Here is a 230,686-nt window from a genome sequence, read left to right on the forward strand (position 1 = left end):
CATCCCAGTCACGCCCCATCTTCTCTTCAACCGTTTCACGACGGACGGTCAGACGACCTTCATTCTCAATACGGATCATTGCTGGCATGTGCATCACGGTCACATCCGGATTGTCTTCTTCTATCGCTTCAACGATATAGCGAGATTCATCGTTATCCTGCAGTGCAATGTAAACCTTCGACATTCCCTATCTCCTTACTTAAACAGACCCGCTTTGGTCAGGCGTTTATCAAGTACAGCGACAGCCTTATCCAAGGCTTCTGCATCATCGAGCATCTCTGTTGCCAGAGGCTTGAGTGCTGCAACCGCTTTTTCCTTCCACTGGGTTACCCAGCCTTCCAGCAGCGCTTTGTTATCAGCAGATTCTGCTGCTGCAGCCTTTAGCACGGCATCGGCCCAGCGAGAACTATCTTTGTTCCAGATCCGCATAAACTCAGTCAACATGCCCACGTCCTGTGCGCCGTTATCAACTAACCATTGATCGAACTGGTTAAATACCAGGTCATATACCAGCGCATCGATAATGACGTCTTGCGCCACAAACACTTCAAACCAATCTTTGGTTACTGTGGTTTCTTCACATAGCGACCGCATCCCTTGCCATGCTGCATCATCCATCCAGTAGGATTTCGCTTGGCCAAGCGCATCACCGCTATTGCCATCAAGCAACAAGCCAATACGAGAGAGATACTGAGCGATACCAAGGCGGTCCATTCCATTGAACAGCAGTGCCTGAGTGATCGCCGTCCCATACCCCTGAGAGGTCCCGTACAGGTTGTTCAGATTGGCGGTGTGCTCAACGTGACGGAGCGGCACCAGGTAGCGAATAACTTTAGTTTTAAGCTCTTCACTTAACATGTTCGATAGGTTGCGCTTATCGAAGAAGCTATAGTTGCTCTCAGCCGCTTCCTGCATCTTGGTGCGTTGCTGCACATAAGTGCCGTAATAAAATTGGCGAGGATCTTTAAACTCGTACCAATCTTCCATGACAATGGCAGTACGGCGCGGATCATTCAGCTCCATCTCCGGCTGCCACATCGGCCGATAGTGAAAGTAGTGCTCAGATTGCATATCGTACGTTGCTTCCTGATAACGCGTTGCTGGCTTGTCGCCAAAACGACGTGCAATGTGCGCATAGGTATTACGTACCGGCTCAAGCGTTGCGGTTTTAATTTCAATACTCATCGGACAGTTCCCAACTAAGTCAGATTGTTGTTATTCAGACGTATGACCATGGTTGTGCGACATCAAGGTATCTTCGCCGTAGCGCCATTTTTCCATTTCAGCGTCTACAGCGACCATCTGATCCTCGGTCATATACGTCACGTTATTCACCTGACAAAAGTGCTCAAAGGCACCTTTTGGCATGATCAGCTCAACGAACAGGCTTGGCTCACCAATAGCGAAGTCAAATTCAACAAATCGAGCACTTTCAGAACTCCGGACCCGTACATACTTCGTCAACTGTTCGAATGCCGGCCTATCCTGATCACTCAACCTGGTATCCGAATAAATCACCTTCGTCATCTCACCTCCCTGTTTGTTTCTGATTCAGGTCAGCCTGACTAGTGCAACGGCTATGCCATGAGACACAGCATCTAACAAAAACCCACTCCAGATAAAGTTAAGCCATTGTTTTTAATTGAAATTAAAATCAAAAGAAAAGTAATATCGGAGAGCCAACCCTGTTCTGACGATGGAATAGAGACGAGAAGAAATGTGAATAAAAATAACCAAATGATAAATGTAAATGACAAAGGTTAATCATTTGATTAATGTGTCACTATGAACTTAAATAGAGCATCAAGTCACATATACCCCACGGCTTGGCTTTATAGGAATGGCGTTGTTAGGTACAAAAACACGCCGACAGGGAATAGAAAATAATCAACACTCACTCAAGATGGGTGGTGAATAACAATAAGGGCGACAGCATTATGGATATTGGCGCTTCTCCAACACTTCCGGAATCTACAGACCTCATTTCACAGTTCCAATTTTCAAGCGACGACGGCAAAGTCTGGTTTAACGAACAACGCATGCTATTGGTTCATGCAACTGCAATGGGTGCTCTGCGGAAAGAGCTCATCGAGACATTGGGCATTGAGCGGGCGCGAGGGTTTCTGATGCGCTTTGGCTACCACTCAGGTTTCAGGGATGCAGAGATGCTCCAAAAGATCCGTCCCGATTTCACCAAAGAAGAGGCCTTCCTTGCCGGGCCTCAGTTACATAGCATTAAGGGAATGGTAAGAGTTGTTCCCAAAGAGCTTAAGTTTGATGTGGGATCGGGGAGTTTTTACGGTGAATTCGACTGGTATGATTCTTATGAGTCCGAAGCCCACATCAACGAATATGGCTCAGCGAATATACCCGTCTGCTGGACTTTGCTCGGCTATGCCAGCGGCTTTTCGAGCTTTTATATGGGGCAAAAAATTATCTATAAGGAAACACAGTGCTCCGGCTGTGGTTCCGATCATTGCAGTATCATAGGTAAACCCGCCGAGGAGTGGCCGGATAAGGAAGAGCTGGAACGTGCCCTGTTGCCAGATCCAATTATCGAAGAGCTGTTTGCCTTGCAACAGCAAGTATCCTGCCTTAAAGCGAGTTTCCGCAACGCCGACAACGAGCAGGAGCTGCTTTTCAATTCTGTCGGTCGCTCTAGTGCCTTTAAAAACGTCTGCCAGCTGATCGCCAAAGCGTCAAAAACCAAAGTTTCTGTCCTTCTTCAGGGAGAAACCGGTGTAGGCAAGGAAATTGTTGCCAAGGGCCTGCACGCAAACAGCGATCGTGCTGATGGTCCTTTTATCGCGGTAAACTGTGCCTGTATTCCATCCGATCTGATTGAAGCGGAGCTTTTTGGTGTTGAAAAAGGCGCATACACCGGCGCAACGCACTCGCGGGAAGGTAAATTTGAACGCGCCAACCAAGGCACTATCTTTCTGGATGAAGTGATCGAACTTTCACCCCATGCCCAGGCAAGCTTATTACGTGTATTACAGGAAGGTGAACTTGAACGCGTCGGTGGCAGCCAGCTTCGGCACATTGATGTTCGCGTGGTTGCTGCCACCAATGAAGACTTGCAAACCGCAGTTAATGAAGGCCGCTTTCGTGCCGATCTCTACTATCGCCTGAATGTCTTCCCTGTTCACATTCCTCCCTTGCGCGAGCGTAGCGAAGATATTCCGCTGTTGATTGAACACTTTTTAGAGAAATACCACACCCTCTACAATAAACGTACTTTGGGTGTGACTGACAAAGCCCTGCAAGCTCTGATGATCTACAAGTGGCCAGGCAACATTCGAGAGCTGGAAAATATGATCGAGCGAGGCATAATCCTTACCGACAATAACCGCAGTATCGATTTGGAGAGCTTTTTCCCGTCTCTGGCTGAACCGACCCACCCGTTGAATGTGATTAATAATCAAGGCTTGCTCGCTCAGCAGAAGCCATGCTTCAGTACCGCCAATGAGAGCTGGATGGACAAACAATTGGAGAATAATTTCAGCATTGAAGAATTGGAGCTGAATCTGATCAGACGCGCAATGGACAAAGCTGATGGGAACGTATCAAAAGCTGCTCGGATGCTAGGCTTAACCCGCCCAGCCTTAGCTTATCGCCTTAAAAAGATTGAATCTGATAATTAATGTGCAAGTAGTACATATATTATTGCGTTATTAATACGTAGCAGCAGAGGTTGGTAATACCAACCTTTACTGTTATTGAGGCTAAATAACATGATCATCATATAGAGTGTATTGATGTGATTACCAAGGGAAATTGACAAATCTTTTCTTGTTTTATTCCTATACCAAGGGTAGTAGTTAGTTGGTATTTCTCTGAATAAGGGACATAACCTAGTTAGAGTTAATAACCTAATGACGTCCTTTGTCATAATCAAACACTTGGTTTATCTGAAACCAAACAGATTGACTAAGCAGTCTATAGCTTGCTTTCGGGACTAAATGAGATAGAACTTTTAATCTGATTTGGCTTGAGAGGCATTAGTATTTCTATACCCATTATCTGCGGTAAATTCAGCTCAATTTGTTTTTTCTATATTACACTTTGCTGGCAGTGTTTTTGTCATGAACACCTTGTTGTTGTCACGTCCGTACTCTTTCCAACCTAGATAAGAATATAGGGTGATGTTTTCGGTGATTTTGGCGTGTGTGACCAGCCGTATTTCTTGGTGACCATGTTGTTCTGCCTGTTTTTGTGCAAACTCAATCAAGCCTCGGCCGAGACCATGCCCTTGAAAGTCTGGATGTACGGCAACATTTGCTATCGTTGTGTAATCCGCGTCGTGAATCAGAATAAGTCCGCCCACCAATGTATCGCCAGAGTAAGCTACCCAAACCGGGTATGAACGGATCTCTTCTCCATAGTCAACCTGCATGGGAGGTAGATCTTGTCCACCGAATTTCTCTTTATATTGACTGTAAGCATCGTACATACACTTAGCTAAGCCATCCGCATCTGATAGATTGGCTTGGCGAATTTTCCATGGTTTTTTAGTCATAGTCATTTTTCCTTATATAAATACGCTCTGTAATGGAAATAGGGTTTCAATAGCCTTATCGACATACATTGATTTTGAGGCCACTTAACAACATGTAAATCCTAGTTCATTGATGCTCAGTGTAATAGGGCTAAATTTGAGATAAAATCGGCAAATATTCCGATCCTTGTTCGAGAGAACTGTTGATGAAACAAGCCCACAATGTAAAAGTCGATTACTTTGTTGACTTGTCATTTGAAGAGCATAACCACACCGCCCATCACCCAGAACATCGGTTGGCCTTGCTTACCAAAGGTGTTATTGAGATGGTTTATGGTTCAAATATAAAGATTGTTGCCCCTGCGATCGTCATTATTCCTCCCGGAGTGCCGCATAAGACCTTAAGAGCCGAAGGTGCTGATATGTATTTGGTTTCTTTTTGTATTGGTTGCTTGGGAATTGATGAAGACAGCCTATTAATGCAACCTTTTCAGCAAGTGATAGATGGTTCTCTTCCTACTGTATCCGTGGACACGGATCGGCTTCCCCTTTTGATTCAAATTTTAGAGGCCTTAAGTAACGAGAGTCAGCAATCAGGCGTTGAATCAACGCCTTTGTTGCGATCCTATCTTTCAATAATCTTCGGTGACATTTACCGAAGCATGCACTTGAATAACGACCAAAACCCAATCAGTAAGTTAGCGTCAGAAGCATTGAGGTTCATTCATCAAAATTGCCATAGTGCCATTTCTCTTAAAGAAGTGGCCTCTGCAGTTCACCGCGTCCCCTCTCATGTGGCGACCATAGTGAAAAAAGAAACTGGTTTTACGGTTGGAGAATGGATCTGTCAGGCAAGAATAAAGAAAGCCTCATACCGACTATCCCACAGTACTCTATCGGTTCAAGACGTCGCCACTGAGTTAGATTGGAAAGATATCACCCATTTTATCCGACAATTCAAAAAGGTGACGGGACAGACCCCTGCTCAATGGCGAAAAAAGCAGGCAGTGAATACCAGCGACTAAACGAACGAGCCGCTGGCTCATTGACCAAAGCTACACGTACTGTTCTTTCTTCTTAAAAAAGATGAAAGGAAGCGTGACTAAAAAAGCCACTAACTCAGCCAACGGTATCGCCAGCCACACTCCCATTAAGCCAAAGACTTTTGGTAACACCACTAAAAATATCGTCACTAAAACAATGCCTCGAATAAGTGATAAGTTAGTTGCTATTCTCACTTTTTCTACCGATTGAAAGTAGGCTCCGAGCACCAAGTTTGCGCCCATAAAGGCTGTGGCAGGATAGAACAGTAGCAACGCTTGAGTCGCTAATTCGACCTCTTGAGGGTTCACTACATTGAACAGAGCAACAATTTGTCCCGCGAACAAGTAGATGAGAGCGTAAGCCAACCCGCCTATCGCAAAGACGAATTTCAATGAAAAATTAAGTAGTTCTTCGATTCGCTGATGATTTTTGGCTCCGTGATTAAAACCAAATACGGGTTGTACCGAGAAAGCAACGCCAACAAGGAATTTCATCACAAAAAATAGCGTGAAGTTAATGGTCGCCAAAGCCGCTCCTGCTTCACTTCCTCCTTGAGAAATCACGGCTTTGTTAAGCAATGCAAACGCCAAGGCTCCTGAGATTTCCGAGATAAAAATAGGAAGGCCTAGTCCTACAATTCGTCTTTGTTCACAGTCGAATACTCTAAATCCATAATTTTTTAGTGAAAGATGGTTTTTACCAAGGTAGAAATGGTAACCCATGTAAATGACAGCAACAGTCTGAGATATGCCCGTTGCGATAGCAGCACCTTTTAGTCCCCACTCAAAAACCAGGACGAATAGGAGATCGAGCAGGACATTCAAAATGCTGGATAAGATATTAGCATTACGTGAAATATGGGGTGATTGGTCGTTATTAATAAAAAAGCTGAAACTAAATCGTAGAAAGAGCGTAGGCAAGAATATCGCAAAATATATAAGGTATTCTTTTAAGTAAGGTTGGATGTCGGTATTGGCTCCAAGTAGGCTAACCCATGTATCTATGAATACCAGCAATACACAAGCTAATACGACGGATATTAATACAGAAATGCTGCAACTATAGTGGAAAACACGATTGGCTCCAGCAGATTGGTTTTCTCCTAGTTTTATCGCGACAACCATACTGCTTCCAATGCCGATCAACATGGCCAGTGAAATGGCTACCATCAAAACTGGAAAGCTCATGCTAATGCCAGCTAACGCCATGGTACCAACGCCGTAACCCACAATGATGCCATCAGCCACTTGGTATGCCGCCATGGTGAGCATCCCGGTTAATGTCGGCCAATATAAATTGAAAAATAAGCGTTTTATTGGATCATGCCCAAAGTCCATGTTGTTCTCTCTCTTATCGGTAATAACTTAGACAGGCACTTTAACTTTCAATAGGCAGAATTAGCAGAGCGAGGATTTAGTAAAAATCAGCGTATCTTCAGTTTTCGTAACAACGAATTGAAGTGAAAGTGAGCAAGTTACAGACAACTTTCAATCTGAGCTTATGGGCAAAGCCTCACATTCGAAAATAGAGTTCAAGTGTAAAAGGAGTTTTAGAATGATAGATGGTGCTCCAGTTGGCAATGGAGCCAAAACGAGCCAAGACTTAGCGCCCGCTTTTCGTCACTGTCAGAATATGTAAACATTTGACCAGCAAATAAAAGTTGCACCTATTATGATATTTATATATAAACTGGATGCACAATTAAAACATATATAACACTACCAACTATCGTGGAACCTAACGTCAGTTCAACTCAAGTTTTCTACCACTTATTGGATCTTGATGAAGCAGAACAGCTGGATTATATTGCCGAGCTCAGACTGCACCAGCCTGAGCTGTACCAGCAAATTCAGCCCCTACTCTCAGCCAACAATACTACCGACGGGCAGCTTACCGAGCTGTTTGGCTTTCATGCCCAGCAAGCCGTCGAAAAAGACATCAGTTTCTCTCGCCTTCTCATTGATAAATATAAAACCCTGGATGAAATTGGTCGTGGTGGAATGGGCGTAGTTTATGCTGCCGAGCGTTGCGATAAGACCTTTGAGCAGAAACTGGCAATCAAGTTTATCCAACCGTCTTTAACCCAGGTTCTTGGTAAAGCCTTCCTATTTCAAGAAGCACAACTACTTGCCAGGCTAAACCACCCCTATATCGCTAAAGTGTTTGATGGCGGAGAACACCAAGGCTACGTATATATCGTGATGGAAAAAGTCGAGGGGCAGACACTACGTAAAGTTATCGAATCAGAGTCATTGACTTTGCGCCGTAGGTTACAGCTGTTCACCCAAATCTGTCAGGCCATTGGGCATGCCCATCAGAACCAAATTCTTCATGCCGACATCAAGCCGGAAAATGTGCTAATAGATAATGACTTTGCTCCAAAAGTACTCGATTTCAACATTACCCAAAAGCAGAACATTCCATCACCTAACACCACACCCATTCTTGCATTCAGCGAAGCCTTTGCCAGCCCAGAGCAAAAAAAGGGGACCTATTTGACCAACCAGAGCGATGTCTTCTCTCTCGGTAAGTTGCTTGCATATATGGTTGGAGAACAACCTGCTCGCTCTGACTTGAATAGTGTGATCCAAAAGGCAACTCAATATCATGCAAAAGAGCGTTACGCCTCTGTCATTGAGCTCATGACAGATATCGAGAATATTCTGAACCAACGGCCAATTAGCTTAAAATCACACATCCCGCTCTATGTGGCCAAGAAGCTGATACAGCGGCGGCCAGTATCATCAGGGCTCAGTGTCTGTCTGCTGCTCTGCGCCATTGCTTTTTCCGCGGCTTTAGTTCAGAAAAACCACCAGCTCAAACAAGAGAAGGCCATTGCAGAAAACATGATGTTTGAAGTCACTAGTTTGCTTTTTCACAGCAAAGGAGATGTTAACAAACTCATGTCAGTACAGACCATGCTTGAGCTGACTCGCCGACGAATTCTATCCAACCCCGATTTGCCACAACATATAAAACAGAAAATGCTATTGGCAATGATGACACCCGTACCTGATAAACGCTTGGTCAAACAAGATTGTCAGTCCGACTGCACAGAACAATTTTAGAAAAGGCTATACACAGTGATTAAACGGACTTTTTCTGCCGCGACTTTAGCGCTTGCTGGCAGTTGCGCTTTCGCAAATTCAGACGCTCAGACGGGCTACTTTATCGATGCGCCGGTTACCGGGCTCTATTATAAGACAAGCTCCAGTCTGGAAGGCTTCACGGAGAAAGGGGCATTTAAGTACAACCCTGGCGATGTGATCACTTTCTTCTTAGGCTATGACGATTCTGCCTTTCCTCTCGCGACACTGTCGGGTCAGGAGGTCATCACACCTACCCTTGCTTCGACAACACCCAGCCGAAGTGTGAATATGACGCGATTATTACTCTCGTTAGACAGTACACCTGACAACCGTGAAGAAATACTTCTGGTTAGCAAAGCGCTATCGGATCCTGAATTTCAGAAAAAACTCAAGCAAGTCAACTTACAAGCTCTAGATACCTCACAGCAGGTTCTGGGTTTAGAACTGGTCTCTGTTCAAGACGCCGCGCACCACCTGGATGAAAGCCAATCGTATATTGAAAAGAACTTCACATCGGACGAAGTGATCCTGCGCCCTTTGAACGTGAAATACAAAAATATCATCGTAAAGAGACGCGACTGGCAGGGAAACTTATGCTTCTATGATGTCGACAGAAAAGCCACCCCTAACTATTTTGGCCCCATTGGTAGCCTGACTTACAAGATCACGCCAAAAGGAATTTACGAATACCCGGACGTTGGAGATTACTTTGGTAGTAACGATAACTCAGTGCCAAGTTGTGAGGTTAACTACAGCCGCCGCTACAAGGAAGTGATGTTTGAGCCTATTGAAGTGTTTGAAGGCTGGGATGGACTCGTAGGATGTGCCACCAGTGGCTGTACCCGTGGTGATCTCAATGGCTTTTCAATCGATGATTTCGATGACGAAGGTGACTGGAAGTATCGTACCGTTGCAATCAACTACGATCCCAATACCAGGTTATTAATGCAAAAAACACAAGGACTGGGTCCGAAAGAGACTGTTTCTCATAGTAACCGTGCGGAATATATTTGGTTCACTATTAATGATAAGCACACACAAAACATCGACTTTGAAGGGATCTGGCTAGAGACACATTATGCCAATAATAGTGATATTTCTAATGAGTGCTTATGGATAAAAAATGGCAAAGTGCTTTCTACTAAAGCAGATAATACCAAGTGTCCAACCGCACAGGAGGCCTATCGCAACGATGTAACGCTGCTACATGGAGACATGTGGTGGTTAGAACCAAGCAACGCTCAGGCAAGCCTTGCCCAACTCAATGCACCAGTCAAATGGTATGACACTACCTCTAATGTCCTATACACCAGCTGGGAATATTTACCGACTGGGGAAGATTGGGATCAGGGCGTATTGTACCGACTACAGCAAAAAATCGTTATCGACAAAGACGGCAACCAACAAGCCCAGACCCATAAAATCTCTGAGCTAAAAAAATATCAAAGCTGGGAGTCTTAACCCATGAGCCAAGATATCACCCAAATCATCCAACAATGGCACAGTGGCAACAAACAAGCAGAGGCCAATCTTTATCAGTTTGCCTACTTGCAACTTCGCTCCATTGCTCAACAAGAGCGGGCACGCAGCGCGAGAAAACATGGTAACAGCAATCAGGTACTCAGTGACTGCATCAACAATACCACCGCATTGATCCATGACGCTTATCTCAAGCTGGCTGGCTCAGATATGTCACATATTGAGAACCGCCGTCAGTTTTACCTGATGGCAACCAAAGTCATGCGCCAGATCCTCATCGATCATGCCCGCACCCTAAACGCCAAAAAAAGACAGCAAGTCACCGTCGTTCAATGCGCTGACGATGATCGGTTCGAACAACTTCTGAGCATGGATAAAATGCTGGATCACTTTAGTCTTCACTATCCAAGGCAATCGGATGCCCTGAAATTAAAATATTTACTGGGCATGAGAAACCAAGAGATCAGCCAGCTCCTCCAATGCAGTAACAGCTTGATTGAAAAAGATCTTAAGTTTTCTCGCAGTTGGCTACAGGCCAAAATGGTTTAACCCCATTGCCGCAACTCACTTCAAAATTTATGGCAAAAAATTACGGCTTTTTGCCACTTTCCCGTCCCTTGATAGCACCCCAGAACCACAGTAACTTTCCTGTTATGCAATGCATCAATACATATCTGGTGCACCTATAAGGAAAAAATATAATGAAAAAAATCAGTTTACTTGCAGCGTCAATGGCTTTGGCACTCTCAGGTTGTGGTGGTAGCGACAGTAACACCACTACTAGTGGCACAACACTCCCAACTGACAGCAGCAAGGCTGTGATCAAAGCTATTGATGGTTACCTCGTTGATGCCGAAGTCTATATTGACCGCAACAGTAATGGGATTGCCGATAGTGGAGAGTTACTGCCTAGCTTAACGGGTGCTAACGGCGAGATCACAATCACCGGTGACGATACGAAATACCCAGTGATAGTAAGGGCTGTTGCTGGCAAGACATACGATACCGACAAAGGCGGACGGGTTACCCAGACCGTTGAAATGACGGCACCAGCCGGTTCAAGTGTTGTCACGCCGTTTACGACTCTTGCAGCTATCGAGAACCTATCTCTTACTGAGCTGGCCACTAAGCTGAACCTACCTGAAGCGATCATTGCGGGCGACTATGTTGCAAGCAAAGCAAACTCAGAGAGCACGCAAGAAGCTAAAAAAGCCCATCTCCTTGCACGTTCCCTTACTTTAGAGCTAGGAAATACCATTTCAGAATCACAAAATGATTCTGGAAAGCTACTCACAAAATCCAGCGAAATAATTACTGTGGTTGACACCGCAGTCAATAATGGGGATGAGCTAGACGACGTTCTTGTTACCTTTGACGGAAGTGGTACAGCAGGCAAAACCCAAATGCCGCCAACTGTAAAAGAGCACTTTTCCGGTAACACTTTTTACTCTGTGAGTACCAACGACGCATATTTTGTCGACGAAGGGTTAATGACCTCAACCTTTACCGACACCGAAGTTCACGATTTAGATGACAATGGCCAAGTTGCCGGTACCTGGCCAATTACCTACACCAGCAATGGCTTCAAGGGCGACGGCCTTGACGAAGTTATTTATATGAGTGATGCCTTTACGTTGGTAGTGACATCCAGCAATGACATGTACTTCCATACTCAAACCAATATTGATGACGGCTTTGCAGCGTTAACAGCTGACGAGGCCACGTTCAAGGGCAAAACGTATTATCACTTGTGGGATGATGCTACAACGAAAAAAGCTAGACCTTCTTTCGTCACGCTAACATTTGATCCAAACGATAACCTCGTTACCGTCGAAGAAAAGGGGCAATCGGAGACAGTTTCATGGTCTATTACCAATGGTCAGTTAGTTATCAAAGGCACAATGGATGGTGATGACTGGGTTATTCAACCAACAACGCTCAGCAACGACGACTTCATTGTGTTCTATGAAGGAGAATCGAATGAGAGCATCCCATATTTCTTTACTGAGAACAAAGACCTGGCAGTTAGCCTTTTCGATGAGTGGTATTCGCTGGCTTATTAAAAATCGTAGGCAATAATCAAACCCTGCCATTTTTGGCAGGGTTTCTTAAATTGGCAGCATATATACCAAAGCACACTTTTTTGTATTTGAGCATTCGTGTTGGTTAACACCACCTATTACTACGTTGGAACTTTTATAATTAGATCGACTAGTTACCATAAATTATTCCTTATCCTTTGTGATTTTTCCTTCGTATTATCTGAACACTTACTTATCCCGTTTGGTATTAGAAATAATTATCATGTGAATTTTTATGCAATCACCATAGAAAAGCCTAAAATTAGAGTTGAATACAATGGTAAACATACTAAAAGGTGTTCATATGAAGTGGTTAATTTCAACATCTGTTTCTCTATTCTTATTTTTGCCTCCAGCAATGGCAGCTCAGAGCAATACACCAAGCCTTAAAGATGTACAGCAAGCGTGCAATCTGAAACAAGTCACTCATCGCTGTGAAGTCGTAAGCAATGAAAAAACCATTAAAGGTATTTGTATCGATGCACAATGGTACGGCTTGATCTGCTCTGAACGTAAGAACTTAAGTAAGTAGAAGTATAAGTTAAGGCTATATTGTAGCCTTAACTTTTACTTTTAGGTGAAAGCGCTTACCCGAAACCAGCTCTGCTGTAACAGAAATTTACTGCAATAAATTCCAATAACAGTCTAATTTTAAACGCTTTTGTTTTAATCCTTTTGTTATTAGCGGGTAAAATCTAGCGCAAGGCCGTGAAATAATCAGTCTTGCGCTTATAACCCAGCAATATTAATCAATGATCAGGGTCTGAATGGAGCGCGCTGGCATTTTTATATAGCCTCCCCGCTCGAGGTTATTCAGTGCATAGACCACTTCTCGGTCCAAACGATTCATAATCACCATCACCTTTTCTCCATTGGGGTTTACAAAAGCAGTCGCTTCAAGATCATCACTGGAAGTCGCAACGGCAACCCGGAACGCACCGCGCTTTATAAACTTAGAGAAATGACCAAAATAATAGTACGAAGGGTTAATAATCACTTCATCATTGAGGGTGTCTCCGATGATAGGGGCACTGCAAAGGTTCTGCACATGGTTTGGGCCGCCAGTCTCATCGAGGAATAGATTCCAGTCACACCAAGCACTGGTATTATGGTTAAGATCGTTGATCATCGAGTGGGCATAACGCTCTCCCACCCTCCACTCACCAATGTGCGGGCCGAACTCTTGGCAACCTTCGGTAAACCATATCTTCTTCTCAGGATAAATATCGTTGACCAACTTTAGGTTGTCGTAGTTATCGCCCATATACCAGTGAATACCGATACCATAGACGTACTGGGCGGCATCAAGATCATCAAACATCTTCTGTGCTCGGTCAAAAGCTTCAGCACGATTGTGATCCCAACAGACTATCTTGATATGCCTTAAACCTTCTTTTTCCAGTGTTGGACCAAGATAGTCACGAACAAAATCACGTTCTTCTTCTGCAGTGTAAATACACGAATCCCAGACCTGAGTGGCTGCCGGTTCATTCTGAATAGTTATTGCACTGACCGTTACGCCTTCCTCTTGCATGGCATTAATGTATTTGCAGTAATATAAAGCCCAGGCCTGACGATACTCCTGTTTTAATTTCCCGCCGTTGTTCATCTCACCATTGGTTTTCATCCAGGCTGGCGGACTCCATGGGGAAGAAAAGATGGTAATATCATCACTTGCTAATTCTTTAGCCCAGTGAATCATCGGGATGATTTGTTGCTTATCGCGTTCAAGATTAAAGTCTTTTAATTCTGGATCTTCCGTCTCGCAACACGCCCAATTGCCAAGTGAAAAATCACAACTATTAATATGTGTACGGCAAAAATTGTACCCAATACCTTTTTCCGGATGGAAATATGCTTCCATCATTTTCTTCTGGCTCTCAGCACTCATTCTGCTAAGAACATTCGCAGCCGATTCGGTAAAGGCACCACCAAACCCTTCCCACTCTTGAAATGTCTTCCTATCATCCAAATAAACGATAAACAATTCGCCAGCATCCGTATAAGTTGTATTTACGTCATGCTGGTATCCTTCACGTAAATTATCTACTGGCACTTCCGATAATTTAAAATCAGTGCCTTTCGCTGTTTGATATAATTTCATCAACACTCCAAGGTAACAATTGGTATAACCTAAACATCATTTTTATGTGGGATCACCACATTCACTACAGTTTGAATCTATGCACTAAGTCATTTTGTTGGTTAGCAAGTTCATCTAGCTTGCCACTCACCTCTGCAACCTGCTCTATCGACAGATAATTGGCATCAGCGATATGACTAATATCTTCAAGGTTCCGTGCAATCGAATTTGATGTTGTACTTTGCTCTTCAGCTGCTTGAGTAATATGACTACTCATCTGGCTGATCTCTAAAATAATTGCTTGGATTTCCTCCATCGCGCTGTTCGCTTCAGAGGAATGATTAATACTCTTGTGCATTTCACTCACGCAACCTTGCATCACCAATGAAGCCTGACCAGAACTGGCCTGCAAGTTTTGAATCATGCTTTCAATTTCTTCGGTAGAGTCTGTGGTACGCTTTGCCAGCACCCTTACTTCATCGGCGACAACGGCAAATCCCCTACCCTGCTCACCTGCCCGTGCCGCCTCTATCGCCGCATTCAATGCCAGCAAATTGGTTTGATCGGCAATATGACGAATGACATCCAGAATTGAACCAATTTCGCTACTCATCTCCTGAACGGTTGAAACCACTTTGACAGATTCATCAAGGCGCTCGGACAGCTGGTGAATCGTTGAGATATTACTACTCATCACATCTCGGCCCGTTTGGGCTGCAACTTCAACATCATGTACTTTATCCATTGAGCACTGGGCACTATTGGCCACATCTTTAACTGATTGCTCCATTTCTGTCATTGCCGTAGCAACTGATGCCGTTTGCTGGCGCTGGTCATTCAAGCGTGTTTTGGATTCCGTTGTTACTGCCTGGTTTTGTGCCGCAACCTGCGCCAAGTTACCCGAGGCAAGACTCAGTTTTCGCAAGATATCTTGTAGGTTAGATGCCAAGGTATTGATATGAGTACTAAGCTGATTGAACTCGGTAAAGGTATTGTCATCAACGCGCTGGGTCATATCACCATTTGTTAACGCTTCAAGGGCTGTGAGCATTGAAACTAACGGCTTACGAACGTTTTGAGCCAACAGCCAACCAAGAAGGATCGCAAAAATAGTTACAGATACACCCATTACGGTAGCTTGTGTATACCCATCAGTGTAACTTGCGTTAGCACTTTCAATCGCATCATCCATCAACTGTTCGGCTTCGGCATGAAAAGTCTCAAGAATAGACATAGCTTGGTCGACTTCACCGGCAAGCACAGAGATATTGCTATAGAGACGCTGACCGGCCTCGATATACTGGAAGTGCTGATCCAGTACACCACCTTTTTTGCCAATATCCTGGGTGAACTGTTCGACCGATTTATCAAACGTCTCCTTTAATGACGGTAATTGGGCAATAAGGCCCCTATAGGCGTAGTTAAGCCGAGTGACGCTCCGCTTATTGTCTTTAAGCGCTTTGGTGATTATTTCGATATCATCGCTGGCCAATGCATCTGAAGTGATCGTTTCTGTTTGTTTAAGTTTGATAAAATAGCTTTTTGCCATCAACTTAACTGCAAGGTTATCCTGATTGCTAATGTACTCTTTCATGCCTACCCTAAGTTCAGTCTGTAGCTGTTGGAAACGGCGGACTGCTTTCTGCCTTTCCAGCTGAGCGCTTAACTGGGTACGATAATTTCCCATCGCTTTGTGAGATTCTGAAAAATAACGCGCCTCCAGCGCAAGCAATGCAGTTAGCTGATTACTTAAAACAGAATTGTCTTTAGAAATTGATGCTAGCTGCTTAAGCACAAAGTTAAATTCTTGTTGTGCCAAGCTAAATTTCTCTTCGTAACCTTGCATTCGTTCAACATTATTGCTGGTAAGAAAATCTTTGAATGTTTTATCAGCGGCTAATAATTTGACACTGGTTTGGTTAGCTAACGATACAAGCGGAAAAGCATCCGTCGTTACAGACTCTAATTGATTATGGATGCGGTTTGTTCCATCTAACATCAATACTACTGTTGCGACAAGTAGTACTACCATTAACGCAAATCCGGCATACATGCGTTTAATGACTGACGTTTGTCGATTTTTTTTCATATTATTTTTGCTTTCCATCTAGGGTAGATCCACTTATACCCAAGCCACCTAAGAAGTACTCAATGAGTCATCTCAAGAGGTTTGGGTATATTAATCAAAACTGTTCAACGTAAAGAAGTGGAAGGAAGCTAACTTCCTCCCACCAACCTTTTACTTAACTAAGCGAACATTCTTAAAGCTAAACTCAACACCCGCTTGCGAATTGCCCCAAGCTGGTAAAATCGCGAATGGCTTATCAACAGTTTCTACGATGTCATCAATGCCTAAATCGCTAACTGTGACAGAGATTGCCGTCCATGTACCTGTCGCAATTTTCTCTAGGGAATAGTCCGGACTTCCTACATTTTCCTCTGAAGATTCCATCTTAATCACTAAGCCATCAACGTTATCACCGTAGGAGGTAACCAGCAGATCAAACTCCAGCGTACCCGCCTCGACATAGTTCGTTAGGTTCTGCGTTTCACCCATTAGGAAAATAACCGCTTTGTCATCTTCAGGACTTGCCGCATTGTAAGTGACGTTCACAACTGTTGCGCCCTCACCATCAACTTCCGTCGCGGTTGAAGCATGCTCAGGAGCAGGGCTCCAATCACTGCCAGTATGTGCACTCCACACACCAACACTCGGGCTCCAGGTGTCACTCCAGATGTAAGAAGTGTCCTCATCTAAAGCAGGTAGAGCAGGAACAGCCAATGCAGCACAATCAACTTCATCAGTGGCTTCATCCAGACTACGCGGAACAAAGCGGATTTCACCCAGGTCAAATTCCATTTCACCATCTGTTGTCAGCAGGAATGCAGTATTCAACATTGAGTATTCCATACCTTCATCGGCAAAGCAGCTGAGTGCAAACTTCATTGTTGTCCATTCATCTGACACTTCAGGCAACGCGTCATTGACCTTAATATCGCCGAGGCATGGCCACTCACAATGCATTGCTAGCGTTACATCCGCCGTCGGCGCCTCGATCATTTTAATATCAAACTGCAATGTGGAATCGGCGTTGGCATAGGAGTTTTTATCAACGGCCTTTTCATCCTCGGTCTGGAGGTAGACCTGGGCAACTTCCGTTCCATCGAAGGATACATTGATTGCATCCTGCTGATGTTGATAGTTGATTGGCTTTGTGGTTAGTGAGCCAGTGGTTGTTTCAGAACCATTTGAGACCTCAATACCTGCCCAGCCACTTGACGGACCACCAATTTTAGCAACGAACTCATCGGCAGACTTAGCACCATAAATTTCCAGATTAGACGTAGCGACACCATTGTCTGGCTCGTCTTGACCACACCCAAAATCGCGAGAATCAAGGTCAAGGTTGTTCAGATCATTATCCGATGCATCCGTCGAGCTGTAAGACAGGCCATAACCATAAGGGAACAGTGGTTTATGTTCACCGGTAATATCCTGCTCCGTTGCCGGAGTCACGTAATCCTCAATATTTGGCGCAACACGGTTGATGGTGGTCGAACATTTCTTCATCGGCCATGAGTAAGACAAGCGACCAGTAAAGTCTTTGCCATCTGTGCTAAACAAAACATCCGTAATACCACCAGCTTCAGTACCTGGCAGCCATGCCGCAACAAAGGCATCCGAATTATTAATTTCTTCATTCACATAAAGCGGACGACCAGAGTAGAACACTGTCACCACTTTCAGGCCAGCGTCTTTAAGCTCTTTGACTTTATCTAAGTCAGCTTGGTATGACGTTTTAATAGAAGAGAACTCAAGAGTCTTAGTGGATTTGATATCACCAAACATTTCTGCATAAGGATCTTCACCGATAACAACAACGGCTACTGTATTTTCAGTGGCATCACTGAGATCCGTGATGATGTTTTCAGCACCGACAACATTCTCCAGAGCCATTTGCATGGTTGTTGCGCCCGGGAAATCATCTTCAATGGTGTTTTCATTACCCTGCCAAGTGAGTGACCAACCACCGGTTTGTTTCTGAATATCATTAACAGCACTACCAGCAATCAGGATCTTCTGATCACCGGATAATGGTAAGATGCTGCTTTCGTTCTTCAATAGTACCAATGACTGGCTAACTGCTTCACGCGCTAGTGCACGATGCTCATCCGACCCCAGAATCTCTTGCTGACCCGCCAATGCACGCTCAGACGGCATTGGTTTTTCCCACAAGTTGGCGCGAAGTTTAACCCGCAAGATACGGCTTACCGCATCATCAATACGCGCCTGTGGAATAGTGCCATCGTTAACCTGGTCAATGACATTGTTGTAGAATGCCTTCCAGTCACTATTTGCAGTAACCATAAACACATCGTTACCTGCATTGACTGCAGCAGGGCAGTTTGAGGCAGTACAATCATTTAGCTCGCCCTGGCCGTTCCAGTCGGTAACAACAATACCGTCAAAGCCCATTTTATTTTTAAGCACATCGTTGATCAGGTACTTACTTCCATGCAGCTTCTTGTTGTAGTCGCCACCTTCCACCTGGTCATAGTTAGCATCGTTATGCCAGGAGTTAAACGAAGACATCACCACCTGTGCACCAGCATCCAGTCCGGCAAAATAACCAGTGGCATGGATATTTCTCAAGTACTCTTCTGTATAATGGTTTTCACCACGGTCAACACCGTCTAACGTACCGCCATCACCTACCCAGTGTTTCACATTTGAAATCACATTTCGCTCGCCAGCAAGGCCTTCAGCCCCACCTTGGATACCTTCGACCATCTTACTTGCGTATTGATAAATGATTTCAGGATCTTCGGAATAACCTTCGTAAACCCGACCCCAGCGGTAATCACGTGGCGAAGCCACCGTTGGTGCAAATGTCCAGTCTAGGCCTGTTGCTGCAATTTCCTCAGCTGTCGCCTTACCAATTTCATAAATCAAATCAGGGTTATTGGCTGCACCAAGGCCAATATTATGAGGAAACACCGTTGCTTGGAAAACATTGTTATGGCCATGAACTGCATCGGTTGCCCACATAAATGGAATTTTAAATCCGCGGTCGGCATAGGCATCTTCTAACGCAAGCCAATATTTGTCTGACTCTTTTGCCCAGTCTTCTGCTGTTGAGTATTTATCTTCGCCAGGCCAGGCACCACCACCATTTAATAATGAACCTAATTTATACTGTTTTGCTTCTTCCGGCGTCACCTCTAGCAGGTTAGGCTGGATCATCTGGCCAACTTTTTCCTCGAGGGTCATCTGAGCCAATATTTCAACGATTTTGCTTTCAATCGCTTCGCTTTTCTCAACGGCACTTTTAATGGCTGGCCATTCAGCAAAGTACGGCACTTTGGAATTAATTAATTCACTTCCTGTATTGCCAGAGCCACTATTAATTAATTCATTTGAAGTTTTATTATCAGAATCATTACATCCAGATATTAACGCCAGTGCAATTAAGCATGGCAATATTTTTTTGTTATAGCGCATAAATATAGCCTTTAGTTTTATTGTTTTGCAAAAAAAAAGGAGAGCACCACCAAACCGATGCTACTCTCCAAAAGCACATGATGCTTACTAGTTAACTACCGCCATAGTATTGGCCGTAAAATGGATATCACGAGAAATCTCACTTAAGAAGTGTTTACTTACCACCAAGCTTCCCACATTGCGCCAACTGCAAATGTGTCGCGGGTAGTATCGCCAGTGTTCGCGGAACCATCACCTGCAACTTTGTTGTCTGCATCACCTACTGTCGCGTAGAAGCGCAGCATTGGGCGATCCCAAGAATTTTTACCAATAGCAACATTCTGTGACAGGGTAACCTTCCATGCTGCATTTTCATCAGCATTGTCATAATCAACCAGTGAGTAACCCGCTTCTAGCCATGTCGAATGGATATCGTCCCAAGAATGCATTGGGCGAACAATTGCACTGTAGTTAGTACGATCATCAGCGGCATCATCAGCACCGTCATTATTGTGGTAAGCAAGCTGGTAATCTAGCGTAGTGCTATCACCCAAAGACATACCGCCCTGGAAACTAGCATATATCGTATTTAAATCTTCAGTCTTGTTGAATGCCGAATTATCTGTGTTATCCGTGTAACGAAGGCTCAGCTTATTACCATTAAAGTTGAAGATTGTACCGACCTGATACGCCTTGATGTCGGCCTCAGCTGAATCATCAGAAGACATGCCATAGTTGGCAAAGATGCTCAGATCAACGTTATCAGCTAGCTTGATATCATGCAGTTTTGTGGTAAGCGCATAATCGCCGTTATCACCGGTACCGCTCCAACTACTACCATCAGTTTGTGCCACAAAGGCAACGTTTAGTTTTACGTTGCCCAGTTCAAGGTTTTTAATACCAGCACCCTGACCATCATGAGTCATGAAGAAATAGTCATTCAAGCCTTCCTGCGGACGCTGGTGGAAATCACGGCCCGCCCAAACATAGGCATTTGGCTGTGAAGCAAATACGTTAGATGCGCCTGCATAGAATTTTTTCAGGAATACGTCACCATTACCTACATCATCAGTGAACGTATCACCATTAGAGTCTTCTTTTTCTAGTGAACCAGGCATTTTCCACCAGTTCTCAAGCATCAGTACAACATCCCATTGTGTACCATTAGCGCCTTCAAAACCTTTAGAAAATTGGAATTCACCACCATTGGTTTCATTACCTAAACGACCTGCTGCGTTGCCAGCAAGTTGACCATCAGCCGTCACATAATCGTTTCCATTATCTGCGTAATGCATACCATAACGAGCGTAACCAGTGAATGCAAAGTCATCTGTTTCAGCATTAGCAAAATGGGATACAGACAAACTCGTGGTTGCTAACAGGCACGCAAGTGTAAGGTTTGATAATTTCATTCTAACTCCAAGAATTGTTATTAATATTTCCGTAAATACAACCAAGAAAGAAAGCGCTTTCTTGAAAAGGTAAAAAATAGTTATCTCAATATATAAGAAGATTATTTCTGATTGCCTTTGATAGCTAAGCCCCCCCCTAACTTATCAAGTAATCCGCTAATCACCTTTGAAATCGATTATAAGAGCAAAAATATACAGATAAAGTGATCACAATCACCAAAGGAAGCGCTTTCACAAGATCAAGCTCACACTACGAAAAAGAATATTAACTGTTCAATTAATAATGCATAGCTCAAACAAAAAATGAAAACTCATGTAACCGGCTGTTTTAAAAGACATTTACACCATGAGGCATATCAATCATTACGTTTAATATACAAAATGTTGAGTAATAAAACTCACAGATCACAGCTACAAAGCAAGCCAAGCTGAACTCTTCCTGTATAAAATGATAAGAAAGCGCTTTCTATGATTTGGTATTTAAGGAGATATGGCTATAGGAAACGGACACTTTTAGAATGAAGTGACATCGAAGTAAGTGGGAAAAATAGTAACGCCCTTCTGTTAGGAAAGCCGTTACTACTTCTGGGTAGGTAATGGGATAATAGCCAACTTAGCCCCTCAACCAAATTACTGAGCTTCGAAACGAATATTACGTACCTGGATATGCAGATCAGCATTATTGACAGGCTCGAAAACAATCGGGTTTGACACTGAATTTATCGTAAATCCATTCGTTCCTGCAGCAACAAAATCAGCGACCTGAAAGTGAAATGTTGTCCAGCTATCCCCTGAAGGCAAATCGGCACTATTTATATCAATAACAGCCAAAGCCGGATAACCACTATCAAGCTTCACCGATAAGGCACTGGCTCCACCGCTAACCACTTTGAGTTCAAAAGCGAGCTCTCCACCAACAAAGTTACTCATATCCAACGGATCGCCAGCCGCTTCTATATAGACATTACCATTGCCGGAAATTGAAATATCAATCGCCTCACCATCAATTTGAAGAGTATCGTTATCGCCATCATCCCAACCATTCAATATAAAACCTTCAAGAAGCCCGCTATCATCAAAAAGTGTCAAGATATCTTCGGTAAGTTCGAGGGACTCAGGAAATTTTGGTTCATCATTTCCGAGATCCTGTTCGGCAGCACCACTCACATGGCTATCACAGCCATCACCGGTATCAGGATCTACTGAGCACTGATAAACTCGAACATAGTCAACCAGCATTTCTGCCTGCTCAATGCTCTCGTCGATCCCGGTATCATTCACAACCGTCGGCCAGCTTCCTCCCATAGCCACATTAAGTATCAAATGGAAATCCTGGTTAAACGGCGCAGCACCCGGACCGCTAACCCAGTGTCCTTCTTCATCCTGGTAGTGGCTCCACCAGCCGTCCATTGTCTGAGTCGCATAGTGAGCATCATCGACGTACCAACGTATCTCGCCTTCTTCCCATTCAATAGCGTACTCATGAAAGCTGTCAGCCGGATTGATGGATTCATCGCCAAAATCATACTCTACGCCTGAGTAAACATTGTTTGGCCATGCTTTGCCGTAATGCAAGGTACCATGGATACGGTTTTCCACCTTCTCTACCGCTTCATCGTCATAGGTAGTATGTAAATTAACCGCTTCCATGATATCTATTTCACCAGATGCCGCCCAGCTACCGTAGACCCAATCCGTCGGTAGCATCCAGATAGCAGGCCAGGTACCCTGCCCTTGTGGTAACTTAGCGCGGATCTCAAACCGACCATATTTCCAGTCGCCTTTATTAAGGGTGCGCATACGTGCTGAAGAGTATGGTAAGGTGACATCGCTCTCACCGTAACCATCCATGTCCTGAGTCACATCCGGACCTGTCATGTCTCCTTTTATGACCCGAATAGTCAGTAGGCCATCGGCCACAAAAGAGTTTGCCTCATCGTCAACATAACACTGCTGCTCAGCATTGCCACCTCCCCAACAGTTAACTTCGTGCTCCCATTTATCAGAGTCTATCTGATCACCCTCGAACTCATCGCTCCAAACCAGCTCCCATCCTGAGTCACCTTCACCACTCAGGTTGCTGATTGTATTAGCAGTTGCACTCTCATCCGAGCCTGCCTGATTACACCCTGTCAAAGCCATCGATAATGTTCCCACAACAGAGGCAAGTATTGATAATTTCATTGTTACTCCATCTTGTCATTATACGCCCACAAAGAAAGCACTCCCTTTCAAATCCAAAAAAACTCAATACATATTTGATTAACTTTCAAATAGATAGTCACTGAAACACATATCAAACTCTCTTATATCGACCTTTCAACAGATTATAGAAACGAGTATTAGAATAAAATGTGAGCTGGAGCATTAAAGCAAGCGCTTTCATATGCATGGGTCACATTGAAGGAAATATCGGGTAAAGTTTAGTCACAAACGCATCTAATCCCTTGATTAAAAATCTTCAGATGACTTTGTTACTATCAAACTGTAAATACAGAAAATAATTACTGACTAATGATAAAGTCGAATCATTCATCAGACATTATTTTTTGATGTAAAATCTTGATTTAAAGTCACTTTGCAGCACTATCCAAAGCCCCAACCCAGAGAAAGCGCTTGCCTAAAAGTGTTATATAGTTCAAAATTACTAAGTAAAAACCTATGCTCTCTATTCAGCCAGAGGTAAAATACCGAGTCAAAGTATGATCGTTCAGTATTACTTATTTCAAAAGTAGCAATCCGAATAGCATTCATCCATTCATTGTAAGGAAGTCCCGTTGATCACCATTAAAGAAGTATCTGAACTTGCTCAAGTTTCTCAGTCAACAGTTTCCAGAGCCTTAAATGGACACCCAACAGTAAAAGAAGCCAACAGAGCTAAGGTTTTTGCTGCGATTGAAGAGCTTGGCTATAAGCCCAATGCTTTTGCACAAGCCTTGGCATCCAGCCGTTCAAATAGTATAGGCATGCTTGTTGGCTCTCTTGAAGGCCCTTTCTATGGCCCATTGATGCACACGGCTGAAGATACTGTCCGCCAGAAAAACCTACATTTAATTGTCACTAGCGGCCAGGAGTCAAAAACCAAAGAAGTGGATTCCATTCGATTCCTTCAGTCCAAGCAAGTTGACGGTCTTATTATCCATTCAGATAAACTAACTGATGATGAACTGATCAACGTTGCCAAAGATACGACTTCAACCATTATTCTGAACCGCTATATCCCTGAGCTGTCTGACAAATGCATCTGCATAGATAATGAGCTGGGCGGCTACCTCGCGACTAAGTATCTTATCGAATGCGGGCATACTAAAATTGCTTGTATTACCGGGCAGCTAAGCAAAATTGACAGCCGTGATCGCTTACAAGGGTATAGAAATGCTCTCACAGAGTTTGGCATAAGTTATGATGCCAACTTAATTGTCGAAGGTCGTTTTGATCATGAGGGTAACCACGAAGCAGTTAGGCGGCTACTTGATCGTGACAGTGACATTACTGCGATCTTCTGTCAGAACGATAATATTGCCTTAGCGACCTATGACGTTTGTAGTGAAAGGAATATCTCAGTCGGTAATGATATTTCAATTGTTGGTTTCGATAATGATACCTACAGCCAACACATCCGCCCGAGACTTACCACCATTAACTTCCCAGTAAGAGAAATGGGGATAGAAGCAGCAAAAGGCGTATTGGCTCTGCTTAATAATAGTGAATATCAATTAAAGAACAAACTGACACCAGAACTGGTTATTCGAGACTCTGTAAAAAAGATAAATTGAGTTACTGATACAATGATGGGGAGTTACCTCCCCATCAACTTAACTTATCATTTACAACGCCCAACTCATCGCTTCAACAGCTACTTCTGAAACGTCAAAAGAACCGTATCCTTTTCTGATCTAATAACCTCATCTTGAAAAATTAAGCCCATCACTTTTCCAAGATTCAGATCATATGTGAGTGAATCAGATTTAAACTGACAATAAATATAATATTCTTGCTCAAGTTTATTATCCAAAAAAGCTTTTAGAGCTTCTGGAGTTGAAGCTGTTAATGTTTTAATGTCACTCACGATTACACTTCCACAAGTAAAAATACCAGACACTTTCTCTACGATGCCACCAAGGCAATACGGCCGATATCAAGCTCACATTCCCCTTCGCAATAAAGAACAAACGGACGGCGGATATTGGCTCCATCGCTACAGCTTTTCAGTACATCTTTACCGTATAGTTTTACCGTTTTCCATTGCCCTAATGGAGAAAATAGCCAGTCATCGATACCACATTGATTCGAGCCCTCAACAGCAAAGGATAATGATGCCTGAGAATGATAGTGCCGGACACACACATCAAGCTCTAAATAGTCATTCTCAGACATGCAAAGCACCTCATCCTCATCGACTTCAATCGCAATAGTCAATGAGCTCCCCTGCTCTACCATCACGCGCCGTGCATCTTGCTGATGCTTATAGTTGACCGGTGTTACTGTCGCACCATCAAGCGTCATTCTGGAATTCGATGATATTTCTTCCTCTTCGCCCTTTGCCGGACTATATGCCAACAAACGGCATTGTGTATCAGCATCGACACCAAACAAAGAAGTCACCGAGTTGTCTTTCTTAAATAATGACTCTGATGAATCTAATGGCAGACTGTTGTTGGTCAAATTAGAATCTACACCATCTGACTGGTCGCAATAAGACAAGCCATAGCCATACTCAAATAGAGGTTTATGTTCTCCAGTAATTGCCTGCTCACAAGAAGGGTGGAGCAAACCAGGCCTACTGAGATTGATGGCTTTAGAGTATTTCTTGTTTGGCCAGCTAAAGGTTAACTTGCCAGTAAAATCAAAATTCAACTCTCCCGACTCATCGGTCAAAAGCACATCAGTGATACCGACCGCTTCAGATCCAGGCAGCCATGCTGCAACAAATGCATCAGAATGGTTCATTTCGTTATTGATATAGAGCGGACGACCTGAATAAAAAACAGTGACTACTTTATAGCCAAGCTGCTTTAAATGAACGACCGTATCATGATCTTTCTTGTAAGAGCGATTCAGTGATGAAAATTCCAGTGACTCCCAATATTTTAAATCACCACACATCTCAGCATAAGGCGACTCACCGATCACGACTATCGCAACATCGATATCTGGCTCTTTTTCTGATGACTCTTCATCGTAAAGACAAACGTTATCACCACCCACGGTGACCTCTAGTGCATCCTTAAACGTTGTTGCACCCGGAAAATCGGCTTTGGTGGTTTCGCTACCTTGCCAAGTCAGGCTCCATCCGCCTACTTGTTTCTGAATATCATCAGCGGCACTGCCTGCCAGCAAGACTTTCTGCTGTCGTGATATCGGGAGCAGCTCATCATTGTTTTTCAGCAATACCATCGACTTTCTTACGGCTTCGCGCGCGACCTCCCGATGGGTTGGCGAGCCGAGAACACTTTGGTTGCCAGCCAGAGAGCGAGCCGATGGACTTGGTTTTTTCCATAACCCTGCACGCTTTTTCACCCGCAAAATTCTACTAACCGCATCATCAATACGTACCTGAGAAACCTCTCCCAACCGCGCACCTTCAACCAGGTTATGATATACCGCTAACCAGTCATCTCTTTCCGGTACCATTACGATATCAATGCCAGCATTAACGGCATAATTGGCATTATTATTGGTGCAACCTGAAACTTCAGCGTGTCCGCTCCAGTCAGAGACAACCAGCCCATCAAAGCCCATTTTATCTTTAAGCACATCAGTCAATAGATACCGGCTGCCATGAATTTTATAATTATATTCACCGCTATCGGCACATTTCCCTTGGCCATGATCATAATTGGCGCTGTTTTCCCAACTATTGAATGAAGCCATCACAGTTTGGGCTCCCGCCTCAAGCGCACTGAAATAACCCGGCCCATGGATATTTATCAAATCAATTTCAGAGTAATGGTTTACTCCACGATCAACGCCTTCCTCTGTACCACCATCTCCGATCCAGTGCTTAACTGTTGCCAGAACCTTATGATCCCCTTTTAACTCACTGGCTGTACCCTGCAAGCCTTCGACCATTTTCCCGGCATATTGCCACACCACCTCAGGATCTTCAGAGTACCCTTCATAAACACGCCCCCAATTATAATGACGCGGCGTTGTAACAGTGGGGGCAAATGTCCAGTCCAACCCTGTAGCAGCAATTTCTGTGGCAGTGATATGGCCAATTTTTCTGATAAGCTCTGGATCATGTGCTGCACCCAAACCAATATTGTGAGGGAACACCGTTGCCATAAACACATTATTATGGCCGTGTACGGCATCTGTGGCCCACATAAAAGGAATTCTGAACGGACGATCACTGAAGGTATCTTCACAAGCTAGCCAGAAACTGTCGGCTAAAGCAGACCAATTTGCGCTACTCGCATATCGGTTTTCCTTGGGCCATGCTCCACCACCATTTAGAATTGAACCCAGTTTATATTGCTTAATGTCATCGGTCGTAACGGCCCTAAGATCTGGTTGAATCATTTGGCCGACTTTTTCTTCAAGAGTCATTTGCTGCAAAATTTCATCAATTTCACGTTCTTGTTGTGACTCGAGAGGAATCATCGAAGACACCAAAGGCCAATCTTCATAGAATGGTAATTTGCTACGCATATAAAGCTCCTAAAAAAAGGCAGTTAAACTGCCTTTATTTAACCCTGAAGATAATTACGTCCATAAGCCTGACGTTAGTTGCGCCAGCCTGTCACGAATCGTGTCATCAATGATGATCTTGGGTGAGTTGCAATCACTTGTATCGCTATTTTCAACGATAAGAACCTTGCCATCTTCACTGAGCGTATGGGTATGATATACCCCGCGCTTAATGTTGTAGGCTTTGTTCGGTTCCATATCCCAAGTAGCAATATGAGTAATATTATTATCGTCATCTAGCTCAGCACAGAACAAAATGCACTTTCCTGACAATAAGACGAAGACCTCATCAGTTTCGTTATGACACTGAAAATTATTAATTTTATCAGTATCTAACTCATCAATATAATTCAGTATCGCCACCCGCCATGATTGAAAATCAATCAATGGCGAGTAACCCACCTCATCATATTCAGACATCTCTAAAAGATGACTATTCATGTTCACTCCTGCAGCGGTTAAGCCATTAGCATTGTTGATGGAATAGAAACGCTAATTTCTTTTACTTCACCGCTACGAGCAAACAGATGACGACTAAGCTCAGAATCAAGCGCCATCGTTGGTAATTGAATAGTTTCATTGCTGCGGAGTGTTACTACAAGCTGTCCTTCACCTTCCTGTACAGCTCGATAAACAACGGGTACCTGGCAATAAGTAAACGCCAGCGCGTTTTTAGGCAGAACAATTGTCTGGTTCTCACTATCAATATTAATGAAGTCAAAACGATCACTAACAGACAAAAACTCTGTTTTCCTCAATAATGAAGGTTTGAAGTGAATGATACCGTTTTCAATACATACCCCTAATTCACCGAAGCGAGTCAGGATCTCTTCCTTCACCTGCCCCGTCATACCCGGCTGCTGTGCTCCAGCATGTTTAGGTGTATGCGAGTATGGGTCGGTTGGGAAAGCTCCATAATTTTCCGGTGTTTTATTAAACCCAATACCTGAACGTACTTTATAATAGTATTCAGCAAGCTTTTGAGTTGTTGTTGAATTTGGCGATGCTTCCCAGGCCGCAAAGTAGTTTTCCTGAACAGCAAGTAACAGCTTAGATACCATATGCCAATAAATGCAACCAAGTCCTTCATAGCCAAACATGGTACCCGAACGTCCAGTGAATGCCTGATGATTGAACACCTCTTCATAGCAATCCACTACATCCGAAATCGCGTCTTGCTCAATGCCCTTGTAATCCCGCTCAACCTCACTCAGTACTGTCAATAAGAAGCCTACATTTTCAAAGCTTGCATTGAAGTGATAGGAACCATCAGCATCAGGTTCAACCAATCGATGATCGCCATTGTGGACCATTTTACGGAGCAAGGCATTACCGAATACGCGTGTTTCATTAATGGTATTTTTGTCAATGAAGCAGGTTAAATCACGGTCAGGATAGAGCATGAAACTTTGCTGATCTTCACGGAACATCTCACTGGAATACAGGTTATCCAGCAAATCTACCGCCTGCTCTGACGACAGCACTCCCGAACTCAATACCGCAACCTGTCCTTCAAGCATCGGATATAACTCATCAACACTAGCATTCTCAGCGGAGTAGCTGATGATGTTATACGCATTATACAAACCGTCCTGTCGTCGGTTGGCATCGATACCCTCATCAATAACGGCCAAGCTGACATCCAGCAGCTGATTGATAAACTGGCAGTCAATTTTTGTTTTCCCAGAAAAACCGTCATTCTCATAGACAGTAGTCCGATAGTCACTCGCAGCACTGGCAAGCCTGCTCAACAAGGCTTTTCGGGTCTGTCGGGTAATACTTTTCTGTCTCAGTTCGGTTTTCGCATCATTTAAGATTCGTGTTGTGGCAAGAATCCAGTCAACTAGCTCCGATGAAATATCGATACCCATGGTATTGTCTTTCAGCAACTCTTGCATGAAGGCAACATAGCGGCGCATATAATATAGCGTCACCATTGACAGACCATTCCCGACGATGGCATTGTTGGCGTCGTTCCATTCAGGGCGTTGTGTATTCAGCCAAATACCGCCATCAACAACGAGATTACCCAGCTTGGCCAATAAAGGCACCATAAGCTTTTCTGTCAAGTTAACCAGGTAAACATCGTTGTTTTTGTTCAGCAGCAATCGACCATCACTACCTAACTCAACAACCATATCACCAATAAAGTCTTGCTTATTCTGGTTGAATTCAACGGTATTCTTAGGATCATCAAACAGTTCATCAACAGCCTTAATCTCATAAGGCACATTCGAATAACTGAAAATATCACTGTTCAATAGTGTATTTAGTTCCTGTGGCTGGTACTTCTTTGACAGTTCTAAAAACTTCAGCAAATAAATAATCTGATGGTCACCCCAGTAACCAATATTACTCCATGCGTCTTCCGGATCTAGAATTTCCCAGTCAACACCTTCTTTGGTAATTCGGTATGGGTTATAACCATCAATGGTTGATGCATTAACAAACTTGGCGATAAACGACTTGATAAAATTAGGATAACTAACAGCAAGCGCTTCCCAATTCTGGAAAATATCTCGCCAGTTCCCTTGGTATGAAAGTAAACGATCACCATTGATATCCTTCACTTTGATTTCGAAATGATTCCAAGGGCGACTCGGATCACCATGACGACGACCAAACGTTAAAGGCAGATACTCATAGCAAAGGCGTAAAAGCTGGTTGTTATTTTGTTCTGTTGCTAAAGCAATCAGCTCTTCGTAACCGATACGCTCGGGTAAGTTTGCCAAGAATACGGCATGACCAGACGCAACAGCCTTGTTTGAATTATTCAGCGTTTGAACGAAGTCTTTCTTGTCGACCCAATATTGATCAACCACCACACCGCCGCGCATGTTATTAAACAATACATTGGCATAGTGATGAACCGTTGTCTCTTCTTCAGCGGTTTTCTGCCAAGCATCGCTGCCTGCCATCAACATCAAGAGTTCCTTGTGGTTTTCTTTAATTGAGCGGCTAATATCTGTCTCAACTGCTTTAATCGATAACAAAGTCTGTTTTAAAGCCACAATATCGGCATGGGTCTGATTGATATCAGCAACGATCTGCCAGGTATTTTCTTCTTTAGGACCAAGTTCGCACTGCTTGTAAATAAAATACGCACCGCGCAGGCCGCGTCTTAACTTCTCGGTCTCAACTTCTCCACCAAGACGGAAAGTACCAAGTTGCTCGCTAGAGAGTAATATCGCCTCATAGTCATCAGAAATACTGAATACTGTCGTTGCCCGTAGAGATTCAGCTGGCTCAGCACGATCACTTAACTTGGCATACATGCTGTATGTGGCCAGAGCCGACACAGGTAGCAACTCATTCCATTTGTAGGCGTCGACTAACGCACTGCGATCCTGCATAGCCGATAATGGAGCACCTGGAGGTAGAATATTTTGAATGCCGTCGATTAGCTCTAGCTTAACAGGCTGCGATGAGTGATTATTCAGTGTTGAGGTTCTGACAAAACCATATTTATCACTGGTGCACCACTGGTACTTGAAAGTCAACGATAAATCATCGTTCACTTCTTCAAAAATAATTTTATCACCCGCTGCATTTTTATAAAGATTACGCTGGATCTGATAAAGGCCATCATGGTGAGCATTGAACGGTTCCCATAACTTAATGCCATCTTCAGCGATCACCCTAACAAGAGTTTTACTACCTGTATTTTCTGCACTCTCATGAATATAGTCTACCGACTTATAAGGGAATAACGCATTTTCAGGTTTCACCCTACCTGCAGATAAACTGCCAGTTGATGAGATATACAGCCAGTGATCACTTGCCGAAACAACACTGATAAAAAAAGGAGCCATGCGATCAACATTTTCAATCGCATAGTATTTCTCACCATCCAGTGTAAGGAACTTACCTGTAATGTCGCTCGACTGTGTATTAATTTTTGTTGCCATTATAATTTACCAAAACTAATGAAAGCGCTTTCTTGCTTACATAAAAAAAATTGTAATCAAATCAGATATGATGACACCTGATAAAATGATCCTCTGAAATCTGTGTAATAAAAGGCATAGACTTCGTGCATTGGTCTGTGGCCTTAGGGCAACGAGCCGCAAATGGGCAGCCAATGCTGTCTGGTTTCCATAACGGGATTTCACCTTTCTTTGCACTCAATTCACGTCGACCAGCTTTCCCTGGCTCAGGAACAGCAGAAAGCAACAACTGGGTATACGGGTGCTGTGGTGTTTGGGTAACTTTATCGCTGTTGCCCCACTCAACCATATGACCGACATACATTACTGCCGTTTTTTCAGCAAAATATCGTGCAGTGGCAATATCATGCGTGATGTACATAAAGGAAATACCATGCTTGTCTTTCAAGTCCGACATCAAGTTCAAAATACCTAGCCGAACCGACACATCGAGCATGGAAATAGGCTCATCGGCCAAAATCACTTCAGGAGAAACCGCAATGGCACGGGCAATTGCCACACGCTGGCGCTGGCCTCCACTAAGCTGGTGCGGGTATTTTTCTGCTGTTTCTACAGCTGGATTAAGACCCACCATTTCCAATAATTCATAGACCAGCCTTTGGACTGACTTTTTACCCACACGATTATGGATCAGCAAAGGTCTGGCTATATGATGATAAATGTTATGAACCGGATTTAACGAGCCAAACGGATCCTGAAAAATCATCTGAACCTGGCGTGCATACTCCAGGCTACCATGCTTTTCAGTATACTCGTGTAGAGGTTGTCCCTTGAATAAAATATCACCGTCAGTCTGATCATAGATACGGGTTAAGATACGCGCTCCGGTACTTTTCCCCGAGCCTGACTCACCAACAATTGCCAAGGCTTCGCCTTTACACAAGTCGAACGAAACATCATTTACAGCACGCATGTAATGATTTTTTCCACCTGACTTACCAATTGGAAAATCTTTGACCATATTTCGTACAGAGAGTACTACTTCTTTATTCTCTATAGTATCCATCACTTATTCCTTATAACCGGTGACATGCAGCTTGGTGATGATCATTAAGCTTGATCAGTTCAGGTTCGCGCATCTTACATTCTGCCATACATTGATTACAGCGATCTTGAAAGTTGCAACCATCAGGAATACGGAGTAAATCAACAGGATTACCCGGGATGCCATATAGTCTCTCTTTCGGACCGTGAATGGTCGGAAACGATGCGACCAACCCCTGCGTATAAGGATGTGATGGTTTGCCAAATACGGTTTCAGCGTCACCAATCTCGATCAGGTTACCGGCATACATCACACCGATACGGTCTGCAATTTCACCCATCAAGCTTAAGTCGTGACTGATAAACAGTATTGAAAAACCAAATTTGGTCTTTAAATCATATAATTCATTTAGGATCTCACGCTCAACCACCACATCGAGTGCGGTCGTTGGTTCATCCATAATGATCAGCTTAGGTTCAAGAGCCAGAGCTATCGCAATGACGACACGCTGCCTCATACCACCACTCAGTTGGTGAGGGAAACTCGCCATTCGGTCACCATGAATACCGACAATAGCCAGCAACTCAACGGCTTTCTGATGCGCCTCTTTATCGCTGATTTTCTTATGCGCGATGATTACATCGACCAACTGCTCACCAATGGTAATCACTGGGTTTAGAGAGTTCATTGCACTTTGAAACACAATAGAGACGTCGTTCCAGCGATAATCGCGTAATTCTTTATCGGACATTTTCAACACGTCACGATCTTTATAAAGAATTTCACCTTCAGAAATCAACGCTGGTGCTTTATGTAGCCGCGAAATCGCAAATGCCAATGTACTTTTACCGCAACCCGATTCACCGGCAATACCCAACGTTTCGCCAGGGGCAATGCTCAAACTGACATTATTGACCGCTCGTGCCACTCCGTTTGGAGAAACATAGTCGACACAAAGATTGTTAATCTCTAATAATACGTCTTTCATCATAAGCCCCGGCGTTTGTCTGCTTCTCTTTTCAATTTTTTCCACAATTTCATATGTGGTCCAGTTTTTAGTTTTGGATTACTCACCTGGTCGATTGACATGTTGATGAGTGCCAAAGAACCACCTGTAATCGCAAGTGCAGCCGCTGGAACAATCATTTCCCACCAAGCCCCGGTATACAGTGCCGATGATGTTTGTGCCCAGTACAACATAGAGCCCCAGCTAACTTCTGTAGCATCCCCCAGCCCAAGAATACCTAGGCCTGCTTCTGAGCCCATTGCATAAATTACCGTACCGAGGAAACCACCAAATACGATTGAGATTAGATTGGGCAGAATTTCAACAAGAATAATACGTAACTTAGATTCGCCCATGACTTCTGCAGAAATGATAAATTCTTTGTTTCGTATCGCCATGGTTTGCGAGCGTATTACCCGCGCCCCCCATGGCCATGATGTGACCCCGAGCAATATTGTTATGACCAGCGAGCCAACCTGTCCCAGAAATGCGGCCAGTACAATCAGCAAGGGGAGCTGAGGAAATACCAAGAACACATTGGTGACAAAATTAAGCCATTCATCTACTTTGCCGCCCATATAACCTGATGTCACACCAATTGCAACGGCCAATGTCATCGCAATAATGCCAGCAGAAAGCGCAACGGTAAGCGATTTACGAGCCCCGTATAACACTTGGCTATATACATCACGGCCACTTCGTGTTGTTCCCAGTATATGCTCAGCATTCGGCGCAACATGCGGTCTGGCAACACGTTTAGTTGGTTCATGCGTGGCTAACACTGGTGCCATTAGCGCACCAATCAAGACCATCGAGATAAGCAAACCACCAATAATGGCGGGCGGGTTACCATGAAAAAATGCGTGTAATGTTGAAAAAATTTCCTTTGATTTTTTCACAAACTTATTTGATTTTTGAGCAGACATATTATTACTGTCAATTGAATCGATTAATTTACTCATATTCAAACCTTATTTAGAAATCCGTGGATCAAGCCAGACATAAAGAAGATCTGCTATGAAGTTTGCGGTTAGTACAGCAGAGACAAGTATAAGAAGGATTGCCTGAATAAGTGGGTAGTCTCGAGCAACAATGCCTTTAAGGAGGATATTTCCCAGCCCCTGATAGTTAAACACGACTTCGGTCATGATTGAGCCTGCGAAAGAAAAACCGATTGCCATCGCAATAGCCGTTGCAACGGGTAAGATTGCATTACGCCCTGCATAACGTGACATTACACGATAACTGCTGAGGCCTTTAGCTTCAGCCATAGTAACGTAGTCTTCTCCAAGTACATTGATCATTGCATTACGCATGTTGAACACCCAGGTCGAGATGCCAACCACAATCATTGAACCCATTGGTAATACGGCATGTTTTAATACACTTCCGATAAATTCCAGGTTAAATCCCGGCTCTAGGGCTGGATCATAGGTATACGCTAGCGGCAATACTTCAAGCTTTAACCCAAAGAAGTAAAACAGTAACAACGCTGTGACGATATAGGGGAAGTTACTAATAAAAGCCAGCGTTGGTGGCACAACTTGACCAAACAACCCTTCGCGACGATACGAAGCATATGTCCCGATTGATACACCAATAATTAAGGCTACAATTAATGAGCCTAACGCCAGGAAAATGGTCCATGGCAGAGCTTGCCCAATCACATCCGTAACGCTTACAGGAAACATTAAGACTGATGGCCCGAGATCCAGCGTAAAGACACTTTTAATATATGCAATATACTGCTCAAATACAGAGCCATCCATAAAGCCATACATTTCTCTGACAGCATCCATCTGCGCGGGATCCATTCGGCCTTGCGCTGCGGCAAATAAGGCTTCTACCGGATCACCTGGCATTAACCTTGGCAGAAGAAAATTGAAGGATATTGCTATAAGAAAAGCAACAAAATAAAAACTGAGTCTGCGTATTAAAAAGCTCATAAAATATTCCGGTAATTAAAGAGCCAACAAGATGGCTCTTTAAATTATTACTAATTACTTAAGGTGAAGATTATTGAGAATTAGCACTCGCTTACCGCCGTCATACCAAACAGGTTGAACATACGGGTTATCTTTATTTGGCCAGCCTGTAATTTTCGAACTGTTATATTGGAACCAAGTTGGGTTGGAAAACAGCGGAATGAACGGCAAGTTCTCAGCAGTAAACACCTGAAGTTCATCAAGAATTCTCTTTTGCTCAACAGGATCTTTGGTCTTACCGAAACTATCAATCAAGTTATCGATATCTTTAGAGTGAACACCATGCCCAGCATGCCAAGTTTTACCAATACGGGATGTTGAGAAATACTCTTGATAAGCGAGAATTGGATTAGTCGCAACCATAGACCAGTTAATCGACATCTTATATTCGCTCTCTTTCAGAGACTTGTCATAAACAGACCAGTCGACTGTTTTGACATTCGCTTTAATACCAACTTCTTCATAGTATTCAGTTACCATCTGAACAACTTGAATCCAGTCTGTCCAGCCATTGACAACTTCAATGTCGAATTCAATGGTTTTACCATCAGAGGTATCTCTGAAGCCATCATCATTTAAATCTTTATAGCCTGCAGCATCAAGTAGTTGTTTTGCTTTTTCAGGGTTGTACTGAGTGATACCTTTATATTTATCAGTAACTTTCTTACTAATGCTTCTACTATAAAGCTCTCCGATGCCACCAACATTATAGTTTGCCGTAGGGTAACCGTATGCAGCAATATCAACAATCGCCTCACGGTCTAATGCCATTGAAAGTGCCTTACGTACCTGCAGGTCATCAAATGGCTTTTCTTTGGTATTCACATAAAGGTGAATCGCATCGTTGGCTGGGTACCAGTAATGATTGTTCTCAGGATCTGCAGCAACAAAAGTGTTATCAACATCGGCAATAAAGTTTGAACCCCAGTCGATTTCACCCTTCATCAAAGCTGGCTGAATCTGAGAGTTATCGTTGTATGAACGGTAAGTTAGACAATCAAGGTATGGGCGGTTCTCTAGGTAGTAATTCGGGTTGCGGCAAAGCTCCATTTGCTGTGGCTTCACATACTTAACCGTTGTCATTGGACCGCTACCAATAGGATTTGGGTTAGTAAAGGTTGTTAAGTCTTTAACCTTACTCCAAACTTTCTCTGGCACAATATGGTAGGCAGGTAGTGACCAGATAAATGTCGAATCAGCTTCAGTGAGTTCAAAGACAACAGTTGTCGCATCTTTTGCAGTAACACTTACCAGGTTACCACCACTCCAAATACCTTTTTGGTCAAACGCGGGTGCCTCTTTAGTCATAGTGAAACTAAAGGCAACATCTTTAGCTGTTAATGATGAACCATCTGACCACTTCAAGCCATCACGCAATGTGACAAAAATTTTCTTCAGATCATCAGAATATTCAACGGATTTTGCAAGACGATACTCAGTGCCACCTGTCATGTTATTGAAAACCATCAATGGTTCGAACATCACACCATGTAGTAAGTCCTTCGTAGTATACGGGTTGAAGTTATCAACAAAGCCTGTACCGATGATAGGCACAGTTAGTGTTCCCCCCTGTTTCACCTCTTCAGCCGAAACACCATTTGCAGATAACATCAAGCCACATACTAAGGCAGCTAAAACCTTTTTGTTATACATCACATAATCCTTCACATTTAGGAGTTATTGGTTAAGAAAGCGCTTACTTAACTCTGCGGCAGTATTTAATCTGGGTATTTTTCTTAAAACTGCTGGGACCAATCACCCAAGAAAGCGCTTTCTTGAGTGAATACTATGCCAGTAAAACATAACGAGCAATGACATTAATTTGAAAGCTATACCCTGATCACACTAACAATAATAGAAGACATTTATCCCGTGCTAGTCTATTTTCTCGACCAACAGACTAAAATGTTATTAATCAATAAGATATTTAGTACGTGGTATAACAGAACTATAATCAGATTTTATTCACAAATGATTGTCATTTTATAGTAAGAGCCTGAGATTTAGAGTTAATACCAGACTCACTGATTACCCCATAACCAACCAAACACTAACCCCCATCATCAGGCTTCCTGCAATCCGGTTCATAATCATGACGTTACCACGCTGTTGCAGCAAACCACGCAGGGTTCGCCCCCCTGCTGCATACAACAACATACAGATCAGCTCAAAACACAGAATCACACTAATCAAAATGGTTGCCTGCGGGCGCAGCGGTAAGCTCGCATCGATAAACGGCGGCAACAGCGAGATCATAAAGGCCCATGCTTTCGGGTTGGCAATCGCAGTAACAAAGCCCTGGACGGCCAGCGCTATCGGTTTAACGCTTACCTGGCTATCCAAATCAGCAGGGATCGCCATTTTCCCACGAGAGCGCCACATCTGAATACCCAAGTAAAGCAAATAGGCGCCACCTAGATATTTCAATGCCAGAAATAGATTGGGACGGGCCAGCAGAATAGTCGCAACACCAACCAATGCTGAAATAGACACTAGTGCTACACCGACGAGTTCACCGGCCATCATCCATAAACTGCGGCGTACGCCAATGGTCATACCTAAGGTCATCGCCAGTGTCATACAAAGTCCGGGGGTAGCAGACACAGCAAAGAAAGTAGGTATAAACATTAATAAAACTGAAGTTTCCATGAGGGTCTCGGCGTTAAACGGGAAAAGGATCTAGCAAGACGATTGTAAGTAACCAGCTACCAAAGGGGCTATTACTGAGTTGTTCCAGCCATCAAAGATCAAGCACAGATATCGTGATAGAGCTGATCGGCTAATTGTTGAAGCACTTCTTCTTGAGGGTGAGTATGTGCGAACGTTCTCAAACCATATATCCCCATCACAAAATAACGTGCCAAGTGAGCACTATCTCTCTGTGTTGTCAGCTCTCCTGTTGACTTAGCTAGCTCGAACTTATTGGCCAAAGCTTGCTGCCAATTAGCGAGCCCCTGAGAGATGATGTCTTGAGCTTCAGCATCTTGCTCGGCCACTTCATTAAGTGCTTTAGTCAGAAGACAAGATTGAGATGCATCACAACTCAAACACTGTTGGACAATACCATCCAGATAATTTTTTAGCTGAACCAATACCGGCTGTGTATCTGAAAAATATCCTTCAAACTCTGCGCTTCGATCTTGCTTGTATTGCTCTATCGCAGCCAGTAGCAAGCCACGTTTGTTATCAAAAGCACAATAGATTGAGCCGGGGTGCAGACCCGTCACCTTGGTCAAATCTTGCATACTGGTTTTAGCATAACCTTTATGCATAAAGGCGATCATGGCTGATCTCAGTACAGTTTCTCGGTCAAACTCTGCGTTTCTCATTAGCGGCTTTCATACTGTTCAATTCTATCTAACCTGAGTGTACTTAATTTTGAATATTTGTTCAAAATAATACTTGAATGTTCACTCAAGAAAAGGCATCTTGAATGAACATTCAAGAAAGGACATCGTTATGACTGATAACCTGTTTCAACCTTTTGCTCTTAATAGCTCGATTAGCCTTAATAATCGTATCTTGATGGCACCGCTGACCCGGTGCATGGCTGATGATGATCTTGTGCCAACACAGGCAATGGCTGAATATTATGGCCGTCGTGCTGAGGCAGGTTTGATCATTTCCGAAGCGGTTATTATCCGACCTGATGGCCAAGGCTATCCAAACACCCCTGGCCTATTTACCCCTGAACAAATTAACGGCTGGCGCGTTGTAACCGATACGGTTCATCGTAACGGCGGTAAGATCTTTGCGCAGCTGTGGCATACCGGGCGTGTTGCCCACCCTCACTTTTTTGGCGGTGGTGATGTACTGGCACCTTCTGCAATTGCTGTTGAGGGCACGGTTCCGAGAGTGCGCGAGCTAACCTATCAGGTACCGAAAGCTGTAACTCATGAGGATATTGCACAACTGGTAAAAGATTATGCCCAGGCTGCCAGTAATGCTATCGATGCCGGATTTGACGGAGTCGAGATCCATGGTGCCAATGGTTATCTCATCGATCAGTTCCTGCACCATGACAGTAACCGCCGTAGCGATGAATATGGCGGCAGTCCTGAGAACATGTCTCGATTTGCACTGGCTGTGGTTGATGCTGTCAGTGATCGTATCGGCAACGAGAGAACGGCTCTTCGAGTCAGCCCTGGTGCCTACTTTAATATGGCTGGCGATAGCCGTGACCGTGACGTGTTTGATTACCTTTTAACTGAGCTAGAAAAGCGAGACTTGGCATTCCTGCATATCGGTATTTTTGACGATAGTATAGAGTTTGACTACCTCGGTGGCCGAGCATCCAGTTATGTTCGCGCCAATTACAGCAAAACACTGGTTGGGGTTGGCAGTTACACACCAGAGGCTGCAAGCGCGGCTATTGCCGATGATAAGTTTGACTTAATTGCAATTGGTCGACCTTTCATCGCCAACCCAGATTATGTCTCCAGAGTACGTGAAGGTGCTGAATTAGTTGGCTATTCAGACGACATGCTGGCTAGTTTGGTCTAGTCGAATGAAAAATAAATGGAGTTAGTCTTAAGGCTAGCTCCTTTTTATTATCTACTGCTCTCAACGTTATACTGCAGTTGACGGGTGACAATAGCCCTATTGAGTAAGGAACCTCAATGTCTTATGAAATGTTAGTTGGCCTTAATGTTATTGATGACCACCGCTACCAAGAATACCGGACGGCAATGAAACCGATACTCTCACAGTTTGGCGGCAGCTTCGGCTACGACTTTAAGGTGTCAGAAGTATTATTACCTGAAGAAAGTAACGATATTAATCGTGTCTTTACAATCAACTTTCCCAGCAAAGCTGACATGGAAGCATTCTTTTCTAATCCAGACTACCTGGATGTAAAATCCCGATTTTTTGAAAGCGCTGTAAAAAGCACAACAATCATATCTGAGTATGAGAAAAGTGTGCAACATAGCGGCTAAACAATTATTTCAACTAGTTATTGTATGGGATTCGAGCTATTAACACTCTAGCTCGACCAACCTAGACACCGTTAGTATGCACTTTAACGCAGCATTTTTGTCACCGCCAACAAATGCAGAGACAATCGCCCCTTCTTTTAAAATACAAATAGCGTCGACTAACATAGCCTCTCGTTCCGGTTCCATTGAAAGCACGCTAACCTTCTCTCTAACCAGCTCTCTCAGCTTCTCTTTGTGATGCGAGCAATAAACCCTAATCGGCGAAGTGGGCTCACTGAATTCAGCAGCCGTGTTAATAAAAAAACAGCCTTTAAACTCATCAAGCTCTGGTACTCGATTATTAAACCAATCATCTAACCCATAGAACATGGCAAGGACAGACTCTCTCGCAGACACCTTGCTGTCTAAGAGTGATTTAACCCACTGATAGAATAGCTTATCTCGGTATTGTAACGTCGCCAACACGAGCTCTTCTTTACTGGCAAAATGGTTATAAAGCGTTTTTTTGGCCACGCCTGACTCTTTTAAGACTTCATTGATACCAACAGAGTTGACACCAGCGGAGTAAAAAAGGCGCAAAGCCGTTTTAACCAATAACAATTTCTTTTCATTCATAGAGCAACTCCTTACAAGAAAACATATTGACACGAGTAGACAAGGTTGTCTACCCTAACTGGTAGACAGACCTGTCTACCATAAGGGAAAGTAACATGAATAAAGCAATTTTCCCCATCGTTGCTGGTTTAGGGGCAACTCTTGCTATCGGTGTTTTGTCCTATCTTGATAGCATGACACATGCCGGGCTTTGGCTAATGGCGCCTTTTGGCGCAACTGCCGTGTTGGTATTTGGCCTGCCTGATAGCCCACTCGCTAAACCTAAAAATGTCATTATTGGCCATTTATTAACAGCACTTATTGGCGTTTTGTTTATTGAATATGTTGGCGTGTATCCTTGGTCACTGGCATTGGCAACCGGCTTAGCCATTACTACAATGCTTCTGACAAAAACGACACATCCACCAGCAGGTGCAAACCCAATGCTAGTTATGTTGACCGGGCAAAGTTGGCCGTTCTTAGTGACACCTGTACTAATCGGCGCCTGCTCAATCGCATGCTTAGGATTTATATTAAATAAATTAAGAACGTCGTATCTGAAAACAGCATAGGGCAGATCCGTTCAGCGGGTGCAGATCTTATCTGCACCCTGTTAACACCTAGTCATAGCTATAAGTAAAATAATAAGTACCGTAATTCAAAGTGTGATGCGTTTGACTCTTATTCTTATGAAAGAATGATATGTTTTAAATTCCCTATAATTGAACCAGCATGTATATATATACCTTGCTCAACTTCAGGATCACTATTTACTATTGATTTAACTCAATGAATCAGTTTGCTCTAGCAATACAGGACAAGTAGGCATATTAATATGTTTAGATAACTCCTCGGCTATTTGTAGCAGTTTAGCTTCTCCATTCATTTTCCCGACGAGTTGAATGCCAACAGGCAACCCATTTCTATCAAGGCCAATTGGCATTGTCACAACGGGATGGCCGATCAGACTAATCGGTGTTGTATATGCTGTCAGCGCATCAAGATAGTTCAGTTCTAATCCATTGACTATCAACGGTGCTTTATAGTCTCTGTTCGGGCCTTGTTCCGAACTTGGCAATATATGTTTAAATGCGAGGCAACACGTAACAGGCAATATCCAGGCATCAAACTGCTGAAAAAACGTTTGGCAATGGTGGATCAAATTTTCACGTTGTTTCAGCGCCCTAGAGTATTCGTTACGATTTCTGCGATAGCCATGAATTACATTATTTAGAAAATTAGGAGAACGTTTTCTGCTATCTTTTCCTGACAATATACTTAGCCATCGGATAAAAGGGTTCATTAAACCAGACGTTTCAAACCCCATGATGTGTCCATAGGCTTTCCAGCAATCTGTGAAACTAAAGTGTTCAGGTTTTGACTGGTAACACTGGTGCCCGGCCTCTTGCCATTGGCCTAAAGCTTGATCCATCAGCTTACTGATATCTGAATCTAGTGGTAGTTCATCCGCTTGTTGCCAATAAGCCAGTCTCAAGTGTTCATCGATCTCAGCCTTACTCTCATTTTTAAGCGCTTGCCAGATCAAAGCAAGATCCTGAGGCTCTCTACCTATGGGGCCGGGGCGAGCAAAATGTGGCAGAGAGAGTTCAGACTTCATCAGTATCCCTTGGCTGGTCAACGCTCCTTCACTGGGTACCAAGCTATACACACCGCAGAAACTGGCAGGGATCCGCAATGAACCCGCGAGATCAGTGCCTATATCAACAAAACTCATTCCAGAAGTAACAGCAGAGGCGCCGCCACCACTACTACCACCACAGGTATAGTCTTGATCCCACGGATTTTTGCAAAATCCTCGAATCTTATTATTCGTTTGAAAGTCCATCGCTAAAGGAGGAAGGCTTGTTTTCCCCAGTAAACTGGCCCCTTGCTGAAACAGCTTTTCTACAACTGGCGCGGTGACTTCACTTAATGTTGTTTGAGCGAGACCAAAGCTGCAGGGTAACTCTTTAATGTGGAACTGGTCTTTGAAACTGATCGGTAACCCTGCGAGAAGAGAAGAGCCTTGCTTTGCTGGTGTTTGATCCTGATATATAAAAGCACCCAGTTCAGGATCTAGCTGCGATATTCGGTTCAGCAAATGTTGCTTGAGGTGCTGAGGCGTCTCTTTTCCCTGCTGGATTCTCTCGCACGCTTGAACAGCTGATAATTGGTGAATTGCCATAGATAGTTTCCTTGTTTGTTATCTATAGCGAATTACAGCAATACCAGGTTATGTTTGCTGTTCAGATCCTGCTGTTTTTACTGGCACATAGAGATGCGTTAACCAATCTTTCTGAGGCGTCGTAACGGGAGAGGTTATATAGAGTTCAAAAGGTAAAGCATCTCTTAATTCATACCCTGAGCTTGGCAGCCAAGCCCGGAAGGCCTGATTCCAAGTTTGATACAGGTAATCATAGTCACCCTTATGCTCAAACACCGCCCATAGGCCAGGCTCAATTTGGAGCCAGTCTGGACTCCAGGTATCAGTTTGCGGATCAAGATAAAGGGCGCCGTATAACACCTGAGCATAATTGTCATTTAGACTTTGAGGGCTCGCCGGGAATGCGCTAATTAAGCCATAAAGCTGTGGTTTTCTGCTTAGGAGCTGAAAGTCACAGGTAACTTCTTGCTGAGTTTGCTTGAGGAATGTGCCGTTTACAGTACCTTTAGCGGTTTTGTAGTTATAGAAAAGGTCAGGCAAAGACTTGATCTCCACCTTCAATGTCGAGCTCTTTGCCATCACAGTGTTTAAAAAAGGGCGAGATTTATCATGGCTTAGCTTGGCTTTTTCCGGCTGTAAGCGAAATTCACTTGGGCTAATAGCAAAGTGCTGTCTGAATGCACGGGTGAAGGCACTATGGGTTTCAAAACCTGCATTCAACGCTATATCGAGTAACCCTAACTCAGGCTGAGCTAATAGGTTTTTGGCTGCGTGCTCCAAACGCCGATGCAATACATATTGGCTAACAGGCTCCCCCAGATAAGCACTGAACATACGCTGAAAGTGGAAACTTGATAGGCAAGCATGTTGAGCAACTTGCTCCGCAGACAGCTTTTCATCCAAGTTTTGCTCAATATACAACAGGGCTTGTTCCAGCTTGTTTCGGGTTTTGTCGCTCATACTGGTCAATCCCTTGTTTCTAGCTGCTGCATCAATGTATCGGCTTTTTTACCGTCACTCTTATACTTGTTATACATACCAAATTCAAATACTAAGCATTTAAAGATAACAATTACATAAACTTGATTGAACGACTACCTCTGGACCAAAAGCATTTGGTTCAAGCGTTTCGTAAACTTGCAATGGTTAGATAAAAATGCTGGAGATATCTCTCCTAGGAAGCAACTCCCCCCCTAGTGGCCTAATTATATCTGGGGATAGGTGTTTCTACATTCCAATTCCAAGATGCAATAGGCCCCTTCAGCAAAGTCGTTCAGTGGCGGTAATTTACGTAGCCCGGTTCGTAAATGCCGTTTTGGTTGTAATGCCCCACCTCAGAAAGCAGTTCTAACTCTGTTTTGTTGTTAGCATGTTTGCTTTTTGGCGTAGGGTAATTTACGTAGTTCGGCTCATAATGACCAGATGCATTCATAAATCCAATCTTGTTCAAGTGGTTGGAATCTTCATTTGGTGTTGAGCTCCGTTCTCTAGCGTGCTGGTAATTTACGTACCCCGGTTCATATAATCCCTTGGAATCATATCGACCAATATCTCTTAAATCAGCAAAGGCAGAAAGACTGATAAGCAAGCTGCTACCTAGCAACGGGAGTAATATAAGTTTGATCTTCATAGTCATCGGTATCCTTTGGGGAAGTATACAATTAAGAAGACCAAACTTTAGCAAAGAACTTTCAAGTATTCTGGATGGATAAAAAGCACCGTAAAATGCAGCAAGCAATTAATCTGCTACTTTATGCTCATTTTGAATTTGAACTGCATTGATAAACGTTGCTCTAGCATTTGGGATACCAAGTTTTTCAGCTTCATTCAGTAATGTAATGGCATGATCCATATCTCCTTGCTCTACGCTGTATTGAATAGAATTCAGATAGTAGGTACTTCTCGTGTCGCTTTCCGGCACATAATCAAGACTAGGATGAATCGGGTATTGATTTGTTGAACTCGCTACCGATACTGTTAAATTTAGTTGACCATACTTGCTGTGCAACGCAGTAAGATCTGGGATCTTCGGTGGCTGATTTCCTTTTCCTATCGCGAATGCTTTAGCTGGATGAACAACTGTTGTACTACCTTTTAGATCTTCGGAAGTGGTGTAGATTAAAACATTGACTTGATCCGTCCCTACCTGTGGAGCAATGGTAAATCGTGTCTGAATTTGATTTCCATCTAAAAGCCTTGCTGGTATATATCTGAATTCAGTTGATTTGGTGTGGTAAAGTACCTGCCCTTCGGAATTGGTGATCAATATATTTGGTATATAAAGGGTTAATTTTCTATCAACATGGCTAGTCAGAACCATGTCAATCGGAGTTCTGCCTACTGGAATAACAAAACTTGCTACAGGACCAATACTGTTATCATCTAGCAGTACCTGACTTTTTTCGTCAAATTCAAAATTGATATCTACCGGGAGATTCAGTTCCTGCCAGTTTAATTCTGCCGGAGAAGCGACGCTATTAGTAGCTGGGCTCTTTGCCTGAGTACTAATTTCAGGTACTGATACACAACCCGTAGTGAATACGGCCCATAGGTATAATGTTATGGTTTTTGACTTAATCATTCCCTTAGCTCTATCTGGTTTACCACCATGCTTCAACCTGGACACCAAGGTTGTATTCCGAGTCGTTTCCGGTCCCAAAAGCATCATCATTTTCATAATCACTCAGGTAACTGGCATATACTCGAAGTTCAGGACGGGCCCAGAAACTGGTGCCGGCTGCCCAAGCTTGTGCCAAGGTTAACTTGCTACCGGAGCTATCTACGTTATCGTTCTCTTCTGTAAACCAGCCAGCCTCAAACACTGTTCGCATATTTTCATCCCACTTATACATTGGGCGAGCAACTATATTAAAAATAGAGTGATCATCCTGACTGTCATAACTTGAACGGGCATATACAAGCTGATATCCGATTTCCCAAGTCTCTGTTGGGGCCATAACCCCCCAATTAATGATTCGGTAACCCTCAACACCATCATCAGAGGTTGCATCGGGTGAGTTACCCGCCCCCAATCCGGCCATTTGTTCACCATAGCTTTCAGTCGCATATTGGAATACTGTTTTGTTCAAACCACCGATAACATCAGCCATAGTTATTTCAGCAGTAAACATCAGCGGATCTTCGCCTATACCCGCTTTTTGTTCATCTGTTTCATTGATGAGGCCATAATTAAAACCAAGTTCTAGATTGGTCTCTTGCCAAAGCTTAATTTCGGCGTACCGGATATCAAAGTTATTCACATTGACGTCACCGCTATCTTGGCGAAGTACCGCTAATGACAGTTTTCCTGTACCGACAGATAAATTTTCCACACCTGCGCCGGATCCTGATGTATCCCAGTAGTAAAAATCAGAAATATGAATATCATGGCGCTGATAGTAACGCTTGCCTGCCCAGGTAACCGCCTCCGGATTGCGCGGAATGAGCCCCTTAGACTGAATATTGAACTGACGAAGGGCAAATTGTGCATCATTATTACAGGAGATATCATCAACATCACCTGCTGAATTATTGATCAACTCACAAGATGTATTCGTACCTTCGAAGTCGTTGCTTCCATCAGAAAGTAAGGCAACCATTGAGTCGACATAAAAGGATTTTCCATTTTGATTGTAAAGCTCTTTACCTAATAGAATTTCAGCATAGAGATCATCTTCATTCCCGAGGCGACCGACTTTATTCGACTGGTAACGCACCTGCTGGCCGTTTTCACCACTGACCCCAATACCTGCACGCATATAACCGTGAAAATCAACTTCAGCCATGACGGATGATGAGACGAACATGGTCGTAATTACAACAGTTAAATTCAGTGTATGTTTGTTCATTTTAGCGCTCCAGTGATGGATTAGTGTGCTTTATTCTTCATTCTTCGTTTTCCGGTTTCATTAGCATAGCTAACCTTGAGTCACCAACCATCACAGTCATCGAATAATTGGCAGTTTGTCCTTTTTGAACATGTAATTGAGACAAAATATTGGTTTTAATACTTATGCAATAGTCGCAGCCAAGCAGGTTCTGCCACATATTGGAATTGAAATGTAAAACACCTTCTGATTAATGAGGAAGATGCATCAGTGTCTGGGATGGAAATCAGAACAAGGGGCGAAGGCGACATTAGCTTGTGTAGAACTGTAGTCAATGATTGAAAATGGACAGCTCAATAATCCTAATGTTATATCGGTTTAAGAGCAGTTTTAAGCGCTGGCAGCCTAACTGCACCTATAATTACTCAGACGCTACTGGATAACATCATTCTTGCTAAGAATTTAAAAGAGAGAAAAGGAAGAATTGTTTTAGAACGGCATCACTAATTGAAACGACAGAGATTACGCTTTAAATCTCAGAGCCAATCCTAATGGTGTAAATTGTACTGTAGAGACATTTCTACAACACGACATATAACAATCATGAAGGGTGTTAAAAATGAAGAAAATACTCAGCACAGCAGCTTTTTGTTCCCTTGCCGCACTTGGCTCAGTAAACGCACCCGCCGCGATTGAAGAAGGTCAACTAACTATCTGGATCAATGGTGATAAAGGTTATAACGGTCTGGCTGAAGTGGGTAAGAAGTTTGAAGAAGATACAGGTGTCAAAGTAACAGTTGCTTTCCCTGATGGTTTATCTGAGAAGTTCCCTCAGGTAGCTGCAGCGGGTGATGGTCCGGACATCGTATTTTGGGCACATGACCGTTTCGGAGGCTATGCGAAATCAGGTCTGCTGGCAGAAGTTAAGCCTTCTAAAGAAGTAAAAGACAAGATCATTGACTTTACCTGGGACGCTGTGCAGTACGACGGTAAATACATCGGTTACCCTGTTGCGGTTGAAGCGCTTTCTCTGATTTACAATAAGGATCTTGTTCCAACCCCACCTAAGAACTGGGAAGACATCGAAGCGCTGGACAAAAAGCTTCAGAAAGATGGTAAGAAAGCGATTATGTGGAACCTGAAAGAACCGTACTTCACATGGCCAATACTGTCTGCTGATGGTGGTTACGCGTTCAAGTTCACCGCTGAAGGTTATGATGTGAAAGATGTGGGTGTTAACAATGCCGGTGCAAAACGTGGCATGAACTTCATCAAATCACTGGTTGATAAGAAAGTGATCTCGCCAGATATGGATTACAGCATCGCTGAGGCTGAGTTCAACAAGGGTAATGTCGCGATGACAATCAATGGCCCATGGTCTTGGAGCAATGTTGAAAAGTCTGGCATTAATTACGGCGTGGCAGTATTGCCTAAGCTAAACGGCAACCCATCTAAACCATTCGTCGGTATTTTGACTGCTGGGATCAGTTCTGCATCTCCAAACCAGGATCTAGCTGTTGAGTTTATCGAAAACTACCTGCTAACAGACGAGGGGCTCGGCAAGGTTAACAATGATAAACCACTAGGCGCAGTAGCGCTGAAATCATTCCAGAAGAAGCTAGACAAGGATGTGCGTATTGCCGCCACTATGGATAACGCAATGAACGGCGAAATTATGCCTAATGTTCCGCAAATGGCTGCATTCTGGTATGCCCAGGGTAACGCAATCAAGAATGTTGTTGATGGTCGCCAGGATGTTGATAGTGCGCTGGACGAAGCCGCTGGACACATGCTTAAGTAATTGTTTTGTGGGGAGAGGAAACTCTCCCCCATTTCTTGTCATTTTTTTGCTAGCAAGGTGCTGAGATGTATTCAGTTTAAGGTGACCGGCTTTTGAAATCACAACCGAAAAGTCCTAAATTTAATTATCGTTGGTGGCTGAAATGGTCACTACTAGGCATTATCGGTGTTGTTAATGGTTATGCTACCGTATTGATGTATGCACAGGGCGAAATCCCTTTTGCACTTCTTACCGTTATTCTAACCGCACTTGCTCTGTATATTTTTGGAAGTAACAGAACATACGCCCACCGCTATATCTTCCCGGGTGTTGTCGGGATGCTTGTATTTATTATCTTCCCGCTGGTTTATACCGTTGGGCTTTCTTTTACCAACTACAGTGCGTCGAACCAGCTATCGCTGGACAGGACCCAAGCAGTTTTGGAGCAGCGTAGCTTCCAGTCTGGTAAGAGCTATCGCTTTGATCTCTATAAAGTTGAAAATGGTCATCAGCTGGTGATTCAGGCCGATGGTGATCTATTGGCCTCAGATGTGTTTAATATTTCAAACCCTACATCTGATGTTATGTCACTTCACGAAGTTGACAGTGTCCAGGGCGAAAAAGAAAAGATTAAAGCAATTGTCCAGAACCGCTCTAACTTGGCAAAAGTTGAATTAATGATGCCGAGCGGTCATGAGATCAAGATGAGCGGTCTGCGTAAGTTTGCAGCCGAAACGCCTCTCTTCACTGTTCAGGATGATGGCCTGAGCATGCTGAATAATCAGACTCAGCAGATTTATAAACCCAATATGGAAACTGGCTTCTATCAACCTGTTGATAGTGAAGGCAACTTTGTTGGTGAGCCTATTTCACCAGGGTTTGTTGTTGGTGTGGGTGGTGCTAACTTCGAACGTGTCATGACCGATGATGGTATCAAAGAACCTTTCTTTGGGATCTTCGTTTGGACTGTTGTGTTTGCCTTCCTGTCTGTTGCCCTGACGCTGGCCTTGGGTATGATCCTGGCTTGTATTGTTCAGTGGGAACCACTAAAGGGCAGTGGTATCTACAGAGTGTTGTTGATTCTGCCATACGCAGTACCTTCATTTATCTCTATTATTATCTTCAAAGGTCTGTTTAACCAGAGCTTTGGTGAAATCAATATGATGCTCGATGCAATGTTCAGTATCAAACCATCTTGGTTCTCAGAGCCTATGATGGCCCGGTTCATGGTCGTACTGGTTAATACCTGGCTTGGCTTCCCTTATATGATGATCCTATGTATGGGACTGTTGAAGTCAATTCCTGAAGACTTGTACGAGGCATCAGCAATTGACGGTGCTGGCCCGATTCAAAATTTCTTCAAGATCACACTGCCAATGTTGATCAAGCCGTTAACGCCATTGCTGATTGCAAGTTTTGCATTCAACTTCAACAACTTTGTAATGATTCAGCTACTGACGGCAGGTGGACCTAACATGGTGGGTACCTCAGAGCCTGCGGGTTATACCGACTTGCTAGTCAGTTATACCTACCGTATCGCCTTTGAGGGGGGCGGTGGTCAGGACTTCGGTTTGGCCGGTGCAATTGCAACCATTATCTTCCTGATGGTAGGTGGTATGGCACTACTTAACTTGAAGTTCACTAAGACAACCCTAGAGCAAGATTAAGGAGGTACGTCATGCCAATGGTACAACCAAAATCATTGAAATACCGGGTATGGGCGACACACATTGGAATGTGTCTGTTCCTTGCTGTGACAATTTTCCCGCTACTGATGATCGTGGCAATTTCACTTCGTGAAGGTAACTTTGCTGGTGGTGAGCTGATCCCAAGTAATCCAACATTAGATCACTGGCGTCTCGCTTTGGGCTTTTCTATTGAAAACAGTGATGGAAGTGTGACGCCGCCACCATTCCCTGTAATGCTGTGGCTGTGGAACACAGTTAAAGTCGCCGGTATTACTTCAATCATTATCGTTGCGCTTTCTACAACCAGTGCTTACGCTTTTGCTCGTATGCGCTTCAAAGGAAAGAGCACTATTTTGAAAGGGATGATGATTTTCCAGATGTTCCCTGCAGTACTTGCTCTGGTAGCTCTTTATGCACTATTTGACCGTTTGGGACAGTATATTCCATTCCTGGGTCTGAATACCCATGGTGGCCTTATTTTCTCTTACTTAGGTGGTATTGCACTACATGTATGGACAATTAAAGGTTACTTCGAGACTATTGATGGGTCATTGGAAGAGGCGGCTGCACTTGACGGTGCAACACCATGGCAGGCGTTCCGTCTGGTATTACTGCCACTTTCAGTGCCCATTCTGGCGGTTGTGTTCATCCTGTCGTTTATCGGTGTCGTTACAGAGGTCCCAGTGGCCTCACTTCTGCTTACTGATGTCAACAACTATACATTGGCAGTAGGTATGCAGCAGTATTTGTACCCTCAGAACTACCTATGGGGTGATTTTGCAGCGGCTGCGGTATTGTCAGCCATTCCAATCACTACGGTATTCCTGTTGGTCCAAAAGTTCCTAGTGGGTGGTTTAACTGCTGGTGGTGTTAAAGGTTAAAAAAAATAGCTCTTATTGAAAGACTTGCCAATAGAGGGAGATGTTACACTCAATTACTCCATTAGTACTGAGTTCAGCAAAACCTGACATCGTAGCGGCCGCAAGGCCGCTAACGGAGAGAACGATGAAAGACAATCAAGTATTAAAGCAAGTTGCTGACATGGTAGGTATTGCAGATAGCTATGTCAGTGCTTGGGGAGATGAAGCCAAAGTTGAGAACGAGACGATCCGTCGCCTGCTAGCAGCGCTTGGTTACGACACAAAAAATGACGAAGCGCTGCTTAAGTCAGCAATTAGTAAGAACCGTCCTAATGTCCTTGCACCTGTACAGGTGGTTCGTAGCGGTGAGCCAATGCACATTGCAATGCACCTTGGCCAGAACACGCGGATCAGCGACTTCAGCTGGCGCTTAACAACTGAGCAGGGCGAAGTGATAGAAGGCAGGCTGCAGTCTCAGCTAATCAGCGACGAGCGTGCAAACGGTGGTCCGTTGGTTTTTGCTTTGCCTGATGATCTTGCTTGGGGTTATCACAAGCTTGAAGTGTTCCGTAAGCGTCGTAAATCTCCGTTTGAAATGACTTTGATCGTCACTCCTCAGTCTTGTTACAAGCAGGATGCCCTGCTGGAGAACAACAAGCTGTGGGGCACCAGTGTTCAGCTGTATTCAATTCGCACTAATCACAACTGGGGGATTGGTGATTTCGGTGATCTGAAACAATTGGTTGCTGATGTTGCCTCCCGCGGCGGTGATTTTGTTGGTCTCAACCCAATTCACTCCTTATTCCCAGCTAACCCGGAAGGTGCAAGCCCATACAGCCCATCTTCACGTTGTTGGCTGAACCTGATGTACATTGATGTGAGCTCAGTATCTGAGTTTGCTCTGTGTGACAAAGCACAACAGCTGGTGGGAAGCCCTGAGTTCCAGCAGCGCCTGGTTGAAGCGCGTAATGCTAACTGGGTTAACTACAGCGAAGTATCTTGCCTGAAAATGGCCGTACTACCTTTGCTGTTTGACACTTTCTGTGAACGTCACCTCAACAACAAGACGTCTCGTGCCCAGCAGTTCCTAGAGTTCGTTGAACAGGGTGGCGAGAGCCTGCTGCACCAGGCAGCGTTTGATGCCCTCCATGCTGAATTGAAGAAAGAAGATGACTCAGTATGGGGCTGGCCAGTATTCCCTGAAGAGTACCGTCATTTTGATAATCCGGCTGTACAGGCCTTTATCAAGAAAAACTATATGAAAGTTCAGCTATTTATGTATCTTCAGTGGCTGGCCGATACCCAGTTGGCTGAAGTTAATGAACTGGCCGAAGAGAAAGGCATGGCAATGGGCCTTTACCGTGACCTGGCTGTCGGTGTCTGTGACTCGGGTGCAGAAACATGGGCAGATCATGGTGCCCTATGTCAAGACGTTAGCGTGGGCGCGCCACCAGATATTCTCGGTCCTTTAGGTCAGAACTGGGGGCTGCCTCCACTAAATCCTGATGCTCTGAAGGAAACCGCTTACGAACCATTTATTCAGCTGCTTCGCGCTAACATGCGTAGTTGTGGTGCACTTCGTATTGACCACGTATTGGGTTTATTACGCCTGTGGTGGATCCCGAAAGGTGAAGGCGCGAAGGACGGGGCGTACATGTACTACCCTGTAGAAGACATGATGTCTATCCTGGCGCTGGAGAGTCATCGTTATGAGTGCACCGTGATCGGTGAAGATTTGGGTACCGTCCCTGATGAGATCGTCGAGAAGCTATCTGCAGCGGGGATCCACTCATACAAGGTCTTCTTCTTCGAAACGGCCGAGGATGGTGGTTTCTATTCGCCAGCGCATTACCCAGCACAATCGATGGCTGCACTGTGTACCCATGATATGCCGACACTGCGTGGCTTCTGGCACTGTGATGATCTTAAAATGGGCGAAGAGCTAGGCTTGTATCCTAACCAAGAGCAGTTAGCAGGCCTGTTTGATAGCCGGGCTGAAAGTAAGCAAAGAATTCTTGATAGTTTGGCCTGGCATGGTTATCTTCCTGAAGGTGTTAGGCATGATGCTGCATATGTCCCAATGGATCGGTACCTGAGTGAAGGCATGCAATTGCACTTGGCTGCAAGTTCAAGTGCGCTACTTAGCCTTCAGCTTGAAGACTGGCTAGAAATGGACCAGCCAGTAAATATTCCAGGGACTGTCGATGAATATCCGAACTGGCGTCGTAAGCTTTCTACTACCTTAGACGATATCTTTACTCGCCAGAATATTATTGACTTAACTCGACGTTTAACTGAAACACGAGAGAAAGCTTCACAAATATCTAACCAGGAGTAGTGCGTTGGTAACTAGCTAAACTTATATTAGAGCACTGAGCAGGAAATTTAAGTATGAGTTATAAGCACATTATAGTTATGGTAGATCTTTCTGTTGAGAGTAAACTTTTACTTGAAAAAGCGACTAGCCTCGCTCGTAATTTAGATGCGAAGTTATCTCTGTTTTACGATGGAGAACTATACCACGAAGAATACACCTACACGGTTTTTGACCCTAGGTATGCTATGCCCAGTAAAGTGTGTAAGGATGATACATCTGAGGAACATTTGAAAGAACTACTGGACAATGCGGGATATCCTATTCAGGGTACCTTTGTTGGTAGCGGTGATCTTATTGAAGAAATAGAGCGTGCCATCAAAGAATTAAATGTGGATTTGGTTGTCTGTGGTCATCACCATAGCTTCTGGCATCAGTTTACCTCGTCAGCAAAACGGTTATTCAAATCTACCTCAATAGATCTTCTGGTAGTGCCTTTGAAATAGAAGAGTCGCACTCCTGCTGAGGCGCAGGAGTGGTTATTTTGCAGTCCAGTTTGATAGCTATACCCATTCAACTTAAATATGTAGGTTTGAGTAGCTGAAAATTATCCGTGATTTTGGACACCAGAAAGCCTGCAGCTTCTGGTAGCGTCACATTATAACAGTCTTTGATTGCCGAAATAAACGCCTTCAAACATGAGAGGTAAACGTTGTTTCTATCCTTCCTACAAGCTGAGCTACAGCGAAATTGAAGAGATATTGGTAGAGCGAGGCATCAAAGCTTAAAAATGAGATCCGACATAAATACTGTAATGGAGGTGTGCAATATTGGTGCAGCGCTGTAACATTGCACCAATTTGGCCCATTTAGGATCTTATATTTAAGAGCAATCATATATTTCATCGCATCCACATTTAGATGAACATCAATACACGCACGCAATATTGGTACAAAACAACAAAAAACCAGCAATAAAACACATATCGAACCATTACTGCAACAAACAAGCAACCGTCCATTACAACACTAATACAACCTCCAAATGGTATGATTTATGCTAATAGCTTATCCCATAAAGATAAAATGGCGGCGGACTTTATAGTTTTGAAGTCGATATATGGATAAGTGTGAAATACAATGTTAGCCCATGAGTTAGAAAATGTACAAACTAAATATACTCCAGAGGTTCAAAAGGTGATAAGTCTGAATATTATACGCAATGCTGCTGCAATACAGTCAGGCATTTGCGTATCCAACTATAAAAACTTAACCCTTAATACAGCTCTTCAACCAATATACAGTATCGATCACCAAAGAATAATAGGTTATGAAGCATTAATTAGAGCAACAGATGGAGATAAAAAGGCGATCTCTCCAGATGTACTATTTAGTAGACCAAAAAATGACGAAGAGAGCATCTACCTTGATCGCCTCTGCCGATTTATTCACCTGGCTAACTTTCAAACATTAAAAGACGATAGCAAATGGCTTTTCCTTAATATTTCAAGCCTTACCTGTGAAAAAGGTCGACAATATGGCCATTATTTCTCAGAGTTACTTGACCATTTTGCTATTCCTGCAAGTAATGTTGTTATTGAGATTATCGAAGATCATACCAATGACATTGATAAATTAGTTGAAGCAGCAAATTATTATAAGTCTATGGGGTGCTTGCTTGCCATTGATGATTTTGGTGCCGGTCATTCAAATTTCGACCGGGTCTGGGCCTTGCAGCCTGATATAGTCAAACTAGATAGAAGTATGATCACACAAGTAGTTGGTTCAAATGAAAACAATAATAAACTATCTGGAATAGTAAAGTTGCTGCATCAATCTGGTTGCTTAGTCGTCATAGAAGGTGTAGAAAATGAGCAACAAGCATTAATTGCGTTAGACAGCGGTGCTGATTTCATTCAAGGTTTCTATTTTTCTCGACCACAGCCAATTCATCATCAGCATGAACACAAACTAGATCTCTTTAGAAAACTATCAAAAAAATATCTCTCCGCCAAGAAAGATCAACTTTCCGCAAAAAAACGCTGGTCAACCAGGTACGAGGTTCCTTTTAAGCATGTGATTGAAAATATTAAAAAAGGAAAGTCTCTCACAGAAGCATCTGACGTTTTTAACCTGATAAATAGGGCCTCTAGATGTTATTTACTTGACGATACTGGTAATCAGATTGGATCAGCCCTTACATTTAACATGAATTCGTATGATCATAACGATAAATTTCGGCAGCTGAAAGTAAGTGAAAATGCTAACTGGTATAGAAAACACTATGTTCGTAATGCACTAAAGCAGACCAATCACATGCACGTTACAGCCCCCTATCAATCTATTACTCGTGAAGGCTTATGTATTACCTTATCGATGTTTTTTGAAACGGCACAAGGAAAAAGAATTCTATGTCTAGATGTTAGTCATAATTACAGGGCCTGAACGTGCAGACATTGATGAGGGTAGAGCTTTTGTAAAAAAGATACCCTCCACTACAGTTACGGCAAACTTAGATAGTTATTTCTAACCGTTTCATCACCTTGCCATGGCCACCAGCCATCAATCCTTGGATTTGACCATCTTCAAGAATCAGCTCCACAGAAATTTGACTTGGCGATGCAGGCTGCATAAATTTGCCTTGCTCAATAATCATCAACGTCTTCTTTACACCAAGATAATCATAGAGCAAACAGGCCAACGGTCCCGCAGCCATTCCGGTGGCAGACTCTTCCTCTATCGCAAAGCGCGGGCCGAACATACGGGCTGTTGCATCTTCGCTCGTCGCTCCGCTATTGGTGGTAAAGACGTAATAGCCGATCAAGTCTAGTTTGTCGCTAATGTCGGCAATTTTGGCAAAATCAGGGGTTAGATTACTTAATATGCTGCCATCCGACACGGCCACTACGACAAAGCTGTTGCCTGTATTCACAAGGACAGGACCAATACGCGGATCCAAATCACACTCATGCAGCCCAAGAGAGTCGAGCACATCCTCAGCAGTAACTCCCTCGCTTTTCCAGTCGCTCGGCATTCGGTATTTCGGTGCTAATTGTTCCATATAGGCTGCACCGTTCTTTATAAGGATCTTGCGCGGACCATCTACAGTTTCCTTTGATGTTTCGCCGTCTGAAACCAGCCCAAGTTCTGTAAGGTAGGAAAATGTTGCAATGGTTGCATGGCCGCAATGGGCAATACGACGATTTGGAGTGAAAAAGTCCAGCTTGAAGCCTTCAGTGTTCGATCTCGAGACAAAAGCCGTTTCTGACAAGCCGACTTGAGATGCGATATCGAGCATATCCTCTTCACTCAAATTATCAGCATCCAGAACAACGCCCGCAGGATTGCCGCCAATATCACCAGTTACAAAACCGTTGACGATTTGTGCTTGGATACTCTGCTTAGAAGTATGAGATTGTGTCATGAAATATACCTTCTGTTAATTACTCGACTTCAATAGATTCATAATATAAGTAAGGTGCCAGAATTAGGAACTCATAAGCGCATGAGGTTTTCTCATGAATAAGAACCGTGAAGAAACGATTATCACATTAGCTCAAGCATCCCAAAACCCACAATTTACTTGACCTTTCCAGATGAAATTGCGGCCATAGCATCAAAAGTATTAGGTACTGATATCGAATACGTCCCAAGCCCGACTGAAGACTGGGCTAATTCAATATACCCAAACTACCTCAAGATGCTCGTTTCAGCGAGAATGGCTGGACTGGTAGGCAAGGCGCTGATTTGAAAACATAGTGGCTCTACGTTAAAAAGCAGCAACAAAGCATACCAGCCCAGCCAACTCGCCCTTTGGAGTGATTCAGCAAGCCCATTTCTATGTCAAATAACGTCGAAAGGGGCCACCATTCCTGCCGCCATTTTCCTTGAACTGGACATGCTGATATCACTCTGAATCCTGCATCTTGAAGTAGCTTGGGTATAAAACAAACTGGGTATATCAGTGACTTTCTCATCCAACACCTTGAGGAAGTAGACAAGAGCTGTCAAGAAGGTGCATTTGATGTAGTCACTGCAGATGTTGAGGAGCTAACAGGTCACAAGTCAATGGGCCTGGAGGCGTTTATAAGAACCAATTTAAACTATTTCACATCAGAAACGTTAACGGCTATGGCTGAAAAGCTAACACATGATTTGCAATCGAATGCGTCATAGCCATTAGCCACATTAAGGCAGCCTTTGGCTGTCTTAATGTGAGTCATGGGATTGACCGCCCCTTCCAATCAATAACAATTAAGTAACTAAGGGCTCTGATAGCTGTATTCAGTGTTAAGTTAAGGAAATCATTGAACATTATTATCTAATCGCTTCAACAAAGCCATACAATGATGGGCTGGCAGCAAACGAGTCAGAGATCCGCTGCTGGCTCAACCATTAAACCGTGGTCAGCTTTACTTGATCACTTCAATCACAATAATAGTTACCATAAAAACTAAAAATAATCGCCCTAAATATTTATTTTTAGCATTACTTTCATCGCCACAATAATGGCAAACATAGCTTGACGATCTATATTTCGAACAAGACTTGCATCTTACAATCACCCATTCACCCACTTCGCTTTATAAATTTTTTGAGCACCACTGTCAGCATAAGGCACTTACAATATGTTTATTACACTTAAATTTAACTCGTTCTCGGACCAAGGACCAAGCTTACCTTTTTGATCATATTAAGTACGTCCATATTTTCAATATTAGGTTTACTCCTTAACAAGTACGAAAATCCAACTATGTCCTAGTATCACATAGGACATATTAAATGATTTTTACAACAGGGCAGCCTGTTCTGTTTTGTTTTGTGCTTTTAGAAATAATGAACTCTCATTGTTTTCCTAATGATATCTGCATCCACACTTGATGCTCTTCATTATCAGATTGATTGCTCAACACACACCTCCAACCCTGTTTTTCAACCAGAGCCTTTACCCCAGAAACATTTTTCTTAGGAAAAAGTAGCATAATCTGATTTATCCATTTACCTGTGGCATCAAACGCGCCCTCTACATTGCGTTTATCCAAGTAGAGGCGGTTGTCATTTGGGTACCCCGTATCATCTATAAAATCAGCATTAAGATGACAATGCTTATTTATTTCTTCCAGCAACTTTGTAAATAATGCCATATCAGAATCACTACTATAACTCACTGTATACTTCTCGGTAAGGGAAAGTATTTCATCCATTTTCTGTTCTAAGTTGACACCTTGGACTCGGCCATAATGGATAAGTCCTTTAATATCAGATTTTACTGGCTTATAACCCGCATTTTTCGCCGCCTGTTTGAAAAACTTACTCAAGCAGACATTTCTTTTAACAACGCCCATATGTTGTTTAGAATATGCAACGGTAAGATATAAGTGCAACATTGCGTCTGTAATGAACTTATAAAACAGTATATTTTTATCTTGTTGAACTTTATTTCCCCCCTTGTCAGTTAAGCCTGTTAACGTGCTTTTTTGAGAACCGTCGTCAGCGTCAGGGGATTCATGAGCAATGACCACCTTACAGACATTATCCTTGCTATCCATCGTTAACCCACTCATCTTTTAAACCTTAAACTGAGCAACGAGATCTTTCAGTAGTCCTGATAACCGTGCAATTTCAATGGTAGAGGCTCTGGTCTTGTTCGTGGCAACCGTATTTTCTTCTGCGATGCGTTTTACGTTTATTACATTCTCGTTAATACTCTCAGCCACCGAACTTTGCTGCTCAGATGCACTGGCAATCTGAATATTCATGTCGTTAATTACGCTGATAGCATCAACAATTACCTGCAATGTACTGCCTGTTTCATTGGCTTGATCCACACTCTGTGCAGCCTGATCTTTTCCTTGATTCATTACCGCAACCGTACTTTGCGTCCCTGCTTGAAGCTGCTCAATAATATTCTGGATTTCCTGGGTGGATTCCTGTGTGCGCTGAGCAAGGGAGCGAACTTCATCGGCCACAACGGCAAAACCACGCCCTTGCTCGCCTGCACGAGCGGCTTCAATCGCTGCGTTAAGTGCCAGCAAATTTGTCTGATCAGCAATCTCTCGGATAACATCTAGAATTTTACCGATGTTCACGGTCTCTTGCTCAACCTCACGCAAGTTTTCTGAGGACTTATTTACCCTATCGGCAAGTGTACTGATTGATGAGATCGTCTGCCCAACCACCTGAGCACTAATATTTGCTTGGTTATCAGCTTGTTTGGCAGCTTCGGCAGCTTTGGCGGCATTGCCTGCAACATCATGGACTGTCATTGCCATTTCGTTCATTGCCGTTGCGACCAAATCCGTTTCTATCTGTTGATTTTCAATACCCAGACTTGATTGCTTAGTCACCACAGCCAACTCTTCTGAAGCAGAACAAAGTTCAGTACTGGCACCTGATATAGTGGTAACAATACTTCTTAAGTTGGTGGCTGTGCCTTGAATGGATTCCAATAACTGCCCCATTTCGTCGCGACTTGTATTTTTCACGTCAATGGTTAGGTTTCCCTTTGCCAGCTGATTAGCCGCTTTTACTGCTTGACTTATTGGCTGAGTAATAGAGCGCATCAACAGAAAAGAAGAGCCTAAGGTAATGACAACTGCCAAAATGATTAAGCTAATTGTATATTGTCTAGATGTTTTACCTATAAGCTGAGCATGATTAAGAAAGCCCAAGGCTTTGGTGGCGGCATAGTCCTCTAACTGAATAAATTGGGCGTTTAATTTTGCAACATGTTGTGCACCCTTATTTTTAGTTATTTCTGCGGCAGTACTACGGTCACCTGCCCGCATCAGCTGAATAACCTCATCTCGAATCGGTTTCCACTGACGGAAAAGAGCTATCGTTTCAGCAATTAGCTTCTCTCCCTCTCTTCCCAGTATTCTCTCAGTCACTATATCTAATTGTCTGTAGACTTCACTTTCATATTCTGCGACTTTTCCACTAGCAGCATCAATGTCTAGTGCATTATTTCCCAATGCCACATCCTTCATGCTTCGGTGCATACGCACCATTCCAGCATCCGCTGATATTACAGCACGAGTAACGGTAAGCGGATGTTTATACATTTTAACTGTCTGCCCACTAAGTACTTCGACTTGAGAGATAAAGTAAACTCCCAGGCCAGTAAGTAAGGCTAAGAAAAAGCCAACAATGCAAAACAACTTGGTTCTAATAAGCATATCTATCTCTCTTCGAAAAACTATAGCTTTGTCGCAATCAACAATTTTTGACATTTTTCAGTTTGTACTAATTGCCTATTTGCGACAGTGCAAAAAATCACTCTACTTTGAATTTAGACACAGCTTTATCTAATGAAGACGCTGCATTATTCAGCTCGTTAGCTAGCGAGGCATTGTTTCCTGAATTATCAAAAGTGCGTTTCGCTAACATATTAATATCGACAACACTGGCATTGATCTCTCCCGCTACCAGCGTTTGTTCCTCTGCGGCGGTTGCAATTTGATTATTCATATCTTGGATAGTAGATACTGATTGCTGAATCGACTCCAGCGCCTGATTTGCCTGTTCCGACTTTTCCAGTGTGTTTTGAGCATCATCAACATTAACATTCATTAACTCTACGGAATTACGCGCCTCCGTTTGCAACGTTGAAATCAAATCTTCTATTTCACTAGTACTTTCTTGAGTGCGGTTAGCGAGGTTTCTTACTTCATCAGCAACGACAGCAAACCCTCTGCCTTGTTCTCCTGCACGCGCCGCCTCAATCGCTGCATTCAATGCCAGTAAGTTCGTTTGTTCAGCGATACCTTTAATAACATCAAGAATTTGTCCAATACTTTGGGTTTCAGTATCAAGTTTATTAATAACGCTCTGAACACGCTCCATCCCTTCAGCTAAATCAATAATACTTGTATTAACACCTTGAACAACCTTGATACCACGCGCCGAAAATTCATGAGCTTCCATCGCCGAAGACGATGCTTGCTGCGCATTTCTTGCCACTTCTTCAACAGTAACCGTCATTTCATTCATTGCTGAAGATGTCTGCTCTAATTGTCTCATTTGAGCTTCAGAACTCTGATTGACTGCAGCAGCTGCGCTTGAAATATCTGATGAAAAGCGATTTAGTAAGACTGTAATATCGTTAATATTCAGCACCGTAGTTTTTAGACTTCTAGCCATCTTCACAATAGCTGCATAAACCCCTGTTTCCTGTCCACTCGGCTCCCCAGTAGACATCAAATTACCTAATGCAACCTGCTTGACTATAGCTTCGATATCCTTAGGCTCGCCTCCAATAGGGACATACATTACTCTGAGTATTACGAAATAGATAATGGCTAGTGAACCAAGAATAAATATAAGAGCAATAGTCATATTGATTTTTAAATTTGAATTAGACGCTGCATTAATATTTTCCCATTTGTCCCATGCCCAAACAGTCCAGCCTAAGCCTGGCAGTTTTGATGACAGTACAAAATAGTCACTCCCATTAAAAACATAGGAATGTTGACTGACCTTTGCATCCTTGTATTGCTTGTAGCTTGGCCTCATTTCGAAAAGGTTTTTACCGATATAGTCAGGATATTTTGCAGCCAACATATAACCATCTTCTCGACTTACAAATAGCTGATTATTGTCACTCAACTTGTCGATAAATGAAGTGATCACGCCTACTTTTATATTTGTAACTAGAGCTGCTACAATGCTTCCTCCTCTTTTTACAGGTACGGCAATGGCCATTACATCATCACCCTCAGTACTAGTATACGGAGTTGTGATTATGTTATTTTCTCCATTAAATACCCTGACAAACCACTCTCTCTGTTTTTTCTTTGCGTTAAAGTTCGGGACCAAGCCATTAGTTGAAGTAGAATACGTATCTCCGCTCTTTACCGCGGTATAAGCATTAATGACACCCATGTTTTCGGATATAGACTTAAGAACGTTAAGCACTTCTTCAACATCAATCTCCCCTTTACTATCAATCGCCAAATGCTCCGATGCTACGTGCAAGACATCAAAATTGCGGTTCATTTTTTGTTCAATAGCATTTGCCAATAACAAGGCTTGTTTTTCGAGAGCGTCAGTATAGTTGTCAACAGAGGCTGATTTGAAATTATTATACCCTATCACAGTGAGCACAAAAATGATTATCGAAAGTAGAGTCCCAAATAGAAACATTACTTTATTTTTTGCGGACATTGACCTATCTTCCTTGATTTTAGTTATCGTGTAAAAGAGCTCTTCTTTAACACCATTTAGGCATATCTATTGCCAAGTCAATCTGTTGTTATTTTAAGTATTTTTTGTAAACCTAAAGCGTTGGCATTCATCACTAAAAATGCCAGTACGCTGTTATTCCCTTAACGACACGAAAGCGTTTTCTTGTAGTTTGAGTAGTAATCACTAAATTGTCAATACTATACGCACAGAATGAGCTTTTGTGATGCTCAATTCCATCGTTACGATGGCTTTAACATTCTAAGGATGTTGCGCGCATAGTGTAGACCTTATCCGGAGCCTCAATCATGTACAACTAGCGTTACATTTTTAAGATTGAGCTTCTCCATAAATACTTCGAAGTAACGATAGTGATCGCCAGAGGTGTATAACAATTTTGGTTGGTCTGACTTACCGAAACCAATGTTATCCGGTGCGATGAGACGGCCATGACCTTCGAGGTCACAAAGGCTAAGAATGCATTACGCTGGTCTCGTGAAATTCAAGACTGTAACCCTATAGGGCCAGTAACATTAACCCCAGAAAGTCACATGCGGCAAGCCGAAAAAATCAGCTGATGGTTAACAACAATCTTGAAAAACACCTTGTGGAAGATATTTCGATAATGTGTTGACTACACATTGCTGTAAGGGATACCCTTCAAAAGAAAGCGCTTTCGCAGTGCTATTCAAGCAACATAACAATGATTGATCATATTTGGTATTCTGTCGCAAACAGCAAACTTAGACATTTGTTTGCCATTTAACTTTTTGTTTTTACATGATTTTAAGTTTAAACGTTTACTTTAAAAGCCTGTTTACGACAGTAACCCTATTTGCATCAGTAGCCAGGATAACGACAATGAAAGAAATTGCATTCCGTTGGATAGATAAATATCTTGTAAATGTAAAAATTCAGGAAAACTTTTTAATACTATTTTTTGCCCCGCTTCTTGCCATCATCGTTGTAAGTATGACATTGATGGATGCCTCACAGAACCAGCAAAGCCGGTTGCTGCAACAAGAGATGGAAACCGTTGCCACCCTGATCGCCCAATCCGACCTTAAACAAGGCGATGTTAACCGTATTCTGGCAAACAGTAATATTCAAATTGGTACTAACGGTGTTGATACTACCACGGTCACAAACGCTGGATACAGCCTGACAACACAAGAGCAACCGAGCCTGTTTTCTGAACTGACAATTACTCATAGCGCCATTATTGTTACCGCCTGTCTGTTTATTATTCTGTGCCTATACTACATCATGACATTCATGGGCGGCGCGCTGTTTAACATTTACGAAGCCGTTAAATGTCTGGCCGATGGTGATCTGGCAGCACGCATCAACTATGCCCCAGCCCGTAATGAGTTTAACCTGATCGCACAAACTGTAGATCGTGTTTCCGAACGCGAGCATCAGTTAGTAAAAGCGACTCAGGAAGCTATCGCGTTAATTCAGCAAATCAGTTCTGAACTTCGCCAGCGCAGCAATGAAAACGAAGGCTTAACCAGCCGGCAGCAAGAGCGCATTGATTCACTGGCCAGTGCCATAGAACAAATGGCTGGCTCTGTTCGTGAAGTTGCTAACCATGCGCAGAACACGTCAACCCAGACCAGCGAAGCAACACAAGTAACGGTTCAGGGCTTGGCACAAGTCACCCAAACCCTCACTGCCATTAACAATCTGGGTACTGAGATCAATTCAGCCGCGGAAGCGGTGGCCGAACTGGATAGCAACGCCGCTCTGATTGATGACGTGGTCACCACCATTAACGCGATTTCTGAACAAACCAACCTGCTGGCACTCAACGCGGCAATCGAAGCGGCACGAGCTGGCGAACAAGGTCGGGGATTTGCGGTTGTTGCCGATGAGGTTCGCACCCTGGCTGGCCGTACACAGAATGCCACCGTTGAAATCCAGAAGATGATTGAAGCGCTGCAAAGCAACAGTCAGAGTCTGATGACAGTAATGCACCAGACGGTGAGTAATGCTAAATCCAGTGAGCAAATGATGGCTTCCGTCAGCCAGGATATTGGCCAAATTTCGGAGATGAACCAGAATATTGCCGACCGCAGTATCGAAATCGCCGCGGCGGCAGAAGAACAAGGCGCGGTTGCTGATAATATTGCTTCGGACGTTGAGCAAGTATGCATGCAATCACGGAAAGTTGCAGACATGGTGACTCAGTCTGCCAATGAGATCCAGCGCCTCAATCAGCAAGCCGATGTACTGGAAAGTTTGATGAAAGATCTGAAAGTCTAACTCTCTGGCAAGCACACATCTCCATGATTAAACGCTTATTGGGGCAGTATCTTGTTCCAATAAGCTTTTGCCTTCTCGTTCTCTGTTCATATTCCAGCCTCTGGCACAAAAAAATCCGCACAGTCAGAGTTCGCTATTCGTTGCTTTGTTACAACGCTTCCCAATTATATTGTCATAGCATTCTGTAACTGTTTCTGCGCAATTAAACATTAATAATTTACAGGCACTAAGCTATTAGAAAAAACCATTGTAAAATTCATTCTGATTAATTTTTTTTAGATAACTATGCAGAACTGCAACAAAGCTCGATCTTAGTGAATTGTTACTTAAGCAGTTGGTCTAATGTCAGTGGTGTTGATGTTAAGCCCATGTGCTGGGCAGGTGTGAGGCCAGAACGATCCTGACGACATAAGTTATGCCAGGCACGGTAAATATCCAACAGCGGCAGCAAACCTGCAGGGTGCAATTTACGACGTGGTTCATTAACCAACTGTGCAAACTGATCATGAAATCGGTTCTGGTATTCACTGATCGTATCGTGTGAGGCAATCTCCAACCACTTTTTCTCATTACCCTTCTCACCACCCAGATGAAAGATCCCTTTGCTAATGTCGTCATGGCGGGTAAACGCCCAGCGGTCTCGCCCCCTGCCCATAAGAACGATGTCAACTCTGCCTGCAGATTGACCATGTTCCCAGTTGCTATCTGTTTCGACGTAGACAGGGTGAACTGTTTTCGCTTTTATCCGTTTTATAAAAACAGAGATGCAAGCAGAACGTAATAGCGTTTCTTGGGGCATGAAGATCGAAAGCGACTCATTGCATTCCAGCATTCGAGCAAGGTAGAGGTAATGGGCATACACCGTATACTGTGGTCGGATCAAGCAGCCTTTAGTTGGATAGTTGATCCGTGGCATGTTTGTGAGTGGATCCTCAAGGTTGGGGCGAGACATAATTTCACGGTATTTGGTATCCACTCGAGCAAGGATACCTTGCGTAGCGCGTGGTGGAACCTCGACCAGCCTTGCTCCCGGGGCGGCCATGAAGCGGGTACCATCCACATACGGGTCATGGTGTTCGGTCGGGTTTTCAACATCGCTCTGCTGATAGTTTACATGCTGGCATACCACGTAGCCGAATGTGGCTTCACAACTGGCAATCCAACTGACACCGTTGCTGCTGTGTGGCTGAAGAGGAATTATATCAGATGCAAGCGACAAGGTTTGCGCATGTTTAAATAAACGCGCATCGAATATGGAAAGCTGGCGACGGCAACGGTTGGCAATATGAGACAACTGAGCGTAAAAGGATTTTGGGTTCATGCTCAGGCAGCGGCAGATATCCCTTGCCGAATAACCGATAAAAAGCAGAGCCAGGAGTTTTTGTTGGATCTGTTTTTTGCTATTGAAGCCCGACCAACGGTCAACAAAGGTCGCCTGACAATACTTACAGCGATAGCGCTGGCGATCACCACTATAACCAAATGCATGATACAGGTGACGATGGGAGAGAACAGATAGCCCAAGGTTTTCACAGTCCGGGTTACTGCATGCAGGCAGACCACTACTTTGCATCAACTTGAGGCGAGAAGCTTCTGCCACAACATCGTGATTGTTCAGGATTGGCGGAAAGGCACCACACTCGCGACAGATTAAGGTTGGGAGCTTAGGGTTGGTACGCTGCAATACATAGTTATGTTTGTCTTCTGAACCAAAATTGCGGCAGCTTACTGTTTTGCAGTAATTAAGCTGAAGTTGGCCGCTAGCTGGCTGCAACAAGCGCTTCCCCTCCCCCCCTGACAAAATTGCAGTTATGGTTTCTTCTTTCATTGGAACATTCCCAGTTTAATACGCACTTAACAGCCATCCTTACCTTGCAGGCAATTATTATGCCGTCACTTTCATCTTTCCTTTTTTATCAAAATCTTACCCAGTCCCATCTATCATCATTATTTTTGCTATCGTTGGTACAGCACGAAGTACAACTCTGCCCCATTATGGGGAAAGCCACGGATACATTGCACCTTTTCATTGCAGTGCCAAACCCTGCTTGCTGGCTTTATTGAACACTAAAGCCACATGTTCTTTTGATATGGTTAGTCAACTCGGTAGTATTTGGGCATCCCGAAGTGAGTGAAGCGATTTATAACGAAACAACCGATCAACATTTCCTCTTAGTTCGGTTACAAGTATTGTAACATCGGTGAAATACTGATAGAGCGTGGCATCATTGTTGATCATTCAACACTGAACCGCTGGGTGATTAAGTATGCGCCCCTGCAAAGCCTCTATTTATTTGAGTCAGTCTAGACGGAATCTGTCATATTGTGGAACAGAGCTGAACCTATTCGGACTGACTTCTGCCTCTTTCTTTGTTAGAAGCTACGACACTTCCTGTATTTTAGATTTTGTTAATTTACTGAAGGTAGTTAATTCCCGAAAAAAAGACTTTGATACTCGAAGACACGAAGCTATCTCATAACATCTATCCTTGTTTTGATGAACTAGCTCTACAATATCCGAATCAAGTTTTCTAGCACTACACAAGGTATCAAGAATAGATAGTACTTTAACTAGAGGCATCCCTTCCCGGTATGGTCGGTTTTGTACCAAGGCTTGAAAAACATCTGCAATAGCGATAATTCTTGCCTCGACTGGTAAGTCAGCTTCTTTAAGTCGAAATGGGTAACCCTCCCCATTTAACGCTTCATGGTGATAAGCTGCCCACTTTGCGATATCCTGAAACCCTTTTATACGGCGTAATATTTCATAGGTTTCGTAACTATGTTGATTCATAATACTTCTTTCGTACTCATCCAGAGCACCAGCTTTTTCTAGGATTTCGTCCGGTGTACGAAGCTTGCCCAAGTCATGAAGAAGTCCGGCGACTTCAATTTTGTCGCATTGAATTGATGTCATTCCATAGGTTTTTGCTATAAATCTAGCTAATTCAGAAACCTTAGCTGAATGCAAAGCAGTGAAGCTGCTCTTCTGATCAACAATGTAAGCAATTATCCGTGAAAGTTGTTTTAGTTGTGACATAGAAAGCAAGGTTTCATGCTGCTTTTCACCCATATCCCAAACATATTGCAAAATATGCCTGTCTTGCAATGTAATCCAGAAAGATTCAGATTTCTGAATCTTTGAAAATGCATCAACAAACTTGGGGTTGAAATGCGTGTGCGACCTTGATTCGATCTTTTTGGCAACCTTTTTGCGAGCAACAAGAATATCATTCCCATAGTGGGCAGCCCCTAGAACGTCTATTCTATCAGCAAGGTGAATAAGATTTGCCATTTCAGCATCTCTTGGCAATACATCCATCCGTTTAAGATCTATCCACTTTGTATGGTGATATAAAATAGGAATGGCGTATTTCGCTAGCGGTTCAAAATCCTTCAACAACTGATATCCAACTTCACAATGTTGATTAGCTTTATCCCAGTCGAAATTGAGCACTAAACTTTCGTGCACCTGATTAGATGAAACCCCCATGTCATGTAACATACCCAGTTCGAACAGATATTGCTGATCTTGAGTACAGTATCCAAGTTCGCGCCCGAGTTGACAGGCGATATAACCTACGCGCTTACCATGGTTCGTGTCATTAATACCAACTAAAGAAACAGTTGTTTCAATGACTGTTACCATTTCATGTAAGTTCACATGGATATTTGACAATGATTCCACAATGGAGCTCCAACTGCTTTGTTTCGGTAGTTTTAAATATGCGTGAGGTCAGATTCGCTCCCAAAAAGCCAAAATTAAAGATAATGGATACTCCCCAATCCAACATCTGTATCGCAGACTGTTCAAACAAATCTTTTGCATCCCCTTCAGCGTGAAAGCGCTTGCTTTTGGGAGGGTATCACATAAGTTAGTGTTTTTATCGTAAGTTAATACTAATTTTTTGTTGTCTTACGAAAAATCGAGGATTTGATTTCAGCAGTTCATCGTACAATACTCACTTGGAATTTGTTGCAAAGTTATGCTGAAGTACAAGCGTACTAATTTCTAGGTGTAATTAGGCTATAAGCACGTTAAATTCACCCCAACAGATTAACCATCAGGGTTGTCGAACTGTCCGTTTTTAATCATCATCCACAGCTCCACGCCTGCGAGGGTTGCTTTGGCTCCTTCATCAGAGTTCCATCCCAGGCACTGATGCATCTTGCCTTTCACTTTCCGGTGGCTTTGCTCAACTATGTGCCAGTATTAAGCACCTGTGGGCATAATATTTTCGTCATGCCCAACTTTTAACTTCACTTCCAGATCTGGACTCTGCTAGACATCTCAACCCGCTTAATTTGTACAGCAACCAAGTAGAGCACCGCCATGGCAATAGTGACACAATCCATCGTAATAGCTGGCATAACTGTATTCCAATATTCTCGACCGTAAATCAGAATCAAGGACACAAAAATAACTTTGCTGATAGTTGCTACAGAGAGAGCAAATCCCCTGTTTCTTTCGCTAAAGGCACCGTAAACAAGTAGCGTTCCTATCAACCCAACTAAAGCACACCAACTTCGAATAACTATTGATTCAAGCGTTCCATTAAATGCTACGCCAAACATTGATTCAAGGGCTTCCTAAGGGGCAAAAAGACCATAAAACATTGTCGCTGTCAGCAGCCCCGATATCAGCATTACCCATTTGATATTGTTAATAATAAAGTTCATTTTCTTTCCTTTTCTTTATTGGAGTCATTTTTATACGCACGCAAAAATTTACGCCTTACTTTTCGTATATGTTCATGAGAAATTCGTTTTGTTTTATTTCTGAATACGCACAGATCTTGGTTCACATTAAATCCTTTTTACTTACCAGATACCGAAATTTACAATTTAATAAAGATATTACTCACCAAGATCAATAGCATGCTATTGAATATTAAATGCAAAGATTTTTGCACTAGTTCAAGCCAGCTAATAAAAGCGCTGTTAGTCTTAACGAACAATGAAAATATCAAACTCAAACAAAGCTATAGCAACCACCTGTCACATTATATCGCCCCCTAGAAAATTGAGTGAATCATAGCGATGAGGTGATTATAAAATTATAAAATCAAAAATAACGTGAGCAAAGTCACCAAAGAAAGCGCTTTCAGTTGAGGAAGGAGTTGTGAAACAATAAGATGCATAAACAATACACCTTAAATGTGTCACAAGAAATATGCTTAAAGCCACATAATAAACAGGGTTTATATCAAATGCGATTAACTGTAAAACGTAAACTATTGATACTTTTAATACCTACTTTGGTAGCACTGATTTTTTCTGTTGGTTCTCAAGTTATTGAGGCTCGTTCATCAGCAAGCTCTGCCAATACAATTACACAGCTTGTAAGCCTGTCTGCCTATAGCAGCCGATTAGTACACGAACTACAAAAAGAACGTGGATTTTCAGCAGGTTTTTTAGGTTCTAAAGGGCAAAAATTCGATTCCAAGCTCAAAGCCCAACGCCTGAAAACAGACAATTTTATTAATGAGTTACGAAGAAACCTGAGTGAAAATAATGACCGACTACAACATTTCAGTGAAATCTGGAAGGTTGTACAGTCCGCAGATTCACAACTATCCCGCATTGATACAATTCGCTCAGATATTTCCAACCAGTCGATTACAGCCGATGACGCAATTAATTACTACTCATCACTGAACAAGCAGTTTATCTCCACCTTGCGCAGTACAATAAAGATTTCCGATGTGATGTCTATCAGTAAATCATTACTCTCTTACTATGAATTCTTGCAAGGCAAAGAAAGAGCAGGCATTGAACGTGCCGTCTTAAGTAATGCCTTTAGCACTGGAGAATTTGGAACTGGGATATATAAAAAATTCATTGAGTTAGTGAATGATCAAAGCAACCATTTTTCCAACTTTAAGATTTATGCCAGTGACAGCCACCTAGCTGATTATGAAAACATATCAAGACATTCCGCATCGATAAACGTTAAATCTTTTAGGGAAAAAGCCTTTACAAACAGGCTAAACCAAGACTCTGTAGCATGGATTTCAGAGTCAACAAAGCGTATTGACTTACTGAAAGGACTCGAAGACAAACTCACGACTGATATTTTAAGCTTAGCCAGCAGTATTGCAAACTCTCGAACTAGAACTCTTTGGACTTATCTCGCTTTAACTTTGGTCCTTATTACTGGTGTCTCTTTTCTAAGCATTAGGTTAGTCAGCAACTTGAACAAACAAGTATTGAGCTTAACAAAAACCATGCAAGAGTCAGCGAATAAAAACCTGACAAACCGGGCTGATGCTATTGCAAAAGATGAACTTGGCGCTATAGCCACCAACCTGAACTTCATGTTAAATGAGTTTACAAATGCCATTAATATTATAATCAGTTCTAGTGAACAGCTAGCAACAGCTTCCGAAGAATCCTCTATTGCCGTAAAAGAGAATGCAAATAACTTGAAGCATCAGAAAACTGATACCTTGCAAGTAGTTAGTGCCATCGAGCAAATGACAACATCAATAAAGGAAGTTGCTGAGAACATCAATAACACTTCGGAAGCAGCAAACACTGCTGATCAATTAGTCAATGAAAGTAGCAAACTCGTTGCGGAATCATCTTCGCTAACTAAAGAGGTATCAACAAGCATCGAGTCGGTTTCGCAAACCATCAACAAGCTCAATGAGAGCAGCCAAGATATCACCAGAGTTGTCGACGTAATCAAGAGCATTGCAGATCAAACAAACCTTTTAGCACTAAATGCAGCTATTGAAGCGGCTCGTGCAGGTGAACAAGGCCGAGGTTTCGCCGTGGTTGCCGATGAAGTTCGCACGCTGGCTCAGCGTACGCAAGATTCAACTCAGGAAATAGAGGATATGGTCACGACCTTCCAGAATGATAGTAATAGCACCTTTGCACAGATGAGTGATGCCAGTGAAAAAGTGAACTCGAGTGTTGAGAAAGCCAATGAGGTAGGGGTTGCCTTACGTCGCGTTGTCAAAGCTATTAATGCAATTAAAGACATGGCAGCTCAAATCGCAGCCGCAGCAGAGGAGCAGGTTACCGTCAGTGGTGAGATCGCATCAAGATCGCAAGGCATTAGCGACAGTGCAGAGTTAACAGCAGTAGGCGGGGAACAAATCGCCTCTGCCGCTCAAGAACAAACACAGCTTGCGGTGAAACTGCAAACTCTAGCCCGTCAATTTACCATTAACTAATTTCTTACTCATGGGGAATTGCTCTGAATTGTTTCAGAGTTATTCCCATGCCGTAATTTCATTTGATCTCCCAAAGGATAAACAAGAGGTTAAACTCCCTATGTACCTACTGTGTAACATTACTGTTATCTAGTAACTAATGATTTTGAGAGCACCCTACTTTACCCGGGCTTAGAGCAAAACGTTTCTGCCCCCCGTGAAAACGCAGCCTCTAACTGATAACCAACATTATCCGCCACTTAACTAACACTTTCTCCATTACTCAACTTGATCCAGGCCAGCTACATGCACCACCAAGTGAGGTATTGTATCGCCGTCCAACGGCAGGTTTGTTTGAAGGCCTGTTCAAACTGGTGCGCGACATAGCAGCATGCTTTGCTAAACTTTCCAGCGTCCAAACAGCTGCAGGTTCTCGATGCAATGTTGTGAGTGCCTTTGCTAAACGAGGGTTCCCGTAGGGCGCTAGTACCCCTACTTTTTCCGGGTTATCGCTAAGATATTGCCTTAATGCGTAGATAAAGAGTAACTCGGATAAACGGTTCAGAATTGAATCTGTACCCGCACCTCTGTTCAGGCTCTCAACCATGTTCATCTCAAGTAATGAGCTTATCCAGTTCGAGTTATCCTTCGCTTTGACAACAAAGACTTCAGGCAAAGCATCTAGTAAAAATTGGCTACCACTGTGGTGAAACTCGACTTGGGCACACAGCATGCCTGTACTCTCTCCGCAACAGTCCCAAGTCGCATTATTAGCAATCAGCCAGGAAAATGGATGTGACTTTTGTACTGTTGCCCATCGTGCTGTGGGTAAAATGAAAGGGGCCAACAAGAGAGACTCGACGCCCTGCACAATCAAATTGATATTTGCAAAATGCTAGTCATTACTTACCAGAGCTTATTCCCCCCTCAAACAGTGATTTCTTTTTCATGATGGCTGTTATCAAGAAGTCACGGCATTTTTTTACTCGAGCGGTTTTTCTAAGGTCAATATGATTTAGCACCCAAACCGACCAATCTGAGCGCGGTATAGCGATATCGAGCTTTAATACATTTTCATCATTAATACTATCTGGCATATAACAAGGCATACGAGCAATACCAAAGCCTGCTTTGACGCCAGCATACATACTTGAGAGATCATCGACCCTAAGCGCTATATATGCGTTTGGAAAATGCTGACTGGCCCACTCTGGCAATTGCTCTTCACCACTCCATACGATAATGCCAACAGGTTTATTGATATCGATATGGTCAGCAACATATAGTCCGTGTTGTAACCCTACAACCTGCCTTCCTATCAGATATTCAGGTGGTGCTGGAGTCAGGCGGATAGCTAAGTCAGCTTCTCGGCTAGCAAGATTTCGAACACCCTTTGTTACCATAAGATTTAATTCAATACCCGGATATTCACGACTAAATTGCGCCAACTCCGTCGCAAGGCAATACTCAAAAATATCATGTGGCATAGTGAGATTAATCCGCCCTTCCAGCCGAGTGTCTTGGCCAAACAAAGTCCTGGAGATCTGATCACTTTGGGATTCAATTTTCTGTGCTTGTTCAAAAATCGCATCGGCTGCCTCTGTCATCTCGTAGCCATCTCGCAGGCGATTGAACAGGCGTACCCCATGTTTCTCTTCAAACCCCTGAATTCGGCGAGAAACAGTCGAATGGTTAACCCCTAACGCCTTGGCTGCCCCAGAAACACTGCCTTTACGGGCAACAGAGAGAAAATAACGAATATCATCCCAGTCATTCATATCTATCTACCGCCGTGCTTTTTTGCACATCTGAACTGCATTTATTGTGAATTTATCAATAGTCTAATTCGTCTTAAACTTCTTGTCGAACTTAGCCATTCAACACGAGTAAAGGAAAATCATTATGTATACACTTTATCACGGCGCAGGAACTTGTTCGTTAGCAGTAAAAGCTGCGCTGGCACTGACAGGAACGGAATTTGAAACAAAAGTTTTGGACTTAGCCAATGGTGAACACTTCCAAGATGACTATGTCGCTATCAGTCCGTTAAGCAAGGTTCCTGCCTTGACGTTTGACCACAACTCAGAGGCGTACGTATTAACTGAAGGTGCTGCTATTTTGTTATATCTGGCAAATCAATTCCCTGAAGCGGAACTCATGCCCAAGAGCAACGCCCTTGCTTACGCAGAGGCACTGAAATGGTTTCAGCTCCTGTATGCAACAGTCCACCCGCATTGGGGCCGATTATTCTTCCCTGAACGTTATGGCAAAGATACCGACAGCATCCGTGAAACTGCAGAAGCCGAGCTACATAAACTTTATGGCTTAATAGATGCGCAGCTTTCCAAACATCAATATGTCGCTGGCGATAAATTGACCCTGGCTGATCTCTATCTAATGGTTACCGTACACTGGCAGGGAGCGATGCAAACCTCTCTATCAAGCCAATATCCTAATATCGAAGCCTATCAGGCACGCATTTACGCAGAGCCTACCATCGGCCAGCTTTACCAATCTGAATTTGACGGTTAATTAATGTTGGCAGAGGAAACCCTCTGCCAACATTAAAACTGGGTTCAGTTGTATAGGAGAATAATATGACATCACTTTTTAAGCCTGTGCTGTTGGGCAACAAACAGCTAAAAAATCGCATCGTTATGGCCCCATTAACACGGGGAAGAGCGAATGCAACGGGCGTCCCAAGCGAATTAATGGCTGAATATTATCAGCAACGAGCCAATGCGGGCCTGATTGTTGCCGAAGCAACAGCTGTGAGCAAAAACGGACGTGGCTGGCTAAACTCCCCAGGGTTGTTCAATGACGAACAACAGCAAGGCTGGAAGAAAATCGCTGATGCAGTTCATCAGGTTTCTGGCACTATCTTTGTCCAGCTTTGGCACATGGGAGCGGCGGTTCACCCTGACTTTCTCGATGGCGAAACACCTGTATCTTCATCTGCGGTACAGCTAACAGGCCAATTACCCACACCAAAAGGACGAGACCGTCAATTTATGACTCCTCGGCCATTATCCATTGATGAAATTTCAACACAGGTCGATAATTTTAAACAAGCTGCTCGCAGAGCTATTGATGCAGGCTTGGACGGGATAGAAATACATGCGGCCAACGGATTTCTCATCGATCAGTTCACCCGGGACAGCAGTAACCAGCGCAATGACTCCTATGGGGGAAGCATCGAAAACAGATTGAGGTTCATGATGCAAGTTGTAGCCGCAGTATCTGACGAAATTGGTGCTGATCGAGTGGGCATCAGGCTATCTCCAACAAACAAAGTGTGGGGCATTGCTGACAGCCAGTACAGAGAAACATTTACTCAGGCGGTACAGCAATTGAATCAGTTTGGTTTGGCCTATTTACACTTGCTTGAACCTAAACCCGATCTTGGGCATGCAATGGCAACGGTAGATTATTTAACTCCAGAGTTAAGAAAACAATTTGATGGACACTTAATTGTGAATGGTGGTTATAACAAAACCACCGCGGAGCAGGCTTTGCAAACAGATGCTGCAGATGCTGTAGCATTTGGCATGCCATTTATTGCCAACCCTGATTTGGTCGAGCGCTACCAATCTAATGCCGAGTTGGCCGAACCGGATACTAGTCGTTTCTATAGCCAAGGCGCTGAAGGTTATATTGATTACCCAAAACTACCTCAAAATTCTCTTTAAACAGTCTTGAATTACGATACGTTAATCGTAGTCAGCTTACGGCAGTGAATATATTCAGAGCCGTTTCCACTTTGTAATAGGCTATCTATTAGATATTCGAAGACAAAACATCAATTATGTAGAATGTTGATATGAGGAAGTATTTTCAATGTGTGAATAAAAGGAATGACGTATATGGATTTTTCTAAACTGGGAAGCAGTGACATTTCTGTGTCACGAATCTGTTTGGGCAGCATGACCTGGGGCTTACAAAACACTCAGCAGGAAGCAAATCAACAGATTGAATACGCCCTCAGTCAAGGCGTCAACTTCATTGATACTGCCGAAATGTATGCGATCCCTCCCTCACCCGATACATACGGAAAAACAGAAACCATTATTGGTAATTGGCTCGCCGATAACCCGTATCGCCGTAAAGAACTAATCATTGCGACCAAAATCGCTGGCTCCGGTTTGCCATGGGTTCGTAACGGCGGTCCTATCACTGGTGATGCAGTCGTTGCAGCCGTCGACGCTTCATTAAAGCGTCTGCAAACTGATTATATTGATTTGTATCAGCTGCATTGGCCAAATCGCACCTCTCCCCATTTTGGTAAACATTTCCCGAATAAATTCAAGTTCAGCGAATTTGACGCCATGCAAGAAGAAACGCAAATGCTCAATATTCTTCATGGTTTAGCCAAGTGTATTAAGGCTGGTAAAATACGTCATTATGGCTTGTCGGATGATACTCCATGGGGTATCAATACTTACTTAAAACTCAGTGAAAAACACGATTTGCCGCGCATAGTATCGGTCCAAAATGAGTTCAGCCTGCTTCATGCTAAAGACTGGCCTTATTTGATAGAAAACTGTATCCACGAAAAGGTCGCTTTCCTACCTTGGTCACCGTTAGCTGGAGGAATGCTAAGCGGCAAATATTTGAATGAAAAACGCCCGGCGGGTAGTCGTTGGACCTTCATGCAGCGCAACGGTATTTACCGTGATACTCCTCTAGCTAATAGAGCGGTAGAAGCTTACATGGAAATCGCGAACACTTATGGCTATACACCTAGCCAGCTGGCACTCGCATGGTGTAATCAAGTTGATGGCGTGAGTTCAACCATAATAGGAGCCACTTCAATGGAGCAATTAAAAGAAAATATCAACGCTTTCTCTAAACCGTTAAGCCGAGAAGCACTGTCTAGCATCGATAATATTTTTAAAATGTATCCGGTACCATTCTGAAGTTTTTAAGGTTATGAACAAATCCATAAGAAACGCTGACATTGCCATAAAGAATACGCCAGTTTAGAACAATACTTCTTACGGCAAATACAGGAACATCCAGAAAAAGGTGTGAAAATACAAACTAAATGTTAGTGTGTTTGAGAAAGCAACGCATTATAATCGCAACATGCGCTGAGAAAAACCTTGTTAACAATATCATCAATCGAACGTATGATGCAGCATGCTTTTCAATGATTTAACCAACATCTGTAATTTATTGGTCACTTATGACAGCCGTCATACCTATGGAGAGAAATAATGCAGGGATATAGGATAAGTACAGATCAAGCTGAACTTGATTTCGATGTGATTTATTCGTTTATATCGAATAGCTATTGGGCAAATGACATCCCCAAAAGTGTTCTCAAAAAAGCAATCGCAAACTCGCTTTGTTTCGCTGTTTACAAAGAGAACGGTGAGCAAGTTGGTTTTGCACGCCTTATCACGGATAGAGCCACTTTTGCCTATTTAGCTGACGTATTCATCATCGAGTCTGAGCGAGGTTTAGGCTTGAGCAAGTGGTTAGTTTCAGTCATTACTCAGCATCCAGATTTACAAGGCTTAAGGCGTATGGTCTTAGCTACACGTGATGCACATGGTTTGTATGAACAATTTGGCTTTAAACCCGTAGAGAATCCAGAAATATTAATGCAAATTTGGCAGCCGAACATTTACCGTAAGCCAAAGGAATAATTATTAATCTGGGAGACATTGTTTAACAAAGAAAATGCTCTCTCGTGCTTTTTTAGAATACACCAAGGCACATGGCCCGTTTGTAGTTAAGTAGACAATAAAATTAAACACGAATCCAATAAACAAGGAGGAAATTGTTCCCCCTTATTAAAGTATTAAAATTTTTTGTGGAAAACCATAAGTATGCGGTGTTATAAATTACTTACAATCAGCTCCGAGGTCTTTTGCTACTTGAAGCCAGATATTTCTTTGAGTTTGATCAGCTAAAATCACAGAGCCAAACAAGTTACATTCTGACTTACTCACTCCACTAAATTGAAGTGTAAACCGGTCCAACTGTTCCAACACGGGTTGCGCCTGCTCAATTGCAAAATCAGCAGGGGCATCCATCATTAAAATGATCCTTGACGTTTTTCCCTTTAAAAGCTGCACGGGATCTGGGTTATTGCCTTCAAACTTAAATGCAAAACCAGGTAGGAATGTCCGATCAATTAATCCTTTCAGCTTACTGGGCAACCCGCCCCACCAAATAGGTGAAACAATGACAATATGATCTGCCCACAAAATTGCATCCTGGAAGTCTGATAAACATTGTTCAAGCTCCTGGATATCATCATAACCGCTCTCCAAGCTTGGGTTGAAGTCCATATCTGAGAGATTGAAACGGCGAACATTGGTCTTCTCACGTGCTTCAACTTCATAAATATCACTAAACTGTTTGCAAAAGCTAACTTCTTTGGGGTTGCCGTTTAACAGTAAAATATTTTTCATCATCTCTTTCTCGTTTAGGTAACAACGATAAAGATTTTATTCTCTCCCCTTAAGGGGAGAGTCAAGAGTTTCTGGACAAGAATTGATGGAATCGATACATTTCTCTACTTTTCGCACATTACTGGAAATTGTCGCCATCTCAGCTTCAAGCTCACGCTTTACTTCTATCAGAAACGTCTTGATACGCAGCCAGTCAATTTCTCCGTTATGATACACAATCACGTCTTTAAGTCTTGCTAATGTGACACCGAGCTTTTTAGCTTCTGAAATTAAACTCAGAATTTCAACATCAGTATCTGTATACACACGGTACCGTCCTTGACGCATTGGTGTACGAATAAGCCCCTTTTCTTCATAAAGTCTGATTGCTTTTATGGTCAATCCCGTTTTCTTTGAAACCTCACCAATAAACATAAAACCCCTTTAACTCATAGACAGAATGACCGCATAAAGTGCCAACTACAGCTGCGACTTGAAATTAAAGGCAATTTTGTAGGTTTTCATAACGGCTATACTGAAGCGTCGTATTGATTCGAAATTGCCCCTACCTAGCTTGTATTCTGTCCAGCTTACCAAGTCACTCTTAGATCAAGCGATTCTCCTACACCAGAAAAGCAAGGCATCCACACTGCGTATTTGCCTACCACTCTCATGTATTTAGGTTTGCCGTCATTCGGTAAAGCAGATAAATCCAGTGCAGTATTGAGTTGATAAGGCTGACCTTTGGCGACGAAAGTATCCACAACAAGTTCCTCATTTGTATCGCCGAAAACACCATCATCATTGAGATCAATCCAAATAAGCCATGACGTTGAGCGCTCTGTGGATGCCGTATCTCCTAGAATATCGATAACTGCATTAGCTGGGTCAGCCAGATTGATTGGTGTCTGAGTATAGTCCCACTTCGCTTGGTCAAAGTTAATATCCGTACCACTGATCACAACACTGGTGATATGGTTGTTAACGTTAGAGCTAGTTCCAATAGGGCAATATTGATCTGTCACTGAAATAGTACGAGTGAAGTGGTCTTGATCATTCGATTGATCGGTTACGGTTAACTTCACTTGATAATCACCGGCTTCAGCAAATGTATGCTCGGGGTTGGCTTCGGATGAAGTCTGACCATCTCCGAAATCCCATAGCCATTGTGTTACTTGGCTTGTACTGCGACTGTCATCGGTGAATTCAGTCCGCAATTTATATTTTTTGGCATTAAAATGGCTAAGTACACCGTCTTCAAACAGTTTTATTTTAACAGTTTTGAAGGCTTCGATTACATCTGCTTCTGATAGTCCGGCAATACCGGCTTGCTGTTTAATGCATTCAGCAGCTTCTGTGAGAGTAGTCATTGCGGCCCAACACGTTCTGGCTGAATTTACATACACCTTGTACGTCGGTTCAATGCCCCATTTGTTTGACAATAAATAAAACGGATAGGTGATCATCCCAATCCTTTGATAGTAGTTATCACCTGCATCGTCATAATCAAGAATACTATCAATGGCACCTGTTTCTGTTTTGATTTGATCGAGCTGGCGAGTTAAACCCTCAGATTCTTGCCCATGTATCCAATTATTCGTATGGCCAGTGAACTCGTACTTGGCCATAACCCCCGCCAGATCACCAAAGGCTTCGTGAAGGGTCTGAGCATCGGTACTGATTTCGTGATCGTAGATGTTTAAATCGGAGATACGATTGAGTACTCCGTGGCCTATTTCGTGGGCAACGGCATCCAGCGATGCCATTGAATAATAATTTAAATAGCCGTCACTAAAGTTGGCGTAAGCACCATCCCAGTAAACGCTTGTTTGATCTTGGTCACCGTAATGAACACGTAATCGGATTTTATCTTCGAGCGGCGGCTCACCCAGATGTTTGAGAAAAGTGTCATACACGACGGTTCCATAGAACATGGCGTCATTGAGCGTGGAGTAAGTCCATACACCGAAATCTCCGTAATCATAAGAAACCTTACGGAAAGTGTTTACAGGATTGGTGTCACAAAGAAATTCATAAGGGGGGAAAGCACTTTCATTTACCTTGTTTGGTCGTATTTTCCCAGAGGTATCTTCCGAAGCTTCGTCCCGCGTATTGTTCATATCCGTAACACTAACTAAACCATTATCAAAGATACATAAGCCGCTTTGGTGATCCGTGCGTTGAACAGATATCTTGGGACGATCAATACCGTAATACCAGGATTGGTTTTCATTGCCTCCGGGGCCGGATAGCTCTGCATTTCCGGTAAAGTCATGAAAGGGAATGAGAGTTCCTTGTGTAGTTTGACCAAAGTTATTGCTTGGGTAAAGCAACAACGCGCTGGCATTTTCAGGGATGTTCGTACCTTCTGGGATTCCAATCTTATAGACCGCATCGGAATCCGTCTTCAACCAGGCATCTCCCAACTTATTGCCTTGCCCATCCGCCCAATAAACCCACACAGACTCTGCTTTGGTGATGTCGGTACTATTGACTTCGGTAGCTTCAACGACAACTGAGCCTGCCAGTTTCCCAGACGTGCCGTCATTATCTCGGAAAAAAGCACGGGTGATACCATTCAATGGCACCTGCGTAGTTCCATTTGTAGAGGGCTTATCAACAGGTGTAGAGTCCGAACTTCCGCTATCACAAGCCACAAGAAGAACGGTTAATAAGACAGAAGAAAATACCTTTAATTGAGCGTGATCCAGTGGCGTAACATTCATGACCTATCCTTAGTCAATGGGACGTTAGTTTTTCTTAAATACCCAAACGATTAAAAGCATCGAATGCCGAAAGGCTTTTTTACTGCCAAAACCAAATGCTACCAATAGCGTGAATGCTTATTCTTATCATACTGACACTTGAATGCAAGCGCTTTCTTTTTGGCGCTTGCATTGCCGCATAGGCATTTTAAGCGACTCAATTTATACACCTTACCTATTGGCACTCATTACGTGAAATCAAAGCATAGACATCATGTTAACATCTATTTCTGAGAACCATTGTTTTAGCTAGAAGGCTTACTTACTCATGAATATGAGCCAGGAAGAAACTATTATCAGATTAGCTCAAGCATCTCCTTTGCTTGCAGCTATCGGCGAGGAGAAGAGCTTCACAAAAGCAGCCGAACGACTGAATGTACAGCAGTCAGCAATAAGCCACAGAATTCGATCATTGGAAGAAGCGCTTGGTCTGACTCTTTTTGAGCGAACAACAAGGCGTTTTCGGCTTACCGAAGCAGGGGAGATTTTGTGTCATGCTGCTATACAGTCCATGTCAACCTGGCAGCCAGCCTTGGAAAAACTCGAACGAAGCCGCTCATCCAATCTGATCCGACTTTCTCTCCCATCCTCACTGGCAATGAAATGGGCGGTATCTACCCTAACTCAGGCGGACGAAGAAGGGTTGACGATTTCCCTTGAAGTAAAAGACGATTTTGTTGATTTCCATAATGGCGATGCCGATGCCGCAATTCGATTCGGAGCAGGCCCCTACCCTGGTTTGTATTCTATCCACCTTGCCCATTGCCAGCTTCAGCCAGTTGCAAGTGCTGCATTCCTTGCAGATAATCCCGGCCTAGAGATCCCTTATGATAGCGATAAACTTCTGGCCCAACCCGGAACGGCTTTATTGTCAGATCGGCGCGGAGAAAAAGATAATACTGACTTTAGTTGGAGTCACTATTTCTCCTCGATTGGGTTGAGTGCAGATGCTTTTGAACCAAAACACCAGTTTGACCGAGCTGATTTAATGCTCCAAGCAGCTATCAGCGGAATGGGTATAGCCTTAGGTAGAACCTTACTCATCGAGAGCGACCTAAAAGCCGGCTTTCTCACAAAAGTCGGCCCGTCGGTTAACATGAAATCTGGCTATTGGTTAGTCTGTTCCGCAAGCTTTGCTGAAACGAAGCGGTTTGAACGCCTTCACAACTGGCTAAAAAGTGAAATACAAAAGACAGCTAACGAAAGCCACTAAACAGTGGTTGCAGTTATTATTGAGCGATAATTTTACTTCTTGCTGTGGTATTTTATGCAATAAGTAAAGGAAACCAAGGTAACAGCAAAAGATGGAAAAGGATCTTCAATTCATTCAAAGTTTAGTTAATCAAATAGAAGAAAACCTTGCCGATGAAGCAAATATAATTAGCCTTGCGGGATCGTTCAATATTTCACCTTGGCATTTTCAAAGACTTTTCAAAAGCCTCGTGGGAGATACATTAGGCGGCTATATTCGAGGCCGAAGGCTAAGCCATGCAGCGAAGCTTTTGCTGAACTCTGAATTAGGGATCATTGATATTGCCTTTAGCGTAGGGTTCAATTCTCATGAAGCATTCACTCGTTCGTTTAAATCTCACTTCAAGCTCACACCCAAGCAGTTTAGACAACAGCAGTCCGTAATCCAACTCAACGATAAACCCTTGTTAACCAAAGAGCTATATCAGCACCTTGCTCATAATCTCCAACGAGAACCAGTCATCATCAAGCGGCCGGCATTAACCATTATTGGATTCGAAACCAGTATGCCTTCACCATTTCTATCCAGCGAAAGTTACTGTGAACTATTGGTAACGCCTTGGGTGAACTTGCTCAAACGAAAAGGTGAGATAGAAAACCGGATACCCGATACTTGCTATGGGCTCACCATCAGTCATTCGGGAAACTTTACCGAAGATACGCTAAGTTATATCGCTGGTGTCCCCGTAACGGCCACTACCCACACTCCCAAAGGGATGGTCGTCCATACCCTTCCGGAGCAATGGGTCGCTATATTTGATGTAAACACCGTCGATGTCGACACCGTTGGTAAAACCATGGATTATATCTATGGTTATTGGTTACCGAATTCAGCTTTCAGTCGAGGTGTTGGTAACGATTATGAATACTTCGAAGGAATTGAAAAATCAGATGGAATTGAAGACTTTGATCTTGAGAGCTTAAAGTCTAAGTATGTCATTCCGATCAATCCGAATAAATAATCGTAAACCACTTTTATAGCAATCGAGTGTAACGTATCAACTCAATGTGATTACATGCGTGTTTCAACATACTGCTTTAAAGAGTCAAGCAGGAAGTCCCAAACCTGGTTATTCATAAGTTCATATAGATCGGTGGATTTGATATTACTTTGGCTGACTTTGAGTAACGTACCATCAACCTGATTTTCTAGAAGGTAGCTGATAGTAATATAATTCTCTTCTGTACGCTCAGTACCATGGTTGTTACTCCAATAACGATATGAGTAAGTACTTGGTGACTCTAGAGTTTCAATTACCCCAAAATCAGTAAAAGGCATGCCGTTAACCTCTCCTTTGTAGAGAACACTACTACCAATCATCCATTGGCTTTCAACAGATTTTAAAGGAAAAAATAGAGGTATTTCTTCGCTACTTGTTAAAGCCGTGAATACTCGTTCAGCTGATGCATTAATTTGAATTTCCTTGTGAATAGTATATGTCTTCAAAATCTTTTCCCTAATGATTAGTTACAGACATTCCGGCTAGCGCATCACATCTGCATAAGGTGTGCAACACGATGTACACCCCCCTGAATTTAACGTCAAACTACGAGCACTGAGTGCAATGTAATACATTGATTGTATTGGTAAACAAACTTCCCCACATAATTACGAATACGTCTTGTTGTAGATCACTGGCATTTTTCCCTTCCACTTGCACCATGTGTCATGGTCTGTAATTAGATCCGCCATAAAACAACCTACATTAATTCGACTGGTTTTACCCGCATCAAATATTGCACTTCTAATTGGTGAAGGATGTACCTCATGCTCGGTTATCTCACCTTCATCAGTCAAACTGTCGGGACGAACCGCAACCCACTCAACCATCCCATCGTTTTGACCAACTTCTATGCGCAGATAATCCGCAGCCTTCTCGTTGTCCACATGCGGAGGCAACAATAGGCGAAGAAGCCAGATAACACACTTCTGACCAAACGAAATCCGCTCGGAAAGATCGCGGTTGCTGTTACCTGTAGTATTCATTAGTACAAATTTAACGGGATCCATTGGCTCGTTTCCCTTGATAGCGTTGCACAGTCGCTGAGTGGCGGCGGTTACTAGTTTGCGTGGATGGCCGTAAATACCCCTTATACTCATTTCGTGCCCCAGACACGAAACCACCGCTTTACATCCTTTAACATGATGAAGCATTTCGGCATCGCTCAGCTCTAAAACACTTGCGTGGATCACGGATACGTTATCGTTATTATTAAAAAGCTCTGGTAGCTTGTCGGGAGAGCGCACAATGATCTTGACCTTCTGCCCTCGATTGAGCAGCTGCCTGACTAATAACCGTCCAGTTGCGCCACTTGCTCCAACTACGAGTGTCGTCATCTGTAACTCCTTTTAATATTCACGTATTAATTGTTGTATTTTTACGCATCCTAACAACATATCTAAATTACAATTTGATAATTTGTGCTATCTGAAAATCACTTGTCCATACGCTACAAAGGCACGACTGCCTTTTGGGTATATTGATTTAAGAGTGCACATCGGCGTTGTTAAGGACTTAATCAGTAAACTTTTTTGCCACTCAGAGATCTGGTCATCTACCAAAGATTGGTAAGTAACAGGCGGTGTTCCATCTTTTTTACCCGTATATGGAAAAATAAGCGATAAACTGTAACAGTCCCTATTCTGCTGCGTCTAACTCTGTGATGTCTGCATTTTGCAGGCAATGGTAGAAATAACGCAGAGGTTAAAGCAATGAAAAAAACTATCAGCATGGCGTGTATGTCTTTGATCGCCACAGAAACTGCAATCGCAACAACACCACAAGTCTCACAGGTTGTAGAAGTGGCAATCTATAGGGTAAAGGAGCCGGAAACATACCCCGCACTGTTGAAAAACGTAATGCGGGAAGTTAAGGCTATGCCCGGATTTATCAGCGGTGTTCACCTCCGATCCCTAACGGATCCGCAGTTATTTGCTGACATCAATTTCTGGGAAAAGTTAGAATTGGCAGAAGCGGCTGCCCAGAGCGTCCACACCAAACCAATGTTCAAACCCTTTATGGATAGCTTTAGTGAATTAAAGGTTTTCGGGCATTTCCTATCTGCAGCATCAGTAGCTGAATTGGATAAATTTCTGGAACCAGGCGCAGCCATTGAATTGGCAGCCTATTCAGTAAAAGACATTGAGACACAGAAGAGAACCCGCCAGGGCGTTTATCGTGAATTACAGAATAGTTCAAGCTTCTATGGCGGTATGGCGTTATCCTCAGTAAAGATGAGCGAGGGCTACATTGATTTTATCGCCTGGACATCACAGCAAGAGGCCGAAGAAACAGCTGCGAAAGTGATGGCCATGCAAGAACACGAAGCCTTTTTCCAGAATACGGACAAAGTGAAATTGTTTGAATATTTCACTGTTTATGATCAGAACGGATTGCTGAAATGATGCATAACCCTTTTACTGCCGAGATCCACCACGACCAGGAGGATGCCGCCCTTGCAGCTTCAGCTGCGACAGGAGACAAGCAGGCATTAGAAATTTTGATCCGACGTCACCAAGGGTGGGTATATAACCTTGCGGTACGTATGGTACTCAACCCCCAGAATGCTCAAGACATTACTCAAGAAGCGTTATTGCGAATTATCACTCGCATTGCGCAATTTGAAGGGCGATCCTCGTTTCGGACCTGGGCTTACCGAATCGTTACCAATTGTTTTCTCGATAGCAAGCGAGGCCCTATAGAAAGCGTCTTTTCCGGGTTCGATGCCTATGGCGCAGATTTAGACGCCATTACAGACCAAGATTTGCAACTATCACCGGAGCTCGAACCTGACCGCGCTTTGATTGTTGAAGAGGCAAAACTAGGCTGTATGCTGGGTATGCTGCTCTGCCTCAACCGAGATCAGCGGATGGTTTACATATTGGCAGATATCTTTGAAGCTCCCGCACCGGTTGGCGCAGACATACTGAACATTACGCCAGGTAATTTCAGACAGAAACTATCTCGTGCACGCCGAGATCTACATAACTTCATGCGCGATAAATGCGGGCTGGTCAATCCTTCCAACCCGTGTCGCTGTGAACGCAAAGCCTCTGGTTTTATGAAAGAAGGCTGGCTTGAGCCCAACCGACTAAAATTTTCAGGTGCCCATTTACAACGCATGAAGGCCAAGGCAGAGCTAGAAGTAGACCCTCTGGATCAGTTTACAGATATGGCATATGGCCAGTTATACCGGCAACACCCATTGCAGGAACCGGCAGAGGGGCCTGGCGGCGGAATGGATCGTCTTCTGGTGCAGCTTCTTGATAGCCCTGAATGTCACCGCATTTTTGAGTTATCGAAACCCTGATTAGTCGATACCCCAATCTATCCCACCCTCTTTAAACTCAATTTCCAATTGTTTGAAAAAAGAGGGGGAAACTGGCTCCACTTGTTTTAACGCAATATGAACACAGGACGTTATGAGCAATTTATTTAAAGACATATATTCAGAATCGTTTTATGCAAAATTTTCTGAAATCTTAGCCCTCACTATCCCTTCGTTTGATAAAAAGGTTTTTAGTAACCTGATTTTTAGCGATGAATTTGCTGGGTACGAGCTAAAGGAGAGAATGACGCATACTGCAAAAGTGCTTCATCACTTCCTCTCTGATGATTTTGGCGAAGCCACGGAAACAATAAAGCAGCTGATTGATAACTTACGTCTTGCTGGTATTAAGGAGGAAAGCATTGAGTTTATGTTTTTCCCGGAATATATCTCCATGTATGGGATTGATGACTATAAAACGTCTATCTCAGCGTTTGAATTCATCACCCAGTTCACCAGTTGCGAATTTGCCGTCAGGCCGTACATTTTAAAGTATGAAGATAGAATGCTTGAGCAGATGTTACTGTGGTCAACCCACAACAATAACATGGTTAGGCGTCTTGCCAGTGAAGGTTCAAGGCCACGACTCCCCTGGGCAATGGCACTGCCGAACCTGAAAAGGGATCCTGCTCCTATCCTGCCTATCTTGAATAACCTCAAAAAAGACCGCTGTGAAATAGTCAGACGGAGTGCAGCCAATAACCTGAATGATATATCTAAAGACAACCCGGATTTCGTCATAGAGCTTGCAACAAAATGGCGTGGTGACAGTAAAGAAACCGATGCGCTCATCAAGCATGCCTGCAGGACACTGTTGAAACAGGGAAAACCAGAAGTCCTTCAATTATTTGGTTTTGACAGTACCGACATTGAATTGTCTGATTTCAGGTTTGTTACGCCAGATGTAAGTATTGGCAATCAGTTGGAGTTTGCCTTTTCCCTCTCAAACAAGGGTAAAACATCTAAAATGTTAAGACTTGAGTATGGGCTTTACTATAAAAAAAGTAATGGAGAGCTCTCGCGAAAAGTCTTTAAGATCAGTGAACGAGAAATTGAACCTAACCGAGTCTACGAAATAAATAGAAAGCAGAGCTTTAAACCAATAACAACACGGAAGTTCTATACTGGCACCCACCAGCTTTCTATCATCCTGAATGGCCGAGAGAGCAAAAAAATGGATTTTGAGCTGACTGCTTAACCGATATCTCAGCGTCTTCTTAAGCTAGTTGAGGTTCGATGTAATCAAGTTAAGTTATAATATAACTTAGCTTGATTACATCAGCAGACAGAATAACCAACATGCCTGCAAGCCATATTTTAGAGAGTTATACTTTGAACTGACTTACAAGGACTTGTAGCTGTATCGATAACGATTTCAATTGTTTGCTGGCTTCTGTTGCTTGTTCAGCCCCCTTGGAGGTTTGCTCTGCTACCTCGCTGATACAAACAATACTTCCATTTATCTCAGTCGCCACCATACTTTGTTGCTCCGATGCGCTGGCTATCTGAGTATTCATCTCAGTGATAGTTCCAATAGCCTGAGTTATTGCATCTAGAGAGCTAATGGCCTTGGCGGCTTGTTCTACACTAGCTTGCGCCCGACTGGAGTTTTCCTCAATGGTTCCTACCGCTTGCAGAGTTCCTGATTGCAATCGATTGATAGTGTCTTGGATCTCAGTTGTAGACTGTTGTGTTCGCTGAGCGAGCAGCCTGACCTCGTCAGCCACAACAGCAAACCCTCGGCCTTGTTCCCCTGCTCGAGCAGCTTCAATCGCAGCGTTAAGCGCCAATAGATTGGTTTGATCAGCGATCCCTTCAATCACACTCAGCACCGTACCAATATTCTCACTTTCGGCTTGAACTTCGCTAATTATCTGTCCAATCTTTTCCACATCTTCTGACAAAGTCGTAATCGCATTGATCGCCTCTTTGACCTCATTGGCACCATTGATAGCTTCAGTATCCGCATTCCGTGCAGCTTCAGCAGCTTGAACAGCATTTCTCGCAACTTCTTGCACCGTGGCTAACATTTCATTAGTCGCAGTCGCGACTTGTTCCGTTTCAGTACTCTGTTGAACAATGTCCGATCTTGCTTGTTCTGAAATACAAGCCATTTGATCGGTGGCTGTAGCCTGTTGATGCATAGCACCTGTAACTTGTTGAATGGTAGTTTGGAACTTATCCTGCATCATATTAAAGCTTAGAGCGATAACTCCCAGTTCGTCTTTACTATTAACTTCAATCCTCTCAACCAAATCTGAATTCTTTTCAATATTTTCAATCGTTTGTTGAATCATATTTAATGGACGAGTAATGGATCGTATAACCCAAAAGGAGATACCTAAAGCAATAATGATCGTCGCAATGACTAAACTAATCGTGAGGTTTTGAGCTGTACTACGTATTGATTGCGCGTTATTAAGGAAACCCAAAGCCTTAACAGAGGCGTAATTCTCTAATTTTTCTATTTGGATGTTTAACAAAGCAACATGTTGTGCTCCTTTGCCTTTGGTTATTTCCGCGGCAGCATTTCGGTCACCAGCTTGCATCAACTGAATGACTTCATCCCGGATAGGCTTCCACTGACGGAAAATACTTGTGGTTTCGGCAATCAACGTTTCACCTTCTTTGCCCAGAATCCTTTCTTTCACTATATCCAGTTGCTGATAAACATCACTTTCATATTCTGTGACCCTGCCGACGGCAGTTCTTACCGCCACTGCATCTTTAGCCAGAGCCACATCTTTCATGCTGCGGTGCATTTTAACAATATCAACATCAGCAGAAATTATGGCACGAGTAACGGTGAGCGGATGGTTATACATTTTAACTGTCTGCTCACCGAGTATCTCTACTTGTGAGATAAAGTAAGCCCCAAAACCAACAAGTAAAACTAAATAAAACCCAACACCACAAACCAGCTTGTTCCTAATAAGCATATGTAATTCCCTTTTCCATCAATAATAAATAGTAAGGTGTATACCACTGTGAACATCTTCAAAGTGTATTGGCTCTATTTTTATTATCTACCCTCATCTGAGGGGGAAATTACAAGCATGTGAACCTGTACGTATATACCAGTGTTAGCTCTCTTGCTAGATAAAAAAAGCTGGGCTGGAAAGTATTAGAGCAACTAGATCATTTTGTCTCGATGTACCGGTTTTATTCATGACCTGTTTTATGTAGCTACGGACAGTTTCTCGTGAATAGTTGAGAGATAGTGCTATTTCAGCAGGTGATTTGCCTGTTACTAACTTCTGACAAACGCGACTCTCACCATCGGTTAGCTGAAAGAGTGATTTAAGTGCTCTACGGGAAACATTTGGCCTTTCTCGCGTATCAAAAATATAGACTGCCGTCCCCACAGGCCAGTCTGTTTGTTGATTGTGTAGCGGGGTGATCATGAGAGAGATTGAATGATCCAACTCATCATTCAGGTGAAAAGTTTCGACGGTTTGCTGGGAAATATTTTTATGTGTAATGGCGGTATGAATAACAGATTTAAGATGTCTTGTCTTCTGACTGTCAATACATGACAAGCGCTTATTTGTTTGCCTTAACAGAGCCTGCTGGCTAAAAAAAACGTCTGCTTTGCGATTTTGGTGGCGTACCTTACCGTAAACATCGAGGAGCAGTACCGGAATTTGAACATTATCAGATAAACATCCACCTAACAGGCTATTCTGGTCATACTTATACAGGCGCTGAAAGATCTGAATCGCGCGTTGTAAGTGAGGTATTAGCTTATTGATTAGTTCAAGGTCTTGTTCATTAAAAGGGCCGTCAAATTGGGTTCGCTGCACAAAAAGTTGGGTTACCCAATCGCCTTCCCGTAACAAGGTTACGCCACCGGCATAAGCAATGTTTTGTGGCTTCAGCCATTTTTGATAGAAATCACTTTTTATGAAGGTTTCCTGTCGAAAAAATTCCTCGGTTATATAGACAAATTTTCCGACAGGGGAAGACTTAACCTTTTTTAGAAGAGGATCCTGATCTTTAAACTTTTCTTCGTATACCTGTGTCCATTTGACATCCAGGTCCTGTGTCCATACAGCCTTGACGAAACCTGTTGACTGATTAGTGATTACAACAGTTGCTGAACGGAACTGACAAACTTTGATGAGTGACGCTATAAATGACTGAAAGCCATCTCTGTCTAAAAGTGAATCATATAGTTTGATAACTAACTCATTGAATCTACTAATATTCATAGCGCTACACCTATAACTGGTGACTGGCTTTCCAGAAGCCACCAAAGCTGTTAGAAAACTCTTTTATTATATCGTAACTGATAGCTTCAAGCCGCACATGCTGGGGGGATATTTCCTTCTTAAAGTGACAAAAAATACGATATTGAACTTCAAGTCTGTTTTGCAAAAAAACAAACAATACCTCGGAGCTTGATGCCATCAGTGTTTCTACATTATTCATTCTGCACTCTAATTTTACAATTAATTTACAAGTTTTATACCCACTCATTGATGGATAACACTGATAGAATTTGCATTCACAATCATACTCAAGGAATTACCAGAAAGCGCTTTCATATGAACATGCATTTTACACTCATTTTTTGATCATTCAACCAATAATGTTGAGAACTTACTCAGTATTCGTTATATCATGCCCGTGTAAATGCTTTCATTCACATATTTAAGATTCCCCCTCAAATGGGGGTAGATAAACTAAATAGAGTAAATATAGACTTTAAAGGTAGTATATATTTTAAGCATTTATTAGTGGTAGCAAGGGATGCTTCTCTACTTAGAAATGGGCTTAATACAAAAATTAAAACAAATAAAAACTGATTTATATATACGAAATTAAGACCATTAAGACCGCAGGATCTCATGAAATAAAAATGGAAACGGAAGCTTAATGAATAATAATATCTGTTTACCTTGTTGCCCCAATAATATCCCATCATCTATAGACGATAATATAGGGATATTTTATGACCGAACCTGCCATTATAACAGCTGATAACGATCACTAGTTTTGCGACATGAAAACCCTCTATCTCTTACCAGCACAAGGAATCAAGGATATGGTGTTTAAAAAGTTCAGAGACTGGAAAATCTTTACTAAAATCATGAGTATCTTTCTAGTCACTATCACCCTGATAAGCGCTGGTATACTGTTCTATCTGGTTCCCCTCTTCGAAGCCAAAATCTGGGAACAGAAACGTATCGAGCTGACCACCCTGGTGACCACGGTTCAGCAGGAAATCGAGTTCCAAGTAACCCGCGTAACCTCCGGCAGTGTCACTGAGAAAGAGGCACAACAGGCGGTGATCAATAAGATCAATGCTCTGCGTTACAAAGGCAACGAGTATTTCTGGATCAATGACGACCAGCACATCATGATCACCCACCCGCTGAAACCCTCCTTGAACGGAAAAGACCTCTCTCAGCTAAAGGATCCCAACGGCAAGGCCTTCTTCATCGAGATGGTCCGAATCGCCCTGTCCAACGGCGAGGGCTTCGTCGATTATACCTGGGAGCGAGATGGCATCAACGAACCCAAGATGTCTTATATCAAGTACTACCAACCTTGGGGCTGGGTGATCGGCAGTGGTCTTTACCTCGCCGACGTCAAGGCGGAGATGAACCTAGCTGAAGTGATCACCAAGGTACTGCTGGCCATGACCGCCCTACTGGTACTGATTCTACTTTTCGCTTTTACCACCGCACAGCAAATAGTGTCTACCATACGTACAGCCATTAACCACCTCAAAAAACTTGGGGACGGTGATCTCACTGCCACTATACACAGTAACCGGAAGGACGAAGTCGGCGAACTGTTAGAGGCCATGTCCCATATGAGCCGAAAGTTATCCAAGACCGTAACTCAGGTTCGCTCCGGCGCTACTGCGTTGGCCAGCGCCACCGTAGAGGTAAGCGCCACCTCTCAGAGTCTCAGTCAATCCTCTGTCGAGCAGGCCGCCAGTGTCGAAGAAACCAGCGCTTCGATTGAGCAGATATCCGCATCGATCAATCAGAATGCAGAGAACGCAAATGTCACCGATGATATAGCCACCAAGGCCGCCCAACAAGGTCAACAGGGCGGAGAAGCCGTGACTAACACAGTAGCAGCAATGCGCAACATCGCCGATAAGATAGCCATCATCGAAGATATTGCCTATCAAACCAACCTACTGGCATTGAACGCGGCTATCGAAGCTGCGCGGGCCGGCGACCATGGCAAAGGGTTTGCCGTAGTCGCCGCTGAGGTCAGGAAGTTAGCCGAAAAGAGCCAGAAGGCCTCCCAAGAAATAGGCGAACAGGCCTCCAACAGCGTCGCCGTTGCCGAAAACGCGGGCAACCTTCTAGACGAAATCATACCCGGCATAGCACGCACAGCTAACCTAGTGCAGGAAATCGCTGTCGCTTCCAACGAACAAGCACTCGGTGTATCGCAAATCAACACTGCAGTCAGTCAGATGGACGAAGTGACCCAGCAGAACGCCTCATCCTCAGAAGAACTGGCTGCCACGGCGGAAGAGATGAGCAGCCAGGCAGTTCAGTTGCAGCAGTTGATGGAATATTTCAAGATAAGAGAAGACACCAAAACCTCACCCGTCTCGACCAGTGCACGACCAAACAGAGTCACGCATGATCCACAGACGACACCGGTTCAACAAACACCTGTTGTTGACTTTGATAGTTTCTAAGAGATAGATATTACCGACCTACAGATCAGGAACGGTGATGTCGATGATCTGCTGCCTTTTACCTTCAATCACTCTCAATTGCTAGGTCGGTAGGAACACCCGCTTACAACTCAGACTATCGAATTAAGGCAGCGAAATAAACGCTGCCCTACGGACATAACTTATCGTTTAGAAAGTTAACTCACTGTTATGCTCCCGGACCACAATCAAGACAACCTTTAACCATTTCCGGACCAAGATGCAGTTTCGCATTGAGATCCCTAAGAGCAGTACGCAACCCTTCCTCGATAACCGGATGATAAAACGGCATCTCAAGCATCTTGCTAATGGTCAGGTGCTGCTGAATTGCCCATGCAAGTAAGTGGCCGATATGCTCTGCCGCCGGGCCAAACATTTCGGCACCAAGAAATAGCCCCGAACCATGTTCAGCATAGACTTTCAGTATCCCCTTGTTCTTGCCCATCACCCGGCTGCGCCCCTGCCCTTCAAAACTCACTTCACCAACGGTATAGCAGCCAGCGTAGCGTGTTTCCAATTCAGGCTGACTCAGGCCGATATTGGCAATCTGTGGGTCGGTGAAAACTACCCCGAGAGGAGCTCTACGTAACCCCGCACGCACATCGGGATAGCGGCCTGCATTGCTTCCCGCTATGCGCCCCTCGTCCGCAGCTTCATGCAAGAGTGTGAGTTCGTTATTAACGTCTCCGGCAATAAAGATATGGTCAGGCGTTGACTGCATCGTGTAATGGTCAAAGATAGGAACGCCCCGCTCATCCAATTGTACTGTCGTATTGTCTAAATCCAGCTTATCCACATTAGGTTTACGCCCAGTAGCAGCCAACAGATAGGAAAAGACCTCTGTGACATCCTGCCCGGACCTGTCTTGATACGTCACTTCAACCCCATCACCGGCTTTGCGAATAGCGCTCACGTGCGCATCGGCATCTAAGTAAAACTCTTCATTGAAGGTTTGTTCAGCGTAAGCCTTGATCTCAGGATCCCGGAGGGTAGCTACGGCACTGCCCCGGCCAAATACTTTGACCTTAGCCCCCAGTCGGCTTAAGGCCTGCCCGAGCTCCAATCCAATCACACCCGGTCCAAAAACGGCAACAGATTCAGGCAAGTCATCTAATTCAAATATATTGTCATTAGTCAGTAACCGATCACCCGCCTCGGCAAATATTGGGGGATAAACAGGGCTTGATCCTGTCGCGATCACTATCCGTTCTGCCGTAATTTCTGTGTGATCATCAATGATCAGGGTATGATCATCTTTAAACCTCGCATAGCCTCTTATTTTATGCCCTGGCTCGAATTCCTCGACAGCTTCTTGGACAAATCCTACAAAACGATCGCGCTCGCTTTGTATCCGGCCCATGACAGCTTTTCCATCTACATGCACCTGTTCAACCGTGACCCCAAAAGGCTGGGTATGTCGAGCATGGTGTGCCACTTCTGCAGCAGCAATCAGTAATTTACTCGGCATACAACCTACCCTTGCACAGGTAGTACCATACTCACCGCCTTCGATAAGTACCAAGTTGTCGGTATGCTCTCGAGCGGCCCGGTAAGCCCCCATCCCTGATGTACCTGAACCAATAATGGCAACGTCAACGTGTCGTGTTTTCATGATGGCGCTCCTGCTAATTAAGTTGGTTAAGCGAGTTTTTCCAATTGTGCGTCATAACTGCGGAGAAAATGAATGATATCCGCCGATTCATAAAGCCATACATGTTGGCCATTCTCTTTTTCAATGCGAAGACAAGGCACCTGAGGTTTCCCACCACCGCTGATCAAAGCCGAGCGATGCTGTGGCTGCAATCGAATGTCACGATGCTCGATGTTAAGCCTAGTCTGTTTAATCACCTCTCTAGTGACTGCACAGAATGGGCAGCTCTGGAAGTGATATAGTGAAAGGGCTTTGATGCTATTTGGCTTAGTCATGTTGAAGTTTCCATTCCTCTTTAATTCGATGAATATGATTATCCCGATCTTCTTCGAACAAAATATGCTGTAATGTTTGTATAAATTGTCATTTTGACCAGTAGCCAAGCCAGCAGGAGATGAAATGGATAATTCGGCCAATATGGATGCATTAGCTGATGTCTTAAAAGCTATTCGTCTCACTGCCAACACCTACTTTTGTACAGACTTTAGCGCTCCCTGGGGAATGGAGGTTGAAGAGAGTCGGCAGGGGATCTTTCATGTCGTGGTTGAAGGGACGTGCTGGTTAAAGCTCGTAAAGGCTGAGGAGCCAATACATTTAGCGACAGGAGATATTGTTGCCTTTCCCACTGGTGGTGCCCATTGGATAAGTGATACGCCTAGTAGCCCAAAGCTGCCTGGTTCAAATGTTGTTGAGAACATCCTCAATGGCACCAATCCATTTCAGCCCAAAGAAGAGAGAGAACAAATCACCAGCACCTTATTGTGTGGTTCTTTTTGTTATGACTCTTCTATGGATCATCCCTTTGTGAAAGATCTGCCCTGCTTTATTCATATCAGGGCATCTGAAACACCAGATTTAAATTGGTTAAGATCCCTAGTGACAGTGCTTGCGACGGAATCCCGCCAGCCCTCGCCTGGCTCAACCGTAATGGTTGACCGTCTGACCGAGGTTCTGTTCATCCAGCTTATGCGGGCTTATATGAAAAGCGCACCGAGTAATATGGGATACATTGCGGCACTGGCGGATCATCAAATAGGCTCGGCACTGAATCTGATCCATTCAGAAGCCAAAGCCTACTGGACCGTTGAACGTCTCGGTGAAACAGTTGCCCTATCGAGAACAGCATTTACGGAAAAGTTCTCCAGGATGGTCGGCATGCCTCCCAAAACATACCTAACCAACTGGCGCATGCAAAAAGCCAAGGCGCAACTGGAAACCAGTGACATGCCCATGATTGATATTGCTGAAAACGCTGGGTATTCGTCTGAAGCTGCCTTTAGCAAAGCGTTCAAACATCATTTTGAGCAGCCACCAGGGCGGGTACGCCGCAATGCATAGAAAAAGTTCTATTCACTGAAATCTAGATTAAGCATGGCTAGCCCCCTAGTTCCTACCCGCCATCACACCACCATCAACATCCCAGATGGCGCCTGTCACCCACTGCGCTTGTTCAGAAAGTAAAAAGGCAATGGTTTGTGCAATCTCATCGGCTTTACCTACTCGACCAATAGGATGAAAATCGTTAAAGCCTTCCAACACCTCATCGACTTCAGAAGGGTCAATAAACGCTTCATAGATAGGTGTTTTAACCACAGCCGGAGATACTGCATTAACCCGAATGCCAACATCAGCCAACTCCATTGCCATATGCTGAGTTAAGGCATGCAAACCGGCCTTCGCCATAGAATAAGCCGACGATGGTGTAGCCTTAATCGCTTGCTGTGCCCACATCGAACCGATGTTGACAATATTGCCGCCGCCATGGCGCGACATGTTCGTTGCAACCGCCTGTGAGATAATGAACGTTGCCTTGCTCAAGCCCATATAGGTCTCGTAATCATCTTCGGTGTGTTCGATAAATGGCTTAGGGCTAAAATATCCAGCCGCATTAACCAAATACCCAATTTGGGTCTCCGGTTTATTGATGTAATCAATAAGCTTTCGCACACTTTCTGCCTGATAGAGATTTGCCTGAATCACTGAAGCCTGCCCTATTGCTTCAAGTTCTGTAAGCGCTCTCTGTAATTTAGCTTCGTTATTACCTACAATCACAACCTCAACACCATTTTTTACCAACAATTTGGCTGTCTCCAAGCCCATTCCACTCGAACCGCCAACAATTAAAGCAACGCCTGTTTGATTAAAATCCATCGCTTGTTTCTCCGTTGTTTATTTCACTTCATACTGATTAGATGGTTTAATCTTATGTCTGCTTGTAGCTTGCTGAAAAGTAGGCACAAATTGGTCAGGTAGGAACTTTTTGGTACATCTTTATGAATACAAATGAAAAAAAAATTTCTCGAAAGCAGTCCCCTGCAAAATCTGCACGGATGGTAGAGACAATTTATGGCTGCAAATGGTCACTCACAGTGTATCAGCTACTTGCTAATGGCATTAACCGTCCAGGGGAAATGGTACGCAGTGTGGAGGGCTTGAGCACTAAAGTGCTTAATGACTGCCTCAAGAAGAATACAGAATTTGGCATCGTCGAACGTATTGCCTACAACGAGATCCCGCCCAGGGTCGAATACAAAGTCACGCCGTTTGGCATGAAGTTCATCCGAATACTGGATGAACTTGAAAAGCTGCAAGAGGAAATAGAAGCAGAGCTTTAATGTTCTACCAACAATTGGTTTCCTCTTGCACTTCAACCATGGGTTCTTCACCAGCACTTAGTTCAAGCTATCGGGTAGCGCAGTACTTTCACAGCGCTATTCTCATCAATTCTACGCTGAACAATATAGCCGATACAAAGCTCAACAAAGTCCGAAAGTGATTCCACTTAACCCACTTATCGAGGTAATGCGCCCAGATCTCCTTTGCCACTTCCGTATTAAGATCGGCCTCGTCTAACTTGTTATTCAGCGGCACATTAAATGCCATGGTCGATATGAATGTAGTAATCAGCAGTAAGGCTGCACAAAGGCCAATATAGCCACTTGAATTACCGGCTCCGAACAGCGTGATAGTAACTATTGCCACACTGGCCAGTGCTGCGCCCATGAAAAATATAAAAAATAGCGGATTCAAAATAATTCGGTTGATTAGCTGCATGGCCTCAGCCGCTGGGGCTTTGGCCATACCTGCCAGTGCGGGCATCACGGTATTTGAAAAAATAAAGTAGATGCCTGCCATCATACCGGTTGATAGCGCTGCGAAGATATATACAGCAATAGTCAAGTATTGTGGCATGATTTTATCTCCTTATCCCTTGGGTAGACTCGCCGCATAGTCCGAGAAATCTTTAGCAGGTCGACCCAAGGCTCGTTGTACACCGTCACAAACCATTTCGTTCCGTCCGTCCAATACTTCGTTGAACAAAAACAACATCATATCAATAGTATCTTCCGGCACCTGTTGCTGGGTCATTGCCGCTTTAAAGCTACCTACAGATATTGGCATGAATTGTACACGGTTATCGGTGGCTGAACTCAGCTCAGCTGCAACATCGTCAAACGTCAGTAATCGAGGCCCCGTCACTTCATACAACTGACCTTCATGGTCTTGTTGGGTTAAAGCAGCAACTACCACATCGGCAATGTCGTCAGCATCGACAAACGGTTCGCCCACGCTTCCCACCGGCAATGCCATTACCCCTGCCTGTACCATGTCGTGAAAAGCACCTTCACTAAAGTTCTGGTTAAACCAACTGGCTCGTACTATCGTCCACGCAATGCCTGAGGCCTGCACGATCTGCTCACATTGCTGAGCTGCGGGCTCACCTCTGCCCGACAACAAAACGATATGCTCTACCCCCTCACGCTTGGCAATTTCACAGAAACCACTAATTGCCGCCGGCGCCTGAGGTACAGCAAGATCAGGGAAATATGTTAGATATACAGCGCGTACACCTTGCAGTGCCGGTGCCCATGTTGCAGGTTTGTCCCAATCAAAGCCAGGGGATGCTGAACGCGAGCCTACCCGTACGGCGATATTGTTATTACGTAAGGCCTGAACAACACGTTTGCCAGTTTTTCCCGTGCCACCGACAACCAAAATAGGGGCGACGGCGTTATTTGATGGATGAGATGAATTCATAATGCTCTCCTGTTATTTGGTTTACAGGAAAACTATAGCTAGGCTTGCTGGATGAATAGTTGCAATAAGTACGCTATTATTGATTAATCGTCCGGCAATAGTGTTTTCCAATGACCCAGAGCCTTGAATCAATTGCGCAACAAAAGCGCCATTCTTTTCTTCAAAGTCCGGATACATCAAGCCCGGATCCCTTAGGCGATGTGTTCCATTTTCTAAAAATGAATAGTGTGTTTTATACCCATTCTGAGCTGACCTCACCATGGGGAATGGAAATGCCACCCATACCACAATCATTAATGTTTCATATCGTGATGCAAGGACACTGCAACATAACGGTTGAAGGGCAAACTACACAGCTTACCGAAGGTGATTTTTTGATGGTACCGCACGGATTGGGCCACCGCATCTTCGATCACGCCTCGTCTCATTGTGCGCCGCTCTTTGATTTGCCGATAAAGTCGCTAAGCAAGCACTATGAGATATTACGTTATGGCGGCAACGGTGATAAAACTGTGCTGCTATGCGGCGCAGTGAGCTTTGAACACCCTATAGCCTCGCGTCTGCTGGCCTTAATGCCACAATTTGTGCGGATAGATTCTGGCCATAACCAATACAGCCAAACCATTAGAAATACAATGAATATGCTGGCTGCAGAAGCCAGAAGCACCAGTGTCGGCGGTGAGGCGGTAATCACTCGGCTGGCAGATATATTAGTCATTCAATCGCTAAGAGCGTGGTTAGATACGCTAGAAACAGATAAAAACGGGTGGCTGGCAGCACTGCGCGACAAACGACTCGGAAAAGCGATTATGTGCATGCACAACCAACCGGATCAAAGCTGGACAGTAGCCCAATTAGCCACTGAAGCGGGTATGTCACGCACCTCATTTGCTGAACAATTCAAACGATTGGTGGGGGAATCACCGCTGCAATACTTAACCCAGTGGCGTATGGCACTGGCAAGTAGCAAATTAGTTCATAGCAAGGAAAACATCTTAGAAATTGCCTTGAGTTTAGGTTATCAATCTGAGGCCGCATTTTGCCGTGCATATAAAAAAGTGGCGGGGGTTACACCCAGTGTCACCCGCAATGCTGGCGACGGTTGATCATGTAGCCCAGTTATCCATAAATAACTATCTCAGCACGCCACCTAAATCATGGTATTGAGTTTTATACGCATCTTCTTCACATATAGGCCTTGAGAAATGGTAGCCTTGTAATAAATCAACTCCCATATCTTTTGTTTTTTCTTCCATTTCTTTGTTCTCTATACCTTCGGCGACAACTTCAACATTTTTTTCATAGCATAGGCTGGCCAGAAAAGTAATGTAAGCTGATGCTTCTCTGCTATAGACGGCTTTTGAAATAACATCTTTATCAATTTTCAATTGAGTGAATGGTATTGAGAAAAAACTATTTAATGAAGAGTAACCAGTACCGAAATCATCCAGGGAAACTAAGAAACCGGCACCTCTCAACATGACAATCTGTTTGATAGCAAATTTATTAGAGTCTAGTAATAACGATTCCGTGACCTCAATGACAATATTTTCCGGGTTGATATTATAATAATTGACTATTTTAGTTGCTCGACTAACAAATGTTTTTTGCATCAGTTGCAAAACAGAAACATTAACAGACATTTTTATATTTGAATTACGCTTCGCGTTATAACGACTTATAAACGAGCATGCCTCTACGAGTACAAAATAGCCAAGTGCTATGATATCTTGATTTTTCTCAGCTACTGGAATAAATTCATCAGGCATAATTTCGCCATATTCTTTACTGTCCCAACGAATTAACGCTTCAAAGCTTTCCAACTGCCTCGTCTTCGTAGAGATGATGGGTTGATATTTCAGAAAAAACTCTCTATTCCTAATCGCGGACTTTATCCCTGTTTCAATATGCAACTTTTTCCTGACGTTGCATTGAATTTGTTTGTCAAAAAAAGCATATCCTTTATTAGTATGCTCCTTTGCATAGAGCATAGTCAGTTTCGCTTGATAGATTAACGACTCTTCATTTTTTTCTTCTGACGGTAACATGCACACTCCTATGCTCATTGTATGAGTATAGGTTTCATGAAATGATTTCATTGACAGTTTAAACATTCCCAATAAGGACTGAATATAACTGACAATGGCAGCCTCAGACACTTTGTTCTGAATCAGAACAATAAATTCATCCGTATAGATTCTAAAAACTTCACAATCATCGCTGAATGTTGATTTCAAGTTCTTGGATATTGTTATGATCACCTCATTGCCAGAGTTATATCCAAAAGTATCAGTGTAACACCTAAACTTATTTAAATTGATGAAAACCAATGCACCATCTGTTTCTTCAGTGGTTTTCTTTTTCAATGTTTCAACAAGTTTACGTCTGTTAAACAACCCTGTTATTTCATCCGTATAGGCTGTCTTATAAAGATATTCATTGTGAACTTTCTGTTTGGTAATATCTTTATGGGAACCAACCATATACAAATATTTCCCGTTCTTATCAAACTTTGTAACACCTGTTGCTTCAATCCATATATAGTGACCAGATTTAGTCTTAACTCTATACTGACTTTTAAATCGCTCTAAACCTTCTGATATTTGCTGGCTCACATTACTTAAAAAGTATTCAATATCTTCCGGGTGGATAAGTGCAAGCCATTCATTCTGATTAGATCCGTTTAAGGATACATCGAGTTTTTCATAGAAATGGTGATTATAGAAATTGACCTTATTGTCAGAGCTCATCTCCCATAATCCTTCATTGGAAGCGTCAAAGATATCTAAAAAACGATTGATAGTGTTTTTATTAGCATCAATTGTTATTCCTGTTTCCATTTAAAACCTATCCCAGCAATATGCTCAATTAATTCAGTAAGGCTCACTATGTAAGCTTGAGTTAGATACTTTTTGACGCTTACACAATTCGCCTGAATTGTTCGACCAAACGTGCCTGCTCTTCAAGTTGGTTGACGAGTAAATCACATTCATTCACTGTGTCCTTCGCAAGAACAGTCGATTCAGCAGATAAGTCACTAATCGACTGAATATTGACATTCATCTCCTCAGATACCGCAGCCAGCTCTTCGACTGCTGCTGCTATCTGGTAGTTCCAGTCAGTGATGTCATTAACTTGTTGCTGTGATTGCTTAAGGATGTCACCCGAATCATCAGCATTAACACGACATCGTTCTGACAACTGATTTCCTTCAGCTATCGCTTCGACAGATGCTCTGGTACCTTCCTGAATTTCTTCGATAACATTCTGGATCTCTTTGGTCGATACCTGAGTTCGCTGCGCCAAGGTACGAACTTCGTCAGCCACAACAGCAAAACCACGACCTTGCTCACCGGCACGTGCAGCTTCAATTGCTGCATTTAATGCCAGTAAATTAGTTTGCTCAGCGATCCCCTGTATGACTTCCGATACCGCGCCAATTCTTTTACCGTGCTCTTCCAAACTAGTTATCACGCCAGAGGTCAAATTGAGCTGCTGTACCAGCTTTTGAATTGATATCATTGTCTTGTTGACGGTTTCCATACCATTATCAGTTACCTCCAGGGCTGCTCTGGCAGCATCAGAAGCACTCTGGGTATTCTGCGCCATTTCATTTGCAGTAGAATGCATCTCGTTAATAGCAGCAGCAACTTGTTCAGTATCCTGCGTCTGTCCGTCCAAGTTTGAAGCCGTTTTATTCCCATTCTGTCGCAATGACACAGCTGATTGTTTCACCTGGACACTGGAATCCAAGATTCGCCCTACTACTGCATTCAATTCCGACTGTCTCATTTTAAATGCCAATGCGACCTCAGAAATATCATCAACCTTTCCGGTATAAACAAGCTCCATCAACGGATTATCAAACACCTCCCGAGCAGCATGGGTAAGCTTTTCTAAACGTCGAGTAAGCATATAAACAGAACTCGTTGCCAGAACCAAAAACGCCAACAAAGCAGCAATACTCCCTGCATAGTTGGCAACAACGGCGGAAATAACAAAACTCAGAACAAATGCCAGTGCGCACCGCTGCCATAGGCGTGTCCTTGGCATTTTCAGTTGCCATGGGGGCTTACTTGACCGTATCTTTTTATATATTATTTCAGCGCGATCTACATGTTCACGTTTTGGAGGCAAACGCACTGACTGGTATTCGACAACTTCACCATTGCTGGTAATAGGCGTTGCAAAGGCATCCACCCAGTAGTGACCACCATTTTTACAACGGTTTTTGACCAGTCCCATCCAGGAATGGCCGTTTTCAATATGAGTCCACAGATCTTTAAATGCCTCTGGCGGCATATCGGGATGTCGAATGATGTTGTGAGGCTGACCAACCAGTTCCTCTAGCTCAAAACCAGCTACCTCACAAAAGTCTTTACTGGCATAGGTAACGATACTTAATGCATCCGTAGTAGACAGCAGATTATAGCTTTCCGGGTATAATTTTTCGTTGCCCGTTACCGGGTTGTTTACTCGCATGATACATCCAACTTAATTGCTATCATTAGTGACTTACTGCGGCATCTTCATCTAGATTTTCATCCACGATTTTTACCGCACCTTGCACAGTTCTGAACTTTTTACTCTAATTTTAACGACTAACACTTTCATAAGTGTTAGTCTTGCAAAGCAACCTTTAGTGGCTTTTCTCGCAAGGTGTATAAATTTTAACTCACAGCGTCTATGAGACTGTCGAGATCTTTAAGTTCAGCCTCAACTTCTTTTGCCCACTTAATTCTTGCCTGTAAGTTGAGAATTACGCGACGAAGCATCAAACGCTCTAAACGTAACTGGCGATCAAAACCTAGATTACGGATTACATTGTTATGTTCCAGGCCTTGATAAAAATCTAACAGCCCATTGGACTCTTTACACTCAGCTTTCATATGTTGCTGCATAGGCTCTGAACTGTGTATATCGCATACCATCAGCTTTGCTGATAGTTCATCCCGGATCGCTGAATGAGATGTCGGTTTCTGAAACCACTCAAGCAAAGCCTCACGCCCCATGTCAGTAATCGAGTAAACTTTTCTATCCGGTTTATGCTTGTGTGGTTCAACCTCAAAAGTCACTAAATTCATATCATGAAGTTTGATTAGCTCGCGGTAAACCTGCTGGTGGCTAGCGCTCCAAAAATAACCAAGGCCGTTGGAAAACTCCTTTGCAATATCGTAGCCACTAGCGTCACTCTCGCTCAGTACAGTTAAGATTACGTGTCGTAATGTCAATTCTTCAGTCCTTTTAAAATATAACAATATTAGTTGCGAATAGTTGGTTTTGTTGGGTGCGTATTGGTGCAATACGATGCCAAAAGTATCAGAAGTAAATGTTGCACGCGTCCTGATCTTGTTTGTTTTCTTCATACAATTTCTCGCAACCAAGAAACCGCTTTCTTTTATGGGTATTGTTTCACTCAAACGCATACAATTCAAGAGATAGTTGATTGATTATCATTAGGTTAATGAATGCATGGTGAGCCACGTTTGTTCCATGCCTCGTATCTCCATGGACAGATGGGATAGTACTTTTCGATAGAAAAATAGTAGGCTTACCAACTACAGTTTAGGAAAGCCAAGCTGTCATTCAGGATATTACTCTGTACTGTGATAGATTTTATTCCGCCGTAGATTTAGCAATCTCAATATAAATCTTACGCAGCCTACTCGCTACCGGCCCGGGCTTTCCATTACCAATTGGATACTCATCAATACTGATCACAGGCCAAACAAACGTGGTTGCTGAGCTAACAAATGCTTCTCTAGCCTCACAGACCTCTTCGACGGTAAACCTGCGTTCTTCAACTTGAATACCCTCCTCTTCTGCCAGTTTCAGAAGGCTTTTTCTGGTAATGCCATGGAGGATATCGTTACTCAGTGGAGTCGTTATTAACGTACCATCAGCCGTAACGATATAGGCATTGTTAGAGCTACCTTCGGTGATGTAGCCATCTTCCACCAACCACGCATCATCGGCGCCAACAGACAGTGCAGCTTGTTTTGCCATACAAGGAGCCAGCAGGCCAACGGTTTTAATATCACGGCGTTTCCAGCGTATATCCGGCAGTGAAATCACTTTGATACCCATTTTTGCTTTCGGGCTTTCCAGCAAAGAACGCGCCTGCGTAAATAAGACTAGAGTGGGTTTGGTATCACCCGGATAGGCAAAGTCGCGATCGCCCGCATTACCACGGCTCAGTTGAAGATAAATCCCACCCTCATCAAGGTTATTCAATTCCACCAGCTCTTTTTGAATAGCCGTCAACGCTTCAGTCGTTACAGGTAGTTCCAAATCCAGCTCCCTACAGGAGCGCTCAAGGCGCGCTATGTGGCCGGCGTTATCCACTAATTTGCCATCCAGTACCGCAGTGACTTCATACACCGCATCGGCAAACAGAAAACCACGATCAAAGATAGAGATCTTCGCCTCCACTTCGCTGACATATTCACCATTCAAATAAACGATGCGTTCCATAATGTATTTCCTCTAATATTTCTCTAGCGCAATTCTTTCATTATGACCAAGGATTTAACCCCATAACGTAGACTGAAATGGTTGCATTTTTTGCTCAGAAAACTCAAAACCGTCTTCCCGGTCGTTTTTGAGAAGCAACGGGCCATCCAAATCGACAATTGCGGCCCCTTGTGCCACCACAAAAGCCGGTGCCATGGCCAAGGAAGTGGCAAGCATACAACCCACCATGACTTCAAAACCGGCTTGTTCTGCTTCGTGCTTAAGAGCCAGCGCTTCCGTCAGGCCGCCGGTTTTATCGGTTTTGATATTGATCATTTCATAGCAGCCAGACAAAGCCGGAAGGCTCTGCCGATCATGGCAAGATTCATCGGCGCATAATGGTATCGGATGAGGCAGCTCAGCCAATATAGCGTCCTCACCGGCTGGTAATGGTTGCTCAATCATCGCAACATCCAACTTAACAAGCTCAGGTACGAACTCTTGATAAAGTTCTGGCGTCCAGCTTTCATTGGCATCGAGAATAATTTTCGCATCAGGTGCGCCGCGGCGCACCGCTGCCACCCGTTCGAGAACACCAGAACCACCAAGCTTTATTTTCAGCAAGGGGCGTGCTGCATGCTCCCATGCAGAGAGCTCCATCTTTCCAGGCGAATCCAGAGACAGTGTGTAAGCACTAACAAGCGACTCTGGAGTCAACCCCAGGCGTTGCCAAATCGACATACCGGCAGCTTTACATTCCCAATCCCAAAAAGCGCAGTCCAACGCATTGCGCGCCGCCCCTGCGGGAAGCTGGGCCTGTAGATCAAGTCGCTCAAGCCCTGCTTCCAGTAGAGGAACAACCTGTTCCAGCTGAGCCAATACACTAGCCACTGATTCGCCATAACGGCTATAGGGCACACATTCACCACGGCCTATAATGCCCAGCCCTTCTAGCTCGACGATAACCACGTCAGCCTGAGTCCGGCTTCCCCTCGAGATGGTAAAACTACCTCGGATCGGCCAACTTTGCGTATAGAGACGGACTTTCATTTAATTTTCCCTCCCCTTTAACTGAGTTGCTCTACGATGCGACCAACACCCTGACGGAATGGATCCACCGTAGGAAGTCCCAATTCGGTTTCGATTTTATCCAGAATAATATTCGCTTCAGCGTCTTCAAGCTGGGAAGTATTGACCGAAATCCCAACAAAACGCACATCAGGGTTGGTCAGGCGCGCAGTCACCAAGTTGGCTTCCATACAAGCTTTTAGTTCAGGCAGAGCATAATCAGGCAAGCCTCGCATATGGGTTCGGGTTGGCTCATGGCACAGCACTAGGGCATCGGGTTGAGCGCCGTGAATAAGCCCAGTAGTCACACCTGCAAATGACGGGTGGAACAAAGAGCCCTGCCCTTCAATAATATCCCAGTGATCCGCAGCATTATCCGGCGCGAGAACCTCGACCGCACCCGCGATAAAGTCAGACACCACACAATCCACACTGACGCCGGCACCGCTGATTAAGATCCCCGTTTGCCCAGTAGCGCGAAAATCTATATTCCTGTCACGGCTGCGCATCTCTTTTTCAATCGCCAACGAGGTGTACATTTTGCCGCAGGAGCAATCAGTACCCACAGTCAGCAGGCGTTTGCCCGTGCGCTTGCGGCCACTGGCCACCGGGAAGCTTTGGGTCGGATAACGAACATCGAACAGCTGACGGCCAACACGGTTAGCACAATCAACCAATACGGGAATATCGTTAAGGCGGTTATGCAGACCTGCAGCAAGATCCATCCCGGCTTCCAACGCCTCAAGCAAAACATCCAGCCATTGCTCGGAAATCACACCGCCGCGGTTAGCCACGCCAATCACTAAGGTTTGTGCCCCCGCTTTACTTGCCTCAGAAATGTCCATATCTGACAAACCACAATCGGCCTGACAACCGGAAAGACGATATTGACCGACGCAATATTCCGGATGCCACTGTTTAATCCCTTGGGCAACCTTGGCTGCCAAAGGATCAGCTGCATCGCCAAGAAATAGTAGGTAAGGCTTTTTAAGTTCCATCTATATATCTCCTAAAACATAACTAACTGTCTGCTTCTATTGTTTGAATTAAATTAAAACAATAAAATTAGGTTATTCCCTTAACCACCAGCAAGAATCATGACAACTTTGCCACAATGACAAAATTTATTTCTATAAAAGTCACTAATAACGCCATGTATTAACCATATCTGGTCTAAATATTCAGGTTATCGTGCTGGGTTTTTCTCTCAAACATGGCGTCACCACAATCAAAATATTATCCTTTAATAATTTGCTCATATGGTAGATTAGTTCAATTTTTGATATGTGAAGTTTCATGCTAAGAAAGTGGAGGGTTTAGCTTGTGGTTTTTTCTGATTTACATTAATTTGAACCGAAATATGTAGTCAATCGTCATTATTGTTTATGTTTCAATGACAATGTTAAATGCCTCCCTATACATCAATGATAAAGCTAACAATCTAGTTTTATTTAAATAATCTTAGTGATTATTTCACCAAATAGTACATAGCCAGTGCACACTAATGATGCAATTGTATCTTTTTAGTGCATTGTGACGATGTATACTCAGGATGTTTTTCGATTAGATTCAGATTATTACCTCACTAATCATCTGACAAAAAACAGCATCTCATTGACGAAATCCCCCTACACATCAATTGATATAATATTCTGTATTTTGATGCAAATACTGACTCTTTATGCTCTAGAACCGCTAAACCTTATGGTTTTATCAAACATCCAAACGTATTTGTTTAAAACATCTTTTCAACCTATGTCCTACTCCCTCATTTATAACTTCGATGAAATATCTTTTTGGCCTGTTAATTGCTCTTTGGTAATGGGCGGTTGGAACATGCTTCTGAAGCTAAAAGGAAATGCATGAGTGGCACGATAGCCTTACTGAATCACATATCAGCCACACAATCAGCTATAACAGGGAGTATGTATGAAAACAGCTGAAGCCGTGATCGATCTTCGGGCCTTGCACCATAACTATCAGGTGCTAAAAGGATATTGCCCAGACAGTAAACTGATCGCAGTGATTAAAGGGGATGGCTATGGTCATGGCGCTAGTAAAATCGCAAAAGCCTTACCAGCTGCTGATACATTTGCCGTCTCTCGCCTGGAAGAAGCATTAGCGCTTCGAGCTGATGGGATCCAAAAATCGATACTGCTGCTGGAAGGCTGCTTTTGTTTGGAGGATTTAATCATTGCTGCCGAGCAAGGTTTGCAAACCGTAGTCCATCACCCAGAACAACTCATCGCGTTAGAGGCCGTAAAGCTTCCCAAACCAATCAGAGTGTGGTTAAAAATCGACACCGGTATGCATCGCCTCGGTGTACAGCCGACAGAGCTTTCAGACTATGTGACACGCCTTCAGGCCTGCAAGAACCTTGACGGAGAACCCGGTTTCATCAGCCACTTTAGCTGCGCCGACGAACCAGGTTCAATAACCACACTCAATCAGTTACGCCGTTTTGAAGCACTGACGGAGGCCTTTCCCGGCGAGAAAACCTTAGCCAACTCTGCAGGCCTTCTATACTGGCCCAATACCCATTTTGACCAGGTTCGTTCAGGAATTGCCTTATATGGGATATCACCGCGAAGTAGTGAGTCTGGTGCGGAGCAAGGTCTACGTCCAGTCATGACTTTGCGATCCCGCCTAATCGCTGTTCGTGATCATCAGCTCGGTGAACCCATTGGTTATGGGGAAACCTGGACGTCAGCGCGTAAGACAAATATTGGTGTCGTCGCGATGGGATATGGCGATGGTTACCCCAGGTTAGCACCCGAAGGTACCCCTGTATGGGTTAATGGCCGAATAGTGCCCATCGTAGGCCGAGTATCCATGGATATGTTGACTGTCGATCTTGGCCCAAATGCCAGTGATAAAGCCGGCGACTCAGTAATTTTCTGGGGCAAAGAGCTACCGGTTGAAACGGTTGCCAAACATATCGGAACCATTGCCTATGAGCTGGTAATAAAGCTAACGGCCAGAGTTTATAGGCGCTATCAACATTGATGTAATTGATAATTTATAGAAAATTAAAAAGGGACAATAAATGATATCCAAACGATCCAGAGCAAATAAAAGAGCTGATACGGGTTGGTTCGATCACCTTGTCAATGTCGAAGACAGAATACACAGACAACAAGAATGGCTGAAATGTTACGCTCAGCCTTTAGTGACCTTCACCGTTAAAATTCCGGATAAAACTGACAACAACACACTCTCACACACCATTTTCAACCAGGGAATTGATGCACTTTATGCCACCTGTACAGATCGAGGCTGGCCTATCACAACCAGGCAAATTCTGTATAAGTCTACCGGTCCTGAGGCCATTTTTGTTATTGATGCTACCTCTGCCAGCCTACTGAAGGCCGCGATGATAAAAATAGAGCACTCACATAAACTTGGCCAGTTGATGAATCTGGATGTCACCGATACTGACGGACACACCATTTCCCGTTCAGGCTGCCAGATGCCAAAAAGAAAATGCCTTGTTTGCGGCAAGGATAAAAATGTTTTTGACCATTCCCATCACCACGATCTCAATGAGCAGTTAACCAAAGTCAAAGAGATGGTCGAAAGTGTTTAGGTTTTGGGCTCTATACAAGGCAGGCATTCCCGGAGGAGACACCAATATAAAGTCTCTTGATCACTGCTCGTGATCAAGAGATGTACCATACCTTAGTATTGCTTATTCAGTTGCAAAAGTGGACAAAATACTATTATCATCGCCAAAGTCATTCGGAACAAATCCATCAGCACTCGGGTCATTTTCCCACAAGCATTCATTGATTAAATAACGAAATTGATAGTTCTTATCTTTAGCCAGTCTAATTTTATACTTATATGCTTTTGTTCTTTTATTTAACTGCATGGGTACTAACTCCCATCGATTGAAATCAGCAACAAGTGCAATTTTATCAATATCAGCTGTTGGCCATTCAAACGTCACTTCCACTTCATCCTTTGTTTTAAAAAACCGTTTCTTAATCATAATGACTCCTTTCATAAAATGAATATTTAAATAATAACCAAAAGTAAAATCACATCAAACATAATCTCAGCAACCAATCTTAGTTAACAAAAAATTAACCACGAATTATACCTTTATTGCCTCAATATAGCGCAAGCAAAAACAAAACTAATACTTTAGTGGTGCATTCAATGCACCATAATAGAGATAAGACCAATCACAAAGCAAAGACCAGCCCATTTCGCTAAAAACCACACAGACGACGGGCTAAAGCTTTATAACTTGCGTGATTTAAAGAGACTTTACCCATAGTAACGGATTTACATTAAAGGTGAAGTATTGGCACACCAATTGCTATATAAAATACAAGTAAGCATCATTATTATTTTAAAAGGCAGTGGAAACCATTTAAATAAATGGCATTAAAGCAGACAACAAAATAAGAAACCAAAACATGATTGTTCGACACAACAGACAGGATGTCACTATGAAGAAAACATTAAAACTCTTTTCAGCGTCTATGATCGCCTCATCATTGTTAATGGCTGGGGCTGCCAATGCTGAAACGGGAATCAGTTCAGCAACGTTGGCTAAGGTTCACTCTGCTGGTGTTTTAAAATGCGGTGTCAGTACCGGCTTGCCGGGCTTTTCTAACACCGACGCGAAAGGTAACTGGGAAGGTATCGATGTGGAGTTCTGCCGAGCAGTTGCGTCTGCGGTGTTGAAAGATGCCAGTAAGGTGCAGTTTATTCCATTGACAGCGAAAGAGCGTTTTACTGCGCTTCAGTCTGGTGAAATCGATGTGCTGTCACGTAATACCACTTGGACACTGCAACGTGACAGCGCCTTGGGCATCAACTTTGTTGGTGTGAACTACTACGACGGTCAAGGCTTTATGGTTGATAAAGATTTGGGGGTAACCTCGGCTAAAGAGCTCGATGGCGCCTCTGTTTGTATTCAGTCGGGTACAACCACTGAATTGAATCTGGCCGATTACTTCCGTGCTAACGGTATGAGCTTTAAACCTGTGGTGTTTGATACGTCTGATCAGACAGTTAAAGGCTTTGAGGCGGGTCGTTGTGACGTACTGACCTCCGATCAATCTCAGCTTTACTCTCTGCGTATAAAACTAGCGGATCCGACATCAGCGATGGTTCTTCCTGAAGTCATTTCGAAAGAGCCACTGGGCCCCGTGGTTCGACAGGGAGATGATAAATGGTTCAACATCGTAAAGTGGACGCTAAGCCTGATGGTGAACGCGGAAGAGTACGGAGTATCCCAACAAAACGTTGAAGCCATGATGAAGTCAAAAGATCCCAATGTTCGACGCTTGCTTGGCCTGGATGGGCCAAAAGGTACGGGACTTGGCCTGAACGATGATTGGTCTTATCAAGTCATCAAACAGGTGGGTAACTACAGCGAAAGCTTTGATCGCACGGTTGGTGCAGGATCACCACTGAAGATTGCTCGTGGTCTGAATGCACTTTGGGTTGATGGCGGTATCATGTACGCGCCACCGGTTCGCTAGCCTCGTTCATCAAACCTAATAGAGTATACGGTGAGGCTACGGCCTCACCCACTGACTAGTCCGCCTCCGATAAAGTATGGGCTCACATCCAAAGTATCAACAGGGTAGTTGTATGGCACTGAGTGAAACAGAATTTGATACTGTCAGTAATAAAGACAAAGCTCAAAATGAGCAATTAACCATTAAAAATCAAACATCCGCTACAAATAAAACACAGGAGTGTGTAGCCAACATAAATAATAACAAGCAGCCATTTAACCTGCGTTCGGTAATATATCACCCTGGCGTGAGAGCGATATTTTTTCAGGCTTTACTCATTCTTAGTGTTGGATTGTTTTTATACACGGTTGTCAATAATGCACTGGACAACCTGGAGCAAAGAGGAATTGCGACAGGGTTTGAGTTCCTGAACCAAACTGCCGGCTTTGGTATAGGAATGTCTCTCATTGATTACAATGAAACCTATACTTACGGCCATACTTTTTTGGTGGGGTTACTCAATACCGCCTTGGTGGCTGTGTTAGGTATCACCTTTGCGACTGTTCTTGGCTTTATTGTGGGGGTGGCCCGACTATCGACCAACTGGCTATTGAACCGCCTGGCTAACATCTACATTGAGATATTTCGTAACATCCCGTTGTTATTGCAAATTTTGTTTTGGTATTTCATCGTATTGCAGGCACTGCCATCACCAAGGCAAAGTCTGGCCCTCGGTGAGGCCGTTTTCCTCAATGTCAGGGGACTGTTCCTGCCCGCCCCCGTGCTTGAAACTGGCTATCAAATCGTGATTGCCGCGTTGGCTGTCAGTCTGACTATTGCCGTTGTTATACACTTTTGGGCTCGCCATAAGCAGCGTGAAAGTGGTATTCAGATCCATGCTTGGCGTTACTCTCTGGCCGTGATGGTTGTCATACCGGGTATCGTATATCTGCTGGCGGGGCAACCTATTAGCTTGGAATACCCTGAGCTTAAAGGGTTCAACTTTCGTGGCGGAATTGGCGTAATGCCAGAATTATTTGCGCTGCTGATTGCACTTTGTATCTATACCGCCGCGTTTATTGCTGAAATTGTTCGCTCCGGCATAAGTGCTGTTAACCATGGCCAAACGGAAGCGGCTGGATCGCTGGGGCTAAAAACCGGACACACTCTTCGATTAATTGTCATTCCCCAGGCGATGCGGGTAATCGTTCCCCCGTTAACCAGCCAATACCTCAACCTGGTGAAGAACTCTTCGCTGGCAATGGCCATAGGTTATCCCGATCTGGTCTCGGTCTTTGCCGGAACCACACTAAATCAAACCGGACAAGCTATTGAAATCATCGCCATGACCATGGCTGTGTACCTGACACTCAGTTTACTGACGTCGCTATTGATGAATATGTATAACCGCAAGATTGCTTTGGTGGAGAGATAATTACCGATGAAAGTATTCCATTTTTCACCATCCGATGCACCACCGTCGCAAATGACGGGGATCTCGGCCTGGTTGCGCAAGCATCTCTTTTCCACTGCACTCAATACCCTGGTAACGGCGGTATTGCTGGCCGTGATCATTATCGGCGCCAGCAGCATATTGCAGTGGAGCGTTATTGATGCCGACTGGGTTGGCATTACTCGCGATGATTGTTCCCGAGAAGGGGCCTGCTGGGTGTTTGTTCAGGCGCGCTTTGAACAGTTTATGTTTGGCTTTTATCCCGAAACTGAATTGTGGCGCCCTGTATTATTTTTCGCACTGCTAACCGGGCTTATGGTTTGGTTGTTAGTTGAACGTATTCCCAACAAAAAATGGGCGCTAGGCTTCACCTTGGTGCCGTTTCCTGTGCTGACATCGTTACTGTTACATGGCGGCGTATTTGGCTTGCCAGTTGTTAATACCCATATGTGGGGAGGCTTACTGGTTACCTTAATCATTGCCTTAACCGGGATTGTGGCCTCGTTACCTTTTGGTGTTGTACTCGCCCTCGGCAGGCGCTCTCACATGCCGGTACTGCGTAGCATGAGCACCGTATATATCGAGTTCTGGCGTGGTGTACCACTGATCACCGTTCTGTTCATGGCATCGGTAATGCTGCCATTGTTCCTCTCGGGCGGTACCGAAGTCGATAAACTGCTGCGTGCCCTGATCGGCGTAGTATTGTTTAACTCCGCCTATATGGCAGAAGCAATCCGCGGCGGCCTGCAATCTATTCCCAAGGGCCAATATGAGGCAGCAGAAGCACTGGGACTAGGCTACTGGAAAAAAACCCGACTGATCATTTTGCCGCAGGCATTGAAAATCAGCATTCCATCAATTGTAAATACCTTCATCGCCTTGCTCAAAGACACGAGCCTGGTACTGATCATCGGTATGTTCGATGTTTTGGGAATAGCCCAGTCGGCTAACAATGATCCGGCATGGCTTGGATTTTCGACAGAAAGTTACCTATTTGCCGCTTTGGTATTTTGGATAATGTGTTTTGGCATGTCTCGATACAGCCTTCATCTAGAAAATAAACTCCACACTGGCCATCGATAATTTACAAGGACGTTAACATGTTAAAGAAAAGTGTATATCAAAGCGTAGCGCCAGATTCAGTGATCCGCTTACAAAAGGTCAACAAATGGTACGGTGAGTTTCATGTATTAAAAGACATTAACTTAGATGTTAAAAAAGGGGAAAAGATCGTGATCTGCGGACCATCGGGCTCAGGGAAATCAACCATGATCCGCTGTATCAATCACCTTGAAGAACACCAGCTCGGCCAGATCAAAGTAGCAGGAACAGAACTGACGGAAGATCTGAAAAACATCGAACTGGTACGCCGTGAGGTGGGTATGTGCTTCCAGCATTTTAACCTCTTTCCTCACCTGACAGTATTAGAGAACTGCACCCTCGCGCCAATTTGGGTGAAGAAGATGGCGCAAAAAGAAGCGGAAGAATTGGCCATGGAATACCTGACACGGGTGCGTATCGCTGAACAGGCCCATAAATATCCCGGTCAGCTCTCTGGCGGGCAGCAGCAGCGTGTCGCCATTGCTCGTTCATTGTGTATGCAGCCTCAGGTAATGTTGTTTGATGAGCCGACTTCAGCCCTCGACCCAGAAATGGTCCGTGAAGTATTAGATGTCATGGTTGAATTGGCGTCAGACGGCATGACCATGCTGTGTGTCACTCATGAAATGGGTTTTGCCCGCGAAGTCGCCGATCGGGTCATTTTCATGGATGCCGGTGAGATTATTGAACAGAACACACCGGAAGAATTTTTTAGTAACCCCCAATTTGATCGCACCCAGAACTTTTTACAGCAGATCATTCATTAAGTTTTTGCTTGCACGCAACTTCCTTTTGGCGCTCTTCCAGGCGCCTTTTTTTATTTGGCTATTGTCATTAATGTCACATTAAACACATACAATGTGCAGGGTTTTATTATAGACAAAAAAAAGCTGAGCAACCTGCTCAGCAAAAAAATGAAAATAACAATAACAATAACAATAACAATAACAATTAGCAGTGGTTCCTCACGAAACCATTGACAATAAGAATACATCTAAGATGTTGAATCAGCGCTGAATACCAGCTTCTTAATATAAAAAACCGATGTTAAAACCATTATTACCCTTACTTGATAATAAACAACATCAAATAACACCATACCACGTAACAATATAAACAAAGCGCAATTATGATAATAATCAAAATTCTGTTTTCTCCGGTATAGAGCAACGATAATGGCTATTCATTGTCAGAGAACATATAAATATTGCGCATCTAAAGACAGTCTAATATGGAATTATCTTTGGAGTGGATATAGTTATTCCATCCTGAGGGATATCACTTAGTAAATACGGTTCTAATGTTCCCGACAACCAAAGTCCAACAATAGTCGGAATAATAAACACTAAGGTAAAAACTGTAATGCGAAATGCAATATTCAAAATAACTTGCTTCACTTATCTTTCCCCCGGTTTAAACTTGCAAGAGGGGCAAGGCCCCTCTCATTAATTAGTGCTCAGAAACTAGCTCTGTACTAATGTTTGGTGATGATTGCCTATTAGGGATACGGAAGATCATTGCGTAGCTTACTGGTAACACCACTAGTGTCAGTATGGTCGCAAAACCCAGTCCAAAGACGATAGTTACGGCCATTGCCGTAAAAAACGGGTTGAAAAACAACGGAATCATACCCAGCATGGTTGTGCTTGCAGCCATACATACCGGACGAACTCGGCTTACCGAAGAGTCAAATACTGCCTCATACATCGTCTTGCCTGCTGCTAGCTCGATGTTGATCTGATCCACTAGCACAATACCGTTTTTGATAATCATCCCGCTTAGGCTCAACATTCCCAAAATAGCCATAAAGCTCAGTGGGGCGTCAAAGAACAATAAGCCAGAAGTAATGCCTATCATCGCTAACGGCACATTGAACCAGATAACCAGCGGTTTTCTTACCGAGTTAAACAGCACTACAGTGATCAGGAACATTGCCAGATAGCCCATCGGTAGCGAGCTAACAATACTTGCCTGAGCATCACGAGACGTTTCATACTCTCCGCCCCACTCCAATTCGTAACCTTCCGGTAATGCAATCGCTTCTATCTCACTACGGATCTTACCCAAAGCTGAATCGGAAGTTTCACCACTGCCCAATGCCGGATCGGCCAAAACCGATATAATACGCTTGCGATCACGGCGCATAATGAGAGGGTTTTCCCACTCAGTAGCAAAGTCATTAACCAGCTGAGTTACTGGTACAAAAGTATTGTTTTCCGCACTCCATACCTGAAGTTTTAGCAAACTATCAGCATCCAGTCGCTCCTGCTCTGGCGCACGGGCAACGATCGGCATCAGGTGACTTTGCTCACGGTAGGTTCCTACTGTTTTACCGCTGAAATTGATCAACATTGCATTGTCGAGATCTTGCTTACTGATCCCCACTTCCCTTGCTTGAGCCGGATTAAGCTGTGGACGAACAACTGATACCTGGTTACGCCAGTCATGACGAATGTTTGCTATCGCTGGTTCACCCCTCATGATCTTTTCGGCCTGAGCAGCCAACTGACGCAGAACTGCCGGATCTTCACCATAAAAGCGGGCTTCAATCTTCGCCGCTGGCGTTGGTCCATTTTCCAGCATCTTGACCCGAAATTGGGCTTGCGGATAGTTTTCTTTCAGATACGCTGTCAGCCCAGGCATGGCTTTAGCCTGCGCTTCCTTATCCGTCATCTCAATGATCAGCTGTGCATAGGCTGCGTAACCCTTCTCCGGCGTATAAGGCAGGACAAAACGCTGCGATCCCTGGCCAACCACGGAAGTCAGATTCTTCAACCCCATCTGATGCTGCTGATCATAAGCCATCAACTCATTTTCTATTTTACTGACAAACGCTTCGGTACCACGCGTATCTGTTCCTTCCTGCATCCAGATATCCACAAAGAAGATTGGTGTATTGGACGGCGGGAAGAATACGTTCTTTACATAGCCCATACCAAGCAACGCAGCCACCAGCATGGCAACCACAGTTGTGATTGTTAGCACTCTGAAACGCATCGCAAAACTCAGGATGTTACGATACGCGGTAAAGAACCAGCCTTTATACAGCTCCTGCGGCTCATCGCTGACTTCACCGTCTTTAAACAACAAATGGCAGAAAAACGGCGTAATGGTGATAGCGGTGATCCAACTGATAAAGAGTGAGATCAGCAGAACTTTGAACAGTGATGCACAGAATTCACCTGTCGCATCTTGTGATAGACCAATCGGTGCAAACGCGATAATAGCAATAATCGTCGCCCCCAGCAGAGGCCATTGTGTCTGCTTGACCACCTCACCTGCGGCTTCGAACCGGCTTTGACCACGCTGGAGCCCAATTAAAATACCTTCGGTCACCACGATGGCATTATCGACCAGCATTCCAAGTGCAATGATCAGTGCGCCCAGAGAGATGATCTGTAACTGAATACCCAGCACATTCATCACAATAAAAGTGCCAAAAATAGTCAGTAACAACACTGCGCCCATCAACAGGCCTGAACGGAGCCCCATAAAGACCAGAAGGATCACAATAACAATGGCTACGGACTCGGCAAGGTTGATAAGGAACCCGGTAACCGAAACATCCACCACAGCACCTTGGTCATAGACGGTATTAAGCGCCATCCCCATCGGCAGACGGGTTTCAAGTTGGTCGATTTTATCTGATATCGCTTTAGAAACATCGACGACATTGACCCCGGCGCTAAACGAAATACCTAACGACAGTGCCCGTTCGCCCATATTGTGATATAGCAAATCTGGCGTTTCCGTTTCGGTTTTGTAGACCTTGGCAATATCGCCCAAGTAAACCAGATCACCGTTACCCGGAGGGCTGATCAACAGACGTTCCATCTCTTTGACATCAAAAAACTCGCCCGTCGGGTGGATCCGGATACGACCATCGCCAATACGGATCTTACCAGCATTTGAGACGACATTTTGAGTCTGAATAAGGCCGTAGATGTAATTCTGATCCAGCCCCAGAGCCGCTAACTTCTGCTGGCTGATTTCAACCACCACCTGCTCTTGGGGAGCCCCAACTACAGACACTTTTTTTACACCGTCGATCAATACCAGCTCTCGGCGCAGAAAGTCGGCGTAATTTTCTAGTTCTCGGTAAGTGTAACCTTCCCCTTTGATGTTCATCAGAATGCCGAACACATCTGAGTAGTCATCAATTACCATCGGGGAAACGACACCCGGAGGCAGTTCTGCTACCGCATCATTTACCTTACGGCGCAACTCATCCCAAATTTGCGGCAGCATGGTAACATCATAACGCTCCTGCATTTCCACTTCGATTTGGGACAGACCGGCACTGTTTATCGATGTAATGTGCTTTACCTGCTGCATCTGCTGAATGGCATCTTCCAGCGGCAGAGTGACTTCTTCTTCGACCTGTTCCGGTGACGCCCCAGGATATGGCGTTATGACCAATGCACTTTTCAGAGTAAACTCTGGAAATTCCAACTGGCCCAAACCAGTAAATGAAACGGCCCCGCCGATCAGCATTAGCAGAACAAACATCCAGCTGATGACTTTGTTTTTAATACTATAATGAGCAATATTCATGGATTACACGCCCCGCTCCCAACGAAGAGGTTTGACATCCATGTCCTGTTTCAAAACACTCGCACCAACAGCAACAATTTGATCGCCTTTATTTATTCCTGACAATACTTCTATTCCCTGTGCACGAACCTGCCCCAATGTCACTTCAACCGACTCCAGTTTTTGGGTATCCGCATCGTAGCGCCATACTTTGGTCTGCTGCTCTTCGTCACTCCTGAATATTGCTGTCTGGGGCAGTATGGCAATCATCGGCGCTGCTTTTTCTTGGTTCAATACCGACATATCAAGTAACAGCTCGGCACTCATCCCAGGCAACACATTGAGGCTTTCCGGACGATCAAGGCTGAATACGACCTCGTAGGTCTGGGTGCCAGTGCTAACCTTGCTAGCATGCTCTTTATAGGTCACAGGATAGGGAGCACCTTGCGATCCGAAACGAACCAGAGGCTGGTACTCCTCATCCAGCTTCTTATTATTCAAAGTCAGCAACATTGACTCAGGCACTTGAATTTGCACATCTAACTGCTGATCGCCCTGAAGGGAGAGAACCACCTGAGTAGCTTGGATCATCTGGTGATTGTCTCGCTCAACCTTGGCGACAATGCCAGAAAACGGTGCTGTCAGGCGAGTATAATCAAGCTGATCACGTGCTGTCGCCAAGGCGGCTTTAGCTGACTTAAGTGTTGCTTTGGCAATGTCATATTCTGCTTTGGAAATCAGCTTTCGTTTATAAATCTCTTCTTTACGCTTAAAATCGACGGCAGCCAGATCATAATTAGCTTCGGCATCCATCAACGCATTTTTTGCATCACGGTCATCCAGCCGCGCCAACAATTGGCCCTTTTTCACTTTCTGCCCTTCGATCAAATCCAGGTTGACCAATTCACCGCTAATCCGAAAGGCCAAATCTGCCTGCTGGTTTGCAGCGACTTTCGCAGGGAAAATCCGAGTCTGCTGACCGGACACATCTTCGATAGTCATGAGCTTCACCGGGCGCACCTTTGCTTGCTGTGGAGCAGCACTTTCAGCGAAGCCACACCCAGTGAGGACAGTGCTTGATATAAAAAGAGCAAGAATGCTCAAAGAGGCCGATTTCATAGAAGTCTTTCCATTTTTGTGATTTCTCTAGCAATTCTATCGTGCTAGAGTGTTCATAAATACAAAACAATTAAAGACTCTCAGTTCCACTTTTCGGGACGGTGTGACATTACGTTCAAATCAGGTAAAACACTCATGAAAACGGAAGACTTAAAACTATTCCATCAAATCGTAGAAACCGGCAGCATGAGTAAGGCATCCAAGATCCTCAATCAACCCAAATCCAGCATCAGCCGACGCTTGAAAGGGCTAGAGGACGAACTCAATTTGCAGCTGTTTCACCGACAAAATCGTTTAATGCTACTGACTGAAGCCGGCAGCATCCTATACGAAAACACCAAAACCACTCTCAATCAGCTTGAGCTCGGCATTCAAAAAGCCACAGCACCGAGACAAGAGATCTCCGGTCACCTGCGCATTCAGGTACTGCCACTGCCTAACTTACTTGATATTGGCAGTACTATATTCAGGTTCATGGACCGCCACCCCAAGCTCACCGTTGAGGTGATCAGCAGTACAGAAGACAAAAGTTTGATTGAAAACCACATTGATGTGGCATTTAGGATTGGAGAAAAAGTTGATGAGCCAAACCTAATAGCTCGACCGTTTGTCACAGCTCATCTTGGTTTTTATGCCAGTACTGAATATATCGAGCAACACGGCGCACCAAAAAACCTTGCCGATCTGAAAAACCACAATGTCATCCGATTCCGCTTTCCTGACGGACACATCCTCGATCAACTACCGATAGGCAAGCAACCTCAGTTTTTGGAAGTTTCCGGCAACCTGATCATTAACAGTATGCCGTTGATCGCTAAAGCCTGCTCGCAAGGGAGAGGAATCACTTTTATGCCCGAGCAAATTGCCAGTCGCTATGTCGAGAGCGGTCAATTAATCAGACTCTTTGATGATATTGAATCTTTTGTCGGCCAAGGATGGATGGTATACCAGTCTCGAACCAACCTGACGTTAGCAGCCAGGGCTTTTATCGATTTCGTTCTGGCTGAAATAGATACGAATGCCAACATTAGAGATGAACTTAAACAATAGGGGCTACTGTTAGGCTATGACCAACATTTCAGTTGACGATCTCAAGCTTATTAATCTTATTGCCTGCCAAGGCAGTTTCACCAAAGCTGCAGACATATTGAACCTAACCCGGCCAAGCGTAAGCCGACGGGTAAAATCTGTCGAAGACAGCTTGCAAATATTGCTCTTTAAACGCACAACCCGGCAACTCGAATTAACCTATGAGGGAAGGCGTTTTATCGAACATACTGTGGCCATGGAACAACAGTGGATCCAGGCAATAGGAGAAATACAAAGTCAGAAGGCTGAACCGACAGGCAAACTGAAAGTATGTAGTTTGGATCTGCTAAACCGACGCCTGGCACAATTCTGTTTAACCGATTTTTTAGAACAGTACCCGAAAGTCGATCTCACACTGCTAACCACCCACGGCATGCCAGAAACCAATAAGTTCGATGCTGATCTGATGTTGCATATCTCCCCGTTAGATGAGCAGGCATTTATTAGTGAACCCCTGGTGCTCTGTCACCGAAGGTTTTATGCCAGCCCTGCCTATCTGGCCAAAAACGGCGTGCCTCAACATCCGAGAGAACTGGGTGCTTACCATACCATTGAATGTTCCGAATCGGCCCGTGTACGCGAAACTGACTATTGGTTATGGTTTGAAGATGAAATATCCCATCAAGTGAAGATCAACAGCCGCATGCAATGTGATGAGTTGGAAGTGGCTATGCATATGGCATTGAATGATTTTGGTATTGTCTGGTTGCCCGATTTTCTGGTCAGGCAATATGTTGCAGAAGGGCGTTTAGTTTCCCTATTCGACGGCAAGTTTGCCGATTCTGTTCCTATATATGCCATTTACCCCAGAAGTCAGTATTGCCCGTCTTCGACAAAAGCTTTTATTCATTTCATGCGTTATAACAAGCTGCTTGGTGTTCCCTTGCCTCCACAGCAAGAAATCGTTCAGCGTTGAGCGTGATCCTTGGGTGATGACAATTTCAACCAGCTCCCATCAAGCCGGGCAGTGGATTTAAAAACCACTGCCTGGCTGATTATTAATCCCCCTTACTCGGTGCCTCTGTGGTTTGACGTTGCTTTGCAGCGAAGTATTGAACCGCCTTCGGAATCACCGCAAAAGATCTTTGCAAGGTGTTGATTTTTTTCACGTACAAGTTGCTTTAAATGCACCACGACTTCGCTGACACGATGATCGAAAGGGTCTGATAACTCACGGTGGGCACGTTCAAACTCGCCCAGCTGTCGATATATTTCTGTTTTCAGCAGTCGACTAGCATCTTCATTGTCGAGCAAGAGTAACAACGCCAGAAGGTTTTGTTGTTCTAGCTCGGTTAACGGAACCATTGTGTCTGAATAGCGACGCGGGTCATTGCTTCGCTGCCAAAACTTGATCCGCAGATAGGCGTGATAGTATTCGGCAATATCGCCAAGTTGCTGCAATAGCTTTTCGTAGTCAGTCAGGGTCAATGACAGATAGGAATAATCATTATTGTCAGCAAAGTCTTCTTGCTGTGGGTGAGGTTGCAGATCAGTCAGGCAGACAATTTCGTTACAGTGGCGGCAACGGCCCAGTAAGTCCTGCTCTGGCATCTGTTCGGCTTCCAGAAAACCATCACTCCAAAGCTGTCCTCCCAGAGTATTGCCCGATAACAAAGGCACAATTTCGATGGCACTTTGGCAATGGGTACAGGCTTTATATTCAGACGTGCCGAACTCCAAATCAGTGTGTGCTTTATCGCTCTCAAGCTGCCATGTGTTTGTCATTTCCCGGACTCCTGCTGTTGGTTCTCTTGACACATTTGTACTGTTGCCTGAACTTGGTCGATGGCTCCACCGACAAGACCTTGCTCTTTAATTTTCAATGCTGACTGGAGGAAAAAAATGATGACCAACGCCAAGGTGATGACGAACATAATGAGCGCAAACTTATTCGGCTTCCTTTTCTTTCTAGTGGTAACCATTATTTAGATCTCCGTCGTTTTTGCCGTGCATCGTTTTCTGTTATATCGGCAATTGGAATTGATTGTGTTTTTGATCTGTACAGACGCTCGATAGATTTCACCGCTTTGCTGCGCAACCGCACTAATTCATTCAGCGTAAAGCCCACAGGACAAAACAGTCGGCACCAGAAATCAGGAACAAACAGTGCCCCCAGTAACGAGAAAGGCAAGATGTACCACTGCATCCCCATCCCTTCTAAAGCGAACATCATGGAAAAAGGTTCGTAAGAGCCAAGCGCCGGGTGTCGCGATAAGAAAATCAGCATCAATGACATCCAGATCAGCATCAGAATGATGCTTCTGGCATGACGAGTGACTTGTGGCGTCAGATTCAGGCGGATCCCGCTTATCTTATGCAATAACCCCTGTACCGTACTAAAAGGGCAGAGGTTGTTGCAGTATAGGTTGCGTCGAAGAAATACGATCCCGCCAAATACACTGAGCATCATAATCCACCAAATTGGGTGATGCTTGGGGCTGGGAAAATAGCCCAGCAGAATTGAGCTGAGGCTGCCAAAACTGATTGAAGCATTGGTGTAAATCCCCACATATGCCAATGACAACAGGGGAATGATAGCTTTCAGGCTCCGGCAGAGCTTGCTTTGATACTGGTTAGCAACGACTACCAAAACAACCAATAACAACAACCCTACTTCTTTTATGCCAAACTGCCATTGCTCTTCCTGCCAGACAGAGGGCATTTTCAGGTGGTTCACTGCGCCGAGATGAACAGCCTGACGCACCGCCGACGTGATCCCGCGAGCCGATATGGTGGCGCCGGAATATCCATCAATGTCTGAGTCAATCAGAAAATCATCGGTGATCAACTTATTGTTGAACTGGTTAAAGAAGTGCTTTTTTTTCAAGCGCTCTATGTAGGGGGGTGTTTCAGTGTTGGAAAGCAGAACCAGCTTCTGGATCCGAGGGCCAGTATCAGTCTGATGCGCAAAGATCCCAACCATCATCGGGCCACCATAACCTTCGCTTTCTCCTAGTACGACCACTTCAGCGTCCGTGGGTTGTTGCTTTACCAGGTTAAAAACAATCGGTTTTTCACTTTGGTAATCCGCACGTTCCAGTTCTAAATCTCCCATATAGTGGGATAGCATTGCTTTATGATTTGGCTGGGAGGCAAGCTGCCCGATCACAAAGGCAACCAGCAAACTAAGCCAGGCCAGCGTTTTTAAAAGGGTTGTCGTACGGGAATGAGTTACTCGCATTACCTACTCCGAGTTACTGTGTCAAACAAATCAGCGCTGGAGGGATCACCACCAACGCTGATTGCATTCTTATTGTGTTTTAAAGCACTGCATCTTTCGGCACGAACTTACGCCAGGCGAGAATTATCATTAGCACGCCAGGCATGCTGAAGAAGATCAGCGCCATCGCACCAGATTGAGCAACGCCTTCAAAGAATGAGGCCCCGGCCCAGCCAATGCCGAACAAGATAGCCAAACAGCCTGTGATCATCATTGCCCACCCATACCAGGGAAGCTTTACTTTTACTGAAAGATACGCCAGTCCCAGCACCGCAATAGTGAATAGAACCCCCATAACAAACCACTGTATTAATTCCATAATTTTGCTCCTCTTATGCCTTGCCTACAGCACCAAACACATTACGGTTGGTTTCATTGACCCGCATGCCTTCACCTGTTTTCCAGAATTTCTTCACTTTTTCCGGGTTCTGGGTCGAACCGTAGCCGAAGGCCGGGTGCAGCTCGGCCATCAGGCTGTGAATAAGCCTTGGCGTGTATGGGTTAATCGCCATAATGAACCAGTGGTGCCAATAGTCTGGTTCGTTGAAGGTACAGGAAGCGGTGCAGGCCGCGCAGTCAGTGTCACTTTCCAGCCAGTAATCGAAACACTTTTTGGCATCGGTATGGAATTTTTTGATCCCTTCGTGGTTGGACCATGAATAGTCCGGTTGATCAGAGTGCTCACCGTCAAAGTAAAAGTGAGTATCATCAGCCATATCAATGGCACCGCTTGGGCAGGCCTCGCCGCATTTTTTACAGCTCTTGCAGAACTCGGTGATCCCCCAGCTGTGTGGTACGTCGTACTCGACAAAATCGAAATCGGTGTACACTTTGCAAAGACGTACACGAGGGCCATAGCCTGGTACCAGCAGCTGGTTGTTACGCCCCCCCTCGCCCAAACCTGCTGCGATGCCATAAGCGACTGAGTTACCCAAGTCGTTTCCGCAGGCCACAGCCTGAAACCCCAGTCCTTTGATGAACTTGGCAATGCTTGAGGCCAACGTCGCCATCTTGGTATAACCATCACCGACGGTAGCACAAGAGGTTCTGGTTGGTGCCGCTGCCACATTGTCGTAATCCATTGGCACGGCCATGACGATGACCGTCTTAGGCTCGAAAGGAAAATCGTGCTCCCAACTTAGCTCCCTGTCCTGAACCTGAAAGTGCTGCATCGCATCTTTCATTGCACCGGCCAGTACTTTTTGATCGCGGATCTTGCCGATGCCTTCTTTCGCCATCATATCCATCATTTCCGTGGTCACACCGGCATCGTAGATAGGGTCATAATCCCATCGCTTGTCACGACGGGCGATACCACAGCGCACCGCACCATACAGACGGGCAGCGGAGCGGATCGCATCAGAGGCCTCTTTTTCTGAGCCAAACTGATACTGCTCGTGCTCTACATCGGATTGGTCCCATAAGTACATACGAGTATTTGGTGTCCCACATGCCCCAAGACGAAGTTCTGACATATAAGGCGGGAACCAAGCCGAATGCTGCAGCGCGGTATCAAGCTGGGTAAAACCCGGGCGGGTGTTGTCCCACTCTTTCTGTTCAAACCCCGGAACCTGCAACTGAAAGTTGTAGCGAGGGTTGTCTTTGTTCAAGCGGCCAAATTGCTCATTACGCTCGGGATGTTTCATCATCAGCAATGGGCTGAGTGCGTAAGACCACACCGTGTCGCGCTGCGCAAAGGGCTTGAAATCATCGGTCACTTCAGGCCAGTTAGGGTCTTCCTGCCCCTGTACGGATCCTTTACCAGCCGCATAGCTGCCAAGCCCTGCCACTAATGCGGCCCCCCCTCCGACTGCTGCACGTTTGAAAAACGTACGGCGAGACGGGTTATCTATGTCTGCGTCAAGCTGCTCATTGGCTGTATCATTCTGAGAAGTATTTTTTGTAGTCATGGCAATTCCAGGTCAGCAATCAAAACTAAAAAATGGCTTACCGCAAGATAGTTGGCGAGCCGTTAGATTGTGAGCAGATGATAGACTTGAACACTGTCAGAAAAGAGGTATCGAATGGCAATTGACTATTACATATTGCGAAACAATACCTATGTTGTTTGTGTGGAAAAGTGCAGACGGGTTACCGTGAATTGATTTCAGTCATAAAAAAAAAGACTTTTTTAAGTGTTTTTTTGATGGAGCGCAAAAAGCCTGTCAAACCATACCTTTATGACCTTTTTTTCGTGAAAACAATACTTCCTGATTTATTGTGATGAAGTTAACGGTTTTTTATTTTAAAACTCTTCATGAAATGAGGGATATCATACCCGTGAGATTAGCTCGCTGCTCTTGCGCATCCTTCTTATAATGGCGGAGAGATAGGAACTTAAACCCTGGCTCACAACCAAATTAAAAATAAATCATTTAAATTAAAAAATTAGCCATGAACAAGGCAAACGGATATAAACAATTTTGTAATGCAATTGCCCCTAATGAAAGTTACATTCCAAGTCAATGTTAACTACCTTACTTTAAGGACAATTTCTTGTAGACCTTTAATTCTACTCATAAGCTTCGAAAAGAAACTTTGTTCATGACTAAACCAGTTAAAACCATTTGCGCGCTCAAGGAGCTTATTCATGACCTGAATGAGTAAGGCTAATAACCAAAGATAAGTACAAAATCTTTAATTGGAAATAGTACAATCAAGTTCTTGTTAATCGTAGTCTAATTACTTTTTGGATTAATGAAGGGGCAGTTATTATCTGAAATCAGGATAATGCATTACCCTGATGGGCACTTTATTTCATCGAGCTCTGCCTGTACCTCTTCCGCCCATTTAATATTTGCCTGCATATTATGAATATCTCGCCGTAGCATCAAACGTTCGATTCGGGCCTTGCGTGTTAACTCAGGCTGATGAGTAACCTCAGCATTTTCTCTATCTTTTATGTGAGTTAACTGAGTATAAGACTCATCGAGTAAAACTCCAATATGGTGAAGCATGGGCTCAGGGCTATATACATTACAGCCCATCAGCTTTGCAGATAGCTCGTCTCTGGTATTCGGGTGGCTAATCGGTTTCTGAAACCACTCAGCAAGGGCTTTATGGCCTGAGTCTGTTATTGTGTAAATTTTACGATCAGGCTTGCTTGTCTGGGGTTCAACTTCATACGAAAGCCACCCCTTACCATGCATCAGGCTAAGCGCCCGATATATTTGTTTATGACACATTTCCCAACGGCAGCCCAAAAGATTGGGGATATCTTTAGCAAGATCGTAACCTGTTGCTTTGCTAATACCCAACGCGGTCAATACTATGTAATTTAAAGCCAAAACTATATTCCTTTCCTTGTCGGCTCTACAGCATCATAATTCTATGAAAACGCCCAGAAGAAAGCGCTTTCTTCTAGGCGTGCATTATTTCACCAAACTAAGCGCACTGCAACCGACTAATTTACTTCTAACCTCTGATTAAGCGGTTGATCACCGAAGCAGCACACACAGTACGTACCAGAAAATGAGTTAGATAATAAGGAATCAAGTTAATTTCAGCTCTCAAGAACTCTTTATATCCCAAAAGCAGAACAGCGCCACTTCATGAGGTGCCCTTTTGATAGGTTTTGGACATTTTCGATCATTACCCAATACGATTCAAAAGCATCCCATTTGCATATCTATGCTTCGGTTGAGTATATCCTCGTTTACTGCATGGTAATGAATTACACCTTCCAGCAGACAACCATTATAACACACTGTATTTTAAGGTATTTTCTCTTGAAATATTTCAGCTCACAATTTTTTCCTGCAATTTTCATTTTTTGTAGACTTGATTCAGGGGTTGGGTGTATCTTTCTCACGCCAAAAGAAAGCGCTTTCTTTTGACTGGGACAAGTGTCTCTATGAACAATATCTTATTGAAAATAAGCAACTTTATCTTTAAACCATATAAAAAATGGCTAACAAGGCACAGATAATAATAGGCAATAGATTTACTATGAATAGAGAATATTACTTAGAAAATAATGAATTCGTAATCAATGATTATGACTTAAAGAAAACATTTTCATCGTTTTTGCCTGGATTAGCCGGTAAGAGAGGTGTCCCACTATGGGCGTTTTATGTAAACCGGGGACAAGGCTTATGCTCTTTTGGTGTTGAGAATAAAGACAGCCCAATCCTGGAGTTCTCGCCAGCAGTAACCGCTTATCAAAATGTAAACCGGGTTGGTTTCAGAACTTTTATCAAGCTGGATGGTGATGTCTATGAGTTCTTCGGTCCCGCAAGAACTCAGAACATCAACAGAAAAATGCACATTAAACGTGGGCAGTTCAAAATAACAGAAGAAAACCGAGATCTCGGGCTGTTTGTTAAGATTACTTATTTCGGTCTCCCTAATGATAACTTAGCCGCTATCATGCGAAAGGTTGAGGTGACTGACTTATCAGGCAAACCGCGCAGCTTTGAGATGCTTGATGGCATTTCTCAGCTCTTACCGTATGGCACATCAAACGCTGCATTTAAAGAGATGTCCAACTTATTGAGAAGTTGGATGGATGTCTTCAATATGGATAACGATGTTCCTTTTTTCAAGATGACATCAACAACCTCAGACAGCGCAGAAGTTGGAACCGTAGATAAAGGCAACTTCTATCTGTCGTTTGCAAACCAGAAACTCGTCAAGCCAATTGTTGATGGCACTTTGATTTTCGGCCATGACACCTCAATGACCAACCCGGTCTCTTTTTCTGAAACATCAATCAAAGATCTGTACAACAAGGAACAGATCACAGCGAACAAGATTCCTGTCGGATTCTCACCTGTAGCAGTTGAATTATCTGCCAACGAAACATTTACCTTGAGAACCATTATCGGTCACGCTCAACACGTTGATTTGTTGAACTCTAAAGTAGCTGGCATGGTATCTGACGAATACTTTGATGCAAAAGAAGCAGAATCAGAAGACGTCATTAGCGAGCTGGTGAAAGATGTTGAATGTAAAACATCAAATCCACTGTTTGACGAATACATCAAACAAAATTACCTGGACAATATCCTGCGTGGCGGTTACCCGTTAGTATTTGAAACCGAAAACAAAAACCACGTTTACCACATTTTTTCAAGAAAACATGGCGATCTGGAGCGAGATTACAACTTCTTCAATGTGGCTCCGGAATACTTCTCTCAGGGGAACGGCAACTTCCGCGATGTCTGCCAAAACAGACGCGTTGATTCACTGTTTAATCCAAAGATTGGTGATTTTAACGTATTGCTTTTTGCATCGTTAATCCAGTTAGATGGGTATAACCCGTTGGGCGTCAATGGTTCAACATTTGAGCTAAATGCAGACACCAACCTGAAAGCCCTGGTGAGCGAGAACTTCAACAACAAACATGACCTAATGGAGAAAGTGCTTTCTTCTAAATTCACCCCAGGCATTATCATCAACACTATGGCGAATGAAAGCATAACGTCAGACAAAGATGATATGACGTTACTGGCTGATATCCTGCAACACGCCAACCAGAACATCGAAGCTTCATTCGGTGAAGGATTCTGGGTCGATCACTGGACTTATATCTTAGATCTGGTTGAGTCTTATCTGGCGATTAACCCGGATACTAAGAAAGAGTTCCTGTTTGATAACTACGACTATAAGTATTACTCATCACCAGTTACGGTTGTGCCGAGGGATGAAAAAACCGTCATTACAAAAGATGGCAAGATCAGACGTTACGGCTCGCTTCTTCATAATGATGATGAAAAAGTCAGCAGACTAAATATGGATGTCAACGGGTCAAACTGGGCTGTTGATACCGCTGGAAATATCATCAAGACAAACCTATTCACCAAGCTATTTACGCTGGCTTTCAATAAGTTTGCCACATTAGACCCAGAAGGCATCGGTATTGAAATGGAATCCGACAAGCCCGGCTGGAACGATGCGATGAATGGATTACCCGGGATCTTTGGTTCAGGCGTATCTGAAACCGTTGAACTATTGAGACTGACCCAGTTCCTGAAAGAGTCCGTCGTGGGTGAAGGTTCGCTGTTGCTGCCAAAGGAGTTTACCTCATACATTGGCGGCGTAAATTCCGTGCTGGATTCAGACGCACAAGGGGTTGAATACTGGGATCAGATTGCAACGCTAAGAGAGAATTACAGGCAAACGGTCAGATTTACGGTTGAATCAAATAATGAGAGGGTAAATGTAACCGATCTGGCTTCTTTGCTCGACAAGATGATTGCCAAATTAGAACATGGACTAGAGAAAGCCAAGACTCTGTCCGGCGGAATTGTGCCAACGTTCTTATACTATGAAGCCACTAAGCATGAGGCGATCTTAGAAAACGGACAAGCAAAGATTGGCCATTACGGACTACCACTCGCCAGGGTTAACGAATTTAAACTGCACGTATTGCCACGGTTCTTAGAAGCACCGGCAAGATTGCTAAAGGCTTCAGGCGATATGGCCGCCAACTTAGATTCGTATAACAAGATCAAACAAACCGAAATCTATGACAAAGAGCTTGGGCAGTTTAAAACCAGTGAATGCCTGAATGAAATGAGCTTAGAGATCGGCCGTGCCCGTGCATTTACTAAAGGCTGGCTGGAGCGCGAGTCAAACTTCTTGCACATGAATTATAAGTACTTACTTGGATTGCTGAAATCCGGCATGTACGGCGAATTTTATCAGGAAATAAAGACAAACCTGATTTGCTTTATGGATCCAAATGTCTACGGCAGAAGTATTCTGGAGAACTCCTCATTTATCGCCCCAACATGTAACCCGGATCCTATGGTTCATGGACAAGGTTTTGTTGCCCGCTTGTCCGGTTCCACAGTAGAAATGCTGCATATGTGGACACTTATAATGTTTGGTAATAAGCCATTCATTATGAACAGTGGTGAGCTCACACTGAACCTAACACCGGCACTACCGACAGAGTTCTTTGACGAAAACAATGAAGTGTCATTTACGTTTATGGGAACGACTAAGGTGACCTATGTGAACCGCGCCCGAGTCAATACCTTTGATAAATTCGACGTTGAAAAGTATGTACTCACTTTTGCCAATGGCGAAAGCAAAGTTCTATCAGAGGTTAAAGGTGTGAATGCTGTTGCATTAAGAGAGGGTAAAGTATCTGAGCTTCAGGTAAACCTTCTATAAATCAACTATGTAGAGCAATCAAAAGTAACTACTTAACCTGCCAACTTAGTATTTCGACCACCGCTAGCAACGGTGGTCGTTAATGCTCTTTAATTTTACGGGATCTTGTTGGCAAATTAAGTAATATGTTGAGCCTGTATAATCTCGAGCGGCTCAATATTGAAGTATTAAAAAGGAAATTTAATGAGTGAAGTTAGGCAATCTGCCGCAACTATTGGTGAAATAAAACAATACGAAACTGCTTCCGAAGATGTAGTCCCAATGCTACAGAAAATAGCGTTCGGTATCGGCTCGCTTGCCAACCAGCTGTTTTCAGCTGCGCTGGGTGTATTTATGATCGTACTGGTTATGGGACTGGGTATGGATCCATTTCTGGTCGGTATATTAGGAGCAGTACCTCGCCTATTTGACGCAATTACCGACCCGCTAATGGGTTATATTTCCGACAACTCAAGAACACGCTGGGGACGCCGCCGCCCGTATATCTTCATCGGTGCAATAATCACAGGTGCCGCATTTATGCTGATGTGGCAAATCTATCCGGAAAATGGTGAAACCTATAATTTCGTTTACTTCCTTGTGCTCTCTCTGTTGTTCTATCTCGGTTATACTATTTTTGCAACGCCCCTTGTTGCGCTTGGCTACGAGATGAGCCCGGACTTCCACGAACGTACCCGTATTATGGCGGTATCACAGTGGATCGGCCAGCTGGCATGGATGATTGCGCCATGGTTCTGGGTCATTATTTATGATCCTAATCTGTATGAATCAGCTGCAGTCGGCTGCCGTGACTTAGCTATCTGGGTAGGCTTTATCTGCCTCGTTTTCGGTATTATTCCTGCTCTCTTCTGCAAAGAGCGTGCGCTTCCTGACCAAGCGGCTGAAAAAGTCTCCTTTGCTTCACTTGGCTCTATTATGGTCAACTTCTTTAAAGGGATCTGGCAAACATTCAAATGCGTTCCTTTCGTACAGCTTTGCAGCGCGACTTTCCTTGTTTTTAACGGCTTTCAGACAGTTGCACAATTCTCGTTCTTTATTATCGTATTCTATGTATTTAATGGCGATCAGGGCGCTTCCGGTACATGGCCTGCGTGGTTCGGTACCATCAGTTCGCTATGCACGTGTCTGCTGGTTATTCCAGCGATAACCAAGATGTCTCAGAAAATGGATAAGAAGAATGCATTTATCATTGCAACACTTATCTCTATTGCCGGTTACATTTTAAGATGGTGGGCCTTTGAACAAGCGCTTAATGAAGACACACACTGGATGATGTTTGTTTCTCTGCCGATGATGACCTTCGGTATCGGTGGTCTGTTCACTATTATGATGTCAATGACAGCTGATGTATGTGACCTGGATGAACTCAATACCGGTGAGCGCCGCGAAGGTATATTTGGTGCGGTTTACTGGTGGTTTGTTAAGCTGGGTACAGCGATTGCAATGCTGATGTCTGGCTGGGTGTTAAGTACTATCGGCTACGGCAGGCTGGAAGAGATCAGAAACTCACTGCAGGCGGGCGAAGCGCTGTTAAATATGCCGGAAGCAGTAGAGATAATCAACCTACTGCGTATGGCTGATATTGTTGTCCCTGTGGTCACGGCACTGCTTGCTATCTTGGTTATGTACAACTATAACTTTACCGAAGAGCGTGCACACTATGTGCGCAAAGAGCTTGAAAAGCGTCGCGGTAAAGTAAAACATGAAGGCGAAGTCTGATTTAAGGTAGCTTTACTTGAATAAAAAAGCCGCTGCAGTTGCTCTGCAGCGGCTTTTTGCTTTTGAATATACCAAGCATAAACGCTCTATTTCCAATTACCTTGAAGTGCCTTCTCGAGGCGCTTTCAATACTTTATCTCATAGGTAATAGAGAAACTAGATCAATAGCCTTAACATGAAAATGTCCTGTATCGTGGCAGCGCCACCCTCTGGCACGATTTTGCCCAAAATACCTTAATGAATTTATTCAACGGCAGATCAGACGGCTTACTCTAACTAGTGCCATTTCCAGTTTTTAATTTTCCGGCTAAAGGTAATTGTTGATGTGATGAACGTATCTGCAGTTTCCTTTGCACTCCATTTAATGCTCACGGATATGCATGGAAACAACTAGAGGCGCTATTATGCGCCTCTAATTAGTTTATTATTAATAAACAATGTGTTAGATATAATCAAGGCGGATATGACTATTTTTTAGATCATCACGCGTAATGCCCTTACCATCATTCAGCGCATTAAACTGACGTAATAATCCGGCAAGAGCATGGATAGAACCAAGTAGATCACCCGTGTGTGCAGACTCTGACGATGTATGCATGTTACGAATTGGGTAACCAATGGTGATTGCTGCGCTATCAACGCCGGCTAACGCAGCAGCCATACCATCTGTGCCCATATCACGACCAGAGAAGTCTAACTGGTAAGGAATGTCTTGCTCACGGCAGACATTTTCTAAAGACTGAACTAAAAACTCTGAAATGACAGAGCCACGGCCAATGGTAAAGCCATCACCCATCTTAAGTGGGTTCATTTTACGGTTGCCAATTCCCGGCGCCGCTTCGTAGTCATGGTTTACATCAGTAGCAATTAATACGTCTGGCTTAAGCTCACCCACTAACTGTGTAGAGCCAAATCGGCCAATCTCTTCATGGGTTGCAATGGTATAAAGGACACGAACATTATCAAGACCTTCATCAGCCACTAAACGCGCAATCTCTGTTACAGAGAAACAACCCAGACCATTATCTAAGTAAGCACCATAAAAAGTATCCTGAGAAACACCATGCTTAATTGGGCGGTCTAGAAGAATCGGGTCACCAGGGCGTAGCCCTAAAGCTTCAACTTGTGTTTTACGATCTTTGCCATGGGTGTGCAGCTCCAGATAAATCGATTCTGGCTTAATACCTTGTTCACCAGTGCGCTGAGCAGGTGTGGAGAAGTGAATCGCTCCCAGCGCTTCAACAGTGCACCCTTCAATCACTTTGAATTTATCCGCTTTATCCGGATGTTGGCAAAATACTTTGACTTCATGACCAATCAGCGTTGTTGGCAAGAAAGAATCGGTGTTAATCCACACTTTGCCATCGTCATCAATCTTTCGTACCTGCATACGGATTTTGTCAGCGTGGCCAACAATCATCACGCTAACCAGGTCATCACGACCCGGATGAGAATCGAAAACCAGACCCGCATTCCCTTTAAACTGATGAATCCCCCAACCGGCTGGCATAAAAGCTTCAAATTCAGGTTGAATAACGCCATAGCTCATTGCGGCTTCAAAACCAATTGGCGAAGGCGAGGCAAGTACCTTCTTCATAAACTCAAATTGGTCGTGTGGCATAGTTGTTTGCCAAGCGTGTTTCTGTTCCGTATTTTTCTCTAAACTCATTATTTAGCTCTTCTAATCTATTTAGGTGTAACGCAATCTCACTGCCAATTTTCTATATGCCAGTATATTGATATAGAAACTTACCATAGAAGAAATCCGTTAACCTAAAGCTTGTTTATATTGGCTTTAAGCCCAAATGAGAATAAGTATCATCTATTTGTGATCTTCTTCATCAACACGGCGTACAAAAATATTGACTGTGTACATTCATATTGGCTATGCCGGTTATTACCAAGCGTTATTCGATAGGAATAAAACAAGTATAAGCACTAACACACTCCTGTTCTACATCGTACCTGAGACACCATACTGGCACGTTTATGCTCCACATCCACTTAGATTCTGAACTCATTCACAGGCTGTTAATGTTAAATTGCTATACATTTGCTAATGTTTTTCTGGATGCGATAAAGCTAAAGGTCTGCCACTGGCAGACCCCTCTTCCTTTCTAGTCAAACAGATGGCAGGCAACAAGATGTTCAAAGCCTGATTCACCGGTATTATGGGCAACAGGCTGCTCTTTACTGCACCGGTCTGTCGCATGGGGACAGCGGGTACGGAACGTACAACCGCTCGGCGGGGCCAAAGGAGAAGGCACATCCCCTTCCAGCTTCATCTTCTCCTTGCCTGCAGTGGGATCCGGAACCGGAATCGCCGACAGCAACGCCCGGGTATATGGGTGTTTGGGATCACGGTAAAGCACGTCCGCCGGAGCCTTTTCGACAATCCGCCCCAGGTACATCACCCCGACTTCGTCACAGATATGCTGGACCACGCCAAGATCATGGGCAATAAACAGGAAAGAAATCCCCTTTTTCTCCTGTAGTTCGGCAATCAGGTTCAGTACCTGAGCCTGTACCGACACATCCAGCGCTGATACCGGCTCATCCGCAACGATAAACTTAGGCTCCAGAACCAATGCTCGGGCAATACCGATACGCTGCCGCTGACCGCCGGAAAACTCGTGCGGATAACGGTTCAGCACCTGCGGGCGCAGGCCGACAATGGCCATGACCTCGGCGATTTTTGCCTCACGCTCTGCTTCAGTGCCGATCTTGTGGGTATCGAGCGGCTCGCGCAGGATCTCATGGATAGTCATCCGCGGGTTAAGCGAAGCGTAGGGATCCTGGAAGATGATCTGCATATCACGGCGCTTCGCCTTCAACTCACGGCCAGCCAGCCCGGAGATATCCTCCCCTTCCAGCTTCACCTCGCCGGCAGTCGGCTCATGCAGCCGCAACACGCAGCGGCCAAGGGTTGATTTACCGCAGCCTGATTCACCGACCAGGCCGAGGGTTCTCCCCCGCTCGATCGTAAAGCTAACATCGTCGACCGCCTTACACACCGTCTGGCTGCCAAAAAAGCGACTGCCGGCCGTAAAGTGCTTCTTAAGGCCATTAACCTCTAACAATACTTCGCTCATCAGGCTTCTCCATTCGGGCTAAAACAGGCAATTTTATGGTTTTCGCATCCCTGCAGCTGAGGAACAGCCTGATGGCATTGGCCATGAACTTTGTCGCAACGGTCGGCAAAGCGGCAACCATCGGGTAAGTGCAGCAAGTCTGGCACCACCCCCTTGATGGTCGGCAGGCGCGGGATTTTTTTATCCCGTACCACCGGGATCGACTCGAGCAATCCTTTGGTATAAGGGTGTTTCGGGTTGGCAAAAATTTCCTCGACCGGGCCTTCCTCGATGATCTGGCCGCAGTACATTACCACCACCCGCTGGCAGGACTCGGCGACTACCCCCAAATCGTGGGTCACCAGGATCACCGCCATATCCAGCTCTTTCTGCAACCGGACCATCTCGTCCATCACCTGGGCCTGAATCGTCACATCCAGCGCCGTGGTCGGTTCATCGGCCAGCAACAGATCCGGGCCACATGATAGAGCCATTGCTATCATTACCCGCTGCCTCATCCCACCGGATAGCTCATGGGGATACTGTTCAATCCGTTTCTCCGGTGAAGGGATGCCGACGGTATCCAGCATCTCAATCGCCCGCCGGCGAGCCTCGGCCTTGCTGACCTTGTTATGGAGCCGGATCACGTCAACCATCTGGGTCACGATCTTCAGTACCGGGTTTAATGCCGTCATCGGCTCCTGGAAAATCATCGAGATCTCATTGCCCCGAACCTTGCGGTACTCTTTTTCGCTCAGCCCGACCAGTTCGCGGTTCTTGAAGGTAATACTGCCGTCGACAATTTTGCCCGGCGGCGAAGGCACCAGCCCCATGATCGACAACGAGCTGACGGATTTGCCACAGCCGGATTCACCGACGATAGCTACTGTTTCCCCCGGCATCACTTTGAAGTTCACGCCGTTAATCGCACGGACCGTGCCTTTGTCGGTCTTAAATTCAACCGTAAGATTATCCACTGACAACAGTGGGGTTTGCTCAGACATATTAAATCTTCCTTGGGTCCAGCGCGTCTTGCAGCGAATCAGAAAACATATTGAAGGCCAACACCAGTACAAACAACATGCCCGAGGCAGCAAAGAAATTGCAGAAATAACCCGCCGTCACCTCGCTACTGGCTTCGGCTATCATCAGTCCCCAGCTGATGCTATCTTTTACCCCGAGGCCAAGGAAACTCAGGATCACCTCACTCTTGATCGCGGTAATAAACAACAGGGTCATCTCCACCAGCAAGATATGCGATGTATTGGGTAGCAGGTGCTTGAGGATCACCCGGTAGACCGGCACGCCCAGAGAACGGGCCGCCTCGGTAAACTCCATATTCTTGAGCTTGATAACCTCTCCCCGAACCAGCCTTGCCGTGCCCATCCAAAAACAGGACATCATCGCAATATGCATAGCGTAAGGATTTTCCCCCAAAGCAACAGCAAAGGCCGCCACCATCAGGAAATATGGGATGCAATCGAGACAGTTCATCAGCCATAGAAATAGCTCGTCAATCACCGTGCCAGAAAAATAGCCGGTGGTCGAGCCCACCAGTGCGCCCATAACCGTCGCTACAACCGCGACGGTCAGCCCCACCTCAAACGCGGTTTTGGTACTATAAATAGTCCGTTGAAAAATGTCCTGGCCATTGATATTAGTACCGAACCAGTACTCGGCCGTCGGCCCCATTTGCCCTTCGGCTAGCAGTTCATCCCACCCTTGGGCTATAACCCCAAGCCACACCAAAATAGCGAGGAATAGATATAATCCAACCACAGACAGGCTTACCATACCGACCTTGTCGCGGATAAATTTTTGAAAAGCTTTCGTCCAGAGGGATTCGCGTTTTGCCGGTGCCACCGCGCTCATTCCCTGCTCCATGATTGTATCCGACATAGCTATAGTCCTTTATTTTAGAGAGATACGCGGATCAACGGCGCGATATAAAACATCCACAAGACTCACGACAAGAATAAACATCAACGTGGTCAGTACGATGATCGCCTTCAAGACAGGCAGATCGCCGGTGGTGATCGCGTCGTAGGCGGTTAGCCCGACACCAGGGATACCAAAGTAACTTTCCAACAACAGTGCACCGCCTACAATCACGAAAGGAATGGAGAAGACAATGCGGGTAACTATCGGAATCAATGCATTTCTCAGGACATGCTTGAACAAAATCGTGCTCGCACTGTGGCCAAAGGCCTTAGCTGTACGAACATGATCTCGGGTTGTCTCTTCTACGATCACAGCGCGATAAAATCTGGTGTTGTAGCCCAGAGCCACAAACACCGATGAAATAGTCGGCACCGTAATGTAGTAAAGATAATCCGAAAGGGAATTTACTTCCCAGCCATAGACCGGGAAGAGATTTAGGCCATAGCTGGAGCAGAAAATCAGCTGTGTCGCAATGATCACAATAAGATATGAAATACTCATCCCCACCACCGAGGACGACATGATCAGCTTATCCAACCAGGTTGACCGATGCATGGCAGCAAACAGCGCCAGTAAGATCCCCAGCACATTACCAATAATGAAACCCGGTAACTGCAAGGCGATCGAAACCGGAATGGTCTTCGCCAAAATCGATGTCACCCTCTCGCCGGTTGAATCGGAATAGCCGAAATCAAACAGCAAAACTTCTTTGATGTACTCGAAATAACGTACAAAGAAGGGTTGGTCATAACCTAGCTGATGCCGGATCTCGTTGATCTCATCAATGGTTGGATTACGGCCCAGCAAGTCATACGTCTTGTCCGGTCCGAAATAAACCATTAATACAAAGCTAATCAGGGTTACCCCGAAAAGTAGAGGGATGCTGTACATCAGCTTCCTGATACAGTGTTTTAAAATCTCCATAATGACCCAGCTTTATTTATGATTTGATATCAACGTATTTCAGGTAATTACCTACAACATCACGCTGAGGCCACATAACGGCATTCTTGTGCCACATACGAATGCGCGTACGGGAATAGCCGCCAATACCAACACAGTCATCGACTACCATCTGGTTCATCTGCTTGTATATTTCGGTACGTTCCGGACTTGGCTGCATCACCGCAGCTTGTTCATAGAGCTTGTCGAACTCAGGATTGTTATAGTTCGAGCCATTGGAGCCCGGTGAACGGTTTGGACCATAAAACAACTGCAGGGTGTTTTCCGCATCCGGATAATCTAACCCCCAGCCCATTGGAACCAGCTGAGTCTTGCTCATCTTCACATCTTTGCTGAAATCGCCGAAGGTAGCAAAAGACTTAATCTTTACCTTGTTCTTCGGATAGCCAATTTTGGTCAAATTACCGCGGAATTGTTCGAAAAATTGTTTGTTTCGCGTACTTGAAACTCCTGGGTAATACAATACTGGCAAGCTTTGCTTGTTCCAGCCATGCTCCTTGAGCAGTTTTTTCGCTCCGGCAATGTCTTGCTGAATTGAAGACTTGTCCATATTCGGATCGAAACCATCAGTACCCGGAACGATAAAGCCTGGATAGGCGTCGCCAATACCTAGATAAAAACGAGAAACCCGCTGTGGCCAGTTGAACGACTTGACGATCGAACAACGCAGCGCTTTGTTGGCCGCATTTACTTTCGGATCTTCAGAGTAACCAAAGTATTCATCATCAAAGTTAAAGAAGTTATAAACCAGGCCAGCTTCAGGGTTCACCCGGAAGTTAAACCTCTCGGCATATTCCGGTTTTAGTTTCACCGGATTCTTACTGGCCAACACTTCATTCATCTGCTCATTTTGCAGCGTCGTATTAACAATTTCAGTCCCTTTACTAAATGAGTTCCAACGCGCTGAGGCTTGTTTTACCCAGTTCAGTTCGACACGGTCGACAATCGGAAGCGTCTTACCATCCAAGGCACTGATACCGGTAAACCCATGTACTTTTTCATCATAACCAGCACCGGACAAGTCAAAAATTTCCTGACGGTAATTGGTGTTTTTCTCCAATACGGTTTTCGTATTGTTATGCGAGACTAACTTGAACGGCCCGGAACCGACTGGGTGTATAGACAACTCGCGCCCATACTTTTCAACCGCTTCCACTGGAACGACACCTGCGTACCCCATCGCCAAGGTATAAGTCAGCTGAGGAAATGGCTTGGTCAGCTTGATTTGAACCGTATATGAATCCAGAGCCTGAAGGCCTTCTACCTTTTTATCATAATCAGACCCACTGGCTTTCCAGTCATCCAGACCAACAATTTTACCGGCCCATAACCAGGCACCCTGAGAGCGATTTTTAGGATCGAAATGACGCTTGATCGAATACACAAAATCATCTGCCGTCAGCTCGCGCCCTTTACCATCAACAAACGCAGGATCATCAATATACTTAACGCCTTGCTTGAGCTGAATGGTATAGGTCAAGCCGTCTTCAGAAACTTGAGGCATCCCCACTGCCAGGCTAGGTTTTAATTCATAGGGAGACTTCAAATATTTATATTCATACAACGTGTCATAGACTGCGGTGGTGACTGTGTTGGCATAAGTAGTGCCAGATTGAACCGGGTCAAAGGTGGTCGGCGTTCCGTCTTCGGAGAACTTAAAGACTTTCAAATCTTCAGCCGCAGCCATACCGGAGGCGACGAATGCCGCCAAAGGTAATAACATCATTTCTTTCATATAACGTCCTGTCAAAAAATATTTGCCCTAAAAAACAAGGCGCCCTTAATTAGGATTATTTCCCAATAAAATCACAGATACCACAAAAAAAACCCGGCAACTGAGGCCGGGATACCCAGTAAATAAGATCGGGAAAGTGGATACTGTAATAGACGAGAACAAGCTATCAACAACGCAGGCTCTAAACAACTCAATATTTAATTAAAAAGCAAACCAAAGAAAAAAATCCATTATCAAATATGAAAAATGAAAAGTAATTTCAGAATAACCATTCACCGTAATGTTTCATATTCCATTTGTTATAATTTTCTTTTTATCGCAAAAAGTTTGGAGCAAAAGCTCGAAAACGATCTTGCAACCCACCCCTCATTGCATAACAATTCAAAATAATGAATAATCTATACGTGGGCATTATATACCAAAAGGCAATAAGTTAGATCAAAATAATATATCACTGCGCAAAATATTGAAGCCTTTCACAGGTTTAGCATTATCTATCTGAAAATGATAATTCCTGACACGCATCACAGATGCATTTAACTTTCTTTCACTGATTTCCTTTCGATATCCTGTGTTTTCTTCTCACAAATCACTTAGCAACAAATCAAACAACATAGATCGGATTGGCAATCCAAAACTTAATTAATTGATTTTATAGGATTTTTAAAGAACTCATTAAAACAAAGCTCTACTTATGACAAGAACAAATCTGCTGCTCATTTTTTTCTGGCACATTGATTCGATTAAACTCAAATTAAAAAAAGCGTTTACATTCTCAACCAACAACCAAACCTCAACGTTAACTTGCTCGCAACTTTCCAATAAACATTTATGACCACACTAGTGCATACATAGTGACTACTTATGCTTTTCAATGTGCGTAAAGCCACAAAAAAATTAAACTCTAGAGCAATTGCTCAATTAAGGCATTCCTACCACTAAATCATACTCAAGATCAAGATAACCTCTATATATACGGCTTTAGGCAGAATTAACGACCACCTTCTTCGCTATTAGCCAAATATATTCTCTTGTATCCAATTATAATAATTGATAAGTTCGCAATCGCTCTGATGGGAACAAACAATTTTATGTAAAAATACAATTGAATTAACAAATCAAATATAGAAGCCATGGCTGAAATTAAGGTAATGACTATCTGGTTAATTTAACTCTAAGCATTAAGTTAGGCCGCATTTTTGGTTGATTTTTCATCACCTCAAGAGGTTATGGCTTTTATCATCGTTTTATATAAGACCAAACAGAGCTCCATATTTAAAAACAAATTTTTATCTAGGAAAAAGCAGGGAATCTTTAATGAACATGGAAATGACAAAAAAATCAGCTTTACTACTCGCAGGCATGTCACTCGCAAGCGCTAATGTATTAGCAGGGGAGTTGAGTTCATTAAAAAGTGAGGTAAAAGTTAATGATTATGATGGTGGATACCAAAAAATCGAATGGACGTTAGGAAAAGGATCTTATAAATTAAACGATAGCTTTAAATTCCTTTTCGATGTAGATAAAGATTTTATAGAAAATGCTGACGGAACAAAGCAACAGGGCTGGGATACTCAGTTCGGTATCTATCAAAAACTTGACCAAGTAGCTGGCTTTGATTTCTCACTTTACTACTTAGGAAGATATGACGCTAAGTGGAATGCCGATGATGGTAGTGATGATAGTTATTCTGCCCAGTACATTTTTAGCCCATTCTTCAGTAAAGATATAACAATTGCAGGAAAGGAATTCTCATTAGGCATTGAATTGTGGGCACAGGTTGGAGAATCTGATGGTGGAAGCCTTGAAGATATAAGTGGTGTTGAGACTAACTTCTATTTAGATAGTAATTTATCTGACAATTGGGAACTTAACTTATCATGGTATAACTTTAACTACTATGATTCATCAGAAGATGAGTATGATTATCAACTCGGAACTGAAGATTACCTAACTTACTCACTACCATTAGTTGCAGGGTTTTCTTTCGCTATAGAAAGCTATGTTGAGGCTTATTACACACCGGATAGTGGCTCTACAGACGTTTTTGCACATATTGATCCTATGATTAAATTTAAAAAGGAAGTTAACGATAACTTCTCATGGCATGCATCTGTATCATACGATGCTTTAAAGTATACATACTCTGACAGTGACAATTCTAGTTCTAGCTCTAGCTGGGACAATAACGAAATGGAAATTCTATTAGGATTTACTGTACGTTAATCCACTTTAGCAATTAAAAAATACCGCCATGGTGAAAATGGCGGTATTCTTATATTATTTATCTGGTTTTTAAATGTTTCTTTTTAGCACATACTATTAACGTCACACTCATCGAGCAAAGATACCACGCTCATCTCGCTCTTGCATTATTTCACGCTCATGGTGTTCTTGTTCTCGCACCGCTGCCTTTTTTTCGACATCAATTTGTGCGCAGTACTGCGTGCACTCTTGTGCTGTCATAAGCTGACTGTCGTAGGCTTTTTCTTTCTTCTGGGTATTTTCCTCAGCCTGTGCTATGCCGACAGACAATGACAGGGCGCAAACCAAAGTAGAAACCAAAAGTGTATTTTTCTTCATGATGACTCCCTTGTTGGGTTGTCTGATAATGTTCCACTGCAACCCATTCAGTGGCTGCGCCTAACAGAACATTAGACTGCATACTCATTTATTGAAATGTCCAAATAAAACTGACTGCTGATTTACGTTAAGTCCAAAATCATTTCTCAGTATTACCAGAACTGAGTCTCTAGCCAAATAATAGTATACAAGCTTAAAAACGCACGGGTTGGGCTTGTTGCAAAAAATTCAGCCAAAGCTCAGAATTCCGTCTTTCCCATCTAATCTAGCGACTCAATGACCAACCACAAATTTGAATGGAAACACTTTGCACCTGAGATCATTCTTTGGTGCCTACGCTGGTATGGATCGACACCAATGAGCTATGCCAACCTCAGCAACATGCTGGCAGAGCGAGGAATTTCGGTTAATCGTTCGACCATTTATCGTTGGTTTATTGAGTATGCCCCTGCATTACGCAAGAAGTTACGTCGCCATCAATTCATCCGAAAGACTCTTCGTGGCAGATCGATGAAACCTACGTCAAAGTGAAGGGAAAATGGCATTACCTGTACCGTGCCATCGATAAGCAGGGGGAAACACTGGATTTCTATTTCTCTCACAAACGTAATAAAGAAGCCGCATATCAGTTTCTTAGGCGCTGCCTGAGATATTACAGCTAAGACAATCAGCCTAAAACGTTAAACACTGATAAGCATTCCTCATACGCCAATGCGATAGCCCGCTTGAAGAAGGAGGGACGACTGCGAGCGGATGTCGAGCAGTGGCAAGTGAAGTATCTCAATAATGGTATCGAGTCCGATCACGCCCCCATCAAGAAGCTTGTTGTAGCCACCGGCGGTTTCAAAATACGAAAGCGAGCCTGGTCAACTATCCAGGGATTCGAATCATTACGGATGTTGAACAAGGGCCAGTTTGATTTTTGGTTACGTCATGATGAACGTGAAACCATTGTGCGGGAGAGATCCGCCTTTATAAATCGTTTATTCAATGTTGAAGTGATTTACTCGTAACTTTAAGCCAATGACTTGCTAGACCTGCCTTATCTGATTATTTGCAACACTCCCGTGAACAGCGCTTCATACGACTTCACGTCGCACGGACAAAACCGAGTTATGTGCTTTGGGCAGAATTTACCCATCGAATAACCTCTGGTATCGCAAATCACCAGTGGCTATTTTTAGAAATGAGGGTGATTTTGTTCGGAATCGGGAATTAGCCAGAAATAGATACAAAAAATCCGCCGACAATAGAAGGCGGATCTTTAAATAAAGCTTACTAGGCGGTTGCTGCGGCTAACTTAATGCCCAAGACTACCGACGACTCTACTTTGAATTTTCTATGGCGAAACATCGCATGAAATCAGCGAGGATTATGGCATCTTCTTCGGTGATCCCGTTATACAGGCTCGCTCTGAGATAATCTCCTACACCGAAAGGCGTCAGGATGCGTAGCCCGACCATTCCCTTGTCCCAGCTCTCAATCAGAAACTTATTGGTCAGCCCTTCATCTCCCCCTTGCACGTTGAACGGGATATTCATCCTGCTTCTCAATGCCTTATTCTGAACCGGGGTGGCATAGAAACCATTGGAGTTGTCAATCACATCGTACAGGATCTGGGCCTTGGCAATGGAGCGGCGCTCATTCTCGGTCACGCCGCCTTTGCGTTGAAGCCAGTCCATAACGAAACCGACCACTTCGATGTTGAAGGTCGCGGGAGTATTCCAGAGGTTACCGGCCTCACTATTGGTTGTGTAGTTGAAAACACCTGGACAGAGGGGGGATGCCTTATCTTTACCGAGAAGATCTTTGCGGATGACCGTCATGGTTAACCCGGGGTGGCCAATGTTCTTAGATGCGCACGCGAAGAGCACCCCAACGCCACAACCATGCCAGTCGATGGGTTTAGTTGTAAAGTCGGAGCTAGCATCAACAACAAGGGGGATATGCCTGCGCGATTCCGGGAGCCTGGGAAGCCTGTGCAACTCAATACCGTTTACCGTTTCATTGGAGCATAGATAGACATATTTACTCTGCGGATCGATGTCTGCTTCGGCCAGCTCGGGAAAGGTCGTGTAAGCTCCCGTGTGGGGATCGCTACCGTCAACGGTCTGAACGCTGCAGTACTTCTGAGCTTCATCCCTTCCCCTTGCTGACCAAGTGCCGTTTACAATATATGTTGCAACGTCCGACTGGTCGTGGCAGAGGTTCAGGGGTAAAGCGGCAAACTGTCCGTGCCCGCCGCCATGGGTGAAAAGTACCTCGAAATCGTCGGGTATCTCCATAACCTTCCTGGCAGTCGCGGTGGTATGGTCGAGTATTTTCTGAAACTCAGGCGTACGGTGTGACAATGCCAATGACGTAAGTCCGGATTTGTTGAAGCTTGCAGCAATCTCTTCCTCTACAACCTTCGGTAGTGATGTGGGCCCGGGACTGAAGTTGATGACCTTTTCGGACGGAGCGGTAGAGCTAAGTGAACCAACAAGGGCCGGGTGGGTATTTGTATCCATTTTATTTTCTGCTTCCATAATCAAAATTCCTTGTTTCTTTAGACAAATCAGCATCAGTTGATTTGTCTTCTAGTCTGATGCGTAATGCACCAGAGTTCTAAATCAGTTTCTCAACAGAGGCGCTAATTCCCAATAAGGCAACCATCACCATAATGGGCAGAGCGAAGTGTTTTAGTGATTTGGGCGGATAGCAGTTAAACAGCCATTGGCCCATACGTACCGCAAGTAGTGTCGGCAACAACAAGCTCAATAAAAGTTGCAGCACCTGCCCATCCACCAGACCACCACTAAACAAAGCACCTAGCGCAAGCATTTCACTTACAATAAAAAAAAGGATCATCGTTGCTCGTTGAGCGCTAGGGCTTAGGGGGCTCGAGAGCATATAACAGACGATCATCGGACCGCCGACAGAGGCACCTGCCGTTCCAAGGCCACTGGCCATGCCAAAGCTAAGTTTTGCTCCCAGCCCTTCGGCACGGCGCAACCGAAAATCAAATATGAGCACCAACGCAAACAGTAAAATAACAATAGAAATCAGTAACTTAAGCACGTCTCCCGGGATCAGCAGCAACAGGCTAAGTCCGATTGGTATGCCTAACAACGAACCAAAGGTCAGCATTTTAAAAGTGGGGAGATCCGCCTGTCGCAGCGCCTGACGCCACAGGCCGACACTACAGAGCACATCCAAACCGAGAATCACGGGAATACTCTGCAGGGGCGACAGAAAGAAGTTAAGTCCTACCACGGCGATTGCCGCAAAGCCAAAACCGGCATAGCCGCGCACCAAAGCAGCCACCACCACCACGGGGATCAAAATCCAGATAGACTCAAACAAAATGGTTCACTCTATTTATATCTCAGCTAACAATAAGTCGAGTATAAGTAGCGCTCTCCTCGCGAGTTAGCGCCAATCCTGGATTTCTTTGGTGCCAACCAGTTGGCATATATCGAGTGACTTCAAGATGCAGTTTCAGCAAAATTTTATTTACCTATAGGCAAGGCGGTCATTTGAAGGCACAGTCATCTACTTTGAAAATGACTAACGAAAAACAAAGGTCTATAAAACTCGCCCTGCGGGAGTCACAGCCAATCAAAAAGCAGATTTGTACGGAAAACATATTAGTATAAACCGAGGTTTCGCGATAAGTCCGGAGTTTGATAAAGCAGCAAGAGATGGACAATGTGCTGCAGGAGATGGAAAAAGAAGGGGTGTTTGAAAAGATTAACGCGGGATATCGGTAGCTATCTGACTACCAGTGAGACGTATTGCGGGACGTATATAAAGTTAAAGCGGGAGAAAGCCTCCCGCACAAATTAAGCTATTGCTTAGTAGCCCTTCCACGGAACAAGCTTCTGCTCCAGATAACGCATAAACAGATCAAAGGAGTAGGCAATAATGCCGATGATAACGATGCCTGCAATTACAACATCAGTAAGCAGAAACTCAGCAGCGTTAAGCACCATATAGCCGATACCGGCTTCTGCGGCTACCATCTCACTGGCAACCAGCGTTGTCCAGCCAAATCCGATACCGATTCGTAAACCTGTTAGTATTTCCGGCATCGCGCTTTTAATAATGACATGGTAAAGAACCTGAGATTTGCTTGCCCCCATGGAGTACGCAGCCTGAATCTGTTCACTTTTGGCCGACGACACACCTGCGCGTGCACTTAGCGCAATCGGAGCAAACATAGCAAGGTAGATAAGCGTGATCTTACTGGTTTCATCAATCCCAAGCCAAATGATAACAAGAGGCAGATACGCCAGTGGCGGTAGAGGGCGATAAAACTCGATTAGCGGATCGAAAATACCTCTTACCCAGACATTACAACCTATCAGGATACCAACCGGAATCGCGGTCAACACCGCAAAGAAAAATGCGCCAAATACACGGGTCAGACTAGCGGAAAGGTGATCAGCGAGTGATACGCCGGCAAAGCCTTCTACCCAGAGGTCAACAAATTGCTCCATAACTGCAATAGGTGATGGCAGAAACAGAGGTTTTACCCATCCTGCTTCTGTTACCAGTGCCCAGAGCAGTACAAAGCTGATAGATGAGAGGATAGAAATCAGACGGGAGTTCCCCTGACCTGGCTCGCCATAATACTGACCCGGAGTTAGCGTATAAGTCTTTAGCTTGTTCAACAGTTTGATCATATGCGGTTCTGGTGCATAGGTCTCTTCTTCTGTATAACTTTTTGTCGGTTTGAACTTTACTTCTTGAAGATCGACTGAAGACTCTGCTTCGTTTGCGGGTGTTACTGCTTGCTGCTGACTCATGCTGCTACCTCCGGCTCTTCATCCTGATGAATAATGGACAATATCTTTTCTCTCATTTCGATAAAGTCCGGCATGGATTTCACTGCGCGGGCATCACGGCACTCTAGAAAACGTTTATTGAAGTCCAGGTCAAAACTGTGGGTAATTCTTCCCGGTCTCGGAGACATAACAATTAGGCGCGAAGCCATAAAGAGCGCTTCCTCCACACTGTGAGTGATAAAGAACATCATCTTATTAGTGGCCTGCCAGGCATCTAAAAGCAGTTCCTGAAGCACTTCCCGGGTCAAGGCGTCCAGAGCGCCTAAGGGCTCATCCAGTAGGAGAATGCTCGGGTCATTGGTAAGTGCTCGTGCAATACCAACCCTCTGTTGCATACCACCGGAAAGTTGGTAGATTTTGTGATCGTGGAATTCTTCCAGACCGACCAGTTTGAGGTATTTAGCAGCTCTTTCGATTCGCTCTTCTTTGCCGACGCCCTGTAATTTTAGACCAAAAGCGGTATTTTCAAGTACATTTAACCAAGGGAAAAGAGCATGCTTCTGGAAAACCACGCCACGCTCTGCGCCAGGGCCAAGAATCTGATCACCGATATCTTTACCCATCTGTACCCTTGGCAGATCTTTGACTTGTGAGTTACCCAAAGTCAGGTAGCCATCTGATGGCTGGATGAATCCAGCCATCAGATTAAGTAGGGTTGTCTTCCCGCATCCTGAGGCGCCGAGTGCGACAACAAGATCTCCCTGTTCAATTTCCAGATTGACACCCGAAAGCGCAGTAACCGGGTCACCACCCTGACGGTCTTCGTAGATTACTGATACATTCTGTATCTTAAGAACTTTGTCTGTTGTCATGCCGACATCCTCCAGTGCTGTCTTTATCTTGATTACATTGCCGCTTTTGCTGCGAAAGAAGGGTTTACATAAACACTGTAATCAGGCTGTAGCTCAGTAATCTTCTTCTCTTCCAGCAGGAATTCTGATGTAGATCTAAGTGCGTTGGTTGCACCTCCATCTGAACCACATCCCAGCCACTGACAAGAAAGCTGGCTTTCAAAGTCTAAGAATTCATAGAGCTTCATGGCTTCAACAACGCCCTGCGGTTCTCCACCAATCACCTTCGCAATTGATTTTACCATCGGGCTGTCAGCTGTAATCGATTCCTTCCCACTAACATACTGGCGGTCGACTGCTGCCACGACACTCAAGAATTGAACGACGAACTCTTCATTTTCAGAAGTAAACTCTTTGCTGGCGATAATGCCGTCAAATGTAGGCGTGCCCCATGAACTTAACTGCTTAGAGGTGATTAGAACGCTGCCGTCCTGCTTGATTTTGCCAAGAGCCGGGTCCCAGATAAAGGCACCGTCGATATCTCCGCGTTGCCATGCAGCCATAATAGCATTAGGTTGCATATTAATAAGCTTTACGTCTTTTTCAGATAGTCCGAACTGCTCCAGAGCAAACAGCATGTGGAAGTGAGTAGTTGATACAAATGGTACTGCGATTTTTTTACCCTTTAGGTCAGAAGGAGACTTTATTCCTGCCCCCTTTCTTACAACCAGAGCTTCCGCGTCAGCAATATTTTCCAGTACCCAGATTAACTCCATCTCGATGCCTTTACTTGCTGCACTTGCGATAGGGCTTGAACCGGCAGCAGTGATATCAACTGCACCAGCTGCCATTGCGGTAATAGCTTTGGCACCAGAATTGAACTTACGCCATTTGATCTTATAGCCGGTCTTTTCTTCAAGCATCTTGGTATCGATAGCGTAAGCCATAGGGTTGTATGCTCCCTGATACCCGATGGTCACTTCTTTCGCCGCCCAGCTTGAAGCTGAACACAGGAGAGTAGATGCCAGAGCGATTGATTTAATCAAGGCAGATTTAGCTAATTTATTTTTAATCATGGTCACGTCCTTTTTGTGAGAATGTACCCTTTCACATTAATTTGTGCATTGGAGCCAGATTAGAGCCAAACTAAATGATTATTGGGCCAGATTTGCCCTAAAGTGACGCACCAATATGGTGCACTATTAAACGTATGGTAAGATAATTTCTGACAGGCAAGAATGAAGTATCTTTAGAAAGGCAGGGAATGCTATCCAAATGAAAGATAAAAGTATCAATTAAAACTGGCAGGAAAAAAGGACAAGAGATAGAAGAAAAAAGATTTTCCTTGCACAGTAACAGATTCATGGACCGGCTCTTTGGTCTTTCGGTCTTTCACCAGCTCTATACCGAGTAGTAGCCCTTTGCCTCTGACATCACCGATTATCGGGATACTTTGAATTTAATTCTTCTAGTCTGGCAAACAGGTATTCCCCCATATCTGCGGCATTTTCGACCAGATTTTCATCTTCAGTCATGCGCAAATTTTCCAGAGCAGCAGCAGGACCGACGGTACAGCCACCAAAGGCACTGTGATGTCCCGGTAGTAGCCTTCAATATCGGAAGGATCGTCTTTAAACGTGTTGGAGACCTCTTCCGTCGTAACAGTGCAGGAGATGGCGGCATAACTGGATGCAATACCTTTCGCCATAGTGACGATATCGGGTTTGATCCCGAAGTGCAGATAGCCAAACCATGCACCTGTGCGTCCCAGACCGTGGTTTTATCCATATCAACGATCTGCTAAGCGATAAGATTGTCCCTAAAAACCTCCTGTGTTTTTCTCAAATAAAGGCGCTTGCTGTTAGCGCAATAGAACCAGTGTAAATTTTTATGGGGACAGGTTTTAGGGCTGGCCCTAACAATCACATGGCACATTTCTTGCTTTGTATACTTCAATAAACAGATTGAAGGAGTCAGGAAATGAAAAGCGAGCACCTGATGCATATTCAGTTTACTCCTGATAGAAGTCTGCAAGAGCAGATCCGTGAGCACGTTATCGAGAGCATTCAGCGAGGAGTTTTTGCGGATAATGCGCTTCCTTCCTGTCGGAAAATGGCTTCTATGCTACGTGTATCAAGGAATACCGTGGTTTTGGTCTATGAACGCTTAGTTGACGAGGGGTATCTCTATTCTCAGGAAAGAAGCGGCTACTACGCTACGGAAGAAGTGTTAAAGAAAACTGATATTTCTGCAAAGGTAATGACAGTTGAAGAAGAGCAGATTAACGCAAAACCTGCACAGTTTTGGCGCAACCGGTTCAAATCGGATCTGGATAGCCAGCGCAATGTGGTAAAGCCAAATAACTGGCAACAGTATCCTTATCCGTTTCTGTTTGCTCAGCCTGAACATTCGCTTTTTCCTCTGGCTCACTGGCGTGAATGTGGCCGCCTCGCTCAACGCAGTAACGTGATTAAGGACTGGATTTCTGATTCGGTAGACAGTGATGATCCCATGCTGGTTAAACAGCTTCAGGTGAATGTATTAAGCAAAAGAGGCATCACCGCCAAGCCTGAGGAAATTCTCATCACCATCGGTACGCAAAACTCACTCTATTTGCTTGCTGATTTATTGGTGGAAGCCGGAACTCGGGTTGGTCTCGAAGATCCTGGATATCCTGATGCGAGAAACATCTTTAGTTGCCACGATGCAGAAATAGAACAATTAGCCATTGATCAACAGGGCGTTGAAATTTCGCCCCAAATGGCCAAATGTGATTATGTATATACGACACCGAGTCATCAGGTGCCGACCAATGTCACTATGTCTATGAAAAGAAGGGCGGAATTGATTGACTTCGCAGTAAAAAAAGACTTTATCATTATTGAAGATGACTTTGAGAGTGAGGTTAATGTACTAAATGAGCCTTCGCCAGCATTAAAAAGCTTGGATAAAAACGGCCGTGTTATTTATGTGGGAAGCCTGTCAAAATCTCTTTCACCAGGCTTGAGGATTGGCTTTATGGTAGCGGACGCTAACTTAATTAATGAAGTTAGAAAATTGCGCCGTCTGATGTACAGGCATCCACCTTCAAATAACCAGAGGATCTGTGCACTGTTTATTTCTCTGGGGCATTATGACTCTTATGTCCGTAAACTGAAAAGCAGCTACAAAGAAAAGTGGATGCTAATGAGGCAGATGATTGAAAAACACATGCCTCAGTGTGTGATCAGTGAAACGCTGGGGGGAAGTTCTTTCTGGCTGCGATTGCCAGAGGGTGTAAAGGCTCATGAATTTGTTCAAAGAGCCCAAGAGTTAGGTGTATTGGTGGAAGCTGGCGATGTGCACTTTATTGAACCTGAAAAAGAGAAGTTCGGTTATATCCGAATGGGATTCTCCTCCATAGATATCAAAGCTATCCCACAGGGAATCATTAAGCTTGCTACATTGCTGGATACAGATGGCTCTTAAAATAATCAATTCTGGCTCTAACTAATCTTTGTTGTCGGGCGTAGGGTATTTACTACAAGGAGACTAAGCAGGACAGATGGATTGTATACAGGGGTTGTCATACCAATAGCGCTTTTTATTGTGGCTGCTATCAGGGGCTATACCGGCTTTAGGTTTGCGGCTATCGCCATTTTGGGATTTTGTCGCAAAGTCACTCTATGAGTTATGATCACCGAAGCTTTCCACTCAATGTAATCGCATGACCATCCATTTTTCAGCCCGACACTTTCCTTCAGAAATCATTCTCCTGACTGTTCATTACTACCTTGCTTATAAGCTGAGTTATCGTGAAGTCGAAGAGATCATGGTTGAACGAGGTATCCATGTTGATCACTCAACCATCAATCGGTGGGTCATCAAATACGCCCCCTTACTGGAGCTCCGGGCACGTCGAAGAAAAAAGCCTGTCACGTCTTTGTGGCGGATGGATGAGACCTATATCAACGTCCAACTCTGGTTGATGGGGAAGATGCTTAACCTGATTGAAGTGCTTCAAGTTAAGTATTTTAACAACATTGTCGAGCAGAGCCACCGAAAAGTGAAAGGTAAGATGCATCAGTGCCTGGGATGGAAATCTGATGAAGGCGCAACAGCCACCCTCGCTGGCGTGGAGCAGTGGTCGATGATTAAAAATGGACAGCTCGATAACCCTGATGGTTTATCTGTTTGGGATGAATTCTACGCGCTTGCAGCCTAATTGCATCTGGAAATCAGTACGTTTGTGCTTCAGCATAACTTTGCGACAAATCCCTTCAGAGCACCATTTACTTGATGCGTGCCCAGGAGCCAATGAGATGTTGCTTCTTCGTTTGAGGTAACCACCCAACATATTAATTTTTATCTAAAAAACAAGTCATGCCGTGAAAGGATACGCGTCATGGGAGCAAAAGCAAAAATTACATTATTTATAGGTCTGCTGTTTACGTCGATAATTCTATTGGTTTCAGTGGTTGGTTTTTTGAACTTCAAATCAGCTTCTGTCAAAGGTTATAAAGATCAACTCGGTACTAAGACTGTTTTAATATCTAAGGCTATAGAGCAGAGAATGGAGCGTTACTTTGATGCTCTAGAGATAATGGCTAATGATATAGAGATAGATAGTAGCGGCTTGTTGAATGTTGAATGTTGACCGAACCGTTGCAGAATTACATACTATGACTGAAAAGCTAGGTGTTATCGATACTTATATTGCCTTAGAAAATGGCGCTACTTATGCTCACGCATCTGATGGCCTTGAAGTAGGATTTAATGCTAAAGAGAAAAAACGCGAATGGTACTTAAGGATCTTTAATGGTGAAGAAAGGATTATCACCACCCCTTACACCTGCTCTGAAGGTTGGGCGGTAATGGCTGTTGCTGTGCCAATCAAGCGAGAAGGTAAAATTCTTGTGGTATTATGTCTTAACCTAGCAGTAAATCAGCTGACGGACTTCATCCAAAGTTTAACCGAAGAGAACCAACTTTTTGTCAGCCGTAAAGATGGTTACCTGCTTGCGAGTCAAAATACCGAAGTGTTGGGTGAAAACTTATACGAATTATGCCCTTCATATAAGCAATATCAAAACGACGATAAAAGCATTCATTCCTATGAATATCAAGGTAAACAATATCAGGTCGTTTCTTCTAGAATAGATTCCCTTGGATGGAGCGTATGGTCTTGGGAACCATGGACTAATATAAGTGCAGCGTCAAATGATAACCTGAAAATCAACCTGATAATGGCATTAGTTCTTATTTGTGCCTCGCTTTATACCATCTACTTAATTATTGTGAAGTTAATGTATATACCTATAGGTGGTGAGCCTACTGAAATTGAAACGTTAGTTAAAAACATTGCACAAGGTAACCTTGGTGCTGCCCCGTTGCTAACGGCAAGGAAACTGGCGTTTATGGTGCTATTCTCACCATGGTGGATAGTCTTAAAGGTATTGTTGAACATATCAACACTTCTTCACAACAACTAAATACCGTTTCCTCTGACATGTTGGAATCCGCAACAAGTGTAAATGAAGTGGCTCGCAATGCATTTGAGGCTTCATCTTCTGCAGATGAAGCAAATGAGTACTCCAACAATGGAATGGTGATAGTAGATGAAGTGAATACCAATATTTCAACGCTAATGAATGGCATTAGTGATGTTCAACAAGTTATGAACAAACTAGAAAATGAAGTGACGAGTATTAGTGGTATTGTTGAGGTTATTCAGGGCATCTCAGAACAAACTAACCTATTAGCACTGAATGCTGCGATTGAAGCAGCAAGGGCTGGAGAGCAGGGTCGAGGATTTGCCGTTGTTGCTGATGAGGTAAGAAACCTCGCCACGCGCACGCAAGAAAGTACCAATGAAATACAATCCATGATTAGCAGCCTGCAAAGCGAAACTAAAAACTCTGTAGAGCTAATGCAAATGAATGTTGAACATACCCAATTAACGGCAGACAAATCCAGTGAAGCCAGCGAAGCCAGCGAAGCACTGAATGCTATTCGAACTTCAATCTCGACAATTAAGGATGTTAACAATCAAATTGCCGCCGCAGCTGAAGAGCAGACTCATGTAGCTGGAGAAATTAACGAGAGCATTGTCGATATAAACACTCTCGCTAAATCGACATTCGATAGTTCTGAGAAAAGTTCCAATATTTCTCAGGAATTATCAACGGTAGCAGTTTCTTTAAATGACTCAATTGAAGTATTTAAACTATAAAACCGGTTCTGTCGCATCTTGGTGCTTAATAAGTAGCCTTCCTTACCATTGTCACCTGTTTTGACGAATAGATGACAAATTATCAGGCCTATCAGGGATGATAGGCTTGTCCCTTTATCCGACTTTGAGATCCCTGACGGCCCTGAATTTCGCCAACAAACAGTTCCCTTCTGCCACCATCCTGATGGCAGTTCGCTGGGTGTTGGAGTAAAGTGCCTTGTTTTATTCCATTTAAATAAACGCAAACGTTTCACTGCGAGCTATGATAAAATCGCCGCCAGTTAAAATTCCAACCACAGATACCCAAATACCCAAACCGGATCTGTTGCAAAAAATTCAACCTAAAACGCTAAACACAGACAAGCATTCCTCATACGCCAATGCGATTGCCCGCTTGAAGAAGGAGGGACGACTGCGAGCTAATGCCGAACAACGGCAAGTAAAGTATCTCAATAATGGTATCGAGTCCGATCACGCCCCCATCAAGAAGCTCGTTGTCAGCGGCGGTTTCAAAATACGAAAGTGAGCCTGGTCAACCATCCAGGGATTCGAATCATTACGGATGTTGAACAAAGGCCTGTTTGATTTCTGGTTACGCAATGATGAACGTAAAACCATTGTGCGGGAAAGATCCGCCTTCATGAATCGTCTCTTCAATGTTGAGGTTGTTTACCAGTAATCATTAAGTCCATCGCTGGGTAGAGCAGCCTTCTCTGATTATTTGCAACAGACCCGTAAGTGTTTCTTTCGCCAAACGACAGATACAAAAAAGCCCCAGCATTACTGCTGAGGCTTCGTTGTAGTGGCGGAGCGGACGGGACTCGAACCCGCGACCCCCGGCGTGACAGGCCGGTATTCTAACCAACTGAACTACCGCTCCAATTCTGTATGAAACCCGATGGTAACCATCCAATTTCTAGAATGTGGCGGAGAGATAGGGATTTGAACCCTAGATACGCTACAAACGTATGCCGGTTTTCAAGACCGGTGCTTTCAACCACTCAGCCATCTCTCCGTAAGTGCGGCGGATATTACGAGCTTAGACTTTGCTTGTAAAGTGCTAATTATACAATTAAATTCCAACAGTCTAACTATCAAACAAATCTTAATTATTTTAGACAATCATTAATCAACCTATGTACCAAACGTAAAGGCAGGTACCAGCGACACGACCGTCAATAAGCCAAGGCCACAGTTGAAAGCCCGTTGCTTTTGCGACGTATTTAAGTGGGCCTTTATCCACCGCCCTAACAATGTCCAGCAGCTGTTGGCAAAAAAACCGAATACAGTAAATACGACAATAATAATGAGCACGGACAACCAGTAATGTCCCGGCAAACTATAGCTGGTTACCAATGCCAAACATGCCATCCATGCTTTAACATTCCCTAGCTGAAATAACGTTGCCTGAAGGAAAGACAAAGGGCGACTCCCCTCTTTCGCCTTTACCATGGAATTAAGCAAAACCAGTTTGGCCACCAGCCATAGCATGTAGCCCAAGCCCGCATAACGAAGCATTTTATACACCGCAGGATGTTGCTCTAATGTGATCGCAACACCGCTGGCACACAACAGCAGTAGGAATACAATGCCAAAACGGATACCCATTAAGTGCTTTATCGACTGGCGTACACCAAACTGCGCTCCCGAGCTGGCGAGGAGAAAGTTATTTGGCCCTGGCGTCATCGCCGTGACAAAGGCAAATAAACTCATAGCTGGCAACAATTCCCATACAGTTTCCATCTCACTTCCCTTAACGCTGAATGACTTAACACCTTCAGCGTAACGACAGGATCTGGCGAGTACCTATTGTTAATGCGTCACCATGACAATTCTTTTATTTCCTTCTCTCAAACCCTTATCTATCCTGTATTCAATAACAAAATGTACCCCAAGAGAAGGTGACAATGTTTACTCCCGATATCTCTGGCCGTACCGGCCCCAAGTTCATTGCACTGGCAGATTCCTTTGCCGAAGCTATCGAAAGCAACGAGATAAAGGCGAACACTAAACTCCCTCCGCAACGCATTTTGTCGTATCGGTTAGGGGTTACTGTAGGCACTGTGACACGAGCCTATCAGGAGCTGGAACGCCGCGGGTTAATTGAACCGAAAGTCGGTAGCGGTACCTATGTCAAAGATCGGCAGGCCGAGCAAGACACCTTCTACCATCCGATCACTACCAGGGAAGGGATAGATCTGGCGATTTGCCGGCCGCTGTTACTAAGCCAGCAACAACATCTCTCCACGATTTTGCAAGACTTGTCCCATGAACCGACGGCACAAAAAGCGGTACTTGATTACTACAGTGCCGAAGGGTTACAGGGGCACAACCAAACCTTGCAGCACTGGCTAATGCAGCGCTTAAATTGCGATATCGATAACCGCCGTCTTATTTGGACATACGGTGGCCAACATAGCCTGTCTATCCTTGTTCAGGCGCTAACCCGACCAAAGGAAACAATCTTGGTTGAAGGGCTATGCTATGCCGAATTCATCCACACCTGCCAACAGGCCGAGCGCAAGTTAGTGCCAATTCAGCTTGATGAAATGGGGATCATTCCTGACGATTTAGAGCTGCATTGCAAACGCCACAACCCCCGGCTGCTATACCTGACGCCAGCGATTCAAAACCCGACAGGCACGCAGATCAGTGACAGCCGCCGACTAAAAATCATCGAGATTTGCCGCCGTCACCATGTACTGATCATCGAAGATGATGTGCTGTATTGCCCACCCAGCCACCGCAAGACCCCACTTGTCGCCATTGCCCCGGATATCACCCTTTATGTAGGGAGCTTCTCTAAGTATTTTGCCGGCGGTTTGCGGGTCGGATACCTCATCACGCCACTGTCACTGAAAGACGCAATGCAAAGAACCTTACGTGCAAACTGTATGCACATCAGCCCGTTGATGATAGACCTAGTGTGCCGGTGGCTAACCAACGGGGCTATGGAAGCCGTCGATAAAGAAATTGCCCTCGAGCTCAGTGCCCGCCACCGACTATTGAATCAATATTTTCCGCAACACAATAATAATGTCGTTCCTGGGTTTAATTGCTGGATAACTCTGCCGGAACCATTAACCGGTTACAATTTCAGCCAACGACTTCAAGGCAAAAGTGTGCATGTGCGCGAGGCCGAAATGTTCACGGTTGGTCGATACCCTACTCCGGCTGCAATACGGATCTCATTAACCGGGCCGTCAAGCCGTAATCAACTAAAAACAGGGTTGGAGATTATCAAGAATGAAATTGAATTGGTGACTGAGGGCTAAACTGGGAGTGATGATAAATCTTAGGCTATAAGATACAAGCTTGGAGCAGCTACTTTAGTAGAAGGGAGTATCAATCTATGCTTTTAGATTCAGCCAGATACAGAAAAGGCCGCCAAAGGCGACCTTTTTATTGTCTTTACTTTCAGACTTATAGTGCTACAACATTGGCAGCTTGAAGACCTTTTTGGCCTTGCTCAACTTCAAAAGAAACTTTCTGGCCTTCAGCTAGCGTTTTAAAGCCTTCTGAAGCGATTGCTCGGAAATGAACAAAAACGTCGGCACCACCATTATCTTGAGTGATGAAACCAAAACCTTTCTCTTCGTTGAACCACTTTACGATACCAGTGCTTGAATTAGACATATGTTGCCCCTTAAAAAAATTCATGAATAAATTGCGAAAAGCATTTTGCTAATCGATTGAATTATTTAATGTTACGATAAATATAAGGGAAACACATAGGTACCATACGAAAACGTATAAGTAGCTGAAGGTTTAACTTGTACTTGATGTTGCATTCAATAACTCTCTGAAGAACTGGGCGAGATAATACCAGCTGTTTATTTTTTGTACAGTGATATTTTGATCTTACTCGCAAAAATTCTAGTTATGACAAAGTGAACCATCCTCAAACAACCAATAAATCACTTTAGAATCAAGGCATTGATGCTTACGCCTTGCAAACCGATAAATTTTGTTCGTGTTCAATATTATGCCTAACCATTAAGAACAAGCTATAGCTAGTTCCGATTAATCGTAATATCAGAGATAAAGCCATGCTCTGTACCAACAAGCGCTTGTTTGAGCATGCTGGCGGCTTCTTCTGCCGTCATAAACGATGAAGTATCGAGATCTTTGCCACTGGTTTTCCAAAAGTCAGTCGCCATACCGCCAGGGTAAACCGCAATAAGTTTCATCGGGCTTCCCTTCAGCTCTAACCGCACAGACTCTACCAACCCGCGGACCGCCCATTTCGCGGCACAATAGGTAGATTCACCCGCCTTGGCAACTTGCGCCGCCGTCGACATTACAACCACCACATTGACCTTATGATTGCGATAACGCTGAACTAACTCTCGGAGCAAGAAAATCGTGGAAGTCACGTTGTTCTGGATCAATTGGCTGATTGCTTCTGGAGCTTGATCTTCTAGAGGGCCAAAATAGCCACTGCCAGCACAGTGGATCACGGTATCAGGCACTTGCTCTAAGGAATCAAGTAGCTCTGAGACTTCAGCAGGATCACATAGCTCGGCTTGTTTAACCTGTACCTTTCCCGGCATAGTTCCAGCGACTTGCGACAGACGTTGTTCGCTTCGCCCGCTTATAAGTAACGGTGTTCCTTCAGCACTATACAGCTGAGCCAATGCTGCACCTAAGCCACTGCTCGCACCTGTAATCAAAATCATAAAATGCCTTCAGTAAAAGATTTCAAACGACCTAATAATACATCTTCTGAATAGGTCATGCCGGGAGGAAGCTGACAAATGTGTTTTTTGAAGGCTCACCGCTCAGCCGAGTACGGGTCTTCCGCCAGAATATAAGCCCTTAGATCCGCTTTATTCGGCTGCTCATTCAACCACTGGCGAATATCCTTGGCTTTAGCATATGCTTCTTGGCCAAACTTCTCTCTATATAGATCAGCGAAACTCTCTTTTGCCGTGTCCATTCGAATGTTTTTCTGCCACGGGGCAGTTAGCACTGCATTTAATGAGCCAGCCAATCCTCCCTGCTTCATCAAATCCCACTCCCCCTTATCCAGCCAAACGCCACCAACGCTGGCGCTATAATCCAGACGATGTGAGCTATTTGCCGTGATACGGAACTTACGCATGATTTTTCCTGACTGCGGGCAAAGTAACGCCGATTCCGTATCAACCGCTTCGCAAGATACATCGTCAGAAAACTCAAACTCTGGGTTATTTTCTTTCCATGACACATAGTCTTCAATCAATACCCAGTTACCACCGCAGTGCGTGCAAGTATGGGCACGAAATAAACCATCAATAAAACTAGGAGATAACACACCGACTTTACAGCTCGTACACTTCATTACTAATTTCACCCTAACCTAAAAATGCCAACAAAAAATATTTTGTTTCATTAACTTACAATCTATTTTGGGCATATTAGCAGGCTCTCAATACTCAACCTATGACATAGCAATCATTTTGACAATCACCTCTCAATAAATATCAGGGAAGGACAATCAAAATACGCCTAAGCTGGATATTTTTTACTATCGGTAACGTCACGGCCTTCATGCTGACTGATGTCAATTTGGAAACGCCCTGAACTTCGATAACATCTGCAGATGCTCCGCGACAGGCCGACAGGTTATATAGCCACAGTGAGTATTTACTCCCTTGGCAAAATCCAGATCTGCCCTTAACGCAGATACCCCTCCAGAGGCCAAGCGCATGACATAATCCAAGGTGGCGTTGGTCAGGGCAATAGTAGAGGTTCTTGGATAGGCTCCCGGCATATTGGTCACGCAATAATGCGTTACCCCTTGTTCCTGATAAACCGGATCGGAGTGCGAGGTGGGGCGAGATGTTTCGATACAGCCCCCTTGATCGATACTGACATCGACAATCACACTACCGGGTTGCATTGTGGCAACTAACGTTTTTGATACCAAGTGGGGAGCTCGGCTACCGGGATGGAGTACAGCACCAATCAACAGATCTGCATCTAATAGTTCTTGGGCAATCGTCTCCGCCGACGACAGTGCCACACGAAGGTTTACTGAGGCACCTTGCTTTAATTCTGCTGCACGATCAGCATGCCGGGTCATTATCACCACATTCGTCCCCATCCCGTCAGCAACCTTAGCAGCATGACGGCCAACAACCCCGTCACCAAGTACTACAACCTTTCCGTAGCGTTCGCCTAGCACACAGCCAAGCTGCATCCCCTTGCCGCCTGCAAATTTGGCCAGATAATAGCTACCAACCGTAACAGCCATATTTCCGGCGACTGCGCTCATTGGTGCTAGCAGAGGGCGCTTTCCTTGCTTGTCTTCAACAGTTTCATAGCCAATTGCGGTCGTACCTGCTTCGAGCAATGCTTCGGTAAGGGATGGATCAACGCCAGCAAGGTGCAAATAGGTAAAAAGCATTTGTTGCTTCAAGTAGGCATACTCGGCGATTAACGGCTCCTTGATCTTTAGTACCAGTTCGCAATCCCAAGCGCTATCAACCGTCACGATTTGGCAACCTGCGGCGCGATAGGCTTCATTGCTAAAGCCTGAACCTTCGCCAGCTCCAGTCTCGACTTTCACCACATGTCCGGCTTCAACCAACCCTTTGGCCCCAGATGGAGTCAGGGAAACACGGTTCTCCCGATTTTTTATTTCCTTAATAACACCAATATCCAAACCGATACTCCTCGAAATACAGCTCATACCTTTGAGTGTAGATCGAATCCTTAATCCTTAATTCAAGGGCTAGATTCAGGGGTTGAACAATAAACGATACTGATGCATCAAAAATGCTGAACAACGACTTAGTCAGTGAAAACGATAGCCTGCCACAACACCGAAGTGATCACCATCACGCTTATTTCTAGTGGTTACAAATGTCCAGTAAAGGGTTGCTTTCTCTTCTACCGGGCAGTACGGCAACTTCTTATAGTGGCACTATCAAATATTAAAACTGCATGTAAGGAGACACCGATGAGAGTCGTCGCAATTACCGCCTGCCCTACCGGAATTGCCCATACCTACATGGCTGCAGACAAACTCACCGAAACAGCCAAGAAACTTGTCATTCCCTCTTAGGAGTAATCCCTTTACCTATACGGTTCAAACTTCGTTTCGATTGATACAAACGGTACGCACTGCGTACCGTTTCAATGATGGTGTTAACTTTAGGTTTGGCCTGGCTTAGGTTTAGTGCTGCACAGCGCTAAGCAAATGTCTGAGCTTTCTTTATAATCACCCTCAGACTTAGTCTGATTTTTATGAATCAACATAAGGTGTGAAGCTGCCATCATGGATGAGGTTTTGGCTTTTTCAAGCCATGGGATCGCTTCATCATAGCGTCCATTGTCATAATGCCAGGCTCCGAGTTGTGCGGAGGCTGCAATGCCATGCTCTCCACCGAGGCTTGCTGATTGCTCCCAAAGTGACTTAACTTCACCCCAAGGTGTTTCTGCATTCATAAGCTTCAGACACAGACCTTTTCGAAACAGTGCTAGAGCACGATCATCCGGTTCCGGCTCTTGTGCCAGCCAAAGCTCTAAGAACTCAATAGCCTTAGTGTAATTCACCTTACAGAGCACTTTGTTAAATGCACCTTGGCGACCTAAAAAGACTGCATCCTGTCCCAAAATAATGCTTGGCAGGTGACCACGAAGAGCAGCGTCATATAGAAATGTTACTGCGCTTGAACGTGCTTCTGCTTTTGCATCATCTTTCGACTGTCCTGCAGCAGGAGTGCCACTGTATTTGTCTGCAAAAATCAACTTTGCATACTCTAAGCAGGCATCATTATCTCCGGACTCTGCCAGAGGCTTAAGCAAAGGCCCTCGTTCTTTTGCTGGTAGAGCCATTACTTCAGAATACGTCATTTCTATATTCCCAGTTTTCAATTTTCAATTTTCAATAATTATATAAAACATTAGCTTACATTATAAGTTAAAGCTGCTTGCTCCGTTGAAACGGGATTTTTTTGTTCGGCCTTTATGCCAGCTTCTCTCACTGTACTTCGCGAATTCAACTCCCCAGGCTTCACTCTAGGCTCCCAGTAATGCTTAGCTGTCCGATTATTTCCTTACTATATGCCGCTTATTCAAGTGTCTAGTATTAATGGTCAAAATCACACTGTTTGTCGCCAATCTAACCTTGTCTTGCAAAACGGGGCCCCCCATAAACACCCGTGTTCTCTGACTTCTTTCCCTAAGCACCTTGTAGCAACAGGGACTGCAACTTAAAACTGAAACCATTCTGCCAGTCTACGCGATACAACTCTTGCCGCGCCGCCGCCAGAGGCGATGTTTTACGATGTGGAGTGTACCTGCACCCAGTGCGGCGCGGTGTCGTGGTGGGATCCGGCTTTCCATAGCCCTGACCGAACAACCTATAATCGAATTGTTGCCATATCCCCCATCGAGTGCATCACGGAAGCGCTTCTCACAGCATATCAAAACAATTCTCACACATGATGTCTTTACTTCCTTAACTATGGATGCTTTCGATGCATCAAATTAAGCTAACCACATGAAATTAAAACTTAATTTAACTAAGCATCCTCTTGATTCCTCCTATAACACAATCTCCTTCTGTGACTTACCTCCCACATCTGTTATTTGTTCAATAAATCTGTATAATTCGCCGCCTATTAATTCGTGCTTTAATTTTTGTTGATTTGGCATATCTGACTAAGCGATTAGCCAATCTTAATACCTAGGAATACTTCTTTGATCTCAACCGCTAACATCACCATGCAATTCGGCGCCGAGCCTTTATTTGAAAACATTTCTGCTAAGTTCGGTAACGGTAACCGTTACGGCTTAATCGGAGCCAATGGATGTGGTAAATCAACGTTCATGAAGATTCTTAGTGGCGCACTGGCTCCAAGCTCTGGCAATGTGTCTATTACCCCTGGATTAAAACTTGGTGTACTGAGTCAAGACCAATTTGCTTTTGAGCAACACAATGTTATCGACGTTGTAATCATGGGTGACCGTAAGCTATGGGAAATCAAAAAAGAACGTGACCGTATTTACTCATTACCAGAAATGAGTGAAGAAGACGGCATGGCGGTTGCAGAACTTGAAAGTGAATTTGCAGAAATGGATGGCTACACAGCAGAAAGCCGTGCTGGCGATATTTTGCTACAAGCTGGTATTGAAGAAGAATTCCATTTTGGCCTAATGCAGCATGTTGCTCCGGGGTGGAAACTGCGTGTGCTACTAGCACAAGCACTTTTCGCTAACCCAGATATTTTGCTATTAGATGAACCAACCAACAACTTGGATATTCATACGATCAACTGGCTTGCTGAAGAGCTGAATCAACGTAAGTGTACGATGATCATCATTTCGCATGACCGTCACTTCTTAAACTCCGTATGTACCCACATGGCGGATATCGATTACGGTGAGCTTCGTATCTACCCAGGTAACTACGAATACTTCCTTGAAGCTTCAGGTCTGATCCGCGAACAGTTACTGGCAGGCAATGCTAAAAAAGCGGCTGAGATTAGCGAATTGCAAGATTTCGTAAATCGATTTGGTGCAAACGCTTCTAAAGCGAAGCAAGCAAGTTCTCGTGCGAAGAAGATGGATAAAATCAAGCTAGACGAAGTTAAATCGACTAGCCGTATTAGCCCATCGATTGATTTTGGTGAAGGCAAGAAGCTGCATCGCCAAGCACTTGAGCTACAAGATTTAGGTCATGCATTTGAAGATGAACTACTGTTCGAGAAAGGTAACTTACTTCTGGAAGCAGGTACTCGTTTAGCGGTGATTGGCGAAAACGGTGTGGGTAAAACGACATTGCTACGTTGCCTAGTCAACGAGCTAGAGCAGAACCACGGCGTAGTAAAGTGGTCTGAAAATGCTTCTATTGGTTACTGCCCACAAGATAGTACAGCCGATTTCGACAACGATTTAAGTATCTTCGATTGGATCTCACAGTGGCGCACAACCAAGCATGATGATTTGATAGTTCGTGGCATTTTAGGTCGCTTACTATTCACTGCGGATGATGCAAATAAACAAGCGAAGAACTGTTCTGGTGGAGAAAAAAACCGTTTATTGTTTGGTAAGTTAATGATGCAAGACATCAATGTTCTCGTTATGGATGAACCAACGAACCACATGGACATGGAAGCGATTGAAGCACTTAATAACGCCCTTAAAGATTATCAAGGTACGCTGATTTTTGTAAGCCATGACCGCGAGTTTGTCTCGTCTCTTGCCACTTCTATTATTGATGTGAAAGACAAGAAGCTCGTTAACTTCCAAGGCACTTATGATGAGTACCTTGCACACCAGCAAAAAATGTTAGAAGTCGCATAAGCATTACAGCCTAGAAATAAACAGCATAGAAAGAGGCAGTTGTTGCAAATTTTGCAACAACTGCTAGGAATTTCTTATTGCTCGGCAGTTAACGAACCAATAAGAAATCCAGCGTGTCAACCACCATACACAACATACATACTATTCACTGTATTCCTACAGCAATATTGAATCATTAAATCATGCAGGAACTGGCTTATACCCAAACTACCTCAAGATGCTCGTTTCAGCGAGAATGGCTGGACTGGTTGGTCGGGCCGCGTAGGCAAGGCGCTGATTTGAAAACATAGTGGCTCTACGGTAAAAAGCAGCAACAAAGCATACCAGCCCAGCCAACTCGCCCTTTGGGAGTGATTCAGCAAGCCCATTTCTATGTCAAATAACGTCGAAAGGGGCCACCATTCCTGCCGCCATTTTCCTTGAACTGGACATGCTGATATCACTCTGAATCCTGCATCTTGAAGTAGCTTGGGTATATATCAAAAACACACACTTTTTAAGCACTGTATAAAACTTACTGGGAGCGGCTTTACAATATTCCAATCAGGCATTCTCTCTCTTTTCACCCCGAACATAGAACGACACTATTTATCAGCAATGTATAGGAGTATGAACTAAGTCTAATACAAGCACATGCTTTGCCCCTATAATTCAAACATCTGTTTAAAAGGATTTTGATATGTTGTTATATAAAGCAGTGGTAGGCGTCAACAAACAGCTCAACAAATTGGTCACCATCCCCTTCCCCCATGTAGAAGCCGGGATAGACAGCATCTCGAAAGCAGGTGAACTGATGTCATCTGCTGGTGCAAGGAAAGCCATGATTGTAACGGGCAGAACGAGTTCAAAGGCAATGCTTCCTTCCCTTTGTGATTCGCTTGAAGCACACGACATTGACTACGCCATTTTCAACCAAGTGATGCCCGATCCGACGATTGCTACGGTCGCAACCGGTGCTGATTTTTATAAACAATTTAACTGCGATGCTATTATCGCCCTCGGCGGAGGATCACCAATCGACTGCGCCAAAGTCATCGGGGCAAAAGTTGTCAAAGACCGGCCAGTACGAACCATGGCTGGTAAACTGAAAATCAGAAAAAAATTGCCGCCATTTATGGCCATCCCCACGACTGCCGGTACCGGTTCCGAAGCCACAGTCGCCGCCGTTATTTCCGACCCGGCAGCCCGGCAAAAGTTTGCAATCGCGGATCCTGTGCTGCTACCTGACTTTGCCATCATCGATCCCAAGTTAATGACAGGCCTGCCGCAAAGCATGACAGCAGCAACAGGCATGGATGCCCTGACCCATGCCATCGAAGCCTTTATCGGCACATACAACACCCCGCTAAGCGACAAGTATGCCAAGCAGGCGATAGAGAAAATATTCACTTTCCTGCCAAAAGCTTATGAAAATGGCCAGGATATAGATGCGCGGGAGCAAATGGCCATGGCCTCCTATGAAGCAGGGTGTGCTTTTACCCGCGCATTTGTTGGCTATGTCCATGCGATTGCCCATCAACTCGGAGGGATGTACCACATTCCGCACGGACAAGCGAACGCAGTACTACTACCAGAGGTACTGCGTTTATTGCATCCGTACTGTAAGCAACGTATGAAAGAGATGGCAACTGTTATCGGCCTTAACGACGGCAGTGAATTTATCGATGCTGTGGTTAGCCTCAATAAAAAACTCAATATTCCAGACGGTTTCCCTGAATTAAAAGCCGAAGATATTCCGCTGCTCACCAAACGGGCACTGGCTGAAGCACACGGTACCTATCCTGTCCCTGGTTACTTGAGCCAAAAACAGTGTGAAAAGCTATTAAAACAGTTTCTCGTTGAATCACCAGAATGTGCCATGAGCTAATCCAGTGCCCGCTTCAGCCCTAACTCATAGGCAGGAAATTGTGAAATAGTATTGTGGCCGGCATCGGTAACGACAACCACTTCCACCAGCTGATCGCCAAACAGAGCGATTAGTTGGTCAGTTCTGGCCCGGGGGATCACCCGATCATCTTCTGCAATAAAGATATAGGTTTGAGCCGTAATATCTTTCACCCAATCCGATGAGCGGAACCTGTCTTTTATCATCAAGGAAACGGGGAACATCCAATAAATATCCTTTGCGACATTTTCAATGCTATCAAATGGCGTAACCAAAATAAGCTTGTCCACTTGCCGATTAGCCGCTACGTATGTGGCAATACCGGAGCCAAGGCTCCGGCCCATCAACGATATTGAATCATGTTTACCTTTAACCGACTGAAAGATATGTACAGCATCGCTATATAGAGCCTTCTCGGTGGGCGTACCTGGGTTATTACCATAGCCTCGATAAGGGATAAGATAGACGGTGTAACTCGGGAGCACCGCCTCGAAGAATGGAATGTTGGCTTCAATACTTTCGGCGTTGCCGCCATAATAGATTAACGCTTTAGGTTGCCCTTCATTGAGGGTCCAACCAAAAAGCTGTACACCATCAACAACGAAACTGGTATTCATTTCGCCGTATACGTCACTAGCTGGCTGGGGAAAATACAGGAATTTACGTTGCAGGGAGCAAAAAGTAAGCGCAAAAAGTGCATAGAGCACCACGAAGGTAACCAATATACTTTTCATTCCCGCCACCTGTCTTGCCTGAGCCTATACCAATAATAGACGAGCGCATAAATCGCTATATTGATCCCCACAGCCACAATACCCAGTAAAACCTGAACATCAAAGCGCAATCCAACCGGATAAATAACGGGAATGATATAGTGCTCAACAAATCCTCCCGGATAGCCTTCGCCTCCAGCCGCTTGCCTCAACTGGTTTTCCAATGGCGTCAATGGGCAGATCCAGCCTTTAAAGCTGATCACCGCAACCCATATAGCTGCTGGAATATGGATAAGCAACACATAGCCTCGCCATAGCACCAGCAGGCCTCCAAGCACCGCAAAAATAATAAACATCAGATGAAGTATTACGACAAGATCTGCCAGTATTCGGTAAATCATAAGCTATTAACCTTTTCTCTTAGGTCAAACATAGCCCATCAAAGGGATCGCTGTTATCCACATTCAAGTCAAAAGGTGAAAGTTATACCGACCTACAACACGTGGGTTCTTGGGTGTTATTAACAAAAATTGGGGACAGTTCTAGCTGAACGAGATGAAAGGTGAAAGCTGAAGAGACAGTAACGGTGATTTGACATAGAGCCGATGAAAACCTTGATCATAAATACCCCATGTCGATACTGGGCATTTACTGAATCAAGTTTTCACTGACTTAACGGCTTGCTGTGCCCTGCAGGCTCAACGAGAGATAGTAGGGTTAGAATTGCAGAAAACTATTGTTGCAGCGTGCGGTTCGCACTAACAGCAAACTGGCTGCGGTCGAAGTTAAGCTGAGTCGAAAATAGCGCTACAAGGTTACGTAATTTTTTCATTTTGCTCTCCAATATTTACCTATAAACAGCATTTACATTCATTAATGTAATTCAATTTCGTAATTAAATTACACAATCAATATAAACCAATGCTTTAGTGTGATCAAGATCTATTTTATTGAGCTTTTATTACAGCCAAGTCGCTTCTGTCCAACAGGAGCCTAAGGCCACAAACAACATAATCAGAACCTGACCATCTGTCGTGATCAGGTTCGTTGGAAATAACTAGCTAAAAAGGGATGACGAAAGTTGACGAGAACAATTGAGATAGACAAGCCAGTCAATACGACTAGCTTTAAATAGGCAACTGATTTTAAACAGGAAATCATTGAAGGTGATGTTACTTACAAATCAATTATATGCTCTAGCAAACCGGCCGATTGAAGTGGCGGTATAGCAATCGGCATAGTTCGGAATAAACACTGACTCACCTTTCTCAACAGTCAAGGTTTCACCGTTCGAGTGGATGATGGTAACCGGTGCATCAATCGCCAGCAAAATTTCAGCACTGGAAATTGTTAGTTCTACATCTTGCTGGTTCTGGTACACACTGAACTTGAAATCAGGTACCGGAATTGGGTAATGCAGGCCGCCTTCCGATTGCTCTGGTGCTAGCAGCAAGGTATCTGTTGGCTTCGGGACGAAACGTGTGCTGCCAACTAACTCAGCGATGTCCATGTGTTTAGGCGTCAGGCCCGCACGCAGTACATTGTCGGAGTTCGCCATGATCTCAAGACCAGTCCCTTTGATATAGGCATGGGGTGTGCAGGCATCCAGGAACATGGCTTCACCCGGCTGCAGTGTCAGCACATTCAGCATCAGTGGTGAAAACAAGCCAATATCACCCGGATACTGCTCGGCAAGATCTAAGATTAAGGCAAACAATGCATCGTCTTTGTGCTGCTCGGCATAAGCCAGTAGCCCGTTAACAGCAGTGTCTTTGGCCGTGCTCTGCAATGAAAGCATCGCCTCGAAGAACTGACGCAGGCCATCTTCATTTTGATTCTCTTCCAGCCCAATGACCAACTTATGCAAATCGGTGATTTCTAAACAACGGAAGAGAGTGACAATTTCGGCAAACTCGCGGAAACCATTCATTGCCTGGTAAGGTGTCAGTGCGTAAACCAGCTCAGGCTTGTGGTTAGGATCTTTGTAATTACGGTGCCCCGCACTGAGCGGAATACCCGCTTCTTGTTCTTTGGCAAACCCAATTTCAGCCTGTGCCTTGCTTGGGTGAACCTGAATCGACAGCGCTTTTTCAGCTGCCAAGACTTTAAACAGATAAGGAAGCTCGCCAAATTGCTTACCAGTCACCTCACCAATAATCGCTGCTTTGTCAGTCTCGATAAATTCAGCTAGACGTGTTGCCTCGCCTGCTATATCTATCTGCGAGCAGCCATTAGGGTGAGCTCCCATCCAGATTTCAGCCTGTGGTTTCGTTTCAGGATTGGCGATACCAAACAGAGATTCGATGGATGTTGTACTACCCCATGCGTAATCCTGGATGACATTGTGCATGCGGAAAAAACAAGGAGGAGTGGAAACGGTCATTGCTTTACCTTTCGTTATAAATACTGATTTCATCAATATTGATTACTTATGGGATCAGTACTTAACTCCCTGCAGGCTTCCCCAATTAAACGGCGCATACAGAGTAAATATATCTTTCCCACAGTATTTTTAGACTGTTCCATTAATACTAAGCAATATATAAATCTGTTTATATAGGGTTGATTCCTATATAACACTAGAAAAACTCGTAGGTAAATTAGGAAAAATTCCTAGAGGTTAAATAAAAAACCTCCATACCAGCAACCGATTACAAGTAATTGTAGAACAACAATATGCAAAGTCAGGTATTTCTTACAATCAGTAAAATATAACCATAAATAAAGGTAAACATATAACAAGCCAGCTATAATAAAATATTAGCTATAATTCACCCGGTAATTATTCTTTCGTTTAAAACAATTTCAGACTATGTCAAATAAATTCCAACGCTTAATTAAATAAGGATTGAATTATTGATGATAAACAAAAGCCGTACCTAAGAATAAGTACGGCTAAAGGAGTCATTAGCCAGAGGCCATTATTAAAAATTCGCCAGGAAATAAGGAATGATCAGCGCATTAGCTAAGTCGATAAAGAAGGCGCAGACCAGCGGCACGATGATAAACGCCTGATGCGAGTTACCGTAACGCTGGGCGACCGCAGACATGTTAGCCATCGCTGTTGGGGTCGAGCCCAGAGAGATCCCGCCAAAACCTGAACAGACAACCGCTGCATCATAGTTTTTGCCCATCGCCGGAAAGACGATGAAGAGGTTGACTAATATCGCCACAGCAAATTGTGCACCAAGAATGGCGAAAATCGGACCAGCCAAGTCAACCAACGTCCACAGCTGCATACTCATTAGTGACATCGCTAAAAACGTTCCCAGTGATACATCAGCAATCAAAGCAACAGCGGGCTTACGAGACGGCCACTTGGTTCCTGAAATACGAGGAAAAGAGCTCGGGATCAAGTTTGTCATCACAATACCTGCAAATAGGCAGGTCACAAACAGTGGCAACTGCAGTCCGGCTTCTTCTATCGCCTCGTTCAGAATAAAGCCAAAAATTGCACAAATATGGATGGCAAAAATAGCATCGAGAAAATCAAAACCTGTGATTGGGCCGTTTTCTGACTCTTCGGCCACCCCGACATCCAGCTGCTCTTTGTGATCTGGCTTAAGATCATAGCGCGTGATAAGGAGCTTGGCGATTGGCCCCCCCATCAAACTGGCCAGAATCAAACCGAAAGTGGCACTGGCAATACCGATTTCCATCGCATTGGTAATGCCAAAACCTTCAGATATTCGTGGTGCCCACGCTATCGCTGTGCCATGTCCTCCGATCAGAGAAACACTGCCTCCTAGCATACCAACGGCAGAATCAAGGCCGAACATTGCAGCGACGCTGATCCCGGTAAAATTTTGGATGATCATGTAACCGATAGTGATCGCGAGCAAAATGATCAACGGCACCCCCCCCTTGAGCAGATCTTTGAGGCTGGCGTTGATCCCGATAGTAGTAAAAAAATAGACCAACAGTATATCCCGTGCCATCAGATCAAATTCAATCTCTACATCCGTGGCGATATAAACCAGTGCAATCAAAACAGAAAACAAGATCCCGCCTGTTACAGGTTCCGGGATACTAAACTCCCGCAACGGTGCGATCAAACTATTGAGACGGCGACCAACAAAAAGGACGAGAATACCTATTGTTACCGCAAAAAAGGAGCCGATATTTAAGACCCCATTGGCCCAGTCCATTTCCATTACTCACCCACCTTAATTACACTCGTTAATATTGACTCACCCACTACTCTCCGGTTACTGACACTAAAATTGAGAGCAGCGTAAGCTGTAATATCATGCTTTTATTCCAACTTTCCCCATTAACACTAGTCAATAACAGTGAAAGTTACAGATACTAAGCCAATCAAATAATAAATACGGAAGCTTAACCAAAGGTGAATTAGTGTGTTAACAAGGTTTCCGTGCACACGATTAGTGATCAAAGCTCACAAAAAAACCTCGACATGGCTGTCGAGGTTTTTTTGTTTAGACACAAAGACGAACTAGTTTAATAAGGCCTTATACGAAGCCACCGCTTCCGGCTCATTCCAGTGCGCGTTAAATACCGTATAGGTAATATATTTACGCATCAGCTCTGTGGTATCTGTCGTTACCGTCGGATCCTTTGCAGCTAGGAAAGGTTTGAAGTTGAGCTCCTGTACGGTTGTCTTCTCGTCTACCAGCTTAAAGGTATAGTTGTAATCGGGCTGAAGCTCGTTCTCGATATATTTAACACCTTTGATCTCGTTTTTTGGATACGGAGGGTAGTTGATACTCAGCCCTGTACCTTTAGGCAACAGATCCTGGCCACCCGCTTTTTTCGCATTGAGTTTACTAACCACTTCAAGTGTATGTTCAACACCTGCAGGAATAAACTGAATAGAGCTTGGGAATCCCTCTTTTGCTTCTTCCAGACGGAAACCCATACTCACAGCAAGTGCCGGAATACCATGACGAATAGCTCGGGCAGCAGCCCCTACCGTACCAGAGTTAAACTGGTTTACACCGACATTCGGGCCATCATTCACACCAGAAATAACCAGATCCGGCTTTTGATCGGCCATCAGGCCGGTTAAACCAAACAAGACTGAATCAACAGGGGTACCATCAAAACAATACGCCTTTTCATCAATTTTCTCATACTTCAGCTCTTTTCCAAGCTTAAAAGTGACTGCCGTCCCTTTCCCGCTTTGATTGTTTAAAGGGCCAGAGAGCCATACGTCATAGCCTTCTTTGGTCAGGGCTTTAAACAGTTCTTGCGATCCTTCACTACGGCAACCGTCATCGCTGACAACCAGAATACGTAACTTATCTTCAGCGTTAGCTGCTTTCGCCTGAACCAACGCCGGCAGAGTCAGCAGAGCACCAGCAACAATAGCAGCAACCGTTTTCAATGTTGTTTTCATCTTCATATCCTTACGTCGTAACAGGCTTAAAGCAGGTTAAATTTATAATCAATCACGAAAGTAGCACCGAGAATGGACCGTTTTTCCCAGTCACCATTTTCGACAACAGGGTTCCTGGCGCGATCCGTAACATAGGAGTATCCAGGTCCAACACCAGCCATCATGCTGAGGCCCTTAAGTGCTTTATCCTGAAACTGATACATCACCAGAAGGTTCAGTTCCGCTTCATCTATATCCGCGCCCTGAAATTCCATACCAAAGCCGTAAGTCGCACTGGCACCTATCATCATGCCGGGTACGCCAGCATTCGCCATGTTATACATAGCCTTGAAAGAAACCATGGTCTCGCCGTCTTTGTTAAAGTCGGTTCCGACTCCATCAGCCTTACTATTGAAGTTACCGTCAGTATTTTTACCCATATCCCAGAAGAACATACCCAGGCCATTCTCAAGCTCAGCTTCGGTATAGGCATAGCTGCCTGTCAGGGTCCATGAACCGACCATGTAATCCAAGTTCAAGTTGTAGTGGTTGGCCTTATCATCGAACGCCATCCCTTCCCAGTTATCCAAACCGTCATTTTGGTAGAAATATCCACTCAGGCCTACCTTTGAGGTTTCTGAAATTGGAGTCAGCCATTTAAATTCCAGGCCGCTTCGGCGCAGGTAATCTTTACTTTCGCCACTGAACAGATTGACGACGTTCTTTTTACCCCAGCGGTAACTGAGATCACCGGTAATGATGCTGTCAATTTTCTTGCCTGAAAGGGTCTTGAAACGAACTTTTGTTGGCGAGTCTCTGTCTGAAAAGCGATCGGTATAGACACCACGCAGGCGTAGGCCCTTATAACCAACTTCACCACTGATACCCTGGTATGAGGCAACAACGGCGCGGCCGTGTGAAACAGTCAGCGAACCGGTTTTGTACAGCTCCTTCCAGCCACCATAAACGTTTGCGTATAGGTCATCGTCACCCAGTTTAGCCTTAGCATAGATCTGGCTAATTTTGTTAAAACCTTCAGCTTTACCATTGTTATCACGTAGTAAGTCACGGCCCTGGAAGTTATCGTTAGCGTCTAATTTGATGGCACCAGAATAGGTTGCATCAAAGCCAATAATATCGGCCAAATATCCCGACTTATAATCAATTGCAATTCCCTGTGCCCAGGCAAACTGGTCCTCATCATCTGAAGTATCTTGATCTAGGTACATTGCAATATTTCGGGTTGATAATGTCAGCTCATTATTTTCAAACAACCCACTCGCCTGTGAGGCAGGCGAAATAATCAAACCAGTAAGGCAGGCCAGCCTTACGTATTTATACGTAGAGGTAAGGTTCATTTTCATTCCTTAGAAAACAATTCCGTCATTCAAGCTATAAATAGGCAGCCTCATAATTAATGAAGCGTTTACTATCTATTATTTAATTTGTGTTTATCTACACGCCAGAGCTATCATTTAATATCCCGGCTACTGTTTTTGTTATTAAGTCTCTTAGCTGATATATTTTCTGATATTAAGCTCCTTTAAATTAGGTGTTACAGCTGTAGCTTGATGCAATAGATCATACTCACCGACACCGATAACTTTCATTCCTGCAGCCAAGGCGGCTTGCACGCCAGAACTGGCGTCCTCAAAGACCAGACATTCAGTAGGCTCTAAACCTAGAAGCTCGGCACCCGTTAGAAACACATCCGGTGCTGGCTTAGCCTTGGCCACCATATTTCCATCGACAATATAATCAAAATAATGAAATATCCCGGTTAACTCCAAAATTAGCTTTGCATTCTTGCTTGCTGAACCTAAAGCAATTTTGATTTTTTCTGACTTCAACCATTCAATTAAATTGATAACACCGTCAAGCACATCATTTTCATTCAGCTTATAAACCAAAGTCAGGTAGTCTTTGTTTTTCTTATCTAATAGTTCATGCTTATCTTTTTCGCATAACTGCTTATTACCTAAGCTTAGAATAATGTCTAGTGACTCTTTTCTACTTACCCCTTTTAGCTTTTCATTGTCTTGCTCACTAAATGAAATACCGAGGTGTGCTGCTATCTTTTTCCATGCCTGGTAGTGCAAGCCAGCAGTATCAACCAACACACCATCAAGGTCGAAGATCACGCCTTTAATTGTCTCGCTCATAACTTTATCCATTATTTCTGTTGCTATAGGCCCGCCCGTGAAAAATCAAAGGCGGGTTTCTCACTTACAGGCGGGTATCCCACTGGCCAACAAAGGCATCGACAGGGCTGATGCCCTTAAACTCGGAGAGCCCCATCAGTTTATTCACTACGGCTTCGATAGTAATATCGTTACCGGTATAGGCATTGATATAGGTAGGAACGCGAGGTACGTCCATTAGGTGATATGGATTGCCGAAAGAAACAAAAACGGTCGGAATTTCCGGGGTAAACCAAGGTGCATCAATACCCATCGGGCGCGCCCAGTTAATACGCAGTGTGGTTTTGTTACTCGCAGTCTTAAACTGAGCGGCATACACCACCACATCATAATCGGCAGTAAAATCTTCAACCGACTGCATCATGTCTCGCATGGTAAACTGCGAGGTATCGTAAAGGGTAACCTTAAAGCCTTCGGTTTCTAGTTGGTGTTGGAATTTCGCTACAGTACCGGTCTGGTTACCAAACATATCCCCTTCATCGCCTAGACCAATCAGCAGTACCCGGCTGTGTTGTTCAAGCGAGAGCGGCAAGATACCGTCATTGTTCTTAACCAGGGTGACTGCTTTATCAGCACACTCCTTCGCCAGTTGCTTATGCTCTTCACAACCAATTAGGGACATATCCAGCTCTGCATAAAAATCACGCTGATGAAGGCCTAACGCCGCTTTTGTCGCCAGCGTGCGAATAATCGCTTCGTCAACTCGCTCCAGGCTCAGCAAGCCTTTTTCGATACCCTGCATCATGAAACCAAAATCTTCTTTCAGATCTTTGTTGAACAGGAATAGATCACAGCCGGCTGCAATGGTGAGCGGTACCGCAAACTCACGTTTCATCATGGTTGTAAAGCCGACCATACCTGTTGCATCACTGACAATCATGCCGTTAAAACCCAGCTTGTCGCGCAACAGGTCATTCAGTAGCTCCGGTGCCATGGACGCCGGCATGATTTCTTGGTCCTTCAGATTCGGATTCAGTACCTTGGAGTACTCAGGCATTGCAATATGACCCGCCATTACAGTCAGGGCACCGGCATCAATCGACTGCTGGTAAACGCGGCCAAATGTGTCATCCCACTCTTGTGGCTCCATAGTATTGACTGACAGCACCAAATGCTGATCACGATAATCAACGCCATCGCCAGGGAAGTGTTTGATTGAGGTTGCCATACCACGTGCCTGTACGGCTTCTACATAGGCCTTACCCATTGCACCAACAAGCTCAGGATCGCTACCGTAAGTACGGGTATTAGTGATAGGGTTATGGAAGTTATAATCCAAATCGATAACCGGGGCGAATGCCCAGTTACAGCCAGCAGCACGGCCTTCTTCAGCAACAACCATACCGAGCTTGCCCGCCATTTCCGGATCGGCAGTCGCACCCACCTGCATTTGAGAACCAAACTCTGTTCCCTCTGCCACCGCACCGTTGCCGCCACTTTCAAGGTTGGCGGCAATCAGCATCGGTATTTTGCTATGCTGCTGTAGATACCGGTGCACCTGCTGGACTTCTTTGGCCTCGCCCGGACGAAACATGATCCCGGCTGGCTCGAACTCTTTCAGGAGAGCCTGTAGATCTTCCTCTTCGGAACTTAGGCCGATTGGGCAAAACAGGTGCCCCACTTTTTCATGCAGTGTCATTGCATTGAGGGTCTCTTCAACCCAGGCAACCGCATCATGGTTTAAATAAAATGGTTTTGCCGTTAAATCTATCATTATGACCTCAAACTTATCTGTATCTATGTCTAACCGTCATACCAGCGCTGTACGGTTTGGATGCAGGAAAGTCTAAGGTGTTTTATCACCGCAAACTTCGTAGGGGTTTGCCCGATCCTATAGGGGGATTTTGATGTATAGGAAAAAGTGTGATCCAGATAGGATTGTTTGTCGCTATTACAAAGGATTAATAATTTCTCTATTTTGCAAAGGGTTATCACATCATTCCAGCCATTAGATACCCTTTACTCAACCATGACATAACTCACAGTTTGTACGTCAGCACAAATATCCCCCAACAAACGAGTCAAAAAGCCCGCTAGTGGTTTGTGCCTGCCCCAAAGACAATGCAGACAAAACCTACAGAGGTAACAAGTAATGGAATCACTTAAATTTAAAGAAAAGCTGGGATACGGCGTGGGCGATTTGGGAAGTACACTGATATTTTCTACGGTGACCACTTTCCTGATGTATTTCTATACCGATGTATTTGGCCTGTCTGCCGCCGCCGTTGGCAGTGTATTTTTTGTCGCCAGAATGATTGATGCTGTCAGCGATCCCCTGATGGGTGCCATTGCCGACCGAACATCTAGCCACTGGGGAAAATTTCGCCCTTACCTCCTATTTGGTGCAGTGCCACTTGGTATATTGGCGGTATTCACTTTTACCACCCCTGACCTATCTGACACTGGCAAACTGGCTTATGCCTATGTCACCTATATCCTGCTAATGGTCTGCTACACCGTGGTTAATATCCCCTATTCGGCCCTGCCGGTAATGATGAGCTCAGACAGCAAAGCCAGAACCCAACTGGCAAGCTTTCGTATGTTCTGCGGCTTCTTTGCCATGCTGCTAGTGTCGGGCAGTACACTCCCTCTAGTACGCTTACTGGGTGGAGATAATGAACAACAAGGATTCCAGTTGACCATCGCCCTGTTTGCTATCCTGGCGGTATTCTTTTTCTTCATAACATTCCGCTCGACCAAAGAAAGGGTCAAGTCCATCGACCACCCATCTTCAATTAGGCAAGATCTCAAGGTCGTCAGCCAAAACAGGGCTTGGTGGGTACTGCTGGTTGTGGGCGTATTGTGCTTCAGCTTTACCATGATGCCATTTGCCGTCGGTATGTATTACTTCCGCTATAACGTTGGCCAAACCGACATGGCAACAGCCTTCTTCGTCTCCGGCAATATTGGTATGCTGCTTGGGGTTGTGATCACTGCTGTGTTGTCAAAATCCCAATGTAAAAAGAAAATAATGATCGGTGCCCAGCTACTGGCCTCACTGCTTATCGTTAATTTCTATTGGCTGGATACCACTAACATTGCAATGATCTGTGGGCTATTCTTCCTCGTTATGATCGCCCAAGGCGTGAGTGTCCCGATCATGTGGTCGATGGTTGCTGATGCCGCCGATTACTGTGAGTGGAAACAAGGGAAAAGGGTCATTGGCCTGACAACCAGCTCGGTGACCTTCTCGCATAAATTTGGGATGGGGATCAGCGGAGTGATCACAGGCGCTATTCTTACGCGCTATGGTTATCAGGCCGGTGCTGTTCAATCTGCAGAGACCCTACAGGGTATTCTGACCATGATGAGCCTGCTGCCAGCCCTTGGCTTTCTCGCCAATGCCCTTGTTCTGATCCTCTACCCAATCAACAAAACAGTCAGTGAACAGATGCAGCAAGAACTTCAGCTTCTTCGCGCAACCGCCGACTAGGAGCAAGCAAGACCATCTCGCCTCGGCGATTCGAGGCGAGATGGCTATGTATAGCTAGCTGAACAATTCACTTAGTGTTAATTCTGCGTATAGTAGATGTTTGATATCCGAACTTGGAGCAATTATGCAATACCGCCATGAGCTCGTTCGCCTTGACGAAGGGTTGAAAGCCAAAATCTATGTTCACTCTGTCATGGAAGTGACGGCCCACTGGCACGATGAAATTGAGCTAATGATGGTGTTGAAGGGCAGTGTTGAAATCCGTCATGATGACCGGGTTTTTACCCTAAGCCAAGATGATGTGTTGCTGATCAACCATAACGAGCTCCATAGCATCAAAGCGACCAATGAAGACAATATCTTGCTGGCGATCCAATTCTCCCCTAGCTTGCTAAGTCGTTGTTATTCCGAGCTCGACAACATCAACTTTAGCTGTAACTCGGCACGATACCAAGATAGCGATCAGCGCTATTTCGACCCGTTAAGGACACACCTAGCCCGTATTGTATGGGCATTTACCAAAAAACAGCGCTGGTACAAGTTTTCGATCGACCAGGAGCTTCTGGCACTCGTCACGACACTCCTCGCCACCTATCATTATGAAGTTATTGAAGATAGCCGCCATCAAGTTCATGAGCGCGAATTAGAACGACTTACCCGCATCGTCGACTATATAAGCCTTCATTATGCTGACAAGGTTCAACTTCAGGAGCTGGCTGATCGCGAATGCGTTACCCTGCATCATCTCTCCCGTTTCTTTAAGGAACAAATGGGCATTTCATTTCAGGAGTATCTATTCGACTACCGCATTTACCAGGCATCAAAACGGATCATTAACAGCACTGATAAGATTGCCGATATTGCCTTTGAGTGCGGTTTCAATGACCCGAAACTGTTCTATAAAAAGTTCAAGCAAAAATACCAGCAGACCCCCATGGAAATGAGAACAAAACAGTCCGTTTCCTCCGCGCTTCCCAGTGGTTTCAGCAGCTATATGTCTGTTCGTGAACGGGATGTCTATAAATCCCTGTTTGAATATTTAAAACAGACACCATCTAATACCAGCACAGTACCGATCCCGCTCGCCCATTCTCAGCCCATTGCCATCGCAAGCAACAATGTCATCGATAAAGTATCGCCATCATGGCGCAAGCTAACCACATTTGGCTGTTCATACGAGGGACTGAAAGCCCAACACCGCACCCAGCTTACCGAGGTGCAAAAGGTACTTAAATTCGACTACGTCCGATTTCAGGGTATTTTTGCCGAGCAGATGCAAATTGTCGCCGCCATAGGTATCTACGACTGGAACCATGTTGATGATCTGATAGATTTTCTGTTATCGATAGGACTGAAACCTTTTTTCTGCCTTGGCTATATGCCAGACCAATTTGCCAGCAGCGAGAAAACCGTTGCCCACTGGCGCGGTAATATATCCCCTCCTTCAGAGATGGAGAGCTGGGTAGACTTGGTCGAAGGGTTTCTTCGCCATCTCATTGCTCGCTATGGTATTGAGCAAGTAAAAGATTGGTATTTCGAAGTCTGGAACGAGCCTGATCTGGAAGGTGTTTTCTGGGCGGGCAGCGAGTCGGACTACCATCAGCTATATTTAGCAACCTACAAAACGATAAGGTCAATTTCGCCCCAGATAAAACTTGGCGGTCCCTCTGTCAGCCATATGGCATTTGACCGCTCAAAATGGCTCGAACGCTTTGTTGGCTTCTGCCACCAGAACCGGCTGCAACCTGACTTCTTCTCCTATCATATCTACCCTGAGCGCTACGAGTGTATCGAAAACCTGATGGAGCTCAATGAGGCCAGCCGCCAGACTTTCGGCCCCGACGGCAGCCTGGAATTACTAGAAAGCAGTCAGCCTTATCAAGAGCAACTCAATATCAGCGAGCGGCACATTACCGAATGGAACTTCACGGCCTGCTGGGGCAACAAAGTGCTCGATACTGCCTACCTTGGCAGCTTTGTCACCTACAACATCATCGCCCTGTATGACAAAGTCAGCTCACTGGGAATTTGGACTTTCAGCGATCTATTTGAAGAGCGTGGCCCTTCAGCCTCAACCTTCCATGGCGGATTTGGAATGATGACCCGGGAAGGGATCAAAAAGCCCAACTTCCATGCCTTGAGCATGCTCAACCGGCTTGGTTCAGATCTCCTGAAACGTGGGAACGACTACATCGTGACCCGCTCTGATCCGGGGATTCAGATCCTAATGGTTAACTATGTTCATTTCGATGAGCTATATGCCAGCGGCGATACCTCTGCCATCGAGATGTCCGATCCTTATGCCGCATTCAACCCTGCCCCGGACAAGACATTCGACTTCTCACTCGATATCCCTCTCGGCGACTACCGCCTCACCCGCTACCAGCTCAACCGGGATCACGGCTCAGCCTATGACGACTGGCAAAGAATGGGAGCACCGACCCCATTGTCTGAAGAAGATATCAGCGAGCTAAAGCGTACCGCCTACCCGAAACGAACTGTCCAGATGCTCAACCATACTGAAAGCTCGCTGAGAATAATCAGTACTGTTCCAGAGCATGGGGTGGAATTGATCTTACTGGAGTTTAAATAACCACTAACTACCTTGAAAAACACCGCTACCTTACTATCAAGACATAGATTTAGAAGCAATAAAGATAAAAACGATTTCATCTGTTATGTTGAAATCGTTTTTATTTATATCAACAAAGAACAATCAGATATTTTTAACGATAGACGCCAATTATTCAAAACCAAGCTTTATATAGAGGTGAAGCTCCACGTCCGTGAAGTTAAACACTATACCCAAGTTACCTCAAGATGCTCGTTTCAGCGAGAATTACTTGGCTACTAGGATAGGCACCGATTTGAAAATCTAGTGACTCTAAATTAATAATCGGTAACAACGCATAGGAGCCAAGTAAACTCGCCCTTTGGGAGTGAGCCAGCGAACCCATTTCTGTGTCAAATAACGTTGAAAGGGATTGCCATTCCTACCGTTATTTTCCTTGAACTGAGCACGCTGGTCTCACTCTGAATCCTGCATCTTGAGGTAGCTTGGGTATAAACTATAAAACCACTGCATATGAAAACCGACACTTCTGTATTTTTGATTATTGACTAAAAGAAATCAGAGTACTCATCACTATAGGCAGATAAAGTTTCCAGCATATAGAGTTCATAGCCCTCTTGCCATTTCTGTACTGCTACGTCTTCTTGTGAGGTGTTTGTACATTGGCCGTTATATCTTATGCCGCGCTCCCCACGTCCGTAACTTTTCTCTGGCTGACAAAATGTCTCAATCCCAGCGATATAGCCCTCTTTGTATTTCTTATAAGCCACGTCATCCAAGGTGTTAAGCTCATTTAGCTCAAACTTCACCTTTTGATATCCACCAGCCTTGCCATCCACCACACCCACTTCGTACCATTCATTTTTCTGAGCGAGCTGCGCCTGTTCTGAATAAGCTGTACAGCCTAATAATATACAACTAATAAGTGTACATAATATAGTTCTCACAATAGCCTCTCTTAGAGCCTTGCTAATTATCTACAAGAGTCATTACTAAGATAGCCTATTATTTCAACATGTGTATGAAATATCCCACTAAGGGTTAATACTATCCAAACCAACTGATGAAAGTTCGCTTGAATCCCTCTCGCTATAATAAAATTAAATCTGATTATTTTATTTCTTTACATTTATCACCATCAAATAAAGCCTATTCGATGGTTCTGCCTTCGTAATAAAATGTAAATGCATCTCGGATTGAATAATTGATGAAATATAACCAAAAACAACAATCTGATTAAAACTAGCCGACATAATGTTGAACATATAATTCACTAAACAATATTGATACAGTATTTATGCCTGTAAAGTTCTCCCCCAGCCCCGTTGAAGGGTTGTTCATGCTTCCCCGTTAAGGGCCAGTGATAATCTCATCAATGAGACCAGGCCCTATTTGGCCCCAAACACTTAAGGCCACAGGGAAGCTATACAACAAATCACAAAGAAAATGTTGCCACTTGCTGTTCTTGTTCTTGCGCCATCTCGGAAAGCGCCTTGCTGGCCACTGCAATTTGATCAATTAACACCGTATTATCACCTACCAGTAACTTAACTTGATCGAGATTGGTTTGAATCATACCGGCAACCTGTGATTGCTCTTCTGCCGCAGTTGCCACTTGCGTATTGATAGCCGCGATATCGTCCATAGCACTTGTTATCCCCTGCTGGGCTGCAACAGCCTGCTGACGTATCAGCAGGCTCTGTTCCAGCACAGTTAAACTCTGCTGCATACCTGAATTAGCATCTGAAGACTTCAGCTGTAACTGATCAATAATGGACTGGATCTCTTGGGTAGATTGTTGGGTACGCCCAGCTAGCAATCGAACTTCGTCTGCCACCACTGCAAATCCCCTCCCGCTTTCTCCGGCCCTTGCAGCTTCAATGGCCGCGTTAAGCGCCAATAAATTGGTTTGTTCAGAAACACCCTGAATCACCTCAATCACCTTGGCAATATCCATAGATTGCGCCTTGAGCTGATCGATAATAAGCGCAGCCTTCTTGATCTGTGTGACAACCTCAGAGAATGCTTGTTGATCCTGGCTGAGAATATCATGCATCTGTTCGTTGAGACCAATGGCTTCCTGCGCAGAAACATCAGCGTTAACGGCACTCAGGCTCAGTTCCTTTGAGGTTGCGGCCATTTGGTGGATCGCCGTAACTACATGCTCTATTGCCTCATGCTCTTTGGCTGCATTGGCCGCTGCCGTTTCCATCGCCTGACTCAGCTCGAGCGTTGAAGACTGCGCTTCGCCTCCGACAGTTTGCACCCCTTGTATGGTTTTGCTTAACTGTTCAACACTCGTGTTGAAATCCATCGCCAGCGCACTCATTTCATTACTGCCAATGACTTTCGCCCTGCTCCAAAGCTGCCCTTCTGCCAATTCGGCCATCGCTTCTCGTACATGATTGATCGGCTGAACAACCAACCTTGCAGTCAGCCATGTAAACAGCAGCCCAACAAGTAAACTAAGCGGTACAGTAATTACCGCATTACTGATCGTTGCCTGTTGCGATGCCTGCCCTTGAGCCAACTCGACTTTGGCCTGCTGGTTCACGACAACCGAAAGGGTACTTATGACTTGCCTGATCGCTTCATCAGCAGCCAAATAGACTGTCCAGTCTGTCGTTCTGATCTCTTCTTCCGTAATACCTATAAGCATTTGCATCAATCCGGTATAACCTGCAATCTGCTGTTTGAAATCCGCTCGATACTCAGGCCCCAACCGGGCAATCACATCGTCAGCGATAGGTAAGATCTGCGCTACAAGTTCGGGATCAACCTTAGTCCCGTAATCCAAACCTCTGCCCTGCTCTCTTAACTGATTGACCTTATTGGTTAACAACATAAGATCATCTTTGAGCTCAATGACCTGCTTGGTCGCTGTTGTCATCTGTCGGAGGTTATTCTCTAGCTCAACTTTCCCGGCCGTTAATGCTGTAAGAAGAAACAGTGATAACAGAACACCGGGAAGTAACACCTGAGTTTGAACGGAGAGGCGGTAAAACAAACCAAACATGACAATAAACCTATAAAGAGAGTGAAGTAGAGACAAGCCAAACAGTGGAGCACGAATCGATTAATGCCCCAGTTTAGATTTTGCCTAAACATCAAACTTTGTAGAGATTTGACTGATTATGTAGGTGTTTTTTGTGGTAAGTAAAAAAGTGTGAACTGAGCACATATTGCCTCCTGCTTAATATCTGGTGCGGAGGGAATATAAAATTGTCCTTTCTTTAATATTAAGTCAGTTGTTCTCGGCAAAGAACTTAGACATATTACGAAACTCAGTTGGCGAAATATCGGTATGGCGGCGGAAAAACTTCGCCAAGTTAGTCGGCTCATTAAAACCCAGTGTTAAAGCGACTTCAGAAATCGGTGTTGAGGTATAACCCAGCAAGCGTTTGGCTTCCAGAAGCAATCTGGCATCAACAACTTGCTTCGCTGTCATGCCTTTAACTTTCTTGCAAATAGAGTTCAACCGCTTAGCTGTCATTCTAAGTTGTTCGGTATACTCGCTCACGTTGTGCTTTGTCATATAAAAGCGCTCCACCTCATCACTAAACAACTGAAAATCCAACATTTCTTTGCTCTTTGATATTTTCTGAAGGCTGTAATTTGTTCTAAAAAAGGTTTTGAACAGAATGTTTTGCAACAAGTTTCTTTGAATATGCCCGGAAACAATATCTACAGAGTGCTTAAATTCTTCATAAAGCGCATCAAAATCCTTACCGACAACGTCTAGCACTTCCGTCATCACATCAACATTTCTTATTGCTTTCGTCATCGCATAGTTCGCATCAAGGTTATCGATAGGAAACACCTGCGAATCTTCAAAAGTGACGACATAACCATTCCATTGAAACTTTGAATCAAAGTAATGCACTTGATGAGGGCTTAACACAAACAGTGTACCGGGACGACAGTGGTACATCTTGTTATCAATATAATGAAAACCACTCCCCTCAGTAACGAGCATTAGTGCGTAAAAATCAACCCTATGGGGAGTAGAAAGCTCTTCAACCCCTCTTTTCTTAATTAAATCCTTTATCGAATCTGCACTGATCCCTTGCACATAATTTTCGTTATCAAAAGGTATTGTATTAATCATCTTATCTATTCTATGTCTAACCTTACTCGCGAAATAAGAGGGCAAAATGCCCTCTATTTCTTTCAGCCTTGATACGCTTATTGCTGAGTCAATTTCTCTCTATCGCTTAGCACCAGTAGTATTTTTAACAAGACTGCACCACCGACGATGATTGCAGTGCCAACAAATCCTAAGAAGTACCAGCCAGCATTACCCTCATTCTCTCCCAACAGGGTAAATGCACCAGCAATAGTAAGAATGAAAGAGAACCACCAGCCTCCTGCAAGCGACCACTTCCATCCGTTCATACGAAGTTGATAATCTTCAGCCCATACTTTTGCACTATTAAAAATAAAAACCTGCAGTGCACCTAATACCATCCAAAACAGCGGATCTAATACTGTTGATTGTGGAAACATTTAGAATCCCTCCCAGTTGCCATCATATTCCCAATCTTTCTTAATGTCCGTAAAGAACTCTTCAGAACGTAACCACTCTGGTGGTTGGTGGTAGTTCGCTAATCTGCCGCCATTATGAGGTGCCGCATAGGCTTCTGCATCTGGATAATAGAAGAAGTTATGCTGCATAGCGAGTAGCGCTTTACGGGTCATACCGGTTGGATCACGCGGATCGGCCTCTTTAACCAAGGCATGGATCCAGTTATTTCTTCGAGTATAAGGGCAGACTGAAATACATACCCGGCAGCCCTGCTGACCATTTGACGGAAGCGATGACCATAAACGGAAACAGCTATCTTGGTTAAACTCAAAAACCTTATAACCGCGAACAACAATGTCTGGTTTATCCGCCATACTGATTGAGCCACTTGGGCAAGACGTTGCGCAGATCTTACATTCCTCACAAAAGTCACGAATACCGATATCAATTGGCTTGTCGTATTCAAACTCAAGGTCTGTGACCACACAGGCTAAACGGATGTTAGGGCCAACTTCAGGAGTGATCAAACAGCCATTACGTGCAGATTCACCTAGCCCTGCCTTTACCGCAAGGGGCGGCAACGTCATTTCATAATCACCGCCCGGCACCATTGCCCGGCCCGCCCAGCCTAAACGGTTCAGGAAGACTTCCAATTTACCAGAAGCAAATCGGACCGTACTGTACGCTTCATAAGAGGTACCATACGCCGGTGCGGCGTACATAGCGTCCCAGCTCATTGGCACACCAAGGATAATCACTGATTTCCAGTGATCCGGGATTTTATCCCCCCAGTTTTCGCCATCGTCAGGCGTACCACGCATGATGTTCTTAAACACAAAGTCCGGATCCATTTTGGTGATCCCGACGAAACTGCACCCCATCTGGTGAGCAACTTTCTTAATCAGTTTTGTGGCGTGAGCTGGGGTCTTGAAGTTGCGCTTCTTAACAACAGGTAGCGCTTCATCCTCTCCACCAGCACGTTTAGAGCCGAAATTGAGGCTGGCTTCAGCGTCAGGATCACCATACATGGGATCAAAGATGCTCTTAAAGTCAGCAACCTCTGGAGCACCTTCTGGCGGCAGTGGCCAGTTTACAGGAACCCCATTCTCACCGTACATAGACGCATGGTTAGCATGGTCATAGGCATGGGCGATAACATATCGGTCGATATACTTGTGCTGCATTTTTACAGAAAGACTTCTCTGCTTAAGCGCTTCCATCATTTCAGGCCATCGCTTAGGCCACTGACGATAGTAGTTTACTACACGTTGATCAGGGCATGTTTCCCATCCATCGGCAGGGTTCCAACCTTGTTTAATGGCCTTACTGATCATACCAAGGCGTTTAAACAGGAAGTCTTCCCGTTCAGGTCTATACGTTTTACCGACTTTAATGAGTGTTGGCGCGGTATCCACTCGGAACGGTTCTCTATCAAAGAACATATCCTTACCAGCAGCAGTTCTTCCCCAACCGGTATTCTGGTCGGGTTCTCGACCTAAAACAAACCCTGTTGTTGCGCCAACGCCAACGGTCGCGGCAGCGGCAGCTGCACCTCCCATTTTTAAAAAGTTACGACGACTCGGGTTTTGAGTTTCTTCGTCTTTTTCTTTTGTCATCACTATTGCTTCCTATGTAATGATGAGTGCCATATTTCTGAGTAATTCTTTATGCTTCTCTTTATATTTCAGCCGTAATTGAGGCGCAGTTTCTACTAGCTTCACATAAGCGGTCTCTGCCTCATGCCATTGATTCATGGCGAACAGAACGATAAATTTCATCTCTAAGCTGTCTGCATCAAAAGGTTCTACCGTTAAAAGGTCTGTAATATCTTCTAGTGCTTCGTTCCACTTTTTTAACGCAATATTGGATTTGGCACGAACGTATTTTAAATCTGTCGCCAATGGGTGAGATTGAATAAAACGAGAGACAAGGTTGATAGCATCTTCATATTTATCCAACTCGAAACAGGCTATCGCCTCTAATTCATCTAGCGCCGAAACTTCCTCATCAAATCGGCTACGAGCTTGTTGAATAATGGCATAGCTGTCTTCAAAGCGCCTTTCTGCATTATAGCTAGCTGCTAATACCAAATAGGCGCCAACTTTTTCAGGCGAAATAGAAATCAGTTGATTAGCATATTTTCTTGCTTCATCAAACTGCTCCAATTGAAAATAGAGGTAGGATAAATTAAGCAGGCTTCCTATAAATTGTCCGTCTTTATTGAGACTTTCTAAATAGTATTTTTCGGCACTTTTAGCCTCTCCTTGCAATCCCGAAAGGAAACCAAGATGAAAAAGTGGCTCTGCAGACTCAGGCTCTTTTTCACACGCATTGATAAAACATTGCTGAGCTTGGCCTAAAACACCAATTTGCATTAAAGCTCGGCCAAAGTTGATGAAATAAGCGGCTGATGCATCCATATCTAATGGCTGTAAAACCGAGAGTGCTATTTCAGGTTGCTGATGCCTTAACAATAACTCACTGGCATTGACTCTCAGCTCATCGTTTAACACCATCTTATGACCATTGATATAATAAGTGGTTGCCCTTTTTTGTGCTTCCTGAATAAGCTGATATTCGTTATTACTCAATGTAGAAACCACATATTGAATTTCATTTTTCAACATGGCTAACGTTTCTTCATATTTTTTGTACCAGTCAGGGATCATGTCTGACAAGTCAAGAAGTAAGAACAGTTCTTCTATCCACTGATTGGTCTGAGTTTGGTTGTTCATGAGCCTTTGCCTTTAGTAACCTTATCTATATACCCAAGTAACCTCTAAATGCTCATTTCAGCGAGAATTTAGAAGCTTTTAGGCAAGGCGCTGATTTGTAAACATAGTCGCTCTACGTTAAAAATCTGCAACGTAGACTAAGAGTCTATAAAACTCGCCCTTCGGGAGTGAGTCAGCATATTCACTTCTGCGTCAAATGCGTTTGAAAGGACTAGCCATTCCTACACGCACTTTCCTTGAATTGAATACGCTGAACTCACTCTGAAACCTGCATTTAGAGGTCACTTGGGTATATAAGTAGGGTATATGAGAAACAAAAGGCTAAAAGGTAGAAATCTGCCAAGGCTAGATACATTTACGCCACTTCAATTTATTTTGATTTTCATCAATAAATGATACCAAACTGAATAATTATCTGGCCTATCAGCGAGATTGTTCAGTTTGGTATTTAAGTGACATATCTATCTGATGTGGCTTTAGCTAGGAAGTTTAGAGAGGGAAAGAAAGCAGGATTATATAGCAGATGATCTCAGACATTTGCTGAATAGCACCTAGTGCATCTCCCGTGTACCCGCCAACTTGCCTGAGCAGCCATCGGCTGAAGAACACACGGCTTACCAGCATAGCGATCATCAGTATCAATCCCAGCTTTATACCCAAACAAGCAATAATCGTCACCAGCGCAATAGCAAGCAGGGTGATAAAATCGATATTACTACTGGAGCTCTTCGCAACGTTAAGCTTGGATTGCTCCGTTTGGCGAACGTATGCATGGGTATAAATAAAACTCACCGCTAAAGAGCGACTGACGACATAAGCGACAACAAGAGCAACAGGCAAAGACGTTAACGAGGTCAGGAGGGTGAATTTCAACAATAAAATTAAAACAATCCCCAGCACCCCATACGCCCCAACGCTGGAGTCTTTCATGATCTCAAGTTTTCGCTCCCGGGTCATTCCGCCGCCAAAACCATCACAAGTATCGGCAAAGCCATCTTCATGGAATGCGCCTGTGATATAAACACTGAAGATCATCGATAAAACGACAGCAACATCTGCAGGCCAAACCTGAGATGACAGGTAATAGACTAAGGCGGTAAGCAAACCCACCACTAACCCCACCAGGCCACAATATTTATAGGATTCGTTCTTTCTCTCTTCACTATAAGGTATCGAAGCAGATACCGGGACTCTTGAATATATAGAAAGTGATAGCAGAAATACCTGCCACTCACGCAGGGTCATTCTTTTCATATGACTATTGAACCTATGTTTAAAATGACGAATTAGGCCAATGTAATTCTGGCCACAATTTACCGTTGTCATCGTGATAGATGGTGATGGTCAATTTTGCTGCATAAGGAATATTAATGCGTTGTAAATACACTTCTGATCTTGGCATATCCAGAATCATTCTTATGATCTGCTTAATAGCGCCGCCATGAGTCACCAAAAGAATACTCTTGCCTTTATGGTTTTTAAGTAGGCTCGACCAAGCTTTTTGAATACGGTTGTCGAACTCATCTAAGCTCTCTCCATTTGGTGGTGTTGTGTTCCACGGCTCTGACCAGAAAAGACTTAAAGCTTTTAAGTGATTTTCCCAAATCTCATTTCGCTGTCGGCCATCCCAATCACCGAAGTTGAGCTCCATAAAGCCAGGCACCTCAATCACTGGAGTGCTGTATTTTGCTGCATGCTGGTAAGCAAAAGCTGAACAACGCTTTAGGGGGGATGTCATGACCAGATCAAATTCATTGCTTCCAGATACAGCCTCATGCATTTGCTTAAAGCCCTCTTCTGTGAGTAAAAAATCGGTATGGCCGCGAAAGCAATCATCCCCTTCAGGCAAGCCATGACGTAAAAGTTCAATACGAGTTATAGTCATTTTTAACCACTATCCATTTGCCAACATTGACGGCGACCATTCCAGAACAATCGGTGTAGAGTTAGCCTGAATGCCTGAGCCCTCATGCCACGAGGGCGTTCCGTTCATCAGGTTCATAAAAGCCCTCAGCCATTCACCGTGACTGACAAGAACGATATCAGACACCGAATGCTCCCCCTGCAATTCCTCAATAAATGAGACAATTCTTTGTTCAAAGTCCTGCTCAGACTCAACGCTAAACAGGTTATTCAACGCGTCTTCATAGCGCCGGTGGTATCGCTGCCACTGCACTTGAAGCCAATCATCCTGATCTATCACCCTGCCTTCCAGAAGCCCAAATTGTCGCTCTCGCAATCTTTTGTCAACCACGACTCCTGTACCGAGAGTGTTCGCTACAATGGTTGCAGAGTTAAAGGCTCTACCAAGATCGCTGCTGTAGACAACAGGATCCTGCAATAACGGAAGCTCCATATTATGGAGCCCAGTTATTGCAGTAGAGGTTAAGGGGCTATCCAGCCACCCCTGAAGCCTTTTCTGTCGGTTCCATTCTGTCTGGCCATGGCGAATTAACACCAGCCTCATAACGCACCCTTGAAAATATTGGCAACAAGTTCCGGGTTAGACGGGAAATACCAATGGATATAGGAGGCAATAACCTTCTTATGCTGCCAGACCGGATCGAGTTTACGCCCGCGTTGAGAGATGGGGTGACAAGCTATCGCTTCGCTGGAATCTGTTTTCGAATAATGGAAGGTGTGACCCCGTAACGACTCACCGGGTAACAGCTCCCCTTCAACCAAGCCGAGCGCTGCCAGCGAGCCCTGCATCGTTGAATCCGCATTCAAAATTCCGCACATCTCCCCGGACTCTCCTTCAGTATTCGTCAGTGAGTTATTGAGATATAGCATCCCCCCGCACTCTGCCAGCACAGGTTTATTGTCATTCACGTGAGCATGAACTTGCTGCTTCAGGGTCGTGTTTGCAGCCAACTCTTTTAAGTAGAGCTCCGGGTATCCACCAGGAAGATACAGAGCATCGCAATCAGGCAATTCGTCGCCCTGGATCGGTGAGAAGAAGCACAGCTTTGCCCCAAGCGACTCGAGCAGTTCCAAATTAGCTTGATAGATAAAACTAAACGCCGTGTCTTGCGCTATCGCTATGGTGATACCTTCCAGACGTCTCTTTGGCGTTACACTTTCAACCGGGGTGAATTGAGCTTCAGGCGGCAACTTGAGCTCGACATGCTGTGAGATAAGCTCGGCTGCCAGGTTTAATCTGTCATCCAGATCGTCTAGTTCTTGAGCCTGAACTAAGCCTAAATGACGCTCAGGCAACGACAGCCCGAGATTCTTTGGCAGGTAACCACAAAACTCAAGATTGCCTGGCAAGGCTTCTTTGAGCATTTCAGCATGGCCAGCTGAACCTACCCGGTTCGCGACCACACCGTACATGCTGATATCTTGCCTGAAATTAGCCAAACCATAGGCAATGGCACCAAATGTTTGCGCCATGGCTCCGGCATTAATCACAGCAAGAACGGGAATACCCAGTTTCGCTGCGATATCTGCACTAGAACACTGGCCGTCAAACATTCCCATCACACCTTCGATCAGGATGAGATCTGCGTCTTTAGCCGCTTCTGCAACCAACTGGCGACAGTGCTCCTCACCACACATCCAGAAGTCGAGCTGATAGACCGGCTGGTGTGATGCAAATGCCAGGAAGTTAGGATCGATAAAGTCAGGCCCCGTTTTAAAAACCCGGACTTTTTTGCCAAGGTTAGTAAAATACCGCGCCAGTGCAGCCACTACCGTGGTTTTGCCGCTGCCAGAGCTGGGCGCAACAACAACCAGAGCAGGGCAGGAGATATTCGTATTAATCAAAACCGCTTCTCCTATAGGTCTAGATCAGGCCAGAGCTTATTCAAATCCAAATGCTGTTCGATAGCATCGGCAACCCGGTTAATGCCGTCTTCGCGCATCTGCTCAAAATCGCAGCCTTTGGCATCCGTTAATCCAGCCCAGCGTAAAATCTCACCGCACGCTTTTTCTGATTCGAAGATACCGTGCAAGTAAGTCCCAAATACCAACCCATCCATGCCGATACAACCATCTGCGCCAGACTCCAATGCTAACGGTGCATTGCTACCAATGCCTCTGGTAACGCCGGCATGGATTTCATAACCAAATACATCGACTGTCTCTTGTCCCGGCAGGGTTAACGAACCTTTCACTCTCCTCAGTTGCTTCTCGTTTTTGAGCTCAGTTTCCAACGGCAGGTAACCTAGCCCTCGGCTTTCTCCAATGGGGCCTTCAATACCCAGCGGATCAGCAATTAGCTCACCAAGCATTTGATAACCGCCACAGATCCCCATCACTTTGCCGCCCAAACGGAGGTGACGCTCTATCTGTTTGTCCCATCCCTGCTCACGGATAAAGGCCAGATCGCTGCGTACACTTTTTGAACCAGGAAGAATAATAAGATCGGCAGGCGGTAGTGGCTGGTTTTTTCCGGCAAACACAAGATCGACATTAGGGTGCATTCGAAGTGGGTCAAAGTCGGTATGGTTACTGATACGCTGGATAACAGGCACCACCACTTTGAGGCTTGGTCCTTCCGTACTTAACTGGCTAATATTGATGGCATCTTCAGCTTCCAGCATCAAGCCGTGAAGATAAGGTAATACGCCAATAACCGGTTTGCCTGTTTTCTCTTCCAGCCATTCAAGGCCATTTTCGAGCAATGCGATATCGCCTCTGAAGCGGTTGATGACAAATCCCGTAACACGAGACTGCTCGGATTCGCTCAATAGCGCCAGAGTTCCATACAGATGGGCAAATACGCCGCCTCTGTCGATATCGGCAACGATAATAACGGGAATGTCGGCTTCTTCGGCAAAGCCCATATTGGCGATATCGTGATCTCGAAGATTGATTTCTGCCGGGCTGCCTGCGCCTTCAATCATTACGGTTGGGTACTCTGCCTGAAGACGATTAAACGACTCCATCACATAGCTCATGACTTTAGGTTTGAATGCGTGATAAGCCTTAGCATCCATATCCTGAAGAGCCTTACCATGAATGATAACCTGAGCGCCAATATCGGTATTGGGCTTCAATAGAATGGGGTTCATATCTGTGGTCGGTTCAAGCCCACAGGCATAAGCCTGTACGGCTTGCGCCCGGCCAATTTCACCGCCATCAATGGTGACAGCACTGTTGAGCGCCATATTCTGGGGCTTAAACGGTGCGACTTGTATTCCTTTTCGTGCCAGTACCCGACACAGGCCCGCCACAAGGACACTTTTACCCGCATCGGAGGTGGTACCCTGAACCATTAATGCTTGAGAACAAGACTGCATTTTTCTTCCTCTAAAATACCAAACTGAACAATTATCTGTTCCAATCAGAGCGCTGCCAGCCAAACCGAAACGGCATCGTCCAAGCTATCGATAATCTCTTCACCAGACATGCCCTGCTCTTCAGCAAAGACCAAGCTAGCACCCAGACCACACCCCTCCACAACGTAACCTTGCTCGTACTTGTTGAGAGCGGCAAAGCGGGAGTGATTAAAATTCACATTAGGGGTTAAAACACCGCACTGTTTTGGCAACTTTGACGCCGCATAAATCGCATCGGGCGAATCAAATATCCAGCGAGTCGTCGCGATTTTCAGATTTTCTATGCTAATTTCGCTATCCATGGCTATCGCAGGCGCAAACATCATGGTGCCACCCGCTAATATCAGCTCTTTGAGCTCTGCGCCTAACAATGCGCAAGAGGCCCGCTGAATCGGATCGGACAAGTGCAAATCTTGAGAAAAGTGGGCAACGTCAATGGGTAGCGCTTCGGACATCATCAATAGCTGTTTGATGACCTGTTCTTTTCTGGACAGCTTGTCAGGGTCTTTGGTACTGCCAGAAAACATGATCTCCTTGCCGAGCCAGCGCTTTAGCCACACAGTGGCAAAGGTGGTCCCCCCTATTCCGGACTCTGCAATGAGGTGTTTTTCGCCGCTTGCAGCCTGCCTTTTAAGCTCGGGGATTAACTGAGCCTCGATTAAGGCTTTTTCTTTGCCCAGCTCACACTGGTGAATGACAACGTCATCCAATTTACAGCCAGAAAAATCGGGAAGGTTACCCAGACCTAGCTGATAACAATGGAGCCTGATTTTAAATCCGCGTTTTTGCAGGGCGCGTAATATCCCGTGAACCAAAATCGCCGGAGTAACAGAACCGTTTCCCAGTACTGGCGAAGGCAGGTAAGCACCGTTTAAGGTTGTATTGGCTCTGCCGCACACAATCAATTCAGTGTCGCGTGTTGGGTGATACTGCATTAAACCTTCGCCAGCCCCGGCATCGCTTACCAGGTGAAGATCTTTAATCGGTGCAACACCATTTAGGGTAATAAAGTTTAACCACGTCATCTTTGCTACCCTTGGGTTTCGTCTTTTAAAGACAAAGGAAGCCCGGCAACAACCAGCGTCACCTTGTTGATCTGGGCGGCAATAGCCTGGTGTAACCATCCTGCTTCATCAACAAATTTGCGGCTCACTTCTCCCATTGGGATAATGCCGGAACCCACCTCATTACTAACAAAGAACACCTGGCCCGGTAACTGTTCTAGTGTCGATAGCAGGCGAGATTTATACTCTTCCCACCCGGTTTCCGATTCACCAAACAGGCAGTTGCTCAGCCACAACGTTAGGCAGTCGACCAAAATGCAGTTATCTGCCTTACTGAACTCTTGCAACGCTTGGGCAAGCTCTAATGGCTCTTCAATAACAAGCCATTCGTCAGGCCTCTGCGCCTGATGTTTTCTGACCCTTTGTGCCATTTCTTCATCACGAACTTCTGACGTTGCGATATAAATGACAGGCTTTCCAGACGCTTTGGCTTGCTTTTCCGCATAGCTACTTTTACCTGAGCGTGCACCGCCCAATACCAGTTCGATAGTCGGCTTGTTATTCAACATACACAGGCTCCTTGTACGTCGTCAGCTTTCGATTTTCCGCTAACTTCGCTAATGCGACAGCCAAGTGTTCCCACTGCTTTTCACCGGCGGGCAATCCGAAGCGGAGTGCATTTTTTTCATCACAAAGGCGGGTAAGTACTTTCTCCCGACACAGGAAATCGTGACTGGAAATGGCATCATCCAGATACACAGTGGTAAAGAGATTTGTGCCGCTTGTTCTAGCGGTGAGCAATTCTGCTATAAGGCTATTCAAACGTATCGCATTTAGGCGAATAAGGGCTCTGGCAGAATTTTGCCAGGTCGAATCACTCAACGCTTGCTTTACCACCCAGCGACTCGGGCCAGTTACTGTCCAAGGGCCGATTGAATTGGATATTGAGTCCTTAATAGCCTGATCAGCAAAAACAAAACCAACTCTAGCTCCAGCAAGCCCAAAGAATTTCCCAACCGATCTCAGAACTACCAAGTCCCCCATCGCCTTGTTAACGCTTAACATTGACTCATTGGGGGTACAGTCGATAAAAGCCTCATCAATGATTAACGTTGCTTTTCTCTTCGCTAACTCAAAATAGAGAGCAGTCAGCTCATCTCTTCGGCTAAGCTTCCCCGTTGGATTGTTGGGGTTTATCACCAGGATCACATCACACGTAGCCACCTGTTCTTTACTCGGCAGCCCGTCATAAAACTCAACCTGCCAGCAACAGCCATCCTTGCGGTAATTCACCCATGCATGCTGATGCTCTTTATAGCCGATGCTTGGCAGCGCAACAGTACCGCAGCGGCCTAGCTTTTCAGTAATAACCTCAGGCAGAGCCATAATGGCCGCCTGCGAGCCAGCAACCACCACAGGCTCAGTCGGTGCGTTGTAATAATTCGCCGCTGCCTGCTCTAAGCCGTCGTTTTCTTGAGGTAGATGGTTCCATGCGGTTAGCGGTATCTCTTTTACCGGATAAGTAAAAGGGCTCACTCCGGTAGAAAGATCTATCCATTCAGCGGGATCGCTGCCGTATTTATCAGCAACTGCCAGCAAGTTGCCGCCATGTTTTACTGCCATTAACTCACTCCTACCATTACGCAAACTAACCACAAATAACTCAATGCGAAGCTTCCTCTGGTGACAAGTTGATTCGCTTTGGAGATGGCATCCCAGCTAGCGGGTTTTCCGACACCCATGGGTTTCTTATCGTGCAGAACACCGTGGTAATAGGTAGGGCCACCAATCTCGACATTCAGGCTTCCGGCACCAGCCGTCATCACCACGCCACCATTCGGGCTTTTGCACTCTTTGGCCTGTCGTTTCCAACACGCTAATGCTTGGTGAAAATTGCCTTGAAACGCATAGACAACAGCGGTAACTCGAGCCGGTAACCAGCCAAGAACATCATCGGTTTTGGCACTAAACCAGCCAAAATCGATATACTTTTCGTTCTTATAGCCCCACATCGCATCTAACGTGTTGGCAAGTCGAAACAGTATTGCTCCGGGCGCGCCAAAAATAACAAACCAAATCATAGGGCCGAACACCGCATCATTGCCGTTTTCCAAAACCGATTCGATGGTGGAAGAAGTAATTTCCTTCTCCCCCATTTTTTCGGTATTGCGGCTAACAATCATTGAAACCTGATAACGAGCATCCTTAATATCGCCCCGTTTAAGCGGGTGATAAATATTTTCTGCATGCTCTATCAAGCTCTTTCCGCCAATGGTGAGATAGAGAATCAATACATTGAACACTACCGACACGATTAAAGAATATTGAGCAATCAGCGAAAGCAAAAAATAACTAAGAGCGACTAGCGGCATCACAGCTAACACCCAGGCAACAACACCTTGCTGCCTGGTGCTAATAAACGGAATAGCCCGACACCAGCACTCACACTTTTTAGCCAGCCTGCCAAAACCCACCAGAGGGTGGAAACGACTGGGCTCACCCAGCCATTTATCCAGCCACAGACTGGCGACCAGAATAAGTGCACTGATTAACAAGCTCGTACTGATGCCCAAAGAGGCTTCAGGCAACATGAGTACACTCATTCTTTGCTAGCTGATTAAAGACATTTACTGTTGGACTGACTAACTCTGAAAATTGAGCATCTTCTACACAGAAATAACCATTTTCAATCGCCCAACGATTAACCTCTTCATTAAGAGGAACCAGCTTGGCTTTCATTAACGCTTCGGGATGATATTCAATAATTGACTGTACGACGGAGATATCTTCAACCAGCACCCAGTCAACTTGCGGTAAATCAAAACCAAGCGCTTTGTTTTTTCGACAACCGATTTGGTAGTAGTTTTTTTGTTCGCCAAATGCTTTGTCCGCATCAAGTGTCAGTATCAGTGCCTGTTCACTGGTTTGTTCTGACCTGATCCCATACTGAGCCAAAGCCTGACGGACAAACTTATCATTGCTGCTAATTGGCATTGAAAACTTGCGGATATCCCACTCAAGCTCAGTTAATGCCTGCCACCAAAGTTCGAAAGTGGCTAAGTTATCAAAAGCCAGTTCTTGTTGCGTACTAAAGAAGGCTAAGTCTTCTTCATCAATAAAAGACTCTGTTGGTAGCTTAGGAACATTAATGACTTCGCCGCCGCTGTTGGTGATATGGTTCAAGCCATTATGTGAACCGCAAACCAAAAAGCGGGAACCCGCTAACGGCAAGTCTTTTCGCCAATCTAGCTCTTTACTCTGGGCAACCACATCACCCACCACGACCAGAGCAGGGCCCGTTTGCTCCAACATATTGACTCGCTCGCCAATATTAGCCAACGTGCCAGTAATACAATGATGGTCGGCACTTGTTGCAGAGGAGATAAAGGCTACGGGCGTATTAGAGTTTCGACCATTGGCAATCAAGTTTTTCGCATGTTCGGCCAATTTTTTTGCCCCCATGTAAAGAACCAAAGTCCCACCGGCACGGCCAAGTTCACCCCAGGAAGCTATCGTTTTAGAGTGTTGGTGACCACTTACAAATGTCACACTGGAAGCCACGCCGCCACTTGTGAGTGGGAACCCAGAATATGACGCCGCACCCAGGGCAGCCGTTATCCCCGGCACGATCTCGTAAGGCACATCATTGGCAATCAGATCGCGGCACTCTTCCGTGGTACGACCGAAAATGCACGGATCACCGGCTTTCAGGCGGGCAACACTTTTCCCGGCCAACGCAAATTCCATCACATCCGGGTGCATGCCGTAATCAATATGGCAACCTTGATAACCACGATAACCCACTTTATGAAGTTCTACATGATCCGGCACGCTAGCAAGAATAGCGGCACTAACCAGCTTGTCGTAACAGACAACATCACACTCGCTTAATAACTGTTTTGCACGACAAGTTAATAAAGCCGGATCACCCGGGCCAGCACCGATCAAATAGACTTTGCCATTACTCATTGGACGCCTTCACTCTTTGTTGCTTGGTTAGTTACGCTGTTCTCTTCAACGACAGTCGCTTTACGGCAAGCGTGTGAAAAGCTTGGGTCGTACAGCTTGGAATCAACAAAATCGTCGATGGCAAATACCTTGCTGACAATGATCATCGCGGTAGATTTGATATTGGCTGCATGCATTTTGTCTGCGATATCTGCCAGTGTTCCGCGTAGGATCCGCTGCTCGGGGTGAGACGCTTTTTCCACTACCGCCACAGGCCAGTTTTGCGGATAAACATCACTGAGCTCTCTGACCACTTTTCGGATTAAGGTCGCGCTCAAGAACAGGCAAAGTGTCGCTTCGTGGGCTGCCAGAGATTTAAGGTTCTCTTTCTCCGGGACCGGCGTACGGCCGGATGCACGAGACAAGATAATGGTCTGGCATTCTTCAGGCAGTGTTAGCTCTTGTCCAAGCGCCGCCGCAGAGGCCTGGAAGGAAGAAACGCCCGGAACAACCTTCCAGTCGATACCAAGCTGGTTCAGTCGACGCGTCTGCTCGGCAAGTGAAGAGTAGATAGAAAGATCACCGGTTTGTACACGGGCGACATCATGACCTTTTTCCTGGGCACTGGTATAGACCGCAGTGATCGCATCCAGATCCATATCGGCAGAGTTAAGAACCAGTGCATCAGGACGAGCACGTTCAATTACAGCTTTTGGCACCAAGCTACCGGTGTATAAAACAACCGGGCAAGTTTCGACAAGCTTTGCGCCTTTGACAGTAATTAAATCCGGATCACCCGGGCCTGCGCCAATAAAATAAACGGTCATACTCGTTCCTTACTGCTTTCAGTTTCTTGTTTTAATGAACGTCCCGGAGTTTGCCCTGCAAGCGTCTCTCCGTCTTCTAATGTGTATTTGTTCTTGTAGCCACGCGGCGTGACAATCCAATCATCGAATCGGTAACTGCTACTGTTACCGACGATAACGGCCGCATTCATGCCAAATTCCAGCTCGGTAAACTTATCCAGTGTTGAAATCTGCACCGACTGATCGTCTCGATAAGCGGCATTAACCACAGCAACAGGTGTTTGTGGAGTGCGATGTTTCAGCAAAATCTCCTGAGCTTCAATAATGTGGTTCCGCCGTTTCTTAGAACGTGGGTTGTAGAAGGTGATGGCAAAGTCTGCCGCTGCTGCCGCTTCAATTCTTTTAGTGATCACATCCCAAGGCGTTAACAGATCAGAGAGTGAAATCGTGCAGCTATCGTGCCCTAAAGGTGCACCGACCAGCGAGGCACAAGCATTCGCTGCTGTGATGCCTGGAATTGTTTCCACTTCCATTTGCAGAGATTGGTTGGCGATAAGCTCAAAAACCAGCGGCGCCATGGCGTACATGCCCGCATCGCCCGAACAGACCAGCGCAACATTTTGCCCTTCCTGTACATGTTTGATGGCACAATCTGCGCGTTGCCACTCTTTTGTCATACCGCTGCGAACCAAAGCCTGGTTGGTGATAAGCGGCGCGATCAGTTTGACGTACAATCCGTAGCCAACAACAACATCCGCATTGCGGATCACTTCCTGAGCTCGAAGTGACATTAGGTCAAGGCTGCCAGGCCCCAATCCAACAAGAGATAACTTAGCCATGATAAGCCTCCTCAGCAGGTACTTTTAAGCGAACTAACCCTTGGGCAATCTGCAAGAAAATAATATCGGTCACTTCTTTCGTCGTGAGGAGATTAAATGATTCACCATTGTCACTCTGTGCAAGCTGTACATCACAAAGCTCAGATAACTTCGCTTTGATATCTACCATGTCTTTGACAAAGTGGTTACCCGATACAAGTAACAATGGAATAATCCGCAGCTTTGCCTTTTCCGGGGTATCAATTTGAGCAATACGTTTCTTGATCGCAGGCGCAATCAAGTCAAACGGCCATGCCCCTTCCAAAGAGCAGGTAAGGTTTTTATCCGATAGCTGGCTTAGCAGGCTGTCGCAATACCCAATGGCCTGATGGCCTGCGTTGTCTAAATAAGGCGCACCGTGATGAACAAATACATTTAGATCGCTGCCATCTTCAAAGCGTTGGTTTAACCCGGCCAATAGGTTGTTTGCCATATGAGTGTGATGCAAAATCGCTGGCGTATATTCGATATCGGACAGTGAAAACTGGCGGAAGCCCTCTACCATTTTCACTACCTGCTTATGCTCATCGGTTGGGAACAGGTAGCAAGAGACAACCAAAATACGCTGGTAACCTTCCAAATCCAAATTTGCCAGCACAGCAGGAAGGTGTTGATACTCTTCCCCGTCTTGCTTCAGTTTTTTAATGACCATTCGTGAACTAAGGGCAATTCTTACTTCACAATGAGGGTATCGCTCGGCAACCTTTTCCTGCAATTCCAGGTAGCGTTTTTGTTCTACCACAGAGCCAAAGCAACTCAGTACAATCGCTGTCCCTTTGGTGTAATGTCGTAGCCTTTTCATTGTTCTTCTCCTGAAAGCGCAGCTATAGGCGCAAAATAATCTGGGTCAAGTAGTTGAGTAATTGGTTTATCTTCTGCTAAAGCCAGGAATAGCTCGCGCCATTGCGTTTCTGATAGCTTTTCAATATTTCGTAGCCACTGCGCATTATTCACTGATGCTGCTTCGCTTGCGTCACGCTGATAAATGACCATTGTCGAGCGGTTACGACAAGCGCCCGCACACATGGTTCGACTCACTTTGATTCGCTTGCTTCCTGACGCCAGCCCCATCTCTTTAAGCAATCCACGCAGCTCATGCGCTAGATTTTTACCGCCGGCTTTGGCACAGCGACCGCCTTCACACACAAGAATGTGGTGGCGGTGATAAAGCATTGGACGATCTAGATCCGGATGCTTTGGTTTGCACTGGTAACCCTCAACGACTTCATTGCCATAAGCGTTAACCTTGATTTGCTTCTCTTGATGCTGCTTTTCTTGATGTTGCTTGGCATCTGATTGGCCCGCCACACCATGACGGCCTTTGCCACCGTGCTTCTTTTTGCCAAGCCAGTTCTTTCTGTTTTGCCAAACCAACGGCTCTGAAAATGCCCTACGGCAACAGGCCAGAGTCATATTGAAGCCGTCTTGTTTAAAGGCCCATTTAGAGACGATAAGCTTTTCGGTGTTACTCAGTTTTAATGCCGCGGCTTCTGAAACTGAGCAGCTACCAGTCACTTTCTTAACGTAATCAGACGGCTTTTCTATGCCTTTGACTTTATCCAGTACTTCTGGTGCATAGGTTTGGAAAGGCCACTGGTTGTCCTCGGCAAGCTCGATGATCCCTACCTCATCCGCTTTAAGATCAATACTGGCTAGCCCATAAACCGACTCCAGGCAGATATTGAATTCATCACTAAATGCTGCCAAGCCAGCTTTCAGAACTGATAGTGGTGTATTGCGATCACAGCCAATACCGAGAACAATTGACTTAGGACGCCACAGCACCAGCTTGTTTTGCCACTTTTCGAGTTCAATTTGCTTCACATCACTGATCAAGATTGCACCTTGGTACTCATCGGCATTAAGCGCCTCAAGCTTGTCGTGACAGATAATGTGAGCAGGCATCCGCTTTTCATACGTCCACCAGCCTTTCTCGCCAGCACTTTGAATGATGGCAACAGGTTGGTCGTTCACCACCGCCGCAGAAACCGGAGTAATCGCACTTTCAGTAAGAGGATCCAAATACCAGCCAAATGGCGCACCAAGCATATCGACAGACACACTTTCAGAAACATCCGATGCCGTGGTAACCACTGGGGTGGCTTTGACAATATAAGCCACACGTTCGGTCAGTTCATTGGCCCCGCCACGGTGGCCGGAAAGCATAGAAATGGCGAACTTCGCCTGCTCATCCAGACATACAACAGCAGGATCGGTACGTTTATCCCCGAGCAGAGGGGCGATAACCCGGCTAACAATGCCGCTGGCAAAAATAAAAATATGCCCGTCATATTGGCTGAATTTCTCTTCGACAAAGCCAGATAGCGGCAGCGTCAAAGGCAGGGCCGACTCACACTCGTTTATGCCCGCCTCAGAGACAAAGACATCCGCGTACGGCAATGCTCGTTTCAAACGCTGGGCCTGTTTCGCCCCATTTACGGTTATTGCGTAAATCGCTAACTTCATCATCCATTAACTCGCTTTGGCCAAGGCCGTCTCTCTACCTCGTAAAATACCTTTACGAGAACGAATAGAGAGCTGAACCATTGAGAAATAGCGATGCTCTAGCGGGACATCATTGAGATTGGTGTAGATCTCTTCTTTGTCTGTACTTGCATGGGAAACATACGTAGCACAATCTTGAAGGCCAAGCTCTTCAAGCTTCTCCGCAAGTTTCTGGATCATACGGCCTGCTTTGATCAGCATGATGGTATCGAAGTCATGAACAAGCTCTGACAAACATTCAATACCGTAAGTGGCAGGTACAACACAGAATCTCTCCTGACCATCTGCCAGAGGGATCTTGGTTGCCGCAGGTACCGCTGTAATAGACGTCACGCCGGGAACAATGGTTGGCTTAAGATCTGGTTTTAACTCTTCCAGCTCTTCCTGAACGTAGGCCCAGGTACTAAACACCGACGGATCACCTTCAGTCACAAATACAACGGATTTCCCGTCGTTCAAATAGTCGAGAATTTGTCTTGCCGCCGCCTGCCAGGCCGGGACATTTAAAGAGGCGTCACGAGTCATCGGGAAGTGCAGGAAGCAGCGCTCACCCGATATTTGTTCTTCAGAAATAGCTCCGGTCACAATTTCCCAGGCAAAAGAATCTGCTTTCCCTTTGTTTTTTTCAGGGATCGCAATGACATCGGCCTGTTGAATCAAACGTGCTGCTTTGAGTGTCAGTAACTCACTGTCTCCAGTTCCGACCCCAACAGAATATAGGTGCCCTTGCTTAATTGTGTTCATGTTTTTGTACTCCTATATCGCTGTTTATACAGACTTTGTTAAGGTAAATAGATGGATAGGGTTTTCCGCCTGATAGCGAAGATAATGTGCCAATGGCTTGGTTTGTGAGACATTGACAAGCTGCACGTCAAAAGAGAGAGCTTGCTGTTTCGCCCACTGATAGATCTCGGCAACGGTATCTAGCGTGACGGCAGAGACGACTAACCGACCGTTAGTTTCCAACCGAGCCCAAACCTCGGATAAGATGGGATCCATTGCGCCACGACTACCGCCGATAAATACGGCATTGGGTGCGGGTAATTCTGAAAGTGCGTCAGGCGCCTTACCTTTTACCAGTTGGACAATATCGGTACCGTGCGCTCGGATATTGGCTTCAATACTGTCAAAACAATCTGGGTTACATTCCACCGCAAAAACCTGGCCTTTCCAACCGAGCTTCGCAGACTCAATCGCGATAGAGCCAGAGCCCGCCCCAATATCCCAAACGGTATCTGCTTTATTAATGCGCAGTGTTGTCAGCGCTAAGTGACGTACTGCCTGCTTAGTTATTAAGCCATTTTGAGGCATGCGCTTTAAAAAGCTTTCATCGTCGGCAAACTGACCATTTCCGCCCCAGAAATGTTGCTTGGTTCTCTGCGCCACCAAGATATTTAACGGATCAAACTCAGCACCCGATTCAGCGAGTTCTTCTACGTTAAAGGCTGTTATTTGTTCCTTCACCCCACCAAGCTGCTGACAGACAGTTAGCTTCCAGCAGGTTTCGTTATATTGCTGCATGTGACGGGCCACAACTTGCGGCGTATTTTTACCATCAGTTAGTACCGCAAAGAGATCACCTTGCTGCATCTGACTGACAAGGCCAGTTAATTCCCGGCCATGACAAGACAAAAATTGTGCTTCAGACCAGGACAGTGATAATCGTGAAAAGGCGAGCTGGGCTGAGCTTAGCGATGGAATAAATGAAACCGCTTCTGCTCCGACTTTCTTTACCAATGTTGCGCCAATGCCAAAAAACAGCGGATCGCCAGAAGCAAGCACGACAACGTCGCCTTCTTCGCTTTCGTCAATCACTTGGTTCATCCATTGCACGAACCCCTGAGACATATCCAGAAACAGGCCTTCAAATTGCGGGAACCATTCCATGTGCCTAGGATGTCCGGCCACTACTCGCGCCTGACTAACCACGCTAACGGCTCGGCTGGTAAGCCCCAGGCAACCATCCTCCGGCACACCGATTACAGAAATACTGCTCATACTGGTCACACCGTCTGTGCCAGCAGTGCATGGATCGTGGAGACCACAATCGGGCTGCCGCCTTTGCGTCCAATACTGGCTATGTATGGCACTTTGCTCTGTTCAGCCAGCGCTTGTTTTGATTCATCCGCTTTCACAAACCCAACAGGAATACCGATAACCAAGGCTGGTTTGGCTTCTCCGGCTTCGACCATTCTTAATATTTCATAAAGTGCCGTCGGTGCATTGCCGACACCAACAATCGCACCGTCGAGCAGCCCTAGATCCCGCGCCTTGCGCATCGACCAGATAGCCCGGGTATCCCCTTTCTCCTTGGCTGTCGCAATCACATCTTCATCACTGATAAAGCAATAGGTGTTGTTGTTATGAACAGAGAGCCTTTGAGCACTGAGTCCACTGGTGATCATGGTGACATCACTCACGATCGGGCAGCCCTGCCTCAGAGCTTTAAGTCCAGCTTCAACCGCACCATCGCTAAACTGAAATAGCTTGGCGAACTCAAAATCACCGGTCGTATGAATAGCACGTCTGACAACAGGCCACTGAATCTCATCAAAATCATGCCCACCATGAAATTCGTGGATCTCTTGGTCAATGATGGAGAATGAATCTCTTTCTATCGCCTGGCCCTGACGGGTCATCTGTTTCATTTTGTCCACTTCTCTTCCGCCTATTATTTTGTTTTATTCAGTGAATATTGGGGATAGCTGGCTAGCAAGCTGCCATCAAAATCGATAAGAAGGACATGTATGTCCAGCGCTTGTGTTGTGTATTGGTTTGCATGTTCATGCGCTTCGCGACACAAGCGATTAAGGTAAGGTTGCGAGTCAAGATCACGCACCTGATCTAATACGTACCGGCCTGTATTAGCTAATGAAATGTCTTCACAAACTGATTGAGGAATATTCTCCTCACGAGCGAGATCGCTGAGCTGCTGAAAGTCAATCGCGTGCCCGGATACGTGTGTCATCATTCGACCGGATACCAGCTTCGCCATCTTGCCAATCATGGCAACCAAGGTGACCTGTTTGATCTCATAGCGCTTGGCAGCACGAAGGCCGACACCGATAAAGTCACCCGCCTGAATAAAGTCCAGCTGGGATAACGCCGGCAACAGTTTCATGGCTGCTTTTTCAGAGCGGCTGCCAGTGGTTAACACAACATGCTCACTGCCATTGGCCTTAGCAATTTCGATAGACTGGCGAACGGATGCCGCAAAAGCCGAAGTGGAAAATGGCTTAACCGTTCCTCTGGTACCTAGAATAGAAATACCGCCAATGAGGCCTAAACGATCATTGATTGTTTGCTTGGCTGCCTCTTCACCGCCGGGTACACAGACTTCCAGCTCAATCCCAATTTCTTCACGCAGCAAGGCACTTGCTTTTAACCACTCAAGCTCGGCCATCTCATAGATATTTTTTCGTGGTACCGGATTAATTGCAGGTTCACCGACTGCGAGCTCAAGGCCCGGCAAGGTCACTGTGGCAACCCCTTTTCCTCCAATAATTTGAATACCTGGACTATTTTTCCAGCGAGCAATGCACTGAATTTCTAAACCATGAGTACAATCTGGATCATCTCCGGCATCTTTAATAACACCTGCAATAACTTCATCAACACCTTCCAGCCGTACGAGTTTAAATGTGGCTAATTCCCGATTGGGTAGTTCTATTTCAATCTCGGAGAAGTGCTCCTGAGAGATAAGTTTACGAGCCGCAGCCCTTGCCGCCGCAACAGCACATGCCCCGGTGGTATAACCGCCTCTCAAGTCGGATTTATTTCGAGAACGCTTTAGCTTACCCATCAGCTAATACTCTCTGGATCGCCTTGAATCACTAACTCATCCGCGCCCGATGACACTAAAGTCAGCCTGCCTTTTTCCAACCGATACTCGATATTCGTCAGTGCGCTGCGCAACTGCTCATCGTGACTGATCAAAATAAGAGGCATAGGTAGGCTATTGATAATATTGATAAACAACTGATATTTTTTGTCATCCAACCCATTCGTCGGTTCATCGAGAAGAAGCACATCAGGCTTCATCACCAGCACTGTCGCCAAGGCGGCCAATCGTTTTTGCCCGCCCGACAACCGGTAGCTCACTTCATTCGCCAAGTGTTCAATGCCCAAACGCCTTAGCGTCAGCAGTGACAACTTCTCCGCTTCGTGTTGAGAAAGCCCCTGGTTAATAGGTCCAAAGCAAACATCTTCCAAAACCGTCGGACAAAACAGCTGATCGTCAGGATCCTGAAAAACCAACCCCAAGCGTGTTCGCACCGCCGCAAAATCGGCTTCTTTACAACAAGCCTGGCCAAACAGCTTGATCTCACCTTCCTTATGCGGCAAAAGGCCTAATATCAGCTGCAGGAGCGTACTCTTGCCACTACCATTGCTGCCTGTGATCGATACTTTTTGAGAACCATCCAGACGGAAGTTCAGGCCGTCAGCGCAATGGGCACCGTTTGGTCTTTTATAGACAACGTTATTTAGCTCGATAAGAGTCATCACAGCGCACCTCCTGCCAGGAAAAAGTGATAGATATATGGGCGCAAATACTCTGCGCAAAAGATGGCTGTCGTTAACAGAAAATAGCCTGTTAATTGCCAGCTAAACGCAGCCTTTTTGTCTTGATATAAGGTTGCAGGGAATTGCCCTTTATAGCCTCGGCATTTCATCGCAAACCAGATGCGATCCGCTCTGGCTAACGCTCGAACCAGAAGCATCCCGAACAAATAGCCATAGCTGCGCCAGTTATGCAGCGTTGGGCCGTTGCCAAATCCTCTTGCCAACATGGCCGTTCTCAAGCTGGTGATTTCTTGCTGCATCACACTGACGTATCGAACACAAAATTGGAGCAGCAGGATAAATTTGCCTGGCACCTTCAACCTGGCCAGTGCTTTAGATAGCTCTAATCCCGATATGCCGTGACACTGGCTAATCATCACAATGGATGAAACCGTTGATTTAATGAAAATATCTTGTGCCTTTGCTAGACCAAAAACCGACAGTTCCAATGGCCCCACAGTCATGACTTCGTTGCCGACAAATGAAAAAGGCAGAGGCAATACCGCTAAAATAACGACACTGTCAATCAACAGCAGTCGCTTTAATCCCGCACGCAATCCCATCGAACTCTGCTTCCAAAAAAGCAGAGCCATCAGGAAATATCCGAGATGAGAGATATCACTCTCCGACAACACGGTTGCAGCAACGACAACAAACGCCAGGAGTAACCGGTGATGTGTGACAAGTGAATGGCTATCCCTTGCTAGAGAACCACCTGAAAGAGTGATATCCATCATTTACGCCTTTTTTCTGGTAACGAGGACGAATAGGCCAAAAAAGCCAAAAATAAACCCGATACCACCTGCGATATCGCGGAAACGCGTTTTCGCTTCATACTGTTCTATTTGACTTCTCAGCGGACGAATAGCATTTGCAATTGCCCGTTGAAGATCAGCATTGCTTTGTTGGTTACAGTTACTGCTAGTCTCTATTTCTGCTTGATTGGCAGAAGTGTTAGCCACACTTGATGGTTCATTTTCGGGATCAGCAAAAGGAAACTCGCTGCTGTCGATATCAAACGTTGCTACGTGTCCCTGCCCGCCGTCAGCTTTAACCTGATAAGAATCTGCCTCAACATTTTTGAACGTAAAATTACCGTCAGAATCGCTGGCTACTGTCGCCAATACGGTATCGTCACGAAGAAGTTCTATGGTTGCATTGGCAACTTTCCCGCCACCTGCAAAATAGGCTTCACCAATAACGTCCGCTCCTTCAACGAAAGCAAACACTCTCATTTGATGCGCATAACTTAATTGGCTCACGCTCAGCAGTAACAAAGCCAACAGCAGCTTAATCAATCTAAAATCAACTCTCATCGTGCTCACCCTTCACTCCCTGGCTCTACCGCTTTATTCATGTTGCACACTACCTCGGGGCGAATCTTTTTGATTAGTGAAAAGCTATATGCACAGATAAAACCTTCCAGTAATGCAACGGGCAAATGTGACGTTAATACCAAGGCGGCACTGTTCCAAAATACTTCACCGGAAAGAGTGAGAGAGAATGCAACCAACACACTGGTAAGCACGACGGAGCCAAAACCGGCTATAAATCCGACCGCACCTCCCGAATATTTATGCACTTTAGATGATAGAATCAGATGAACTAACACCGCGGGTAAAGCAATATTGACCAGGTTTACGCCCAAGACCACGATGCCGCCGAAGCCCAGAAACACCCCCTGGAGAACCAGCCCGACTGCAACCACCGGAAAAGCCGACCAGCCAAGTAATAACCCCAGCAACCCATTAAAAATAAGGTGTACGCTCGACGGCCCAACGGGTATATGTATCAACGAGGCGACAAAAAAACAGGCAGCTAAAACAGCAGCTTGAGGTATTTTGTTATCATCTAGCTGACGCAGCCCGTATACGGTTCCTGCCACGGCAACAGCTGCGCCAATAGCTAAAACAGGAGTGCTCAGTACACCATCAACAATATGCATGCTGCTCTCCTATTCAAAATCCTTCGTTTGTAGCCAGATCACTCCCGCTTGCTCATAGGGATAGGATTGGCCATCAATCTCGATAGGCTCATCCGCACCAATTAGGGCAGCAATCCCCCACCAACCCGCTTTTGGCAGTGTTACCGAAAACTCACCGTTGGCATTTGTGGTTGTAATATGTTTTCCGTAAGCATCAGCGATAATTGGAACGTTGGATTTATTGTCATATTCCACTTCAACACTCACGCCCGTAGCTGGCTTACCATTTTTTAATACCCGGCCGGTAAACACACTGTTTGTCCACAGTCCAAACGGCCTTGTTAGTGGGATAATTTCTACCGGAGTATTTAACTGCGGAGCCCACTCTTCTCCGGCCGCGTAAGTATCCATCACCACTTTGGCATATTGAGCAATAGCGATATTTTCAGATTTCTCTATATACGAAGCCTGGTTAACATAAAAAGTATAAGTTCCAGGTCGTTTAAACTGATGTTTTAAAGACCATGCCTTTTTATTTTTAATCGATATTTCGTCCAATTTATCGGAAAGAATTTCTTTTTCACCCTGATGCCAATAGCCAATTTCAGCAGGTTTTTCAATAGCCATGATTGGCCCTTGAGTCATAGGGTGAGTAAAGTAAACATCAAAGTTTTGTGTACGCTCTATTCCGCTTTCAATGACTTGATTTTGCGGGGTAATAGCAAGAAAGTGCCCCCAGGAATTAAAACTGGCACATATAGACGCAATAACAGGAAAAAGGATTGTTTTTTTCATAACACGATTCACGTTGAGTTATTAATACCCCCCAATAATTCTGTGCATACGAAAGCAACAATTATCAATTTCTGAGTGGTCCCGCCCAGATTATTGGAGATAAAAACTATTAGCAGGTTCTGGCTTGCGGCGCTGTTACATACAATTAAATAACAGAATTCCGCTTACAGTTGCGGGTACAGCTTAGGCTTCAAACCTAATTCACTTTTAACTCAAACGAGCACTAAATAGTGCTAATTAGTCTGTCACAGAGAATTAATTACAAAATTGATTAATATCAATTTTATTAAAAAGGTGAAAATCAAAATCAAGATTTTCATAATATCCGATACATTTAATCCCGAGTGTAAAATCACCTCTAGACCCTTTATATTATTGGGATTAGCGCAATTTCACCCACGTTTAGATTATTGGATTTCCGATACATTTAGTTATTTACAAATTAGTGATCACCATCACAACTCTTTGCTAAATACTACATTGAACGGCAAATTTCACGTCGAAGTAATCACTCATGCGCATATAAATGAAGAAGCTTGAAAGTAATTTCTTGTGTTAGATCAACTCAACGGGAATTAACGCCCTCACTCTCGAAGAATAGAACCTAACCGTATGTACCAGCCAGTACATATGGTTTAAACTAGGCCAATATGTACCGATGGGTACTTAAATTTATCAGTGAATTGAGGGGGCTGCTGGTGTCGTCGATAAGAGAGGAACGATGCTGTTCAGCCCTAACATATTGGTTCAATGTAGGAAATTGAGTATGAGACGCTCTAATTCTAGCGCTTCCAAGCTAATTACCCTGTTAGCCTGGCTAAGTTTGTTATCCGCCTTTTTAGTTGGCCACTTCGCGGCAAAGACCAACTATATCCACTTGTTATCAAAGCACTTTCCTGACTCCACATTTTCCAATGCGCCGAATAGTGACAATGGTCCGCGTGCCTTCCTGCGCTATCACGAAGAGCTGGCCGAGCCTGAATTGTTCTTGATTGCTGAAGGCCAAGGCTTTGGCGGACCACTCACCCTGGCAGTGAAAACCACCGAGAAGGAAAGCGATAGTTATATCAATGAAGTCATTTTGCTCTCCGACCGTGAGACGCCACCTTTCGTCGCACGCCTTGATAAACACAACTTCTATCGCGAGTTTATCAGCAAGGATGTCAGCGGTAACTTTATTCTGGGCGATGATATCGATGGAGTTTCCGGCGCAACCGTTTCTGCCCAAGGGATCACCAAGGCCGTGCAGGAAGCCATGCATCTCAGTGCCGTTGAGCGACTGGGGATGACGCCAAGCTGGGAGGAGGAAAAATGGCAGCTGCAGCTCAATGACGGCCTGCTCCTGTTACTGGTTATCGCGGTGCTCTATACCAGTTATACCAATAACACGTTCAGCGCCAAACTCAGGATGCTGATCCCCTTTGCCAGCTTGGGGTTTATCGGTTTTTATATTAACTCTTCCCTAAGCATCGGTTCGCTGGCGGGCCTCGCTATGGGCTATATTCCCAGTCCGAAGCAGCACCTGATCTGGTGGATCATGATGGGCTCTGTTCTAGGTGCCATTTTGTTGCTGGGCAAAAATATCTATTGCGGCAAACTCTGCCCGTTCTCCACGGTACAGATGTTGCTGCACAAGATAAGCGGCTTTAAGTTTGCCATCAGCCGAGATGTTACTAAATATGCGCGTCGAGGGATCTTATTCCTGATCTGGGCATCTTTAATGATGATATTCTTATCTCACCACCCGGCAATGGGCTCCTACGAACCCTTCTCTATGATGTTCTCTCTCGAAGGAATGGGAATGCAATGGTATGTATTGCCGTTATCATTATTCGGTGCTTTGTTCATTCCGGACTTCTGGTGCCGTCTATTCTGCCCTGTCGGTTTTAGCCTCAATAGCTTAATTCGTTCTCGCCAGCAGGCTATAACGACATTCAGTAATATGACAAAAGCTAAACCTATTGCAAAAGCTGAACCTATTGAAATCCAACCAGCTCCGCAAGATAACCGTACGGCACGGAGGAACAATGGCTAAATCAACCCGCACCCGAAACAAACCGAAAAAAAGCGAGCAAATGTTCGGCAAGCTATTGGCCGGTGCCACCTTGACCCTGATCCTGCTCTACTTTTTCCAATCAGCTTTGCTCATCGCCGAGAAGAATCCGCTCGAGGCCGCTGTGGCGAACTACCACCAACAAGTTCAGCTAGAAAAACACTAATCGAGCAATATGCCATTACCTGATGGTACAAAACTAAAGAGCCGCACTGTTCGAGTGCGGCTCTTTAAGCCAAACGACTTCTAGATGAAGTGATTTGGGTATAATCCAGCCAAATAGCGTTACTTTTTAAGTAAGATTGGGATTAACTTTTCGGCTATTTCTTTATGTGCATGGGGATCTCCCTGCATCACTCCTCCCCAGACATGATGACAGAGTAAAGCCTGGGCACGTATTTCCTGTTCGCCCTCATCAAACCCCGCATCGGCAAAAGCCTGACGGAACACTTCCATCCGCCGATGGTAAATACTCTCGAACATCGCTTTTGCCGACTTGTCATGACTGGCCCAGGCACCGATTGCCAGCTCATATTTCAGCAGATCATTCCCCATAACGGTATTATTAATAGCCAGCAAGCGCTGTGCTGGCTCAAGCTGCGGCAGTTGCGGATTTTCAGACACCACAAAGGTGAACTCCGAGGCCCAATAGTCAAGCAAATGATCCAGCAGATCTTGCCTGTCTTTAAAATGCCAGTAGAAGCTGGTTTTGGCGACACCCACCGAACGCGACAAACTACTTATCGTGAGCTTGTCCACTCCTTGCTCAGCCAACATATTTAAGCCTGCTTCCAGCCACTCTTCTTTTGAAAAACGCTGACGCTTCACTTTTTCCGCCATCTTAATGTCCATACCCCAAAAGTGGTTTTTGTTCTAAATCAATAAAACATCTGTTTTCAGATTGAATGCTACATTTTTTGAACCCCCTCTATGTACCACATAGTACATAGAGGGTACTATTCTTATCGCTATGTACCGTGCGGTACTTAAATTAATTGGTAAGCGAACGCGCCCATTATCCCTGATTAGTTGCAGATGGTTAACCCATTTCTCAACACCAATAACATACGATGGGCCAAACGCTTTCCCCTGTAAGCAAGCAGTGAGGAAACTCTTAAAATGAAAAAGACTGTTCTTTCTCTCACCCTGGCAGCCACCGCATTCTGCGGTTCTGCTGTGGCAAAGAAAATGCCCGATCCCTACACCGAGGCCGGACCTGCCATTCAAGTTCGACAAGGCATCCACCAGTTGATGGGCGCCACCCTAATGGATGCTGGTGCCATTGCTACTGGGCAAAAGGAATGGAACGGCTTTACCCTGCTGAACCGTGTTGATGGCCTGGCTCAAGTTACTCAGATGTACAACGCCTTTTTCTTTGTTCCGGGATCATTCGAGCAGAGCAATACCGTTGATGATCTGCTTGAGCGTAAAACAGAATTTCAGAGCCACTCAAAAGCACTGCAAAATGCAACGTTCGGCCTTCGAATGGCAGTTCGGAACCACGCTCCTGCTTCCAGCATGAAAGGTTTTGTAACCACCATTAAAGCCTGCAATGCCTGTCACCAGAGCTTTATGAAACCGGGGACGGAAGTGATCTTACCGCTGCCTGCACTAGATGCTGCAGCTGCGCACTAATCACTGCTGATTCATACCGAGATCAAAACCTACGTATAGAAACAAAGGCAATTCCCATGAAAGAGATTAAGCCAATATCCCTCGAAACTGATGAACAAAAAGTCAGCTACGGCATGGGGTGGCAGTTTGGCCGCCACCTGCTGGCACACAATTTTGACGGTTTGGATATGGAAGCCACTTTCGCCGGTGTGTTAGATAGCTTCAACGAAAAAGAAGCACCAGTCACTGATCAGGAAGTAGAAACGGCATTCAAAACCATTGCTGCCCGTGTAGAAGTGGCTCGTCAAAAAGAAGCGGCAATACTCGCGGGTCGAAGCCAAGAGTTTATGGCGGAAAACACCTTGAAACCAGGGATCATCACCACCGACAGCGGCTTGCAATACAAGGTGGTTGAAATGGGTGAAGGCCGCCAGGCCGGCCTTGTGGACAACGTTATTGTTCATTATCACGGCATGCTGATCACCGGCGATGTCTTTGACAGCTCTTATGAGCGAGGCGAGCCTGCTGAACTCCCGATCCAGAGTGTGATCCCAGGCTGGACCGAAGTCTTACAGATGATGCCTGAAGGCTCTAAGTGGCGTGTTTACGTGCCCGCAGAATTGGCTTACGGCGAAATGGGCAAACCACCGAAAATTCCGGGTAACGCGGCCCTGATCTTCGATATTGAGTTAATCCAAGTTGTTTAACCTTTGTTTTCCAACATTTTTTTATTCCCTTTTTTATAAAGAGAATGGTGCTTTATGACAAATCAAGTAGAAAACCAGAACGTGGCCGATCAGATAGACGACGATCTGCCGAATATGTCTCGCCGCGGTTTCTTTAAGAAAACCGTACTCGGCGGCGGTGCAGCGATGCTGACCGGTGGTGCTGTATTAGGCGCATCGAAAACATCCTTAGAGGGCTCGACCAATACCCCAGGGATCGAAGTTGACAAAAACTTTAAGCCTAAAGATCAGCGCGACGTTATGCTGTGTCATGCAACAAGCCCTCATCTGTCAAAAGTCAGAAACCCTGAGCGTGCCGAGCAATATGCACGTCTGTGGAAAAAAGATTTTAACTTCAATGATGCGATCCAGACGTTCGAAAATCGCGATCACTTCGACAACAATAAAGTAGGTTACGGTCAGGCTGACCGCGCTATCGGTCACGCAGCCTGGTATCCATTGGTTGTTGCCAAGTCACGTGCTTCAGCCTTTACCCAGCCAAACACCCCGATGCACAGCTGGGACCAGACTGACGTCGTTGAGGAGCAATTTGATTGGGGAAGCGGCAAGCGTGCTGCTGACATGATCCGCTCTACCGCTCGCCTGTTTGGTGCCACACGTGTGGGTATTTCCAAATTCGACAAGCGTTTTGTTTATGATCCGCTGTATGACGCAGTTGATGAGCGTACCCTTTCCTGGGAAAAAGATTTCCCGTTCAAGCCCAAATCGGTGATCGTTATCGCCACGCCGATGGACTACGATAACGTTGCTACCGCACCGTCCTGGACTTCCGAAGGCGCAACCGGTAACGGCTATAGCGACATGGGTAAAATCGCCTGTCAGGTTGCTAAGTTTATTCGCGGCTGTGGTTACAACGCCGTGGGTGCCGGTAACGATCTGGCCAACTCTGTCGCCTACGCTATTTTGGCAGGTTTAGGCGAAGGGGGCCGCAACGGCTCTTGTATCATGCCGGGTGTGGGTCCGCGAGTACGTATTTGTAAAGTATTCACCAACATCGACTTTGAAGATGCTTACGATCAACCTCACACTTGGGGTATCCGTGAGTTCTGCAAGAGCTGCATGAAATGTGCCGAAGCCTGCCCTTCCGGCGCCGTTAGTAAAGATGTGGAGCCAAGCTATTACCCAACTTATGAGTTTAGTGATGAGCCTGATTACACCTGGAACAACCATGTGGGGATCAAAAAATGGCACTCCGATGCGAAACGTTGCTTTAACTTCTGGATGGACAACGATACTTCATGCCTGAACTGTGTAGCCAGCTGTACCTTTAACGAACCTGATTTCTGGCACCACTGGTTCATCATGGCGATTAACCCAATGATGCCGAAATTCATCCACTCGTTTATGGCCGAAGCACACCCAGCCTTTGGTTACGGCGGTCAAAGCCGTACACCTATCCCGGTCAAGGTCGAGAAATTCTGGGCATCTGGCGAAGGAATGCGTACCAACACATCCATGAAAAATAACATCGGCACTGCCGGTAAAGCCTAAGGAGAATAACTAATGGAAGCACTACAATGGTTCTCGCTGGGGGTTATCAGCATGCTGGCAATCAACGGTATGGTTTACGCCCAACAGGTGATCAGGCTTAAGTGGTACACCCTGCCACTGCTTTTGATTGGTGTGCTGGATATGCTGTTCGGTATTGCCTGGTGTGGTTCTTCATTCATTGAAGGTTATCCGCAATCAGGCGCTATGGGCCTATCTATTTTCACAGGCTCTGGTTTGCTGTTGATTGTCATGACCTGGCGCCACCTGGTCGTGCCTGGCCTCAAGGCTGCCAAGTAATAGCTATGGGGGCTCGGCTGTATTATTTAATCAGCAGCTTTGCCCCCAATTACTTGCACTACACTGAGACTGTTTCTGAACTTTATAATTGATCTTTATCAATCGTCGCTTTTATAGGGTTATTTGTATCCGAAAATGGCCAGTATTTACCTTTTCACCATTCACTGACTAACTACCATTGATGATAAATATTTTCGCTTGGGAACCTAGGGCACGTCCCGTAATTATGTTGCAGTCATCGCAGCAGCTATTTAGCCCATTGGTAGATAAATTATGGCCAGAAATTCAAAAAGAAAATCTAATCCGCTAATTGAAAAAATATCCTCAATAGTTTCGATAATTATACTTATCGCAGCCTGGTGGTTCGGTGGGCTAGAAATATCGCAGCGTCAGTTGGCAATGCTCGATTCTTTAATAGAAAAAAATCAACAGCTGATCAAAGTAGAAGAAAATCTATTCCAAGTTATTGAAGGTGAAGAAATTAAATCCTGGCTAGGTATCGGGACTGGTATCGGCTATGGCGGTGAGCTGAATATTGCATTAAAACTCGATACTAAAGGTATCGTTCAACAAGCCAGTCTTTTATCGATAAAAGATACGTCGTCTTATGTAGCTAAGGTAATTGATAGTGGCTTGGTTAACAAAATATTAGGCGCAACCAGCCGAAATCTCATCCATGTTGATGGCATCAGCGGCGCGACGCTCTCCTCTAACGGTATTTTGCAGGCGGTGAATGACGCAGCAGATCCTGTCAGGCAACAGATCTTTGACTATCAACTAAAAGAGCAAGCTAGCCCATTAGATACGATTGATATCTTGGATGCGCTGGCCGTTATCCTGTTTGGCTTAGCAGTCTTTATCAGTCGTTCCGGCAGCATCCACAAAGTAAAAATGCAGTGGACACTAATGATAACGTCACTGGGAATCTTTGGCTTCTACTCAGCTTCGCTGGTGTCATCCTCTACCATGGGTATCCTGGTGTCGGGCTCCTGGACATCCGGCTTGGGTAACTACACTGCTCTTGTTTTATTGGTACTCAGTATTGGTTATCTATTGCTGTTTAACAAAAACCTCTATTGTCAGATGCTGTGTCCGATGGGGATCACCCAACAGTGCCTGTCCAAGCTGACCAACTCAAAGGCGATCAGCCTGAAGCATAAAGCCTTTCAGTGGTTCCCGCGTGTTCTATTGCTAACCACGCTCGCATGCGGACTGTATTTCAGAAACCCGTCTGCATTTAGCTACGAGCCGTTCGGCATCATGTTTGGCATGGTGGGCTCGTTGTACCTATTTATCCTGACGTTGTTGGTGTTAATTACCTCTTTGTTTGTTCACCGTCCCTGGTGCAAAACCTTGTGCCCAATTACAGCGATGACGGACTACATCGTATTCCTCAAAGATTGGTACAAGCAGGCAACCAAACCAAAAAAGAGAAATAAAATTGCCAACACCGCTGTTAATAAGCGGCCAGCGGCTGAACAGCTGATCACCGTAAAAGTAGAGGAGGCATAATCGTGAGAAAGAAAATGCTAATCACCTTCTACTGTATCGTTGCCGGCTTAATTCTATTGACCCTGAGAGATGATCTCAGCGCTGCATACTACGCAAACCGCTCTCAAGCACCTCAGTATGTTTTCTCTTTGGAAGCTCAAATCAGTGATGAAGAGAAGAATGAGCAACTACGAGAAAATATTCTTCAATGGGCCAAAGAGTATGACTCATCAAAAACTGCTAACTACCAATAAGGAAAGGTTGTGACAAATCCAAACCGAGAAAAGTCGGCCTCTCTACAATATGGGACTGATATCCAGATCATGGATGGGAATGAGGCTGCAGCCTCTGTTGCCTATCGCTGTAATGATGTGATTGGCATCTATCCCATCACCCCCTCTTCCGCCATGTCTGAACACTGCGAAGAATGGAGCAATAACAAGCAACCTAATTTTCGAGGCGTCGTTCCCAGCATATATGAGATGCAGTCTGAAGGGGGCGCGGCAGGCCTTTTGCACGGCGCACTGAGTACGGGCTCTTTAGCAACGTCATTCACCTCTTCTCAGGGATTATTATTGATGATCCCGAACATGTACAAGATCGCCGGCGAACTGACGCCGTTTGTACTACATGTTGCCGCTCGAACCATCGCCACGCATGCCTTATCCATCTTCTGTGATCACTCGGATGTAATGGCGGTAAGGCAAACGGGTTTTGCCATTCTAGCCAGCAACTCGGTACAGCAAGCTCATGACTTTGCCCTGATAGCACAAGCGGCAACACTGAAAAGCAGGATCCCTTTCGTGCATTTCTTCGATGGTTTCAGAACCTCCCATGAGCTCAACCATCTTAACTACCTGCATGATGATGTTCTCAAGCAGATGCTCAATCCGCAGCTAATTGAGCAAAACTACGCGAGAAGACTGACACCTGATGCACCGAGCTTAAAAGGGTCTTCACAAAACCCTGATACCTACTTTCAGGCAAGAGAAGCGGTTAATACCTATTACGACAACTGCCCAGATGCGGTTATTGAAGCGATGGACAAATTTGCCCAACTCACCGGACGTCAATATAAGCCCTTTGAATATTTTGGTGACGATTCCGCAAATCATTTGATTGTAATAATAGGCTCAGCTTGCAGTACGGTGAAAAAGGCTGTCACTGCACTGCAAAGCCAAGGCGAAAAAGTGGGCGTGCTATGCGTCCACCTATTCAGGCCATTTGCGGTTGAGCACTGCATCAAGAGTATCCCAGATAGTGTTGAAACCATTGCTGTACTGGATAGGACCAAAGAGCCTGGAGCAATTGGCGAGCCGCTCTATCTTGATATAGTGACAGCAATCAGCCATAGCTGGAATGAGTATTACAACACCGCCCAGCCGAAAGTGTTGGGGGGACGATATGGGCTCTCTTCAAAAGAGTTCACACCTAAACATGCTGAAGCGGTATTCAACGCGCTCATTACCCATAAACTCAACCACAATTTTACTGTCGGTATCGAAGACGATGTTACTCGCCTCTCATTACCGCTACCGGAAAAATCCCAGGTCAAAGACTCTACCCATCTTAATGCGATGTTCTTTGGCCTTGGCTCAGACGGGACAGTAGGGGCCAACAAAAATACCATCAAAATTGTCGGTAACGACAGCAACTGGTTTACCCAGGGCTACTTTGTCTATGACTCCAAAAAGTCAGGCGGGATGACCACTTCCCACCTGCGTTTTAATGACACCCCGATTGATGCGCCATACCTTATTGAAGAAGCAGACTTTCTTGGCTGTCATCAATTCAGCCTGCTTAAGAACAACGATGTACTTTGCTACGCCAAACAAGGTGCAACGGTGCTATTCAATACAACCTATTCGGCCGCTGAACTATGGCACCAATTCGGACATAGAGAACAGCAACATATTGTCAAAAAAGGGCTCAAGGTTTACACCATTGATGCCACCAAGCTGGCAATCGAGAAAGGCATCAAGGGGCGGATCAACAACATTATGCAGCGCGCCTTTTTTCTGCTGACCGAGCTGATGGATCCCAGCCAGGCGCTTGAACAGCAAAAGCAAGCGATCACTAAAACCTATCAAAACAAAGGTGAGGCGGTGGTACGTTCAAACCTTGCCGCCGTGGAAGACACAGAATATAAGCTGCACACAGTCGTCATTGAGCCTGATAACCTGAATGACCCGATTACCGCTCCTACAGTATCGAGCAAAGCACCTGATTTTGTAAAAAAAGTCACGGCGGAATTGATGCACGGCAGAGGCGACCTACTGCCCGTGAGTGCCTTCCCTGTAGATGGTGCCTGGCCAACCGGAACCAGCAAATGGGAAAAACGGGATATCGCATCATCTGTCCCGCAGTGGAATGATGATGCCTGTACCCAGTGTAATATCTGCAGCCTGGTTTGCCCTCACTCGGCTATTCGATCCAAAGTGGTTAGCAATAATCTACCACTAGATAAAGCGCCAAACTCATTTAAAACCACTGACTATAAATTGCGTGATTTCCCGGGCGAGAAATACACCCTTCAGGTATCCCCTAAAGACTGTACGGGGTGTCAGCTCTGCGTAGAAATGTGCCCCGCCACCAATGACGATCCTGCTCAGAGTGCTCTGGCAATGGTCGCCAGAAATGAAATTTCAACCGAACAACAGATAAACTTCGAGTATTTCACCCAGCTTCCTGAGCTTGAACCGATAGACATCAAGCGCATTGATGCCAGAAGCAGCCAGCTTCTGGAGCCGCTGATGGAGTTCTCGGGAGCTTGTTCTGGCTGTGGCGAAACGCCATACATCAAACTGCTTACCCAGCTCTATGGCGATCACATGCTGATCGCCAACGCCACAGGTTGCTCATCTATCTACGGCGGCAACTTACCCACGACCCCTTATACCCAAAATGCTAAAGGTCAGGGGCCAGCATGGGCAAACTCACTGTTTGAAGACAATGCAGAGTTTGGCTTGGGGATGCGCATGGCGGTCGATAGCGACAATACATTCGCTCTTCACCTTCTGGAAAAGGAAAAAGGAGAGCTCCCGGAAATACTCTACAAGGAGCTTGTCGATCTCGCTGCAGATTCATCAATAAAAGGGATTGCTGCGCAACGTGAAAATGTCAAACAGCTGAAGTTGATGGTCAGGGAAAATCACCCTCTCCAGCTGCACGCAGATGCGCTGGTTGCCAAAAGCGTCTGGATCCTCGGTGGTGACGGCTGGGCATTTGATATCGGATTCGGCGGCCTAGACCATGTTCTGGCCAGCGATAAAAACATTAATGTCCTGGTCCTTAACAACCAGGTTTATGCCAATACCGGCGGCCAGCAATCAAAGGCAACACCAACGGGTGCCATTGCCAAATTTGCCAGTGAAGGCAAACAAATCGCAGGTAAGGATCTGGGTATCACGACAATGATCAATGGTAATGCGTATGTCGCCACCGTCGCACTTGGTGCCAATATGAACCAATGCCTCAAGGCGATACAAGAGGCGGAAGCCTATCCCGGCCCTTCTCTGATCATTGCTTACGCATCCTGTATTACCCACGGTATCAATATGTCGCAGGGTGTCGAGCAACAACAACAGCTGGTTGATAGTGGTTTATGGCCGCTGTACCGATTCGACCCTCGCCGTAAAGCCAAAGGGAAAGCCGCACTTCAACTCGATTCTCGCCCGGCCAAACAACAGGTCAGTGAATTTGTTGAGCTGCAAAACAGATTTAAGCAGCTTTCTGCAAGGGATCACCAGAGCTATCTGGACCGAGTCGATTCCCTGCAGGCACAAGCCGAACATAAACAATCCCTGCTAAATCAACTAGCAGGTTGGAAATAAAGTAGAGAGAAAACAATGGAAAATATTGCTGTTATCTATGGTAGTGATTCAGGTTCTACCAAAAAAGTAGCCGCTCAAATTGCAGAAAAGTTCAACGTGGCTAGCCAGGATATCGCTGATATCGATGTTGAAGACTTACCGCAATATGATCTGGTTATTATGGGGACCCCAACCGTTAACCGTGGTGAGGTTCAGGCAGACTGGGACTACGCCTTAAATGAAATTGAAGATCTCGACCTAGCAGAAACAAAAATCGCTATTTTCGGACTAGGCGATCAACTGGATTATGCCGATACATTTGTCGACGCAATGGCAGATCTTGCCGATGTGTGTGAAGACGCAGGCGCTGAAATTATTGGCCAATGGCCAACCGAAGGCTACGAACATAGCGAATCTCGCGCCGAAGAAGACGGTGAATTTCTTGGCCTGGCAATTGATGTTGAGCGCCAAGCCGGACTTACGCAACAACGCGTAGAAAAGTGGACAGATCTTCTGAAAGTGTCACTGTAAGTAAAATGACCTCCGGCAAAGCCGGAGGCCGTTGAATTTTTAGCAAGCTGTTACATTAATAGCCAATCCGCCGAGTGACGTTTCCTTATAATGATTCATCATGTCCAGCCCGGTTTGGTGCATAGTTTTAACTACATCATCTAACGAAACATGGTGAGACCCATCACCGCTCAGTGCCAGACGGCATGCATTGATCGCTTTTACCGCCCCCATGGTATTCCTCTCGATACACGGTACCTGCACCAAGCCATCGATCGGATCACAAGTTAACCCGAGGTTATGCTCCATTGCAATTTCAGCAGCGTTTTCTACCTGCTCTGGTGTCCCGCCCAGCACTTCAGTCAGCCCCGCGGCCGCCATAGAGCATGCGACGCCAATTTCTCCCTGGCAACCCACTTCAGCAGCGGAAATGGATGCATTGGCTTTATACAGCGATCCTACCGCTGCAGCCGTTGCCAGAAAATCATGGATACCCTTTTGCACGTTATCCTGATCACTGTGAGTAACAAAATGTATGTAGTAAGCCAGGACGGCGGGGATCACCCCAGCAGCGCCGTTGGTAGGCGCAGTCACCACTTTGCCTCCTGCGGCATTCTCTTCATTCACCGCCATTGCATACAAGTTTACCCACTCTTGTGAGTCCACCTGCTCACCACGTTCCTGCCTTGCCTTCAAATCCTCATGGATTTTATTTGCACGACGTTTGAGCTTGAGGCTGCCAGGTAATACACCGGTTTGTGCAATACCCCGTTCAATGCATTGATCCATTACTGACCAGATATGATCCAATCCAATTCGCGGATCTTCAGTGCTACGCGCCTGTTCATTGGCTAGCATAATTTCGGCAATGCTAAGCTGATGTTCCTTGCATAGCGCTAACAATCGGTTTCCCGAACTAAACGGATAAGGCAGAGTTGATGTCGAAGCCGTCTCTTGTTCGCTCGCCCCTTTGGCGACTATCGCGCCACCGCCGATCGAGAAATAGGTTTTCTCGGCAACGACTTTACCCTGATGGTCATACGCAGTACAGGTCATGCCGTTAGGGTGCTCAGGAAGAAAGGTTTCGTTGTGGAAAACAATATCTTGTGACCAGTCGAAAGGAACAAAACGCTGGCCTGCCAGAGGCAGGTCACGGGAACCTTTCACCATACTCACCATGGTTGGAATATCATCAGCTTCTATGGTCTCAGGCAATTCTCCCATTAGCCCCATCACACAAGCGATATCCGTCGCATGCCCAAGCCCGGTAAGAGCCAGAGAGCCATAAAGGTCAACCCTTACTTTAAACGTTTGTTCAAGTAATTCCTGCTCTTTTAAAAAAGAGGAAAACCCTGCAGCCGCTGCCATCGGTCCTACAGTATGGGAGCTGGAAGGTCCAACTCCCACCTTGAATAGCTCAAAGATACTATGTGGCATTTACCTGTCTCCATGCTTATCTATCGGGCTAGGGCTGCTGAGCCCACCATGATTCTTAACAACTGCGAAACATATTAGACAAATTCCACCAATACATCCAAAGGTTTCTTTTAGGAAACTTAACCTACCTCACACTAGCGAGATAAATCATAACTATTATTTCTTCACCATTTTTACTATAAGGTCAGTGTGTGAATTTTATTAATACCAATAAATATCAATAATTTATGGTTAGGTACGGAAGAGTTAAGCGCAGGAATCCTGTCGATCTAAGAACTGACTAAGCTGGGACAATTAATTGTTAAATTAGAAAAGAGTTCATAGCCTTCCAATATCAGGCATTCCATCGGAGTCGCGATCGACCGGGACTCGAACGGGGGCGCCTAGCTCCGAGACCAAGAGGCCGAAGGGCTCTCGGGAGCGTAAATAACAAAAAACCCTGCCATTTCTGACAGGGTTTCTTATGTTGGCGGAGCGGACGGGACTCGAACCCGCGACCCCCGGCGTGACAGGCCGGTATTCTAACCAACTGAACTACCGCTCCAATTCTGTATGAAACTCGATGGAAACCATCCAATTTCTAGAATGTGGCGGAGAGATAGGGATTTGAACCCTAGATACGCTACAAACGTATGCCGGTTTTCAAGACCGGTGCTTTCAACCACTCAGCCATCTCTCCGTAAGTGCGGTGAATAATACGCAGCACTTAGGTTATTGTAAAGTACCAAATTATCTAACTGCTCAACAGATAACCATTTTTGATGATTTTTTTCTGTTTTTATTTAGCTCTGTACAAAAACCAGCGACTAAGGCCAATAATTAAACGCAATGGTCGGTTAAAAGAGGCTCCATCGGTAATTTTTCTTGCACACCAGATCCCCAAAAGGCCTTATTTTGTAATCGCTCGCCACTGATTAGCTGGCGTAAAGCAACCGGATAAAGGCTATAGGCTTCAACTTCTTGCTTGTGAACCCATAAAAATTCAAGGTGAGGCTCATTAGAAGTAACAGGCACCTTCGATGACAGATCCGTCTCAACATGAAAAAGTAAATTTACTTCGGCATTGAGTACACCGTTTTCTTCCCACTCATTTTCTGCAGCACCGATAAAGTCCCCCACTTCGCCATCAATGGATGCCTCTTCCATTAATTCACGCTTCAGCGCCTCTTTAGCCGGTTCTGCAAACTCAATATGGCCGCCGGGCAGGAAAGTCATCGTGTCGCCAACCCCTCTGACCAATAATACATAGTCTCCTGAGGTGATGATCCCTCGTGCTAAATAGTGAAATGCCACTGTTTATTTTTCCCAGTCCGTTTATCAAACTGGCTAATAGTAGCGGTTTTACACAATCTGTAACAGAGACGGGGAACTCTTCGGGGTCCCATCCCATTATGCTGCAACTATAGTTATGCTAGTCTCGAACCTTCATACCAAAACAGATAACTACAACGATGAAAATATTCAGTAATTTTGAAAGCGGCAACATTAATGTTGTCAAAGCCGACAAACCGGAAGATATCCAGCTAACCATTCCTAATGACAACCAGTCCGAATTTTACCAGTGGTTTCACTTTCGCCTGGAAACACAGGCGCAAACAGAGCACCACATCAAGCTCCTGAACCTGGCTAAATCTGCCTACCCTGAAGGCTGGCAGGGCTATGACGTGGTGGCATCGTACGATCGTGAAGAATGGTTCCGAATTCCTGCCGAATTTGACGGCGATACCCTAAGCTTCAAAGTCATCCCTGAATACGGCTCAATGTACTTTGCCTACTTCGCACCATACAGCTACGACCGTCACCAGGACTTGCTGCACCAGGCACAAACCCACTTTAACTGCCAGCTTGAAACACTGGGCAGCACTATCGATGGCAATGACATGAGCCTGCTAACCATTGGTGAGCCCTCTGACGAGAAGAAAAACGTCTGGATCATCGGTCGCCAGCACCCGGGGGAGACCATGGCTGAATGGTTTATCGAAGGCTTGCTGCAGCGCCTGCTGGATGAAACCGATACTGTCGGACGCGCCCTGCTCGACAAGGCGGTATTCCATATTGTGCCAAACATGAATCCGGACGGCAGTATCCGTGGCCACCTTCGCACCAATGCCATCGGGGTAAACCTGAACCGAGAATGGCAGACACCGTCAATAGCGAAAAGTCCTGAGGTATATTTAGTCCGCGAGCGTATGCTGCAAACCGGCGCTGATATGTTCCTGGATATTCATGGTGACGAGGCTATCCCATACAACTTCCTTGCAGGCAGCGAAGGCGTTCCGTCTTATGATGAGCGAATGGCGAGCCTTGAACACAAATTCAAGCAGGCACTACTGACCATTACCCCTGAGTTCCAGGATGAGCATGGTTATGACAAAGACAAGCCGGGCAAAGCCAATCTTACTGTTGGTTCTTGCTGGGTAGCAGAACAGTTCAAGTGCCTGTCTTACACGGTTGAGATGCCATTTAAGGATCACAACCTACAGCCAGATAGCTTCTATGGCTGGTCACCAGAGCGCAGCGTTGCCTTTGGTCAGGATATGCTGGCAGCAATACTGGCCGTTGCTAACGATATTTAATCAGCAGCAAATGACAAACAGGCTGACCATTGCTGGCCAGCCTGTTTAGAGCGGCTTCCTCTTATGACGAGCATTAATTAAATCCTCAATCTGCTTTTGCTCTTTTTTCGCCTGCTCATAGTGCTGCTTAGCTTTCCAGCGTTCCAACACCGTTTCCAGCCCCTTCACCTTGGCATGACTGGCTTCGAGCTGAGATTTAGCTCGCAGGCACTCGGCATCCATCACCGCTTTTTCATGCTGATGGTGGTGGAGCATCCGGCTGAGCATCAACTGTACACTGGCAGTATTCTGCAAAACGGTGCTGCTCATTATTGCCGTGCCATTCACCCCTAACGCCTGACAACCTGTTTTCAATAAACCAAGGGCATCCAGTTGTTGTTGGAAATAACTTGCTTGCTGCTGCTGTTGTTCAAAAACCTTACCCTGGCGATCACGGTTTTGCTCGGCAATTTGCTGCAGCTTACTGACAGCTCTCACTTTGCTTTTCACCAGCTACTCCTATTGGCCTTATTCAGCCTATCCTGCTTGCTGGCTAAACAACTGAGCCAGATGAGTCAAGCTAGTTGGGTAATCAGTCACTTCATCCACCGCTTGCAGCAGAAACGCTTTCAGTTGCGGCTGAAGTGCCACGGCTTGATCGAGCTCGGGATCTTGCCCCGGCTGATACCCCCCTAACGGCAGTAATTCTTTTACTTGCAGGTAGTTAGCATTGAGTTGCCGGAACTGGTTCGCCACTGTGACATGTGCATGTTCAGTACAGTTACTCATACACCGACTGATGGACGCATTGATATCAATCGCCGGATAATGTCCTTGCTCTGCAAGCGTTCGGGATAACACCACATGACCATCAAGAATGGCACGAGCAGAATCAACAACCGGATCTTGCTGATCATCCCCTTCTGCCAGCACGGTATAGATTGCGGTTAAGCTGCCCTCAGGATGCTCACCGTTACCGGCACGTTCCAATAGTTGGGGCAGCAGACTGAACACCGATGGCGGATAACCCCGCGAGGCCGGTGGTTCGCCTAACGATAGGGCTATTTCACGTTGGGCCATGGCGTAACGGGTAAGTGAATCCATAAGCAACAAGACATCTTTGCCCTGATCGCGAAAATACTCTGCGACACGATGGCAAAGCTTGGTAGCACGCAGGCGCATCAATGGCGATTCATCGGCTGGCGCCGCAATAATTATGGCGCGCTTTAGCCCTTCCTCACCTAGATTACGCTCGATAAATTCACGTACTTCACGGCCACGCTCACCAATTAACCCCACCACAATCACATCTGCCGTGGTGTTTTTGGTGATCATGCCCATCAGCACACTTTTACCGACACCACTGCCCGCCATCAGACCAATCCGCTGGCCTTTACCCAATGTTATCAAACCATTAATGGCACGTATTCCCACATCCAGCGGGGTATCGACCGGGCGGCGCTTCAGCGGGTTGATCGGGCGAGGCTCGAGAGAGACGCGTTCCCCCCCTTTCAGAGGGATGCCGTCATCCAGCGGATCCCCCAACCCATTGAGCACACGTCCCATCCAGTTTTCACCGATGTGGACCGTACTATCACCATCAAGCGGGATCACTTTGGCACCTGCAAACAAACCGCCAAGCTGGCGGATCGGCATCAGGTAAGTAATGCTGTGATCAAAGCCCACCACCTGAGCCTCAATCATTTCACCATCGTCGGCTTCGACCAGGCAACGTTGTTCCAGCTTAAATCGACAGCCTACTGCCTGTAACATCAAGCCGTTAACTTTCACCAAACGACCGGTAACCCGGGCAACAGGAATCGACTCTAGCGAGGCCAACGCATCATTGAGTCTATCTGCCAATAAACCGTTACTCACCTGCCATCTCCTGCGCAGTGATGGCTGATGTTTCTACTGTGTGTTCACCATCCAATAAGTGTTCGCGCACGTTTTCCATGCAGGCTTCCAACCGGGCATCACAGCTAGCATCTGCCTCGGCATTATCGGTAACTAACTGGCAGCCGCCGACAGGCAGCTCATTGTTGGCGACTAATTTCCATGCTGCCGGTAAATTGGGATTGATATTGGTGATCCGCTCTAAATCCTGAGGATTGAGGTGCACCACCACTTTCTCTGTTTTGCCAGGTAGAGCCTCGAGCGTTTCATCCACCAGCGCCAATATTTGCTGGGGCATCAAGGTCAACTCGGCGCGGATCACTTGCTGGGCGACTTTCTGCACCAGCTCACAAATAAATTGGCGCTGCTCGCGCTCTTTTTCAGCCTGCCATGAGGAGATTTTGCCAAACAGGGTATTCACCGGGTGAACGGCTGCAGTAAAGATATCTTTGCCAGCTTGCTCACCATTTTTATAGCCTTGTTGAAAGCCTTCTTTTTGCCCTTCCAGCAAGCCTTGATGCTTGCCCTGCTCTATACCTTGGCGTACCCCCTCATCATGACCTTGCTGCAGTCCTTGCTGAAAACCCTCTTCTAATCGCTGCTGCAATTCGAATTGGTTATCTTGCCAGCTCTCCCCTTCGTCAAAGGTGGTCAGTGCAGTCTCTTTCACCGGCTCAGCAACGGGCGGAAAACGATGCGAACGGTACTGGCCGGGTTGAAGCCGCATGACTTTGGTTGTTTTCATGGCTTACTCCACGGTAGGTTCCTGATATAGCAACAACTCGATATCGCCATTGTCTGAAAGCTCGCGGACAATCTGCATGATGTCCTGACGCGCTTTTTCCACTTGGCTGATCGCCACTGCGCCCCGTACAGCCATCTCGTCTTCTAAGGTTTTCACCATACGCTGTGGCATCGAGCGCTTTATCGCTTGCTGCAAACGGATCTCTGCCCCTTTCAATGCCAGAGCCCACAGGCCGACCGGTACTTCCTGTACCAAACGATCCATGGTAGCTTCGTGCTGGCGACCAAGTACCATGAAATCGAACATGTTCTCTTCGATCTCCTTCACGACACCTTCGTCATGTAGTTTGAGCAACTCCATCAGTTGGCCACGATTCCCTTCAAAGCGGTTGATAATATCAGCCGCCTGCTTGGCACCCGAAATCGGCGCGCTATGGGTCATGGAGATATGATCGATACAACGCTCAATCAG

General features: G+C 44.9%; 193 protein-coding genes, 4 tRNA genes, 6 pseudogenes and 1 riboswitch (2 of these 204 cut by a window edge). Of the genes and pseudogenes, 69 read left to right on the top strand and 134 right to left on the bottom strand.

From position 1 onward, the window contains the following. The 3 genes in view from AC51G0_RS20360 to AC51G0_RS20370 are tightly spaced (at most 30 nt apart) and all read right to left on the bottom strand, a layout consistent with a single transcriptional unit that may run on beyond the window. On the bottom strand, window positions 1–184 hold the 5' portion of the coding sequence (locus tag AC51G0_RS20360; RefSeq protein ID WP_496303477.1) for an MmoB/DmpM family protein. 86 nt of this gene lie to the left of the window's left edge; 184 of the gene's 270 nt are visible here — the first part of the coding sequence; it begins with the start codon at window positions 182–184; its stop codon lies off the left edge, out of view. Between the two features lie 11 nt (window positions 185–195). Further along, complete coding sequence (locus tag AC51G0_RS20365) at window positions 196–1,185, bottom strand: aromatic/alkene monooxygenase hydroxylase subunit beta (RefSeq protein WP_496303478.1); 990 nt, start codon at window positions 1,183–1,185, stop codon at window positions 196–198. A 30-nt stretch (window positions 1,186–1,215) separates the two neighbouring features. Continuing rightward, entirely contained in the window at window positions 1,216–1,527 is a 312-nt protein-coding gene (locus AC51G0_RS20370) for a phenol hydroxylase subunit (protein WP_496303479.1), read from the bottom strand. Between the two features lie 383 nt (window positions 1,528–1,910). Here AC51G0_RS20370 and AC51G0_RS20375 point away from each other — a divergent pair, with 383 nt between their 5' ends. After that, window positions 1,911–3,644 (top strand): sigma 54-interacting transcriptional regulator, encoded by a 1,734-nt coding sequence (locus tag AC51G0_RS20375; protein ID WP_496303480.1) that lies wholly within the window; start codon window positions 1,911–1,913, stop codon window positions 3,642–3,644. 395 nt (window positions 3,645–4,039) lie between these two features. Here the strand turns inward: AC51G0_RS20375 and AC51G0_RS20380 are convergent, their stop codons facing one another. Next, window positions 4,040–4,519: a GNAT family N-acetyltransferase gene (locus AC51G0_RS20380; protein WP_496303481.1), complete on the bottom strand. Its 480-nt coding sequence runs from the start codon at window positions 4,517–4,519 to the stop codon at window positions 4,040–4,042. Between the two features lie 185 nt (window positions 4,520–4,704). On the opposite strand from AC51G0_RS20380, the gene AC51G0_RS20385 reads away from it, so the two are divergent. Continuing rightward, a complete protein-coding gene (locus tag AC51G0_RS20385) occupies window positions 4,705–5,523 on the top strand; it encodes an AraC family transcriptional regulator (RefSeq protein ID WP_496303482.1) in 819 nt (272 codons plus the stop codon). Between the two features lie 30 nt (window positions 5,524–5,553). Here the strand turns inward: AC51G0_RS20385 and AC51G0_RS20390 are convergent, their stop codons facing one another. Then, window positions 5,554–6,879 (bottom strand): MATE family efflux transporter, encoded by a 1,326-nt coding sequence (locus AC51G0_RS20390; RefSeq protein ID WP_496303483.1) that lies wholly within the window; start codon window positions 6,877–6,879, stop codon window positions 5,554–5,556. Between the two features lie 393 nt (window positions 6,880–7,272). Between AC51G0_RS20390 and AC51G0_RS20395 the strand changes: the two genes are divergently transcribed. From AC51G0_RS20395 to AC51G0_RS20415, 5 genes are all read left to right on the top strand, one after another. After that, on the top strand, window positions 7,273–8,610 hold the full coding sequence (locus AC51G0_RS20395; protein WP_496303484.1) for a serine/threonine protein kinase: 1,338 nt from the start codon (window positions 7,273–7,275) through the stop codon (window positions 8,608–8,610). Window positions 8,611–8,625: 15 nt separating this feature from the next. Next, window positions 8,626–10,092 carry a chromosome partitioning protein ParA gene (locus AC51G0_RS20400; protein ID WP_496303485.1) on the top strand — a complete coding sequence of 489 codons (1,467 nt, stop codon included), beginning with the start codon at window positions 8,626–8,628 and terminating at the stop codon, window positions 10,090–10,092. A gap of 3 nt (window positions 10,093–10,095) precedes the next feature. Then, window positions 10,096–10,659 carry an ECF-type sigma factor gene (locus AC51G0_RS20405; RefSeq protein WP_496303486.1) on the top strand — a complete coding sequence of 188 codons (564 nt, stop codon included), beginning with the start codon at window positions 10,096–10,098 and terminating at the stop codon, window positions 10,657–10,659. A 152-nt stretch (window positions 10,660–10,811) separates the two neighbouring features. After that, window positions 10,812–12,173 (top strand): hypothetical protein, encoded by a 1,362-nt coding sequence (locus AC51G0_RS20410; protein WP_496303487.1) that lies wholly within the window; start codon window positions 10,812–10,814, stop codon window positions 12,171–12,173. A gap of 322 nt (window positions 12,174–12,495) precedes the next feature. Beyond that, window positions 12,496–12,723 (top strand): hypothetical protein, encoded by a 228-nt coding sequence (locus AC51G0_RS20415; protein WP_496303488.1) that lies wholly within the window; start codon window positions 12,496–12,498, stop codon window positions 12,721–12,723. Between the two features lie 213 nt (window positions 12,724–12,936). On the opposite strand, the gene AC51G0_RS20420 is transcribed toward AC51G0_RS20415, so the two are convergent. The 5 genes from AC51G0_RS20420 to AC51G0_RS20440 all read right to left on the bottom strand — a co-directional run bounded on the left by AC51G0_RS20420 (window position 12,937) and on the right by AC51G0_RS20440 (window position 23,352). After that, entirely contained in the window at window positions 12,937–14,295 is a 1,359-nt protein-coding gene (locus tag AC51G0_RS20420) for a glycoside hydrolase family 30 protein (RefSeq protein ID WP_496303489.1), read from the bottom strand. A gap of 64 nt (window positions 14,296–14,359) precedes the next feature. Continuing rightward, window positions 14,360–16,363 carry a methyl-accepting chemotaxis protein gene (locus AC51G0_RS20425; protein WP_496303490.1) on the bottom strand — a complete coding sequence of 668 codons (2,004 nt, stop codon included), beginning with the start codon at window positions 16,361–16,363 and terminating at the stop codon, window positions 14,360–14,362. A gap of 150 nt (window positions 16,364–16,513) precedes the next feature. Further along, window positions 16,514–19,777 carry a glycoside hydrolase family 3 protein gene (locus AC51G0_RS20430; RefSeq protein WP_496303491.1) on the bottom strand — a complete coding sequence of 1,088 codons (3,264 nt, stop codon included), beginning with the start codon at window positions 19,775–19,777 and terminating at the stop codon, window positions 16,514–16,516. 158 nt (window positions 19,778–19,935) lie between these two features. After that, the gene (locus AC51G0_RS20435; protein ID WP_496303492.1) at window positions 19,936–21,168 is read right to left on the bottom strand and encodes a carbohydrate porin; all 1,233 of its coding nucleotides are present in this window, start codon (window positions 21,166–21,168) and stop codon (window positions 19,936–19,938) included. 630 nt (window positions 21,169–21,798) lie between these two features. Then, window positions 21,799–23,352, bottom strand: coding sequence for a family 16 glycosylhydrolase (locus AC51G0_RS20440; RefSeq protein WP_496303493.1), 1,554 nt, complete (start codon window positions 23,350–23,352; stop codon window positions 21,799–21,801). 593 nt (window positions 23,353–23,945) lie between these two features. Here AC51G0_RS20440 and AC51G0_RS20445 point away from each other — a divergent pair. Next, window positions 23,946–24,944 (top strand): LacI family DNA-binding transcriptional regulator, encoded by a 999-nt coding sequence (locus AC51G0_RS20445; RefSeq protein WP_496303494.1) that lies wholly within the window; start codon window positions 23,946–23,948, stop codon window positions 24,942–24,944. A gap of 80 nt (window positions 24,945–25,024) precedes the next feature. Here the strand turns inward: AC51G0_RS20445 and AC51G0_RS20450 are convergent, their stop codons facing one another. The 11 genes from AC51G0_RS20450 to AC51G0_RS20500 form a co-directional block, all read right to left on the bottom strand. After that, window positions 25,025–25,237 (bottom strand): hypothetical protein, encoded by a 213-nt coding sequence (locus AC51G0_RS20450; protein ID WP_496303495.1) that lies wholly within the window; start codon window positions 25,235–25,237, stop codon window positions 25,025–25,027. A gap of 38 nt (window positions 25,238–25,275) precedes the next feature. After that, complete coding sequence (locus tag AC51G0_RS20455; RefSeq protein ID WP_496303496.1) at window positions 25,276–27,822, bottom strand: glycoside hydrolase family 3 protein; 2,547 nt, start codon at window positions 27,820–27,822, stop codon at window positions 25,276–25,278. A 54-nt stretch (window positions 27,823–27,876) separates the two neighbouring features. Continuing rightward, window positions 27,877–28,302: a hypothetical protein gene (locus AC51G0_RS20460; protein ID WP_496303497.1), complete on the bottom strand. Its 426-nt coding sequence runs from the start codon at window positions 28,300–28,302 to the stop codon at window positions 27,877–27,879. A 17-nt stretch (window positions 28,303–28,319) separates the two neighbouring features. Then, window positions 28,320–31,769 (bottom strand): 1,3-beta-D-glucan phosphorylase, GH149 family, encoded by a 3,450-nt coding sequence (locus tag AC51G0_RS20465; protein ID WP_496303498.1) that lies wholly within the window; start codon window positions 31,767–31,769, stop codon window positions 28,320–28,322. Window positions 31,770–31,830: 61 nt separating this feature from the next. Next, on the bottom strand, window positions 31,831–32,814 hold the full coding sequence (locus AC51G0_RS20470; protein WP_496303499.1) for an ABC transporter ATP-binding protein: 984 nt from the start codon (window positions 32,812–32,814) through the stop codon (window positions 31,831–31,833). A 10-nt stretch (window positions 32,815–32,824) separates the two neighbouring features. After that, window positions 32,825–33,784 (bottom strand): ABC transporter ATP-binding protein, encoded by a 960-nt coding sequence (locus tag AC51G0_RS20475; RefSeq protein ID WP_496303500.1) that lies wholly within the window; start codon window positions 33,782–33,784, stop codon window positions 32,825–32,827. Next, window positions 33,781–34,725 carry an ABC transporter permease gene (locus AC51G0_RS20480; protein WP_496304161.1) on the bottom strand — a complete coding sequence of 315 codons (945 nt, stop codon included), beginning with the start codon at window positions 34,723–34,725 and terminating at the stop codon, window positions 33,781–33,783. Before AC51G0_RS20480 ends, AC51G0_RS20475 begins: the two co-directional genes overlap by 4 nt. 45 nt (window positions 34,726–34,770) lie before the next feature. Continuing rightward, window positions 34,771–35,745 carry an ABC transporter permease gene (locus tag AC51G0_RS20485; RefSeq protein WP_496303501.1) on the bottom strand — a complete coding sequence of 325 codons (975 nt, stop codon included), beginning with the start codon at window positions 35,743–35,745 and terminating at the stop codon, window positions 34,771–34,773. Window positions 35,746–35,799: 54 nt separating this feature from the next. Next, window positions 35,800–37,437 (bottom strand): ABC transporter substrate-binding protein, encoded by a 1,638-nt coding sequence (locus AC51G0_RS20490; protein ID WP_496303502.1) that lies wholly within the window; start codon window positions 37,435–37,437, stop codon window positions 35,800–35,802. 375 nt (window positions 37,438–37,812) lie between these two features. Further along, window positions 37,813–38,433 (bottom strand): LysE family translocator, encoded by a 621-nt coding sequence (locus tag AC51G0_RS20495; RefSeq protein ID WP_496303503.1) that lies wholly within the window; start codon window positions 38,431–38,433, stop codon window positions 37,813–37,815. 98 nt (window positions 38,434–38,531) lie between these two features. After that, complete coding sequence (locus tag AC51G0_RS20500; RefSeq protein WP_496303504.1) at window positions 38,532–39,113, bottom strand: TetR/AcrR family transcriptional regulator; 582 nt, start codon at window positions 39,111–39,113, stop codon at window positions 38,532–38,534. A gap of 130 nt (window positions 39,114–39,243) precedes the next feature. Between AC51G0_RS20500 and AC51G0_RS20505 the strand changes: the two genes are divergently transcribed. Then, window positions 39,244–40,287 carry an alkene reductase gene (locus tag AC51G0_RS20505; RefSeq protein WP_496303505.1) on the top strand — a complete coding sequence of 348 codons (1,044 nt, stop codon included), beginning with the start codon at window positions 39,244–39,246 and terminating at the stop codon, window positions 40,285–40,287. Between the two features lie 116 nt (window positions 40,288–40,403). Next, window positions 40,404–40,721: a DUF1330 domain-containing protein gene (locus AC51G0_RS20510; protein WP_496303506.1), complete on the top strand. Its 318-nt coding sequence runs from the start codon at window positions 40,404–40,406 to the stop codon at window positions 40,719–40,721. A 39-nt stretch (window positions 40,722–40,760) separates the two neighbouring features. On the opposite strand, the gene AC51G0_RS20515 is transcribed toward AC51G0_RS20510, so the two are convergent. Beyond that, window positions 40,761–41,336, bottom strand: coding sequence for a TetR/AcrR family transcriptional regulator (locus tag AC51G0_RS20515; protein ID WP_496303507.1), 576 nt, complete (start codon window positions 41,334–41,336; stop codon window positions 40,761–40,763). Window positions 41,337–41,431: 95 nt separating this feature from the next. Here AC51G0_RS20515 and AC51G0_RS20520 point away from each other — a divergent pair, with 95 nt between their 5' ends. Beyond that, complete coding sequence (locus AC51G0_RS20520) at window positions 41,432–41,887, top strand: HPP family protein (protein WP_496303508.1); 456 nt, start codon at window positions 41,432–41,434, stop codon at window positions 41,885–41,887. Window positions 41,888–42,096: 209 nt separating this feature from the next. On the opposite strand, the gene AC51G0_RS20525 is transcribed toward AC51G0_RS20520, so the two are convergent. The 5 genes from AC51G0_RS20525 to AC51G0_RS20545 form a co-directional block, all read right to left on the bottom strand. Continuing rightward, window positions 42,097–43,500 (bottom strand): amidase, encoded by a 1,404-nt coding sequence (locus tag AC51G0_RS20525; RefSeq protein ID WP_496303509.1) that lies wholly within the window; start codon window positions 43,498–43,500, stop codon window positions 42,097–42,099. Between the two features lie 48 nt (window positions 43,501–43,548). Further along, on the bottom strand, window positions 43,549–44,439 hold the full coding sequence (locus AC51G0_RS20530) for an AraC family transcriptional regulator (RefSeq protein ID WP_496303510.1): 891 nt from the start codon (window positions 44,437–44,439) through the stop codon (window positions 43,549–43,551). A gap of 313 nt (window positions 44,440–44,752) precedes the next feature. Beyond that, window positions 44,753–45,115, bottom strand: a complete 363-nt coding sequence (locus AC51G0_RS20535; protein WP_496303511.1) for a hypothetical protein — start codon at window positions 45,113–45,115, stop codon at window positions 44,753–44,755. A gap of 102 nt (window positions 45,116–45,217) precedes the next feature. Further along, complete coding sequence (locus AC51G0_RS20540; protein WP_496303512.1) at window positions 45,218–46,156, bottom strand: MalM family protein; 939 nt, start codon at window positions 46,154–46,156, stop codon at window positions 45,218–45,220. Beyond that, a complete protein-coding gene (locus tag AC51G0_RS20545; RefSeq protein ID WP_496303513.1) occupies window positions 46,080–47,327 on the bottom strand; it encodes a maltoporin in 1,248 nt (415 codons plus the stop codon). Before AC51G0_RS20545 ends, AC51G0_RS20540 begins: the two co-directional genes overlap by 77 nt. A 598-nt stretch (window positions 47,328–47,925) precedes the next feature. On the opposite strand from AC51G0_RS20545, the gene malE reads away from it, so the two are divergent. From malE to AC51G0_RS20570, 5 genes are all read left to right on the top strand, one after another. Continuing rightward, window positions 47,926–49,107 (top strand): maltose/maltodextrin ABC transporter substrate-binding protein MalE, encoded by a 1,182-nt coding sequence (gene malE, locus AC51G0_RS20550; protein WP_496303514.1) that lies wholly within the window; start codon window positions 47,926–47,928, stop codon window positions 49,105–49,107. A gap of 92 nt (window positions 49,108–49,199) precedes the next feature. Then, window positions 49,200–50,753, top strand: coding sequence for a maltose ABC transporter permease MalF (malF, locus tag AC51G0_RS20555; RefSeq protein ID WP_496303515.1), 1,554 nt, complete (start codon window positions 49,200–49,202; stop codon window positions 50,751–50,753). Window positions 50,754–50,764: 11 nt separating this feature from the next. Further along, window positions 50,765–51,655, top strand: a complete 891-nt coding sequence (malG, locus tag AC51G0_RS20560) for a maltose ABC transporter permease MalG (protein WP_496303516.1) — start codon at window positions 50,765–50,767, stop codon at window positions 51,653–51,655. A 124-nt stretch (window positions 51,656–51,779) separates the two neighbouring features. Beyond that, window positions 51,780–53,972: a 4-alpha-glucanotransferase gene (gene malQ, locus AC51G0_RS20565; RefSeq protein ID WP_496303517.1), complete on the top strand. Its 2,193-nt coding sequence runs from the start codon at window positions 51,780–51,782 to the stop codon at window positions 53,970–53,972. 53 nt (window positions 53,973–54,025) lie between these two features. Further along, window positions 54,026–54,454 carry a universal stress protein gene (locus tag AC51G0_RS20570; RefSeq protein WP_496303518.1) on the top strand — a complete coding sequence of 143 codons (429 nt, stop codon included), beginning with the start codon at window positions 54,026–54,028 and terminating at the stop codon, window positions 54,452–54,454. Window positions 54,455–54,521: 67 nt separating this feature from the next. Here the strand turns inward: AC51G0_RS20570 and AC51G0_RS20575 are convergent. Further along, window positions 54,522–54,668 (bottom strand): annotated as a pseudogene (locus AC51G0_RS20575) (IS630 family transposase); the annotation flags it as partial. A gap of 419 nt (window positions 54,669–55,087) precedes the next feature. Between AC51G0_RS20575 and AC51G0_RS20580 the strand changes: the two are divergent. Further along, entirely contained in the window at window positions 55,088–56,392 is a 1,305-nt protein-coding gene (locus AC51G0_RS20580) for an EAL domain-containing protein (protein ID WP_496303519.1), read from the top strand. Between the two features lie 67 nt (window positions 56,393–56,459). On the opposite strand, the gene AC51G0_RS20585 is transcribed toward AC51G0_RS20580, so the two are convergent. The 5 genes from AC51G0_RS20585 to AC51G0_RS20605 all read right to left on the bottom strand — a co-directional run bounded on the left by AC51G0_RS20585 (window position 56,460) and on the right by AC51G0_RS20605 (window position 63,525). Then, window positions 56,460–57,371: a PhzF family phenazine biosynthesis protein gene (locus AC51G0_RS20585; RefSeq protein WP_496303520.1), complete on the bottom strand. Its 912-nt coding sequence runs from the start codon at window positions 57,369–57,371 to the stop codon at window positions 56,460–56,462. Between the two features lie 1,420 nt (window positions 57,372–58,791). After that, a complete protein-coding gene (locus AC51G0_RS20590; RefSeq protein WP_496303521.1) occupies window positions 58,792–59,511 on the bottom strand; it encodes a DUF2913 family protein in 720 nt (239 codons plus the stop codon). A 3-nt stretch (window positions 59,512–59,514) separates the two neighbouring features. Next, the gene (locus AC51G0_RS20595) at window positions 59,515–61,179 is read right to left on the bottom strand and encodes a methyl-accepting chemotaxis protein (protein WP_496303522.1); all 1,665 of its coding nucleotides are present in this window, start codon (window positions 61,177–61,179) and stop codon (window positions 59,515–59,517) included. Window positions 61,180–61,222: 43 nt separating this feature from the next. After that, a complete protein-coding gene (locus AC51G0_RS20600) occupies window positions 61,223–63,112 on the bottom strand; it encodes a methyl-accepting chemotaxis protein (protein WP_496303523.1) in 1,890 nt (629 codons plus the stop codon). 320 nt (window positions 63,113–63,432) lie between these two features. Beyond that, entirely contained in the window at window positions 63,433–63,525 is a 93-nt protein-coding gene (locus tag AC51G0_RS20605) for a hypothetical protein (RefSeq protein ID WP_496303524.1), read from the bottom strand. A gap of 466 nt (window positions 63,526–63,991) precedes the next feature. On the opposite strand from AC51G0_RS20605, the gene AC51G0_RS20610 reads away from it, so the two are divergent. Next, window positions 63,992–65,395: a methyl-accepting chemotaxis protein gene (locus tag AC51G0_RS20610; protein WP_496303525.1), complete on the top strand. Its 1,404-nt coding sequence runs from the start codon at window positions 63,992–63,994 to the stop codon at window positions 65,393–65,395. A 322-nt stretch (window positions 65,396–65,717) separates the two neighbouring features. Here AC51G0_RS20610 and AC51G0_RS20615 read toward each other — a convergent pair whose 3' ends face one another. Beyond that, window positions 65,718–67,223 (bottom strand): transposase, encoded by a 1,506-nt coding sequence (locus tag AC51G0_RS20615; RefSeq protein ID WP_496303526.1) that lies wholly within the window; start codon window positions 67,221–67,223, stop codon window positions 65,718–65,720. A 360-nt stretch (window positions 67,224–67,583) separates the two neighbouring features. Here AC51G0_RS20615 and AC51G0_RS20620 point away from each other — a divergent pair. Beyond that, a pseudogene (locus AC51G0_RS20620) lies at window positions 67,584–67,673 on the top strand (IS6 family transposase); the annotation flags it as partial. 102 nt (window positions 67,674–67,775) lie between these two features. Here AC51G0_RS20620 and AC51G0_RS20625 read toward each other — a convergent pair. From AC51G0_RS20625 to AC51G0_RS20635, 3 genes and pseudogenes are all read right to left on the bottom strand, one after another. Continuing rightward, window positions 67,776–69,083 carry an HD domain-containing phosphohydrolase gene (locus AC51G0_RS20625; RefSeq protein ID WP_496303527.1) on the bottom strand — a complete coding sequence of 436 codons (1,308 nt, stop codon included), beginning with the start codon at window positions 69,081–69,083 and terminating at the stop codon, window positions 67,776–67,778. Window positions 69,084–69,417: 334 nt separating this feature from the next. After that, a pseudogene (locus AC51G0_RS20630) lies at window positions 69,418–69,602 on the bottom strand (IS6 family transposase); the annotation flags it as partial. Between the two features lie 53 nt (window positions 69,603–69,655). Next, on the bottom strand, window positions 69,656–69,970 hold the full coding sequence (locus AC51G0_RS20635; protein ID WP_496303528.1) for a hypothetical protein: 315 nt from the start codon (window positions 69,968–69,970) through the stop codon (window positions 69,656–69,658). Between the two features lie 635 nt (window positions 69,971–70,605). Here AC51G0_RS20635 and AC51G0_RS20640 point away from each other — a divergent pair. Then, entirely contained in the window at window positions 70,606–72,579 is a 1,974-nt protein-coding gene (locus AC51G0_RS20640; protein WP_496303529.1) for a methyl-accepting chemotaxis protein, read from the top strand. 262 nt (window positions 72,580–72,841) lie between these two features. Here the strand turns inward: AC51G0_RS20640 and AC51G0_RS20645 are convergent, their stop codons facing one another. After that, window positions 72,842–73,291 (bottom strand): cupin domain-containing protein, encoded by a 450-nt coding sequence (locus AC51G0_RS20645; RefSeq protein ID WP_496303530.1) that lies wholly within the window; start codon window positions 73,289–73,291, stop codon window positions 72,842–72,844. On the opposite strand from AC51G0_RS20645, the gene AC51G0_RS20650 reads away from it, so the two are divergent. Beyond that, window positions 73,290–73,457, top strand: coding sequence for a carboxymuconolactone decarboxylase family protein (locus AC51G0_RS20650; protein WP_496303531.1), 168 nt, complete (start codon window positions 73,290–73,292; stop codon window positions 73,455–73,457). The two genes, AC51G0_RS20645 and AC51G0_RS20650, sit on opposite strands and share 2 nt — an antisense overlap. Before the next feature lie 3 nt (window positions 73,458–73,460). Here the strand turns inward: AC51G0_RS20650 and AC51G0_RS20655 are convergent, their stop codons facing one another. Beyond that, a complete protein-coding gene (locus AC51G0_RS20655) occupies window positions 73,461–74,336 on the bottom strand; it encodes a LysR family transcriptional regulator (protein WP_496303532.1) in 876 nt (291 codons plus the stop codon). Between the two features lie 124 nt (window positions 74,337–74,460). Here AC51G0_RS20655 and AC51G0_RS20660 point away from each other — a divergent pair, with 124 nt between their 5' ends. From AC51G0_RS20660 to AC51G0_RS20675, 4 genes are all read left to right on the top strand, one after another. Next, window positions 74,461–75,090, top strand: a complete 630-nt coding sequence (locus AC51G0_RS20660; protein WP_496303533.1) for a glutathione S-transferase family protein — start codon at window positions 74,461–74,463, stop codon at window positions 75,088–75,090. A 65-nt stretch (window positions 75,091–75,155) separates the two neighbouring features. Then, on the top strand, window positions 75,156–76,247 hold the full coding sequence (locus AC51G0_RS20665) for an alkene reductase (protein ID WP_496303534.1): 1,092 nt from the start codon (window positions 75,156–75,158) through the stop codon (window positions 76,245–76,247). Between the two features lie 174 nt (window positions 76,248–76,421). Further along, window positions 76,422–77,474, top strand: coding sequence for an aldo/keto reductase (locus AC51G0_RS20670; RefSeq protein ID WP_496303535.1), 1,053 nt, complete (start codon window positions 76,422–76,424; stop codon window positions 77,472–77,474). A gap of 300 nt (window positions 77,475–77,774) precedes the next feature. After that, window positions 77,775–78,209 (top strand): GNAT family N-acetyltransferase, encoded by a 435-nt coding sequence (locus AC51G0_RS20675; RefSeq protein ID WP_496303536.1) that lies wholly within the window; start codon window positions 77,775–77,777, stop codon window positions 78,207–78,209. 198 nt (window positions 78,210–78,407) lie between these two features. On the opposite strand, the gene AC51G0_RS20680 is transcribed toward AC51G0_RS20675, so the two are convergent. From AC51G0_RS20680 to AC51G0_RS20690, 3 genes are all read right to left on the bottom strand, one after another. Next, complete coding sequence (locus AC51G0_RS20680; RefSeq protein WP_496303537.1) at window positions 78,408–78,983, bottom strand: NAD(P)H-dependent oxidoreductase; 576 nt, start codon at window positions 78,981–78,983, stop codon at window positions 78,408–78,410. A 33-nt stretch (window positions 78,984–79,016) separates the two neighbouring features. Next, window positions 79,017–79,394, bottom strand: coding sequence for a MerR family transcriptional regulator (locus AC51G0_RS20685; RefSeq protein ID WP_496303538.1), 378 nt, complete (start codon window positions 79,392–79,394; stop codon window positions 79,017–79,019). A gap of 155 nt (window positions 79,395–79,549) precedes the next feature. Continuing rightward, window positions 79,550–81,685 carry a PKD domain-containing protein gene (locus AC51G0_RS20690; RefSeq protein WP_496303539.1) on the bottom strand — a complete coding sequence of 712 codons (2,136 nt, stop codon included), beginning with the start codon at window positions 81,683–81,685 and terminating at the stop codon, window positions 79,550–79,552. A 307-nt stretch (window positions 81,686–81,992) separates the two neighbouring features. Between AC51G0_RS20690 and AC51G0_RS20695 the strand changes: the two genes are divergently transcribed. Both AC51G0_RS20695 and AC51G0_RS20700 read left to right on the top strand, forming a co-directional pair. After that, window positions 81,993–82,937, top strand: a complete 945-nt coding sequence (locus AC51G0_RS20695) for a LysR family transcriptional regulator (protein WP_496303540.1) — start codon at window positions 81,993–81,995, stop codon at window positions 82,935–82,937. Window positions 82,938–83,028: 91 nt separating this feature from the next. After that, window positions 83,029–83,937 carry an AraC family transcriptional regulator gene (locus tag AC51G0_RS20700; protein ID WP_496303541.1) on the top strand — a complete coding sequence of 303 codons (909 nt, stop codon included), beginning with the start codon at window positions 83,029–83,031 and terminating at the stop codon, window positions 83,935–83,937. A gap of 50 nt (window positions 83,938–83,987) precedes the next feature. Here the strand turns inward: AC51G0_RS20700 and AC51G0_RS20705 are convergent, their stop codons facing one another. Both AC51G0_RS20705 and AC51G0_RS20710 read right to left on the bottom strand, forming a co-directional pair. Next, window positions 83,988–84,422, bottom strand: a complete 435-nt coding sequence (locus tag AC51G0_RS20705; protein ID WP_496303542.1) for an SRPBCC domain-containing protein — start codon at window positions 84,420–84,422, stop codon at window positions 83,988–83,990. A gap of 162 nt (window positions 84,423–84,584) precedes the next feature. Further along, a complete protein-coding gene (locus tag AC51G0_RS20710) occupies window positions 84,585–85,313 on the bottom strand; it encodes an NAD(P)-dependent oxidoreductase (RefSeq protein ID WP_496303543.1) in 729 nt (242 codons plus the stop codon). A gap of 375 nt (window positions 85,314–85,688) precedes the next feature. On the opposite strand from AC51G0_RS20710, the gene AC51G0_RS20715 reads away from it, so the two are divergent. The 3 genes from AC51G0_RS20715 (at window position 85,689) to AC51G0_RS20725 (ending at window position 88,502) form a co-directional block, all read left to right on the top strand. Next, the gene (locus tag AC51G0_RS20715; RefSeq protein ID WP_496303544.1) at window positions 85,689–86,381 is read left to right on the top strand and encodes an antibiotic biosynthesis monooxygenase family protein; all 693 of its coding nucleotides are present in this window, start codon (window positions 85,689–85,691) and stop codon (window positions 86,379–86,381) included. Next, window positions 86,378–87,286 (top strand): RNA polymerase sigma factor, encoded by a 909-nt coding sequence (locus AC51G0_RS20720; protein WP_496303545.1) that lies wholly within the window; start codon window positions 86,378–86,380, stop codon window positions 87,284–87,286. Before AC51G0_RS20715 ends, AC51G0_RS20720 begins: the two co-directional genes overlap by 4 nt. A gap of 112 nt (window positions 87,287–87,398) precedes the next feature. Beyond that, window positions 87,399–88,502, top strand: a complete 1,104-nt coding sequence (locus AC51G0_RS20725; RefSeq protein ID WP_496303546.1) for a DNA alkylation repair protein — start codon at window positions 87,399–87,401, stop codon at window positions 88,500–88,502. Window positions 88,503–88,629: 127 nt separating this feature from the next. Here the strand turns inward: AC51G0_RS20725 and AC51G0_RS20730 are convergent, their stop codons facing one another. The 3 genes from AC51G0_RS20730 to AC51G0_RS20740 all read right to left on the bottom strand — a co-directional run bounded on the left by AC51G0_RS20730 (window position 88,630) and on the right by AC51G0_RS20740 (window position 91,735). Continuing rightward, window positions 88,630–90,243, bottom strand: a complete 1,614-nt coding sequence (locus tag AC51G0_RS20730) for a methyl-accepting chemotaxis protein (protein WP_496303547.1) — start codon at window positions 90,241–90,243, stop codon at window positions 88,630–88,632. A gap of 156 nt (window positions 90,244–90,399) precedes the next feature. After that, complete coding sequence (locus AC51G0_RS20735) at window positions 90,400–91,515, bottom strand: helix-turn-helix transcriptional regulator (RefSeq protein ID WP_496303548.1); 1,116 nt, start codon at window positions 91,513–91,515, stop codon at window positions 90,400–90,402. A gap of 10 nt (window positions 91,516–91,525) precedes the next feature. Beyond that, window positions 91,526–91,735 (bottom strand): hypothetical protein, encoded by a 210-nt coding sequence (locus AC51G0_RS20740; protein ID WP_496303549.1) that lies wholly within the window; start codon window positions 91,733–91,735, stop codon window positions 91,526–91,528. A gap of 661 nt (window positions 91,736–92,396) precedes the next feature. Between AC51G0_RS20740 and AC51G0_RS20745 the strand changes: the two genes are divergently transcribed. After that, window positions 92,397–93,977: a methyl-accepting chemotaxis protein gene (locus tag AC51G0_RS20745; protein ID WP_496304162.1), complete on the top strand. Its 1,581-nt coding sequence runs from the start codon at window positions 92,397–92,399 to the stop codon at window positions 93,975–93,977. 187 nt (window positions 93,978–94,164) lie between these two features. On the opposite strand, the gene AC51G0_RS20750 is transcribed toward AC51G0_RS20745, so the two are convergent. Together AC51G0_RS20750 and AC51G0_RS20755 are read right to left on the bottom strand one after the other, a co-directional pair. Then, window positions 94,165–95,607: a dihydrolipoyl dehydrogenase gene (locus tag AC51G0_RS20750; RefSeq protein ID WP_496303550.1), complete on the bottom strand. Its 1,443-nt coding sequence runs from the start codon at window positions 95,605–95,607 to the stop codon at window positions 94,165–94,167. A gap of 26 nt (window positions 95,608–95,633) precedes the next feature. Further along, window positions 95,634–95,921: a glutaredoxin family protein gene (locus AC51G0_RS20755; RefSeq protein ID WP_496303551.1), complete on the bottom strand. Its 288-nt coding sequence runs from the start codon at window positions 95,919–95,921 to the stop codon at window positions 95,634–95,636. A gap of 124 nt (window positions 95,922–96,045) precedes the next feature. Between AC51G0_RS20755 and AC51G0_RS20760 the strand changes: the two genes are divergently transcribed. Further along, on the top strand, window positions 96,046–96,984 hold the full coding sequence (locus AC51G0_RS20760) for an AraC family transcriptional regulator (RefSeq protein ID WP_496303552.1): 939 nt from the start codon (window positions 96,046–96,048) through the stop codon (window positions 96,982–96,984). 45 nt (window positions 96,985–97,029) lie between these two features. Here the strand turns inward: AC51G0_RS20760 and AC51G0_RS20765 are convergent, their stop codons facing one another. After that, window positions 97,030–97,797: an SDR family NAD(P)-dependent oxidoreductase gene (locus tag AC51G0_RS20765; RefSeq protein WP_496303553.1), complete on the bottom strand. Its 768-nt coding sequence runs from the start codon at window positions 97,795–97,797 to the stop codon at window positions 97,030–97,032. Window positions 97,798–97,919: 122 nt separating this feature from the next. Between AC51G0_RS20765 and AC51G0_RS20770 the strand changes: the two genes are divergently transcribed. Further along, window positions 97,920–98,261, top strand: a complete 342-nt coding sequence (locus AC51G0_RS20770; protein WP_496303554.1) for a winged helix-turn-helix transcriptional regulator — start codon at window positions 97,920–97,922, stop codon at window positions 98,259–98,261. An 88-nt stretch (window positions 98,262–98,349) separates the two neighbouring features. Here the strand turns inward: AC51G0_RS20770 and AC51G0_RS20775 are convergent, their stop codons facing one another. Together AC51G0_RS20775 and AC51G0_RS20780 are read right to left on the bottom strand one after the other, a co-directional pair. Beyond that, a complete protein-coding gene (locus AC51G0_RS20775) occupies window positions 98,350–98,838 on the bottom strand; it encodes an anthrone oxygenase family protein (protein ID WP_496303555.1) in 489 nt (162 codons plus the stop codon). Between the two features lie 12 nt (window positions 98,839–98,850). After that, a complete protein-coding gene (locus AC51G0_RS20780; RefSeq protein WP_496303556.1) occupies window positions 98,851–99,684 on the bottom strand; it encodes an NAD(P)H-binding protein in 834 nt (277 codons plus the stop codon). 110 nt (window positions 99,685–99,794) lie between these two features. Here AC51G0_RS20780 and AC51G0_RS20785 point away from each other — a divergent pair, with 110 nt between their 5' ends. Further along, window positions 99,795–100,790: an AraC family transcriptional regulator gene (locus tag AC51G0_RS20785; protein WP_496303557.1), complete on the top strand. Its 996-nt coding sequence runs from the start codon at window positions 99,795–99,797 to the stop codon at window positions 100,788–100,790. Window positions 100,791–100,817: 27 nt separating this feature from the next. Here AC51G0_RS20785 and AC51G0_RS20790 read toward each other — a convergent pair whose 3' ends face one another. From AC51G0_RS20790 to dgcN, 6 genes are all read right to left on the bottom strand, one after another. Then, on the bottom strand, window positions 100,818–102,524 hold the full coding sequence (locus AC51G0_RS20790; protein WP_496303558.1) for a bifunctional diguanylate cyclase/phosphodiesterase: 1,707 nt from the start codon (window positions 102,522–102,524) through the stop codon (window positions 100,818–100,820). Window positions 102,525–102,603: 79 nt separating this feature from the next. Next, window positions 102,604–104,166 carry a methyl-accepting chemotaxis protein gene (locus tag AC51G0_RS20795; RefSeq protein WP_496303559.1) on the bottom strand — a complete coding sequence of 521 codons (1,563 nt, stop codon included), beginning with the start codon at window positions 104,164–104,166 and terminating at the stop codon, window positions 102,604–102,606. 188 nt (window positions 104,167–104,354) lie between these two features. After that, window positions 104,355–104,915, bottom strand: coding sequence for a PadR family transcriptional regulator (locus tag AC51G0_RS20800; RefSeq protein WP_496304163.1), 561 nt, complete (start codon window positions 104,913–104,915; stop codon window positions 104,355–104,357). A gap of 385 nt (window positions 104,916–105,300) precedes the next feature. Then, a complete protein-coding gene (locus AC51G0_RS20805) occupies window positions 105,301–106,158 on the bottom strand; it encodes a D-amino-acid transaminase (RefSeq protein ID WP_496303560.1) in 858 nt (285 codons plus the stop codon). A 54-nt stretch (window positions 106,159–106,212) separates the two neighbouring features. After that, entirely contained in the window at window positions 106,213–107,187 is a 975-nt protein-coding gene (gene dgcA / locus AC51G0_RS20810; RefSeq protein WP_496303561.1) for an N-acetyl-D-Glu racemase DgcA, read from the bottom strand. Window positions 107,188–107,204: 17 nt separating this feature from the next. Further along, the gene (dgcN, locus tag AC51G0_RS20815; protein ID WP_496303562.1) at window positions 107,205–108,203 is read right to left on the bottom strand and encodes an N-acetyltransferase DgcN; all 999 of its coding nucleotides are present in this window, start codon (window positions 108,201–108,203) and stop codon (window positions 107,205–107,207) included. A 931-nt stretch (window positions 108,204–109,134) separates the two neighbouring features. On the opposite strand from dgcN, the gene alr reads away from it, so the two are divergent. Then, complete coding sequence (gene alr / locus AC51G0_RS20820; RefSeq protein WP_496303563.1) at window positions 109,135–110,211, top strand: alanine racemase; 1,077 nt, start codon at window positions 109,135–109,137, stop codon at window positions 110,209–110,211. 40 nt (window positions 110,212–110,251) lie between these two features. Further along, entirely contained in the window at window positions 110,252–110,791 is a 540-nt protein-coding gene (gene citX, locus AC51G0_RS20825; RefSeq protein WP_496303564.1) for a citrate lyase holo-[acyl-carrier protein] synthase, read from the top strand. Window positions 110,792–110,893: 102 nt separating this feature from the next. Here the strand turns inward: citX and AC51G0_RS20830 are convergent, their stop codons facing one another. Then, window positions 110,894–111,196: an isoamylase early set domain-containing protein gene (locus tag AC51G0_RS20830; RefSeq protein ID WP_496303565.1), complete on the bottom strand. Its 303-nt coding sequence runs from the start codon at window positions 111,194–111,196 to the stop codon at window positions 110,894–110,896. A 466-nt stretch (window positions 111,197–111,662) separates the two neighbouring features. Here AC51G0_RS20830 and AC51G0_RS20835 point away from each other — a divergent pair, with 466 nt between their 5' ends. The 4 genes from AC51G0_RS20835 (at window position 111,663) to AC51G0_RS20850 (ending at window position 116,003) form a co-directional block, all read left to right on the top strand. Then, window positions 111,663–112,703, top strand: coding sequence for an amino acid ABC transporter substrate-binding protein (locus AC51G0_RS20835; RefSeq protein ID WP_496303566.1), 1,041 nt, complete (start codon window positions 111,663–111,665; stop codon window positions 112,701–112,703). 112 nt (window positions 112,704–112,815) lie between these two features. After that, the gene (locus AC51G0_RS20840) at window positions 112,816–114,117 is read left to right on the top strand and encodes an amino acid ABC transporter permease (protein WP_496303568.1); all 1,302 of its coding nucleotides are present in this window, start codon (window positions 112,816–112,818) and stop codon (window positions 114,115–114,117) included. Between the two features lie 6 nt (window positions 114,118–114,123). Next, window positions 114,124–115,218 carry an amino acid ABC transporter permease gene (locus AC51G0_RS20845; RefSeq protein ID WP_496303570.1) on the top strand — a complete coding sequence of 365 codons (1,095 nt, stop codon included), beginning with the start codon at window positions 114,124–114,126 and terminating at the stop codon, window positions 115,216–115,218. Between the two features lie 17 nt (window positions 115,219–115,235). Further along, window positions 115,236–116,003 (top strand): amino acid ABC transporter ATP-binding protein, encoded by a 768-nt coding sequence (locus AC51G0_RS20850; protein WP_496303571.1) that lies wholly within the window; start codon window positions 115,236–115,238, stop codon window positions 116,001–116,003. Window positions 116,004–116,685: 682 nt separating this feature from the next. Here AC51G0_RS20850 and AC51G0_RS20855 read toward each other — a convergent pair. Together AC51G0_RS20855 and AC51G0_RS20860 are read right to left on the bottom strand one after the other, a co-directional pair. Next, complete coding sequence (locus AC51G0_RS20855; RefSeq protein ID WP_496303572.1) at window positions 116,686–119,790, bottom strand: efflux RND transporter permease subunit; 3,105 nt, start codon at window positions 119,788–119,790, stop codon at window positions 116,686–116,688. Window positions 119,791–119,793: 3 nt separating this feature from the next. Continuing rightward, the gene (locus AC51G0_RS20860) at window positions 119,794–120,888 is read right to left on the bottom strand and encodes an efflux RND transporter periplasmic adaptor subunit (RefSeq protein WP_496303573.1); all 1,095 of its coding nucleotides are present in this window, start codon (window positions 120,886–120,888) and stop codon (window positions 119,794–119,796) included. Window positions 120,889–121,023: 135 nt separating this feature from the next. Between AC51G0_RS20860 and AC51G0_RS20865 the strand changes: the two genes are divergently transcribed. Together AC51G0_RS20865 and AC51G0_RS20870 are read left to right on the top strand one after the other, a co-directional pair. Further along, window positions 121,024–121,938 (top strand): LysR family transcriptional regulator, encoded by a 915-nt coding sequence (locus tag AC51G0_RS20865; RefSeq protein ID WP_496303574.1) that lies wholly within the window; start codon window positions 121,024–121,026, stop codon window positions 121,936–121,938. A gap of 16 nt (window positions 121,939–121,954) precedes the next feature. Beyond that, window positions 121,955–122,893, top strand: coding sequence for a LysR family transcriptional regulator (locus tag AC51G0_RS20870; RefSeq protein ID WP_496303575.1), 939 nt, complete (start codon window positions 121,955–121,957; stop codon window positions 122,891–122,893). A 92-nt stretch (window positions 122,894–122,985) separates the two neighbouring features. Here AC51G0_RS20870 and AC51G0_RS20875 read toward each other — a convergent pair whose 3' ends face one another. From AC51G0_RS20875 to AC51G0_RS20900, 6 genes are all read right to left on the bottom strand, one after another. Beyond that, window positions 122,986–123,702 (bottom strand): hypothetical protein, encoded by a 717-nt coding sequence (locus AC51G0_RS20875; RefSeq protein ID WP_496303576.1) that lies wholly within the window; start codon window positions 123,700–123,702, stop codon window positions 122,986–122,988. Continuing rightward, window positions 123,699–123,899 carry a hypothetical protein gene (locus AC51G0_RS20880; protein WP_496303577.1) on the bottom strand — a complete coding sequence of 67 codons (201 nt, stop codon included), beginning with the start codon at window positions 123,897–123,899 and terminating at the stop codon, window positions 123,699–123,701. Before AC51G0_RS20880 ends, AC51G0_RS20875 begins: the two co-directional genes overlap by 4 nt. Beyond that, window positions 123,899–125,158 (bottom strand): FMN-binding protein, encoded by a 1,260-nt coding sequence (locus tag AC51G0_RS20885; RefSeq protein WP_496303578.1) that lies wholly within the window; start codon window positions 125,156–125,158, stop codon window positions 123,899–123,901. Before AC51G0_RS20885 ends, AC51G0_RS20880 begins: the two co-directional genes overlap by 1 nt. A gap of 79 nt (window positions 125,159–125,237) precedes the next feature. Further along, on the bottom strand, window positions 125,238–125,516 hold the full coding sequence (locus tag AC51G0_RS20890) for a VcrB family reductive dehalogenase putative membrane anchor (protein ID WP_496303579.1): 279 nt from the start codon (window positions 125,514–125,516) through the stop codon (window positions 125,238–125,240). Between the two features lie 13 nt (window positions 125,517–125,529). After that, the gene (locus AC51G0_RS20895) at window positions 125,530–127,107 is read right to left on the bottom strand and encodes a reductive dehalogenase (protein ID WP_496303580.1); all 1,578 of its coding nucleotides are present in this window, start codon (window positions 127,105–127,107) and stop codon (window positions 125,530–125,532) included. 825 nt (window positions 127,108–127,932) lie between these two features. Beyond that, entirely contained in the window at window positions 127,933–128,484 is a 552-nt protein-coding gene (locus AC51G0_RS20900; protein WP_496303581.1) for a PadR family transcriptional regulator, read from the bottom strand. A gap of 661 nt (window positions 128,485–129,145) precedes the next feature. Between AC51G0_RS20900 and AC51G0_RS20905 the strand changes: the two genes are divergently transcribed. Together AC51G0_RS20905 and AC51G0_RS20910 are read left to right on the top strand one after the other, a co-directional pair. Next, window positions 129,146–132,319: a hypothetical protein gene (locus AC51G0_RS20905; protein WP_496303582.1), complete on the top strand. Its 3,174-nt coding sequence runs from the start codon at window positions 129,146–129,148 to the stop codon at window positions 132,317–132,319. Window positions 132,320–132,502: 183 nt separating this feature from the next. Next, window positions 132,503–134,038 carry an MFS transporter gene (locus AC51G0_RS20910; RefSeq protein ID WP_496303583.1) on the top strand — a complete coding sequence of 512 codons (1,536 nt, stop codon included), beginning with the start codon at window positions 132,503–132,505 and terminating at the stop codon, window positions 134,036–134,038. Window positions 134,039–134,480: 442 nt separating this feature from the next. On the opposite strand, the gene AC51G0_RS20915 is transcribed toward AC51G0_RS20910, so the two are convergent. The 6 genes from AC51G0_RS20915 to AC51G0_RS20940 form a co-directional block, all read right to left on the bottom strand. Further along, window positions 134,481–135,707 carry a M20/M25/M40 family metallo-hydrolase gene (locus tag AC51G0_RS20915; protein ID WP_496303584.1) on the bottom strand — a complete coding sequence of 409 codons (1,227 nt, stop codon included), beginning with the start codon at window positions 135,705–135,707 and terminating at the stop codon, window positions 134,481–134,483. Between the two features lie 448 nt (window positions 135,708–136,155). Then, a complete protein-coding gene (locus AC51G0_RS20920) occupies window positions 136,156–137,130 on the bottom strand; it encodes an ABC transporter ATP-binding protein (protein WP_496303585.1) in 975 nt (324 codons plus the stop codon). Further along, a complete protein-coding gene (locus AC51G0_RS20925) occupies window positions 137,130–138,113 on the bottom strand; it encodes an ABC transporter ATP-binding protein (protein ID WP_496303586.1) in 984 nt (327 codons plus the stop codon). The genes AC51G0_RS20920 and AC51G0_RS20925 overlap by 1 nt, the downstream gene beginning before the upstream one ends. A gap of 1 nt (window position 138,114) precedes the next feature. Then, on the bottom strand, window positions 138,115–139,008 hold the full coding sequence (locus AC51G0_RS20930; RefSeq protein ID WP_496303587.1) for an ABC transporter permease: 894 nt from the start codon (window positions 139,006–139,008) through the stop codon (window positions 138,115–138,117). 12 nt (window positions 139,009–139,020) lie between these two features. Further along, window positions 139,021–139,941, bottom strand: coding sequence for an ABC transporter permease (locus AC51G0_RS20935; RefSeq protein WP_496303588.1), 921 nt, complete (start codon window positions 139,939–139,941; stop codon window positions 139,021–139,023). 49 nt (window positions 139,942–139,990) lie between these two features. Beyond that, window positions 139,991–141,748, bottom strand: a complete 1,758-nt coding sequence (locus AC51G0_RS20940; RefSeq protein WP_496303589.1) for an ABC transporter substrate-binding protein — start codon at window positions 141,746–141,748, stop codon at window positions 139,991–139,993. Between the two features lie 1,317 nt (window positions 141,749–143,065). Here AC51G0_RS20940 and AC51G0_RS20945 point away from each other — a divergent pair. Beyond that, window positions 143,066–143,974 (top strand): hypothetical protein, encoded by a 909-nt coding sequence (locus AC51G0_RS20945; protein ID WP_496303590.1) that lies wholly within the window; start codon window positions 143,066–143,068, stop codon window positions 143,972–143,974. A 108-nt stretch (window positions 143,975–144,082) separates the two neighbouring features. On the opposite strand, the gene AC51G0_RS20950 is transcribed toward AC51G0_RS20945, so the two are convergent. Continuing rightward, window positions 144,083–144,331: a hypothetical protein gene (locus tag AC51G0_RS20950; protein WP_496303591.1), complete on the bottom strand. Its 249-nt coding sequence runs from the start codon at window positions 144,329–144,331 to the stop codon at window positions 144,083–144,085. 276 nt (window positions 144,332–144,607) lie between these two features. Between AC51G0_RS20950 and AC51G0_RS20955 the strand changes: the two are divergent. Further along, window positions 144,608–145,344 (top strand): annotated as a pseudogene (locus AC51G0_RS20955) (IS6 family transposase). A 312-nt stretch (window positions 145,345–145,656) separates the two neighbouring features. Here AC51G0_RS20955 and serC read toward each other — a convergent pair. From serC to AC51G0_RS20985, 6 genes are all read right to left on the bottom strand, one after another. Then, window positions 145,657–146,859 (bottom strand): 3-phosphoserine/phosphohydroxythreonine transaminase, encoded by a 1,203-nt coding sequence (serC, locus tag AC51G0_RS20960; protein WP_496303592.1) that lies wholly within the window; start codon window positions 146,857–146,859, stop codon window positions 145,657–145,659. 79 nt (window positions 146,860–146,938) lie between these two features. Further along, window positions 146,939–147,676 (bottom strand): sulfite exporter TauE/SafE family protein, encoded by a 738-nt coding sequence (locus AC51G0_RS20965; protein WP_496303593.1) that lies wholly within the window; start codon window positions 147,674–147,676, stop codon window positions 146,939–146,941. 491 nt (window positions 147,677–148,167) lie between these two features. After that, window positions 148,168–149,121: an ABC transporter permease subunit gene (locus tag AC51G0_RS20970; RefSeq protein ID WP_496303594.1), complete on the bottom strand. Its 954-nt coding sequence runs from the start codon at window positions 149,119–149,121 to the stop codon at window positions 148,168–148,170. Next, on the bottom strand, window positions 149,118–149,972 hold the full coding sequence (locus tag AC51G0_RS20975; protein ID WP_496303595.1) for a taurine ABC transporter ATP-binding protein: 855 nt from the start codon (window positions 149,970–149,972) through the stop codon (window positions 149,118–149,120). The genes AC51G0_RS20970 and AC51G0_RS20975 overlap by 4 nt, the downstream gene beginning before the upstream one ends. Window positions 149,973–150,004: 32 nt before the next feature. Then, window positions 150,005–151,027 carry a taurine ABC transporter substrate-binding protein gene (tauA, locus tag AC51G0_RS20980; RefSeq protein WP_496303596.1) on the bottom strand — a complete coding sequence of 341 codons (1,023 nt, stop codon included), beginning with the start codon at window positions 151,025–151,027 and terminating at the stop codon, window positions 150,005–150,007. A 455-nt stretch (window positions 151,028–151,482) separates the two neighbouring features. Beyond that, window positions 151,483–151,722, bottom strand: a complete 240-nt coding sequence (locus AC51G0_RS20985) for an aminotransferase class III-fold pyridoxal phosphate-dependent enzyme (protein WP_496304164.1) — start codon at window positions 151,720–151,722, stop codon at window positions 151,483–151,485. A gap of 209 nt (window positions 151,723–151,931) precedes the next feature. On the opposite strand from AC51G0_RS20985, the gene pdxR reads away from it, so the two are divergent. From pdxR to AC51G0_RS21015, 6 genes and pseudogenes are all read left to right on the top strand, one after another. Continuing rightward, window positions 151,932–153,419, top strand: a complete 1,488-nt coding sequence (gene pdxR / locus AC51G0_RS20990; RefSeq protein ID WP_496303597.1) for a MocR-like pyridoxine biosynthesis transcription factor PdxR — start codon at window positions 151,932–151,934, stop codon at window positions 153,417–153,419. 238 nt (window positions 153,420–153,657) lie between these two features. Next, window positions 153,658–154,155 (top strand): IS6 family transposase, encoded by a 498-nt coding sequence (locus tag AC51G0_RS20995; RefSeq protein ID WP_496303598.1) that lies wholly within the window; start codon window positions 153,658–153,660, stop codon window positions 154,153–154,155. A 180-nt stretch (window positions 154,156–154,335) separates the two neighbouring features. Further along, window positions 154,336–154,587, top strand: a complete 252-nt coding sequence (locus AC51G0_RS21000; protein ID WP_496303599.1) for a hypothetical protein — start codon at window positions 154,336–154,338, stop codon at window positions 154,585–154,587. Then, window positions 154,574–155,422, top strand: coding sequence for a cache domain-containing protein (locus AC51G0_RS21005; RefSeq protein ID WP_496303600.1), 849 nt, complete (start codon window positions 154,574–154,576; stop codon window positions 155,420–155,422). The genes AC51G0_RS21000 and AC51G0_RS21005 overlap by 14 nt, the downstream gene beginning before the upstream one ends. Beyond that, window positions 155,365–156,162 (top strand): methyl-accepting chemotaxis protein, encoded by a 798-nt coding sequence (locus tag AC51G0_RS21010; protein ID WP_496303601.1) that lies wholly within the window; start codon window positions 155,365–155,367, stop codon window positions 156,160–156,162. Before AC51G0_RS21005 ends, AC51G0_RS21010 begins: the two co-directional genes overlap by 58 nt. A gap of 337 nt (window positions 156,163–156,499) precedes the next feature. Beyond that, window positions 156,500–156,841: pseudogene (locus AC51G0_RS21015) on the top strand (DDE-type integrase/transposase/recombinase); the annotation flags it as partial. Between the two features lie 124 nt (window positions 156,842–156,965). Here the strand turns inward: AC51G0_RS21015 and AC51G0_RS21020 are convergent. The 3 genes from AC51G0_RS21020 to AC51G0_RS21030 form a co-directional block, all read right to left on the bottom strand. Further along, window positions 156,966–157,042 (bottom strand) — tRNA-Asp (locus AC51G0_RS21020). A gap of 44 nt (window positions 157,043–157,086) precedes the next feature. Continuing rightward, window positions 157,087–157,177, bottom strand: a tRNA-Ser gene (locus AC51G0_RS21025). A gap of 119 nt (window positions 157,178–157,296) precedes the next feature. After that, window positions 157,297–157,905, bottom strand: a complete 609-nt coding sequence (locus AC51G0_RS21030) for a LysE family translocator (RefSeq protein ID WP_496303602.1) — start codon at window positions 157,903–157,905, stop codon at window positions 157,297–157,299. Window positions 157,906–158,069: 164 nt separating this feature from the next. Between AC51G0_RS21030 and AC51G0_RS21035 the strand changes: the two genes are divergently transcribed. After that, window positions 158,070–159,437 (top strand): aminotransferase-like domain-containing protein, encoded by a 1,368-nt coding sequence (locus AC51G0_RS21035; protein WP_496303603.1) that lies wholly within the window; start codon window positions 158,070–158,072, stop codon window positions 159,435–159,437. 148 nt (window positions 159,438–159,585) lie between these two features. On the opposite strand, the gene cspE is transcribed toward AC51G0_RS21035, so the two are convergent. From cspE to ald, 4 genes are all read right to left on the bottom strand, one after another. Then, window positions 159,586–159,798 (bottom strand): transcription antiterminator/RNA stability regulator CspE, encoded by a 213-nt coding sequence (gene cspE / locus AC51G0_RS21040; protein WP_428460402.1) that lies wholly within the window; start codon window positions 159,796–159,798, stop codon window positions 159,586–159,588. Window positions 159,799–160,175: 377 nt separating this feature from the next. Then, on the bottom strand, window positions 160,176–160,841 hold the full coding sequence (locus AC51G0_RS21045; RefSeq protein WP_496303604.1) for an SDR family NAD(P)-dependent oxidoreductase: 666 nt from the start codon (window positions 160,839–160,841) through the stop codon (window positions 160,176–160,178). 95 nt (window positions 160,842–160,936) lie between these two features. After that, window positions 160,937–161,485, bottom strand: a complete 549-nt coding sequence (locus AC51G0_RS21050; RefSeq protein WP_496303605.1) for a TFIIB-type zinc ribbon-containing protein — start codon at window positions 161,483–161,485, stop codon at window positions 160,937–160,939. Between the two features lie 222 nt (window positions 161,486–161,707). Then, window positions 161,708–162,811: an alanine dehydrogenase gene (gene ald, locus AC51G0_RS21055; RefSeq protein WP_496303606.1), complete on the bottom strand. Its 1,104-nt coding sequence runs from the start codon at window positions 162,809–162,811 to the stop codon at window positions 161,708–161,710. 297 nt (window positions 162,812–163,108) lie between these two features. On the opposite strand from ald, the pseudogene AC51G0_RS21060 reads away from it, so the two are divergent. Continuing rightward, window positions 163,109–163,195: pseudogene (locus AC51G0_RS21060) on the top strand (PTS fructose transporter subunit IIB); the annotation flags it as partial. Window positions 163,196–163,302: 107 nt separating this feature from the next. Here the strand turns inward: AC51G0_RS21060 and AC51G0_RS21065 are convergent. Beyond that, a complete protein-coding gene (locus AC51G0_RS21065) occupies window positions 163,303–164,004 on the bottom strand; it encodes a hypothetical protein (protein WP_496303607.1) in 702 nt (233 codons plus the stop codon). Between the two features lie 849 nt (window positions 164,005–164,853). Between AC51G0_RS21065 and AC51G0_RS21070 the strand changes: the two genes are divergently transcribed. Next, the gene (locus AC51G0_RS21070; RefSeq protein WP_496303608.1) at window positions 164,854–166,458 is read left to right on the top strand and encodes an ABC-F family ATPase; all 1,605 of its coding nucleotides are present in this window, start codon (window positions 164,854–164,856) and stop codon (window positions 166,456–166,458) included. Between the two features lie 679 nt (window positions 166,459–167,137). Further along, complete coding sequence (locus AC51G0_RS21075; RefSeq protein WP_496303609.1) at window positions 167,138–168,325, top strand: iron-containing alcohol dehydrogenase; 1,188 nt, start codon at window positions 167,138–167,140, stop codon at window positions 168,323–168,325. Here the strand turns inward: AC51G0_RS21075 and AC51G0_RS21080 are convergent. From AC51G0_RS21080 to AC51G0_RS21115, 8 genes are all read right to left on the bottom strand, one after another. After that, window positions 168,322–169,077 carry an alpha/beta hydrolase gene (locus AC51G0_RS21080; RefSeq protein ID WP_496303610.1) on the bottom strand — a complete coding sequence of 252 codons (756 nt, stop codon included), beginning with the start codon at window positions 169,075–169,077 and terminating at the stop codon, window positions 168,322–168,324. The two genes, AC51G0_RS21075 and AC51G0_RS21080, sit on opposite strands and share 4 nt — an antisense overlap. Next, a complete protein-coding gene (locus AC51G0_RS21085) occupies window positions 169,074–169,457 on the bottom strand; it encodes a DUF2784 domain-containing protein (protein WP_496303611.1) in 384 nt (127 codons plus the stop codon). The genes AC51G0_RS21080 and AC51G0_RS21085 overlap by 4 nt, the downstream gene beginning before the upstream one ends. Before the next feature lie 782 nt (window positions 169,458–170,239). Continuing rightward, window positions 170,240–171,439, bottom strand: a complete 1,200-nt coding sequence (gene manA, locus AC51G0_RS21090) for a mannose-6-phosphate isomerase, class I (RefSeq protein ID WP_496303612.1) — start codon at window positions 171,437–171,439, stop codon at window positions 170,240–170,242. A 541-nt stretch (window positions 171,440–171,980) separates the two neighbouring features. Beyond that, entirely contained in the window at window positions 171,981–173,204 is a 1,224-nt protein-coding gene (gene gltS, locus AC51G0_RS21095) for a sodium/glutamate symporter (RefSeq protein ID WP_496304165.1), read from the bottom strand. 308 nt (window positions 173,205–173,512) lie between these two features. Further along, window positions 173,513–174,415, bottom strand: a complete 903-nt coding sequence (gene surE / locus AC51G0_RS21100) for a 5'/3'-nucleotidase SurE (RefSeq protein WP_496303613.1) — start codon at window positions 174,413–174,415, stop codon at window positions 173,513–173,515. A 26-nt stretch (window positions 174,416–174,441) separates the two neighbouring features. After that, entirely contained in the window at window positions 174,442–175,752 is a 1,311-nt protein-coding gene (locus AC51G0_RS21105; protein WP_496303614.1) for an OprD family outer membrane porin, read from the bottom strand. Window positions 175,753–175,905: 153 nt separating this feature from the next. Continuing rightward, window positions 175,906–176,568 carry a beta-phosphoglucomutase gene (pgmB, locus tag AC51G0_RS21110; protein WP_496303615.1) on the bottom strand — a complete coding sequence of 221 codons (663 nt, stop codon included), beginning with the start codon at window positions 176,566–176,568 and terminating at the stop codon, window positions 175,906–175,908. A 52-nt stretch (window positions 176,569–176,620) separates the two neighbouring features. Beyond that, window positions 176,621–178,309, bottom strand: coding sequence for a glycoside hydrolase family 3 protein (locus tag AC51G0_RS21115; protein WP_496303616.1), 1,689 nt, complete (start codon window positions 178,307–178,309; stop codon window positions 176,621–176,623). A gap of 378 nt (window positions 178,310–178,687) precedes the next feature. Here AC51G0_RS21115 and AC51G0_RS21120 point away from each other — a divergent pair, with 378 nt between their 5' ends. Beyond that, window positions 178,688–180,028 (top strand): MFS transporter, encoded by a 1,341-nt coding sequence (locus AC51G0_RS21120; RefSeq protein WP_496303617.1) that lies wholly within the window; start codon window positions 178,688–178,690, stop codon window positions 180,026–180,028. 124 nt (window positions 180,029–180,152) lie between these two features. Then, window positions 180,153–182,621 (top strand): GH39 family glycosyl hydrolase, encoded by a 2,469-nt coding sequence (locus AC51G0_RS21125; protein ID WP_496303618.1) that lies wholly within the window; start codon window positions 180,153–180,155, stop codon window positions 182,619–182,621. 527 nt (window positions 182,622–183,148) lie between these two features. Here the strand turns inward: AC51G0_RS21125 and AC51G0_RS21130 are convergent. From AC51G0_RS21130 to AC51G0_RS21270, 29 genes are all read right to left on the bottom strand, one after another. After that, window positions 183,149–183,547 (bottom strand): DUF2799 domain-containing protein, encoded by a 399-nt coding sequence (locus tag AC51G0_RS21130; protein WP_496303619.1) that lies wholly within the window; start codon window positions 183,545–183,547, stop codon window positions 183,149–183,151. 488 nt (window positions 183,548–184,035) lie between these two features. Next, window positions 184,036–185,616, bottom strand: coding sequence for a methyl-accepting chemotaxis protein (locus AC51G0_RS21135; RefSeq protein ID WP_496303620.1), 1,581 nt, complete (start codon window positions 185,614–185,616; stop codon window positions 184,036–184,038). A gap of 228 nt (window positions 185,617–185,844) precedes the next feature. Continuing rightward, window positions 185,845–186,753 carry a helix-turn-helix domain-containing protein gene (locus AC51G0_RS21140; protein WP_496303621.1) on the bottom strand — a complete coding sequence of 303 codons (909 nt, stop codon included), beginning with the start codon at window positions 186,751–186,753 and terminating at the stop codon, window positions 185,845–185,847. A 32-nt stretch (window positions 186,754–186,785) separates the two neighbouring features. Continuing rightward, entirely contained in the window at window positions 186,786–187,106 is a 321-nt protein-coding gene (locus AC51G0_RS21145) for a VcrB family reductive dehalogenase putative membrane anchor (RefSeq protein WP_496303622.1), read from the bottom strand. Beyond that, the gene (locus AC51G0_RS21150) at window positions 187,107–188,741 is read right to left on the bottom strand and encodes a 4Fe-4S dicluster domain-containing protein (RefSeq protein ID WP_496303623.1); all 1,635 of its coding nucleotides are present in this window, start codon (window positions 188,739–188,741) and stop codon (window positions 187,107–187,109) included. It lies immediately after the preceding gene. Window positions 188,742–188,753: 12 nt separating this feature from the next. Next, complete coding sequence (locus tag AC51G0_RS21155) at window positions 188,754–189,860, bottom strand: tetratricopeptide repeat protein (protein WP_496303624.1); 1,107 nt, start codon at window positions 189,858–189,860, stop codon at window positions 188,754–188,756. 489 nt (window positions 189,861–190,349) lie between these two features. After that, window positions 190,350–191,114 (bottom strand): adenosylcobinamide-GDP ribazoletransferase, encoded by a 765-nt coding sequence (locus AC51G0_RS21160; RefSeq protein ID WP_496303625.1) that lies wholly within the window; start codon window positions 191,112–191,114, stop codon window positions 190,350–190,352. A gap of 19 nt (window positions 191,115–191,133) precedes the next feature. Next, complete coding sequence (locus AC51G0_RS21165) at window positions 191,134–191,745, bottom strand: histidine phosphatase family protein (protein ID WP_496303626.1); 612 nt, start codon at window positions 191,743–191,745, stop codon at window positions 191,134–191,136. Window positions 191,746–191,754: 9 nt separating this feature from the next. Further along, the gene (locus AC51G0_RS21170; RefSeq protein ID WP_496303627.1) at window positions 191,755–192,327 is read right to left on the bottom strand and encodes a histidine phosphatase family protein; all 573 of its coding nucleotides are present in this window, start codon (window positions 192,325–192,327) and stop codon (window positions 191,755–191,757) included. After that, a complete protein-coding gene (locus tag AC51G0_RS21175) occupies window positions 192,324–193,628 on the bottom strand; it encodes a cobyrinic acid a,c-diamide synthase CobB (RefSeq protein WP_496303628.1) in 1,305 nt (434 codons plus the stop codon). Before AC51G0_RS21175 ends, AC51G0_RS21170 begins: the two co-directional genes overlap by 4 nt. Window positions 193,629–193,639: 11 nt before the next feature. Next, window positions 193,640–195,106, bottom strand: coding sequence for a cobyric acid synthase (locus tag AC51G0_RS21180; RefSeq protein ID WP_496303629.1), 1,467 nt, complete (start codon window positions 195,104–195,106; stop codon window positions 193,640–193,642). Window positions 195,107–195,150: 44 nt separating this feature from the next. Further along, the gene (locus AC51G0_RS21185) at window positions 195,151–196,170 is read right to left on the bottom strand and encodes a nicotinate-nucleotide--dimethylbenzimidazole phosphoribosyltransferase family protein (RefSeq protein ID WP_496303630.1); all 1,020 of its coding nucleotides are present in this window, start codon (window positions 196,168–196,170) and stop codon (window positions 195,151–195,153) included. 5 nt (window positions 196,171–196,175) lie between these two features. After that, window positions 196,176–196,718, bottom strand: coding sequence for a bifunctional adenosylcobinamide kinase/adenosylcobinamide-phosphate guanylyltransferase (gene cobU, locus AC51G0_RS21190; protein ID WP_496303631.1), 543 nt, complete (start codon window positions 196,716–196,718; stop codon window positions 196,176–196,178). Next, window positions 196,708–197,772: a threonine-phosphate decarboxylase CobD gene (cobD, locus tag AC51G0_RS21195; protein ID WP_496303632.1), complete on the bottom strand. Its 1,065-nt coding sequence runs from the start codon at window positions 197,770–197,772 to the stop codon at window positions 196,708–196,710. Before cobD ends, cobU begins: the two co-directional genes overlap by 11 nt. Further along, window positions 197,772–198,752, bottom strand: coding sequence for an adenosylcobinamide-phosphate synthase CbiB (gene cbiB, locus AC51G0_RS21200; protein ID WP_496303633.1), 981 nt, complete (start codon window positions 198,750–198,752; stop codon window positions 197,772–197,774). Before cbiB ends, cobD begins: the two co-directional genes overlap by 1 nt. After that, window positions 198,730–200,118, bottom strand: coding sequence for a uroporphyrinogen-III C-methyltransferase (cobA, locus tag AC51G0_RS21205; protein WP_496303634.1), 1,389 nt, complete (start codon window positions 200,116–200,118; stop codon window positions 198,730–198,732). The genes cbiB and cobA overlap by 23 nt, the downstream gene beginning before the upstream one ends. Beyond that, window positions 200,115–200,924 (bottom strand): precorrin-4 C(11)-methyltransferase, encoded by an 810-nt coding sequence (gene cobM / locus AC51G0_RS21210; protein WP_496303635.1) that lies wholly within the window; start codon window positions 200,922–200,924, stop codon window positions 200,115–200,117. Before cobM ends, cobA begins: the two co-directional genes overlap by 4 nt. Beyond that, window positions 200,921–201,742, bottom strand: a complete 822-nt coding sequence (gene cobJ, locus AC51G0_RS21215) for a precorrin-3B C(17)-methyltransferase (protein ID WP_496303636.1) — start codon at window positions 201,740–201,742, stop codon at window positions 200,921–200,923. Before cobJ ends, cobM begins: the two co-directional genes overlap by 4 nt. After that, window positions 201,735–202,583, bottom strand: a complete 849-nt coding sequence (locus tag AC51G0_RS21220; RefSeq protein ID WP_496303637.1) for a sirohydrochlorin cobaltochelatase — start codon at window positions 202,581–202,583, stop codon at window positions 201,735–201,737. The genes cobJ and AC51G0_RS21220 overlap by 8 nt, the downstream gene beginning before the upstream one ends. Then, complete coding sequence (locus AC51G0_RS21225) at window positions 202,580–204,250, bottom strand: cobalamin biosynthesis protein (protein WP_496303638.1); 1,671 nt, start codon at window positions 204,248–204,250, stop codon at window positions 202,580–202,582. The genes AC51G0_RS21220 and AC51G0_RS21225 overlap by 4 nt, the downstream gene beginning before the upstream one ends. 3 nt (window positions 204,251–204,253) lie before the next feature. Further along, window positions 204,254–205,030 carry a precorrin-2 C(20)-methyltransferase gene (cobI, locus tag AC51G0_RS21230; protein WP_496303639.1) on the bottom strand — a complete coding sequence of 259 codons (777 nt, stop codon included), beginning with the start codon at window positions 205,028–205,030 and terminating at the stop codon, window positions 204,254–204,256. A 24-nt stretch (window positions 205,031–205,054) separates the two neighbouring features. Continuing rightward, window positions 205,055–206,284, bottom strand: a complete 1,230-nt coding sequence (gene cbiE / locus AC51G0_RS21235) for a precorrin-6y C5,15-methyltransferase (decarboxylating) subunit CbiE (RefSeq protein WP_496303640.1) — start codon at window positions 206,282–206,284, stop codon at window positions 205,055–205,057. Window positions 206,285–206,289: 5 nt separating this feature from the next. Beyond that, window positions 206,290–206,934 (bottom strand): precorrin-8X methylmutase, encoded by a 645-nt coding sequence (locus tag AC51G0_RS21240; RefSeq protein WP_496304166.1) that lies wholly within the window; start codon window positions 206,932–206,934, stop codon window positions 206,290–206,292. A gap of 23 nt (window positions 206,935–206,957) precedes the next feature. Further along, on the bottom strand, window positions 206,958–208,088 hold the full coding sequence (locus AC51G0_RS21245) for a cobalt-precorrin-5B (C(1))-methyltransferase (protein WP_496303641.1): 1,131 nt from the start codon (window positions 208,086–208,088) through the stop codon (window positions 206,958–206,960). Beyond that, a complete protein-coding gene (locus AC51G0_RS21250; RefSeq protein WP_496304167.1) occupies window positions 208,088–208,789 on the bottom strand; it encodes an energy-coupling factor ABC transporter ATP-binding protein in 702 nt (233 codons plus the stop codon). The genes AC51G0_RS21245 and AC51G0_RS21250 overlap by 1 nt, the downstream gene beginning before the upstream one ends. Next, complete coding sequence (locus AC51G0_RS21255; RefSeq protein WP_496303642.1) at window positions 208,789–209,586, bottom strand: energy-coupling factor transporter transmembrane component T family protein; 798 nt, start codon at window positions 209,584–209,586, stop codon at window positions 208,789–208,791. The genes AC51G0_RS21250 and AC51G0_RS21255 overlap by 1 nt, the downstream gene beginning before the upstream one ends. Continuing rightward, window positions 209,587–210,165: a NikL family nickel/cobalt ECF transporter subunit gene (locus AC51G0_RS21260; protein ID WP_496304168.1), complete on the bottom strand. Its 579-nt coding sequence runs from the start codon at window positions 210,163–210,165 to the stop codon at window positions 209,587–209,589. A 5-nt stretch (window positions 210,166–210,170) separates the two neighbouring features. Then, complete coding sequence (gene cbiM, locus AC51G0_RS21265; protein ID WP_496303643.1) at window positions 210,171–210,794, bottom strand: cobalt transporter CbiM; 624 nt, start codon at window positions 210,792–210,794, stop codon at window positions 210,171–210,173. Window positions 210,795–210,803: 9 nt separating this feature from the next. Next, window positions 210,804–211,568 (bottom strand): DUF4198 domain-containing protein, encoded by a 765-nt coding sequence (locus AC51G0_RS21270; RefSeq protein ID WP_496303644.1) that lies wholly within the window; start codon window positions 211,566–211,568, stop codon window positions 210,804–210,806. 94 nt (window positions 211,569–211,662) lie between these two features. Then, window positions 211,663–211,811, bottom strand: a riboswitch (cobalamin riboswitch). Between the two features lie 523 nt (window positions 211,812–212,334). Between AC51G0_RS21270 and AC51G0_RS21275 the strand changes: the two genes are divergently transcribed. Beyond that, window positions 212,335–213,603, top strand: coding sequence for an FMN-binding protein (locus AC51G0_RS21275; RefSeq protein ID WP_496303645.1), 1,269 nt, complete (start codon window positions 212,335–212,337; stop codon window positions 213,601–213,603). Then, a complete protein-coding gene (locus tag AC51G0_RS21280) occupies window positions 213,596–213,787 on the top strand; it encodes a hypothetical protein (protein WP_496303646.1) in 192 nt (63 codons plus the stop codon). The genes AC51G0_RS21275 and AC51G0_RS21280 overlap by 8 nt, the downstream gene beginning before the upstream one ends. Window positions 213,788–213,906: 119 nt before the next feature. Here the strand turns inward: AC51G0_RS21280 and AC51G0_RS21285 are convergent, their stop codons facing one another. Then, window positions 213,907–214,461, bottom strand: a complete 555-nt coding sequence (locus tag AC51G0_RS21285; RefSeq protein WP_496303647.1) for a TetR/AcrR family transcriptional regulator — start codon at window positions 214,459–214,461, stop codon at window positions 213,907–213,909. Between the two features lie 279 nt (window positions 214,462–214,740). Here AC51G0_RS21285 and AC51G0_RS21290 point away from each other — a divergent pair, with 279 nt between their 5' ends. The 8 genes from AC51G0_RS21290 to AC51G0_RS21325 all read left to right on the top strand — a co-directional run bounded on the left by AC51G0_RS21290 (window position 214,741) and on the right by AC51G0_RS21325 (window position 223,603). After that, a complete protein-coding gene (locus tag AC51G0_RS21290) occupies window positions 214,741–215,256 on the top strand; it encodes a cytochrome c (RefSeq protein WP_496303648.1) in 516 nt (171 codons plus the stop codon). 56 nt (window positions 215,257–215,312) lie between these two features. Beyond that, on the top strand, window positions 215,313–215,942 hold the full coding sequence (bamJ, locus tag AC51G0_RS21295) for a BamJ family beta-barrel-assembly machinery protein (protein ID WP_496303649.1): 630 nt from the start codon (window positions 215,313–215,315) through the stop codon (window positions 215,940–215,942). A 54-nt stretch (window positions 215,943–215,996) separates the two neighbouring features. Beyond that, complete coding sequence (locus AC51G0_RS21300) at window positions 215,997–217,472, top strand: reductive dehalogenase (protein ID WP_496303650.1); 1,476 nt, start codon at window positions 215,997–215,999, stop codon at window positions 217,470–217,472. Between the two features lie 12 nt (window positions 217,473–217,484). Continuing rightward, the gene (locus AC51G0_RS21305; RefSeq protein ID WP_496303651.1) at window positions 217,485–217,769 is read left to right on the top strand and encodes a VcrB family reductive dehalogenase putative membrane anchor; all 285 of its coding nucleotides are present in this window, start codon (window positions 217,485–217,487) and stop codon (window positions 217,767–217,769) included. Between the two features lie 273 nt (window positions 217,770–218,042). Next, window positions 218,043–219,281: an FMN-binding protein gene (locus AC51G0_RS21310; protein ID WP_496303652.1), complete on the top strand. Its 1,239-nt coding sequence runs from the start codon at window positions 218,043–218,045 to the stop codon at window positions 219,279–219,281. A 2-nt stretch (window positions 219,282–219,283) separates the two neighbouring features. Then, on the top strand, window positions 219,284–219,514 hold the full coding sequence (locus AC51G0_RS21315; protein ID WP_496303653.1) for a hypothetical protein: 231 nt from the start codon (window positions 219,284–219,286) through the stop codon (window positions 219,512–219,514). A gap of 9 nt (window positions 219,515–219,523) precedes the next feature. Continuing rightward, complete coding sequence (gene nifJ / locus AC51G0_RS21320; protein WP_496303654.1) at window positions 219,524–223,093, top strand: pyruvate:ferredoxin (flavodoxin) oxidoreductase; 3,570 nt, start codon at window positions 219,524–219,526, stop codon at window positions 223,091–223,093. Window positions 223,094–223,108: 15 nt separating this feature from the next. After that, on the top strand, window positions 223,109–223,603 hold the full coding sequence (locus AC51G0_RS21325; RefSeq protein ID WP_496303655.1) for a flavodoxin: 495 nt from the start codon (window positions 223,109–223,111) through the stop codon (window positions 223,601–223,603). A gap of 39 nt (window positions 223,604–223,642) precedes the next feature. On the opposite strand, the gene AC51G0_RS21330 is transcribed toward AC51G0_RS21325, so the two are convergent. The 4 genes from AC51G0_RS21330 to AC51G0_RS21345 form a co-directional block, all read right to left on the bottom strand. Next, complete coding sequence (locus tag AC51G0_RS21330) at window positions 223,643–225,019, bottom strand: L-serine ammonia-lyase (protein ID WP_496303656.1); 1,377 nt, start codon at window positions 225,017–225,019, stop codon at window positions 223,643–223,645. Between the two features lie 467 nt (window positions 225,020–225,486). Further along, a tRNA-Asp gene (locus AC51G0_RS21335) sits at window positions 225,487–225,563 on the bottom strand. A 44-nt stretch (window positions 225,564–225,607) separates the two neighbouring features. Next, window positions 225,608–225,698, bottom strand: a tRNA-Ser gene (locus AC51G0_RS21340). 140 nt (window positions 225,699–225,838) lie between these two features. Next, window positions 225,839–226,312 carry an NUDIX domain-containing protein gene (locus AC51G0_RS21345; protein WP_496303657.1) on the bottom strand — a complete coding sequence of 158 codons (474 nt, stop codon included), beginning with the start codon at window positions 226,310–226,312 and terminating at the stop codon, window positions 225,839–225,841. A 158-nt stretch (window positions 226,313–226,470) separates the two neighbouring features. Between AC51G0_RS21345 and AC51G0_RS21350 the strand changes: the two genes are divergently transcribed. Then, complete coding sequence (locus tag AC51G0_RS21350; protein WP_496303658.1) at window positions 226,471–227,595, top strand: M14 family metallopeptidase; 1,125 nt, start codon at window positions 226,471–226,473, stop codon at window positions 227,593–227,595. 45 nt (window positions 227,596–227,640) lie between these two features. On the opposite strand, the gene fliJ is transcribed toward AC51G0_RS21350, so the two are convergent. The 4 genes in view from fliJ to AC51G0_RS21370 are tightly spaced (at most 27 nt apart) and all read right to left on the bottom strand, a layout consistent with a single transcriptional unit that may run on beyond the window. After that, window positions 227,641–228,084 (bottom strand): flagellar export protein FliJ, encoded by a 444-nt coding sequence (fliJ, locus tag AC51G0_RS21355; protein WP_496303659.1) that lies wholly within the window; start codon window positions 228,082–228,084, stop codon window positions 227,641–227,643. Window positions 228,085–228,111: 27 nt separating this feature from the next. Next, window positions 228,112–229,452: a flagellar protein export ATPase FliI gene (gene fliI / locus AC51G0_RS21360; protein WP_496303661.1), complete on the bottom strand. Its 1,341-nt coding sequence runs from the start codon at window positions 229,450–229,452 to the stop codon at window positions 228,112–228,114. Continuing rightward, window positions 229,445–230,197, bottom strand: a complete 753-nt coding sequence (gene fliH / locus AC51G0_RS21365; protein ID WP_496304169.1) for a flagellar assembly protein FliH — start codon at window positions 230,195–230,197, stop codon at window positions 229,445–229,447. The genes fliI and fliH overlap by 8 nt, the downstream gene beginning before the upstream one ends. A gap of 21 nt (window positions 230,198–230,218) precedes the next feature. Then, window positions 230,219–230,686 carry the end of a flagellar motor switch protein FliG gene (locus AC51G0_RS21370; RefSeq protein WP_496303662.1) on the bottom strand. It continues 561 nt past the right edge of the window, so the window shows 468 of its 1,029 coding nt (coding positions 562–1,029); its start codon lies off the right edge, out of view — the gene reads right to left on this strand; the stop codon is at window positions 230,219–230,221.

It is taken from the genome of Photobacterium sp. HL06, assembly GCF_059552575.1.

What these genes read in the sequence shown, in the direction of transcription:
- AC51G0_RS20570 (WP_496303518.1), top strand. Translation starts at nt 54,026, where the DNA reads ATGAGTTATAAGCACATTATAGTTATGGTAGATCTTTCTGTTGAGAGT.
- AC51G0_RS20615 (WP_496303526.1), bottom strand. Translation starts at nt 67,223, where the DNA reads ATGAAAGAAGAAACCATAACTGCAATTTTGTCAGGGGGGGAGGGGAAG.
- AC51G0_RS21150 (WP_496303623.1), bottom strand. Translation starts at nt 188,741, where the DNA reads ATGACAAAAGAAAAAGACGAAGAAACTCAAAACCCGAGTCGTCGTAAC.
- AC51G0_RS20725 (WP_496303546.1), top strand. Translation starts at nt 87,399, where the DNA reads ATGAGCAATTTATTTAAAGACATATATTCAGAATCGTTTTATGCAAAA.
- AC51G0_RS20650 (WP_496303531.1), top strand. Translation starts at nt 73,290, where the DNA reads ATGCCTGTACTCTCTCCGCAACAGTCCCAAGTCGCATTATTAGCAATC.
- AC51G0_RS21260 (WP_496304168.1), bottom strand. Translation starts at nt 210,165, where the DNA reads ATGAGAGTTGATTTTAGATTGATTAAGCTGCTGTTGGCTTTGTTACTG.
- AC51G0_RS21350 (WP_496303658.1), top strand. Translation starts at nt 226,471, where the DNA reads ATGAAAATATTCAGTAATTTTGAAAGCGGCAACATTAATGTTGTCAAA.
- cspE (WP_428460402.1), bottom strand. Translation starts at nt 159,798, where the DNA reads ATGTCTAATTCAAGCACTGGTATCGTAAAGTGGTTCAACGAAGAGAAA.
- AC51G0_RS20685 (WP_496303538.1), bottom strand. Translation starts at nt 79,394, where the DNA reads ATGTTTATTGGTGAGGTTTCAAAGAAAACGGGATTGACCATAAAAGCA.
- AC51G0_RS21030 (WP_496303602.1), bottom strand. Translation starts at nt 157,905, where the DNA reads ATGGAAACTGTATGGGAATTGTTGCCAGCTATGAGTTTATTTGCCTTT.
- AC51G0_RS20410 (WP_496303487.1), top strand. Translation starts at nt 10,812, where the DNA reads ATGAAAAAAATCAGTTTACTTGCAGCGTCAATGGCTTTGGCACTCTCA.
- AC51G0_RS20730 (WP_496303547.1), bottom strand. Translation starts at nt 90,243, where the DNA reads ATGCTTATTAGGAACAAGCTGGTTTGTGGTGTTGGGTTTTATTTAGTT.
- malQ (WP_496303517.1), top strand. Translation starts at nt 51,780, where the DNA reads ATGAAAGACAATCAAGTATTAAAGCAAGTTGCTGACATGGTAGGTATT.
- AC51G0_RS21290 (WP_496303648.1), top strand. Translation starts at nt 214,741, where the DNA reads ATGAAAAAGACTGTTCTTTCTCTCACCCTGGCAGCCACCGCATTCTGC.
- AC51G0_RS20915 (WP_496303584.1), bottom strand. Translation starts at nt 135,707, where the DNA reads ATGAGTTTAGAGAAAAATACGGAACAGAAACACGCTTGGCAAACAACT.
- AC51G0_RS20675 (WP_496303536.1), top strand. Translation starts at nt 77,775, where the DNA reads ATGCAGGGATATAGGATAAGTACAGATCAAGCTGAACTTGATTTCGAT.
- cobD (WP_496303632.1), bottom strand. Translation starts at nt 197,772, where the DNA reads ATGGCAGTAAAACATGGCGGCAACTTGCTGGCAGTTGCTGATAAATAC.
- AC51G0_RS21185 (WP_496303630.1), bottom strand. Translation starts at nt 196,170, where the DNA reads ATGACGTGGTTAAACTTTATTACCCTAAATGGTGTTGCACCGATTAAA.
- AC51G0_RS21120 (WP_496303617.1), top strand. Translation starts at nt 178,688, where the DNA reads ATGGAATCACTTAAATTTAAAGAAAAGCTGGGATACGGCGTGGGCGAT.
- AC51G0_RS20845 (WP_496303570.1), top strand. Translation starts at nt 114,124, where the DNA reads ATGAAAGTATTCCATTTTTCACCATCCGATGCACCACCGTCGCAAATG.
- AC51G0_RS21220 (WP_496303637.1), bottom strand. Translation starts at nt 202,583, where the DNA reads ATGAAAAGGCTACGACATTACACCAAAGGGACAGCGATTGTACTGAGT.
- cobU (WP_496303631.1), bottom strand. Translation starts at nt 196,718, where the DNA reads ATGTTGAATAACAAGCCGACTATCGAACTGGTATTGGGCGGTGCACGC.
- AC51G0_RS20390 (WP_496303483.1), bottom strand. Translation starts at nt 6,879, where the DNA reads ATGGACTTTGGGCATGATCCAATAAAACGCTTATTTTTCAATTTATAT.
- pdxR (WP_496303597.1), top strand. Translation starts at nt 151,932, where the DNA reads ATGAAAAGCGAGCACCTGATGCATATTCAGTTTACTCCTGATAGAAGT.
- dgcN (WP_496303562.1), bottom strand. Translation starts at nt 108,203, where the DNA reads ATGGAACTTAAAAAGCCTTACCTACTATTTCTTGGCGATGCAGCTGAT.
- alr (WP_496303563.1), top strand. Translation starts at nt 109,135, where the DNA reads ATGAAAACAGCTGAAGCCGTGATCGATCTTCGGGCCTTGCACCATAAC.
- AC51G0_RS20970 (WP_496303594.1), bottom strand. Translation starts at nt 149,121, where the DNA reads ATGAGTCAGCAGCAAGCAGTAACACCCGCAAACGAAGCAGAGTCTTCA.
- AC51G0_RS20515 (WP_496303507.1), bottom strand. Translation starts at nt 41,336, where the DNA reads ATGAATGAAAAGAAATTGTTATTGGTTAAAACGGCTTTGCGCCTTTTT.
- AC51G0_RS20455 (WP_496303496.1), bottom strand. Translation starts at nt 27,822, where the DNA reads ATGCGTAGCAAATTACCATTCTATGAAGATTGGCCTTTGGTGTCTTCG.
- AC51G0_RS20945 (WP_496303590.1), top strand. Translation starts at nt 143,066, where the DNA reads ATGAACATGGAAATGACAAAAAAATCAGCTTTACTACTCGCAGGCATG.
- AC51G0_RS21065 (WP_496303607.1), bottom strand. Translation starts at nt 164,004, where the DNA reads ATGACGTATTCTGAAGTAATGGCTCTACCAGCAAAAGAACGAGGGCCT.
- cobI (WP_496303639.1), bottom strand. Translation starts at nt 205,030, where the DNA reads ATGAACACAATTAAGCAAGGGCACCTATATTCTGTTGGGGTCGGAACT.
- AC51G0_RS20855 (WP_496303572.1), bottom strand. Translation starts at nt 119,790, where the DNA reads ATGAATATTGCTCATTATAGTATTAAAAACAAAGTCATCAGCTGGATG.
- AC51G0_RS20500 (WP_496303504.1), bottom strand. Translation starts at nt 39,113, where the DNA reads ATGAGAAACGCAGAGTTTGACCGAGAAACTGTACTGAGATCAGCCATG.
- AC51G0_RS20435 (WP_496303492.1), bottom strand. Translation starts at nt 21,168, where the DNA reads ATGAAATTATCAAACCTTACACTTGCGTGCCTGTTAGCAACCACGAGT.
- AC51G0_RS21245 (WP_496303641.1), bottom strand. Translation starts at nt 208,088, where the DNA reads ATGGGTAAGCTAAAGCGTTCTCGAAATAAATCCGACTTGAGAGGCGGT.
- AC51G0_RS20380 (WP_496303481.1), bottom strand. Translation starts at nt 4,519, where the DNA reads ATGACTAAAAAACCATGGAAAATTCGCCAAGCCAATCTATCAGATGCG.
- AC51G0_RS20995 (WP_496303598.1), top strand. Translation starts at nt 153,658, where the DNA reads ATGACCATCCATTTTTCAGCCCGACACTTTCCTTCAGAAATCATTCTC.
- AC51G0_RS20790 (WP_496303558.1), bottom strand. Translation starts at nt 102,524, where the DNA reads ATGGAAACAGGAATAACAATTGATGCTAATAAAAACACTATCAATCGT.
- AC51G0_RS20745 (WP_496304162.1), top strand. Translation starts at nt 92,397, where the DNA reads ATGAGTATCTTTCTAGTCACTATCACCCTGATAAGCGCTGGTATACTG.
- AC51G0_RS20895 (WP_496303580.1), bottom strand. Translation starts at nt 127,107, where the DNA reads ATGACTACAAAAAATACTTCTCAGAATGATACAGCCAATGAGCAGCTT.
- AC51G0_RS20505 (WP_496303505.1), top strand. Translation starts at nt 39,244, where the DNA reads ATGACTGATAACCTGTTTCAACCTTTTGCTCTTAATAGCTCGATTAGC.
- serC (WP_496303592.1), bottom strand. Translation starts at nt 146,859, where the DNA reads ATGGAAGCAGAAAATAAAATGGATACAAATACCCACCCGGCCCTTGTT.
- AC51G0_RS20715 (WP_496303544.1), top strand. Translation starts at nt 85,689, where the DNA reads ATGAAAAAAACTATCAGCATGGCGTGTATGTCTTTGATCGCCACAGAA.
- AC51G0_RS20885 (WP_496303578.1), bottom strand. Translation starts at nt 125,158, where the DNA reads ATGCGAGTAACTCATTCCCGTACGACAACCCTTTTAAAAACGCTGGCC.
- cobA (WP_496303634.1), bottom strand. Translation starts at nt 200,118, where the DNA reads ATGAGTAATGGCAAAGTCTATTTGATCGGTGCTGGCCCGGGTGATCCG.
- AC51G0_RS20660 (WP_496303533.1), top strand. Translation starts at nt 74,461, where the DNA reads ATGTATACACTTTATCACGGCGCAGGAACTTGTTCGTTAGCAGTAAAA.
- AC51G0_RS20760 (WP_496303552.1), top strand. Translation starts at nt 96,046, where the DNA reads ATGGATAATTCGGCCAATATGGATGCATTAGCTGATGTCTTAAAAGCT.
- AC51G0_RS20780 (WP_496303556.1), bottom strand. Translation starts at nt 99,684, where the DNA reads ATGAATTCATCTCATCCATCAAATAACGCCGTCGCCCCTATTTTGGTT.
- AC51G0_RS20585 (WP_496303520.1), bottom strand. Translation starts at nt 57,371, where the DNA reads ATGACACAATCTCATACTTCTAAGCAGAGTATCCAAGCACAAATCGTC.
- AC51G0_RS20520 (WP_496303508.1), top strand. Translation starts at nt 41,432, where the DNA reads ATGAATAAAGCAATTTTCCCCATCGTTGCTGGTTTAGGGGCAACTCTT.
- AC51G0_RS20425 (WP_496303490.1), bottom strand. Translation starts at nt 16,363, where the DNA reads ATGAAAAAAAATCGACAAACGTCAGTCATTAAACGCATGTATGCCGGA.
- malE (WP_496303514.1), top strand. Translation starts at nt 47,926, where the DNA reads ATGAAGAAAATACTCAGCACAGCAGCTTTTTGTTCCCTTGCCGCACTT.
- AC51G0_RS20640 (WP_496303529.1), top strand. Translation starts at nt 70,606, where the DNA reads ATGCGATTAACTGTAAAACGTAAACTATTGATACTTTTAATACCTACT.
- AC51G0_RS20635 (WP_496303528.1), bottom strand. Translation starts at nt 69,970, where the DNA reads ATGTTTGGCGTAGCATTTAATGGAACGCTTGAATCAATAGTTATTCGA.
- AC51G0_RS20840 (WP_496303568.1), top strand. Translation starts at nt 112,816, where the DNA reads ATGGCACTGAGTGAAACAGAATTTGATACTGTCAGTAATAAAGACAAA.
- AC51G0_RS20510 (WP_496303506.1), top strand. Translation starts at nt 40,404, where the DNA reads ATGTCTTATGAAATGTTAGTTGGCCTTAATGTTATTGATGACCACCGC.
- AC51G0_RS20805 (WP_496303560.1), bottom strand. Translation starts at nt 106,158, where the DNA reads ATGGAACGCATCGTTTATTTGAATGGTGAATATGTCAGCGAAGTGGAG.
- AC51G0_RS20710 (WP_496303543.1), bottom strand. Translation starts at nt 85,313, where the DNA reads ATGACGACACTCGTAGTTGGAGCAAGTGGCGCAACTGGACGGTTATTA.
- AC51G0_RS20600 (WP_496303523.1), bottom strand. Translation starts at nt 63,112, where the DNA reads ATGTCCGCAAAAAATAAAGTAATGTTTCTATTTGGGACTCTACTTTCG.
- AC51G0_RS21275 (WP_496303645.1), top strand. Translation starts at nt 212,335, where the DNA reads ATGAGACGCTCTAATTCTAGCGCTTCCAAGCTAATTACCCTGTTAGCC.
- AC51G0_RS20485 (WP_496303501.1), bottom strand. Translation starts at nt 35,745, where the DNA reads ATGAGCTTTTTAATACGCAGACTCAGTTTTTATTTTGTTGCTTTTCTT.
- bamJ (WP_496303649.1), top strand. Translation starts at nt 215,313, where the DNA reads ATGAAAGAGATTAAGCCAATATCCCTCGAAACTGATGAACAAAAAGTC.
- AC51G0_RS20440 (WP_496303493.1), bottom strand. Translation starts at nt 23,352, where the DNA reads ATGAAATTATCAATACTTGCCTCTGTTGTGGGAACATTATCGATGGCT.
- AC51G0_RS20420 (WP_496303489.1), bottom strand. Translation starts at nt 14,295, where the DNA reads ATGAAATTATATCAAACAGCGAAAGGCACTGATTTTAAATTATCGGAA.
- fliH (WP_496304169.1), bottom strand. Translation starts at nt 230,197, where the DNA reads ATGCGGCTTCAACCCGGCCAGTACCGTTCGCATCGTTTTCCGCCCGTT.
- AC51G0_RS20850 (WP_496303571.1), top strand. Translation starts at nt 115,236, where the DNA reads ATGTTAAAGAAAAGTGTATATCAAAGCGTAGCGCCAGATTCAGTGATC.
- AC51G0_RS20405 (WP_496303486.1), top strand. Translation starts at nt 10,096, where the DNA reads ATGAGCCAAGATATCACCCAAATCATCCAACAATGGCACAGTGGCAAC.
- AC51G0_RS20590 (WP_496303521.1), bottom strand. Translation starts at nt 59,511, where the DNA reads ATGAGTGGGTTAACGATGGATAGCAAGGATAATGTCTGTAAGGTGGTC.
- AC51G0_RS20700 (WP_496303541.1), top strand. Translation starts at nt 83,029, where the DNA reads ATGGAAAAGGATCTTCAATTCATTCAAAGTTTAGTTAATCAAATAGAA.
- AC51G0_RS20830 (WP_496303565.1), bottom strand. Translation starts at nt 111,196, where the DNA reads ATGATTAAGAAACGGTTTTTTAAAACAAAGGATGAAGTGGAAGTGACG.
- AC51G0_RS21080 (WP_496303610.1), bottom strand. Translation starts at nt 169,077, where the DNA reads ATGAAAAGTATATTGGTTACCTTCGTGGTGCTCTATGCACTTTTTGCG.
- AC51G0_RS20540 (WP_496303512.1), bottom strand. Translation starts at nt 46,156, where the DNA reads ATGAAAATGATGATGCTTTTGGGACCGGAAACGACTCGGAATACAACC.
- AC51G0_RS21075 (WP_496303609.1), top strand. Translation starts at nt 167,138, where the DNA reads ATGTTGTTATATAAAGCAGTGGTAGGCGTCAACAAACAGCTCAACAAA.
- AC51G0_RS20720 (WP_496303545.1), top strand. Translation starts at nt 86,378, where the DNA reads ATGATGCATAACCCTTTTACTGCCGAGATCCACCACGACCAGGAGGAT.
- AC51G0_RS20795 (WP_496303559.1), bottom strand. Translation starts at nt 104,166, where the DNA reads ATGCGAGTAAACAACCCGGTAACGGGCAACGAAAAATTATACCCGGAA.
- cbiE (WP_496303640.1), bottom strand. Translation starts at nt 206,284, where the DNA reads ATGAGCAGTATTTCTGTAATCGGTGTGCCGGAGGATGGTTGCCTGGGG.
- AC51G0_RS21300 (WP_496303650.1), top strand. Translation starts at nt 215,997, where the DNA reads ATGACAAATCAAGTAGAAAACCAGAACGTGGCCGATCAGATAGACGAC.
- cbiM (WP_496303643.1), bottom strand. Translation starts at nt 210,794, where the DNA reads ATGCATATTGTTGATGGTGTACTGAGCACTCCTGTTTTAGCTATTGGC.
- AC51G0_RS21165 (WP_496303626.1), bottom strand. Translation starts at nt 191,745, where the DNA reads ATGACTATAACTCGTATTGAACTTTTACGTCATGGCTTGCCTGAAGGG.
- AC51G0_RS21270 (WP_496303644.1), bottom strand. Translation starts at nt 211,568, where the DNA reads ATGAAAAAAACAATCCTTTTTCCTGTTATTGCGTCTATATGTGCCAGT.
- AC51G0_RS20610 (WP_496303525.1), top strand. Translation starts at nt 63,992, where the DNA reads ATGAAAGAAATTGCATTCCGTTGGATAGATAAATATCTTGTAAATGTA.
- AC51G0_RS20910 (WP_496303583.1), top strand. Translation starts at nt 132,503, where the DNA reads ATGAGTGAAGTTAGGCAATCTGCCGCAACTATTGGTGAAATAAAACAA.
- AC51G0_RS20870 (WP_496303575.1), top strand. Translation starts at nt 121,955, where the DNA reads ATGACCAACATTTCAGTTGACGATCTCAAGCTTATTAATCTTATTGCC.
- AC51G0_RS20415 (WP_496303488.1), top strand. Translation starts at nt 12,496, where the DNA reads ATGAAGTGGTTAATTTCAACATCTGTTTCTCTATTCTTATTTTTGCCT.
- AC51G0_RS21240 (WP_496304166.1), bottom strand. Translation starts at nt 206,934, where the DNA reads ATGAAACAGATGACCCGTCAGGGCCAGGCGATAGAAAGAGATTCATTC.
- AC51G0_RS21250 (WP_496304167.1), bottom strand. Translation starts at nt 208,789, where the DNA reads ATGACTCTTATCGAGCTAAATAACGTTGTCTATAAAAGACCAAACGGT.
- AC51G0_RS20595 (WP_496303522.1), bottom strand. Translation starts at nt 61,179, where the DNA reads ATGTCAAAAATTGTTGATTGCGACAAAGCTATAGTTTTTCGAAGAGAG.
- AC51G0_RS20655 (WP_496303532.1), bottom strand. Translation starts at nt 74,336, where the DNA reads ATGAATGACTGGGATGATATTCGTTATTTTCTCTCTGTTGCCCGTAAA.
- AC51G0_RS20950 (WP_496303591.1), bottom strand. Translation starts at nt 144,331, where the DNA reads ATGAAGAAAAATACACTTTTGGTTTCTACTTTGGTTTGCGCCCTGTCA.
- AC51G0_RS21035 (WP_496303603.1), top strand. Translation starts at nt 158,070, where the DNA reads ATGTTTACTCCCGATATCTCTGGCCGTACCGGCCCCAAGTTCATTGCA.
- AC51G0_RS20975 (WP_496303595.1), bottom strand. Translation starts at nt 149,972, where the DNA reads ATGACAACAGACAAAGTTCTTAAGATACAGAATGTATCAGTAATCTAC.
- AC51G0_RS20695 (WP_496303540.1), top strand. Translation starts at nt 81,993, where the DNA reads ATGAATATGAGCCAGGAAGAAACTATTATCAGATTAGCTCAAGCATCT.
- AC51G0_RS21225 (WP_496303638.1), bottom strand. Translation starts at nt 204,250, where the DNA reads ATGATGAAGTTAGCGATTTACGCAATAACCGTAAATGGGGCGAAACAG.
- AC51G0_RS20920 (WP_496303585.1), bottom strand. Translation starts at nt 137,130, where the DNA reads ATGAGCGAAGTATTGTTAGAGGTTAATGGCCTTAAGAAGCACTTTACG.
- AC51G0_RS20530 (WP_496303510.1), bottom strand. Translation starts at nt 44,439, where the DNA reads ATGAGCGACAAAACCCGAAACAAGCTGGAACAAGCCCTGTTGTATATT.
- AC51G0_RS21000 (WP_496303599.1), top strand. Translation starts at nt 154,336, where the DNA reads ATGGGAGCAAAAGCAAAAATTACATTATTTATAGGTCTGCTGTTTACG.
- gltS (WP_496304165.1), bottom strand. Translation starts at nt 173,204, where the DNA reads ATGGACTGGGCCAATGGGGTCTTAAATATCGGCTCCTTTTTTGCGGTA.
- malG (WP_496303516.1), top strand. Translation starts at nt 50,765, where the DNA reads ATGCCAATGGTACAACCAAAATCATTGAAATACCGGGTATGGGCGACA.
- cbiB (WP_496303633.1), bottom strand. Translation starts at nt 198,752, where the DNA reads ATGAGTGTACTCATGTTGCCTGAAGCCTCTTTGGGCATCAGTACGAGC.
- AC51G0_RS20690 (WP_496303539.1), bottom strand. Translation starts at nt 81,685, where the DNA reads ATGAATGTTACGCCACTGGATCACGCTCAATTAAAGGTATTTTCTTCT.
- AC51G0_RS20735 (WP_496303548.1), bottom strand. Translation starts at nt 91,515, where the DNA reads ATGAATATTAGTAGATTCAATGAGTTAGTTATCAAACTATATGATTCA.
- AC51G0_RS21010 (WP_496303601.1), top strand. Translation starts at nt 155,365, where the DNA reads ATGGTGGATAGTCTTAAAGGTATTGTTGAACATATCAACACTTCTTCA.
- AC51G0_RS20370 (WP_496303479.1), bottom strand. Translation starts at nt 1,527, where the DNA reads ATGACGAAGGTGATTTATTCGGATACCAGGTTGAGTGATCAGGATAGG.
- AC51G0_RS21160 (WP_496303625.1), bottom strand. Translation starts at nt 191,114, where the DNA reads ATGAAAAGAATGACCCTGCGTGAGTGGCAGGTATTTCTGCTATCACTT.
- AC51G0_RS21180 (WP_496303629.1), bottom strand. Translation starts at nt 195,106, where the DNA reads ATGCAGTCTTGTTCTCAAGCATTAATGGTTCAGGGTACCACCTCCGAT.
- AC51G0_RS20750 (WP_496303550.1), bottom strand. Translation starts at nt 95,607, where the DNA reads ATGAAAACACGACACGTTGACGTTGCCATTATTGGTTCAGGTACATCA.
- surE (WP_496303613.1), bottom strand. Translation starts at nt 174,415, where the DNA reads ATGAAAACAACATTGAAAACGGTTGCTGCTATTGTTGCTGGTGCTCTG.
- AC51G0_RS20925 (WP_496303586.1), bottom strand. Translation starts at nt 138,113, where the DNA reads ATGTCTGAGCAAACCCCACTGTTGTCAGTGGATAATCTTACGGTTGAA.
- AC51G0_RS20460 (WP_496303497.1), bottom strand. Translation starts at nt 28,302, where the DNA reads ATGAATAGTCATCTTTTAGAGATGTCTGAATATGATGAGGTGGGTTAC.
- dgcA (WP_496303561.1), bottom strand. Translation starts at nt 107,187, where the DNA reads ATGAAAGTCCGTCTCTATACGCAAAGTTGGCCGATCCGAGGTAGTTTT.
- AC51G0_RS20785 (WP_496303557.1), top strand. Translation starts at nt 99,795, where the DNA reads ATGACCCAGAGCCTTGAATCAATTGCGCAACAAAAGCGCCATTCTTTT.
- AC51G0_RS21045 (WP_496303604.1), bottom strand. Translation starts at nt 160,841, where the DNA reads ATGATTTTGATTACAGGTGCGAGCAGTGGCTTAGGTGCAGCATTGGCT.
- AC51G0_RS20475 (WP_496303500.1), bottom strand. Translation starts at nt 33,784, where the DNA reads ATGATGAAAGACGTATTATTAGAGATTAACAATCTTTGTGTCGACTAT.
- AC51G0_RS21135 (WP_496303620.1), bottom strand. Translation starts at nt 185,616, where the DNA reads ATGTTTGGTTTGTTTTACCGCCTCTCCGTTCAAACTCAGGTGTTACTT.
- AC51G0_RS20865 (WP_496303574.1), top strand. Translation starts at nt 121,024, where the DNA reads ATGAAAACGGAAGACTTAAAACTATTCCATCAAATCGTAGAAACCGGC.
- AC51G0_RS20680 (WP_496303537.1), bottom strand. Translation starts at nt 78,983, where the DNA reads ATGATGAAAAATATTTTACTGTTAAACGGCAACCCCAAAGAAGTTAGC.
- AC51G0_RS20880 (WP_496303577.1), bottom strand. Translation starts at nt 123,899, where the DNA reads ATGGTTACCACTAGAAAGAAAAGGAAGCCGAATAAGTTTGCGCTCATT.
- AC51G0_RS20740 (WP_496303549.1), bottom strand. Translation starts at nt 91,735, where the DNA reads ATGAATAATGTAGAAACACTGATGGCATCAAGCTCCGAGGTATTGTTT.
- AC51G0_RS21305 (WP_496303651.1), top strand. Translation starts at nt 217,485, where the DNA reads ATGGAAGCACTACAATGGTTCTCGCTGGGGGTTATCAGCATGCTGGCA.
- AC51G0_RS21330 (WP_496303656.1), bottom strand. Translation starts at nt 225,019, where the DNA reads ATGCCACATAGTATCTTTGAGCTATTCAAGGTGGGAGTTGGACCTTCC.
- AC51G0_RS20470 (WP_496303499.1), bottom strand. Translation starts at nt 32,814, where the DNA reads ATGGATACTATAGAGAATAAAGAAGTAGTACTCTCTGTACGAAATATG.
- AC51G0_RS20465 (WP_496303498.1), bottom strand. Translation starts at nt 31,769, where the DNA reads ATGGCAACAAAAATTAATACACAGTCGAGCGACATTACAGGTAAGTTC.
- AC51G0_RS20770 (WP_496303554.1), top strand. Translation starts at nt 97,920, where the DNA reads ATGAATACAAATGAAAAAAAAATTTCTCGAAAGCAGTCCCCTGCAAAA.
- pgmB (WP_496303615.1), bottom strand. Translation starts at nt 176,568, where the DNA reads ATGGATAAAGTTATGAGCGAGACAATTAAAGGCGTGATCTTCGACCTT.
- AC51G0_RS21105 (WP_496303614.1), bottom strand. Translation starts at nt 175,752, where the DNA reads ATGAACCTTACCTCTACGTATAAATACGTAAGGCTGGCCTGCCTTACT.
- AC51G0_RS20430 (WP_496303491.1), bottom strand. Translation starts at nt 19,777, where the DNA reads ATGCGCTATAACAAAAAAATATTGCCATGCTTAATTGCACTGGCGTTA.
- AC51G0_RS20930 (WP_496303587.1), bottom strand. Translation starts at nt 139,008, where the DNA reads ATGTCGGATACAATCATGGAGCAGGGAATGAGCGCGGTGGCACCGGCA.
- AC51G0_RS21005 (WP_496303600.1), top strand. Translation starts at nt 154,574, where the DNA reads ATGTTGAATGTTGACCGAACCGTTGCAGAATTACATACTATGACTGAA.
- AC51G0_RS20580 (WP_496303519.1), top strand. Translation starts at nt 55,088, where the DNA reads ATGTTAGCCCATGAGTTAGAAAATGTACAAACTAAATATACTCCAGAG.
- AC51G0_RS20775 (WP_496303555.1), bottom strand. Translation starts at nt 98,838, where the DNA reads ATGCCACAATACTTGACTATTGCTGTATATATCTTCGCAGCGCTATCA.
- AC51G0_RS21145 (WP_496303622.1), bottom strand. Translation starts at nt 187,106, where the DNA reads ATGTTTCCACAATCAACAGTATTAGATCCGCTGTTTTGGATGGTATTA.
- AC51G0_RS20835 (WP_496303566.1), top strand. Translation starts at nt 111,663, where the DNA reads ATGAAGAAAACATTAAAACTCTTTTCAGCGTCTATGATCGCCTCATCA.
- AC51G0_RS20385 (WP_496303482.1), top strand. Translation starts at nt 4,705, where the DNA reads ATGAAACAAGCCCACAATGTAAAAGTCGATTACTTTGTTGACTTGTCA.
- AC51G0_RS20875 (WP_496303576.1), bottom strand. Translation starts at nt 123,702, where the DNA reads ATGACAAACACATGGCAGCTTGAGAGCGATAAAGCACACACTGATTTG.
- AC51G0_RS20665 (WP_496303534.1), top strand. Translation starts at nt 75,156, where the DNA reads ATGACATCACTTTTTAAGCCTGTGCTGTTGGGCAACAAACAGCTAAAA.
- AC51G0_RS20545 (WP_496303513.1), bottom strand. Translation starts at nt 47,327, where the DNA reads ATGAACAAACATACACTGAATTTAACTGTTGTAATTACGACCATGTTC.
- AC51G0_RS20890 (WP_496303579.1), bottom strand. Translation starts at nt 125,516, where the DNA reads ATGGAATTAATACAGTGGTTTGTTATGGGGGTTCTATTCACTATTGCG.
- AC51G0_RS21170 (WP_496303627.1), bottom strand. Translation starts at nt 192,327, where the DNA reads ATGAGGCTGGTGTTAATTCGCCATGGCCAGACAGAATGGAACCGACAG.
- AC51G0_RS20755 (WP_496303551.1), bottom strand. Translation starts at nt 95,921, where the DNA reads ATGACTAAGCCAAATAGCATCAAAGCCCTTTCACTATATCACTTCCAG.
- AC51G0_RS20905 (WP_496303582.1), top strand. Translation starts at nt 129,146, where the DNA reads ATGAATAGAGAATATTACTTAGAAAATAATGAATTCGTAATCAATGAT.
- manA (WP_496303612.1), bottom strand. Translation starts at nt 171,439, where the DNA reads ATGACCGTTTCCACTCCTCCTTGTTTTTTCCGCATGCACAATGTCATC.
- AC51G0_RS21155 (WP_496303624.1), bottom strand. Translation starts at nt 189,860, where the DNA reads ATGAACAACCAAACTCAGACCAATCAGTGGATAGAAGAACTGTTCTTA.
- AC51G0_RS20935 (WP_496303588.1), bottom strand. Translation starts at nt 139,941, where the DNA reads ATGTACAGCATCCCTCTACTTTTCGGGGTAACCCTGATTAGCTTTGTA.
- AC51G0_RS21325 (WP_496303655.1), top strand. Translation starts at nt 223,109, where the DNA reads ATGGAAAATATTGCTGTTATCTATGGTAGTGATTCAGGTTCTACCAAA.
- AC51G0_RS21085 (WP_496303611.1), bottom strand. Translation starts at nt 169,457, where the DNA reads ATGATTTACCGAATACTGGCAGATCTTGTCGTAATACTTCATCTGATG.
- AC51G0_RS20525 (WP_496303509.1), bottom strand. Translation starts at nt 43,500, where the DNA reads ATGGCAATTCACCAATTATCAGCTGTTCAAGCGTGCGAGAGAATCCAG.
- AC51G0_RS21050 (WP_496303605.1), bottom strand. Translation starts at nt 161,485, where the DNA reads ATGAAGTGTACGAGCTGTAAAGTCGGTGTGTTATCTCCTAGTTTTATT.
- AC51G0_RS21285 (WP_496303647.1), bottom strand. Translation starts at nt 214,461, where the DNA reads ATGGCGGAAAAAGTGAAGCGTCAGCGTTTTTCAAAAGAAGAGTGGCTG.
- AC51G0_RS21115 (WP_496303616.1), bottom strand. Translation starts at nt 178,309, where the DNA reads ATGATAGATTTAACGGCAAAACCATTTTATTTAAACCATGATGCGGTT.
- AC51G0_RS20490 (WP_496303502.1), bottom strand. Translation starts at nt 37,437, where the DNA reads ATGTATAACAAAAAGGTTTTAGCTGCCTTAGTATGTGGCTTGATGTTA.
- AC51G0_RS20860 (WP_496303573.1), bottom strand. Translation starts at nt 120,888, where the DNA reads ATGAAATCGGCCTCTTTGAGCATTCTTGCTCTTTTTATATCAAGCACT.
- AC51G0_RS21280 (WP_496303646.1), top strand. Translation starts at nt 213,596, where the DNA reads ATGGCTAAATCAACCCGCACCCGAAACAAACCGAAAAAAAGCGAGCAA.
- AC51G0_RS20535 (WP_496303511.1), bottom strand. Translation starts at nt 45,115, where the DNA reads ATGACTATGAAGATCAAACTTATATTACTCCCGTTGCTAGGTAGCAGC.
- AC51G0_RS20365 (WP_496303478.1), bottom strand. Translation starts at nt 1,185, where the DNA reads ATGAGTATTGAAATTAAAACCGCAACGCTTGAGCCGGTACGTAATACC.
- AC51G0_RS20940 (WP_496303589.1), bottom strand. Translation starts at nt 141,748, where the DNA reads ATGAAAGAAATGATGTTATTACCTTTGGCGGCATTCGTCGCCTCCGGT.
- AC51G0_RS21255 (WP_496303642.1), bottom strand. Translation starts at nt 209,586, where the DNA reads ATGATGGATATCACTCTTTCAGGTGGTTCTCTAGCAAGGGATAGCCAT.
- AC51G0_RS20480 (WP_496304161.1), bottom strand. Translation starts at nt 34,725, where the DNA reads ATGTCTGCTCAAAAATCAAATAAGTTTGTGAAAAAATCAAAGGAAATT.
- AC51G0_RS20765 (WP_496303553.1), bottom strand. Translation starts at nt 97,797, where the DNA reads ATGGATTTTAATCAAACAGGCGTTGCTTTAATTGTTGGCGGTTCGAGT.
- cobM (WP_496303635.1), bottom strand. Translation starts at nt 200,924, where the DNA reads ATGACCGTTTATTTTATTGGCGCAGGCCCGGGTGATCCGGATTTAATT.
- AC51G0_RS21310 (WP_496303652.1), top strand. Translation starts at nt 218,043, where the DNA reads ATGGCCAGAAATTCAAAAAGAAAATCTAATCCGCTAATTGAAAAAATA.
- AC51G0_RS20495 (WP_496303503.1), bottom strand. Translation starts at nt 38,433, where the DNA reads ATGGAAACTTCAGTTTTATTAATGTTTATACCTACTTTCTTTGCTGTG.
- tauA (WP_496303596.1), bottom strand. Translation starts at nt 151,027, where the DNA reads ATGATTAAAAATAAATTAGCTAAATCTGCCTTGATTAAATCAATCGCT.
- cobJ (WP_496303636.1), bottom strand. Translation starts at nt 201,742, where the DNA reads ATGGCTAAGTTATCTCTTGTTGGATTGGGGCCTGGCAGCCTTGACCTA.
- AC51G0_RS20670 (WP_496303535.1), top strand. Translation starts at nt 76,422, where the DNA reads ATGGATTTTTCTAAACTGGGAAGCAGTGACATTTCTGTGTCACGAATC.
- citX (WP_496303564.1), top strand. Translation starts at nt 110,252, where the DNA reads ATGATATCCAAACGATCCAGAGCAAATAAAAGAGCTGATACGGGTTGG.
- AC51G0_RS21125 (WP_496303618.1), top strand. Translation starts at nt 180,153, where the DNA reads ATGCAATACCGCCATGAGCTCGTTCGCCTTGACGAAGGGTTGAAAGCC.
- AC51G0_RS20645 (WP_496303530.1), bottom strand. Translation starts at nt 73,291, where the DNA reads ATGCTGTGTGCCCAAGTCGAGTTTCACCACAGTGGTAGCCAATTTTTA.